The sequence below is a fragment of the Chryseobacterium metallicongregator genome (assembly GCF_031324065.1).
Lineage (GTDB): Bacteria > Bacteroidota > Bacteroidia > Flavobacteriales > Weeksellaceae > Chryseobacterium > Chryseobacterium metallicongregator.
The window spans coordinates 1-167,720 of the sequence record NZ_JAVIXS010000005.1; the positions used below are offsets into that span (position 1 = coordinate 1).

The window sequence follows — 167,720 nt, forward strand, 5'->3', positions numbered from 1 at the left end:
TGCGCGATTACTAGCGATTCCAGCTTCATAGAGTCGAGTTGCAGACTCCAATCCGAACTGAGACCGGCTTTCGAGATTTGCATCACTTCGCAGTGTAGCTGCCCTCTGTACCGGCCATTGTATTACGTGTGTGGCCCAAGGCGTAAGGGCCGTGATGATTTGACGTCATCCCCACCTTCCTCTCTACTTGCGTAGGCAGTCTCACTAGAGTCCCCAACTTAATGATGGCAACTAGTGACAGGGGTTGCGCTCGTTGCAGGACTTAACCTAACACCTCACGGCACGAGCTGACGACAACCATGCAGCACCTTGAAAAATGTCCGAAGAAAAGTCTATTTCTAAACCTGTCATTTCCCATTTAAGCCTTGGTAAGGTTCCTCGCGTATCATCGAATTAAACCACATAATCCACCGCTTGTGCGGGCCCCCGTCAATTCCTTTGAGTTTCAAACTTGCGTTCGTACTCCCCAGGTGGCTAACTTATCACTTTCGCTTAGTCTCTGAAGCTTGCGCTCCAAAAACGAGTTAGCATCGTTTACGGCGTGGACTACCAGGGTATCTAATCCTGTTCGCTCCCCACGCTTTCGTCCATCAGCGTCAGTTGTTGCTTAGTAACCTGCCTTCGCAATTGGTGTTCTAAGTAATATCTATGCATTTCACCGCTACACTACTTATTCCAGCTACTTCAACAACACTCAAGACTTGCAGTATCAATGGCAGTTTCACAGTTAAGCTGTGAGATTTCACCACTGACTTACAAATCCGCCTACGGACCCTTTAAACCCAATAAATCCGGATAACGCTTGCACCCTCCGTATTACCGCGGCTGCTGGCACGGAGTTAGCCGGTGCTTATTCGTATAGTACCTTCAGCTAGATACACGTATCTAGGTTTATCCCTATACAAAAGAAGTTTACAACCCATAGGGCCGTCGTCCTTCACGCGGGATGGCTGGATCAGGCTCTCACCCATTGTCCAATATTCCTCACTGCTGCCTCCCGTAGGAGTCTGGTCCGTGTCTCAGTACCAGTGTGGGGGATCACCCTCTCAGGCCCCCTAAAGATCGTAGACTTGGTGAGCCGTTACCTCACCAACTATCTAATCTTGCGCGTGCCCATCTCTATCCACCGGAGTTTTCAATATTAAATGATGCCATTCAATATATTATGGGGTATTAATCTTCCTTTCGAAAGGCTATCCCCCTGATAAAGGCAGGTTGCACACGTGTTCCGCACCCGTACGCCGCTCTCAAGATTCCGAAGAATCTCTACCGCTCGGCTTGCATGTGTTAGGCCTCCCGCTAGCGTTCATCCTGAGCCAGGATCAAACTCTCCATTGTATGTTTGTCTGACTCACTCAAAGTTTTTAACGCTTTAGTTTTTCCTTACTTGGTTGTTATATTGTATGTCAATGATCTTTATATCTTTCGCTTTTTAACGCAGCAATCTTTCTGTCAGTGTTGCTCCGTATTTGCGAGTGCAAAAGTAAAACTTTATTTTTAATTGACCAAATGTTTTTGAAGAAAATTTTAAAGTTTTTTAAGTAACCTTAATTCTTCCAAAACCCTCAATCCATCTACTCCTGCGCTCCCTCTAATTGGGACTGCAAAGATAATAACTATTTTTTAACTGACAACTTTTTTTGTAAAAAAAATTAAAGTTTTTTTTCGTCCTTATCTTATGAAGTAGTTTATGTTTCTGCCTTTATAAAGGCGCTTCTGCGCTACTGAATGTATTTCGTTTTTCAGTGGGGCAAAGATAGAAACTTATACCATACCCCGCAACTTTATTTAACTTAAATTTCATATTGAAACGATATCTTATCCTAATCAGCTGGAAGGCAGGGTGAAAAATTTTAAACATTTGTTTGGAGGATCAGGTGAGGGTGTTCGAGGGTTAGAAAGTTTGAGCGGTGGAGAGGGTGAGAGGCGTGTTTCGGGGAGCGGGATGCGGGGGGTTGGGGTGTGGAAGATCAAAATAGGGTATATATTATATATAGTAGAGCTTTTTTAAATTAATAGCCTATATATATGTTTTGGCTAAAAATTATTTTTTACTAAACGGGCTAAAGCCCGCTCCTATTGAATAGTTATAATGAACCACAGATGGCACAGATTGACACAGATAAAATGTTTGCTTTTATATTATATATAGAATGGGAAGGATGGGAAATGCTAAAGAGTATATAATATAGAGTAATAAGATTTAACTCCTATCCCCGTAATTAATTAAAATGTTCGACTCTGCTCAGCATGATATTGCTAATACTATCTGATAAAAAAAACTTAGACATTATACTGTCATTTTACTTCCTTTATTAAGGCTCTTGTAAAGAAGTTGGGATTTCTGCGGAATGACACAATGGAAATAGAAATGGATACCTATAACCGCTTCTATAGAAACCAGCAAGATGAAAATTCAATACCAAATGTTCCTTTTCTACCTGGAAACCCGAAACCTGCAACACAATAACCCGAACCTCATCATTTATCATTCATCATTCATCATTTACAACTCCTACCCTAGCCCTGATAGTAATGGTTACCCCGCAGCTTGGTTGGAGTGTGGGTAGGTTTGGGTGTGGGAATGCGCGGGCGCGAGGAGTAGAAATGGATAGCAGGATGAAGCTCTTAATTGGGTTGGAGAGTTGGAGAGTTGGAGGGTTGGAGTGTGGGAGGATGAGAGAATTGGTGAGAAATAGGAAATTGCAGTGAGAGTATATATATATGATGGCATGCAGGATTGGGAAACAGTTTCTGTAGAATGATTCACCTTCTCAACTGTAATAATAGATGTAATAATGATAAAAAGAGGTCTACATTTTTTTTGATTCCTTACATTTGTAGTGCATTCCGGTTTCTAAGGAATGAAATGAGTTTTATATATGACAGACAGAAAATATAAGGAAACGGTACATACAGATAAAAACCAATACGACTATATTACGGTAACCCACGACGAAAATAACGTCAGAATCTATACTTTGAAAAATGGATTAAAGGTTTTTCTTGCCCAGAATTTTGATGCTCCAAGAATACAGACCTTCATTCCTGTAAGAACAGGAAGTAATAATGATCCTTCTGATAATACAGGTTTAGCTCATTACCTTGAACATATGATGTTTAAAGGAACTTCTCACATAGGAACTCAGAACTGGGGAAAGGAAAAGGAGCTTCTTGATCAGATCTCAGCTTTATATGAAGAGCATAAGGCAGAACAGGACTCTGAGAAGAAAAGAGAAATCTATAAAAAGATTGATGAAGTTTCTCAGGAAGCCAGTCAATATGCCATTGCCAATGAGTATGACAAGGCAATTTCTTCTCTGGGAGCGAGTGGAACCAATGCTCATACCTGGTTTGATGAAACGGTTTACAAAAATAATATTCCAAATAACGAACTTGAAAAATGGCTGAAAATAGAAAAGGAAAGATTCTCTGAAATTGTTCTTCGTCTTTTTCATACTGAGCTGGAATCGGTATACGAGGAGTTCAACAGGGCACAGGACAATGACACAAGACTTGTGAACTACGAACTGATGGATGCTCTTTTCCCCACTCATCCTAATGGACAGCAAACGACACTGGGAAAACCGGAACACTTAAAGAATCCATCGATGAAGGCTATTCATAAGTATTTTGATGAATATTATGTTCCTAATAATTATGCGATGGTACTGGTTGGGGATTTTGATTTTGAAGAGACCATTCAGTTAATCGATCAATATTTCGGGACTTTACCTTATAAAGAGCTCCCTAAAAAGACACCTGTTATTGAACAGCCCATTACAAAAGTTGTAACAAGAACAGTAAAAAGTCCTACTACTCCACGCGCTCAGCTTGCATGGAGAACAGAAAGCTATGGAACAAGAGAAGCAATGCTGGCTGATGTAGTTGCCAATATTCTCAGCAACAGAGGGGAAGCAGGACTACTGGATCTGCATATCAACCAGACTCAGAAAATGCTTTGGGCTCAGGCCTTTTCTGTAGGGTTAAGACAATACGGATATTTTTCTATTGTTGCCGTTCCTAAGGAAACGCAAACTCTGGAAGAAGCCAAGAGTATGGTACTGGATGAAATTGAACTGATCAAGAAAGGAGATTTTCCGGACTGGATGCTACCGGCAATCATCAATGATTTCAAACTTCAGAGAATGAAAGGCCTTGAAACTGCCGAAGGACTTGCCACGACTCTCTATGATTCTTATATCAAAGGAAGAACCTGGGAAGAGGAACTGAATGAAATGGATGAATATGCCGCTTTCACTAAAGAGGATGTTGTAAATTTTGCCAATGATTTTTTCAAAGAAAATTATGTGGTTGTCAATAAAGAAAAGGGAGTCAATGACAAATTGATCAGGGTTGAAAATCCTGGAATCACTCCTGTTAAGATCAACCGTGATACACAATCTGAATTTTTGAAAGAGATTTTGGCGGATAAAACAGAGGATATTAAACCCGAGTTTATCGATTACCAGAAAGAAATCATTACGGATCAGCTTAATGGAAAGAAATTAAGCTTTGTAAAGAATAAGTACAACGATATCGCTCAGCTGCATTTTATTTTTCCTTTGGGGAGTGATAATGACAGAGATTTAGGGATTTCAACTCAGCTTCTGCAGTATCTGGGAACAGATACGCTTTCACCAGAAGATTTAAAAAAGGAATTCTTTAAAATCGGGATCAGCAATGATTTCAAAACAACGAACAACCAACTTATCATTTCTTTAAGCGGATTAGAAGAAAATATAGAAGAAGGAATTGCTCTTCTACAGCACTGGATGCATGACGTACAAACTGATCAGGAAATCTATAATCAGTTTGTAGGCACAGTACTGGAAAACCGTGAAGCCATTAAGAAAGATAAAAACCGAATTATAACAGCACTGAACAATTACACGAAACTGGGCAGCAGCTCACGTTTTACGGATGTTATTTCTAAGGAAGAGCTTGAAAGCAGCAATTCTGAAGTATTCACCAACAGAATGAAGAAGCTTTTCCAATATCCCTATCAGGTATTTTTCTATGGTAAAAATTTTGAAAGCTTTAAAGAGTACATCGGTCAGTATATAAAACCTGAAAGTCTTCAGATCCCGGAAGCCAAGCAATATCCGGAACCAGCAACGGGAGGAAATGTGAATTTCATCAATTATGATATGGTTCAGATAGAAATGAGCAAGATTGGGAAAGGAAACGAGGTGAATCCACTTCATTTCGGGAAGATCAATGTTTTCAATGAATATTTTGGAAGAGGATTATCTTCCATTGTTTTCCAGGAGATGCGTGAAAGTAAAAGTCTTGCTTACTCTGCTTATGTTTCTTATGCTGCGAACTCTGAGCTGAAACATCCGGACTATGTGACGACGTATATCGGGACTCAGCCTGACAAACTGATGATCGCTGTAGATACGTTGAATGAACTGATGAATGAACTTCCTGAAGTACCCATTCAGTTTGAAAATGCCAGAAATGCTGCACTGAAACAGATTGCCTCAACAAGGGTAACCCGAAATAATATATTTTTCAATACCTTAAGATTACAGAAACTGAATATCTATCATGATTTCAGAAAGAATATATACGAACAGATTCAAAACCTGAAATTTGAAGATATCGAACATTTTTACCAGACGGAAGTTAAATCAATACATTTTAATACAGCCATTATCGGCAAAAAAGAGAATCTTGATATGGAAGCTGTCAATAAAATGGGAGCATTTAAAGAAGTAAGTCTGAAAGATATTTTCGGACATTAAAAAAACAAACCGCCTGATAATTCAATCAGGCGGTTTATTTTAAAATGATGAATGATACATCATTTATAATTCTTTTACGTCATCATACAATCTCCGTCTCCATCCTGATAGTTTGGATCAAAATGATCAGGAAGTAATTCCAGTAGATTTTTGTGAAACAGATATTCTCTTTTGAAATCACGTTCGTAGATAGTGGAAAATACTTTTGACTGTTGTATTTCTTTATTCAATAGGGTTTGATAAGAAGTAAAACCTTTTACTCTATAGTTCACAATGAAATATTTTAAAAACCTGGCAACCTCATCTGCATTACTATCTACAAAAAGGTAAGGGATTTTAAGATAGCCATCACGGAGCTGTAACAGAAAACAGGATGTAAGCTTGTTATTTTTATCGAAAATTTTGATCCAGAAATATTTAAAGGTCTCAGCAAAACTTGAAAAGAGGTATTTTTCATCTTTTTTGCCTTCCAAAACCCATGGATGATTGATAAAAGTATTGATTTCATCTGCATCACGTTTCCCAGAAAATCCGTTAATAAAATCTGCACTTTCTTTGTCAATCTGATCCAGAACTTCATATTTGAAATCTGGTTTTGATACTGTAAAATTCTTTATTGAAATCAATCCATTGGCTGTGGCATCCAGAATTTTAAAAAGAGGTTTCAACGGTTTTGTTCCCGGTTTCTTTTCAGGAATCATTTTGGCTGCATCGGTTCTGAAGTAATAACGTATCCCTTCTTTAGGAAAGACATATTCAAAAACACCCATAATATTGTAGAGTGCTTCGGCTTCTTTGGTAAATTCTGTAATGGCGATCCGGTCTTCGTATTCTTCAAAAACTCTTTTCAATAAAGCTTTGGCTGGTCTTTTCTTTCTGTATTCCGGGTTTACATACAAGGTACTGAGCCAGGCATAACGGATTTCTTTTCCATCAATCGTAAAACAATCCGGAAAACATCCTACGTAACCTACCAGTTTTTCTTCAGAGAAAGCCAGAATAAGAAGAACATCTTTATCTGATGCTTTTGGATTTTGAATATGAGACAGCGCACGATGTCTGGTAATCGGGAGAAAATCATATTGCTGAAAATCTCCGGATGATATAAAACCTTCCAGTTCCCTTCTATTGAATGTTTTCAGCGTTATCATTCTCTAATAATCGTATTTTTATGGATGAGTTTTTTCAGTCTGAAGTAAGCGATTTCTTTTTTTAAGGTCTCTACTCCGCTCTCTCCCACTTCCATTGGAATTCGTTGAAAGTTTCTTTGTATACTGTCTAGTTTTATACCAGCGCACCCAAAACTGCAGTAGATTTCTTTATTTTTATAGAGTTCATCAAAAAAATATTTCCTTACTTCAAAATCGGTAAACGGAAATGCAAAACTTTCATACAGGAAATCATTTTCTTTTAAATAATCAAAAGTCTTATCTGTTGTTTCCATTTGTTCTTTCAAAGATAAGTCTCCATATTTCGGATGATCCCAGCTGTGCGAAGAAATTCCGAAACCTTTGCGGGTAAGTTCTTTCAATTCTTCTGTTGCTAAATAAGGTTTAAATTCCTTTGAATAAGCCTTAAAATCTATTTCAAATTTTTCTGCGAGCTGATCCAGAATATCTTTTTCCTGATAATTTATAGATAAAATTTTCTTTTGTAAAACACGTCTGTCTACATTTTTCAACGACAGGATAAAATATATTTCAGGATCTATGGTTTTTATTTTTTCAGCAGCATCGGCAAGAAGGCTTGCTTTACATCTGAACATCATATCTGCATTGTCTATGAAAGCCGGATTGATAAAGTTACAGGCATAAATTCCTTTTCGTTCCAGAATGGGAGCCACAACATCATAGAATTCTCTGAAGCCGTCATCAAAAGTGAGCATGGCAATCTTTTTCTGAGGTTTGAAATTCCCGGACGTAAATTCTTTAAACTCCTGCCAGTTTACAAACTGAAAATGCTTTGCGATATAATCCAGATCATTTTCAAACTGATGAGTCGTCTTATAACGGATCACATGTTTTAAATGAAGAAGTTCTTTGTCTGAAACACTATGATAAAGCGGCAGACAATAATCCAGCGGAAATGATTTCCCGATATTCTCAGATTCAAAAGCTGCCAAAACATTGATGATCCTGTCTTTCATCCTATTTTAAATAAAAAAGAATCTATTCAAAATTAAATTCAAATAGATTCTTAAAGGTATAACTTTTAAAATTATTTTATAATCTTCATTTCATCAACAAGCCACCTTGAATCAGCAAACTTATCGATAATGAAAAGAATATATTTTGTATCTACCATGATGTTTCTGCTGAAACGTGGATCATAATTGATATCACTCATTGTTCCTTCCCACTGTCTGTCGAAATTCAATCCAACTAAGTTTCCGTTGGCATCAAGAGCAGGGCTTCCGGAGTTTCCTCCAGTTGTGTGGTTGGTTGCAGTGAATCCTACAGGAACGTCACCTGTTTTATCTTTATAAATTCCGAAATCTTTTTTGTTGTAAAGATCAATCAGTTTCTTTGGAACATCAAATTCATAATCTCCAGGAACATATTTTTCCATTACTCCCGCAAGGTGAGTCTGGTATCCGTAAGAAACAGCATCTCTAGGAGTAGAACCTTTTACTTTACCATACGTTACACGAAGCGTTGAGTTCGCATCCGGGAAGAATTTTCTGTCTTTATCCGTCTGCATCTGCTGTGCCATAAACTTTTTCTGTAAGGCATCAATTTTTGCCTGCATAGAAGTATATTGTGGGTCTGCAGTTTTCATATACGTTTCTTTCATGGAAACATATAATTGATAAATAGGATCTTTCTTTAAAGTCTTTATTAATTTATCCTGATTAGAAAACGCTTTATCAATATCTGTAGTCAATGCTCCTCCGTTTACAGCAGTTCTTCCTGTGATGATAGAGTTTTTAGACATATCTTCTACTACAGGAATATTAGCATTCTCATCTTTATACTTGTTGAATCCTGCCGGTAAAAACTGTGTTGCCGTTTTATTCACATATAAAGCCAATAGTTTTGCAGTTACTTTTGCATCAAGCTCAGCACTGTAATCTTTATAGAAAGAAGTTAATTTTGATTTTAACTTTGAAAGTTCCTTTTCATCCATTCTTCCCGCCTCCACAGAGGCTACGAAGTCATAATAATCACCCGCAAGTTTCAAAGTCTCTGCATTTCTGATTACTTCTGTATAGTAAGCGTTGTTTAATGCATAAGGAGCCTGATCATTGTACAGCTTGTTCAACTGATCCAAAGTAGTCTTGATCTCCGGGTTTTTAGCGACCAAAGAACCTTCATACATTACTTTCTTTTCTACGGCATTGGATTTTTTCAATCCTTCTACTTCACCGATCCATTTTTTCCAATAGTTCGCTACTGAAGCATATTTGGATGCATATTTGATACGCGTTTCATTGTCAACACGCATTTTTTCGTCCAATGTTTTCAACGCAACATCACGTACCGCAATTCTTGCAGGATCAATATCCTTCATGATTTTCTCAACACCTACTGCAGGAAGATATTCTGTAGTTCTTCCCGGGAATCCGAATACAAAAGTAAAATCGTTCTCGTTTTTATCTTTTATAGAAACCGGTAAATAGTGTTTTGGAACATAAGGTACATTGTCTTTTGAATATTCTGCAGGTTTATTGTTTTTGTCTGCATAAATTCTGAACATAGAGAAATCTCCGGTATGTCTAGGCCAAACCCAGTTGTCCGTATCGCTCCCGAATTTTCCGATGCTTTGAGGAGGTGCTCCTACAAGACGGATATCTTTATACGTTTCGATGGTGTAAGCATAGTATTTGTTTCCATAATACATTGGTTTTACCATGATCGACTGGTAAGATTCAATTTTCTGAGAGTTTTTATACACCTCAATATTGTTGTTGATCCTTTTAGTAAGCTCAGGCTCTGTAAGATTGTCTGTACCGTCTAATATTGGATCAGTAACTTCTTTTATATCTACAATAAAATCTACTTTTACTCCCGGGTTAGGAAGTTCACCTTCTGTATTTTTTGCCCAGAATCCGTTTGAAAGAAGATCATTCTGAACGGTAGAATGTGCCTGAATCTGACCAAAACCGCAGTGATGGTTCGTTAAAAGCAATCCTTTAGGCGAAATAATTTCTGCAGTACATCCGCCGTTAAACTGTACTACCGCATCTTTAATGCTTGGTTTCTGAGGGTTGAAAATATCTTTTGCAGAAATCTTCATTCCTAAATCCTTCATTTCCTTTTCATTCAGCTCCGTAGGAATCCACATTCCTCCATATTGTTGCGCAAATGCCATTGCAGCTGGCAAAAGAAATACAGATAAAAGTATCTTTTTTGTCATAATCAAAATTTTGCCCCAATTTACAAAGAAAAATAGGAACAGGCTTTATAAAACACGTAGAAAAGTTATTAAGAGTTCGTTTTTGAAAATATGGATAGTCAATAGTCAATTTTGCTTCGCAAGTGAATGGTGAATATTTTTTCTAAGATGACACGAATTCATCTAAAATTGTGGCTAAAAATGAAAAATTGACAAACAAAGCAAATTAACTATTCACTTCATTATATTCCTTCTCTATGGCTTAGTTTTTGTTGATTGGAAGTAACTTTATTATTAAAAACATCCTTAAATTAATTATTATGATGAAAAGCAAAATGCTCATGTTGGGAATGGCAGCTGTTCTATTCCTTGCTTCATGTTCTAAAAAGGAAGCAACCGAAACAACTGGTATTACAGATTCTGCAACGGCAGTACAGCCTGCTGCTACAGACAGTATTACAAAAGCAACCCCTACAGCAGCCGGAGATACTTCTGAAAATGCTTTAGACTGGGCAGGTACTTATGAGGCTACTGTTCCGTGTGCTGACTGTCCGGGAATCAAGACTTCATTGACATTGAATGATGATAAAACATTCAGTATTACAGAAGAATATCTTGACAGAAATTCAAAGAACCAGGATAAAGGGTCTTTCACCTGGGATGCTACAGGAAGCATGATTACTTTAAAAGGGAAATCAGCCAATTATAAATATAAAGTGGGTGAGAATATGCTGATCCAGCTGGATATGGAAGGAAAAGAGATCGATGGTCCGAACAAGGATCTTTATGTATTCAAGAAAAAATAAAAATAAAGGCTCAGGCCTTTATTTTTTTGCTTTTATATCATCTAAAACTGATAGGCTGTAATCTTCGGATCATCTATGAGCCTTCTGATCACTTCTTCATGGTGATTATTTTTTCCTGTCAGCCTCCAGATAACTGTTAAACTTTCCGGTGAATACTGCTGTTTGAGCATCTGATATCTTAAATGATGTCCTTTAAAAATATGCTCACAATATTGGATATCTGCAGCATGAGTCAACGCAATTTTATATTCCCTTACTTTATTATAATTATCAATAAAATTCTGAAGATAGGTTAAAGCACTCAAAACAATCAAAACCAATGCAGTTCCCAGAAGTGCAATATAGACATATCCGGAACCTACCGCCATTCCTATAGAAGCGGTGGCCCAAATAGTGGTTGCTGTGGTAATTCCTTCAATTTTATTATCTCCTTTGAAAATCACTCCTGCTCCCAGAAATCCTATTCCTGTAATGATATTAGCTGCCAGACGATCCGGATTCGCAACACCTATTTTTATGGAAAGTATGGTAAACAGGCAGGCACCGAAACACACCAGAATAAAAGTTCTGAGACCGGCAGACTTATTACGGTATTCTCTTTCAGCACCAATGAACAGTCCTAAAATAACTGAAATAAGAATCAGCAGCAATTCATTTTTAATAGCGTAATGGTCCTGAAGAAAATCCATTTTTTTAAATTTAAACTGAGAATAAATTTACAATAAAATACCATTAAGGAACTATCTTTGCTGCAGAGATTTTGTGTTGTTACCCCAAAAAATTTATTTCACGAAAAAACTTTTGTAATATTACATTTTAATTGTAACAATTCTCTTGTACCAAAGAGTTTAAAAAGATAATCAACAAAGAGATTGTCATAAAAAAACGCCTATGAAAAACCTTATTTTTGCATTGCTTACCGTATTATCCGGAATGACATTTTTACATGCTCAAAAAGTGTTCAATGAAAGTTATTCTTTTAAAAGTGATGGATCAACGGTTGCTTTTGTACCCATTATCAATGATTTTAAAGATAATGACGATATTACCAAGAAAATTTTAAGGGATACTCTTCAATTAAAATTTAATGATGTAGCTGTTTTACGGGCTAATATGGATACAAAGGTGATGGAGATTTTAAAGAAAGTCGCTGAAAAAGATTATAAATCCAAAGAAGTAAAAATGTTTCCCAATCTTACAACTATCATCAGTAAAGAGGAAATGAGCTATATTAAAGAAAAATTCGGCAATGCAGATCTATTGCTGCTTCCGGTTGTTTTCAATGTCAACCAATCTATGGGAATGACCTTTGGAAATTCACTATTCCGGCTCTATGATCTTAATAATGGTGAGTTTATTCAGCAGTTCTCAGAAAAAATCAATGTCAATATAGGAGCTGAGGCAGGTTTCGCAATCATGACCGGTATGCTTATCAGCGGGGAAAAGTCTCACTTATTAAAAAATATCAAAAAATAATACTTATATACAATTATGGATAAAGAAATTTCGCACTTCTGGTTAGGATATTTCAAGAATGAAGAAGACTTTTATAGCTTCGTAGAAGAGGATGAAAACTATTATATAGAGGAAGAAACTGATGATCAGTATGTTTCCAAGTTTGCAGAATCACAGAATATCAAGTGGTTTGACGATGACTTTATAGAATATGGTTTTGAGGATGAAAGCCTTAGTCTTTATGATAAGTTTGCTGAATATTCTTATGCAGACCAGTGGATTCCAATCTTAGAGAAAAAATTGAATGAACTAAGTCTGGATACGCCTGTAAATGCTATCATTTTTGCAACAAGATTTGTGATTCCTAATCCGGTTTCTGTAGAAAATGACGATTTTTCACTGCATTATGTGGGTGAAGTAGAATACGATATTTAATACTATCATTAATAACAGGTAACTTCATCAGAAATGCAGTTACTTGTTATTGATAAGATTCTGAAATGGCATAATAAGTGATAATTTAATCCGTAAACTATCATCATGAACAGAAATCTTATTCTCATCAATCTTACGATCATACTGCTGCTGGCAGTAGCTTATATTTCCGGATATTATTTTATTAATTATCCTTTGGAATTCAATTTCTGGTATTCCTTTAAAGAATCCGGTTTTGAATGTTACCCTTTTATATTAGCTGGTACCGCTCTTATCACCTATCTTTTAAGTAATGTTTCAATTAAAAAATTAAGTTTTAAGGCTAAGTTTTTAAGGATTTATCCTATTCTCAATTCTATGATTCTTCTTTTCTTCATCATTTCATCTGGAAATGAATTGATAAAAACACAAAAAGAACTTTCAAAAAAAGAAACTGAATATATTCTGCAAGCCAAAAAAGATATACAGAATGATCAGGTTACGCTATCTTATGCCGGAGGTTTTTCAATTCCTGCTTATAATGAATCAACGCTAAGCAAAATCCGGGACATCCGGAAGAAATATGGTGTAACTTATGTGAATACAGGTTGTATTATTGATCCTGTAGATAATGAGGCGCAAAAGAAATACACAGAAACAGTGAATCCTTATCTTGAAAAAAGAAATGGAAAAGACTGGAAAGATAAGATGCAAAAGGAGATTGATGGTTTGAAGTAAACTTACTACTGTCCATCAAAAAAATAGAAGTATTTTTGCAGCTGATGAATTTATATTCTACCCTACAAATCGGAGATTATCATATTAATCATTGCGAAGATGATCTTCTCATCAAAAAAATCAGTTCGGATAAAATTGTATGTGCTGTGATGGATGGTTGTTCTACCGCTTTGGACAGTCATTTTGCTTCAACACTTATTGGAAAAATTTTACGTAAAACCATTATTGAAATAGGCTACAGAGCATTATATGAAAAAGACAGCCAGCACAGTCCGGAAGAAGAACTCAAAGAAATCATCAAAGGCTTATTCCATGAACTTCAATTTATTAAAAAGCATCTGATGCTGGATGAAAAAGAACTGTTATCTACTCTTATAATTTTAGTTTATAATATCTCAAAAGACAAAGGATTAATCCTAGCCATTGGTGACGGAGTTGTTTGTATCAATGGAAATATCACAGAATTTGACCGTAATAATAAACCTGATTATTTAGCTTATCATCTTCATGAAGATTTTGAAAACTGGTATTCCGGTCTGTCTCAGAAAATATCTTTTGATCACCTGGATGATATTTCTATTGCTACTGATGGCATTTCCAGCTTCTCACAAATAAAAAAGACCGATCCCGATGAAGTCATCAACTTTATGGAATATCTGATGATTAATCAAAACAACAACGATACGGAAGATATGCTCAACAGAAAGCTTAAACAGCTGGAACATCAATATGGAGTAAAACCTACAGATGATTTAGCGATTATAAGGATGATAAAATAAAACTATTCTGAAAATCTATTATATTAAAAAACAAAAACTTCCGCCTAAAAGACGGAAGTTTTTTATTTCATTAAGGATAAATCGTATTTATTAATGCGCTTCTAACCAGTTATCTCCTACTCCAATTTCTACCAATAGCGGAACCTGTGTTTTTAAGGCACTTTCCATTTCAGTTTTGATGAGTTTTGAAGCGGTATCAATCTCATCTAGCGGAGACTCGAACACCAATTCGTCATGTACTTGAAGCAGCATTTTTGTTTTAAGCTGTTGCTCTTCAAGTTCTCTGTCTATTTTAATCATGGCAAGCTTTACAACATCTGCTGCACTTCCCTGAACAGGTGCATTCACTGCATTTCTTTCTGCATGACCTCTTACCACAAAATTATTGGAATTAATATCTTTCAAATGACGTTTTCTTCCTAAAATGGTTTCCACATATCCTACCTGGCGTGCTTTGTTCACCTGCTCTGCCATGTATTCCTTCAATTTCGGATAGGTTTCGAAATAAGCTTCGATCATTTGTTTAGCTTCTGTACGGGATAATCCGGTTTGTTCTGCCAACGCAAAAGCTCCTTGCCCGTAGATGATCCCGAAGTTTACGGTTTTAGCCTGACTTCTCTGAGTTTTTGAAACCTCAGCCAAAGGAATTTTAAAAAGTTTGGCTGCTGTGGAAGCGTGGATATCTTCTCCATCCTGGAAAGCTTTGATCATGTTATTCTCTCCGGAAATCTCAGCAATCAAACGAAGTTCAATCTGTGAATAATCGGCAGAAATAATCTTCTTCCCTTCTCCGGAAACGAATGCTCCACGAATCTGCTGTCCTCTCACCGTTCGGATAGGAATATTCTGCAGGTTCGGGTTTACACTCGCCAAACGGCCTGTAGCGGCTGTAGTCTGTGAAAAGTTGGTATGTACTCTGTTATCTTTTTTCTCAATCTGTGAAGGCAAAGCGTCTACATAGGTTGATTTTAATTTCTGATAGGTTCTGTATTCCAGGATATGCTTGATGATCTCATGTTTTGAACTCAATTTTTGAAGAACATCTTCTGAGGTTGCATATTGTCCTGTCTTTGTTTTTTTGGCTTTTGGATCCAGCTGCATTTTTTCAAACAGAATCTCTCCCAACTGTTTTGGAGAGTTCATATTGAATTCTTCTTCTGAAAGTTCAAAAATCTTTGTTTCCAGCTGTTTCAGATCATTTTCAAGGTCAATACTTTCCTGTGCCAGCCATTTTTCATCCAGAGAAATCCCCGAAAGTTCCATTTTTGCCAGTACTTCCATCAGAGGCATTTCAATATTGAAGAAAAGCTCTTCAAGATTTTCCTTTTTTAATTGAGGAGCAAAAAGCTCATACAGCTGAAAAGTTACATCTGCATCTTCTGCCGCATAATCCGTCTGTGTTCTTACATCTGCATCTCTGAAGCTGCCTTGTTTTTTCCCTTTCTTTCCAATGATGGTTTCAATAGATACCGGTTTATAGTTCAGATACACTTCTGAAAGGTAATCCATCCCGTGTCTTCCATCCGGATTCAGCAGGTAGTGGGCAATCATGGTATCGAACATTGCCCCTTTAACGGTGATGTCGTATTGTTTTAAAACTTTATAATCGTATTTAAGATTGTGAGCAACTTTCAGCGGATCTTCTTTTTCGAAAAACGGTCTGAAAATCTCCAGGGTCTGCAACACTTCTTCTCTGTTTTCAGAAAGTGGAATATAATAGGCCAATCCTTTCTTGTAAGAGAAGCTCATTCCTACCAGTTCCGCTTCCAGTTCATTCAATGAAGTGGTTTCCGTATCAAAACAAACTACTTTTTGCTGTAATAAGTTATCAACCAGTTTTTTCTGAGCTTTTGGATTGTCTATATACTGATAAAGGTGATCGTTGTTCTCAATGGTAGATTTTGTTGAAGTAGCCTGTTCCAATTCTTCGAAATTGGCAAAAAGATCAAGCTGCATGACCTGTCCTTTTACTTCGGTTCCGGCCGGAGTCTGTTTTACTTCTACCTCGCTTACAACCACTGTTTCTACAGCAGCAGGAGCAAAAGCCCTGTAAAGATTTTCGTATAGTCTTCTGAATTCTATTTCATCAAAGACTTCTTTTACTTTTTCAAAATCCGGAGTTTCCAGGTCATATTGTTCCTGATGGAATTCTACGGGAGCATCACAGATAATGGTTGCCAGTTTTTTAGACATAATACCACGTTCTGCTGAAGCTTCTACTTTTTCTTTCAGCTTTCCTTTCAGCTTATCGGTATTGGCAAGCAACGTTTCAATATTTCCGAATTCTTTCAGGAATTTCATAGCCGTTTTCTCTCCTACTCCTTCTAATCCAGGGATATTATCTACTGCATCTCCCATCATGGCAAGGAAATCTATTACCTGTTTAGGGTCTTCAATCTCATATTTTGCCTTTACTTCTTCAACTCCGAGAATTTCGATATCGCCACCTTTTAACCCTGGCTTATAAATTTTAATTTTATCCGTAACCAGCTGTGCAAAATCCTTATCCGGCGTCACCATGAAAGTGGTATATCCTTCTTTTTCTGCTTTGCATGCAATAGTTCCAATGACATCATCGGCTTCATATCCTTCTACTCCAAGAATCGGAATATGCATTGCTTCCAGAATTTTATGGATGTATGGAACCGCAATTTTGATCGCTTCAGGAGTTTCACTTCTATTGGCTTTGTAATCTGAATAGTCATCCGTTCTTACACTGGCCTGTCCTACGTCAAAAACAACTGCCAGGTGAGTAGGTTTTTCTCTTCTGATCAATTCGATCAAAGAATTGGTAAACCCAAAGATGGCAGAAGTATCCAGTCCTTTGCTGGTAAGTCTCGGATTCCTGATTAGTGCGTAATATCCTCTGAAAATCATCGCATAAGCATCGATGAGAAACAGCCTTTTATCGTGTGTTGCGTCCATATTTTGAATAATGAACAAATATAAGAAAATAGGAGTAAAAATTGGTAGCCCGTTGAAGGGTTTTGGGAATAGAGATTCGGGGTTCGAGGGGTCCGAGATGGGGTTAAAAAAACAAAACAGCATACCCGAAGGCATACTGTTCCTTTTTTATTTAAGTTTATGGGATTATTTACCTGAAGAAGGCCATAGTCCGGCGTACTGAGAAGTACCATAGTCAATAGTCTCAGCACTGATTACGAAGCTGATCAGCATACTGTTGCTGTCTACTGCGTCGAAGTCTACTTCGTGTTGGATCACATATCCGTTCTCCCATTTCAAAGTGATTAATGTTCCTTCTTCGTGAGATTTGTTGAAAGTGATTTCTCCTACTGTTGGCTTGTATTTACCATTTAATAAACTTTCAAGGATGTCTGATTTTTCAGTAGCTTCTACTGTCACCTTGATTAATGCGTTAGAAGGATCTGATGCTACACGTCCAGATACGTCTGTAGATCTTGATACACTGTAATTCATTTTTAACAGTTTCTGTCCTTCACCGTTGTTGAATTTTAAGATTCCTCTTGAATTTCTTTCTGCCATGATTGTAAATTTTAATCGTTAGTAATAAATTGTAATTCAATAATTATATAACAAAGATAGCCTCCTTGGTTTTGAAAAAAAAGCAATTGAAAGGAAATCTGAAAAAGTGTCGTAATTGTACGATTTGATGTAGTAGTTCTACGATTTCGTGTCGTAATTCTACGACATTAGATTTAAAATAAAACACAATATACTGTAAATAAATATTTTAAAAAGGATTGAAAAATATCAACAAACACCAACTTATTACACCATTAAGAGAAATAAAACACATAAAATTCACTTATATACAAAAAAAAAGACCTTATTAAGGTCTGGTTATTTTATCTTTTTTAAATCAAAAAAATGGGTTGAGTTTAGGCATCATTTGCTATTACATGTATACCGTTTCCGGCATCTTCTGCCATTGCATTGGCTAATATTCTTCTTGAGTCTTCAGAAAAATACGTAGCAATAAATGGGAAAAAGAAACCGATAAATCCACCACCTTTTACTCCAAGTTTACCAATATTTTTGATATTCTGCATTTTTATGCTGGGAAGTTCTTTGGCTAAATTCGGTAAGTTTCGGGGGCGTACTCTTCCTAAACCGTCTTTTGCTGTGGCAACCAGGGATTCTGAATATTTGCCATTACGGATATTTTCTACAATAGCTTTTCCTTCAGGTGTCTTCCATACTTCACGGGAATCTACGCCTTCTAAAGCTGTCAAATCTTTAGATAAAGCTGTACCCTGTTTTATTTCTATAAGATTTTTTTGCCAATCCTGAACGTACCATTTTCCGTTAAAGAAAATAGGGGTTTTACCGTCTCTGCTTGCCAATCCACCTTTTTCATTAAGTTCCAGAATATCCGGACTGGCAAGGTCTGAAGGAGTTATACCTGTCACATTTTTCGGAAAATCTTTTAAATATCCGGGAATTCGGCTGTTTTCATCTGCTTCATTATTCATATCCTGATAATGGCTATTATCTTCCAATGAGTTGCTTCTGATTATTTCTCTTTCCCAATAACTTCCTTCGTTCATTACTGCCATGGTTCCCCCCATCCACAATAGTGTCTTACCAATTCCCATTTCTACTCCTGCAATAACGATCCCAGCTCCTCCGAAGAAAGAAGCAGCGGCATTGAGAATAATTTCTTTTCCATTATTGCTGTCGATTTGCTGAGCATACTTTTTGGCTACTGAATAACTGAAAATCGGACTTAATAATCCTCCGGTATCACAAACCAAAATAGAATTCTGGGTGATAGCCCTAAACTTATCAAATGTTACTTTTTCATGTTCAATTTTCCAGCTTCCTTTTCCTAAAGATTCGGTACATAAATGGTTAATTTTTGTAGCATGATAGGCTGCTGCTCCTGCACATGCGAGAACTCCTACTCCCACAGCTAATGCCGCCCAGCCAATAGGGCCGGATAACACAAGAAGTGCACCTACAATAAGGCCAGCTCCAAAGCAGAGAAATCCCCACATTGCATTTTTAGGGCTTTTACAGGGAAATTCCTTATTGATATTACGATCTTCTATGGTTAATAAAGGACGTGTTTTATCTGATCCGTAGAAAACAGTAATAGGTTCTCTTGTAGGAATTAATTGTCTTGGTTCTGAATCGGTTTGAAATGTACACACTGTGTAAACATCTTTGGGTATATAGGAAGCACTCATAATGTTACATTTTATTGATTAAAACATCCTGTAAATAGTGAATTTGTCTTTTAAATTTTCAGAGTTATATGCCTTAATTGTATTGTGAATACCAGTAAACATTCTGAAGACTTTTCTTTTCTGTTTTGGAAAAATGGAATTCTTTCTGAGCCGATATCAGAAATTTTTTAAGTTCGTTCCCTTTTTCTTCTTCATATTTGTTTTTGTATTCAACATCATTTAAGTAAATGTCTGTCTTATTTTTCAAGCAGAATCTGAAGTATATTTTTGAACTTTGTAATGAGGGTGCTTTCGTTTCATAATCATAAGCGTAAAATCCTTCAATATCTGTCTTGGAATATTTTTCAGGAGTCTGGTTTCCCTTCTGGATATAAAAATAGTTTTCATCAAACCAGATCTTCAACTTCACAGAAATTGCTTTCAGGATCAGATAACAGGTTCCAAAATAAAAAAGGAAAAAAAACATAACGAATGAAAGTCTGAATACTCCTTTAAAGAGAAAATAATACAATGCTCCATAGAAAACCAGACAGGGTATAATAACCAGAAGAGTCCTGGCTATATGATAAGGCAAAACGTTATTGAATGTAAACACTTTATTTTCGGCCATACTTAAAAATTACTTTTAATATTCAATTTGTTTTAGATCAAACTGGGTGACAAACTGATAATTATTTTTCACTTCTTCTTTCATTAATGCCGAAGCATTCACAATAGTTCCTGTTTTTTTATCTACCATTCTTCTGATTCTGTAATCATAATTATATTCACTGAAACCATACTCGATAATAGGTTTATAAAACTTATTGTATTGTTCTTCCAGCAAAGAATTATCTATTTTATCTTTTACAAGTGTTCCCACTGTTCTGAATTCTATAAAATAATCATCTTCTTTTATAATGGTATGCTGCAATTCCAGTTCTATGGGGATATTGACAAATATCTGTGAAATAAACTTTAAAACATCATTTTGTTTCTTTTTTTTACGGGCATCATAATCATTGAACAATACATGATACAGAAGAGACTTGTCATAGGTCTTTCTCAGATTGGCTTCGCTCTCAAATTCAAGACCACCACCTGTAATAATATCTTCCGCTGCTTTTGCATTGATTTTTTCGACTTGTCTGTAAAATTCTGATGCTTTTAATTTGGGCTTAAAAAGTTCCCATTTTTCTTTTATCTGAGGAAAATTCTCTACTTCTTTTATGGTATGGTCATGATTTAAATCGAAAATTACGTTTTCTTTATCAAATTCCAGTTCTTTAACAGCTTCTATAGCAAGAGCCATATTTTCGGGATTTATTTTATACAGATATTCTTTAAGCTTAACTTTAGCTTTTGTGTTGGCTGCATCTTTTTCAACAATGTATTCCTTTTTTGTATTGCAATGGAACGTGATTCTGTCTTCAACCTTTGTAGTATTGAACTGTTCGCATCTGTATCTTGCTTTTTGGGGAAATTTTCTGTCTTCTATTGCCTTATTGATTTCTTCACCCGTTTTCTTTTCTAAAAAAAGATATTGCAGATGAATAGGCAATTTTTCTCCAATAATAAAATTTGTTGTTCCACAATACAGGTTATGGAAATTGATAAGTTCTTTAACCGATGTCCCTTGCTTCTCTGCAAGAGATTCTAAGGTATCACCTTTTTTAATCTCGTATTTTATAAAATCCATCCTGTTAATTGATATCTACCTGTGATCCCGTTATTTTTGTCAAACCTTTAAAATTAGCTGTTGCACCGCCTCCGTTGATGTCGATTTCATCACTTTTAATAGAAACCTTAGTGCCGGTAATGACAATCTCGCTATTTCCCACTTTAATGGTAATTTTCTGAGCTCCGGTTAAATCAATCACTCCGGCATTATCCATTGTAAATACACTCTGATCTTTACCTACTGAAACTTTATGGGTATTGCCTACGTCTGAAATATGATCACAGCCTACTTCCAGTTTTTTATTGTTTCCTATCTTATCTGTTTTATCATTACCAATAGTTTTAGTACTGTTGTTATTGGCATTATGTATTACATTTCCAGATCCGTCAAAGAACATATTGGCACCGCCCTGATCTTTAAGATTCATCGATCCGGCTCCGTTATCATATTTTAATTCTGCACCACTTCTACCACTAAAGCTCATGACATTATTTCCGGCGCCACCTCCGGCTCCGACATTACCATGAAACATTCCTCCCATTACGAAAGGACGGTCAGGATGTTGATGTACAAAATTGACAATTACCTGATCTCCAACTTCGGGAACTGACATAAAGCCTCTATTTTTATTGACTTTATCACTGCTTCCTGCATCCGGAGACATTACACGGATAAATTCTGTACTGTCTGGCCCGTTTTGCCAGTCAAACTGTACCTGAACTCTTCCCTGATTCATAGGATCTGTATTGGAAATTACTTTTGCAAACTGAGCCTCAGCTCTTGGAGTTTCAAATTCAGGACGTGGTATGAAACCTGTGTCTGCTGCAATCGCTTCAAATTTACCGTCGTAGTAACCTCTTGCATCTACTTCATGGGTTACTTCAATAATCATCAGCTTGGTAAAATAGGAAGTTTCATTTGTTGAAGATTTCCGCATTTCAATATCTGCTGTACATCCCGGGTATAAAAAAGGAACAGTAGTTGTCCCCGAAGTAATAAATACTTCCGAGGCCTTACTTCCTGCAGTTCCTTTCTGTGAGGCATCAATGTCCATAAAAGAGGTTGCTTTTATTGGGGCTACTCTCAAAGAAGGTGTGGTGAATGTTTTTTCTGATATTTCGTAGGCTCGTCTTGCAATATCTGAGGTATGGCTGATCTTCGAACTTCCGGTGGTCAGTTTTTCATTTTTACTGCTGTTATAGCCATAAAATGTAGGGTTGACGTGCTGTGCCTTCATTTTAACAGCGATATCACTTACGCTGCTTCCATAGGTAAGCTTAACAGGTTTTTCCTGGGGTGGAAGTTTTCCAAAATGTAATACTTCACCATCATAATAAAACTGCTCACCATAGGCCTCAGCCATTCTTGCCAGATAATTATAATGGGTTTCTTCGTACTGTGAACTGTAGGCCACATTTCCATGCTGGGCATCAATTCTGAAGTCGAATTTATTTTGTCCCAGCCCTTCACGGATCACCTGATCAGCAATACTGTTCAGACTAACCGGCTGCCCACCTCCAAAACTCTGAATATGCGGAGCGGCATCCAAAAGTACTGTCGGACTAAAACCTTTAAGAACGATATTTCCTAGGCTTCCCTTTTCCTGACTAAAGCCTACTTCTGTAATGACTCCCACAAAATTACGTTCAGCGCCTTTTTCTACATCTTTATATTTAAATACAACAGTAATTCTTTTTCCTAAAAAGCTTTGAGCTTCTTCAAGATTGTGGTTTTCTGCATTGCCAAGAGTATCGTGAGCCAGCATTAGATTGAATTCATGATGTTTTGCTGCGCTCTGGATAAGTTTGAAATGTTTAAAATGTTTGATAATTTGTCCTTCAATAACAACCTCCAGCTTTACCACACGATTGATTCCTGCAATAACACTTTGAGCAATAGCTTCAGCATTGTGTATTTTTGAAGTTGGCTGTTTCGCCCACACTTTATTATCAACAATAGAAGGATTGTTCGGTACAAAAGTTTGGTTCATAAACATATCTGCACCTTGAGCAGCATTTAAACTTTGTTGTCCTGCTTTTGCTACCTTTTTTACTTTTTCATCTGCCTTATTCAATTTTCCTTCTGCTTTTTTGGTAACATTCTCAGGTAATGTACTTTTCAGCTGTTGTTTGCCCGTATTTATCTCGTTTTTCGGGTTTGCTACTTTAATTTTTTTATCATCCTGAAACATAGCGTTTTGTATTTATATTAAATTGTAAATAAACTGCTGATACTTACAGCATAGAAAATATGACATTGATGAATCACTTGTGCTTCTATCATTTTCTTTTTGAAAAATGATTTTCGAAATTCTTTTAAACGGAAAAACAGAACAGTATACCCGAATGAGCGTACTGTTCTGTACCAATTTTATTTTTACTAAGATGATGAATAGGCTTATTTACCTGCTGAAGGCCATAGCCCAGCGAATTGAGCAGTACCATAGTCAATGGTTTCAGCACTGATTACGAAGCTGATCAGCATACTGTTGCTGTCTATTGCGTCGAAATCTACTTCGTGTTGGATCACATATCCGTTCTCCCATTTCAAAGTAATCAGTGTTCCCTCTTCGTGAGATTTGTTGAAAGTGATTTCCCCTACTGTTGGCTTGTACTTACCGTTTAACAAGCTTTCAAGGATGTCTGATTTTTCAGTAGCTTCTACTGTTACTTTGATCAATGCATTAGAAGGATCTGATGCTACACGTCCTGAAACGTCTGTAGATCTGGAAACGCTGTAATTCATTTTTAACAGCTTCTGTCCTTCTCCGTTGTTGAATTTTAAGATTCCTCTTGAATTTCTTTCGGCCATGATTAGTAAATTTAATCGTTAGTAATATTTTGTGATGTGGTGATTGTGTTAGCAAATATAGAGGCTCTTTTTCGCTAAAAAAAACTTTTGAATATAAATCTGAAAATTTGTAGTAGTTCTACGATTTCTTGTAGTAATTCTACGACAATTGATTTAACAACCTCATTAAAAACACCACCAATAAAGGGTTTTAATTAACTGAAAACTAACAACAAAAACAATAATTATCCACATCAGTGAGAAATATTAAGATTTTATTAATAAAACATTGGCATGTTTTTAACATATTATTCAATAAAAAAGCAACCGTTTTATGGGTTGCTTTTTTATTATTTATTGGATAGTATATTTTATTGTTGGGTCTTTCCACCTTCTTTGATGGAACGAACCAATATTTTATTTTTTCTCAGAAGAAAATCTGGCATCAGATCTACAGGAAGGTAGAAAGGGCTTTCTCCTTTTTTCTGGAGTTCTTCCACAATTCCCGGATTCCAGGCAAGGATTTTATCTACTTCTACATTCAATTCAGCAGCAACAACGTTCAGATTGAATCCGGCATTGATCTCTGTTTCTGAAAGTGCTGCAGCAGTCTCTTTACGATCTCCCTCAAAGAAAATCTTGTTGAGCCTTGCAGAATTATAATTGTTCAATACACTCTGAAGTTCTCCTGTTGCATAGCATGCATTAAGATATTTCTTCACATGATTAATGGTTTCTTCCGGAAGATATTTGTAAAACACATGATATTGAGTAGAACCTGCAGCTTCCATTGCTTTGGCAATATTTCCTTCACCACAGTTATAGGCTGCTACCACGGTCACCCAATTATTATACTTTTTATAAAGATTACTTAAGGAAATAGTAGCGGTTTTAGTACTTTTATAAATGTCTGTACGTCCCTGTTCTGTAAGTCCATACTGATTGGCATGTGCAGTCATAAACTGCCAGATCCCTACTGCTCCGGCGCCTGATGTAATATTTCTGTCAAAATGGGACTCAATCAGGGCGAGATTTCTCAAATGCTTGGGAAGACCTTTCTGAAGGAGTAATTGTTCAATAAATTCTACAAGATCCTTATTGGCATTAATAATACCTTTATACTTTTTCACACTGCTTTCCGAAGTATCGGAGGCGGCAAGAAACTGTCCGTTGATCATGATAACGGATCCTAATAATAGAAAACCTGTAAAGATATTTCTGACAATTGTTTTCATTTTAATTTTATTTATAAGCAAAAAAAGCAAAAGTGGATAGCAAATTTGCCTTTTTACTTTACATTTAATCTACGTTCCAGCTTAATTTTTCTTCGTCTTTATTCCAATCTACATGAATCGTCTGGCCGGATTTCACTTCTTCTCTCACAATCATTTTGGAGATTGGTCTTGCAAGCTGAGCACGGATGACTCCGGAGATCTGTCTTGCGCCATACTTACTGCTAAATCCTCCTAATGCAAGGTTTTTCACAGCCTCATCAGTAATTTTTAAAGCAATTCCCAATCTTGTTAATGAAGTATGAAGTGATTTCAGCTGAATATTGAAGATTCTTTCTGCAATGGATTCTGTGATCGGTGCAAAAGGAATAATCTCTGTAATTCTTGCCAGGAACTCAGGTCTGAATCGTCCGGAGTTTGACATAATCTGCATGAGTGAAGATGATTCAGGAATCTTTCCTTCTTCAAACTGTTTTACAATTTCTTCACTTCCGATATTGGAGGTAAACAGGATCAATGCATTGCTGAAATCTCCTTCTTTACCTAATTTATCATGAACTTTTCCTTCATCCATAATCTGAAGGAATACATCAAAAACGGAATGGTGGGCCTTTTCAATCTCGTCAAATAACACAACGGTATAAGGCTGTTGTCTGATTTTATTAACAAGCATCCCTCCTTCTTCATATCCTACGTATCCCGGAGGCGCTCCGTATAGCAATGCTGCGGAATGTTCTTCTTTAAATTCTGACATATCAAAGCGTACCATTGCCTTTTCATCATTGAAAAGCAGTTCCGCCATAGATTTTGCCAGCTCTGTTTTACCGGTTCCGGTAGGCCCCAGAAGGAAGAAAGACCCGATTGGCTGTCCTGGTTTATTCAATCCGCTTCGGTTTTCAACAATAGCATCGGAAAGGATTTTTAGTGCATGATCCTGTCCTACGACTCTGTTCAATAGAAGAGATTCCATATTCAGGAGTTTTTCTTTTTCCTGAGCCTGGATTTTCCCGATTGGAATATTGGTTTTAGCGGCCATTACAGCTGCCAGTTCCAGCCTGTCCACTTTTTCTCTTTTCTTGGCAGCATGCTGTAAAAGTTCTGCGTAAGTATCTTCAATAATTTTCTGAATCTGATCTACAGGCATAGAGTTGTCAATAGATGGCTGCTCACTGAGTGATCCCCATAAAATTGGACTTATTTTATCTCTTAGCAGGTTGTAAGTCCAGATCAGTTCATCCGCTTTATCTTTGCTGTCAGCATATTCTTCTGTTAAAATCGCATCATAGCTTTCTTTCCAGCTGTCCAGTTCTTTTTCTGATAATTCATCCAGCATTTTGATGGCTGCCATTGTTCTGTCTAACAAGTCAATAGCCGCATCCGGCAATTTTTTGCCTTTTGCATATCTTTTTGCCAGACGTACACATTCGGGAAGAGCTGTTTTTTCAACTTCAATTCCGTGATGTTTTTTGTACCCTTCAAGGAGTACATCGATCATTTTGACACAGGTTTTCTCGTCTGGTTCATTCACCGTTAACACTTCAAAACGACGGTTGAAAGCCTGTTCCGGCTCTATAATTTTTCTATATTCTTCCTGAGTGGTAGCTCCAATTACGGTAATTTCGCCTCTGGCAAGCTCAGGTTTCAGAAGATTGGCAACGTTTCCGATGCTTCCTTTCGGATCTAAAAGGGTATGAATTTCGTCAATGAAAAGAATGGCTTTTTCAATTTTCTTGCATTCATTGATTACTTTTTTCAGGCGGTCTTCAATTTCGCCTTTATAAGAAGTTCCTGCCAATAGTGCTCCGGTATCCAGTTCTAAAAGAGTACCGTTTTTAAGCATTTCAGGAACATTTCCTTTAATAATTTCTGTAGCGAAACCTTCTACCAAAGCTGTTTTTCCTACTCCCGGCTCTCCGATAATGATTACATTCGGTTTGCTTCTTCGACAAAGAATTTCCACCAACATTCTTAATTCTTTATCTCTACCGATGATATTTTCGATTTCTCCTTTTCTTGCTTGTGCTGTTCTGTCTACGCAGTAGCTTTTAATGGAAGGAAATGAAGAGTCTGAATAATCTGCACCATTTGAAAATAATGATGAAAAATTTCCATCTTCTGAAACGGTAAACGGAGTATCTTTTCTATAGAGATTGAATATCTCATGTTCTCTCAGCGGAAGTGATTTCAGCTGCTGAAGTGAGAATACCACCTGTGGCTTTACAATGGCGGTAAGAATACAGATGGGAGTGATCTCATCCAGTCCTAATTTTAAACGGATATCATCTGCTTCTTCTATAAGGGTGTCTATAGCATCATCCTGCCCTACCTCATCAGGAAGGTGGTTGGTTTTTGGATATTCTTCAATACGGACATCTGCCCATTCGTAGAAATAGCCTGGATCTTTATCTATACTTTTCAGGAATTCATTAAGTCCGATATCTTTATGCATTAAAGCCTGCAGGATGTGTGGCCCTCCATAAGTTCCATTATAATTTTCCTTCGCTATCGACTGAGCAATGTGAAATAGTTGCTTTACTGTTTCGTTGGTTACTAGTACTCCCATTTATAATTTTCTTATATTAATATATTTGCGTTCTGTTGTGCTTACGATTTGATGATTTTAAAGTATGTTTTTCATCTCTTTTTTCAAAGAATCAAAACTTATTCTTTTTGTGCAGCTAAAATTAGCTATTTTATTCTAAATGATATAAAGATAGTTAATTCTTCAATTAGAGAAGTAGCCACTGTATTTTTTTGTTTTAAAGCATGATTACGTGACTATCATTTAATGACCCATTGTTGTTCTTTACTCCGTTTTCTTTTAAATATTCAAAAAATATAATAAAATCAGACTGAACCATTGAAGTCCTATGTAGATATAGAACAGCATGGCTGAAGGTTCTGCCAATTCGTATAATTTTTCAATCAATGTGGTCTTAATAATTTCTGAAAAGTCAGCATTTTCCTGTGCTAAGTTCAGTTCATCAAATTTGATTTTATTTAAAGCATATCCTAATATTTTTTTCAATATTCTGTTTTCAGAGCTGGTTCTGAATTCATTCAACAGTTTAACTTTTGCAATAGCAAAATCTGCACTGGTCCGGATTACCGTAGGCTGTTTGGCTTTAAATGTACTGATAACCTTATCTATAAACGGAGTTACAATGGTTTTGGAATGATCCTGCAGCAGTTTATTGATCACTACAGACATTGCATATTTTGTGGCAAAAATTACAGTAAAAATCGGAGCTATAATAATCAGCAGATAGAAAATACTCGCTGAAACAGGTTGAGCAGTAATAGTGGTTATCAAAAATCCTCCAGCACCACTGTGCCCTAAAGACGGCCCCAGCTTTTCTGATAAAATATAGATTCCCAGGACGAGTACAATAATTGTTGAAATGGCTCCAATTGAGTAAATTTTCAACACGTTGAATATGAATACTGCAGACAGTTTGGACAAATATTTCAGGTGATCTGTGATTTTGTTCATTGACAAATTGTTTAATTGAATAATATGGTCTAGTTTTAATTAAAAGGAATGGAATCATCATTTTCAAGGTAAGGTTTATAGGTTTTTAACCATATTCCAGTTTCCATGTATTTTGCATTACCCGTTTTAGCATCTACCCATATTCCACTTGTTGAAGCTTCTGGAACTTTAGGATGAAAATAAGAGGTAAAAACATAATTATTGTCTATTATAAATAAGTTATAAGATTCAGGTTTCTTATTATTATTTATAGCAAAAGCTGCTTGAATCTGTTTTGCTTCATCAGGTTTTATGTTTGCAGTATTAATAAAATCTCCTGCTTCCTTAGTCTCATAGAGAATTACTTTATGATTATCCAAAAATTTTTGTTCTTTACTTTTGCATCCTAACAATGAAAATAAACTACATATTAATGCCATGTAAATTAATTTTTTCATAACTACCTAATTTATAAAAAGAATTTCCATGATAAATACTTATTCTGTATCCAGCTTTAGAAGCAGTAAAAGAAACTTTTTCTGCTTCTGAAGTCTCAATACATATGTCGTCTTTTTTTTCTTAAAGTTCTGTATAGTAATCTTCTCAAATTTGTTATTAATTTTTTGGAATCATTGTCTTTTGTAATTCCTGAGATTGACATTGTAGAAAACCCAACAAGAATACTACAAATAGTTTTTCTATAAACTTTTTATGAATCATCTAATTATGAGTTATAAAATGGTACTGTCTTCTTTTGAAGCTCTTTTCCTGTTTTACCATCCAGAATAATTTCTTCTATAGAATCACCACTGGTCTGATGAGAAATCCGCCATACTTTTTTGCCTTCAAAATCCTGTTTTAGTACTCTTGTCTGATAACCTGAATCATGATAACCTTTTGAAAGATTAATTTTATTTTTTTCGCAGTATACAATAATATCTTCAGGTTTAAATCCATAGCCTTCATCTGTATTTTCTTCTTTTATAATTTTACCTGATTTATCAAAATAATACCAAATACCAGCTACCGATCCTTCATTAAATAAGCAACCCTTTTTCTCAATATTACCATTTTCATAGAAAAATTTAGTCACCTTATAAAACAAATTATCATTATAAATCATTTCTCTATAACCTGGTGATTGAAAATCTTGAATATAAGTATTGCTATTTTCTCGTACTTTTAGGTATCCCCTTACTGATTTCTTTTGAAAATTTTCAATATCAAATTTTTCATACTTATTATCAACAATTGGTATCATATATTTATCTATTTTTTGAGATTGGCATTGTATAAATATACTCAACCACATTAACATTATTATTTTATTCATAACTACCTATTTTATAGATGAATTGGCTTTTTTCCATTGCCAATAATATAATGAGCATCGTTTATTATCATTTCCTCCATGATGTGAATAGTCCAGTAAATTATCTGTCTTTTTATATTCATAAGTAAATAAGGCATGAGAAGATGCTTCTTTATTTGCAAATGTATGGGCTAAATTCATAGAATGAAGAAATTCATGGGCCGCTGTCTGATTGTTTTTGCTTTTAAATACCACCACATAATCTGCTCCATAATTTGAATACCCAGAAACATACCCTCCTCCTGCACTGTACCCATGTTCAGCAAAATAAAATGCTTTGAAATGCTTTGTGTATTTCTTAGGATAGGCCTTTTCCAATTGAGCTTTCAAATAATCCTGTAATTCTTTTCCACCGCTTTTTTTATCAGAATCTACCTCACCATTGGTCACAAAATCCACAAAATTCTTATCTGACGTTAAATCTAATTCAACAATATCTGACTGATCAGATAACTGAATATATGCTTGCCCAAGGTATTGATTAACCCTATCTTTCTCATCATTAACATTAGGTTTATTCTTTCCTGATCCGGTAGATAATTCTGGAGTTTTTATTTCCACAAATACAACATCTTTTTTCTTTTGTTTAGTATTATCATTTGCCCAGACATTTAGTTTTCCTACCATAGCCTCAATGATTTTCCCATCTTGAGCTTTAAAAGCTTTTAACTCTATAGTTTGGTTATTTGTAAACTCCTTTATGCATTTGATTGTCACTTCATAATCATTCAAAGATATTTTCTTTTTCCCTTTTATCTCTATTTTATTAGGAGTAAAAGTAAAATAATCTGATTTTGTAAATTCCAAATAATCAGCCTCCTGTTGAATTTCTGCAAAAAAAGTGATCTTAACTTCTTTATCTTTTATAATGGACAACCATGGTATAAAATATTCTTCCGGAATATCTTTGCCTGTATTTTTATCTTTTTTCGTTTTCCATAAAATAGAGAAAGGATTATATTCTTTTTTAAGGTTATTAAACATTGTCTCATCAACCTTAAAATATCCCTTATATTTATTACCATCTTTTACTTTCGTAGTAAATTTAGCATCCTCATACTGATAAGCTATAATATCACTAAACTTTTGATCATTAAAAAGACTGGTATCACCTATTCTCATCCAATCAAACCCAAATTCTCCTTTCCACCCCTTATTAGGTCTGAACTGAACAATAAGTTGAATGGGCTGAGGAGCTAATGGAGGAGATTGTGGCGTATTATGACTCACTCCTTTAGCATTACCCTTTTCAGAAATCCATTTCATGGCACGTGAAATAATACTCTCCTGAGAATACATATTATGATCTTCCTGAGAGATTTTTGTGTAGGTGCCTTTTACAATTCTTGTTCTGCTCATCATTAATAGGCTTTAGATCTCTCTCCACTGTTGTTCTGAACTTCCTGCTGGGCGTGTTTATTGATAGAAGCATTGGAGGTAATGTTAATTTCCTTTTCCGAAATTTCATTTCTTTCCTTCTTAGTTTCACTGTGTACGTCCCCTTCAATAATCTCAGTAAGTTTACCTGTAATGAATGTACTTACATTTCCTATGACCGAAGTAAGCTTCATCGCGCCTACAGTCTCTGTATTATTTAATCCGACACTGTCTGCTTTATTCATTCCCACCGTCGTCGTCATATTCTCTCCAACATTAATATTCATATTCTTACAATTCAGCGTCATGGTTTCCGGTGCTGTGATATTAATATTACTTCCCGTTGTATCCAGATGAATCTCATTACCGCTTTTATCCGTAATAATGATACTTTCATCTTCTGTGAAGACAATTCTGTGGCCGCTTCTTGTCTGAATAGACTTCACACGATTGTCTGCTCCACCGCCAAGTCCTATTCCGCCATGGAACATTCCTCCCATCACAAACGGTCTGTCCGGATGACTATGAACGAAATTAACCATTACCTGATCTCCTACTTCCGGAATGGCTACATAACCACGATTTTGCGTAATCTGATCGGTTCCTCCTGCATCAGGACTCATTACCCTTACAAAGTGAGTGTTATCATTCATCTGCCAGTCGAATCTTACCTGAACTCTTCCCTGTCCTTCCGGATCAGTATTGGAGATTACCGTTGCAATCTGTGGCTGGGCAGCTGGTACCATAAATTCCGGTTTGGGCAGAAAACCAGTGTCAGCAGCAATAGATTCGAAAGTTCCTGTGTAATGTCCGATGGTATCAATTTCATGAACAGCTTCTGTCACCATCACCTTCGTAAAATAAGATGTTTCACTGCTATCCGTTTTTCTCATATGAATATCCGCAATACATCCGGGATGCAAAAAAGGAACGGTTGTAGATCCGGAGACCGAAAATACATTAACAGCTTCGCTTCCTGATGTACTTCTTTGAGAATGCTCCACATCCAGATGCGTTGTTGCTTTAATAGGAGCAACCTGCAGTGCCGGAGTTTTATAGATTTTATCGTTATGAGTATATGCTGTACGGGCCAAATCACCTAAATGATCAACCGGAGTTTCCCCTGAGGTCAGTTTTTCATGTTTACTACTGTTATAGCCATAATATTGAGGTTTTGTATGAACCGCTTTGAGCTCTACTTTAATATTATCTGCATTGCTTCCGTATAAAAGTTTTATAGGCTTATTCTGTGGAGGAAGCTTTCCAAAATGCAATACTTCACCATCATAATAAAATTGCTCTCCATAGGCTTCTGCCATTCTCGACAGATAATTATAATGGGTTTCGTTATACTGGCTGCTGTAAATGATCTGGGAATAATCATTGGTATCGACTCTTATATCGAACCGCTCTTTATCTATTCCCTGTTTTATTACTTCTTTGGCTATGATTCCCATATTAACGGGCTGGCTGCCACCAAAACTCTGAATATGCGGAGCACCGTCCAGCAAGATGGTCGGGCTGTATCCGGAAAGTACAATATTTCCCAGACTCATTTTTTCCTGACTGAATCCTACTTTGGTAATAATTCCAATGAAATTTCTTTCCGGACTCTTCTCAATATCTTTGTAGGAAATGACCGCTGTAAGACGTTTTCCCAGAAATTTGTTGGCTTCTTCAAGGGTATGGCTCTGCCTGTCTCCCAATGCATCATGAGCAAGAATAAGATTAAATTCGTGGTGGTGACCTGCTTTTTGTTTAAGAGTGAAATGTTTATAGTACTTAATAATTTTACCTTCTACAACCAGTGATAATTTGACAAGCCGGTTGATGCCTGCGTGATGATTCTCGGATATTCCGTCTGCATTCTGCGAAGGACGGAAGGAAGATCCCTTGGTCTTTGATTCGGTTTTCATATGCTTTGTGTTTGTGTTTGGTATTAAAGATAACAAAATTTATATAACAGACACTATATAAACATGTTATAAAATAAAGTTTTCAGGTATAGTTTTTTCATTCAGGCAAAAAAAGACCGTCTTAAATGGGACAGTCTTTTTTCTTATGAATGTTGATAATGTGTGTTAATTTTAGCTGGATGGCCATAGCCCAGCGTATTGAGAAGTACCGTAGTCAATAGTCTCAGCACTGATTACGAAGCTGATCAGCATACTGTTGCTGTCTATGGCATCGAAATCTACCTGATGCTGGATAACATATCCGTTTTGCCAGTTCAGCGTAATCAATGTACCTTCTTCGTGAGATTTGTTGAAAGTAATTTCCCCTACTGTTGGCTTATATTTACCGTTTAGTAAGCTTTCAAGGATGTCTGACTTTTCAGTAGCTTCTACTGTAACCTTGATTAACGCGTTAGAAGGATCTGATGCTACACGTCCTGAAACGTCTGTAGATCTGGAAACGCTGTAATTCATTTTTAACAGCTTCTGCCCTTCTCCATTATTGAATTTTAAGATTCCTCTTGAATTTCTTTCGGCCATGATTAGTAAATTTAATCGTTAGTAATATTTTGTGATGTGGTGATTGTGTTAGCAAATATAGAGGCTCTTTTCCGCTAAAAAAAACTTTTGAATACAAATCTGAAAATTTGTAGTAGTTCTACGATTTCTTGTAGTAATTCTACGATAATGGATTTACATACCACATTATAACACCCATAGAAACAGCGTTTTAAATTATATCTCTATTTTTAGATAAAAAATATTTTTACACATAAAAGAGAAATAAAGAGAGTCTAGGGTTCAAAAACTCAAGGTTTAAGGTTTAAAATTAATTAATATATGCTGCCTCATTTTACCATACAAAAAAGCAGAAGTATGTACTCCTGCTTTTGATATCATAAAATGAATTTCTTAATGTTTTGTGTATTCCGGTTGTTCTGTTGGAATTCTTGATGGGGTAAAGTACTCATTAAGCCAGTAGAAAGTCTGTCCGTTCTGCTGAATCTTCACAGCCGGATTGTTTCTGTTGGCAAGCATTCTGTCTGCTAAGTTTTTATAGTGCTGAAAATAATTTTTTACCGTTTCACTAGGAACGACTTTTGATTTTTTCCAACCTTTCAGTTTATATTTAGCCATCAGTTCTTCTTCAGTAAGATCAAATCCTGTACTCATTCCGATAGCATAAGACATTGGCAGCTCATAAAGTGCTCCTTTATCTAAGAATTTTATTGTAGGATTATATTTCTTCAACAGCTTTACATATTCTTTAACTGCTTTTGCCTGATTAAAATCTGCACGGTCCGCCTGAGTATTTCTGTAAACTTCGGTATAGAAAGCTTTTAAATTATCATATTCAGATTCAGAAATAAGGATTCCCTTTTCTATTCCCGGTGTAAATTCCTTCAACTCTTTTGGAATATATCCTTTCACAAGGAATGGGCTTCCGTAGTTGATCAGCTGTGCAGCAATTCCGGCAGAAACCGGATTGGTAAGTCCCGGATACAGATATTTATATTTCAGATCTACATCTGTTCTTCCTGCTCCTACAGATGAATGGAAATATTCATTCAGAGATTTATCGACAGTCTGATTATCCAAAGTAACCTGTGAAATAAGACTGTCAACAGATTTTTTCAGGAATCCCGGAGTGGTAATGTCTCCTTTTTTAGGGAAAATAACAAAGCCCTGAGACATACTCTGTTTAGGATAAGCTAAAGAGAAGAATCCTTCATCACCTTCCACAAGGTTGAAATTATTCTTGGTAAGCACATCATATTGGTTGATGATCTTTTGCTTTTTAAGTTCAGCAATATTTTTAGCTGTGTTCGTCACCACATTTTCCGCCATCAATACAAAATCATTGTAAGTATCAGACGATCTTGCACTGGTCTGGAACATGATTAACCTTGCCTGAGCCTGCGTCAATGAGCTGATTACGCTGTACATATTTCCGCTTTGGTTGGCAGAAGTACCTACCGTTACCACAATATTGGTTTCATCAGGAACATTTGAAAGAAGATTTCCAGCTGCTGTAAGAGCTTCTCCTACCGGCTGGTAACCATTGTTGCTTGCGCAGTTCATTTCATTTGTTTTCTGATCAATAAATGAGGAAATCTTGCTGTAATCTGTACTTAAGTTGGATACAGAAATATTCTCCCCGCAAGGATTATTTTTATATAAAACCACTCCATATTTAACATTACTGAAGTAAGATGGTTTTTCAAATCTAAGTTGAAGATCCTGTAATAATGATTTTACAATAGGTGCATAAGGTGCGTTGGCAGCACTTACGTCTAATGCGAAAACAATATTGATATTTTTATCTCTTTCCGTAATCTCTCTGTAACGGTCAAAATAGATGGGCTCCCCCAATACATTGGATACAAAGTTCTTGCTGTAATCTAAAATATTGGTGAAATATTTTGTCTTTGAATCAGGAGTTGGAGCTTCTTCTAAAGGAAGATGAACAGGAAAAATATTTTCCAGAGGTGTTCTCTTGTTTACATCAGTAAGAAGAACTGCTGTTTTATTATCAGCATCTGAAGCAGATCCACCTGGATATCCTTCATGAATTCCCAGTGTTGTATCATTAATTCCTGTGGTATTTTTTAATTTGATAGCAGAACGCTCTCCCCAGCTGGAAATTACATTTGAGCTTACCCATCCGTAAAGTCCTTTGTTGATACTGTCCATGTCAACAGACGGTTTTTTACCTACCAGGAAACGTTTGTTATTTTCAGCCATCTTGTATACGTAAACAATTTGTCCGTTGGGAATTTTCACGTTGGCTGTTTCAATAAGACTTGGTGAATTAAACACCATAATAGAGTCATTTTTGTAGTATCTTTCAGCATTTCTGATAACTTCGCTGTTATTAGGGACTACTGCCACTCTTACAGGATAACCTGTTTTTTCGCTTTTTAAGGCATTATTCCAAAGAAGGAGGTCAGATTCCTGAATCCAGCCGTAGGTTTTGACTGATTTCGAGGAAACTTTTTTCATTAAAGCATCCGGAACATATTCCGCCACTTTTACCATTCCGTCTCTATGTTTTAAAACCATTAAAGGTTCAAGGAATTTTACTTCTTTGTAAGACTTCTCATCATCTTTATCCAAATAAGCTGTATTTCTTGATCTGTCTGAAATAACAATCCATGGAACTGACTTTTTTGGATATCCGTTAACGACAGGTGAAGCGTCCACCTGCCCATACTGTGAAGGCTCCGGGGTTTTCTTTGACGGCAGTTTTACCTGGCAACTCGTCAATAATACTGATAACCCTATATAATATGCTGCTAGAGGAAATTTATTTTTCATCCTATTTAATCTTTTTATGATTGGTACATCCGTAAGACCGGACGAAATTATTTGCTTTGATTAATATCTACTTTAGTTACACAGTTCTGCGTATCATCCAGGTTTACTTTTACCGTCTGGATTACCGTATTTTTGTCAAACTGAAGGCCAGCACAATACATGTAGAAGTTATTGACTTTACTGTCATTTACTTTTACCACTGTATTTTCATTGTTACACAGATACGTTTTCAACAGGTAATTGTAATGCATATTGAAACTGTTTCCGTTAGCAATCTGCTGCAGGTGATATTTAAAATCATTATCTACTTTTGCATAAGAGTCTTCTACTGAAACTTCATCTTCTGCAAGAGCATCATAAGCCGGAAGAATTTTGATACGGTGATAGATAGGATCCTGGCTTTGTTCTGTGTAAAGAGTCACCAGATACTCTCCAGGTTTTTTATAGGAATAGATGGTAAATTTATCCTTAGCATCTGTATTTCCAGACTCACCGAATTTCCATGCAAACTGTTTTGCATCAGAAACAGCACGGAAAGTCACATTTTCATTTTGCATCGCCTGAGTAACCGCTTCAATAGTTGTTTTAGACTGTGCAGTATCTTTTGGTTTCTGAACGCTTCTTGCGCCTACCATTACAGGGAAAGATTTCGTGTACTTGTTGTCAACGATCAAACTTACCTGATAGTACCCTGGTTTATTATAGAAGTGAATACCACTGTTTTTATCTGAAGTTGTTCCATCTCCGAAATTCCATCTTTTGGTTTTCGCAAACTGGGTTTTATCTTCGAATAAAAGTGTGTCTCCTACCGCCAGTGAAGACGGATAAACCACCCCAACAATATCATCGGCTGAGTGTATTACCTTTTTCTGCAGCCACAGAGCAACCAATGCTGCAATCAGCAAAGTTGCAATAACACCGATAATAATGTTTTTCTTGTTCTTTTGAAAATAATTCATAGTTAGTAATTGTGATGTGTTTTATTTAAAATTCCTAGTATTTATTTGCTTACTGCATTCTTGCTTTCAGATCCTGCTCGCGCTGATAGAGCTTATTCTGCTTATCTTTAAATCCGATTCTGCATTCATCTACCTGTTTCTGGAAAATTTTAATGTCTTCAGAGGTTGTTGAAATGACTTTTTTGTCATCAAAATACATTTTATAAAATTTTGCGATCTGTGGATAGGCATCTTTGCGGATATCCACAACGTCAGTACTATTGAAATAGCTGTTAAGGTCGTTTACTCCCAACTGGATATTGTTTTCTATAAAAGGCTGTGGTCCGTCATCAGTAAGTTTGGTAATCATGGTATAAGTACTGTCCATGATAGGAAGAACAACTTTCTGGTGTTGTTCAAATTCGGCTTTCTGCTCAAGATTCTGAATTCCTCTTACATCTTCATCAGAAAAAGGAGATACAAATCCTTTTAAAAAGATCACTCCCAAAAATAACATTGCAGTTACCAGCATCAGTATTAAATAAAAAAACTGATAATGCCTTTCTTTCTTTGATAATGTGATTTGTCCTTGCATATCTTTTCTTTTTATCTTCTTCTTTTACTTCCTGTGAAATTTCTTGTAGGGTCTTTTCTCAGCTCATTATTGGTCACTTTGATCTTACCCATACATTCATCAAGATCTCTTAAAACTGTTTTCTTCTGATACTCCACTTCAATGATCTTGGCTTTTAAAGTCATCATCGGTACAATCTGTTTCATCAGCACAGCATAATGTTTAAAGCTCTGTACACTGTCTTTACCCATAATGTTTTTAGCATCTCTCACGTTATCCATAATACTGGTTCTGAGAAACACTTCATTCTCCACCTTATTAATGCTAAGCTGGTTCATTTTGTCGTAAATATCATCAATGTGATCCTTTAGCACGTCACTTCGAAGCATCAATTCTTTATAGGCTTCAGCTTCACGGCTAATCCCTTCGCGCTGTATATCATAACTCTTAAAGAAGAGAAATAAGCACGTAAAAGTTACAACCGACAAAACAACAAATGACAGAATAAACTTCCAAATGCCCGTTCTGACGTCAGATTTGTTTAATTTTTTTTCCCTGTTAGAAGACATAATTTGCGATTTGTTTGGCCTGTGAAAATATAAAAAAAAAATTTTATGCACAATACGTAATTTCCCCAACCCTGTTTCGTGAAAACCCTGATTAAATTAATATTAATTTTCACTTTGATAAGTTTTTCATAAATTAGACCTCTAAATTTTAAATATCATTCGCCAAATCGATATTAAGAATGAGTAAAATATTATCTAATACCGTACGTTTTTCCATTGCAGACAGTGATTTTTATTTTAAAAAAATAATGATCAAAACCCTTATGGAAAATCCTTTCTATATGCTTCTGAATGATTGTAACAATGGGCATGAACTGGTAAACAGAATCTACAGAAGACAGGAAGATGTGTTCATTATTGAACTCTTCATGCCGGTATTAAGTGGAATTGAAGCCATTAAGTACATCAGAAAAAACAATACAGAAACTCCTATCATCACTTACTCCGGCACTTACCAGGAAGATATGGCCGAAATCCTTTCAAAGATTCCCAACATCTATTATTGTCAGAAAAAAAGTACCATCATAAAAGATATTATCAAAGGAAGCATTGCCTCTGAAGACTTTGATTATCAGGCATATTCTAAAGAATGGGAACAACAACCTCTTGCAGTACAGGAATATATGGACAGGCAGAAGAAAGGACAGGAAGAGCTTTCACCGGCAGAAATACAGCTTATGAGATTCTGTTATGAAGGATTCAGTAATAAAGAAATTGCAGAAAAACTTAATCTGAGTACCAGGACTATAGATACTTACATCAACAGGCTAACAGAAAAACTGGGGTTAAAAACCAAACTTCACCTTATACGCTTCTGTGTAGAAAACGGATATTATAATTCCAGTTTATAAAAAATTTTGATTTCACTAATAAAAATCATTTCCTCGTGATGTATCAGGACAGAGAAGAGGATCTCAAAATATCATATTCAAGATAAGAAAGTACTGTAAAGCCTGCTATAACCAGCATTTATTAAATTTTGTTCATCAAATTTTTGTACCTTTATCCGGCTGTATTATTTTATTGTTAAATAATCTTCAATGCACCTTAATATAGTGTATACATAAAAAGTCCAACTCTTTGAATAAAAATATTTTGCCACTAATTTGCTAGTATTCAATTTTTTTAACTAAATTTGCACACCTAAAATTTAAAATTAAAATAAGGAAATGACAAAGGCAGAATTGGTAAACACCATCTCAAATAAGTTGGGAACAGAAAAGAATGAAACACAGAAAGTTGTAGAAGCTTTTATGCAGGAGATCAGAACTTCTATGTATAATGGGGATAACGTTTATCTAAGAGGTTTTGGATCTTTTATCATTAAAACAAGAGCTGCTAAAACAGGAAGAAATATTTCTAAAAACACTGCAATTGAGATTCCTGCTCATAACATTCCTGCTTTCAAACCTTCAAAATCTTTTGTTGAGAAAGTAAAAACTAAAGTTGCAGTAAAATAAGAACATTAACTGAATATTAACTAGTTACTAAAAAATTAAAATTATGCCAAGCGGAAAGAAAAGAAAAAGACACAAGGTTGCTACTCACAAAAGAAAGAAAAGAAGAAGAGCAAACAGACATAAGAAAAAATAATCTCTTTTTCTCGAGATTTACAATATAATAATATAGTTGGTGGATTTAAATTTTTAAAGTTCACTAACTATATTTTTGTTTGCAACTATAAGATTCCGCGGAAAACGGAGGGTTTCAAATATTATTTTAATAAACATATAATGGTTTTCATTCAAAATCATTATATTTAATAGATGAATTAATCGATAAAAAACATCCACTTCCTATAATCTTAACAATTTTATCTTATTAAAAAATGAAGAAAGAACTAATAGTTTCGCATGAAGATGATCTTACAAAGATTGCGCTGCTGGAAGACGGAAGACTATGTGAACTTCATGAGCAAGAAGACAAAAGCGATTTTATAGTTGGAGATCTGTTTATAGGAAAAGTAAAAAAACTGGCACCCAATCTGAATGCAGCATTCGTCAATATCGGATACGACAAAGATGCATTTCTGCATTATCAGGATCTGGGACCTCAGTATCTTACGTACAGAAAGTTTTTAAAAGATACTATTTCTAAAAAACAAAGCACTTCGAGCTTAAAGAATTTCGAGATACAACCCGAAATAGACAAAAACGGAACGGTAGACAAAGTAGTTGCCAAGGACGATGTGGTTCTGCTACAAATTACCAAAGAACCTATTTCTACCAAAGGCCCAAGAATTTCTACCCAGATTTCATTAACAGGACGTTTCCTGGTTTTAATTCCTTTTGACAATAAAGTTTCCATTTCCAAAAAGATCAGAAGCTTTGAAGAAAAAGAAAGATTAAGAACTCTTATCGACAGCATTAAGCCTGAAGGATTTGGAGTGATTATCAGAACGGTAGCAGAAGGAAAAAAAGTAGCCGACCTGCATAATGATATGAACCAGCTGGTTCAGAAGTGGGAAAGCACTTTCAAAAACATCCAGAGAAATAAAGTTCCGTCTAAAGTTTTAAGCGAAGAAGACAAAGCTTCAGCTATTTTAAGAGACAATTTTAATCAGGACTTCGTGAATATCATCTGCGACGATGAGCAAATGGTCAACGAAATGAAAAATTACATTGAAGTCATTGCCCCTGAAAAGAAAAATATTGTCCAGTTTTATGATTCTCATATTCCACTTCTGGAATATTACAATGTTGAAAAACAGCTTAAACAGAGCTTCGGAAAACACGTTAACATTCCGAGTTCCAAAGGAGCCTATCTTGTTATTGAACACACAGAAGCACTTCACGTGGTAGATGTCAACTCCGGAAACAATATTACTACCGGAACTGCTGTCAACAAAGAGCATGCGCTGAAAGTGAACAAAATGGCTGCTACAGAAATCGCAAGACAACTTCGCCTCCGCGATATGGGAGGTATCATCGTTATCGATTTCATAGATATGCCAAATTCTGATCACAGAAGAGATCTTTACGAGCATCTGAAAGAGGAAATGAAGCGCGACAAGGCTCGCCACAAAATCCTTCCTCCTAGTAAATTTGGTCTGATTCAGATCACCAGACAAAGAAACCGTCCGGAAAAACAGATCGACACCAAAGAAGAAAACCCGAACAAAGACGGAGAAATTGTAGCTCCTATTGTTATCGTGGAAAGAATGGGTGAAACCTTAAGAAACATTCTGCAGAAAGAAAAAGGAAAAATCTACCTGCATGTACACCCATTTGTGGAAGCTTACCTTACAAAAGGCATTAAAAGTATCCAGATGAAATGGTTTATCAAATACAAAAAGTGGGTAACCATTGTCCCAAGGGATTCTTTTAAATATTTAGAATACAAAATCTACAATGCCAAAAAAGAAGAATTAATAGAATTCTCTAATTAAAAAATTTAAAACCTTCAGTTTTCTGGAGGTTTTTTTATTTTGCATTTATACCTATAGAATATGATTTATAATTTAAGTTTTGGCTAAAGCCAATGAATTTTATAATTTTAAAGGCGGGCTAAAGCCCACTCCTATTGAATTTTAACAACAACATCTTTTATCTTTAGAATATGAAAAACCACCATTACAAAATTACCATTCAGTGGACAGGAAACCAGGGAACGGGAACAAGTAGTTATAGAGATTATGAAAGAAGCCATACTATTTCAGCAGAAAACAAAACTGTTATTGAAGGTTCGTCTGATCCTGCATTCCGAGGCGATAAAACGAAACACAATCCGGAAGATATGCTGTTATCTTCACTTTCTTCCTGTCATATGCTATGGTATCTTCATTTTTGTTCTGAAGCCGGTATTATCGTTACAGATTATACTGATGAAGCAACAGGTATCATGACAGAAACAGCCAGTGGAAGCGGTCATTTTACAGAAGTAACTTTACACCCTACCGTAACGGTTGCAGAAGAATCTATGATTGAAAAAGCAGAACAACTTCATCATAAGGCCAACGAATTCTGCTTCATTGCCAACTCCGTTAATTTTCCGGTAAAGCATATCCCTACCACGTTAGTTAAATAGTACCACATTTCAAAATAACCTTTGAAAACAACTATGAATAATAGATTTTAACAGAAATAACTCCAAAAAACTCCACAAAAAGAGAATTATTTAATGAAAAATCAATAAAAATAACATTTTACTACTAATAAAAACATAATAATTTTAAAATATTTAACAATTTTATTCAAAATGTAAAGTTTTTTTCCTATTTTTATATAAACAAAACAAACCATGATGAAACCAAAATTGACTATTTTTGATGAACCCATGCTCTACACAGAGGGATTATCAAGACTGCTTACCCAAAGCAAAATTTTCAGTACCATTGATATTTGTAATTCTTTAGAAAACCTTTCCAAATATTTAAAAGAAGAACCTTCGGAAATGCTTGTGATGAGTTCCAACATGCTCATGCTTTCGGAAATCTGCAAACTGGTGGAAAGTATTATTTCAGAACATAAAAATACCAAAATCATCATCATTGGGAGTTCATATGATGTGATTGACATCCGAAAACTCTTCAATAAAGGTATTAAGGCTTATCTGGATAAAAATTGTACCTATGATGAATTCCTTAAATCCATCAATGTTTTACTTCTTAATGAGATCTACATCTGTGATCATGCAAAGGAAAGAATGATCAATTTTATCAGTAGTGAACAGGGAAAACCCAATCCTCACATCAAAGAACCTCTCACCCGTCGCGAAATGGAAATTCTTAAACTGATCTGTGACGGATGCAGCAGTAAAGATATATCAGAAAAATTATTTATCAGTATCAATACGGTAGAAACACACAGAAAAAGAATTCTTTTGAAACTCAATGCCAAAAACTCAGTCGGAATTGTAAAATATGCGATCGAGAATCATATCATCGACTGAAAGACTTCCATGAATCACTCAAAAATTCCAGGCTTATGCAAAGTCTGGAATTTTTTTACCCCTGATTTTAATGTTAGTATTTCTTCAGGGAGAATCTTTATTGTAAAATATAATCAAAGTCTGTAGCATAAAAAGTGAGGCAGAGAAATCAGAGACTTAACAATGAAAAACTTATTGAATTAATTCTAAATTTATCTCTAATGGGTACAGATATGATCTCATACCTCACTTTAAAACTAAAACCTTGGACTTTAAACATTAAACGTTATATCTTACTCATAATCCGGCATCTCTCCATTGCTGAACAGTGTTGTCCTTGTCATATCCGTCAGCGTGCTACTAAGGTCAATGACCATTACATTCCTTTGAGAAATATTGTCGTTGGAGGTATTCATGAAGATAATCTGAGCATTATTTGGTGAGAACCTAGGATCGAGATCATTCGTTCCCAGTACTTTTTCGCTTTCTGCAGAAATATCACTCACAGCATCCGTAACAAGGTTATAGATAAAGATATGTGAATCCAGCTGACGATAATTTCCACTTCCATCCAAATATCCGGACATATCACGGGTAAACAGAAGAAGCTGTCCGTCTACAGAGAAGTTCAAACCTCCGCTGGCACCTGCAGTACCTGACAATACCGTTTTAAGAACAGCACCATTGATGTCTATTACATAAATTTTAGTATTATATCCGTTATAATCATTGGTTTTCAATGCTATTTTACTACCATCATAGCTCCAGTCACATTCGGAAATCAGGCTTCCGTCCGGAGTTGTATACACTAAACTCAGACCGCTTCCATCTTTATTAATTCTATAAAGCTTATTAAAATTGGAATAAATAAGTTCTTTACCATTTGTACTCCACGCAAAGTCCATTTCATAGTTATTAAAGCCTGCAACAGCCACTGTTGTTACTTTAAATGGATTGGAGCCATCCGGATTGGCAGTATAAAGATGGGTACTTCCACCTTCCGTACGAAGGAATGCAATGAGACCTGCATTATTGTTTTTGCGCGGTCGCCAGCTGTTGTAGGAAGAACTGGTAAACTGGAAGTTATTTCCCTGGTCATCACTGGAAATAATCACAAAGTTTCCATTTTGTTTCTGAACGTAATGATACCTGTTAGCCGGAACTGTATTGGTGGTAAATTTACTGATAGAACTTAAAACTGGCTGGTGAATGCCGTCCGAAACAGACACCTGCCAGAAGTAACTTACACCAAACTTCAGATTTGAAAGCGTATAGTGGTTTGCTGTCAAATCATTAACCTGAATCACATTAGTGTCAAGATTATTTTTAATTGTCAGGCTGTATCTTAATACATCTGCTGTATCGGGATCTGTTGCGCTCCAGGTTAATTCGACGCTCAAAGGTTGATTTACTGCGTTATCTATCGGACTTAGCAACTGTGGTGTAGCGGGAGGAGAATTCAATGAAGTATCATCATCCATCTCAAAAACTACCGTTACCACCTGATTTTGATTTTGTATATTGACTGACTGAAAGCTTGTGATATATCCTGAAAGCTCTGCTTTTACAGAATAATTACCTATCGGCATGGCAGCGATTTCAAATGAACCGTCTGTACCACTGAAAACCGTTTGTGTCGTAGGATTGGTAAATATCTTCACATTAGAAAGCGGCACATTGCTACCTCTTTTTACTACTTTTCCTTTTAACATTCCTGTTTGAGCCTGTTCTACAAGGTCTTCATTGCATGAAAACAGACAAAAAGCAAAGATGAATATGCTGAATATTTTAATTATAGTTTTCATAGTTCGTGTTTTTATTTGTTTCCGAAGTAAAAGTTGATTCCTATTCCAAAGCGTAAAGCCTGATCTTTTCTTTTCCCATTAACAAGGCCTTCCCAGTCGTCTTTGAAGCCAAGGTCATATTGGGCGGAGGCTCTCAGCGAAAAATTCTTGCTGATCATATATTCCAGGCCGCCACCGAACTGTGCTTTATATTGAGGTTTATATTTTGAATACAACGCTCCTGCTCCACCATAAACAAATGGACTGAATCTGTATTTCGGAAAAAGGATGTATTCCAGATTCACTTCAGGACCATAGTAGTTTCTTTTCACAATATTAGAATTTTCAAGCGTAAAATAGCTTGCGTTCAGTTCCATATTCAGATAAGGAGTAAGGAAATATTTAAGTCCTATTTTTCCACCAACATTCATTTTAGGACCTACATAGTCATCTTTAATTTTCTGTCCTTCAACATTCGCAAATATGGATACTTTCTGTCTGTAATCCTGCGGATATCTGCCTCCAACAACTCTGTCATTATTTTGCTCCTGCTCTCTGTTATATTCGTTGATTAAACTTTGATATCCTCCATTCTCATCTATTGCTTTCCCCCATATTTTATCTCTGATTCCTTCAACAATAAGGGCTTTCACAGCTTTTTCTATTGCTTCTGTTACGGCGAGCTGAACAGGTTCGTTTTGAGTAAGACCTACCTCAGCTTCCAGTAATCTTTCCGTATCAATATATCTGAAAAAGCTTCCGTTAACACTGGTTGAAAGAATGGTTTTAGAAGTATAAACCGTTTTAAGAATTTCTCCGTTGAGTGTAGAGACAGCGCGGAGATAGATGGTAATTCTGTCCTGGCGGTATTGTGTAGAAGCTCCGATTCCGAAATATCTTGCTCCAAGTCCTCCGGTCAGAATATTGCTGTCGTATGAGATAACGCCGCCTTCGAGAAGAATCCCGGCGTATAAAAGAGGAGGAAGTGATTGATTGTTTTTGTCTGCATCCTTGATGTATTCCTGTCTGGTGGAACGGATGATCTGTCTTTCATTGAGAAGATTGGCTATATTTTCCCTTTCAATAGGGACAAACCAGCGGCTGTCTTCTAATGCTTTGATAAGAATGGTTGTAGTTCCCTGAGGGACTGCCGTACTCCAGTTATTTCCATTTTCAGAAGGTTTATACTGGCCGGTCTGGTCTCTGAATTTGTAGACTCCTATTACAATCTTCTCTTTGGGAAGTGGAAGATTTTTTAATTCTGCGGTGGAAGATGTAACCTCTCCCATTGTTGGTTTTTCGGGATCCGAAGGTAAACCAAATATTGAACTACAGGCCTGCAAAATGCATAGCAGGAAGGTGCAGAAAAAGATTCTGGTATAAGTGTAGGTTGTCATGGTAAGTTTATTTTTAGTGATTACCTATTTTGGAATTACGATCTCGGACTGATCGCCATTGCTGGTATCCAAAATATTGATTAAAAGTCCCTGATTAGTATTGGTAATTTGCAGATAAAGAGATCCGAAAAGGTAATTTCCGGGCTTTATGTTTCCATCACCAAACTGTTCTTCAAACAGTTTTCGTGAAAGCTCACTGAGGATCTGCCTGTTAAGACTCTCAGTAAAACTATCAAGAGAGTTCACCCGATCCAGCAAATCGCTGAAATCATTTTTTTCATCAAATGGGTTCTGTGCATTAGCAGAGCTTAAAAGCCACTGATAATTAAATGTATCTCCTCCAAAGGCTGGATTCACCGGCTTATAGACGAGCTGCTGAGCTTTTCCGTAGAAAATACCCGCAATACATGTCAAAATAATGATAAATGTTTTCATGGCGGACATTTTTAATAGATGAATTCATTTTTAATAAGATTTTTCTTGGCATTAAATTCTTTGATATATTTTAAGCTATAGCTTAATTGTTCTTTTAAATAATCCTCTGCCGGATTGGTCATAAAACTGTAAATAATTTTATCTTCCATCTGAATATTAATCTGACCACTTGTTCCACGGAGAGGAAGTTCTGTAATAGTTATTACGCTACTGCTTTTATCAGGAAGCTGACTGTACTGCATGTAAAACATATCATAAAAGTCTTTTCCTACTTTGGTTTTTGTCTCATCGATGGTAAGTCCTCTGAGCTCATAAGCAGCGTCTTCTTCTATCTTAGCTGTTTTTTTTTTGAAAAGGTCGCTGTTCAGTTCCAGACTGTCTTTGGCAATCAGCTTCTGGGTTTCTTCATCTCTGATGTAAAGGAAAGCTTTGAGGGCATCTTTTGACTCGAGATTCACACTTATTTCCGACAATATCTTTACTTCATTGGGATTGACAGAAAATTTACCATTCTGCTGATTGTTTGAGAGATTTCCACTATTTCCTTTTTTAATAGAAATCAAAAGGTAATTCAGTTCTTTATATACAGCAGTGTTATTGATTACGACTGCTTTTAATCTGACCTGGTTTTCAAGGACACTACTCTCTATCCTTGCGTTTACTTTCTTATCTTCCTGCCCATAAACCCATACAGACAGGAAGGTAAAAAATGTACCCAAGCTAAGGGAATATAAAAGTTTCATCATTTGTGTTTTAATAGTTTCTCATGAAAACTGTCCTATTATCTCCCTTTACATTAATCTGAATTCCATCCGAAATACTGTTGCTTCCTGTAACATCAATAATATTATTGTTTCCCTGTGCAGTAATGGCAGCTTTTGTTTCTTTATCTGTGAATGAATTGATAAAATATAGGGTATTAAAATCTCCCAGCTGTCTTACTATAATATTGGTTCGGGCGTTAAGGGAAAGTTCGGCATTGTTATAGTCTCCTATCTGAATGATATCGGATCCATAAGAACTCTGATCTGTCTGTTGTCTGGCTATAAGATTAAAGATTGTATTGCTGTTGACCTTATCCCAGTCTATTTCCTGTGCATGTAGTGGCAACATTATGAAAAGAGCCAAAACACTCCATTTCAAGTTAAACATAGCCTTAGTATTAAAATTACATGATAACAAAACGGAGAAAATCGAAGGGTTAAAAAAGGAGAAACACTGCAGTTTCTCCTTTACAATTTCTAAGATTTACAGTATGTTGTTATAGGGCTTAATTCGACTGATTTACAATCATTGAGTTTCCATTACCCATCTGAGTTCCTACATGAACATGGCCAAGACCGCTCTGAGCTACCCAGGTAAAGTTACCATTACCCATCTGAAGATCAATAGCTGTGTTGGAATCACCTATCTGGAACTGATAAAGCTGGTTAGCATTACCTATCTGTACTCCTGCAGAAGTGTTGTCATCTCCTATCTGAACTGAGGCAGCGATATTACCGTTTCCTGCTTGAATATGAGTGGCACTGTTGTCATCTCCATCCTGATACTGAACAAGAACATTATTAGCTCCTATCTGAAGGGCGCTGGCATCATTTCTTCTTCCTAGCTGAACCTGATAAGCGTCATTCCCAATACCCACCTGAACAGCAGAAGCATCATTTCTTCTTCCATCCTGATATTGGAAAACATAGTTTCCTAATCCAATCTGTACTGAAGAAGCATCATTTCTTCTTCCGATCTGAGTTTGTTCTGTAGAGTTAAGTACTCCTAATTGCCAAGTTGAAGCAGAGTTTCTGTTTCCCATCTGCAACACTTCATTTGAGTTTCCAATACCCATCTGATCTACATCTACAGAGTTTCTGTTTCCGATACTTTGTGCATTATTGACATTTAAAATTCCTACCTGATCAATATCTGCAGTATTACGATTCCCTGTCTGTGTAAGAGAATTGATGTTCAAAAGACCAGTCTGGTCTACTGTAGCAACATTTAAGTTTCCTGTTTGAGTAGTCACATCAATATTGAATTGTGCGAATCCGAAACTCATTGCGAATAGTGTAAGTACACCTGTAAGTAAATTTTTCATCTTAGTAAAAATTAATTGGTTAATAGTAAGGCAAAGGTAGCTTCCCCGTCAAAATGAAAAACCACCATCAAAGTGTAAATTTTGAAAATCACTGTTTCCAGTTGGACAAGTCATTATTTACCGTTACGGAAAAACACTATCACAAAATGTTGATTTACAGCCAAATCCATCAATAGTGAATATTGATATTTCTACAAGGATGATTTCTTCTAAGCAAGTTCGATCTTTTATATTTTTAAAACATCACAATTCAGGGTTTTACGCTTTTTTTTACAAACTCCTGTCAAATTTATTTTCTCAACCTAAAATCAATTTTGCATTAAAAATTCAAGACTGAAAGTTGAAATAGATTCCATTTTATCATTCATAATATCTCATTGGGTTTAAGAAGCAAATATTTCCGGCTACAATGCAGTCTTTCTCATAGGTTAATTAATGTTAAGGCACTTATTTCTTCAAGATATATTGCTAAATTTGAGCTATGGAAAATTTTGGAAAAGATTTATTGAGAAAAATAAAAAGCGTGGCACTTCCCGGCGAACACGCACATGGAGTATTCTCGCCTCCCTACCGTCCCGTTTTTACTTATGATGAAGTATTGTCAAAGAATCCCAAATTTGCGGCTGTCAATATTGTTCTCTATCTGAAAGACAACGAGTGGTATTTTCCATTGATTCAAAGAACGATTAATGAGCACGACAGGCACAGCGGGCAGATATCACTTCCTGGAGGAAAACGTGAGGAAATGGACAGAGATTTTGCTGAAACAGCAGTTCGTGAAACCTCCGAAGAAATAGGAATAGATAAGCATTATGTAAGGATCATCAGAGAAATGTCTCCTATTTATATTCCGCCAAGCAATTTTTATGTATATCCCTATATCTCTTACACCAAAAAGAATCCTGCTTTTGTTCTTCAACAGACTGAAGCTGTGGAAACCATAGAATTTCCCATCACTTCCTTTTTAAACCTGTCAGATACCCCGGAAATTATGGCTCTGCCAAGTGCAGGCGGACATGATGTTCCGGTCATTAATTTCAACGGATACATCATTTGGGGTGCTACAGCAATGATATTAAGTGAATTCAGTCAGTTGCTGAAAAAAATGTAACTTTGCACTACCGTGTTTAATTGAGAGATGGCGAAGAAAAATATTTTCACCGATGCATTCGGAACTCCTTATTTTTTGAAAAGGTTTATTATTTTTATTTTAGGTATTGTGTCTTACAGAAGATTCAATGGCTTTAATAAGTTAAAAATAACCGGTACAGAACACCTTGTGGATCTTCCGGACTCTAACGTCCTTTTTGTATCCAATCATCAGACGTATTTTGCAGATGTGGCGGCAATGTACCATGCCTTCTGTGCTGTAAACAACGGATATTTAAATACGATAAAAAATCCGATCTATCTACTAAACCCAAAGATTGATTTTTATTATGTAGCAGCTGAAGAAACCATGAACAAAGGTATTCTTCCCAAAATTTTCAAAATTGCAGGCGCTGTAACCGTAAAAAGAACATGGAGAGCTGAAGGGAAAAATGTCAACAGAATGGTAGACATGAGTGAGGTAGATAATATTATGAAAGCATTGGACAATGGCTGGGTAGCTACTTTCCCTCAAGGAACTACTTCCGCTTTTGCACAGGGACGAAGAGGAACGGCCAAATTGGTAAAAAACCAACGTCCTATAGTAATTCCAATCAAAATAAACGGATTCAGAAGAGCTTTTGATAAAAAAGGACTCCGCGTAAAGGTAACCGGTGTAAAACCTACGATGGAATTCAAAGCTCCTTTGGACATTGATTATGATAATGAAAAAGCACCGGAAATTTTATTGAAAATTATGACTGCCATTGAGCAGACAGAAGATTTCAATGTATTACACAGTTATGATGAAGAACTTAAAGCTAAAAAATTAGAACAAAAGGACTCAAATAATTAAAGTAAATTAAAAATTATGAACAAAATACTTGGAATCTTATTCGCTATCATAGTATTAGTTTCATGCAACAGCCAAAAGGTATATTCGGATTTTGACATCAGCTATTCGAAAAGCGGAGGTGTTGCTCCTATTTATGAAAATCTTCTTATCAAAGGAAATAATGTACACTACTCTTTTGAAGGACAAGGAAAAAAATACAAACAGGATTTTAAAATTTCTGATGAAGATTTAAAGAAACTGGATCAGGTTCTTTCTCAGAATAATTTCAGAAGAATACAGGAAGACCGTAAAAAGTTGTACGACAATATTTCAACTTCCATCAATATCAAGAAAGGTCCTAATGAAGGCAGTAAAACGGATGCCAGTATGATTATTCCGAATTACAACACCAACTGGAAGAATATTCTTGAGGCTTTCCAGCAGATCATTAATACTAATGTTAAAAAACAGTAAATACAATTGAAAACCCACTTCATTGCCATTGGCGGAAGCGCCATGCATAATCTTGCAATCGCATTAAAAGACAAAGGATATCAGGTGACAGGTTCTGATGACGCTATTTTTGAGCCTTCAAAATCCCGATTGGAAAAGAAAGGAATTCTGCCTCAGGAAATGGGCTGGTTCCCGGAAAAGATCACTCAGGATATTGATGCTGTCATTCTGGGGATGCATGCACACCAGGATAACCCTGAGCTGGCAAGAGCAAAAGAACTGGGTTTGAAAATATATTCTTATCCTGAATTCCTGTACGAACAGTCTAAAAATAAAACCAGAGTTGTTATTGCCGGATCACATGGTAAAACGACTATTACTTCAATGATCCTTCATGTTTTGAATTTCCATCAGAAAGATGTGGATTTCATGGTAGGTGCCCAGCTTGAAGGTTTCGACTGTATGGTAAAGCTGACTCAGGATAATGATTTCATGGTGTTGGAAGGTGACGAATATCTTTCTTCTCCTATTGATCTTCGTTCAAAATTTTTATTGTATCAGCCTAATATCGCTTTAATGAGTGGTATTGCATGGGACCATATCAATGTATTCAAAACATTTGATGATTATATTGAGCAGTTCAGAAAGTTTGTAGCAAGCATTACAGCAGGCGGAGTTCTTGTGTATAATGAAGAAGATCCGGAAGTAGTAAAAGTGGTGGAAAATGCAGAGAACTATTTCAGAAAGATCCCTTACAAAACTCCTGAATATGAAATCAATAATGGTAAAGTGTATTTAAAAACCGAAATGGGAGATGTTCCTCTTTCTGTTTTTGGAGCGCACAACCTACTGAACCTTGAAGGAGCCAGACATATCTGCCAGCAGCTTGGGATTATGGATGAAGATTTCTATGAGGCGATCATGAGCTTCAAAGGAGCATCCAAGCGTCTTGAAAAAGTGGAAAGAGAAGATAAAGGAACGCTTTACAAAGATTTTGCCCATGCACCAAGTAAGGTGAAAGCAGCTGTAAAAGCCTTCGCCGAGCAATTTAAGAATGATAAGAAATATGGATTCCTGGAACTTCATACCTATTCAAGCTTAAATCCTGCTTTCCTTGAGCAGTATGACCACGCCATGGATGGTCTGGAGGAAGCAATTGTTTTCTATTCTGAAGACGCATTGAAGATCAAGAGAATGGAGCCTATTTCTCCTGAGTTTATTAAAGAAAAATTCAAGAATGAAAAGCTAAAGGTTTTCACGAATGCTGAGGATCTACATGCCTACTGGGATACATTAGATAAAACAGATGGTGTTTATCTTATGATGAGCTCCGGAAATTTCGGCGGTCTTGATTTAACAAAATAATAAAAAAGCTTCAGATTCTATTTCTGAAGCTTTTTTATTAAGTATGCTTTCTAATTGTCGCTCAATTTTTTGTTATTGGTAAGCTCAATACTCTTTATGGAGCCCAACGGTGCTATTTTTATCGTTTTATTTCCTTTTGCCAGATAAATATAGTACATGCTGTTTGATCCTATCAGATGCACCTGCTCAAAGCTATCATCACCATAGTTTAATTTATAGTCATATTTAAGCTTGTTCTCCCTTATCTTTCTGGTGAGTCCAAGTCCTTCTCCCCAACCTATTCCTACAAAGAAAGACAGTAACATCATGGCGAGAAATTTCACAAACATATTGGTAAAATGATTCTCAATAGCCTCTTTGCTCATATTTTCATGTCCTTTGAGAGATGCCATCTGGAATGCCCAACGTTTATTTTTATTGGCCTGTCTCGATAAAAAAGAGGGAAAAGCAAATGAAAATACGACTATAATAATCAGGGCAATCAATATAATGGGATGAGCAGTTAAAGTCGCAATCGGGCTTATCAGAATGTCCATTATGGTTGAGTACTTTAAAATATTAATATTGATCTGATAGTAGAAGACACTCTCTTTTAATATTCCCATTATAACGAGAAAAAGATACCCGAATGGAAGTGATCTCTGAATTCCTTCTGAATATTTCATGGATGTTTTTATTGGTTTTAGTTTTTATATTGGGCAGATCAATACAATTGATGCACGAAAATATAAAATTATCATCAAATTAAAACATACAGATTCATCTTTCACATTCTTTGATCAGTTTCTTCAAAATTTCTTCTGTAGAAAGTTCGCTGTACTGATGGATAGACTGTCCAACCCAGATTCCTACAAATTCTGGATTTTGCAAAGATTTTGCCGCTTTACGTAAAGCATTGGTCAGCTTGTTCTGATAAGGATAAGGTAAAATATATTCTGAATTTTCTACTGTTTCTATAAAATGGTTTTTCACTCCTCTTGCATACCGCCCGGAGAAACTCTTCGTTAAAACAATTTCCTCTTCTCTTACCTTTTTCAATCTTTCTTTTTCAAAAGGATGCAAAGCACTTTCCTGAGAAGCCAGTAAAAGATTGCCCACCTGAAAACCCTGTGCTCCTAACTCTTTAACAGCCTGCAATGTCTTCGCTCCATAAATCCCTCCTGCATAGATCAAAGGAACTTTTACCTGTTCATAGATCTGTGAGAGCAAAGATAATCCTCCGATCTGCGGAATATTTTCTGCTTCAAAACTTCCTCTGTGCCCTCCAGCCTCTATTCCCTGAACACAAATGATATCAATACCGGAATTTTCAAGTAATAAAGCTTCTCTCACAGAAGTACAAGTTCCGATAAGAGTAACCCCATTTTCTTTTAACTTCTGAATACTCTGATCATCCAGATTTCCGAAAGTAAAGCTTAAAATCTTACAGTCTTCCTGAATGATGGCATCCACCTGATCATGGTAGCCGTTTACCCTGATTTCTTCAAGATCCGGGAGATGTACTTCAATTGCATTTTCCTTTGCCAGCTGCTCAATAAAAAGCTTAGTTTTACCATACTTTTCTTTTAAAGCATCAGTCACTTCCGGAATGTGATGAACAAATATATTGGCAGCAAAAGGTTTATCCGTCAATTTTTTCGTCTCTCTGATCAATTCCACAGACTGATCCGCAGAAAGATCAGCCAGCGCCAGTGATCCCAGACAATTTGCTTTCGTTGCAGCAACAGCCATCTCTACGGTACTTACTCCAAACATCGGAGCCTGAATAAGAGGATATTGTATCCCTAGTTTTTTACTGATTGTATCCGGCCAAAACATAAGAATTATTTTTTATTAAAATGTACGAAGAATCAGACAATACTTCTTATTCAATGATATGATATTGCTCAGAATAGGGTTTAAAGTTTAAGGTTTAGAGTTGTTGATAAACATCTACTGTATATGGAACAAAGCAGGATTTATTTTGCCTTCCTGAGTTCTTTATAGTGTAATTTTGATTCCGGATCAAGCTTTTCTGTTGCATAAGAAAATGTAACAGCAGGCATTGTTTTCACGTAAGTATTGAGAAAATGCTGTAATTTCTTTTTGTCTTTTTTTCCGGCTTCCCGGATCCAGCTTCCTACAGCTTTATTCACAAGTTCGTTTGGATCGTAAACAAGGATTTCCGCAATAGCAAAGGTGTCTGCTACATCATTTTTCCGGATAAATGCATGAGTGCTGACAATAGCTGTTCTTCTTTCCCATGGACTGTCGGAATAAGCAAGCTTATGCAGAATATCCCTGGATTTATCAATGAGATATTCTCCAATAACATGACAGGCTGCTCTGTCTACAAAATCCCAGTTATTCAAACGGTCATGACGGTTGAGATACAAATCAAAAAGGGCTTTCTTCAGGTCTTCAGACGATTTTTTACTTCTTGCCTGAAAATCCATGATACTTACAGCTCCCATTCTTACTTCATAAAAGTCACTGTCAAGGAGCTTATTGATTTCATCCAGAGGCATCATCGAAAATGCCTTCGCCGTAGTAAAAACATCTCCGAATTTCACCCCGAAACTCTTGGTAACTCCATCATTTCCTTTGAAAAACTTCTCAGCTTTATTGAGTTCTTTTTCATTCTTAAATAATGAGAGTGTTTCTATGAATTCTTTTGCAGTCATGGGTTATTATTGATTTAAAAAGCCCACAGATCTCGCAAATTATACGGATTAAAACCTGTGTAATTTGTGAGATCCGTGGGTATATTCTTACTCTTTATTTCTATTAAATATCCGCTACGGAATTTAGCATTTTTTGCTCCCATTCCGGATCTTTAGGATCAAAGAATAATCTTTTTCCGGTATCTAAAGAACGTACAACATTCATTTCATCTTCTGTCAGTTCAAAATCAAATACATTAAAGTTTTCTTCGATTCTTGAAGGGGTCACAGATTTCGGAATTACAACAAAACCTTCCTGTAAGTGCCATCTCAGAATGATCTGAGCTACAGTTTTGCCATATTTTTCAGCAATCGCTTTCAGATCAGGATTGCTTAAAAGGTTGGCATTACCATTTCCTAGCGGGCTCCAAGGTTGTGTTACGATATTATTTTCCCTGTCGTATACCTGTAATTCTTTCTGCTGGAATACAGGATGCAGCTCAATCTGATTAATCACTGGTAAAACCGTAGAATTCGCTTTCAGTTCTTCCAGTTTCTCCACGGTAAAATTGCACACTCCAATCGCTTTGATTTTTCCTTCATGATATAATTCTTCCAAAGCTTTCCATGTACCCAGAAAATCTCCATATGGCCAGTGGATTAGATACATATCAAGATAATCCATCTGTAATCTGTCTAATGTTCTCTGAAAAGCACTTTTTGCTTTTTCATATCCATGATCCTGAACCCATACTTTGGATGTGATAAACAGTTCATCTCTTTTTACACCACTATTTTTCACAGCAGTACCTACTGCAGTTTCATTCTGATAAATAGCAGCGGTGTCAATCATTCTATATCCTGTCTGAATAGCTTTGATTACCGCATTTTCACATTCTTTCAGATCTTCCATCTGCCATACTCCAAATCCTAAAGCCGGAATATCCACTCCGTTATTTAATGTTACCACAGGTTGTCCTGTATAGGTTTTCTTTTGCATAAATCTTTATTTTAATGATTAATATAAAGTGATAAACAAATTTGCAATAAAAAATTGAAAATCCTGCCTACCAATTTTACTGTTTCTGTTAAAAAATTGTTATTTAATGGAGGTTTGTTTAAACTACCCAGTCTTTTGCTTTGCAAAAATCCACCCCTTCAGAGAAGGGGAATAAGTGGTCGATAAAACCGATCATTCTAACTTCTAACTTCCAGCACCCATCTTGCATCCTCCAGCCCAAAATTTACCCTTCTTCTGGCTTCTCACCTTCATTTTCCCTATTTTTGTTCAAAATTAAAAAATCATGTCACAAAATATCAGATTGGCTACAGCAGAGGATTATCCGAGAATTATGGAAATATGGGAATCAGCAGTAAAAGCAACTCATGATTTTCTTGCCGAAGAGGATTTCAATTATTTCAAAGAAGCTATTCCAAGAGATTATCTTCCTAATCTGGAAGTCTATTTAATTACTGAAAATAACGAATCTAAAGGTTTTGCATCCGTAGCAGAAGGCAACCTGGAAATGCTTTTCATTCATAATGACACGCGTGGAAAAGGCTACGGAAAAACACTTTATCAGTTTATGAAAGAGAAAACCGGATTGACCAAAGTGGATGTGAATGAACAAAACCCTCAAGCCATCGGATTTTATGAAAAAATGGGTTTCAAAAAGACCGGAAGATCCGAGAAAGACGGTTCAGGAAAAGACTATCCACTTATCCATATGAGCCTGTAATGGAAAATTTCACCTTCAACAAGCTAAATTCTGATTCAGAAATTCCTTATCATCTACTGCTTCTGGCTGATGAAACACGAGAAGCTATCAATCAATATATTTTTAATTCTGAGATCTATCTTTTACATGACGGTATTGAAAACATTGCTGTAATGGCGTTGTACAAGAAGACCCATACTGAACTGGAAATTAAAAACATTGCTGTTATTGAAAGCTACAGAAATAAAGGTATTGGAACTATCCTGATAGATAAGGCAAAAGAAATTGCTAAAGAAAATCATTATAAAACACTAATTGTTGGAACATCGGATACCGGTTTCCAACAGATCATATTTTATGAGAAAAACGGTTTCATTAAAAGTGGAATCCTGAAAGATTTTTTTATTGAAAACTATCCCGCTCCTATTTATGAAAACGGTTTACAGATGAGAGATATGGTTTTATTAAGCCATCACCTTGCGGAATAATCCTTTAATATGCTCTATTTCGGTTTGATAATTGGTTTTCTTACGACAACCGAAATACAGGGTATTTTCAAACTTTTTCTTTCCTTCCCAAATCAACTGGATATCACCGCTTTCAATATCATTTCTGCATAGAAAATCAGGAACAACGGCTAATCCTGTTCCTCCTTTGAGACAACGGATGATAGAGTTCATGTTAGGAACGATATAATTAGGACGGAAATTCGGTTTATGACCAAAATTTAATATCCAGTACTGGAAAAGGTGTTCCATATCACCGGTTGTTCCATACCATTTTTCATTCTTCAACCACTCTTCAATCTGCTCTGCATCTTTTGTTTTTAAAACCTTATTGAAAGCTGCTTTATCCACATCCTTCCCTCCTACCAGAATAATTTGTTCCGAAGAGAATGCTTCATGTTCGATATTGGATGAAGAGCCTTTTTTGGGAGTGATGATAAGATCTAGAATTCCCTTATCCAGTTGATCCAGCATTTCAGGATATTCTCCGAAACTGATAATCAGATTAAAAGGCAATGAAGAAACATATTGCTCCAAAGTGGTCTGAAAAGTCTCAAAACACATCCCGACACTGATAGTAGGAGTATGCTTCTCTGTAGATTTTTGAAAGTTTTTCTCTACATCTTCCAGTTTAGTAATAGGTTCAGCAACTGCATTAAATAATACTTTCCCACGTTCTGTCGGAATCATTTTTCGACCTGTTCTGTCGAATAGTTTGTATCCTACATAAGCTTCCAATGAGCTTAAGTGAAGGCTCACTCCTGGTTGTGATATAAACAGAGCATCGGCAGCACCTGTCAATGTCCCGGTTTTATAGATCGCTTTAAAAGTACGATACCATTCTAAATTAACCATGACTTAATTATTAATATTATAATGCAAAATTACAAAATAATTATAATATTAATACATTTTCATTCTTCAGAAACAAGGCATAATAATCCGGAATCCCGCTTTCCCGTATCTGACGGACTGTTTCATCAATCGGATAAGATAACTGTACAATTTCAGGAGTAATTTTTTCTTCATCTAAAGTAAGGATCAGATAAGAAGCCAGTCTGTTTTCTTCTTTGGAACGACCTACAGAACCACAATTGACAGCCCATGCTTTATTCTCAAACTGCTTTTTAAAGGATAAATGGGTGTGTCCCATCACCACAACATCAGCTCCGGAATCTTTTAGCATATTCTCAAAAACCTCATCATTTTCTGATTCATAGAGATACGTATCATTACTTTCAAGACTGGAATGTACCAACTGAATATTCCAGTGCTTCTTCCCTGTTTTATAATTTAATTTTAAATGAAAAGGTAGTTCTGATAAAAAATTTTTATTCTCCTCTGTAATATGTTTTTTAGAATGATCGATCGCAATAAATCTGGCACTCGTTTCTTCTTCGGAATGCTTAGACAAAGGAACTACAGGAATATCAAAGGCAATTCTTTCATCATGATTTCCCATTAAACAAGGAATGTTCAGACTTCTTATTTTTTCTATCACTTCATTGCCCCAGGGTGCAAAATCTACCAGATCTCCCAAACAGAACCTCTGCCTGATTCCTCTTTTCTCAATATCTTCCAACACGACTTCCAGGGCAGGAAGATTTCCATGCACATCACTAAAAACAGCTATCTGTATCATTGTCCTTCAATTTGTTAGACAAATTTACATGACGGAAAGGAATTTCAGCTCGGATATACTATGACATTTTACCATGAAAAGGGAAATTGTCAATAGTCAATTTTTGCTACGCAAAGTCAATCGTGAATGATTAACTCACGGTTAGCAATGTCTGCATACATAAACGAATCGGTTGAAATCAACCTCGAATCACGCAACCCGAATCAAAAAAACAAACTATCACAAAAATAATAACATACTATAATTTATATTATTTTTATTATACAAACATCCATTCTAACTTTGCAGAGTAAAATTCAAACAATCATAAAAAAATGAAAAAAGTACTAATCATCAACGGAGGACAGAATTTCGGACATTCCGGAGGAAAATATAATCAGACTATTGCAGACAATACATTAGCCGTTCTTAAAGAATTTGATAATGTAGAAGTAAAGATAACCAATGTAAGTGAAACCTATGACAAGAATGAAGAAGTGGAGAAATTTGTATGGGCAGACTACATTGTTTACCACACTCCTATCTGGTGGTTCCAATTACCCAACGGATTGAAAAAATATATTGACGAAGTGTTCACAGCCGGACATGCCAAAGGAATTTATATGAGCGACGGAAGAAAAGCTGAGAATCCCGAAATCAACTACGGAACTGGAGGAATGCTTGGAGGAAGAAAATATATGCTGACTACAAGTTGGAACGCTCCTGCAACAGCTTTTACTCTTCCCGGAGAGTTTTTCAGTGAAAAAAGTGTGGATGAAGGCCCGTTATTTGGATTCCACAGAATGAATGCCTTTGTTTCGTTAGAAAAAATGGAAAGCTTCCACTTTCATGATGTGGAAAAGAATGCCAATGTAGAACGTGATATGACATTGTACAGAGCGCATGTAAGAAATGTATTTGAAAAAGAATTAAAACCGGAACTGGTATCATGAAAAAAGTACTGATCACAGGTATTACCGGCTATATTGGCGGAACTATCGCAAAAAAACTACTAAACAAGAATTATGAAGTGACTGGGCTGGTTCGTAATGAAACCCATATACAGGAACTGGAATCATTAGGAATCAAAACCATAGTGGGAAGTATTCATGATGAAGATCTTATCAGAACAGCAGTTTCCGAGGTAGATGCGGTTATTCATAATGCTGATTCTGCAGATGATTCCTATGCAGCAGATAACTTTATCAGAGCATTGGAAGAAAGTCACAAAACGTTTATTTTCACTTCAGGCTCTGCCATTTTTGGAGGAAAAGAGAATGGTCAAAAAAGCGACTTTATCTTCAGGGAAGATTTCCCTTTGCAACCAAGACTGGAAATGGCATCAAGAGTTCTTATCAACAATTATGTACTGCAATCTGCAAACAAAGGCATAAAAAGTATTGTTATTGTTCCTACAATGGTTTACGGAGAAGGTTTAGGAATAAAAAAAGACAGCATCCAGATTCCTGCTCTTATCAATTTTTCTAAGGAAAAAGGACATGGAGTCTATTTTGGTGAAGGGGAAAATATCTGGTCTAACTTACATATTGAAGACCTTGCAGATTTATATGTACTCGCATTGGAAAAAGCAAAAGGAGGTTCCATTTATTATGCAGAAAATGGTTCATCTTCTTTAAAAAACATTGCAGAAAACATCAGTAAAAAATACAGCCTACAACCTGCAAAATCATTAAGTATACAGGAAGCTGTTAATAAATTTGGTCCGGCGGGAGGCTATTTCGGTTTTGCATCCAACAGCAGATGCAGCTCAGATAAAGCTAAAGTAGAACTGGACTGGAAACCTATCTATAACTCAATTGAAAATTTTATTTAATTATGAAAATTCATCTTACAGCCATTATAAAAGCCAAAGAAGAACATCAGGCAGAAGTACTGGAAGTTCTTCAGAATATGGTAAAAGAAACAAGAAAAGAAGAAGCTTGTGAGCTTTATAGCCTGCATCAGGGCATTGAAGACAAAAATGAATTTGTTTTCTACGAAATCTGGAAAAGTAAAGAAGGATTGGATCAGCACAACCAGCAGCCTTACATTCAAGCCTTCGGAGCTTTGGTGGATGAAAAGCTTCAGGAAAAACCACAAATTTATATCACTAATCTTCTTTAATAATGAAAAAATTAGCGTTTTTAATGCTTGCGGTCTTTACCATAGGATTCGTACAGGCACAAACCAAAAAATCAAAGAATATGAAAAAGAAAATTTTATTCGTTGTTACCAGCCATGATAAAAAAGGCAGTACCGGTGAAGATACAGGATATTATCTGGGTGAAGTTTCTCATCCGTGGGAAGTTCTTCACAAAGCAGGATATGAAATTGACTTTGTAAGTCCGAAAGGCGGAACTCCTCCGGTAGATGGTTTTGATTTGAAAGATCCTGTCAACAAGGAATTCTGGGAAAACAAAGAATACAAAAACAAGATTGATCATTCTATGAAGCCATCACAGGTGAATCCCAAAGCATACTCAACCATTTTTTATGCAGGAGGACACGGAGCGATGTGGGATTTTGCAGACAATAAGGAACTGGCAGATATTGCTTCTAAAATTTATGAAAACGGAGGAATTGTAGCCGGAGTATGTCATGGCCCAGCAGGTCTTGTGAATATCAAGCTGAATAATGGGAAATATCTTGTGGACGGAAAGAAAATCAATGCTTTTACCAATGAAGAAGAATCTGAAGTAAAATTAACCAGCGTAGTTCCTTTCTTACTGGAAGATAAACTGAAAGAAAGAGGCGCAAAATTTGAAAAATCCGGGCTTTGGCAAAATCATGTGGTAACCGATCAGAGAGTGATCACAGGACAGAATCCACAATCTGCAAAAAGCGTTGGAGAGGCTATCGTAAAAGAACTAAAGAAATAACAGACAATTTTTAACCACAAAAGCCATAAAAGTTTCAGACACTTAAGTTCTTAGAAGTGTCACTATTGAAACGGCGAGAATTCCCCTCCTCCGGAGGGGTGGCAAAAATTCAAAGAATTTTTGACGGGGTGGTTTAACACAATAACAATTTTAAAACAAACAAAATGGAATATAGAAAATTAGGAAACACTGATTTAAAATTATCAACAATTACACACGGAGCTTTTGCCATTGGCGGAAACATGTGGGGCGGTAATGAAAAACAGGATTCTATCAATTCTATTCACGCCTCATTAGATCATGGGGTAACTTCTATTGACACGGCACCATTCTATGGTTTTGGGCTGAGTGAAGAAATGATCGGTGAAGCAATCAAAGGAAAAGACCGTTCAAAAATCCAGCTTTTAACAAAATTCGGATTGGTATGGGACGGAAGTAATAATGGTAAAGGAGAATTTTTCTTTGACGCAGAAGACGAAGGAAAAACTATTCCCGTGTACAAATTGGCTTCTAAAGAAAACATCATCAAAGAAGTTGAAGAAAGTTTAAAAAGATTAGGTACAGATTATATTGATCTTCTACAACTTCACTGGCCGGATAGCACAACACCAATTTCCGAAACTATGGAAGCTATGGAATTACTGATACAGCAGGGAAAAATCCGTACAGCAGGAGTAAGCAACTACGGCGTTGCTCAAATGAAAGAAGCTAACAAAACTTTACAACTTGCCAGCAATCAGGTTTCTTACAGCATGCTGAACCGTGCCATTGAAAACGATCTTGTCCCTTATTCTTTGGAAAACAATGCAGGAATTATCGTATACAGCCCGATGGAAAGAGGTCTTTTAACCGGTAAATATTTCAAAGAAACCCAATTGAAAGATAACGACCACAGAAACGGATATTTCTCTCAGTTTGATCTGAATAAAGTAAAAACTTTCTTAGAAAAAATTGAACCTATTGCTCAGAAAAAAGGAGCAAGCCTTTCTCAGCTGGTATTAAGATGGACTACGTTGCAGCCAGCCATTACAGTCGTATTGGCAGGAGCAAGAAATGCACAGCAAGCCATCGAAAATGCAAAAGCAATGTCTATTGACCTTTCACAGGAAGAATTAAGCTTTATCAATTCTGCTTTGAGCGAAATTTAATGTAAATGCTGGAAGCTGGAGGATGGAAGATAGAAGCTATGCTATTTCTATTGTACTATTCTGACCATAACAAAGAGATTCCTCCTTCGTCGGAATGACAATTGAAGTTGAATTGTACACTAATCCATTTGTTATCAGACTTCAATAACCTCCCTCCCCTAGCTTCCTGCTTCCCTTCTTTAACCCCAAACCTCATAAAAATGAAAAATAATCTGATCAAAATGTTCGGGTTAGCTACACTATTGACTTTCAACAGCATTAGTTTAAAATCTCAGACACTCGTCAATCCGGAAGACAAATCATGGTATCCTTCCGCTTACGGTGTGACAGATGAGATTGGAGCAGCCAATCTGTTAACACCGGAAGTCGTAAAACAAGCACTAGGATTAGTAAAACAAGGTAAAACATTAGCCCTTGCCGTTCCTATTGATAAAAACCTTCCCGCTTTCAGACACAGAAGCTTTAATTTATACAATATTCAGCCCGGAGAACAGGCCGGAAAAAGCATAGGCCCTAATAAATTCACCTTCAATGATGAATTAGTAAACGGATGGACCGGAGTAGGAACACAACTGAATGGTATTGGACACATTGGTATTGACAATACTTACTACAACGGAAATAAAGCAACAGATTTTGTAACCGTAGAGGGCGTAAAAAAACTGGGTGTGGAAAAAGTGCCTCCTTTCGTTACCCGCGGTGTAGTTCTTGACATGACGGCTCATTATGGAAAATCTATTGTGCCGGGAGGAACAGAATTTACCGTAGAAGATATCCAATCCGTTTTAAAGAAACAGAAACTTACCCTACGAAAAGGTGATATTGTCCTTTTCAATACCGGATGGCTTGAATTGATTGGTAAAAACAACCAGCAATTCCTTGAAACAGAACCCGGAATCGGAATGGATGCTGCAAAATGGCTTGCTGACCAGGGAATCGTTGCTTTTGGTGGTGATACTTGGGCTTCCGAAGTGTATCCAAACCCAAAAAGTAAAGAAGAATTCCCTATCAATCAGTTTATGCTGGCTAAAAAAGGAATTTATAATCTGGAACTCATAGACACCCGTCCATTGGTAAAGCAAAAAATCTGGGAATTTTTATTTGTGCTGGGACAGCCTTTATATGTAGGTTCTACTCAGGTGAATGTAAATCCTGTGGCGATTTATTAATCTAGATATTGAAAATATAATCTGAGAAACGGAGAGACAACGTAATTCAGTTTAAAAAATAAAATGAACCAAAGAATTTATTTTTAGAATTAATACCAAACCGTGTTACACTGTCACTTTGCATCTTGCATCAAAACGGCCTTTCAAAAATTTGAAAGGCCGTTTTTTTTTAAAATAAAGTAAACATCCGTAGATGATGCAGTCTTCATCAACTTCCATCCTCCATCACCCATCTTCCCGACTTCTCTATTTTGCAATCGGAAGATGAGTACTTACTGCAATTCTGTTCCAGGCATTGATTGTTACAATAGCCATAATGATCTGAGCAATCTGGTTATCATCAAAGAAAGACTTCGCTTTTTGATACGTTTCTTCGGTTAATCCTTTATCGCTGATCAGCGTAATTTCTTCGGTCATTGCCAATAGCACCTGTTCTTCTTCAGTGAAAAATTCTTTGGCTTCCGTCCATCCGTTCAGAATAAAAATTCTTTGAGGATTTTCTCCGTATTTGATGGCATCTTTGGTATGCATATCAAGGCAGAAAGCACATTTATTGATCTGTGAAGCTCTGATCTTAATCAGTTCCTTCTGAATGTGTGTTAAAGAAATAGTTTGTAAATAACCTTCCAATCCAAGCATGGCTTTATAAGCTGCGGAATCTACTGTTGCAATATTTAATCTTGCGCTCATAATATGTATTATTTTTTGGTTAATTGATCTATACTTAAAGAATAATGTTGTTGTACTGCCAGTAAAAGCGCAGCAGCACATCCCACCCATACAGAATAGTTGAGTGGAGCCTTTGGCCCTGATGCAATGGTCATGGATATGGCAAAAATTAACAGCAGGATACTGCTTCCGTAGGCTGCCATTTTTGTTTTAAATCCAAAAATCAGCATCAAAGGAAAAAGAATTTCTAAAAAGGTTGCGGCATACGCTGAAACCGTACTCAAAGCTTCCGGAAGGAAATAGGTCAGCTGTCTTGTATATTCTTTAAAACTCTCCATGTTTCCCCATGACGAATTTTCTTTGCTCCACCATCCGAATCGGTCTGCCACTGCAGAAAGCATCGTAACAGCGAGAGCCAGTCTTAAAAAAAGTTGCGGAAATTGATTTTTGTGATCTGTCATTGCATTAGCTTTTAATTACATGACAAATTTCCGGCTTCTGATCCGTAAAAAACTTAAACTGGTTTAAGATCGTAATTTTGCTCTGATTTCACTCAGATATTCCGGAGTCAGATTCAAAAAGGAAGCAATTAAATATTGTGGAATTCTCTGGATAAACCACGGATATAATGTACTGAAATGCATATAAAGTTCTTCTCTGGACATTTCATACAAATAACGGATTCTGCGTTCTGAAGCTGCATAGGCTCTTTGATAGATCATCCGGAAATACCTTTCCATGACAGGATGTTTTTTTAATAATTCTTCCTGACGTTCAAAATCAATCACCAGAATAGAAGAATGTTCTACTGCCTGGATTGAAAAATCCGTTGGGATCTGCCTTTCGTAAGCAAATGTATCCGTCATCCACCAGTTCTCAATGGCAAATTCCGTAGTTTGCTCAACCCCTTTTTCATTGATGAAAAATTTTCTCAGACATCCTTTCACCACAAAATACATCGTCCGGCAGATCTCTCCTTCCAGCACCAGATTTTGTTTCTTTTTCACATCCATGACCTCAAAAAAAGATACAATAGAAGTATATTCGTCGTCAGTTATCATAATAAATTTGTTTAAATGTGATTTGAATGAGTCCATTGTAAGAATTAATACTCAAACTTAACTTTATTTTTTTAGTTTTACAATGAGAAAATATTTATTATGGAAATCGTTGCTAAAATTCTGATCGCCGTCGTTGCACTGGAACACCTTTATATTCTTTGGATGGAAATGTTCGCATGGGAAACCAAAGGAAAAGAAGTTTTTAAAGCAGCTCTGCCTGCAGAAATGTTTAAGCCAACAAAAGGACTTGCTGCCAATCAGGGACTTTACAATGGATTTCTGGCTGCCGGACTGATCTGGTCTTTTTTGATTAAAGATCCGCAATGGCAGACCAATGTAGCGTTATTCTTTTTAGGATGTGTAGCCGTAGCAGGAATCTATGGAGCAATTTCAGCCACTAAAAAAATATTCTTCGTTCAGGCTTTACCCGCTATCCTTGCCATTATTGCCGTTTTATTAAAATAACTGGTATAACGTTAAGATTTTTCTAAAATAATTCCAACCTCAATATTCTCTTAACTTGAATGATAAGAGAAAATTCGTCATGAAATCATCTCTTTAAAATATCATTGATAATCAATAACTTACATATACAAAAATCCATTTAATATATAATTCGTAAATTTGCACCGTCATAAAAAATTGATATACAGTTTTTTGATGCTGGCAAGCATTTTGATGAAATGTAGCCATTCAAGTTGTTCAGTACACATATCTGTAATTACCTCATCAGTAATTTAATTGTAGAATCTATGTAAAAGATCAGTTTCTTTTTACATAATGCACTCTTTTTCTAGAGTATAATCTATTGAAATATTTAAAATAAACATAAGGCCAGCAGGTCTTTATGCTGTTATTTTTTTGTTTAAAGCTTTTATTACTAAAGGCTTAGCAAATTATTTTATCCTATCGTCATCAGCAGAACAACGAATGCTAAATGTATATAATGAATTGGTGTACAATTTTTTATATCAAATTATTAATTGAAAAATTCTGAATATGGAAAAAAATGAAAACACTCGAAAAGTAAAACTTAAAGTGGAAGACCTGACGATCATCTTTGGTAAAAACAAAGAAAAAGCACAGGAGCTTCTGGATAAAGGTTTTTCCAAAAAGGAAATTCTTGAAAAAACTGGCTGTACCATAGGAATCAACAAAGCCAGTTTTGAAATTCATGAAGGAGAATTCTTTGTGATCATGGGACTTTCAGGAAGCGGAAAATCGACTTTACTGCGTTGCCTTAACAGACTGAATGAACCTACTTCAGGAAAAGTATTCATCAATGACGATGATATTACCGGAAAAAACAACAAAGAACTGTTGGAAGTAAGAAGAACAGAAATGAGTATGGTATTCCAGAAATTCGGACTGCTTCCCCATCATACCATTTTAGATAATGCAGGTTTTGGACTGGAAATCAGAGGAGAAGACAAAGCTTCACGCGATAAAAAAGCACAGAAAGCTCTGGACATCGTAGGATTAACCGGCTTTGAAAACCAATATCCTTCCCAACTTTCAGGAGGAATGCAGCAAAGAGTAGGATTAGCAAGAGCGTTGGCAAATGATCCTGAAGTTTTGCTTATGGATGAAGCTTTCTCTGCATTGGATCCATTGATCAAATCTGAAATGCAGGATCAGATGCTTGAACTCCAGAATACATTGCAAAAAACCATAGTCTTTATTACCCACGATTTGGATGAAGCCATTAAAATCGGAGACCGTATCGTCATTATGAAAGATGGGGTGATAGAACAAATAGGAACAGCGGAAGATATTTTAACCAATCCTGCCAGCGACTATGTGAAAGCGTTTGTAGAGAAAGTAGACCGTAAGACCATTATCACTGCAAGATCTTTGATGTTCGACAAAGCAACGGTAGTACGTTTCAGAAAAGATGGTCCTGAAGGCGCTTTAAGAAAAATGAGGGCTACAGGTCTGGAAAACTTGCCTGTGGTAGATTTTCAAAATAAATTCCTTGGTTTTGTAACGCTTAAAGATGTTGTGCGCATCGCCAAAAAGAAAGAACCTACGGTAGAATCTATTATCAACAGTAATGTTCCCTCGGTTTATCCGGAAGTGACTGTAGAAGAAATGCTACCATTGATCTCTGAAAATAAATCGTCCATTGCTGTTATTGATGAAGACAATAAATTTTTAGGTCTAGTAACCCAGTTATCGCTTGTCATAGAAGCTACCAAGTTTAACGAAGAAGAGATTATAGAATTAAAAGAAATCGCAAACAATCAATAAGATGAATAAAACTATAGATATAGGCCAATATGTAGAAACTGCAATCAATTGGCTCACAGAAAACGGAAAGCCTGTATTTGATGTCATAAAACATCTGGGAAATTCCTCCATTATGGGAATTGAATGGATTTTAACAAACACCCCTTTTTATGTAATCATTCTCTTTTTTACACTCCTGGCATTATGGAAAGCCGGAAAAGGTATCGCTGTGGTAACTGCTGCCGGATTAAGTTTAATATTTTTAATGGGATTATGGAAAGAAACCATGGAAACCCTAGCACTTATTTTTGTATCTACCATTACCGCTCTTATTCTTTCTATTCCACTTGGGATTTTAGCAGCTAAAAGCAAAATAGCCGACAAAATCATTCGTCCTTTACTGGATTTAATGCAGACCATGCCCGCATTTGTCTACCTGATTCCGGCTGTACTGTTTTTCAGTATCGGTAAAGTACCGGGTGCTTTTGCAACCATCATTTTCGCCATGCCGCCAGCAGTTCGATTAACGACATTAGGAATTGAAGCCGTTCCAAAAGATATTGTGGAAGCTGCCAGAGCTTTCGGTGCCACCAATCGTCAGATCCTGTTCAAAGTAGAACTTCCTTTAGCAATGAAAACGATTTTAACGGGAATTAATCAAACCATACTGCTATCATTATCCATGGTTGTTATTGCAGGAATGATTGCTGCAGGTGGCTTAGGAGAGAAAGTACTGGAAGGAATTAATAATCTGGATATCGGATTAGGATTTGAAAGTGGTTTATCCGTGGTGATATTGGCCATTATCCTCGACCGTATTACCCAGGGATTTGTAAAGAAAAAGCAATAAGATGAAACAACTTAAATATCTGTTTTTACCCGTTTTAATGTTCATATTTACCGCATTAAGTTCGTGTGAAAACATAAAAAACTCAAAGTATATCACCATAGGAATGGTAGATGGCTGGGCAGAAGATGTAGCGATGACACACGTTGCTAAAGCTATTCTGGATAAGCAAGGTTATCATGTTATTATTCAAAAAGCTTCTACAGATATGATTCTGGCTTCGATGAATAATGAAGATACAGACCTTTTCATGGGAGTCTGGTTACCTTACACCCACGCAAAAAAGCTGGCTAAATTTCCGGGACTGACTCATCTTGGAACCAATTATGATAACGGTCGTATAGGATTGGTTGTGCCGGAATACATTCCTGTTAATTCCATTGAAGAGCTCAATGAGCATAAAGAGCAGTTCAGTCACAGAATTATTGGAATTGAAAAAGGAGCCGGATTAACTACCGGAACAGATAAAGCAATTGTTGATTATAAACTAGATTTTCAGCAGATCAACTCCTCTACCATTGCCATGATCACCGAGTTACAGAATGCCATACAGCGTAAAGAATGGATTGTGGTAACCGGATGGCAGCCCCATTGGATGTTCGGTAAAATGAAGCTAAAGTTTCTTGATGATCCCAAAAAGATTTACGGCGAAGCAGAACAGATTAAAACCTATTCCAGAAAAAGTTTTGTGAAGGATCATCCGGAGCTGGCTAAATTCTTTTCCAAAGTTCATTTTGATGATGAAAATATGTCTGATCTTTTAATGAAAATGGAACAGAGTAAAAATAAAGAAGCTACCGCTAAAGAATGGGTAGAAGATCACGCTGAGCTGATACAGTCGTGGTTAGATCAAAATTAATCAACAATTTGGTATCATTTAAAATCCTCAACTCTAAATGGGTCTGAGGATTTTTTCATCGACATAGATTATTTAATCTTTTCTCTATGAAGCAATATTTATTAGTAATCGCAAAGGCGCAAAGAAATTTAATAACATACTGCTTTAAGGCGCGAGAAAATCAAAGATTTTCAGCAAGTTTATTTTATCCAAAATTCAACAGAATTAAATTTTATCAAAGATAAAATCCTTGCGCCTTAAGACATATTTAAAGGAAAATTCTTGCGTCTTTGCGTTTGCCAATATCTCATAACTATCCCATTGATTCTTTAATTTTCTCCCGATGGATTATTCCCCAATTGACTAATGTTTCTGTTACAGGAAATACAGATTTTCCATATTCCGTCACTGCATACGTTACCGTAATCGGTTTTGTATCCTGAATGGTCCTTGTGATCAGCAGATTGGTTTCCAGTTCTTTTAATTCTTTGCTCAGCATTTTAGCTGAAATTCCTTCAATACTGCGTTCCAGCTTTTTAAAATGAATCATCTGATCCGGTCTGTTCGTCAGATATCGTAAAATCATCAGTTTCCATTTTCCTCCCAAAACGTCCAGACTGTCCCGCATCGCGAACAATTCTTCTGTGCAGCTGGCTTCTCTTTCGATGCCGTTTTCAATGATTTTTGCCATAATAGTTTCATGAAGGTAACTAGTTACCATTGGTTAACTAGTAGCAAATATAAACTATTCCCTCTTTACATTTGTGTATCAAATTAAATGTATGAAAGCAATTATTTTAAATAAAAACGGAAAGCTGGAAGACGGACTGGCAGAGCAGCCTCAACCCAAAAACAATGAAGTTTTAATCCAGATTAAGGCAAGCGGCTTCAATCCTATTGATTATCAAATGTTGGAAAATGAATTGGAACGCAAGCTGATCAGTTCACCCATATTAGGAAGAGAATTATCAGGAATTGTAGTGGATAAAGGTTCCGAAGTTACAGAATTCAATATTGGTGATGAAGTATATAGTGGAAGCGGCTCTATGGGAAGCAACGGTACTTACGCTGAATATATTGCAGTTCCTGAAGCTATTGTTTCCTTTAAACCAAAAAATATTTCGTTTGAACAGGCGGCAGCCACTCCTTCTGCAGGGCTTACTTCTTTACAGATCTTTAATCGTTTAAATTTAAACATGGAAAACACTGTTTTGGTAACAGGAGCAGCCGGAGGCGTAGGTTCATTTTTAATCAAACTTTTATTAGCACATAATATCCGACAGATCACAGCCACAGTGGGAAGTGAAGAAAACAGACAGATTCTTCTCAAATTGGGTTTAAAAGATCATCAAATCATTCATTACAGAGATGAAAATCTTATTAAAAACATTTTAAAAGCCAATGCTGATCAACCTTTTGAATATGGAATTGATCTCGTAGGAAATTATATGTCTGAAGTGACTGCAGAAGTTTTAAAAATTAACGGAATGTATGTGGATGTAACCGCTTTGGTTACAAAAGATGCTCACGAAATCCTCTTCAATAAAGGGACATTGATTATGAATATCTCCAATTATACGTATGGAATGGTAAAAAAATATGAGTATTATAAAAACAGTTTGCTTACCATCAAGGCACTCATTGAAAACGAAACGATCCTCCCTCCACAATATAAAACCGTTGGAAATCTTTCTTTGGATACTGTTCTGAAGGCACATTCTATTCTAAAAAATAATCAAACCCAAGGTCATAAACTGATCATGAAACATTAATCTATGAACAAAATACCAAGACGAATCGTAACAGGAACGAAAGACGGAAAATCTGTCATTATAGAAGACAAGCAGATAGAAAATGCTGTAGAACACTTTCCGGGACTTATCATTTCCGATGTTTGGAATACTCAGACCACGCCGGCCAGTCTGGATTTTGAAACCAGAATTCCCAATACCGGATTTCCACAAACTCCTAAAAATGGAACTTATTTTCGATATGTTGTTGTCCCTCCGGATAAAGGTTTAGGTGTAGAATGGAAAAAGAATGAATCTCACCCGATGATGCATCAGACACCAACACTGGATTATATCATTATTCTTTCCGGTGAGCTTTTCCTCATCATGGAAGAAGGCGAAACTCTTCTGAAACCGGGAGATATCGTCATTCAAAGAGGAACGAATCATGCGTGGAGCAACCGTACTGATGAACCTTGTATTCAGCTGGCTGTTTTGATTGATGCTGAGGGGGGAGAATTAAAAGATTTAATTATTTAAAAATTTAAAGATTTAAAGATTGGGATCGTTCTCACAAATTTTAAAACTTCAACAAGCTAAAAATCTGTGGCATCTGTGTAATCTGTGGGAAATAAAAATAAGATTTTGCAAGGTTAGAAAAACGTAAAGGCGCAATAAAAATAAATAATGTGTTGTTTTTTAAAGCGTAGAAAATCAAAGATTTTCAGCAAGGAATTATTTATAAAGTATTAGGAATATACAATTTTATTACAGATAAAATCCTTGCGACTTAAAACAGAAGAAAGAAAAAAATTGCGCCTTTGCGTTTTTCCAACAAAACTCAGAAACATAAAAAAACGCACTCAGATTTTCCACAAGCATCTGTGTAATTCATGTAATCTGTGGGAAATAATATATAAACAACATTCAATTACAAAGCAGAAATCTCCAACAGTTTCTGCTTCATTTTCTCAGGTGTCATCTGCCCTTCCTGATAATACACCAGATTCTGATGCTTATCCAGAAATACCCACAAAGGATAAACAGGCTGATTTTTATTCTTAGACAAAGCCAACGCCAATTCATGAATTCCGGAATTTCCATTCTGCAGATATTCAAACTCCTGATTCTGGAAATGGATTTTTTCCTTCGTCTTTTCTGCCTCGAAATTGACAAAATAAAAATGATCATTGATCATATCAACCAACTCTTTATCTTTACTCATACGGAAAGACTCAATCTTACAGACTGCACACCAGTCCGTATAAAGGTGAATAACAACCGGCTTAGGATTTTCTTTCTGCTGAACTTCAAGATCAGAAAAAGTGCCTGTCTTCATCTGAGACAGATAAAAACAGGGCACTAACATTAAAAATAAAGCTATTTTTTTCATTTTAAAGTATATTTTACTCCCAGGAAACCTCTGATCCCCTGCATCGGTGCATAGCCGTACGCTGTATCAAAAGTATAATGATTAGGATTATTGATAGGATCATCAACATGCTTATCAAACGGGTCAAATGGTCTCATCAAAGGATCTTTAGGTCTGAAATTGAATAAGTTTTTCATCCCGCAATACACTTCAAATCCGGATTTGAAACTCTTGGACACCTGAATATTGGCCAAAGAATAAAATGGTGAATATTCAGGGCGGAAATCGTTCACAAGAACAGGAAGCCTCATTGGTCCGTAGAACTGTCCTGTAAAATCGATGGTCAGGTTATTCGCGAATTTATAAGTCAGGTTATAAGTTCCACTCCATTTGGGCGCATGCAGCTGTTGTGTTTTTTGATTTTCGTTATCAAATTTCTGATAGACATCCAGATAAGTAACTCCCAGATTAACACTTAAAGGAAACTGAAAACTGAAATCCACATTCAGGGAAGCACCTCTTGAAATTCCGTATCCGTGAAGATTGTCATAAATAATTTTATTAGGATCGGAATCAAAATCTCCTACAATTTTATTACTGAAGTAAGTATAAAATGCAGACGCATCAAGATTCACCATCCGGTTACCGACAGGGATTTTCCAGATATAATTCAGGTTCCCGTTGATAGATCTTTCCGGTTTCAGGTCAGATTTTACCACAACTTCTCTTGAACCTGTCAAAGCTGCGTGATCTTCCGTAAATAAATTAACTACTCTGAAACCTGTTCCAAAATTAAAACGTAAAGTATGATACGGATTAGGATTAAATTTCCATGCAAACCTCGGTGAATGGACGGAATGATGTACTTTATCATAATCATATCGGTAGCCAAGCAACAACGTATTTTTATCGTTGATTTCCCATTGGTCCTGAATAAAAGCTCCCCAGATAGGTGATTTCATCGGTGCATTCGTGATGCCGTCTGAGGCTAATGTTCCCGGAGTGTTATCATCATAAAAAGTTCTTTTGAAGGTAAGTCCGGCCGTGATATCATGTTTCCCAAAACTTCTGTCCCAATACGTTTGCACGAAAGCCACTTTTTGTGTCGCATTGAACGGATTGGATCCATAAAATGAATTCTGGTCGTGATAATTATAAGAAAACTGAGTCACGATATGCTCTTTCATCGGCCATTCGTACAATCCGAAAACCTCTGCTCTGTTGGTATAAATACTTTCTCCGTATACTTCATCGCTTCCACGGAAAGATTTATTCCACTGCATTTCTCCCCCAAAACGGTCTTCATACAGATACCTCAAAGCAAAACTTGCCTGTCTGTTTTCTTTTCTCTTAAAATTCCACTTGTTAAATACGGAAATTCTGCTTTGTAAAGTGGTATCCGTGAAATTATCTTTATTCTGATCTATTCTTTCCTGAAAACTGAAATAATTTAAACTTAATAATGAAGCAGCATTCTTCCCAACGTTGAATTTGGTGGAAAGATCCAGATTATTTTCAAACCAGCTCGATGTCATCAGATCAACACTTAATTTAGGAGCAGTCAGTGCATTTTTGGTAATAATATTAATTACGCCTCCCATTGCTTCAGAACCATAGATTGAAGAAGCTGGCCCTTTTACAACCTCTATTCTATCTACAAGACTATTCGGAATTCCACTCAGTCCATAGACAGTAGAAAGTGAACTTACAATGGGCATTCCGTCAATCAAAATCATCGTATATGGTCCTTCCAGTCCATTAATATGAATATCTCCAGTATTACATACGGAACAGTTCAGCTGAGGTTTTACTCCATTTACCATCGCAATGGCTTCAAAAATACTGGGAGTAGGATTTTTCTGAAAAAATTTCTGACTGTAGATCTCTACTGCAACAGGACTTTTTGACCTACTCATCGGTTTTATGGTACCGGTAACCACTACATCCTCAATGTTACTTGTCTTGATTTCCCTCTTCGCAACTCTCGCAGAATCCAGATTTTTAGTCTGTTGTAAGCTCAAACTATCGGTCTCCTGCGCAAAACAATAGGTTGATAAAAAAGTAATAGAAAATAATATTCGCTTCATGAAATTAAAATTGTTAGACAAATCTAACAATTATTTTTCAAATACAAAACTTAATCCAAAAAATATAGGTTGAGCCAATTCATGAAAAATGATTAAATTTGAGAAACTACATATGAAAGTAAAATGAGATATCATCAACTGGGAAATATCCCACCAAAAAGGCATACGATCTTTAAGTCTCCGGAAGATAAATTTTACTATGAGCAGCTTTTCGGTACAGAAGGCTTCCATGGTATTTCTTCTTTGTTATATCATATCCACCGCCCTACACAGATTAAATCTATCGGTGAGCCGAAAGATGTCACTCCAAAAATAGCTGTGGAAAAAAATGTGGCTCCGAGAATGTTTAAGGGAATGAACGTCACTCCTGAAGATGATTTTATGGACAGCCGAAAAATCCTTTTGATGAATAACGACCTGAAAATGGGATTGGCAAAGCCAAGAAAATCGATGGATTATTTCTACAAAAATGCAGAATGTGATGAGCTTTTGTATGTTCATAACGGAACCGGAATTTTGAAAACATTTGTAGGTGATCTTGAATTCGTAACCGGAGATTATCTGATTATTCCGAGAGGAACGATTTATCAGGTGGAACTGAAGTCTGATGATACAGTATTTTTTGTGTTGGAAAGCCACTCTCCTATTTATACTCCAAAAAGATACAGAAACGAATTCGGACAGCTTTTGGAACATTCTCCATTCTGCGAAAGAGATATGATTGCTCCTACTTATAAGGAACCTATCGATGAAAAAGGAGAATTCTTAATTAAAGTAAAAAAAGAAAACCAGATTACCGACTTCATCTACGCTACACACCCGTTTGATGTGGTAGGTTGGGACGGCTATTTTTATCCTTACAAATTCAATATCAAAAACTTCGAACCGATTACGGGAAGAATTCACCAACCGCCACCGGTTCACCAGAATTTTGAAGGACACAATTTCGTAGTGTGCTCATTCTGTGCAAGAATGTATGATTATCATCCACAGGCTATTCCGGCGCCTTATAACCACTCTAATATTGACTCTGATGAGGTATTGTTCTACACAGAAGGTGATTTCATGAGCCGTAACCATATTGATTTAATGGACTTTACCCTGCACCCTGGCGGAATTGTACACGGACCTCATCCGGGAGCGATGGAAAGAAGTATCGGTAAAAAATTCACGGAAGAATATGCGGTAATGGTAGACCCTTTCCGCCCGTTAAAAATTACAGAAGAAGCTTTAAAAGTAGAAGATCCTTCTTATAAAACTTCATGGTTAGAATAAAACAGTAAAAATTATCAAAAAGTATTACTGAATACATACAAAAGACGCTTTAAATCCTTTATTTAAAGCGTCTTTTTTCGTAAATTTGTGAGGTATGGTTAACATATTTACCATCATTATTTTTCATATCGCATCCTAAGTAATGGTGGTTTAAAACAAAATCAATATTACATGTTAGAAAGAATCAGATTAGAAAGTTTACACCAAAAGGTAACCACAGCCGAAAACGCTGTAAAAATCATTAAAGACGGTATGACCATCGGGTCCAGCGGCTTTACAAAAGCAGGTGATAGCAAAGCCATTTTACCGGCATTGGCTGAAAGAGGAAAAACAGAAGACCTGAAAGTCACTTTGATGACCGGAGCTTCACTGGGGCACGGTACCGATGGAAAACTGGCAGAAGCCAACGTTCTAAAGAAAAGAATGCCATTTCAGGTAGATCCTATCTTAAGAAACAAAATTAATAATGGTGAAATTCTCTTCATCGACCAACATTTGAGTGAAAGTGCCGAGCTTCTTCACACCAAAAATCTTCAGAGCATTGATGTAGCCATTATCGAAGCTGCTTATATTGAAAGAGACGGAAGTATTGTTCCCACAACATCTGTAGGGAATTCAGTGACTTTTGCGGCTTTGGCTAAAAAGGTTATTATTGAAATCAATACGGAAGTTCCTGAAGAAGTCTACGGAATTCATGATATCTACCAGGCGGAAGATTATCCTTACAGAAATGTTATTCCAATTGTTGCGCCATGGAACAAAATCGGGAGAAAAAGTATTCCTGTAGATCCTGAAAAAATTGAGGCCATTGTATTTACCAACCGTAAAGACAGCCCGGCAGATATTGCAGAACCGGATGAAAAAACAACAGCTATTGCCAAACACCTTCTTGCCTTCTTTGAGAATGAAGTTCTTTTAGGACGTCTTACAGACCGTTTACTTCCTCTTCAGGCAGGTATTGGTAAGGTAGCCAATGCTGTTCTGACAGGATTCAAAGACAGTAATTTCTATGATTTGACCATGTTTTCCGAAGTGCTACAGGACAGTACATTTGATCTGATCGATTCCGGTAAGCTAAGCTTTGCTTCAGCATCATCTATTACCGTTTCCCAGGAATGCTACGAAAGAGTGTTAGGAAACCTATCGAAATATAAAGACAAATTTGTTTTAAGACCTCAGAATATTTCCAATACACCGGGATTGATCAGAAGATTGGGTGTGATAGCCATCAATACCGCAATTGAATTCGATATCTATGGAAACGTAAACTCTACTCATATCGGAGGAACAAAAATCATGAACGGAATCGGTGGTTCCGGAGACTTTGCAAGAAACGCTTATTTAAGTATTTTTGTGACTCAGGCAGCTTCAAAAGGCAACAATATTTCCCATGTTCTTCCCATGGTTTCTCATACTGACCATACAGAACATGATGTAGATATTCTGGTAACAGATGTTGGATTGGCTGACTTAAGAGGATTGGCACCAAGAGAAAGAGCCCAGAAAATTATCGACAATTGTGTTCACCCGGATTATAAGGAAGAACTACAATCTTACTTCGACAGGGCCTGTGAAAGAGGTGGCCATACCCCTCATTTATTGGAAGAATCTTTCAGCTGGCATTTACGATTTGCAGAAACCGGAACTATGAAGCAGAAAACAGCTGTAGAAATAGCTAATTAAGATTTTTATCAAAACAACAAATAAGACGAAAGGACTAAATGCATTGGCATTTAGTCCTTTATCTTTTAAATCACAACTGGCTTATTCATATGATAAAAGTCTGTTCAATATCCTCAAAATATTTGTATGAATATAAAATTATAAAGATTATCTTTGAAAGAAGAGAGGTATTTTATAAGCTCTACTCATACTCTTAACACCTTTTTAAAAAGACAAAATATGAATAATTACATCAGCGCAGAAGAAGCAATATATACGATAAAAAGTGGTAACCGTGTCTTTTTTCATGGTAGTGCCTGTACTCCCAATTACCTTATTGATGAACTGGCAAGACAGTCTAATCGTTTGCAAAATGTGGAAATGGTTTCCATTACCCAACAGGGAAATGTGGAAATTGCAAAACCGGAATACAAGGACAGTTTTTTTATCAATTCTTTATTTGTTTCCACTCCTGTACGTGATGCTGTGAATTCTGACCGCGGAGACTTTGTTCCCGTTTTCTTAAGTGAAATTCCTATTTTATTCAGAAAAAATATCCTGCCTCTTGATGTAGCTATTGTTACGGTTTCTCCACCCGACAAACACGGGTTTTGTACTTTGGGAACTTCTGTAGATATCGCAAGAGCCGCTGTAGATACAGCAAAAATCATCGTTGCTATTGTCAATCCAAGAATGCCAAGAACTCATGGAGACGGGATGATCCACATCAGCAGAATTCATAAACTGGTTTGGCATGAAGAGGAACTTCCTACCGTAGACTATGGTTCTAAAGTAGGCCCTGAAGAAATGCTCGTAGGAAAAAATGTTGCTGAGCTTATTGAAGACAGATCAACGCTGCAGATGGGCATCGGAACAATTCCTGATGCCGTGTTAAAATGCCTTACCAATCATAAAGATCTTGGAATTCACACAGAGATGCTGAGCGACGGTGTTATTGACCTTATTCAGGATGATGTAATCAATAATAAATATAAAGGCTACAATGACAATAAAACCATCACAAGTTTCTGTTTCGGGACTCGAAAGTTGTATGATTATGTAGATGACAATACGGTTTTTGCCTTCAGAGATGTAAGTGAAGTGAATTTCCCGATCAACATCATGAGAAACAAAAAAATGGTAGCCATTAACTCTGCCATTGAAATAGACCTTACAGGACAGGTATGTGCCGATTCTATTGGAACGATGCAGTACAGCGGAATCGGAGGGCAAATGGATTTTATGCGTGGGGCAGCTTTAAGTGATGATGGAAAACCTATCATAGCTATCACCGCAAGAACCAAAAAAGGAATTTCCAGAATTGTTCCTTTTCTTAAACAGGGAGCTGGTGTAGTAACCACAAGAGGGCATATTCACTATGTAGTAACTGAGTATGGAACGGCTTATCTCTATGGGAAAAACCTTCGCCAGAGAGCACAGGAACTTATCAGTATTGCCCATCCTGATGACAGAGAAATGCTGGAAAGAGCAGCTTTTGAAAGATTTAAACACTGATTATCAAACTATAAAGTCCTTACAACTGCATTTTTAAATTGAAATATTAAAACAAATTTTGAACTCTTCATCATAAAATGATAAAAAAATATTAAAATTTTGGCAGTATATTTGATAAAACTCTTTCAAAAACAAGGAAATTGAAAACTATATATAATTCGATACGAGACGAAGTGGTAAAACATTCCAAGGTAAGGAATTCTGTTTTGGGGAATGTGAATGAGTGGAAGAGAAGCCATTATATTATTCTTTCTGAAATTATCAAAGACGAACTCTCCGAAGCTGAAGAACTGAAAGGAGGAAAAAAATTTGAAATCGGAAATACCATTTCTCACGTTACTCTTCAGCGTTTTTTTGAAAATGATTATCAGGATAAAACCCATAGTGACCTTAGATTCCTTAAAACACTTGATAAAATCTGCATTTTCTTAGGATATAAAGACCTTAATGATTACATCCTTACCATCAGATATAAGAAACAGGAAGAAGAGGAAACGGATGACCAGTCTTATCTTACGCAGATGGTTTATGAATACTGTGCAACCGCTTTTGAGTTTTGTAAACAGTTTCCCAATCATAATACCAAGCTTTTTAAAGACCTGGTTTTTGATGATTCTCCATTCCTGGAAAGAGTTTCGCTGTTCAGCAAAGAATTGTGTGATAAAGACTTCCAGCTGGTGACTAAGAACAACAGATCCAATTATGAAGTTTTTGACATTCAGGTGGTCACTGATGATCCTGAGAAAAAAATCCTGGAATCTCAGGAATTCTGGAATCTTCTGTTCAAAGTAGGTGAAACCGGAGAAGAACATTTTGTCAATCAACTGAGTACCCAAATTTACTTTATCAAAAAAATAAATAATACCTGGAAGATCTGGGATAACTATAATCCCGATGCGGGAATGCTCAACAGAAAAATTGAAACAACCTAAAATAAGAAAGCCGTAGAGAGTATCTACGGCTTTCATGTTTCGAAATATTTTTTTTCACTTGTCTTTTGTATAACAAATGTAGGCAGATGATTTTAGACTTATGAAACTTAAATATACTTAAGTAAACTCTTCTTTAACGTTATGTTAAATATATTCAATGAATCCTTGGGAATATTTTCGCCATATCTAAGAATTTTGTAATTTGCATACCAATAAAATAAAAGTAAAAGAGAAAATATGTCAACACTTACATTTGCCGAGAAAATAGCTCAAGCAGAAAATTTCTTACCGATTAACGGTACAGATTATATTGAGTTTTATGTAGGAAATGCAAAACAGGCTGCCCATTATTACAAAACCGCTTTCGGTTTTCAGTCTGTAGCTTATGCGGGTCCTGAAACAGGAGTAAGAGACCGTGCATCTTATGTGCTTCAACAGGGAAAAATCAGATTGGTATTAACAACAGGACTAAAGTCTGACTCTCCTATCAGCGAGCACGTAAAAAAACATGGTGACGGAGTAAAAATTTTGGCACTTTGGGTAGATGACGCTTATGCAGCTTTCGAGGAAACAACTAAAAGAGGTGGAAAGCCTTATTTAGAGCCCGTAACGTTAACTGATGAGCATGGTGAGGTAAGAATGTCTGGTATCTACACGTATGGGGAAACTGTTCACATGTTTGTGGAAAGAAAAAATTATAACGGAGCTTTCATGCCTGGTTATGAAAAGTGGGAAAGCGATTATAAGCCTGAAGAAGCAGGTTTATTATATGTAGACCACTGTGTAGGAAATGTTGACTGGAACAGAATGATCCCAACTGTAGAATGGTACGAAAAAGTAATGGGATTTGTAAACATCCTTTCTTTTGACGATAAGCAGATCAATACAGAATATTCTGCATTGATGTCTAAAGTAATGTCAAACGGAAACGGATATGCTAAATTCCCTATTAACGAACCTGCAGAAGGTAAAAAGAAATCTCAGGTAGAAGAATATCTTGATTTCTACGAAGGTGAAGGAGTACAGCACATCGCTGTGGCAACAAAGGATATTATCCACACTGTAACTGAATTGAAGAAACGTGGTGTAGAGTTCCTTTCAGCTCCACCGGAAGCATATTACGACATGGTTCCTGAAAGAGTAGGTCATATTGATGAAGATCTTAAAAAACTTCAGGAGTTAGGTATACTTATTGATCATGATGAAGAAGGATACTTATTACAGATCTTTACGAAGCCTGTAGAAGACCGTCCTACTCTATTCTTCGAAATTATTGAAAGACACGGTGCACAGAGTTTTGGTGCAGGAAACTTCAAAGCATTGTTCGAAGCATTAGAAAGAGAGCAGGAAAGAAGAGGTAATCTTTAATTTTACATTAGAAAATATAAGTTTTGTCAGAATACAGTATTCTGGCAAAACTTTTTTATAAAACACAGTATATGAGAAAACTTTTAATTGGGACTTTCCTTCTGGGAACCTTAGGGCTTAAAGCCCAATATGGAACTTTGAATGAAATCCTTAACCGACTTGAACAAAGAAAAGGCATCAATCAGCATCTTGAAAATGTAAATATTGACAACAAAAAGTTTGTTTTCATTAAAGATGAAGCCGACCATACGGAGAGGGAATTTATTATTATCAAAGGGAATAATGCCACTTATGTAGAAGTTTTCGATGATAAGGCAACAGGAGAAAGCAGCTCCAATGTTTTCACCGGTGATATTATCAGGAAAAAAAATATTATTTCTTTAAGAGCAGATATGCTTGAAAACAAAAAAATCCCAATGCCTGTCACCAAAACGTTATTGCTGACACAACAGGATAATATTCTGTACCTTATTGATGTCAATACCAGAGATAGGTGGATTGATGAAGCATCTTACTCAAAAAAGACCAAATAAATGTTTCGGGGGAATTTCTCCGGATCATATTGAATCTAACTAAAATCTAAACTTATGAAATCATTTGTAGACTACTCCTCAAATTCGGATTTTTCTATACACAATATTCCTTTCGGAGTCGCAGTTTTTAACAAAGAATATATCGGATGCTGTACAAGAATCGGAGATCAGGTAATTGATCTTGCTACATTGTACGATCTTGGTTATTTTGAAGATATTGAAGGATTAGACGACAATGTTTTTGAAGCGTATACCATCAACGAATTTATTGAACTTGGTAAACCTGTTACCAATGCTGTTCGTACTAAAATCCAAACTTTATTACAGGAAGGATCAACTTTATCAAAAGATCAGAAAACCATTGAAGAGGCTTTCTATGACCTGGATAAAGTAAAAATGATGATGCCTGTTCACATCCCGAATTATACAGATTTCTATAGCAGCATCGAACATGCTACCAACGTAGGAAAAATGTTCCGTGATCCGGCAAACGCTTTATTACCCAACTGGAAACATTTACCTGTAGGTTACCACGGAAGAGCATCCTCTATCGTAGTTTCCGGAACGGAAATCAACCGTCCTAAAGGTCAGACGAAACCCGCCGATGCAGACAAACCGGTTTTCGGAGTATCTAAACAATTGGATTTCGAACTGGAAATGGCTTTCATCATCAATAAAAATACAGAGATGGGAGAAAGTATCTCTACCAAAGATGCAGAAGATGCGATCTTCGGAATGGTAGTTTTCAATGACTGGTCTGCAAGAGATATCCAATCTTGGGAATATGTTCCACTAGGGCCATTCCTTGCAAAAAACTTCGGTTCTTCAATTTCTCCATGGGTGGTTACGCTTGAAGCTTTGGAACCATTCAGAACAGCTTCTCCAACTCAGGATCCTGAAGTTTTAGAATATTTAAAATTTGAAGGTGATAAAAATTACGATATCAACCTTGAGGTATATATCCAACCTGAAAACGGAGATCAAAACCTGATCTGTGAAAGTAATTACAAACACATGTACTGGAATATGACTCAGCAACTGGCACACCACACCGTGAACGGATGTAATGTGGAAGTAGGTGACCTATATGCCAGCGGTACCATTTCAGGAAGTGATCCAAAATCTTTCGGTTCTATGCTTGAGCTTACATGGAGAGGACAAAATCCTTTATCATTAAGCAACGGCGAAGAAAGAAAATTCATTGAAGATAATGATACGGTTACCATGAAGGCTTGGGCAGAAAAAGATGGTGTAAGAGTAGGTTTCGGGGAAGTTTCCGGTAAAATCATTCCAACACTTTAATTTTTTTTTACCACAAAAGTCACAAAAGAATTGATGATTACGCAATCATACTTAACAGATCTTACCTATAAAATAAATGGTGCTTGCATAGAAGTTCACAAAATTTTAGGTCCTGGTTTATTGGAAAGCGTATATCATAAATGTTTGGAAGAAGAATTCAAATTAAGAAATATTAATTTTAAATCTGAATTGAAAGTTCCGGTACATTATAAAGGAAAAGAAATTAATTGTGATTTCTTTTGCGACTTTTTAATTGAGGACTTAATTGTGGTAGAATTAAAGTCAGTTACAAAGCTTAATGATATTCATAGAGCTCAACTTCTTAACTATATTAACTTAATGAAGAAACCCAAAGGCATTTTAGTCAATTTTAATGTAAAAAATCTATATCACGAAGGGCAGGAAACCTTTATAAATCAATATTATGATATGCTTTTTTAAACTTTAATGATTAAAAGTATTTTACTTAAAATTTTGTGCCTTTGTGGTTAAATAGAATATGAAAACAGTAATCCCCTCCGAGATAACCTCCGTACAATTGCAGACCATTATGCAGACAGCCGTTTCACCACGTCCCATTGCATTGGCTTCTACAGTGGATAAAGACGGTAATAATAACTTATCTCCGTTCAGTTTTTTTAATATGTTCAGTACAGTTCCTCCTATTTTAATTTTTTCACCATCGAGGAGGGTACGTGATAATACTACCAAACATACACTGGAAAATGTTATTGAAGTTCCTGAAGTAGTAATCGGAACAGTAAACTTTCCGATTGTACAGCAGATCTCTTTAGCTTCTACAGAATACGAAACCGGAGTCAATGAATTTATCAAATCCGGTCTTACCATGAAAGATGCAGATCTTGTACAGCCGAAACTGATTGAAGAATGTCCTGTTAACTTTGAATGTAAAGTTTTAGAGGTAAAATCATTGGGAGATCAGGGTGGTGCCGGAAATCTGGTGATCTGTGAAGTTCAGAAAATCCATATCAGAGAAGAATATCTGAATGAGGCCGGAAATCTGGATCAGAAAAAACTGGATATGGTAGCCCGTTTAGGCAGTAACTGGTATTCAAGAAGCAATGAAAACAGTCTTTTTGAAGTGCCAAAACCTTTGGTAACAAAAGGAATTGGTTTCGATCTGCTACCAGATTCTATTAAGTACAGTAAAGTGTTTACAGGAAATGACCTTGGAATGCTTGCCAATACGGAAATATTACCTGCCGGAGACTTTCATGCCGATGAAAATATCCATCTTGATGCCCAGAAATTACTTCTGGAAAGTAAAGTTGAAGAAGCCTGGAAGATTTTGATTAAATAGTCTGAATTTATTGATGAAAAAATACATTTTCTTTCTTTTTCTCTTAATTACATTACAATCATGCTATTATCCTGTAAAAAAAGATTATGGGATCTATAGCAAGTCATTGGTATTTTCGAAGGACAAAAAGTGGCTGATTAACAATATCAAAACGGATGTAGATTCGCACCACCGAGAAATGATGAGCAAAGAGACATTTCAACTATTCCAGGATTTAAGCTATGGCAAAGCCTTTGACTTAAAAACGGCAAAAGCAGAAAATATAATTCAAAATAGTATTCCTTTTGATCCGGAAACTGAAGATCTTGAGGTATTGAAAAGCAACTCTGATTTCAATTTCCTGGTAAACATCTACACCATGAAAGTGCGAAACGGTTTAGACAATTCAATTGGAACACAATATGAATATAAAAAAAATGAAACTTTTGCAATGATGGATGTTTATGATATCAGCACTATGAAGAAAATATATTCACTCAAAGCATATTCAGAAGTTTCAGTGGAGAAAGATCAAAAGGTGACTATCTTCGATCCTTCAACAGAAATGATGACTATGAAAAACTTTCGAAGTCTTTTAAAGGCAGTAAAAAAGAACGCTGTTAAAACGAACTAAAGATATCTATTGAAAATCAATAAAAAAAGGAGTGAAAGTTTCACTCCTTTTTTATTATTTGGATTTAAGCGATTCTGAAACAGTAATTTTTCCTTTTTCAGCAAATTCTGTTGCTTTACCGTTTTTATCGATAGAAACGTTTAGATTATCATTTTTAGCATCGTAGAAAATACTTGTAGCATATCCCGGGCAATCGTGCTGTTTGCATCCTGTCAATTTGTAGATTCCATTTTCTGATGCAATAGGACTTTCCACATTGAAATTCTTTACCATCTCACCATACTCAGCACCAATAAGCTTTTTCAGTCTTTCTGAGATACCTTTATCTTCAAAGAATTTAATATCATGAGGATATTTCCCAACGTTTTTGGTAATAACATTATCCGGAGCAGGAGCAGAAGGAGCTGCAGTTGCTGCTGAATCTGTTTTTGGAGTTGTTACGGAATCCTTAGGCATTACGGCTGCCAAAGTATCACTGCTTACAGAAGAGTCTGTTTTTGCTTCTTTTTTACATGAAACAACACATAGTGAAAGCGCAAATGCGCCTGCAATAATTTTTCTCATAATTATATTTTATGGTGGTTAATGTATAATAACGTAGTTTTAAACGTTTTATTTCAATTTTCCTTTGATAAAATCAATACATTTTTCAGTTACAGTATTGAGATCTTTTGGTAATTCATTTCCTTCCCATGGTTCTTTTGCCCCGAAAGTATGGTTAGCATTTTCAATCAGAAACAATTCAGAATTGGGGTGAAGAATATGAAGATGTTCTGCCTGCTTCACCTCTACCGCTTCATCTTCTGTTCCATGAATAATCAACATATGAGCTTTAGCCATTTCTGTAGCCCGTTCTACATCAAAACGGTGAATATCTTTTTCATAATCTTCATAAAACTGATAATAATGAGGCATTTCCTGTTGGGTACGCCCATTCAAAGCATAATAAACACCATTATTTTTCCAGTTTTCAAAAGCAGTATCTTTTGGGAAACGATCTAAAGTATCCACACTGGCCAACGTAATCAAACCGTTGATTCTTTCGTCTTCAAAAGTTTTAATAATAGAAATCCCTCCTCCTCTGCTGTGCCCGATCAGCACAATCTTTTCATCATCCACATGCGGATCTTTACTAAAGTGATCAATTACAACACCAAGATCTGAAAGTTCTTTAGAATAATTATTCTGTCCAAAAGCTTCAAGATCTCCGAAGTTAAACGGATCATCTGTTGTGGTTCCGTTGTGCGAAAAATTAAACTTGACGAAGAAAAAACCTGCTTCAGCAAACTTTTCTGCCATCAGATTCCAGGCTCCCCAATCTTTATACCCTTTGTATCCGTGAACAAATATGACCAAAGGAAGTTTTTCTTGAGTGTCTTTATAAAAAATATCAGCAAGAAAACCTTTTGTTTCTTTATTTTCTAAGTATATATTCTTTTCTATAATCAAATTCATAAAACAAACTGGCTTTACTTAATATTATTTATATTTATAGGATTAATTCAAACTGAAATTTATGAAAAAAACTCTACTTTTTTTATTTTTAATTACTTTTTCTTTACTCCTCAGTCAGACCACCAAAAGAGTCTTCTTTATTGGAAACAGTTATACTTACGTTAACAATTTACCTGGCCTTATTCAAAGCATTGCCACATCTAATGGCGATATATTTGAACATCACAGTCAGACTCCGGGAGGTGCTACCCTGCAGGATCATTCCAATAATCCCAATGTCATTTCAGACATTAATCAGGGAAACTGGGATTACGTGGTATTACAGGAACAGAGCCAGCTTCCTTCGTTTCCCGATTCACAGGTACAAAATCAGGTGTATCCTTATGCCCTTCAGCTTTCCAATTTAATTAAAACAGCCAATCCTTGTGGAAATGTTATTTTCTACATGACCTGGGGGCGTAAAAATGGTGATGCAACCAACTGTCCCGGTCTTCCAACGGTCTGTACATACCTGGGAATGGACACTCAAATTTATAACCGTTATATGGAAATGGCTATGAACAATGAAGGAATTGTCTCTCCTGTAGGTAAAGTCTGGAGAACAATCAGAGAGCAAAACCCAGCAATTGAATTGTATGATCAGGACGAATCACATCCTAGTTATATAGGTTCTATGGCAGCTGCGTATACATTTTACACTATTATATTCAAGAAAGATCCAACACAGATTCCTTTTAATGGAAATCTTACTCCGTCACAGGCACAGCTGATCAAAGATATTGTGAAAACAGAAGTATATAACCAGCCCGGTAAATGGTATGTAACCAACAATGATGTTCACAGCAGATTCACCTATCAGATAAATGGAGCAGGAACCGTTCAGTTTACGAATACAACCCAGAATGCAGCTTCATATTCATGGGATTTTGGTGATGGTACTACTTCTACTCTGGAAAATCCTATGCACACCTATGCTGTGGGAGGAAGTTATAATGTAAAACTTACAACAGATGCCTGCGGAGCAACCACCACTAAAACAAAACTGGTTGTTGTAAGCACATTAAATACTGCGGAAACAACTATAGAAAACGGTATTCAAATCTATCCAAATCCTGTTCAAAACCTTATCAACATTGCTTCTAAAAATAAAGTTGAGATACTTTCTCTTACAGATATATCAGGAAAAATCATTCCTTATCATTTGAATAAAACAGAAGCTGGCTACAATATTTCACTTCAGCATCTGACCAGCGGAGTTTACTTCCTGAAATATAAAACAGGCGAAAAGGAATTCACTAAAAAAATTATTAAAAAATAAGCTTATTTTTGCTGCATGCAGAATTTAAGAACTGTAACCGTGATGCGTTACATTCTGCCACTGAGAGAGGGAGGATCTCTTCCCGCTCTGGCGGAAGCTGATGATGATTTCAAGTATGTGTTAAAATTCCGTGGTGCAGGCCATGGAGTAAAAATGCTGATCTCCGAACTGTTGGGTGGGAAAATTACCGAAGCTTTAGGACTTAAAATTCCTGAACTTGTTTTCGTTAATCTTGATGCTGATTTCGGAAGAACGGAAGCCGATGAAGAAATCCAGGATCTTCTGAAGTTTTCTGAAGGGCTGAATCTCGGGTTACATTATCTTTCCGGTTCTATTACGTATGATCCGGGAGTAAGTGTGGATCCCCTTCTGGCTTCAAAAATAGTATGGCTGGATGCATTTATTACCAACATCGACCGTACTTTTAAAAATACGAATATGCTGATGTGGCATAAAGAACTTTGGATCATCGATAATGGTGCTTCGTTCTACTTCCATCACTCATGGCAGAATTTTGATGCAGCGGCCAAAACACCTTTCAAATATGTGAAAGACCATGTACTTCTTCCTAAGGCAAAAATGCTTGACGAAGCGGATAAATTTGCCCATGAAATTTTGAATGATACTCTTTTCAGAGAAATTGTCAACATGATTCCTGAAGACTGGTTACGCTGGAATGATGCAGATGAAACGCCGGATGAAATTCGTGAGATCTATTTTCAATTTATGAAAACCAGATTAGAAAATTCTCAAATCTTTGTAAACGAAGCGAAAAATGCAAGAGGATAAAATATATGAATACGCGGTAATACGCCTGGTACCCAAAGTTGAAAGAGAAGAGTTTTTCAATATCGGACTGGTGATGTTTTCCAAGAAGGAAAAATTCATCAGAGTGGAATTCTATTTGTGTCCGGACAAGTTCAAACTGATGCACAGCAAACTGGATTACGACGATATTATCCACAATCTGGAAAGCTTTCAGAAAATTGCGAATGGAGATAAAGATGGCGGTCCTATTGCTTTTTTTGATATTCCGGAGCGCTTCCGATGGTTGACAGCAGTAAGAAGTTCTGTAGTACAGACCTCAAGACCTCATCCGGGAAAATCAAAGGATCTAAATGCCACTTTTGGTAAGCTTTTTGAGGAGTTAGTAAAGTAACGCTTCCTTAAAAAATTTATTATGAATTCATCAACAAACAATATATCAATCTACAGGTTTTTCACAAACCTGTTTTTTGTTTTAATTATAGGATTTTCTAATTTATTTTTTTCACAAGAATTACCATTAAGACCAAACAAAGCTTCTGCTGTAAAAAGTACATTACTTCCTGAAATTGCAGCAGTTTCCGCAGATATCGTCTACAAGACAAACAGAAAGGGGAAACCTCTCGCTCTTGATCTCTACACTCCCAAGAATGCCACCACTGAAAAACTTCCGGTATTGATCTACATTCATGGAGGCGGATGGGTAGAAGGTGACAAAGTTGTTAATGCTGATAATTATCTTGAAACGACTGTAAAAAAACTGATAGGCAAACAATATGCAGTGATCAGTATCAATTATACGCTTCTGAATGACAGCACGCATTTTCCATTGCCTTTGGAAGATACCAAAGATGCTGTAAGATGGGTAAGAAAAAACGCAGAGAAATATCATTTCGACACGAATAATATAGGATTATTCGGGGCTTCAGCCGGAGCTCATCTATCCCTGATGGCAGCCTATACACCAGACAATACTTATCTGGGTAATCCGGAACTTTCGTCTTATTCAGCTAAGGTGAATTATGTAATTGATCATTATGGTCCTGCTGATCTTAATAAGCTTTTTCATACAAGATTAGGAACAATTCCGGTAGGAATGATCGGGTTGATGTCCAAAAAAATAGTGGGTTTACAGGAAAATCTTGTCAAAGGAATTTCCGGGTATGATATCAGAAAAGATCAGGACAGCGCTATTGATTACCTTAAAACCCTATCTCCTGTTTATTTTGTTTCAGGAGGAGTTCCAACTTTAATTGTTCAGGGAAATAATGACAAAGTGGTTCCTTTAAATCAGTCTAAAAAGCTTCACAGAAAATTAAACAGAGTCAAAATACAAAACGCTCTCATCATTGTTGATGGCGGAGTACATGGTTTTGGAACAACTGATAAAGCTTATCTGGATAAACTCACTGATGAAATGGTAGATTTTGTTCTTTCACAAAAGAAGTAATATATATTTACCTATTCAACTATAACACAAACAACTATAAATCAATATAATAAAACATATTACAACAACAAATTTGCTAGATTGATATACATATTGATATTTTTTCATTGAGAATTAATTACCTTGGCTATTGTTTAAATTATTAACAACAAAAACGCCAATAAATTAATTATTCATCAACAAAAATAAGCAATATGGAATCTTTAAACAATATCAATGCGCTTACTCTCATATTTGTATCTGTTCTTATTTTTGCGATAGCTTACCGTTTCTATGGTATTTTTATTGCCAATAAAGTCCTCCGACTCAATGACCAGAATACCACCCCTGCCGTGGAATTTGCAGATGGTAAAGATTATGTTGCGACCAATAAAAATGTACTTTTCGGACATCACTTTGCTGCTATTGCTGCTGCCGGACCTTTGGTAGGGCCTGTTCTTGCTGCACAGTTCGGATATCTTCCCGGTGCTTTATGGATATTGATAGGATGCGTACTGGGAGGCGGAGTACATGATATGATTGTTCTTTTTGCTTCTGTGAGACATAAAGGGCAAAGTCTTGCAACGATTGCTTCCAAAGAAATTGGAAAGGCTACGGGTACGGTGGCAGGTTTTGCTATCCTTTTCATTCTGATTCTTACATTGGCAGGTTTATCATTGGCCTGTATCAACGCCATGCACGAAGCTTCATGGTCTCTTTTTACCGTTGTGATTACTATGCCCATTGCCATCATTATGGGACTGATTATGCGATATAAAAAGAACAGTGTACTTTTTGCAAGTATTCTCGGGGGGATTCTTCTGATTGCTGGGATTATCGGGGGACATACTTTGATGCAGAATCCTACGATGAATGGTTTATTTTCCTGGGATATTAAAACGATTTCTATAGCGATTCCTCTCTATGGTTTTATTGCGTCTGTATTACCGGTTTGGCTTCTTTTAGTTCCTAGAGATTATCTTTCAACCTATTTAAAGATCGGAACTATTATTATGCTGGCTATCGGGGTAATTGTTATTCATCCTACGATACAGATGCCTGCGATTACAGCTTTTGTGAATGGAGGCGGCCCTATTATTGGCGGTCCGGTCCTTCCTTTTATTTTCATTGTGATTGCTTGTGGAGCGATTTCCGGATTTCATGCTGTGATTGCGACGGGAACCACTCCAAAAATGTTGAATAAAGAAAGAGAAATTCTTTTTGTAGGTTACGGAGCAATGCTTGTAGAAGGTTTTGTGGCATTGATGGCACTTATTGCAGCATGTACGCTGATGCCAGGTGATTATTTTGCCATCAACACTCCCAAAGAAGCCTATGATTCATTTCTGGCAGCACATCCTTCCCTGCACGGAGTAGATATAGATTATTATTCACAAAAAATAGGTATTGATCTTTACGGAAGAACCGGAGGTGCAGTATCTCTGGCTGTAGGAATGGCTCATATCTTTAATAAAATCCCGTATATGGATCAGCTGACGGCTTATTGGTATAATTTTGCGATTATGTTTGAAGCAGTATTTATTCTTACTGCCATTGATGCAGGAACAAGAGTGGGTAGATTCTTTTTACAGGAAATGCTTGGATCTGTTGTTCCAAAATTTAATGATAAAAACTGGATTCCGGGGATTATTATCAGCAGTCTTCTTTTCACTTTTGCATGGGGATATCTGGTGTATACCGGAAATGTAAACAGTATCTGGCCATTATTCGGAATCAGTAATCAGCTCTTGGCAGCTTGTGGACTTATCGTCTGTACAACGATGCTGATCAGAATGAACAGAGGAAAATATGCTTTATGTTCGGCTATTCCCGGCGTTTTCATGGCTGGAATTACATTCTGGGCGGGCTATATTCAGGTAACAGCTATTTATATTCCAAAAGGACAGTATTTACTTGCAGTTTTAGCAGCAACAGCAATGATTCTTATGCTTATTGTATTTATAGGAGCTTTCATCAAGTGGTATCAGCTCCTTAAAATCAACACCACTGAAATTGATCATTATGGTGAACCCGTGAAAGAACTGGTAGAAAGATAAGGTTCCTAAATAATAAAGAAAAACAGTTCAGGATTTCTGAACTGTTTTTTTATAAGCATTATCTTTTGTTTTATTTAAAAATTGAAATTAAGTCTTGCAAAAACATATCTTCCATTCTGTCCAAACTGTGAAGTGGAACGAGAATAGATAAATTGGTCATTATTGGTAGAAGCAGTAAGGTTTTTCGTTGGATAGATATCAAACAAATTGTTTACTCCTAACGTCAATCCTACATTTTTAGTAAACTGATAAGCTGCAGATAAGTCCGTAATGATCTTATCTCCGATCTGTTGGTGTTCATTAAAATCAATAATTCCGTCTCCGTTCACATCAATAATATCAGCGCCTGTTACTTTCCCGAAATAGGTATTTCTCAAATATAAACTTGCCCCCTTCCAGGAAAGCGTATGAGAAAGACTGGCTTTCACTCTCGGTACGGCTTCTTCCAGATACACTCTTGATTTTTCAGAGAAATATACCTTCTCCAATTGTGGCGACTGCAGAAGCCCTGCAGAATGGATATCACCAACCTGTTTTGTTTTATTAAGGTTAATCGCAAAGTTGTTATCCAACTTAAATCCTGAGAATCTGGCATTGTGTGAAATCACTACATCTAACCCTTTTGTTTCTGTATCAATAGCATTCGTAAAGAACTGCGCAGCATTAATTCCAAGCTGGTCGTAAGCTTCCTGCGCTTTTTGAGGAACGTTTGCTTTCAGAAACTGATCGGTAAGAATAATACGGTTATCAATTCTCGTGAAATATCCGTCTGCTGTAAAGGTAAGACTAGCCGAAGGAATTCTGTACGTAAATCCTACGCTTGCTGATTTTGATGTTTCCTGCTTCAGTTTTGGCATATCCAGCAATCCTGCAAGTTGAGAATCATTACTAAAGGTTCCTACTTCCAGAAGTTGATTATTCGTAAACAATGTAGACGTTACATTATAATAAATCTGGTGGATAGATGGTGCTCTGAATCCGGTAGAACCTGCAAATCTCACATTGAAATTAGGCGCTACCTTGATTCTTGAAGCCAGTTTATAATTGAATGTAGACCCGAAATCCGAATAGTTTTCATATCTGGCTGCAGCATCCACCAATAACCAGTTGGTAAAGTTGAATTCAATATCTGCATACGCTGCTACTGACTGTCTGTTTTTATCCACCGCATTTTCAGGCTTAAACCCGTTAAATACCTGCGATCCTCCCGGAAGCGATGCACCAAAGAAATCTGTAGGTCTCACAGAATTTCCGTTCCATACGTTTCCTGAAACATCATAGGTTGCATAAGAAGCTTGCTCCCCCTGAGTAATTTTAAAATTCTCATAACGGTGCTCAGCTCCAAACGCTACGTTGATTCCTTCCCATACGTCATATTTTTTAGAGAAATCTAAATTGATGGTATTCTGAGAAAATCGCAGTCCACCGGCATTAAATTCTCTTGGTGAAGCAAAACGTAAAGAAGTATTTCCTGTATTCTGAATGTTATAGGTGAATGAATTCTGCCCGTAGGTATTACTGAAATCAATATTCCAGCCTTCCCATTTTCCTTTGATTCCTGCAGCTAATGAGATATCCTGAATATCGGTCCCGATCTGTGGAAGGTAACCATTAGGATATAATCCTGTAAAAGTTCTGCTTTCTCTTGGTCTTCTGTAAAATCCGCCGGAAGTTCCGTGTCTTAAACTGTATCCACCAAAAGTATATACTTTCCAGTTATCACTTACAGGAATCTCTGCGTTCACAAAAAGCTGATGGTTATTCAGTTTAGATTGACCTACCTGCATATTAAAGTCTTTTCTGGTCTGCCCTCGGTAAGCCAATTCCTGATCTGTAACATCGAAGTTTAATAAGGATTGAAGACCCTTTTGGAGTACATTTCCCTGAGAATCTTTAATATCCTGAATGGTAGAAGCTCCCTGAATGGCTGCCAGCTGGCTGCTGTTAAAATAATTTACTCCCTGGGCATATTGATGAATATAGTTGATAATTTGCTGCGAATTTGGAGTATTATTGATATTGGTAAACAAAGATGAAAGGTTTACACCATCATTCAGTGCTCTTTGCTCAATAGCATTGTAAGCATTATAAAGAGTTCCGCTTTCTGTTCCTGCTCTGTACGTTGGGTTTCTGAATTGTGAAGACCAGGTGATATTAAAGAAACCTCCTTTGGTTCCGATTTTATTCCCATAGTTTAAATCCAGCTGAATATTCTGACCGTCAAAATCTCCGGTATGGTCATTAGCAGTTGGAGTAAGATTTCCACCATAACTTATTTGTCCTGCCAATTTTCCCGTATCTCTTTTCAGATCAAGATTGATTACTCCGGCAATGGCATCAGATCCATATTGTGCGGCAGCTCCGTCTCTTAATACTTCAATTCTGTTTAAAGCGAAAGATGGAATAGCATTCAAATCAGTTCCTACCGTACCTCTTCCGGGTGTTCCGTTAACGTTCACCAATGCTGAAGTATGTCTTCTTTTACCATTCACCAAAACCAAAACCTGATCCGGTCCCAAACCTCTCAGCTGCGCAGGATCCAAATGGTCTGTTCCATCTGAATTCGTTTGAATGGTAGAAGTAAATGAAGGAGCAACCGCATTTAGAATTTGCCCGATATTCGTCTGTGGAAGGATAATTGAAGATTCTTTTACATTGAATACATCTACAGGAACAGGGCTGTCTACTTTAGATCTGGCACCGGCTCTTGAACCCAGTACTACAACTTCTTCTACATTATTGGTTTTTATGGTGTCTTTATGTGCTTTTATACTGTCTTTTTCCTGTCCGTAAGTAAACACACCGAGGAAAAATAAAACTGAGGCCGAAAGAATAGTTTTCTTATTATTCATAGTTTAGAATTTGATTAACATTTATGTTTTTACAAGGTGCAAATGTAAAATTTATTTATTAGTCTACAAAACAGATAGACTTTGTTTTTGTAAAAAACTATTATCGTTTCTTTCTATCCCTCATTTAAAGTTATGATAAATTAAGGAAACATTCATAAAAACATTGTTTTATAGAAAGTTAAATCCAAAGTAAATATTAAAAATGCCATGCACGCTAAGAAATATATTATTTATTATTCTGACGATCGCAAGGGCACTCCGTTCAGCAATGCAGGTTACTTTGCTAAGTGCAACGCCTTCGCGAACGAAAAAATATACATAGTGTGATAGCAACATTGCGAACTTCGCGTTTAAATAAAAAACGGATCCAAAAATTGAATCCGTTCGTTTTATATTGTTTTGTTCTGAAATTAAATCTTAGTCAGTTTAGCATATTTCAGGATCAGATTTTTCTCTCCTTCATGCATGAAAACTACTTTTGCTTTGATATTCTGAGGATCTGTTCCGTCCAGGAAAGTAACTTCTCCTATTCCAAAACGGTCGTGTCTCACTTTATCTCCTACTTCAATATCCTGAGAAGAAGCTCCGCTAGGATTGATAATTTTAGCTGTGCTCACGGGCTTCAGTTTTCTGACTTCAGGAACTGGTTTCGAAGTATCTCCTCTGTCAATGGTTTTCTTTTCAACCTTTTTGAAAGATTTCATTTCTGAAGGATGCTCATCAAAGATATTGGATTTCACCCCTGAATTATTGATAAACCTTTTTTCCAATGCCGGATTAAGGAATTCAATATATTCATCATCAATTTCACTTAAGAATCTTGAAGGTTCTGCATCCGTAATTTTCCCCCATTGAAAACGGGAAACAGCATAAGAGAAAAAGGCTTGCTTTTCTGCTCTTGTCAATGCCACATAGAATAATCTTCTCTCTTCTTCCAGATCTTCTCTGGTTGCCGAACTCATAAAGCTGGGGAAAAGATTTTCTTCAAGTCCTACCAGGTGAACCACCGGGAACTCCAGTCCTTTTGAAAGGTGAATTGTCATCAAAGAAACCATATCTTCTTCCAGTTCTTTATCCTGAGTATCTGCAGAAAGTGCAATATTTTCAAGGAAGTTGGAAAGACTTGGATCTCCATCTTCAAGCTGCATCTGCTCTTCAATGAATCCCTGCATAGAGTTCATTAATTCCTGTACGTTTTCTACTCTGGAAATCCCTTCCGGAGTCTGATCATCTTTTAAAAACTTGATTAAGCCGCTTCGTTTTGCTACTTCCATAGCCACACTGTAAGCCGTTTCTGTTTTCAGCAATACCTGAAAAGCTTTGATCATAGACCAAAAGTCGTTCAGTTTGTTTAAAACACCATTGTTCAAACCTAACTGAGGAGCATACATCGGAAGATTCTCCAATACTTTTGAAACCGCAATATTGTGGGCATCAGCAAAAACAATCAGTTTATTCTGCGTCGTTTCTCCAATTCCTCTTGCAGGATAATTGATAATCCTCATCAACGCCTCAGAATCATTTTCATTGATCAGAAGACGAAGGTATCCAATAAGGTCTTTTACTTCTTTTCTTTGATAGAAAGAAAGACCTCCATATACTTTGTACGGAATATTTTTACGTCTCAGCGCATCTTCAAAAGCACGCGTCTGAGAGTTGGTTCTGTATAAAATAGCAAAATCGCTGTACTTTCTCTGGTCACGGTTACGAAGTTCCCAGATATTTCCTGCAACGAAATTGGCCTCATCAGCATCGGAAAGAGATCGGTATATTTTAATCTTATCTCCTTCTTCATTATCACTGAATACATTTTTCTTAAACTGCTGCAGATTTTTAGCGATAACAACATTTGCCGCATTTACAATATTCTGTGTGGAACGGTAATTCTGCTCCAGCGATACTGTTTTGGCATCTGTATAATCTTTTTTAAAGTTTAGGATGTTGTAGATATTGGCTCCACGGAAAGAATAAATAGACTGTGCATCATCTCCTACCACACAGATATTCTCAAATTTTGAAGCCAAAGCTTTCACAATAAGATACTGAGAGTGGTTGGTATCCTGGTACTCATCTACCATGATGTATCGGAATCTGTCCTGATATTTTGCCAGTACTTCCGGGAAACGGGTTAATAGTTCATTGGTTTTCAACAACAGGTCATCAAAATCCATAGATCCGTTTCTGAAGCACTGATCCACATATTTCTGGTAAATCTGTCCGATGAATTTCATATTTGCTTTTTCATCCGCTTCCATCAGTTCAGGATTGTTGAAATAAGCTTTTACCGTAATCAGGTTATTCTTATAGGTTGAAATTCTTGCCTGAACTTTTTTAGGTTTATAAAGATCTGCATCAATATTCATATCCTTCAGAACTTTTTTAATCACATTCAGGGCATCCTGCTGATCATAAATGGTAAAATTGGAAGGATATCCAAGATAATGAGCTTCAATTCTCAGAATTCTTGCAAAAACCGAGTGAAATGTACCCATCCAAAGACTTCTTGCATTGCTGTCTCCTACTACTTTCGCGATACGGTCTTTCATTTCACGTGCCGCTTTATTGGTAAAGGTAAGCGCCAGGATATTGAAAGGATCTATTCCATTGTGAATTAAATGGGCAATACGCATGGTCAATACACGCGTTTTCCCGGAACCTGCTCCGGCAAGCACCATCAAGGGTCCTTGTAAAGAGGTAACGGCTTCATATTGTGATTCGTTGAGTCCTTTCAAATAGTCCATACAGCAAAAAAATTTTGGGAACACAAAATTAATGTATTCAGAGCAGAATTCAAACTTTCATATAGAACTTAGCGATTTGAAGTATTCGGCTTTGAGTCTTAAGCACATATATATTAACTATAATTATAAATTAAATGCGAATGTTCGCAAGGCTAATGATTAATTTTATAATATATCTTTTGTTCGCAAAGGCACTTCGTTCAGCCAGGATATCGGCTTTCAACTATTGCTGAGTAAAACGCCTTTGCGATCGTTCTTAAAAAATTATATAATTTCTTAGCGAACCTTGCGTTAAAATACAAGCTCATTAAAAAAAATGAGTTATTATTTTCTGACATTTCCCTTCTTCAAACATATATTTATATACATTTTGTAACATTTAATTCACTTTTCATACTAATTGATAAACAATTTCTAAATTTTATGAAAAAGCGACTTCTTTCTGCTGCTGCCGTAGCTTTCTTCGGGCTAATGCTGAACGCACAGCAAATCAAATTCGAAGAGTATGACCTTCCCAATGGTCTTCACGTAATTCTTCATCAGGATAACTCAGCACCGGTTGTAACAACAGGTGTAATGTACCACGTAGGTGCAAAAGATGAAGTAAAAGGCAGAACAGGTTTTGCTCACTTCTTTGAACACCTTTTATTCGAAGGAACTCCTAACATCAAGAGAGGAGACTGGTTTAAAATCGTTTCTTCAAACGGAGGGCAAAACAACGCCAACACTACCAATGACAGAACTTATTATTACGAAACGTTCCCTTCCAATAACGAACAGCTTGGACTTTGGATGGAAGCGGAAAGAATGCGTCACGCTGTTATCAACCAGATTGGTGTAGATACACAGAGAGAGGTTGTAAAAGAAGAGAAAAGATTAAGAATGGATAACCAGCCTTACGGAAATCTTTTCACTACTATTCAGAAAAACTTATTTACCAATCACCCATACAACTGGCCAACAATTGGTTCTATGGAAGATTTGAACTCAGCGAAACTGGAGGAATTCCAGGCATTCTACAAAAAGTATTACGTTCCGAATAACGCTACTTTAGTGGTTGCAGGAGACATTAAACCTGAGCAAACCAAGAAATGGATCGAAACCTATTATGGTGGAATTCCAAAAGGAACACTTTATCCAAAAGATTTCCCGAAAGATGCTCCTATCACACAGGAAAAAGAAGTTACTGCTACGGATCCGAACATTCAACTTCCGGCGTATGTATTCGCGTACAGAACTCCGGCTAACAAAGAAAAAGATGCTTATGTGTTGGATATGCTTTCTTCTTATCTGAGCAACGGCAAATCTTCAGTTTTATATAAAAAATTAGTTGACCAGGATAAAAAAGCACTTCAGGTAGCTGCTTTCAACCAAGGGCTTGAAGACTACAGTATTTTTGCCTTCTTCGCGATTCCAATGGGACAGACTACAAAACAGACTTTACAGACTGACATTGATGCTGAAATCAAAAAAGTACAAACTACTCTGATTTCTGAAGAAGATTATCAAAAACTTCAAAACCAATACGAAAACCAGTTTGTAAATGCTAATTCAAGCATTCAGGGAATTGCGGCTTCATTGGCAACCAACCACGTATTGATGGGTGACACGAATTTGATCAACAAAGAAATCGACATTTACAGATCTATCACCAGACAGGATCTTCAAAATGCAGCTAAAAAGTATCTTAATTCCAACCAAAGAATAATCATCAATTACGTACCTGAGAAAAAGTAATCATTCAACTTTTTAGGTGATAACATGATTATTAAAAATTAAATTTTTACAAATGAAAAAGCAATTAACATATATAGCTGCAGCGTTTTTCTTTACAGGAATGGTTTCAGCACAAAAAATAGATCTTAATGCAATGCCGAAACCGGGACCTACTCCTGCGATTAACATTGCGAAGCCAAAAACTTTCCAGCTAAGCAACGGCCTAACAGTAATGGTTGTTGAAAACAACAAATTACCAAGAGTAAGCGCAAGTCTTTCTATGGACAGACCTCCATACAACGAAGGAGCAGTAACCGGAGTAAGCGAGATTATGGCTGAACAGTTCGAAAACGGAACGACCAACATCAGCAAAGATGATTTCAATAAAAAAGTAGACTACCTTGGAGCAAACCTTAATTTCTCTTCAGGTGGTGCATCTGCCAATTCACTTTCAAAATATTTCCCTGAAGTTTTAGGTTTAATGGCTGATGCTATGATTAATCCTAAATTCTCTGCTGAAGAAATTCAAAACTCTAAAGAAAGAGCAATCGAAGGATTAAAATCCGAAGAAAAAAATGCTTCTTCTATTGCAGAAAGAGTTTCTAACGCTTTGATGTATGGAAAAAATACTTCAAGAGGAGAATTTGAAACTGTTGAATCTATCAACAAAATTCAGTTAGCTGACGTACAAAACATTTATAAAAAATACTACGCTCCGGATAATGCTTATTTAGTAATTGTTGGAGACGTAAAGTTTGACCAGGTTAAACCTTTGATTGAAAAAGCTTTCAATGGCTGGAAAAAAGCGAACACACCTATTGCACAGTTAGAACCTGCTTCGAATGTTGCTAAAACAGAAATCAATGTAGTAGATGTTCCTTCAGCTGTACAGTCTGTTGTTTCATTAAACAACCTGAACACCCTGAAAATGAAAGATGCCAACTACTTCCCTGCAACAATCGCAAACTATATCCTTGGTGGTGGTGGTGAAGCAAGACTTTTCATGAACCTTCGTGAGAAAAACGGATTTACCTATGGTGCTTACTCAAGTATGGTTGCCAGCAAATATTCTCCACAATTCTCTGCAAGTGCAAGCGTAAGAAACGAAGTTACAGACAAAGCTGTTAAAGAATTCATGAATGAACTTAACGCTATTTCTACAGTAAAACCGGAAGAATTAGCCAATGCTAAAGCTAAGCTGAAAGGATCTTTCATTATGTCTTTGGAACAGCCAGCTACTATCGCAAGATTTGCTTTGAACCAAAAAGTTCAGGATCTGCCTGCTGATTTCTATACCAATTACTTAAAATCTATCGATAAAGTAACTGCAGCAGATGTTTCCAATGCTGTAAAAGCTACTATTTTACCAAACCAAAGCAGAATTTTCATTGCTGGTAAAGCATCTGACATTTCTGAAGGATTGGAAAAATTAGGTTACCCTGTAAAATATTTCGATAAAGAAGCTAACCCTGTTGCAAAACCAACTGTACAAAAAGTGGATGCTAGCGTAACGGTAGCTTCTGTAGTTGATAAATACATCAATGCTATCGGAGGAAAAGCTAATCTGGCAAAGATCACTTCTTATACTACCAACGCTTCAATGTCTATGCAAGGACAGAACATCGATTTTAAAATCGTTAAAGCACAAGGTGGAAAGGAACTTACCACTGTAACAGCAATGGGACAGGTTGTTCAGAAGCAGGTTTTCGATGGAAAAACCGGTTATTCTATGCAAATGGGACAAAGAGTTGATATCACTCCGGAAGAAATTGCTGAAAAACAAAAGAATCCTGAGCTTTTCGAAGAATTAGGTTTTGCAAAATCTGCTGATTATACATTAGGCGGAATTGAGAAAATCGGAGGTGAAGATTCTTATGCTATTAAAGGTGGAGATACAACCTATTACTACAGTGTTGCAACGGGATTAAAAACCGGAGAAACTAAAAAAGTAAAAGCTAAAGGTCAGGAAATGACTATCCCAACAACATTCTCTAATTACAAAGATGTAAACGGAGTGAAAATGCCTTACACCATCTCTGTAAGTCAAATGGGAATGGACATGACGATGACAGTAAAGTCTTATGAGATCAATAAGGCTACAGATGCTGATTTTAAATAAGAACATCCTATTTTTATAGAAAAAACGGCAACAATTGTTGCCGTTTTTATTTTTATCAACATTTGGCGACATCTTTTTTTGTCATTCAGTAAAAAAAGATTAAATTTGCCCATTCAAAAAGATATAAGAATTAATGGATACTATATTTACACTACTAATGGTTCTTGTTATGGTTGCCAGTGTTTTATTGGTAATTATCGTTATGGCACAAAACCCAAAAGGAGGAGGCCTTTCCAGTACATTCGGAGGTGCATCATCTGCACAGTTTGGAGTACAGAGAACCAATGATTTCATGGAAAAAGCAACATGGACTCTAGGCGGAACTATCATCGTTCTTATCCTTTTAAGCGTTGTTATCACAGGTAAACCATCTCAGGCACTTCCTGCACAACAACCTGCTAAGAAAGAAGCTCCTGCTAAACAGTCAGCTCCTGCTTCTTCTACAACAACTCCGGCACAGACTCCTGTAGCTCCGGCAAAATAAGAAGAATATCATCTTACATAAAAACAAAAGCAACTCAAATTGAGTTGCTTTTTTATTTTAATTTGATCTTTTCAATCTGATGCCGAAGTTTTAATCCTGCCTTTAAAAATGAGTATTGCATAGGCTTAGATCCTTTATAATATTTATCAATAAAGATCTGCATGGCTCCATAAAATCTGTTGAGATAGACTTCATCTTTGATGGTACTTTCTCCTTTATGGTGAAGGATAGAAACTTTTCCATAATAGAAATTATGATATCCATTTCTTAAAAATGTATAGCAGAGATCAATATCTTCTCCATACATAAAATAAGCTTCATCCAATCCTCCTATTTTTTCATAGACCTCTTTTTTGGCCAATAAAAATGCTCCGGTGATCACATCCACCTCTGCAATTGCATTTTCATCTATATCATTTCTGTAATAAGATTTCGAATTGTTTTTTTTAAAATTGGTAAACAGCTTTTCAAACGAATTGAACATATCCGGAACCGAACGTTTGCTTTCAGGAAGGAAATTCCCTTCTGCATCATGCATTCTCACTCCCAGACATCCGAATGAAGGCTGAGCATCTGCAAAATCCAGCAATTCTTTCATATAGAACCCTTCCAACTCCGTATCGGGATTTAAAAGCAATATATATTCTCCTTTGGCAGTTTGAACACCATGGTTATTCGCTTTTGCAAAACCACCATTTGTTGCAGATGATATAAAATGTACATTGGGAAATTCCGGAATAAGATCTCCCCAGGAACTATCCGTAGAAGCATTATCAATGACAATAACTTCATATTCTATCTCCTGTACGTATTTCTGAAGAGACAGGAGACAGCTTCTGAGCAATTGGGTAACATTATAATTAACAATAATAACAGACAGCTTCATATTAATCCTTTTCGTTGTACGGCAACCTGTTGATAATAGATCTTCCTAAAGAAATTTCATCCGCATATTCCAATTCGTCCCCTACTGAAATTCCTCTTGCAATGCTTGAAAAATTCACATTGAAATTTTTAAATTTCTTATAAATATAATACGCGGTGGTATCTCCTTCCATGGTGGCGCTCAACGCAAAAATAAATTCCTTTACCTTTCCGTCATTCAGTTTCTTTTCGATGCTTGGGATATTTAACTGTCCTGGCCCTACTCCTTCCATCGGAGAGATTTTCCCTCCCAGAATCAGATATTTCCCTGTGTACTTCCCTGTATTTTCAATAGCAATTACATCACGTACATCTTCAACGATACAGATCAGTTCACCATTTCTCTTTTCATTGCTGCATATTTCGCAAATGTCAAAATCTGAAAAATTGTGACATTCTTTACAGTATTTTATTTCATTGACAAGGTTAATCAGGGAGTTTCCAAGACTTACAGCTCTGGAATTGGGCTGCTTCAACAAATGGAGTGCTAACCTCAAAGCCGTTTTTCTTCCAATCCCAGGCAATCCCGAAATCTCATCTACTGCTTTTGCCAATACTTTACTAGGGTAATCCATAGATACAAAAATAAGGATTAAAGTTGATAATTGATAGTGAATTATGAATCGTCAATTCGCTTTGCTTATGAATTTTCATACAACATGAATAAATTTTAGCGCAGTGTTCGCTAAGGAATTTTTATAGTTCTTAAAAAACGATCGCAAGGGCGTTCCACTCAGCAATATACGAAGCAGATATCCTGACTGAACGAAGTGCCTTTGTGAACAAAACATACAAATCCGGTAAACAAACCTTGCAAACGCTGCGTTAAATAGACTCTAACGGCGAATTCCGCTAAGATATCTAATGGCTAAAAAAGGCTCGCAAAAGCATTTCACTCACCAATAGACAAAGCGGATATCCTGGCTGAACGAAGTGCCTTTGCGATCGAAATAGATAAAAGTACATATCAACCTTGCGGACATAGCGTTTATTTTTAATCAAAGCATGCGCAATACAATGTCCCATTATGATATTTTAAATTTCTCCCATCGCTGAGAACTCTGGAAAAAACCTCTATATTTGCGGCTTAAATTAAATATGAAAAAAATAAACTGACATGGTACTTAACAACCTTAATTATCCTCTGGATTTCAAATTCAAAATCACTACTTTAGCAGGAGACTTCAACATTACTGACAAAAACGGAAATTATGTAGCATATGTTCGTCAGAAAATGTTCAAGTTGAAAGAAGATGTTATCGTTTTTAATGATGAAAGCAAGTCTAAAGAACTTTTCAGAATCAGAGCGAATCAATGGATTGATTTTAATGCTTCTTATTCTTTGAATGATCTTATCGATAATAAAAACTTCGGTAGACTGGCGAGAAAGGGAATGCGTTCTATCTGGAAAGCAAGCTATGATATTCTGGATGCACACGATCAGCCTAAGTTTAAAATTCAGGAAGACAGTGCATGGGTAAGATTCTGGGACAGCTTTGTAGGAGAACTTCCCATCATAGGAATGTTTACAGGGTATTTCCTTAATCCATCGTATACTGTAACAGGTATTGACGGAAAGGCTTATTTTAAACTGAAAAAAATGCCTTCATTCTTTGGAAGAAGATTCCAGCTGGATAGACTGATTGACATTGATGATGAGGAAGAAAGCTTGGTAATCCTTTCTTTATTAATGATGACACTTCTTGAAAGAGCAAGAGGATAAACAAATAATAAAACCACAAACACATGAAATATTTAATCATTTTATTTTCCACATTTCTATTGGTAGCCTGTAAAAAGGAAAAAGAAACAGTTTCAGGTTCTGCTCCTGCCGATTCTTTGCATGTTACAAAAGATACTGCCTCTATTGGTCCGTCTTCAGGAAATATTCTGGTGGGAACCATTCCGTTTCCAAAAGAAATCAAAGAATGTTCCTGCTATTTTGCTGCAAGCAAAACTGATTTTGAAAATGAAAGATACATCTACGCTGATGATGCCGGAAAAACAGCTTATATGATGCTGGATGGCAAAAGACTGGCCATGAATCTTATTTCATCAAGTGATATGGAAGTAGATGAATTGCTTACCAAGGAAATAGAAAATGACGATTATAAAATTTCTGTAAAAGGTAAAAAAATAAAAGGCGAAGAAGCTTTACTGTTTGAAGGAACTCTGACTATAGAGAAACCAGACGGAACTACATTTACCACTCCGATCTATGGAGAGTGTGGTTGTTAATAAAAGTAAAATCATACAAAAATGCTTCTGTAACTCAACAGAAGCATTTTTTATTTCGTAAATTTGAGAAAAATAAAATTCAATGGAATTATCTAATATAGAACCGCAGATTATCTGGAAAAATTTCTCCAAATTAAATGCTGTTCCAAGACCTTCAAAAAAAGAAGAGAAAGTAATCGCTTTTATCAAAGGATTTGGTGAAAATTTAGACCTGGAAACTACGGTAGATGAAGTAGGAAACGTTATTATTAAGAAACCTGCCACTGCAGGAATGGAAAACCGTAAATCGATTGTGCTTCAATCGCACCTTGATATGGTTTGCCAGAAAAACAATGACGTTAATTTCGATTTTGAAACGGAAGGAATTAAAATGGAAATTGATGGTGACTGGGTGAAGGCAAAAGGAACTACTTTAGGAGCTGATAATGGTTTAGGAGTAGCTACCATCATGTCTATTCTTGAAAGTTCAGATATTCCACACCCTGCATTGGAAGCTCTTTTCACGATTGATGAGGAGACAGGAATGACCGGTGCTTTAGGATTAAAACCAGGACAGCTGACAGGACAGATTCTATTAAACCTTGATACTGAAGAGGACGATGAAATCGATATCGGCTGTGCAGGAGGTGTAGATGTGACGATCACTCAAACTTATGCTACAGAAGCTTCAAAAGGACAAATTGTAAGAATTGAAGTAAAAGGACTTCAGGGTGGACACTCCGGAATGGATATTCATAAAGGTTTCGGAAACGCCAATATTATTTTGGGAAGACTTCTTTACAGCGGTTTAGAAAATCAGAATATTGAATTGGTTTCTATCGACAGCGGAGGGTTGAGAAATGCCATTCCAAGAGAAGGTGTTGCTCTAATTTCTGTGAGAAATGCTCAGGAATTTATTGAGAATATAACTGCCCTTAAAAAAGATATCTTAGAAGAATTTGCTACGGTAGAACCGGGACTTCAAATCAATATTGAGAACTCTACCTCTTCTGACAAAGCTATTTCAGAAGGAGATTCTAAAAAAGTGATTCTTACTTTAAAAGCTCTTCATAACGGAGTATACAGAATGAGCCCGGATGTAGCTGATCTTGTAGAAGCTTCCAACAACGTAGCCAGAGTAGAATTGAAAGGTGGAGAACTTAAGATTTTAAACCTTACAAGATCTTCTGTAGATTCTTCTAAATATTCAGTAGCAGAGCAATTGAAATCTGTTGCAGAATTAGCTGGAATGAATATTGAATTCAGTGGTTCTTACCCTGGATGGAAGCCAAAACCAGGTTCTGAGATTGTACAGTTGATGGAGAAGCTTTATACTGAGAAGTTCAAAGAGAAACCTCATGTTGTGGCTTGCCACGCAGGTCTTGAATGTGGAATCATCGGAGCTAACTATCCTGAAATGGAAATGGTAAGCTTTGGACCCACGATCAGAGGAGCTCACTCTCCTGATGAAAAAGCAAATATCCCTTCAACTCAGAAATTCTGGAGTTTCCTAAAAGATATTTTAGCAAATATTCCTCAGAAATAGAATAGTAAAATGAGTATATTGAATATCCAAAGTCTTATGATTTTGGATATTTTTAGTTTTAATTGAAATAAAAATGCTTCGACAGGCTCAGCATGGTGCTGTTAAAAATTCAACTCTAAAAAAAACAGTTAGTATTAGAGATGTCATGCTGAGCTTGTCGAAGCATCTAAACCATAAAAAAACTTAAACAATGAAAAGTATCACTGTATTCTGCGGCTCAAGCTTTGGTTCGCATGACATTTACAAAGAACAGGCATTTTTATTGGGACAAACTTTAGCTCAACAAGGTATACAGCTTATATATGGCGGTGCAGATGTCGGATTGATGGGAACCATCGCTGATGGAGCATTGGCAGAAGGAGGTAATGTCATTGGAGTCCTTCCCCACTTTTTACAATCCAAAGAAATAGCTCATAAAAATCTGACAGAACTTATCATCGTGGAAACGATGCACGAAAGAAAAACCAAAATGAATGAACTTTGTGATGGGGTTATCGTTCTTCCCGGTGGCTACGGAACGCTGGAAGAGTTTTTCGAGATGATTACATGGGCACAACTTGGGCTTCACAAAAAACCGATCGGAATTTTGAATATTGACGGATTTTATGATGATCTGATCAAGCTGGTTCAAACCATGGTAGATAAAGGATTCTTAAAGCAAGTGAACAGAGATATGCTTTTGATCAGCAATACTATTCATGATCTGCTGGAAAAGATGAGAAATTATCAGGCTCCTACGGTTGGGAAGTGGATTTCTAAAGAGGAAATATAACGGTTATAAATTTTCATATGAATAACTACAACGTTAATAAAGAAATGCTTGGCGTTGCTACAGTATTTGTAACTATATTCATTATTGTTCCTGCACTTTCTTTTTATTCTAAGGAAGATTGTAAGACTGCGATGGAAAGAGTCAGGAAGCAAAAATGTAAAATTAGGGTCGAAAGTATTGAAGGTATAAGATCTCTTAAGCTAAAAGGAACAATTCCTGAAAGCATTCAACCTTGCGAATGTTCTGAAGATGGCCAATGGTGGGTTTCCTATAAAAATGAAATAGACCCTGGAGATTACTTTATAAAGAATGAAGGGGAAAGTCATTTTGAAATTATCAAAGAAGACACTCTAATCAGACACGAGTATATATGTTCTCCGAAATAAATATAAAAACAAAACCCGTCCGAAAAATTCGGACGGGTTTCTTATTAAGATTAAAAAATATTTTCTAAGGATAAGGAGCAATTTCCACTTCGAGCCCTTCCATGGCATCGGCAATATGTAACTGGCATCCTAATCTGCTGTTGTCTTTCACATGGAAAGCTTCAGCCAGCATGGCATCTTCTTCATCTCCCATCGGTTCCAAACCGGGATCATTAATTACATATACCTGGCATGAAGCACACATCGCCATTCCTCCGCATACACCAATAGTACCTTCTTCTGCCAATTCATAGGAACGGATAATTTCCATTAAGTTCATGGACATATCCGTAGGAGCTACGACATCGTGGGTTACACCTTCTCTGTCGGTGATTTTAATATTAACGTCTGACATAATTCTGCAAAATTAGTCAATTTTTTTCACAACTGCCTTCTCTGCTTCTTTACGGCTTCCGTCAAATCCGTCTACACCGCTTACCGTTGTATATTTTAATACGAATTTTTTACCAGGATTGAGTCTGTTATAAACACTCTGACACATTAAAGTAGCTTCGTGGAAACCACAAAGGATCAACTTCAGTTTTCCAGGATATGTATTGATATCACCAATTGCGTAGATTCCATCAATGTTTGTTTGATAATCAAGAGCATTGTTCACAACAATTGCATTTTTCTCGATATTCAATCCCCAGTTTCCGATCTCACCTAATTTTGGAGTCAATCCGAATAAAGGAATGAAATAATCTGTTTCAATATCGTAAGCTTCCTGCCCTTCTACTTCTACAGTGATCGCTTCTACTTTTCCGTCACCTTTAATACCGGTAACTTCTGCAGGTGTAATTAACTTTATTTTTCCCTGGTTTTTCAGATCCTGAACTTTCTCTACAGAATCCAAAGCTCCTCTGAACTCATTTCTTCTGTGGATCAAAGTCACTTCACTTGCAACGTTTGAAAGGAAAACACTCCAGTCCAAAGCAGAATCTCCACCTCCGGCAATTACTACTTTTTTGTTTCTGAAATGCTCAGGCTCTTTCACGAAATATTCAAGCCCTTTTTCTTCATAATCAGCAAGATTATCAAAAGTAGGTTTTCTAGGTTCAAAAGTTCCTAATCCACCTGCAATGGCAATCGCTTTACATCTGTGAACCGTTCCTTTATTTGTGATCACTTCAAACCACTCATCGTCTACTTTTGTATAAGAAACAGCGGTCTCTCCTAAAGTAAATCCAGGCTGAAACTGTTTGATCTGCTCCATCAAATTATCCACCAATTCTCCAGCATTCACAGAAGGATAACCTGGGATATCGAAGATCGGTTTTTTAGGATAAAGTTCTGCCAATTGCCCTCCCGGCTGTGGAAGCGCATCAATAATATGACACTTCATTTTTAATAAACCAGCTTCAAAAACTGCAAAAAGTCCTGTAGGTCCCGCACCTATGATCAATATATCAGTGGTTATCATAATCTTTAAGATAATTTAATTATACATGTAGCTGCAAATTTACTAATTTTAATGCGAAGCATATTTAATTGATTCTAAATAAAAACCTGAGATTTGTCAAATATCTATCAATTAAGATTTTAAATTTGGCAATGTTTTTGTAAATGTCTTGTTATGAAGAAAATTTCAATCCTTTTTGCATTATTAATATTCTTTTTTGGCACAGCCCAGATTGATAATATCGCGGACGGCGAATCTATTACTCTAAGAATCCATTACGGCTTCCTTAATGCAGGAACTGCTAACCTTACTACAAAGCAAACCACTTATAAAGGGGTTCCTCATCTTTATGTAAAAGGAACAGGACAAACCACAGGTGCTGTAAAAGCATTCTTCAAAGTAGAAGATTTATATGAAAGCTTTATCAATACACAGACGGGATTACCAAGCTTTTATGTCAGAAATGTACGTGAAGGAAGCTACCGCCAGCATTTTGAAACCGTTTTTAATCACGATAATAATACTTTAATATTAACTGATAAAAAGACTACGGCCAATGGTTCAAAGGTTTTAAAATCAGTAAAAGGTGTTCAGGACATGCTTTCCTGCTTTTATTATTTAAGAAGTAAAAGCCCGGATGAATTGAAAGTGGGAACTATCATTAATATGAATGTATGGATTGATGATGAAATGTTTCCTTTTCAGCTGAAAGTAACAGGAACAGAAAATTTAAAGACAAAATTTGGTACCATCAACTGTTTAAAGATTATTCCATCGGTAAAGAGCGGAAGAGTATTCAAAGAAAAAGAAGGCGTAACCATGTGGGTTTCCAATGATGCTAACCACGTTCCTATGTTATTGAAAGCAGAGCTTGCAGTAGGATCACTGAAAGCAAGTATCGATGATTACAAGAATGTAAAATATCCTTTAAAGTTTAGCAAATAACAATCATCAGTTTTAAAGATAAAGCCTGTCTCAAAAGTCAAATAATTTGATTTTTGAGACAGGTTTTTTTTATGTTTAATGTAATAGAAGGTTAACATTGATTGTCTTTATAATAGAGGCAGACAGAGAGCTGCAGCATGTCAATACTTCATTTGAGGTCTCTAGCGGATTCGAACCGAAGTATGGGCATAAGAAACAGACACGTGTAAATTTTCAATAAGATCAGTTTTTAATTACGTTTTGTTTCTTAGGTCAGTAATTAAAAACAAAAAACCTCCGGAGCTCCGGAGGTTTGATTTTTTATAGTGTTTTGAACTGTTCCAGTGTTCTGATATCATTTTCGAAGAACATTCTGATGTCACTCATCTGGTAAAGAAGCATGGTAATTCTTTCGATACCCATTCCGAATGCATATCCTGAATATTTCTCAGAATCGATATTCACATTTTTCAGTACGGCAGGGTCTACCATTCCACATCCCATAATCTCCAGCCATCCTGTTCCTTTCGTGATTCTGTAGTCTGTTTCAGAGTTTAATCCCCAATACACATCAATTTCAGCACTTGGCTCTGTGAACGGGAAGAAAGAAGGTCTCATTCTGATTTTAGATTTTCCGAAAAGCTCAGTGGTAAAGAACTGAATCGTTTGCTTTAAATCTGCAAAGCTTACATTCTCATCAATATATAATCCTTCAATCTGATGGAAAATACAGTGAGAACGTGAAGAGATCGCTTCATTTCTGAACACTCTTCCAGGAGATAAAATTCTGATTGGCGGCTGATTTTCTTCCATATAACGGGTCTGTACGGAAGAAGTATGCGTTCTTAAAAGAATATCAGGATTCTGTTCAATGAAGAATGTATCCTGCATATCTCTTGCCGGATGGTATTCCGGAAGGTTAAGCGCAGTAAAGTTATGCCAGTCATCTTCAATCTCTGGACCATCTGCCACAGCAAAGCCAATCGATTTGAAGATTTCAATAATTCTGTTTTTTACCAGATTGATCGGATGTCTTGACCCCAATTCCAATGGAAAAGCAGGTCTAGTAAGGTCTTCTTTTTCAACTACAACAGAAGATGCTGAAGCATTTTTCAAATCCTCCAGTTTTACAGCAACTGCCTGTTTTAAAGTATTGATCTTTTGTCCGAATTCTTTCTTTTGGTCGTTAGGAACTTCTTTAAATTTTTCAAAAAAATCATTAAGAACCCCTTTTTTACCATTGTACTTGATTCGGAAGTTTTCGATATCTTCCTTAGAGGTAGCATTGAAGCCATTTACTTCGACCAGTAATTCTTCTATCTTTTCTATCATTGTTTTACCCTTTCAAAATGTTTTGCAAAAATACGATTTTAAGTTGAATAATAAGTCCGTCAAAAAAAAATCTGCCTCTTTTTCGGGAGGCAGACTTCAATCACTTATTTCACTTAAATAAAAAAATTATTTCTTTTCTAAAGCTTTAACGCTGATCTGAAGAGTTACCTCGTCTTTAATCACGCCGTTTTCAGCCGGAGCCTGGAACTTCACTCCAAACTCTTCTCTCTTGATATCTTTCGGTTCAGTAGCTACACTTACCTCTCCATCTTTCACAGAAACATTAGCTTTAAACTGAACAGGTTTTGTAATTCCTTTAATCGTTAAATTACCATCTAAAAGAGTATTGTAATCACCTTCTGTAGCCGGAGTAACCTTTGTAATCTCATAAGAAGCTGTTGGGAATTTTTCAACTTCAAAGAAATCTCCGCTCTTCAGGTGGCCATTTAATTTTCCTAAATCTTCCGGGCTGTTTTTCAGATCCACAGAAGTTAAAGAGTTCATATCAGCAACGAATTTTCCGCTTTCCAGTTTTCCGTCTTTCACCGTCACATCTCCACTTTCAAACCTGATTGTTCCAAAATGACTTGTATTCTCAGATTTAAATACTTTATATCCCTTCCATTCAACCTTACTGTTTAGCGTATCCAAAGTGAACTGACTACCTTCTTTAGTAGTCGTCACCTCATTACTTTCACTGGTAAGTGGTTTGTCTTTTTTACAAGAAACCATTACAGCGGCGATAAATAATGCAGGAATAGCTAATGAAAACAGCTTTTTTCTCATTTTTGATTTATTTTTATTAGTTCCGCTAATATAATAAAAAAAATTATGTTTTCATAAAAACCTTACATTTGTAATATGCTATTAGAAATAAACAATTTATTTTTCTCTCACAACAAAGAAAATCCCCTGTTTCAGAACCTTAACCTAAGGTTTGAAGAAAACAGAATTATAGCTCTTGCCGGTGAAAGCGGATGTGGAAAATCTACTCTCCTTAACCTTATTTATGGTCTTTTGGATTGGGAAAGCGGAGAGATTATTTTTAACGGAACAAAGCTTTTGGGACCGAAAGGAAATCTTGTTCCGGGAGAAGCTGAAATGAAATTTGTAGCACAGAATTTTGATCTTATGCCCTATGCTACCGTTGCTGAAAACGTAGGAAAATTTATTTCTAATATCAATTTAAAACAAAAAAAAGAAACCGTAACAGAGCTTCTTGAGGTGGTAGGGCTTCAGGAATTTGCGAATGTACTTCCAAAATACCTAAGCGGTGGACAACAGCAAAGAGTCGCTATTGCCAGAGCATTATCTGTACTTCCCAAGCTTCTTATTTTAGATGAACCATTCAGTAATCTGGATTTTCCGAGAAAAATTGAACTGAGGGAAAGGCTTTTCAGATATGTAAAACAACATGGCGTTTCTCTGATTATTTCCACTCATGAACTTCAGGACATCATGCCATGGCTGGATCAGATTGTTATTCTGCAGGACGGAAGACTGATTCAAAATGACAGCCCGGAAGAAACCTATAGAAATCCTTACAACTCTTATGTTGCTAAATTATTTGGAGAAGTGAATATTTTCAGTGAGGCTGAAGCGGAAGATTTCCAGCTTCAAAAGTTCTCTTATTATCCTAAAGAAATCAAAATTACAGAAACCGGTCTCGAAGCCGAAGTTCTTGAAAGCAGATTTGCAGGAAATTATTACTGGAATAAATTAAGAGCAAAAGAAAAGGAACTTGTTGTGTATACGGATGAGAAAATTTCAGGAACCATAAATGTTTCGTTTATTTAAGCGAAAACTCTTAACCCTAAAAGTGAAACAGACCTTTCCCTATGAGCCCGTTTAAACTTTCAATATTCGTTGCATAACTTATACATTTACTTACACTTATCAACAAAAAAAATACAAACATAAGAATCTGTATATGAAACTTTTTCTTACATTTGTATTTCTAAAGTATAAGGAAATTTTTGGTTAATTCTCTTTCTGCCTTCCAGACGGACATTAGCAATCTTGCAATTAAGTCTTTCGAAAGATTACACTGTCCAATTTTTTCCTTTTCTTATTTTTAGGCATAAAAAAACGGAGTTTTCTTACGCTTTCTTTACAAATTCTGATTTAAGAGCCATTGCTCCAAAACCATCAATTTTACAGTCAATGTTGTGATCACTTCCTGGTCTCAGACGAATATTTTTCACTTTAGTCCCTGCTTTTACCGGTTTTGGTGCTCCTTTTACCGGAAGATCTTTTACTACCACTACAGAATCTCCATCCTGAAGTTCATTTCCGTTGGAGTCCAGAATTTTTCCTTCATTGGCAGCTTCAGCAGCTACTTCTGCCGGATCCCATTCATAGAAACATTGGGAACATACCATCATATTATCGCTCGGATAGGTAAACTCGGAGCTGCATTTTGGACAAAGTATTGTATCACTCATATTCTTATTTTTTGCAAAGGTAGAAATTTTTAGAGGTTGAAGTCAAGAGATAAAGTTCAGTATAGTAGATAATAAGCGCATATTAATATAACACGACATAGTGAATTAGTGCAAATTAAATAAACTTGCTACAAAGAAAATAAGGTATAGTAATGAACAGTGTATATTTTGTCAGCAAATATTTTTCATTAAGCAAAAACATAGGTGTATTTGTTTTTAAAGTGAAAGGCTATTGTCAACAAATAAAAAATATAAATATTCGGAAAATCTTTACAAATTCAGCATTAAAATGTATTTCTACCACTTAAAAAATCAATAAAGAGATTGACTTTACATCAATAATATTAGATCAGATCGCATTACTTCCCCACTCTGAACTCCTCCAATTCCCAAACCTATCAACTCAATCTTCAACTCTCAATTAAAAGTCGTATTTTTGCAGATTCAAACAGCGAAGCAAATTTATGGAACTTATTCACAGAAACTTGGCAATCGGAATTCACGATGCCTTACAGGAGACATTTTTTGAGAAAAACAAATATGCCGATAAAGTTATCGAAAGACTTTTGAAAGCAAACAGAAAATGGGGAAGCCAGGACAGAGCCGTTGTTTCTGAAATTTTTTACAATATTATCCGTTGGAAAAAACGCCTTGAATACTATATGGGTGAAGGTGTGAAACCCAACAATATCTACAAATTGATTATTGCGTATTTACTTTGGAGTAAAACCAATTATAAAAAATTCGAAGAATTTGACGGAATCAAAATCGCCGATATTCTTACCAAACTTAAAAAGAACACTGTTCCTACAAAAGCAATAGAACACTCTATTCCTGAATGGCTGGCTGAAACTCTTGAAAAAGAAATAGGTGCCAATTGGGAAAAAGAAATGGCTGCTTTGAATGAGCAGGCTCCTACAGTTTTAAGAGCAAACTCTTTAAGAACAACAACGAAAGAACTTATTTCCGACCTTTCTGATGAGGGTGTTGTTTCTTACCCTATTAAAAATTATCCTGATGCTGTTCAGCTGGAAGAAAAGAAAAATGTTTTCCTTACCACGGCTTTCAAAGAAGGATTATTTGAAGTTCAGGATGCTTCTTCTCAGAAAATCGGGTATTTCCTTGACGTAAAAGAAGGACAAAGAGTAGTAGATGCATGTGCTGGTGCTGGTGGAAAAACACTTCACCTGGCTGCATTAATGAAAAACAAAGGTCAGATTGTAGCATTAGATATCTTCGAATGGAAGCTTGCCGAGCTGAAGCGTCGTGCCAAAAGAGCGGGAGCGCACAATATTGAAACCCGTATGATCTCTGACAACAAAGTGATCAAACGTCTTCATGAAAAAGCTGACAGACTTCTGATTGATGCACCATGTTCAGGTCTTGGAGTTTTGAAAAGAAACCCGGACAGTAAGTGGAAAATTGATCAGGACTTTATAGACAGAATTAAAAAGGAACAACAACAAATTCTTCAGGACTATTCTAAAATGCTTAAAAAAGGAGGAAAAATGGTATATGCTACCTGTTCTATCCTTCCATCTGAAAACAACCTTCAGGTAGATGAGTTCATCAAAAACAATCCTGGATTCAAGATGATTAAAGATGAAAAAGTAATGCCTAGCGAAGGGTATGACGGATTCTATATGGCTTTGATTGAGAGAGTTTCTTAATCCAAATCCAACAAACAATACATTAAACTACTCTATTTTCCGGAGTAGTTTTTTTTGTTTTAAAACCTACCAGAAAAAAATGTAACAATTTTTGTAACATTTCAATCCCATTGTCTACTAACTGTATAGATTAAAACCGGTTTGATGCTGTAGAAAGTTTGGAATACTTTTGCAACAAACTCAATTATTTATGCATACAAGAATCGTTTTCAATTTTGTGGCTGTTTTCGTATACTGTCTGTTTTCTGCACAGACGTATGAAATTCAGTACACCAGTTCTTATAACGGAAAGGTATCAACGGATCAGCCTCCTATCATCGTTTGGGTCAATGAGAAGGAAAATTTCATTCTTAACAGTACCATCAAAGAACAAAAAAGCAGTTATCCTTATGAGATTACTAAGGTAGAAAAGCCGTCTAATACGATTGTTTCTTATGCATTTTTAAAACCGGAAGCCATTATTTCAGCATCAGATACAGAGTCTGTTGGAAAACAGAATTTTGAACTTACCAATGAAACAAAAAAGATCTTAGGATATAACTGTAAAAAAGCGGTTACAAAGGTCAATTCAAATACCATTGAAGTCTGGTACACCAATGATTTAAAACTTAAAGGGGGGCCTTCTGTTTTAGGACAGAATTTAGGATTAGTTCTGGAAGTAGAAAGAAACAAAAATTCTTTAGTTACAGCCGGATCAATCAAAAAAATCAAAAATACCGGGATTGAAAGCATTGTAAAAGGAAACATACAGACAACCGATCAGCTGGGATATAAAGATCTGCTTTGGAAAAGCAGGTTTACCACACTGAATATTTTTGAAAATGAAACCATCAACTTCTCTGACGCTTCAAAATCTGATGACCAGATCAAGAGATACGCCAACGGAACCATCATTCTTAAAAAAATAAAATTCCCTGCCATTACAGAAGGAGAAAATATTTTTGTAGAACTGAAACAACAGTCTAACGGAGATGCTTATGACAGAACCGGAACTGTATTTTTCATTCCGCAGGACAAAGAAAAATCTTTTTTTGACGGCCTGGAAAAGGGAGCAAAAACACTTCCTCTCTACGAAAACGGAAATGGAAAGCAATATTACGGAGTAACCACTACCGACAATTATAGCCCTGCTATGGAAATGATGAGATTCTTTACTGCTTTTGGCATCCAGAAATTCAATCATATCCAGCTTAAAGGAAAAGACTGGCAGACCATCAGCCCTTACCGACAGGATATCACAGAATTGAAACCTGCTTTATCAGGAAAAGAACTTTGGGTAGGTACCTTTATCGGCAATTATGATAAAGGAGGTCATAAAGTAAGCCTTGATATTACAATTCATAGCAGTGATCAGACCGTAAATAAGAACAATACAGCTATTCCTTTGTTTAATACTTTAAATATTATGGAAATGGCAGGACAGGACTACTCTACCATGTTCAATCAGGATAAAGGCCTTCTTGTTTCTTTTACTTTGGATAAAGATCTGAAAAATGCACAGCTAAGATATACCACAACAGGACACGGCGGTTGGGAAAATGGCGATGAATTCGTTCCAAAAGCCAATTCTATATTCATGGATGGAAATGCTGTATTTTCATTTATTCCATGGAGAACAGATTGCGGCTCGTATCGTTTATACAATCCGGCTTCCGGAAATTTCCAGGACGGGCTTTCATCCTCAGACCTCAGCAGATCAAACTGGTGTCCGGGAACGGTTACCAATCCTAATTTTATCCCTCTGGGAGATTTGAAAGCAGGTAAACACACTATACAGGTAAAAATTCCGCAGGGACCTACAGAAGGAACAAGTTTCAGCTCATGGAATGTTTCAGGAACGTTACTGGGAGTACAATAAAAACAAAACCTTCTTGCATGAGAATTGCAAGAAGGTAAAAACACAAATGATGAAAAAAAATTATTTCGAGCCACAAAGTAAGGGGTAAAATTCATATAATTAATTACCATAGATTAATAAATATGTCATTTTTATTTCGTATGGAAATCACATCAATTTCGGCTCAACGAAAAAAATTAATCAAAAACATGTCAATTTCAAGAAATAGTTAAAATTTTCAACTTTAAAACATTAATTAATTAAAAATTTTCGTTTTTAAATATTTTTTATTGTTATTTATAAACATCCCTTCTACTTTTGTTCCATAAATAATAAAAATCATGTGTGGAATTGTATGTTTATTCGACGCCAAGCAAAAAACTGAAGTATTAAGACCTCAGGTATTGGAAATGTCAAAAAAAATCCGTCACAGAGGACCGGATTGGAGCGGAGTTTTTCAGGACGAGAAAGTAATTTTTTCTCACGAAAGACTTGCCATTGTAGATCCTACTTCTGGAAAACAGCCTCTATTTACTAAAGATGGAAAAGTAGTATTAGCGGTGAACGGAGAAATCTATAATCATAGAGAACTTAAAGAAGAATTTCCGGATTATGAGTTTCAGACTCAGTCCGACTGTGAGGTGATCCTTGCCCTTTACAGAAAATACGGAAAAGATTTCGTAGAGAAACTTAACGGAATTTTTGCATTCGCATTATACGACACAGAAAACGACATTTATCTTATTGCCCGCGATCATATGGGAATCTGCCCACTTTATCAGGGTTGGGATAAAAACGGAAACTACTATGTTGCGTCAGAATTAAAAGCTCTCGAAGGAATCTGTAAAAAAATAGAAACCTTCTTACCAGGACATTTGATGTACAGTCCGGACGGAACAGAACTTCAGCAATGGTACACAAGAGAATGGGACAGCTTTGATCATGTAAAGGAAAATGAAACCGATATCTCAAAACTGAGAAAAGGTCTCGAAGATGCTGTCCACAGACAACTGATGAGCGATGTTCCTTATGGTGTTCTTCTTTCAGGAGGATTAGATTCATCTGTTATTTCAGCAATCACTGCAAAATTTGCCCGCCAGAGAATTGAAAGTGGCGACACGCAGGAAGCATGGTATCCGAGACTTCATAGTTTTGCAGTAGGACTTGTGGGTTCTCCTGATCTTGCAGCTGCACAAAAGGCAGCAGAGCACATCGGATCTGTTCACCATGAAGTTAACTTTACCGTTCAGGAAGGACTAGATGCTGTACGTGACGTCATTTATCACCTTGAAACCTATGATGTAACCACTATCAGAGCATCCACTCCGATGTATCTTTTGGCTAGAGTTATCAAATCTATGGGGATTAAAATGGTTCTTTCAGGAGAAGGTTCCGATGAATTGTTCGGTGGTTACTTATACTTCCATAAAGCTCCTAACGCAAAAGAATTCCACGATGAAACTGTAAGAAAACTGGGCAAACTTCACCTTTATGACTGTTTAAGAGCCAACAAGGCACTGATGAGCTGGGGAATTGAAGGAAGAGTTCCTTTCCTTGATAAAGAATTCATGGATATTGCCATGACCATTAACCCTCAGGATAAAATGATCAACACTGCTGAAGGGAAAATTGAAAAATGGGTATTGAGAAAAGCTTTTGAAGACTTGCTTCCAGATTCTATTGTCTGGAGACAAAAAGAACAGTTCTCGGATGGTGTAGGCTATTCATGGATCGATACTTTAAAAGAAGTGGCTGAAAAAGAAGTTACGGATGAAATGATGACGAATGCAAGATTCAGATTCCCGCTAAACACTCCACAGAACAAAGAAGAATACCGATACAGAACTATTTTTGAAGAACATTTCCCAAGTGAAACTGCAGCAGCTACCGTTCCATCGGTTCCATCTGTTGCCTGCTCCACTCCTATTGCTCTGGAATGGGATGAAGCATTTAAAAAAATGAATGATCCAAGCGGAAGAGCCGTGAAAGTACATGAGACTTCGTATTAGAGAGGTATTTGATGAATTGTCAATCGTCAATCCGCTGCGCTAGTGAATCTGTTTCGGGTTTCGGGATATTTTAGCGCGGAGTACACTAAGATATTTCTAATATTTAAAAACGATCGCAATGGCGTTTCACTCAGCAACAGACAAACGATATCATAGCTGAACGAAGTGCTCTCGCGAACGAAGTATACAAAATGAATATAACCTTGCGACCATAGCGTTTATTTAATAATTCACTAATTGAAATATATATTTTTTTCATTCAAACATATAACTCTCTCAGTTATAATTTATCAATCCTGTAGCAATACAGGATTTTTTCTTGAATTAACAATAACAATATGGCATAATTTAACTCACAATCCAAAATAATATCTAATAAATAATTATATTTGGAAAACGAAAATATCAATTATAAAAAAATGAGAAGAAACCTTACTGTTTTATTTGCCTTATTAGCCATAAGTTTTGCTTTTGGACAAGGAAAATATGGCAAATATCTGAATTCAAAGAAGCTTGCTTTGGCTTATAAGAGTGTGAAAGACCAAGATAAGGATGACTATTATCAACAATTCTATTGGCTTGTAAAGGCAGAGCAACTGAAAACTTATCCTCACCTTAAAGACATTAAACCTGTTGTTTTATATGAATTTGTAAAATATGTAAACCCACAAAATCCGACAAAAAAACTGGACGCAAGAGGTAAAGAACTGAGAGCAACTGCAGAATTATCATTAAATCAATATTTTAAAAATAAAAAATTCGAGAACAATTCTGTTTTAATGTATAACCTTGAAACGTATGTAGATCCTTCAAAAGGTCAGTATTATACTAAAGTAGATCCGGAGAAAATCAAGGAACTTGTACCAAAAGAATTATTTGCTTTCAACTCATTCAACAGAAATATAGGAGAAGAAAAAACCTATTATCTTTGGATTGACAAGAAAAAAGATGATCTGAATATTGTAGATATCATCCCTAGCGAAAAAGAAGACAAAGCTTTCTACACAAGATTGAAACAATATCTTCCAAGCTATAAATTCTCAAAATATGTTCCTTCTGTAAAAAAAGGAAACAAATCTGATAAAACGGACATTGAATACTACTACATCATGCCGTTCGAGCAGAATACCGATAATATCGAATATAAAACAAAGGATTTCAAAACTTTCACCTTAAGCCAGTATAGAAAAGCTGGTGATGAATGGAAAGGAGTAGAAAAACCTAGAAAATAAATCAAAAAGTCCTGTGAAATCTCGCAGGACTTTTTTAATTTTATATGGATTTCATGATCTAAGGATCAGACCGCTTAAAGCAAGCAAGTTCTTCAAATAAAAATAAGCCTGGATGTTTTCTATGTCCAGCCTATACAAAATGACAGAAGCAAACCCACAAAAGACATCCATAAAGAAAATCCTTCCCTTAATTCTGGCCACTGCTATTTTCATGCAGATGCTGGATTCTACCATTCTGAACACTTCCCTGCCCTCTATTGCAAAAGATCTGAAAGAGTCTCCGCTTAATATGCAGAATGCCATCATCAGTTATGTTCTGACGTTAGCGGTTTTTATGCCTGCCAGTGGATTTCTGGCAGACCGGTTTGGGACAAAAAAAGTATTTATTTTTTCATTAGTGCTATTCAGCTTAGGCTCACTGTTTTGTTCTATGTCTCAAAATCTTACCCATCTCGTTATTTCGAGAGTCGTCCAGGGAGTTGGAGGAAGCTTGATGACCCCTGTCGGAAAACTGGCACTTATCAAAACATTTGATAAAAGTGAACTGCTCAAAGCAATGAACTTTGCCATCATTCCTGCTCTTATCGGACCTGTACTCGGTCCATTGGTAGGAGGTTATATGGTAGATTATCTTTCATGGCACTGGATATTCCTTATCAATATTCCGATTGGAGTGCTGGGAATTCTTTTAGGATTAAAATTCATGCCCGATTATAAATCCGATGATGTTGATTTTGATTTAAAAGGTTTCCTGATCTTTGCAGCGGCCTCACTCCTACTTTCCGTTTCCCTGGAACTTTTCGGAGATATGCAGAATATTACGCCGGTCCTTGTAGTCTTTATCCTTGGTTTCTTATTCCTTTATTATTATTACAAACATGCAAAAAAGGGAGGACATCCTATTTTTCCTTTAAACTTGTTTCAGGTAAGAACTTTCAGGGTAGGTATTGTAGGAAATCTAGCTACCAGATTAGGAATCAGCTCCGTTCCGTTATTGCTTCCATTGATGATTCAGATCGCCTACAAACAATCTGCAGTCACTTCAGGATGGATCATTGCTCCTATGGCTTTAACGGCTATCTTCGGGAAATCCTCTGTCATTAAAATTTTAGATAAGTATGGTTATCGTCAGACTTTAATGGTGAACACATTCATCATCGGAACATTAATATGCCTTCTTGCCATACCTAACATTCACACTTCTCTCTATTGGTTTGTTCCCATCATCGCTGTATTAGGTTTTTTCAACTCTATACAATTCACGTCCATGAACACGATTTCAATCGCTGATCTTCGAAATTTCCAGACCAGCAGCGGAAACTCATTAATCTCCGTTAATCAACAATTGGCCATCGGTTTCGGAATTGCCTTCGGACTTATTGTGTTAAAGCTATTTGAAAATACAGATCTTATTAAAGGAGAAATCCACAATGCTTTTCGATTAACCTTTCTCACCGTAGGAATATTAACAATTTTATCCGGATTCGTGTTTAGAAGACTGCATATTTCGGATGGAAAGAATATGAAGTCGAAGGAAGATTAAATAGATCTGATCACAGCTTCACCCCTTCCTACGAACTTAACACAGATCAATGCTTTTCGCATATAACAATGGTAATTTTGTTTACATAAATCAACAATGTGATGGCAACCAAAAAAATAGAAATCGTAGTATCTCCAAAACCTGCGCACTTTGTAGGTGATGGATTCAGGGTTCACAATTTCATTCCGGGAGTACCTGGATTGGATATGAAAAGAATGGATCCGTTCATTATGCTGGATTACAATTCAAAATTTCATTTCAACGGATCAGATACCCCAAGAGGGGTTGGTGTACATCCGCACAGAGGTTTTGAAACAGTAACCATAGCATATAGCGGAAAAGTAGAGCACCATGACAGCGCTGGCGGTGGCGGTGTGATCGGAGAAGGTGATGTTCAGTGGATGACTGCTGCTAAAGGAGTTCTTCATAAAGAATACCATGAAACCGAATGGGCAAAAAAAGGAGGAATCTTTCAGATGGTTCAGCTTTGGGTAAATCTCCCTGCGAAGGATAAAATGAGCTGCCCAAAATACCAGGCTATAGAAAATTCCAAAATGGAACGAGTGGATCTGGGTGAAAATGGTTTTATAGAAGTAATTGCCGGAGAATATGATGGTCACAAAGGACCTGCCAGTACTTTCACTCCGGTTCATATGATGAATGCCAAACTTAAAGCTGGAGGAAAAGCAGAATTTAATTTCCCCGCTCATTTCAATACGGCTGCTTTGGTGATTGAAGGAAGTATAATCATTAATGGAGAAGAAACCGCTAAATCAGATCATTTTGTATTATTTAAAAATGAAGGTGAAACATTCACCATCGAAACAAAAGAAGATGCAGTTATTTTAATTATCAGTGGCGAGCCTATCAACGAACCTATTTATCCTCACGGACCTTTTGTGATGAATTCCAGAGAAGAAATCATGCAGGCTTTCGAGGATTATAATACCGGAAAATTCGGATATCTGGAAGATTAAAAGATTTAAATTTATCTTAATCTTTGATTATTCCTTTTTTATTAACTTTATATAATGGCAAACCTTATAGGTTTTAAAACCTATAAGGTTTAATTGTCTTAACACACAATTTCCTGCATTTATAGGAAATGTGATTCCCTTAGTACAAATATTATGAAACCAGAATTTGAAAATATAACTCTTGTAAAAGCCGAAAAAAGGTTTGAAATAGAATTCAACGGACATTTTGCATTTATTGATTACCGTGAAACCATGCATCAGATTTCTTTGATCCATACTGAAGCAGAACCGGAATTAGCCGGAACTGGCGCAGCGGCTGCGGTAGTAGAGAAGACATTGAATTTTATTGAAGAAAGCGGAAAAAAACTTCTTCCTTTCTGTCCTTATGTTTTCGCTTTTATTAAGAAACATCCTGAATGGAAACGTATCGTAGATGAGAGATTTGAAGGTTATGACAAACTTTAAACCTTCATCAGTACTCATCAATTTATTTAAATAACATTTTAAAAAGTATCACATCATCATGTCAAATATTGGACTTATTATTGAAGAAAAAGCAGCAGATATCGGAAATTTTCTGGTAGGAAGACTCCTTCCTTTCCGTGAAAAAAGAGCCGTTGGCCCTTTTGTTTTTATTGACCACATGGGACCTTCAGAATTAAAAGATTATCAGAATCTTGATGTTCCGCCACATCCGCATATCGGCTTATCTACATTAACTTACCTGTTGGAAGGTTCTATTTTCCACAGAGACAGTATCGGAAGCGCTATCGAAATAAAACCAGGTGCTGTCAACTGGATGACTGCCGGAAAAGGAGTTGTACATTCTGAAAGAACACCTGAATATTTAAGACACAGTGATAAAAGACTTCACGGATTTCAGATCTGGGTAGGGCTTCCAAAACACCTCGAGCAGTCTGAGCCTACTTTTCATCATATTGAAGCGGATGATATTCCGGTTTGGGAAAAAGATGGTATTCAGTATAAATTAATTGCCGGTGAAGCATTCGGAAGAACGTCAGCAGTTCCGGTACACAGCAAATTATTTTTCATTGAGATCAAAACAAAAGAAGCAAAGAAAATTAGCATCGGGAAAGATCTTTATGGAGAAGCAGCCATGTATGTTCTGGATGGAACGGTAACCACAGACGGAAACTCTTATGGTTCAAAACAGCTGATGATTGCTAAAGATACCAAGCTTTGCGAATTTGAGATGAGTGAAAACGGAACAGTTTATCTTTTCGGTGGCGAGCCATTCGATGAAGAACGTTTTATATTCTGGAATTTTGTTAACTCTGATAAAGAATTAATCGATCAGGCAAAGGTAAACTGGAATGACCAGAATCACGAAGCATTCCCTTTGGTTCCTGGCGATGAAAAGGAATACGTTCCGCTGCCTAAGGCTATTTTAAACAGAAAATAACTTCACACCAGATTTATCAGCCATGAAAATATTAGCATTTGCAGGAAGTACGTCTTCCACCTCCATCAACAGAGAACTGGTAAAATTTGTTCTGAAAGATTTTCAGGACGAAGAAATCAATCTGATAGACCTCAACGATTTCACGATGCCCGTTTTTTCTGTGGATCTCGAAAAGAAAGGGTTTCCGGATGAAGCGCATCAGTTTTTAAAAGTGATTGAGGAATGTGATGTGATCATCTGCTCTCTTGCAGAACACAACCGTTCTTACAGTTCAGCCTTTAAAAATGTTTTTGACTGGTCTTCAAGAATTAATGTAAAAGTATTTCAGAATAAACCCATGCTTTTAATGAGCACCTCTCCCGGAGGTTACGGAGGCGGAAATGTAATGAATACAGCAAAAACTTTTTTTCCTCAGTTTGCAGCAGATATCAAGGATACTTTTTCACTCCCAAAGTTTTATGAAAATTTTGATATGGAAAGCGGTGTTATCAATCCGGATATGCTGAATGATCTTAAAGGGAAGATACAAAACTTTAAAAATCAGGTAAAGTAAATGAATAAAGGAAGACTGGAGGCATTCAGTGATGGTGTCCTTGCTATTATTATCACGATTATGGTACTTGAACTGAAAGTACCTGAAGGGAATAGCTGGGCCAGTGTCAAACCTCTTCTTCCTAAGTTTCTGGCTTATATTTTCAGTTTTATTTATGTAGGAATCTATTGGAACAATCATCATCATTTATTTCAGACGGTAAAGAAAGTAAATGGTAGCATTCTTTGGGCTAATCTTCACCTGCTGTTCTGGCTTTCTCTGATGCCTGTTGCCACAGAATGGATCGGAACTACGAATTTTGCAAAAAATCCTGTTGCAGTCTATGGTATTGGGCTCATTATGTCAGCTATTGCTTACACCATTCTGGAACATTTGATTATCAGGTGCGAAGGAGAAGATTCAAAGCTAAAGGAAGCTATTCATTCGAAATATAAAGAATATATCTCTATTGTATTTTATGTCCTGGGAATCGCTACTTCATTTTTTTATCCTTATATTGCCATAGGTTTTTATTATATCGTGGCTCTTATATGGCTGATTCCGGACAGAAGAATCGAAAAAACATTAAAAGAAAATTGATATGGAAACACACGAATATCCCAACGGTAACATCACCGTCATCTGGCAGCCTCAAAAGTGTATCCACTCGGCTGTATGTGTAAAAACACTTCCAAAAGTCTATAACCCTAAAGAAAGACCTTGGATAAAAGCAGAAAACGCAAGTCCTGAAGAACTTAAAAATCAGATAGATCTATGCCCATCAGGTGCATTAAGTTATAAATTCAATACAGCAAAATAATGGCGGTAACGGTAAAAGCAAGTTTAGGAAAAACAAAATATTATACAGAAGTAACAGCCGGCGAAAATACAATCATTACGGATGAACCGATTGATAAAGGCGGACAGAATAAAGGCCTTAATCCTATGGAAATTCTGGCCACATCACTGGCAAGCTGTACAGCAGCTACATTGAGAATGTATATTGAAAGAAAGGAATGGGATGTGGAAAACATCAATGTAGAAGTAGAGCTTGAAAATTTTCCATTAACAAAAAGAGCAGTTTTCAAAAGAGACATCAGCTTTGAAGGTATTCTGGATGATGAGCAGCGAAAAAGACTGCACACCATTGCGGATGCATGCCCAGTTCATAAAATATTAACCAACGACATAGAAATACTAACTAAATTCTCATAACATGATCGAAGTAAAACAAAACAACGACGAAAAACACGGAAGTTTTGAAGCTTTCATAGATGGAAGACGCGCAGGAATGATGACGTATACCTGGGCCGGAGAAGAAAGATTTATTATTGACCACACTGAGGTGGAAGAAGCTTACAACGGAAAAGGTGTAGGCAAGGAAATGCTTCTGGCAGCCGTAGATTTTGCCAGAAAAAATGATAAGAAGATTATTCCCCTCTGCCCTTTCGCTAAAGCAAGTTTTCAGAAAAGTGAAGAACTTCAGGATGTTTTGGTGAATTAATCACGGTATAACTCCCTTACCATACAAACCTTTCAGAGCAATCTCTGGAAGGTTTTTATTTTTAAAGGAAATCATTGCTTACAAGTAAATTAACCATCACAATTTATTTTGAAACCAACAGGGATTCAAATTCATGATTCACGACTGATCTTTTTTATATATTTGCTAAAATTTAAAAATCAAGAATGAATCCAGGAACTATCCTTTTGTTATTTGTTTTCGTCTATTTTATCAGCCTTTTGGTAATTTCTTATTTTACCAGCCGGAATTCTGATAACCAGTCATTTTTTATTGGTAACAAAAAGAGTAAATGGTGGCTCGTAGCATTCGGAATGATAGGAACCAGCTTAAGCGGGGTTACTTTTATTTCAGTTCCGGGAACTGTAGGGAAAATGACCGGTTCCGAATATATTTACGGAGGTTTTGAATACTACATGATGGTGATCGGGTTCTTCATCGGATATTTTATTGTTGCTGCAATATTGCTCCCGCTCTATTATAAGATGAATCTGACTTCTATTTATACCTATCTGGGGAAAAGATTCAATGTGGAAGCACATAAAATCGGTTCGATCTTTTTTATTATTTCAAGAGCCATTGGAGCTACCGCAAGATTATACCTGGTAGTGAATGTTTTACAGATATTTTTACTTGAAGGATTGGGAGTTCCGTTTTGGGTAACATCTCTTGTTCTTTTATTAATGGTACTTCTGTACACTTTTGAAGGAGGTGTAAAAACCATTGTTATTACAGATACACTGCAGACATCTTTTATGATTATCAGTCTTGTAGCTTGTATTGTTTATATCTTATCCAACCTGAATTTATCTTTTGGTGAAGCTTATACAATTCTTGAACAGAAAAACTATACTCATTTCATAAATTTTGATCCGAATTCCAAAACCTTTTTCCTGAAAACGATTCTGGGCGGAATTTTCATCACCATTGCTATGACAGGATTGGATCAGGAAATGATGCAGAAAAATATCTCTGTAGATAATCTTAAAAATTCAAAGAAAAACATGTTAACCTTTGCAGGAACACTTCTTATTGTGAACCTTGCATTTTTGTTCCTGGGAGGATTATTATATCTTTTTGCATTGCAACACGGAGCAGAATATGGAACACTGAACGCTGAAACGGTTACCAATATTTTCGGATTTAAAGATGCTTCAGGAAATATTAAAAATGTCATGGGAGATGATCTTTTCCCTGCATTATCACTTCAGGGATATTTCCCAATGGCTATTTCTGTTATTTTCATTATTGGATTAATTTCAGCCTTATTCCCTTCTGCTGATGGTGCTTTAACAGCTGTAACAAGTTCATATTGTGTAGATTTACTAAACCTTAACGAAGACAAAACCAAAACTGAAAAAGAAAAGAAACGCCTTCGTATGAAAGTACATTTGATTTTCACGGTAGTTTTCTTCGTCCTGATTATGGTTTTCAAAGCATTGAATGATAAATCCATCGTTTATCTGATCATGGAAATTGCAGGATATACTTACGGACCGCTTCTGGGACTTTTTGCTTTTGGCATTTTTACCAAATTCCAGATCTCCAGAAAATACTCAATTCTTACAGTTACCCTTTTAGCACCGGTATTGACTTATTTCATTAATACGGCAGTTACAACTTATACGGATTATAAAATTGGTGTAGAACTAATTGTTTTAAACGGATTACTTACTTTCATTGGTCTGTGGTTGGTAAAAAACAAACAACATTTAAGAGTTGTTTAATCATATAAAAAAGGCTGTCCTCGAAATGAAGACAGCCTTTTTTTAATCAATGGAATGAAGTAATTATTCTTTAACCCATTTGATGGTTTTCTCCGTATTCTTAGATTTAACTTTAATCAGATAATCTCCTGTAGCCAGGTGAGACAAGTCAAAAGTACCTGTTTTATCATGATTCAGTTTATTATTGACCTGAGTGAACACTAATTTACCGCTTACATCATATACTGTAATATCATACACTTCATTTGAATTGGTAAATTTCACATTCAGAAGTCCTTTGCTTGGATTAGGATACACTACAAACACATCTTTATTGGCCGCAATCTCATTCACTCCCAATGTCTGGGTAATCGTAAAGTTGATTGGATTAATGTTGTAGAAAACATTTGTTTCTGCAGCGACCATAATTCTTGCCTGTGTCGTATTGACGTTAGGAATGGTAACAGCTTCAGAACCATCATTCGGAGTGGATGCCAGGATCAACGTAGGATAAGTAAGCCCGCCGTCCGTGGAAAGGTAAATATTTACAGTAGCAGCATTCACCGGGAATGCAGTAGTATTAGCTACATCCCATGTGATTGTTTGAGTAGAATTACCAGCCCAGTTTACCGCTGTAGTAGGTGCAGTTACGTTAAAAGGTCCTGAATTTCCATCAACGGTAATGATTGCATCATCATTGGCTACCCCCGCACAACCCGCATTATTATCTCTTACCGTCAGCCTGAACTCCATTGTTCTTGCATAAGCTGGTCTAACTTCTCCTTTAGAAACCGTACCGTTGATTACATCAGTAAGTTTCGGAAAATATCTGTAAGGAACAGTTACCGGCACATAGGATCTGAAAATAGCAGCATTGCCTGTAGGTGCATTCCAGTCACTTGCCGGGCCTACATCATTCTGTTCCCAGCTGTAAGTAAGAGGATTGTTATCTAAATCTGTAGCAGATCCTTCTAATCTGAACGGAGTACTCTTAGGGATGGTATAATCACCTCCTGCATTTACAGTAGGAGCGAAATTATTGGTTGGAAGAGTAACCTGACAAGTTGTTGACTGAACTTTTGTGGTGATAGACTGGTAGGATTTGGTATGGAAAGTTGGAATACTGTTAGCTGCTAAGTTATTTACACTTCCACAAATTCCTGCATACGCCATAATCGTAATTCCACTGCCTGGTTCTACAGCGTTGGTTGCACTACGGTTACCACTACAGCTTCCTGTTGTTGCATTAAAAGTATGCGGGCCTCCAAATTGGTGTCCAACTTCATGGGCAACATAATCAATATCATATGGATCTCCTACAGGGTTAGATGAACCGGTAATTCCTCTTCCTTTATTGGAGTTGTTACAGATTACCCCTAATCCGGCTAATCCACCGCCTCCGGTACTGAAGGTATGTCCGATATCATAATTGGCATTTCCTATCAGTAAGTCAATCTGAGTCTGGCTTTCGTTAATTAATGTTCCGGCACTGTCATTTCCTGTAAAAGGATCTGTAGCGGCACTTGTAAAGATCACATTGGTTTCAGTACCTACTAATACCAATCTTGAAGCAACTTCCTGTTCATATACCCCATTTACTCTGTTTACAGAGGTTACAATAGCTGAAAGTGTCTGTGCCACTGTAGGTGTTGCTGAACCGGTTGCAGCAATTGCATACTGATGGGTACAAGCCACTGCAAATCTGAAAACTCTAATTTGAGTTCCTACGCTTGGAGCTGTGGTTTTTTGAGCGTTTTTTTTTGCTAGTGAAGAATCTTCTTCATCCTTCACTCCGCAGGATTTTGGATTTTTATCAATCAAATCACTTTTTTTATAAATGATATAATTGTTGACATCCTGTTTTGCATAAGGATCAATATAAGAATCACCTGCTACCAAAGATTTTATCTGTGCATGGAATCCTAGTTCTGTAAAATCAAGTTTTAGGGTTGCATATTTGTCGTCAATTCCCTGTCCTGTAAAAGTGACAATCTGAGGAAACTTGCTGGCTAATTCGGGAGCCATCACTGAAGATTTCCAGATTCTGAATTTTGCTTTCGTACCGTCAGGCATTGGCAATACAATGATTGGAGCATTGTCTTTACGGTCATTGTCTTTTAGTTCAGGAACTGAATTAAAATAGCTTTTCATTCCCGCTACATCCAGTGTATAAGTCAATGACTTTTCCGGCTGCACTGTTCTGTTTTTAGGATCTGCTTTGATAGACCTTTCACTGATTACAGTAAAAAAATCCTGGGCTTTCCCTGAGGAAACGGATATCACAAATATCCCCAGATAAAATAATTGTTTAATTTTCATATATAATGGTATGTAATTTTTATCAACTCAAACATTCAGACTAAAAACCAAAGAATAATTAGTTAAAGGTTTATAATTCAAGATTATTTGAATTATAAAATTAGTTAAATTAATCTAATTATCACAAACTAAAATTCAAAAAAGAGCGATATTTAATAGCAAAAAACCAATGATCCAGCTACCACAAAGCATTACCGTTAATAAATATTTTTCATTTTTTTCTATTTGTATAAATAACTGATTTTATAGACTTTTGTATTTTAATTATCTTTGACACGAATGATATAAATTAATTTTTAAAATCATCGAAATAAAAAAAACAAAAATTAAAAAACTACGAAAAAAATTATCGCGATTTTTACATTTCTATTGACGTTTAACTTTATGAATGCTCAGGAAAATTTTGAAGTATCAACCTTAAGAATTGGACCGTTTAAAGTCTTTATGCCCAAGGTTGAAGCAGAAAAAATTGCAGGAACAAAATTGGTCAACTCAAATGGAGAGAAAAAAAATAGGGTGAAGTATAATGGGGAGACGATCCAGATTGATCTTTTTGACAATTACATCAATGAAGCTAATCCTAGTGTTCCTTCCATTACCTTTATGACAACCTCGAGTAAAAAATTTAAAACGAAAAGCGGAATCGGGGTAGGAAGTACCAGAGATGATCTGATTAATGCTTATAGAAGTTACGCCAATTTCAGTGTACGCCCGGATTGGGATTCCAATGGTAAACCGATTAAAGATTCCGGTTATTTTAATATTGAAGACAGTCAGGCAGGAACACTACTAAGCTTTAAATTTGTTAATAATATCGTGACAGAAATCTCAGTTTATCTCAATGAAGGCTGTTAAAAGCAGAAAAATATTCAATTCAGTCAAAATCCGGGTTTTCATATCCGGATTTTTGCATTTCCATAAGCCGGTAAAAAATTGTAAATTCGCATGCAAATAAATCAGATATAATGAGTAAAAGTATCGAAGAGTTAAAAACTCTTACTACGCAGATCAGAAGAGACATTTTAAGAATGGTTCACGCTGTAAATTCAGGACACCCAGGTGGTAGCTTAGGTTGTACAGAGTTCTTTACAGCACTTTATGGAAAGGTAATGAACTATAAACTTCCTTTCACAATGGAAGGCAAAAATGAAGATCATTTTTATCTATCAAACGGGCACATTTCTCCGGTATTCTACTCTACTTTAGCAAGATTTGGTTTCTTCCCTGTAGAAGAACTTAAAACTTTCAGAAAATTAGATTCAAGATTACAGGGACACCCTACTACTCATGAAGGACTACCAGGAATCAGAATTGCTTCAGGTTCTCTTGGACAAGGACTTTCTGTAGCGCTTGGAGTAGCTCAGGGTAAAAAATTGGATGGTGATCAATCTCTTGTTTACTCTCTTCACGGAGACGGTGAGCTTCAGGAAGGTCAAATCTGGGAAGCATTGATGTATGCAGCTGCCAAAAAAGTAGATAATATCATCTCTACTATCGACTATAATGGTCGTCAAATTGATGGTGATACAGATGATGTATTAAGTTTAGGAAATCTTCATGCTAAATTGGAAGCATTCGGATGGATTGTTTTGGAAGAAAAAAATGGTAATGATCTTGAAGCTGTGATTGCAATCCTTGAGAAAGCAAAAACAGAAACTGGAAAAGGAAAACCGGTAGCAATTCTTCTTCATACAGAAATGGGTTACGGTGTTGATTATATGATGGGATCTCATGCTTGGCATGGTAAAGCTCCTAATAATGAGCAGTTGGAAACAGCAATCAAGCAATTATACCTAGAAGCTCCGGCTGACTACTAATATCTTAACATCTCGATTAATAAAATAAAAATGAAATATACATATACAGAAAAAAAGGACACGCGTTCAGGATTCGGAGCAGGATTAGCTGAACTGGCTGACAAAAATCCTAATGTAGTAGCACTTTGCGCAGACCTTATCGGTTCTTTGAAGATGGAGAAATTCATTGAGAAAGCTCCTGAAAGATTCTTTCAGATTGGTATTGCAGAAGCAAACATGATGGGAATTGCAGCTGGTCTTAGTATTACAGGAAAAATTCCTTTTACAGGAACTTTCGCTAACTTCTCTACTTCAAGAGTATATGACCAGATCCGTCAGTCTATCGCTTATTCTAACAAAAATGTAAAAATCTGTGCATCTCACGCAGGTATTACTTTAGGAGAGGATGGAGCTACTCACCAGGTTCTTGAAGATATCGGGATGATGAAAATGCTTCCTGGAATGACCGTGATCAACACTTGTGACTACAACCAGACAAAAGCTGCTACCTTAGCGATTGCAGATTTTGAAGGTCCTGTATATTTAAGATTCGGAAGACCAGTAGTTCCTGTTTTCATTCCGGAAGATATGCCTTTCGAAATCGGAAAAGGAATTATGCTTCAGGAAGGTACTGATGTAACAATTGTTGCAACAGGACACCTTGTTTGGGAATCTCTTGTAGCTGCTGATGAGCTTGAGAAAGAAGGTATTTCTTGTGAAGTTATCAACATTCACACGATCAAGCCTCTTGATGAAGAGATCATTTTAAAATCTGTTGAAAAAACAGGTAAGATTGTAACGGCTGAAGAGCACAACTACCTTGGAGGTTTAGGAGAATCTGTTGCAGGAATGCTTGCAAGAAAAAGACCTACAAGACAGGAATTTGTGGCGGTAAACGACACTTTCGGAGAGTCTGCAACACCAGCAGAGCTTATGAAGAAGTATAAAATTGATGCTGCTGCAGTAAAAGAAGCTGTGAAGAGAATTTTAGCTTAATATAAGCTGTTTTATATAGACAAAACCCGGCGGTTTCTTCGAAACCGCCGGGTTTTTTTATTGTGTATAAACCACCCCGTCAAAAAGAGAGGAATGGTTACACCTTCATTCTTCATCGTATTAGTTTTTACCCTGCTTATTATTGTTCTTCCTGACTCAAGGGAATTCCTACTGCAATGAGAACAGGACATAAAATTTCTTTTATATACTCGTCCTGTCTTCTCTCGGAAGCTTTTGAACCTGAAAAATAATTACTGATTCTGTAGTTTTTTACAAACTGATTTCTCTTTTTACCGATGGAATAATAATATCCACCTCTTTCATCATTCACAAAATAGGTCATTTCATCAAAATTCATGAGCTTTTTGGAAAGTAACAGTTTTCTGTAAATACACTTTTCCGATTTATCAAAAATATATTTCACAGGAATTCTGAAAAAGAGGTCAAACAGGAAGTAGATCATATAAACAACCCATAATCCCATGGCAATTTTGAACTGATCTCCGGACATTTTATCCATAAAATAATAGATGATCACAGGAAGTGCAATGACTCCCAATGCCAGCCACCAAACCAAAGTGCGAATGAAACTGTAATTGGGCATAAAGCTGATTTCACTTCCGTTTTCTTCAAACTTATAGCGGTCTCTGATGTTCATTTTCAGGATGATTAATGTTCAAAATATCCTCTGTTTCATTGACCATTTTCTGTATTCCTTTCTGGGTAAGCGCCTGGCCTATTGTAAGCTGTTTTTCTTTACCATCTACTTCAAAATAAACAGAAAGCATTACATTGGTGGTAATAAAACCCATATATTTTGTTGCTACCACATGAAAATTTCTGAAATTCTCAATAGGATATGTTCTTGCCGGAACAAAAATCGTATGTTTCCCGGTAATCGTTTTACGATCCATATCGATGATAAATTTCTTGGTAAAGAAGTTGACTACAATAAGTGCTACTACTGCCATAATAATATAGCTACCGGTTCTTACACTGTTAAAAATTAACCCTGCAATGACCAGAAAAATAATGCAGAGCACCGCAATAAACACCGGCTGGTTTTTAAAAATGTATTGATTTCCTTCTTGTTTATAAAATTGATAGTTGTTCATAATGAATGTAATTGTTCTTTGTATTTTAGTTGGGAGTTGAGTCTAATGCTTTAAAAAGCTTTTATATAGATTGTAATGTATAAGAGGCTTCTGAGACAATTATTTTATCGGACTTCATACGTATATATTTAAAGTGTTTTTTTAATTCCTCATTCTTTTAATTGCCCCAGGTAGCCATCCAGTCCAGATATTCATTTTTGTATTCATTATCATTCAGTCTAATGATAAGATTCTTCAGGTCTTTTTGTTCAAACTCATAATCTGAAACCGTGAAAATCAGGAAAACATCTTTGCCTGTAATCTTTGTGAAAAAGTTCTCATTTTTAAGTTTCTCCAGTACTTCAATGCAGGTTGAATATAATTTGATCTGAAAACGCTCAAACCATTGATCATCGTCATCATGTTTACTAAGCTCTGCCCTCAACTGAGTACAGATGCTATCAAATTCTTTATCGGCTCCTTCCATTTCATAGGTCCATTCTGCCGGTTCATATTTATAATAAAGAGCATCTTCCTCCTCTGCATTTTCCATTACTTTCAATGTATTGGCTGCAGGACATACGGTCATTGCTCCCTCATCGCTGTACAGTGCAAAGCTGTAAATTCCTTCTGCACCATGCTTTTCATACACTTCTAAAAAAGCTTTCTTAGCAGCGTCTTCTATCTGCTGTTTCAAAATTTCAAAATCCATACTTCTTTTCTTTTTTAAAATGGGCGGTAAAAATACCTTTATCCTGTCAAATCAGCACCTTATATTCTTACAAAGGCTGTTCAATTTCATGATTATAGCTATCTGTTTTTATTATAGAGGATTAATCCGGGAATCAAAATCGCTGCTCCAGCGAGCATAGGAATCAGCTCTCCATATTTAAACAGCCAGGAAGTTTCTCTGGATGGTCCTATTTTAATCACAACTACCAGGCAAAAGCCTATTATTATCAAAATAATTCCTAGTATTTTTTTCATACTATCAGGTTTTAGTTATTGGTAAATCAGTCTACAAAACTGTTATAACGATCAAGGATGTAGCCTGCTTCTCTTTCCAGGTCATCAAGATCTCTGTTCAGTTCCTGATTATTTTCATTCAGACTCCTTTGTACAATTCTCATTTTACCAAGAAAATCGTTAACAGAATTATTGAATGCCTGATAACTGCTTTCCTTCTGTTTTTCCGATAATGGAATACTTTCGCTGATATTTCTGTTGTATAATTTTTCCATCTGCAGATACTGTTGGGAAAATTTATTTTTATAGACATTGATATCCGTTACATCATAAGAGTCATCTATGATCTTCTGAGCCAGTTCCATCGTTTCTCTGGATTGGAGGATCTGTGTTTTAAGCGGATGATCTTTAAGGATTTCTATTTCCGCCTTATCTGCTCTGGGAGAAAGTTTTGCAAACAAATCCGTGGCAGCAGTACGGTTTTCCTGCATTAGCTTTTTAGCTTTTTCACTCATCTCAGTTACTTTTTTACCTTGATCATCCTTCCAGTCTTCTGCTTCTTTATAGCTTTCTAGTTCTTTCTTTAAAGTTTCCAATTGAGTCATTGTATCCTTCATTGTATCAACAAGTGTCTGAAAATCTTTTCCCAATACATCAGGAGCTTTCAATTCCTGATGGGCATGCATCATAATTGTAGGTGTGAAAATAGGTGTGATTCCTGAAAACTGCGGATTAGCAGTTACATTCTTTACATACTCTTCCATCTGAATCAGTGAATTCTGGAAGTTTTTGATAAAATCTGAATGGGCATCATCCATTTTTACGATTTTATTGTTAAAAGAAATAATATCTCTATTGGGATCTCCTGAATTGACACTGAAAGGATTTACCTGCTTAGGAGCAGTATTCTGTGAAAGCTTTTCTTTAATTTTCTCCAATTTATCACACGATATTGCAGAAAGGCTCAGAAAAATTACTCCAATGATAACGAATGATCTTTTCATAATTCTATATTAATTGTGATAGGTATTTTTATTTTATTTTTTTAGTAATATCTTCCAGCTCATTAGTGATTTCCTGTATGATTCTTTTGCTGAAAGACTGGGATATTACAGGCCGTTTAAATTGTGATACATTTTTAAAATTGGCATACAAATAACATCCCAGAGGAATAAATCCCAACTGAAATGTCTGCAGTTCAAAACCTTCAAAATCATCCAGATTATAAATAAATATCTTTCGGTTCAAACCATTATTCGCTACAGTAAGAGTTTTATTTTCAGTATCAAAATTTACTTTTGGGGGAATAAAAGAAACTATGGTGAGCAATAATGAAAAGATAAGCAAAACAATTCCTGTCTTCATATAGCCGGTATTGGTAATAAGTAACATCGAAATGCAAACCCAGGCTATTCCTATAATATGCTGAAGTGCCATATACTGCTTCACCTCATATTCCGTACCCTTTTTCTTTAAGTGTTTAAAGCCTTCCATATCCAAAAAAATCAGATCCTAACCGATGAAAGAGAATTTATCTTCAAACATTTTTCCGATCAGAGGTAAAGGCTTTTCAACATCATTGGCTGCATTAATGATTCCGATAATCATCAGTACCAAAGGAATAAAACCAAATATCCCAAGAATTCCGATTTTGGTTACCATCAATATGATATTGAGAAGGATGGATAATATAACTGAAAAAATAATCAATCCCAAAGACTGTTTCAGATGATATTTTAAAAGTTTATTCGACTTTTCTTTTCCGATAATGAAGGAAATCAGCCATCCGAAAAGCGTAATATAAGAAACAATTGATAATGTTTTGTTGTCCATAATTGTAAAATTTTAATTAATATTTTTTGATTTTTTCCTGGTTCAAAATTGCAACAGAAAAATTCCTTCTTCATCATTTCAGCAACTACAAAACACCTTCAACCGAGATTAAAATTGACTACAAAACGTCTACAAAAACAAATAAAACACTGATTTACAACAATATAAAAACTAAAATCATTTTTACTTTTTTATGTAGGAAATTGACAGGTGTCTACAATTTTTGTACTTTCACCCTATGAAACTAAAGTACTTACTTTTATATTGTATACTTTTTATCTGCACCTTATACCCTGCACAGAATACATTTATCGATGGCATTAAAAACCAATTGAGCGAAGAGCATATTACAACCGCAGAAAAATTCAAAATTTATAACGAGCTTACCGAATATTACAGAGTCAGTGATCAATATAATACCGCCGAAAAATATGTACAGCAACAAATGGAACTGGCTAAAAAGGAACAAAATGATGCCGAAGAAGTAAAAGCACTTACCCAAAAAGGAATTATTAAGCTTAACCAGTCCGAGTACAATACAATTCCACCTATCATTGATGCTGCGAATGAAATTGTTCAGAAGAGCAATAATAAAACTGCCGCGCTATATGCCAGTTATCTGAATATCTACTACATGAATGCTCTTGGTGAATCTGAAAGCACAATCAAACTGATACAGAAAGTACTTCCTATGGTAGAAAAGCAGCCTTCAGAAATCATGCTGAATGCAAAACTCAATTATCTTCTCTACGGAATCTACACTGAATGGAATGATGCTGAAAATGCTACCAAATATGCAAAAAAATCCATTGAGTTTGCTGAGAAATCAGGAAATAAAAATCTATTGAGTTCGGCCTATTCTGCATTGGCAGTTTGCTACTCTTTCCAACATGCAAAGACCGGAGACTTAAAAGATCTGAAACCTGTCATAGAAATGTGTAAAAAGGCTGTAGCCCTATATCATCAGTTTCCTGGGCATGTTTCTGCACACGTACATGCTATGGCACTGCTGAATCTTATCAATTACTATTTGAGCTATCCTGTTATGACTCCTGAGATACGGGAGGAAATTCAGAAGAATGCTAACGAAATATTAGCCCTTACTGAGCATACCACCCTTAATCAGGGAATGCAGGCTGGAGCACTTGGTGTTTTGAGCAATCTTGCATCACGGGATCAAAATGACGCTTTATCAGAACAATATCTCCTGAAAGCAGAAACAATTCTTCTTACCCAAAAGCCGGTCTATTACCATGTGATGATTAATGTGGTAAAAGATCTTGCCCAGCTATATGCCAAACAAAAAAATTACCAGAAAGCCTATGAGTATGAGTCAAAGGTAACAGAATACAATAACCTTCTTTTTGATGAAGGACAGGCTGAAACTGCCAAAAGACTGGAAGCTCAATTTCAATCTCAGAAAAAAGAAACTGAACTCAGATCTCTCACCGAAAAAACAGCCAGTCTGAAAAAAGAGAAACTCCTCTATATCGGTTTGGGGATTATAGGATTGATTGGAGCATTCTTTATGTTCCGTTCTTATCATTTTAAGCTGCGATATTCTATAGAAAGAGAAAATAAGCTTGATACGGAAAAGCATGAAGCAGAAATACAAATCAAACTCCAGAAGGAAGAACAGGCCAGATTAAAAGCAGAGCAGGAACTTCTTACCCTTCAGCAACAAAAGCTTCAAAGTGAGGTACTAGCCAGCCAGCTTCATATCCAACATAAGAATGAAATTCTTCAGAACCTTCAGAACCAGCTTTCTGATACTGATATCAATATTCATCAGGTTGTAAAGGGAGAAAACCGCGTTGATAATGATTTTGAAAAGATCAGATTCACCATTCAGGAACTGCATCCTGATTTTTTTAAAAACATTACTGAAAAAGCCCAACAAAAACTTACAGCTCTGGATTTAAAATACTGCGCCTACATCTATCTGGGAATGGATACGAAACAGATAGCCAACCTCCTCAATGTAGAGCCCAAGAGTGTAAGAATGACCAAATACCGCCTGAAAAAGAAGTTCGGGCTGGATGAAAATATGGCCTTAGAATCTTTTTTTCAGGGAGTACTCGCTGAGTAAGCAGTCAATATCTATAGTATACTAAAAGGCATTTCAACTCATTGCTGAAATGCCTCATATTTATATTTATATTTATATTTATATTTATATTTATATTTCATTTGTTCAGCTTTAAATTTTTAAAACCAGAGGTTTTCTATAAAAAAAGAGAAGATATTTACCTTTATTTTTGAGTAAAAAGTGGGACTTCTTCATAAAAAATCACACCGAAAGCATACAAATTATAACCAACATAAGTTGACCAAGGTCTTATTTCCGGACTAAAAACTATTTATTTCCGGATATTGTACAATAGAAAATATTACTCTGTAACCTCGTATTAAGACATTTTGTTTTATTTAGATGATGATCATGTAATTTATACTTTTTCATATTTCAAATATTTCACCAAAACCCAGCTCTCTTTCAGAGTAAAATTTGCATTTGTGTATACAGAAAAAATACAAATCATTTGCACATTTTATCCCTATAAAGTGATCTAAATAGTTATAGTTTTATCCCATCAACGTTGATGAAATACATTCTTCATTTTTGACTACAAGTGTACAGTGTATGATAAAGTTTAGAATTATTCACCCCAGGTCATGGGATAATTTGACACAAATGATTTACATAAAACAATTAAAAATTACACACATGAAAAAATTAAATGGAATGAAGAGAGACTTCTCTTCTTTGGAAAACAAAAAAATGAAAAATCTACAGACTATTAAAGGTGGGGAAACTGCTATCAACTACGTTGCTACTAACAAAGGAGAATGTTATGACAAAGAAACGTGGATTGACCACACACTTGATTCAACTTTAGAAATCTGCTAAGATCAATAAAAGTGTTAATATATTGTGTAGGGAGGAAATAATTCCTCCCTTTTACAAATAAGAGTATCGTTAATCCAATAAATACTGATTACCAATGAAACGAAATTCAATTTTGATATACTTGCTCATTACCGTCTTCATCGTCCTTTCCTGTAAAAGCAATGATTATATTGCTTACTATAACAGAGTGAACGAAATTGATAGTATTTACCGGATTGCAAACCAACCTGAGAAAGCTATAAAGCAGTACAGAAAACTATTTAAAAAATACATTCCAAAAAATCAAGATCGTATCAAAGAATATGAGACTTATATTAAGCTGGCTGATCAACATCAAAAGAATTTCGGTGGAAAGAAAAGTTTATACAAGCTTATCCCTCTGATTGCTCCCTATGAAGGTTCAGAAAAAAGCTATTTCGGTCTGTTTCAAAAATACGGTATCGACAGTACTGAGGTGAAACAAAGAATTGCAAGCTGGAAAAAAAGTTTGAATAAGCGACTGGTAGATTCTTTCAGCGTGGCATTTGTCCGTGATCAGGCGGAAGGCAGGAGAAACCCACAGCTTATGGAAAAGAATGACAGAATCAATGCACAACTGTTGAAATGGACCTTTGAAAACTACGGCTATCCTTCAGTACAAAAAATAGGTCTCATTGGAAATGGTGGCGTGTTTATGCCTATGCACCCCTTGTTCAGTCACATGATAGGTGAAAAAGAATATCCTTATTTCAAAACTAAAATGCTGGAATATATACAATCCGGAGACTGCATTCCAAAAGACTATGCCAATATGGTAGACCGCCACAATCTGCAAATAAGTAAAGAAGGAATCATATATGGAGTTTATCTAAGCTATGATGCTATTGTGGATACAATAAAAGCCAATCAGGAAAGAAAAAAAATAGGTATACCCAGTATTCAACATTCTTCTAAAATCACAAAAGATTACTTAAAAAAATGATTCTTATTATTTCCAACAACAATGAAAGAACCACTAATAAAATTATAGAATGGCTCCTTGAAATGAAAAAGAAATTCATCCGTATTCATGAAGATGAAATTTTTGAAATTGCAGTGGAGAACAAAAAAATACTATTAAGGAGTAGCAGAAGTTCTTTTTTTCTGGATGAGATCACAAGCGTGTGGTACAGAAGAGGCAGATTAAAAATCAAACGCTTAAAGTATGAAAACCTTTCTGTAAACGCTCATATGAATGAAGTACAGCATTGGCTGGAAGATTATGTAAGAAAAAGCCTGGAATCCAAAAAACATATCAACAAAGAAAGTAATAGTGATATTAATAAACTACTGGTACTGGAAAAGGCTAAAAAAATAGGTTTAGAAATTCCTGAATATTATCTGGCAGATAATACAGATCTGGTTTCTCTGGATAAAACTATTGTAAAAACCATTGGTGGAAATCCTATTTTGGATGACATTGATAAAGATTTAAATGGTATCATGTATACCTCAACGGTACACGAAAGAGAGAAAGCAAAGTTCTTCATTACTTTCTTTCAGGATAAGGTTGATAAAGAATTTGAAATCAGAACATTTTATCTCAACGGAAAATGCTACTCGATGGCTATTTTTTCTCAAAATGATGAACAGACAAAAACTGATTTCAGAAAATATAATTTAGAAAAACCTAATAGAAATGTTCCCTACAATCTTTCCTCTAGCATTGAAGAAAAAATTAAACTTCTGATGCAATCATTGGATCTTAATTGTGGATCACTTGATTTTTTAAAAGGAAAAGATGGCAAGTTTTACTTTTTAGAAGTTAATACCATCGGCCAGTTTCTTGCACTGTCTCATACCTGTAACTATTCGTTGGACAAAGAAATAGCAGATTATTTATGAAAATTAAAGTTAAAGAAAAAAACAAGCTTCCGCTTACCTTCAAACATATTGAACCCTTCAATGATCAGAAACTTACAAAACCTAATGATGTCATCTATGTTTTAGAATGTGAAAAATATCAGACCAATTATTATATACGAGAAAGACCTATCAAATCATTGAACCGGCTACTATGAAATACTTCAACTTATTTAGTAATATCCTTATCACCAAAGGAACCACCAGAATCCTGATTTCGGATCTACAAAGAAATGTATCAGAACTGTATCCTCTGGAGTTATACGAGATCATTGTAGAATTGAAAACTCATTCTATTGAAACTATGATGACAAATTATGATGAAGAATCCAGAGAAATTGTTCAGGCCTACATCAATCTTCTACTGGAAAAAGAGTATGGATTTGTTACTGAAAATGATTGGGACAGAAATTTCCTTCCTCTCTCTTACGACTATCATGAACCCAGTTCTGTAACAGATCTTTTTATAGAAATGGAAGATATAGGGATCTTAAAGAAGATATACCTGTCAATAGAAAATCTTGGAGTTAAACATTTGGTTATTTACAGTTTGAACCCGTTAGCTTTAAAAGATTTTATAGAAATTGATGAAATTTTTAAAACTTCGGTCTTATCCGGAATAGAAATTTTCTCTCCGTTTCATCAGAAAATCAACCTATCTTTTATACAGGATCTTCAAAAAAACACGGTAAGAATTTACAGTCTCATTCTTTACAATTGTTCGAAACCTCCTTTCAAAGCTAAAGATGAATACCGTTTCTCGCTGCATTTCCTGAAAGATGACCTGAAAATATCTGCGTGTGGAAAAGTGGATTTGAAATACTTCAATACGAATATAACTAAAGTTATAGAAGCTATCAACCACAATTCCTGCCTGTATAAAAAGATAGGCATTGATAGGCATGGTAACATCAAAAATTGTCCGCTCATGAGTGAAAGCTTTGGAAATATCTATCAACAAAGCCTTGAAGAAACACTCAATCAGCCTGATTTCAAAAAATACTGGAATCTCACCAAAGACCATATTGAAATATGCAAAGACTGCGAATTCCGTTATGTCTGCACAGACTGCAGGGCATACACTGAAAATGCTGTTAAAAACAAAAAAGGACTGAATGTATCAAAACCTCTGAAATGTGGCTACAATCCTTATACAGGCATTTGGGATGATTGGTCAAAAAATCCTTTAAAACAGGAAATTTTTAATTCTCTGGAACTCAGATAATTTTTTCCATAAACCTTGTTAATTGAAAACCGCTTTTAAATTTGATTTAAAAGCGGTTTGTTATCTTATTGTATTTGAAACTTTATTTAAAAAACTTCCATTTTGGGATAATGGCAAGCATTCCGAAGCCTGTAAACAGGAAAAGGTTGGTAACATCTGTATACAAAAATGTAGACAGGTAGTAATTGTGCATAAAGAAATGCAGCACCAGCAAAGCCGGAAACATAAAGATTCCCACTTTTCTGTAAAAGAACATCAGCACCAGCCCGATCATCATCAGTACATCAATAGAAAAAATCACATAGAAATACCACCTTGGAATCTGAAGATATTCATGCTGCAGATATTCATCCACATCGATACCAAGCCCCATTATAGTAAACAACATTAAGGCTGCAAATGCCAGTATAAATCCCCATCCTTTCTTTGGGTCTTCGTCAAAATAGCTGTATTCTTCCATACCTACAAAAATAAAGAACTTATGAGAGATTTCATAAGTTCTTTTATAATTATTCGTTTAAAATTTGACTTACACAGAGATTGCGTTGATCAGTCTGTTTTTGTCACTTAAGAATTCCTCCATAGAGATCATACTTTCAGTTCTCATTACATCCTGAATGTCGTCGATCTGGTAAATAATTCTTTTAGCATCATCAGTATTCTTAGCTCTTACTTTACAGAAAATATTATATTTCCCGGAAATAACGCTAGCCTCGATTACGTTAGGAAGAGTTGACAATTCTTTCAATACTTCCTGAGTACGGTTTGATTTTGTCAAAAGGATACCTATAAAAGCTGTAAAGTGATAATCCAGCTTACCATAATCGATGTTAAGAGATGATCCCAAAATAATACCTGCATCTTCCATCTTTTTCACTCTTACGTGAATTGTTCCAGCAGAAACATCCATCTGCTTTGCAATTTCAGTAAAAGGCATTCTTGTGTTTTCTACTAAGAAATCAAGAATTTTCTTGTCTATTTCGTCCAGTTGATAGTTCATATTAGTTAAATTACAATTTCTTTAAAAAATCTATGTATTTTTTGCAAATTTACGAAAAATAATTTAACTAAAAAATATATATTAAATATTAACAATAATTAACACAGATGATAAAAATCATTAAAATATTCTAATTATTTACCATTTGATTTTATAGAATCTGTTTTTATTTCACCTTTTGCGTCTGAAGTTTTTTTGTCTTTTTTCTTCTTTTTAAACAAAGAATTGAAGCTTTTACTCCACACTACCCCTCCACCATAGGCTTGATTAGCAGAACCGTTTGTACTCACCATTCCTATGTTTGTAGGCTTGGAATAAGCACGTATCACCAGTGAACCGTCATTCTTTTTAGACAAATCATATTCTACCGAACCTTCCGTGGAAAGGTAATTGTTTTGGGCACCATCTGTTTTTGATAACGGAATACCCAAACCGGTCTTGATATTAACTCTTGGGGAAAGTGCTACACTTACTCCTGCATTGGCTCGATCTCCAAAATTGGAATTCTGGTCTCCTTTTACATAATTAAGGTCAATCTGGAATTCATTACTCATCGTATTAAGAACAGATCCCAGCTGTTTCAACAGCATATTATATCCGGAAGACTCTGCTACATTTCCTACATTTACATCAAATCCACCTGTATTGGATACATTGAAGGTACTCAACAGCAATACAGAACCAAACTGGAGAACTTTCTCTCCTTCCTGGCTCATTTTCGCAGCCAGCGTTTCTCTTACCTGGCTGGATACATCCATTGCAGTTACATTAAGATCAATCTGAGGATCTACCAACGACTGAGTAATGTGGGCCTGCAGCAAAATACTTATAGGCTGTAGTTTTCCCATGCTAAGGTATTCTCCTGCATTGGAAACCATTCTTATATAATTGGCATTAATATCTAATGTAGGTTTCATAGCATCCCCATCCCATCTGATACTACTGTTTCTTTCAATCTGAAATGTTTTATTCAGAATAGCTTTAGAGACAAATGTTCCGTTATCTACTTTATAGGTACCGCTCATGGCAATATTTCCCTGTCTGTTCATATGGAACCTTAGCGGATCAGCAGATCCCTTTACCGTAATATTTCCCACATCGTCTCCTACCAGTACATTTACAGTAGTTCCTTTATCTACTGCCAGATTGAAGTCAATGTTCATATTGGCTCCTGTTTTTTTCTTTTCTTCCAGCGTGATCAGACCATCTTTTCCTTCTTTCAGGAACCTCAGCATTTTAAATTCTTCCACATTGGAAGTAGAGCTGGAATTAAAGGTAAAGGTACTTCCGTTAAGTGCCTTCATATTAGGAGTCGTTATACTTAGTCCTGAAACAGGTCCGTCCACATACAGATCTCCCTGTCCGTAAACTCTTCCCCAGAACAAGTCAAAATCTTTTTGCGTAGTATTCAGCATCAACAGGTTATCTGCTCTCATTACGAGAGATACCCCCATTGAAGAAAGGGTTTCAAACTGGATCGCACCGGAAATATTCCCCTTAGAATTGGTTCTTCCATCGTGTACTTCAATATTGTTGAGAATCGCAAGTCCTTTGGTCAGCTGAATTACCGTATCATCAAATGAATAATCAACTCCGGTAAACAGAAGCTTTAATCCAAAATCTTTTAAAGCAATATCTCCATTATAATCAAGGTTGTTAAGCTTTCCATTGATTTTAAGATCACCTGTTGCTTTTCCACGAAGGTTTCCAAAAATAGTCTGCACAAACTGCTGCGTAAATGATAAGTCAAAATCACGCATTTCTGCTGTAAGATCAATAATTGGCGAAGATGTATTATTGTTAACTGTTCCTGTCAGATTAAGACTATTATTTCCCAGTACACCGGCAGAGTGAACTTTCACATCAATATCATATACATTCAGTGAGAATCCATTGGTAGCAGAAATAGAGATATCTCCCATATCATTACCATTCATCTTAATATCATCAATGTTAAGATCTACCAGTGGCTGGAGGGTACTTTTATCCATTTTGATTTTAACGCTTCCATTGGCAAGACCTTTAATATCCATGGTATTTCCTCCGGACTGCATTTCCAGAAGTTTTTCTACAGCAAAATCGTTGATGTCTGCATCTACATAAAAATCTTTCGCAGACTTAAACTGGGCTTCTTTAATAAACAAAGCGCTTTTATCGGAATAAACTCTCAGATTTCTGATATCAAAATCTCCGGTTTTCTTTCTGTAGGTAATGGAGTGATCCAGTTCGGGACTTGTATCTATTGCCCACGTAACGTCATTGAATTTTACTTCGGTAGGTTCAAACCTGAATACATAATCTCCGGCCGCATCAGTAGACTGATCCACATTGATGGCATATTCTTTAAGCTTTTCATTAATCTCGTCATCAGGACTTCCATGCTTAAATACAGTGGCTAAATGAAGTGTATTTCCATTTTCATTATTCCCTTTAAGCTCAAAATCTTTGATCACATTTTTATTATAAATAACTCTGTTAATCTTCGCGTACAATTGCTGGTTAAGATCACCTGTGTTAATTCTAACTTTAACACTATCCACCATCGCACTGTCTCTGCTGAGATTCTTACGATCATTAATTTTATAATCAGGATTTGAAGATGCCAGCGCCTGATCAGCATCTGTAATCTCTTCCTCCTTAGTCATAATATATTTTAAAGATGCCGCATCAAGATTCAGAATCAGATTGTTTGAGTTTCCATCATATTCACCTTCTACAAGAGCTCCTTGTGGCAATCTCAATTCGGGTAAGAAATAATTGATCAATCCCTGTTGAACATCAAACTTCAACGCAAAATTCTGTCCACGGTATAATTTTCTTGGTGGTGGTCCCACTAATATTTTCCCTACTCCATTTTCTACCATTCCTGCAAGATCCGCAAGACTGTATTTTCCTGAAATCTTACCTGTAGCTGCTCCCGGAGCATCCACATCAATCACACGACCGCCTGCTTCAACAAACGTTTTTAACTTGGCATTCGGAATATTATATTTTTGTGTAGCTGAAGCAAAGTGAAGGTTATTGGCATTCACATCTAAGGTAAGATCGTTGATAGAAGACATCGCCATTTTACCGTCAACCTGACCACTTACTACCTGACTACCAGGCTTATTGGTAAAATAGTTCATGTTCAGATAAGTAACATCTGCATTCACATCCATAGCAATTCTCGAAGTACTGAAATCTATCAATCCTTTGACCGTAGCTTTAGCCTGTTCATCATTAACAGTGATGAGCCCATTATATTTTTTATGATCCAATAAACCATCCAGATACAGATTATTGATCGTTTTATCCATAATTTCAATACTTGCAATCTGAGATTTTGTGGTCAGACGCATGGTATTAACATCAAAACTTTGCCCGTTAAGATCAAATTTACCGGAAATTAAACCTACTGCTTTATTCTTTGTGATGACTGAGGTATTGAGATCTTTCACATCAAGATAACCGGAATATTTCGGCATAGCAGTACTGTAGCCCGTCAAGGTAAGCTTGGAGATTTTCGCCTGCCCGATTCCTGTCATTAAGTTTCCATTATCCACATAGATCTGATCCGGATTCACTTTTGCCGTTCCATTGTACTTCAGTTTTCCAAAATCATCGGCAAAGTTCTTCATCTTTTTGGAGATGAAAGAAGGCATCATCGCTTTTAAATCTTTGTAGGTAAAATCAGTGGAAAGTTCTTTCGTTTCAATAGCAAAATTCCCTTTCAGTAAATTATTCACCTTCATTGTTTTGGTGGCAATATTCACATCAGGGTTTCTGATCAGAAAATTTTCAAGATGGAATTTGTTCAAAGGGCCGGTCATTACCCCGGAAAGATTGAAAGGTTTAATATTATCCCAGTTGGTTACAAAATAACTGATATCGTATCCGCTTAGCTGGCTTCCCTGCTGAATATTCATATCCCAACGTACCTTGTCTGCAAAATCAGCCCAGGATCCGTCGTGAAGATTAAATTTAATATCTCCCTGAAGTAAGGTATGATCTGTATTCAGGGTAAGGTCTTTTAATGACAAAAACTGCTTCGTTAGAGACAGTTCTGTTGAAAAAGTATCTACAAAATGAGATTTCCCCCACCTTGAAGTTACAAATGACATATTATTAATTAATGCCGAGACATTCGGACCATTGACTTTTACGTTTGGTGCCTTTAAGTTAAATTTTGTTGCAGTCAGCCATTTTCCTTGTTCACCGGGAGAATTTTCATTAACAATAGAAACTTTAGAGTCAATAATCTGAATTCTGGAATTCAGCTGAAAAGGTGGTTTCTTTGGATCTCTCTTCTTCCCGTTGTCAAAGAGTTCTACAAACCTGACAAAATTGGATATACTGTCGCCTTTATAAGTAATTACTTTTACATCAGCATTCACAAGAGCCAGAGAGTTAAAACTTAGAGAATTGCTGCTTCCTGAGATGGCATTTACCGCCAGAGATATCCAGTCTGAATCTGCACGAAACTCACGGGCTGTAATAAAATTAAATCCTTTATAGTCTTTTACTTTTAACCCTTTTATGGTAACATCACCGAAGTAATTTACATCCACACTTTCTGTAGAAAAATCAGATTTAAAATCATTATTAACAAGCTTTAGCGCCTGATCAGCTGCCCATTTTTTTGTTACCGGAAGATTGATGGCAATCAGTACTCCACCTACAAGGAAAATCCCCAGCCAAAAGAGAATCAAGAGAAGTTTTGCCCACCAAGTGTAGCTGGTAACATCCTTTACCGCCTGTTTCCCAAACTCTTCAGCTGTTTCCACAGGATGATGTATAGCATCCGAAGCTAGCTCAGATGCTTCTTTCACTGTTTCCCGTACTTTTCCCTCTACATTTTCAACAGTTTTCTGTACCTGATCCCCTAGGTTTTCAGCTACTGATTTTTTATTCTCATTCTCGTTATTATTCTCTAACTTTGCCATTATTATGAGCGACTCTATAATTTTAGGTATTGAATCGTCCTGTGACGACACCTCAGCAGCTATCATCAAGGGAAATTCTATTCTTTCAAACATTGCCGCGAACCAGGCCATCCACAAAGAATATGGCGGCGTTGTCCCTGAATTGGCTTCACGAGCCCATCAGCAAAATATTATCCCCGTTGTTGAAAAATCTTTTTCTAAAGCAAATATACAACAAAATGCTATCTCTGCTATAGGATTTACTCGCGGACCGGGACTTTTAGGATCTCTTCTTGTAGGAACATCATTTGCTAAGTCTTTGGCTATGAGCCTGAATGTACCTTTGATTGAAGTAAATCACCTTCAAGCCCACATTCTGGCCCATTTCATCGAAGATGCAAATCCTGTGCCGCCTACCTTTCCTTTTTTATGTCTTACCGTAAGCGGTGGACATACCATGATTGTATTGGTAAAAGACTATTTTGACATGGAAATCATCGGGAAAACCATTGATGATGCAGCGGGAGAAGCTTTTGATAAAATCGGAAAGATATTTGACCTTGATTATCCTGCGGGACCTATCATCGACAGACTGGCCAGGGAAGGAAATCCTGATGCTTTTAAATTCAACAAACCGAAGCTGGAAAACTACGATTATTCTTTCAGTGGAATTAAAACTTCCGTGCTGTATTTCATTCAGAAAGAAGTCAGAAAAAATCCGGATTTCATCAAGGAAAATCTTAATGATCTGTGTGCTTCTGTACAGAAATCAATTATTGAAATACTGATGAATAAGCTTGAAAAAGCAGCCAAAGATCTCAATGTAAATCAGGTGGCGATTGCAGGAGGTGTATCTGCCAATTCTGCACTTAGAAAAGTAATGGAAGATAACAAAGAAAGACTTGGTTGGGATATTTATATTCCTAAGTTCGAATATACAACAGACAACGCAGCTATGATTGCTATGGTGGCAAAACTGAAGTTTGAGCGAGGAGAATTTACAGATTTAAGAACTTCCGCAACCGCAAAATACGATTTATGAAAATACTCTTAGAAGAAAAAGTACTGGGAACGCATTCTAAAAAGAACTCAAAATATTATTGGGTATTAGAAACTATTACAGGAAGACATGAGGGATCAGAAACTTTTTCAGAGTTTAACGGAGAAAGTTCTGAAACAGGATATATTCAGGATATCAAAGATGAAGTTTTAAAATTAATCAATTCTGAACATCTTTTTAGTTTTCCCTATACTCCAAAAGAAGGAGATTATTTATCCATCAAAAATAATTTGAGAAAACAGGAATATTTAAATCTGATTTTCATTAATAATGTATGGATAGAAGAAATATACATGTGTTCTTACCGGGAATGTGATACAGACATATATACAACCATCAAAACAGGAGTTGCATTTATAAACCAGGATATATGAAACTATTCTACGGAGATATCAACGGAAATAAAGTTACAATCAATGATGAAGAGCAGCAGCATATCGTAAAAGTTCTTCGCATGAGAGATGGAGAAGATATTCATGTGACGGATGGAAAAGGGAAACGGGCTTCCGGGAAACTTATTATAGAAGGCAAGAAAGCCGGTATTGAAGTTTCTGAGATCAAAGAAAATCTACCAGAATTCAATCCGAAACTTCATATTGCGATCGCTCCTACTAAGAATATTGACAGAATTGAATTCTTTGTAGAAAAAGCTGTGGAAATGGGAATTTCTGAGATCAGTATTATTGTTACAGAGAAAACAGAACGTAAGAATATTAATATTGATAAAATCAGAAAACAGGCTGTTGCTGCCTCCAAACAAAGTCTGAGATTTCATTTTCCGGTTATCAACGACGCTGTAAGACTAGGTGATTTTCTGAAAAATATTGATCCGGAACATACATTTGTGGCGCACTGCCATGAGAATCTGGAAAGGATTGATCTTAAAAACATTCCTCAACTGCAGCAGCTTACATTTTTAATTGGCCCTGAAGGTGATTTTTCTGAAAAGGAGATTGCATTTCTGGCAGAAAATAAAGTGAGAGCAGTCTCACTCGGAAATCAAAGACTCAGAACGGAAACGGCCGGCGTTTTTGTAGCAGCCTGGAATTATTATAATATGATATAAAAAACAAAAAGAGAAGACATTGAATCTTCTCTTTTTTATTTCTGAATCTTATTTCCAGTCAATATTATTCTCTTTCAGGTATTTTTCAAAAATCTGCTGTCCGCTTCTCATTGAATTCACTGCCCAAAGGATCTGCATCCTTAAAAGCTTTTCTTCATTCAGTTTATAATCAATACCAGACTTTATCAGCTTTTGTTTTAATTCATACATGCAAATTGATGCGGCTACAGAAACATTAAAGCTTCTGGTAAAGCCATACATTGGAATAGCCAGTGTCTCATCAGCAAAATCTAAAATCTCCTGGGAAACGCCTTCCATTTCACTTCCGAAAACCAAAGCAATGGGTTGTGTTATTTCGTATTCTGGTAACATTTTAGCGTTCTTTTCCAGCGAAACAACCACTATTTTATATCCCCGGTCTTTAATATTCTGGAAGGATTCCATATTCCGGGGTAGTTTTTCCACCTCAACCCAGGTATCTGCTCCTTTTGTTACACGAAGGTTGGGTTCAAAACTATATTCTTCCTGCAACGCCACTACTTTATGGAAACCACAGGCTTCCACAGAACGTACAATCGCAGCTGCATTTCTAAACTGATAGATATCTTCTACCACCGGAAGAACAAAGTCTGAACTTTCCTGAGAAAAATGTTCAATTTTCTCTAGTCTTTCTTCGGTTAAAAACTGTTTTAAATATTCAAAAGTTTGCGCTAAATCTTTCATCCGCATTTAGTTATTTTTTTCAATAGCCCTATGAAACGTCTGCCATTTTCATTTTATTTTTATAAAATTTCATGATAAGCGTTTCATCCATTTTCAAATCTTTGCAAATTAACGTAATTTTGACCTATGAACCCTAATCGGGGCCCAATTCTTAATAAATTAGTACATGAAGCGAAAAGTCCTGCTCATCTATACCGGTGGAACCATCGGAATGGAAAAAGATTACGAAACCGGAAGTCTCCGTGCCTTTGATTTTGGAAATATATTCGAAAAGATGCCTGAAATGAGGCTTATGGAATGTGAAGTCTTTGTTCATCCTTTTGCCAAACCACTGGATTCTTCGGATATGGGACCTGAAGAATGGAGAGTTATCGCAAATTATATTCACAAAAATTATGATGACTACGACGGTTTTCTGATTCTTCACGGAACGGATACGATGTCTTATACCGCATCAGCACTAAGTTTCATGCTAAAAGGATTAAGAAAGCCAGTCATCATGACAGGGTCTCAGCTTCCGATTGGTGATCTGAGAACAGATGCCAAGGAAAATCTTCTGACCAGTCTTTATTATGCAAGTCTTTACGAGAATGATGAAGCAGTCATTCAGGAGGTTGCCATTTATTTTGAATACAAATTATTAAGAGGAAACAGAACGTTGAAATATTCTGCAGAGTATTTTGATGCTTACTCAAGTCCGAACTATCCTATTTTAGGACAATCCGGCGTTCATCTGAATATTATTAAAGACAACTTATTCCGTTGTGATCCTGAGGTAGAGTTTCACGTGGATGAACATATTTCTGAAGATATTTTATTCTGGAGAATTTTTCCGGGAATGCATCTGAGCCACTTCAGAGAAATCCCTAAAATGAAGGTTCTTATTCTTCAGGTTTTTGGCTCGGGAACTATTTTCAGCAGTGCAAAAACCCAGGAAACGCTTCAGGAAATCCGGGATAACGGAACTGAAATTGTGGTGGTAAGCCAGTGTATTTCAGGAGGTATCTCATTCGGAAAATATGAAAACAGTAATATTTTCTCCAGAATCGGAGCGATCAGCGGAAGAGACATGACAGCAGAAACAGCGATTACCAAAGCTATGCACTTAATTGATAATCCAAGCTACTCCGGAAGTTTTGCTGATAATTTCACCAGAAGCCTTTGTGGAGAAATTACAGATTAATTTGTAAGAATTATTTGGATATTCCAGAAAATACACTATTTTTGCAATCTCAAAAAGAGAGGTGTCCGAGTGGTTGAAGGAGCTACCCTGGAAAGGTAGTATACGGGTAACTGTATCGAGGGTTCGAATCCCTTCCTCTCTGCAAGAAATAAAAGCCTGTGCTAATGATTAGCACAGGCTTTTTTATGATTAAGATTTTAATACCTTTTCTCATAGGTATTTATACCCACTCTAATAATTGGTAATTTATACTCTACTGCAGGAGCCTTGTTCTTCGTTACTTTGAAATACAATCTAATCACCTAAAAAACAAATCAATATGACATCAACAAGTGTAAATGCAAATTCTTCAGGTCAGTTAGTACTTGGAAACGGAGCACAATTCTGGGTGTATCTTTCCCCACAAAATGATACTTCTAAAATGATTTCTACATGGCGTGTAACTTTTTCACAGGGAGACTGGAGTGATTTCATCTCAAGTGAGAATCCTACTAAACAGATTCAGACTCCTAATCTTTCAGGGATTTTTGAAATCAAAGTAGAATTATTAAGCGGATCTACCGGTACTTGGCGCCAGATTCCACCTCAGGCTGGAAGTCATAATGAAATAGGCTGTAACTCCAACTGTGCTTCAATGGTAGGCATTGTTGCAGACAGTACAAATCCTCCTATCGGAGCTATTAATGCCCATTTCTGGACAACATGGGATGCTATGTGCGGAGTAAGACAGAACTAACAGGTAAATCAACCAGTCCATACAACCCCATTGCCACAGTATTTTATATTGTGGCAATTTACTATTACACCTATACCATAGACAATCAATCTATTATGGCATTATTTATAAATAAAAAAATAGGTTATCCATAAACTACTAACAAGTTACCAACATTTTATCCACAATCAGAATACTCTTCTGAAACTCATTTTCAATTCTTAGACAATCTTTATTCCTAAATCTATCCTAAATCAGGCCTTTACTTTGTCTTGTTTTTAAACAGTATTAAAAGATTTTGAATAAACATTCTATGAACAAAGCCTCTAATTTTGCTATTACAAAGTATTCTCTCTGCGTATCAACAGTATTCTCATCCGTTTCATGGTTTCGCAGTTATTTAAAATTAACAGTAAAACAGCTATCTATACTATTGAGCATGAAGAAATTTTTTGCAGGATTATTTTTATTGGGATGTATAGGAACATCAATAAAAGCACAGATCAGTCCACCTGGACTGGGAGATGCCAACAATGCATTCTGGGGAGCCTTTGGAGTAAAGCGACAACTTGACTCTTTGGGCAAAAAACAGGCTTTGAGCTATGTGGCCATCGGGAGAAAAAGCAGTCCGGATGATCACAATCTGTTTTCAAAGCAAGCGATCATTGTTTTAAATCATGAAGTTTATCATTCCTTTGCTCCACACCAGCAGTATAGTTATGCATTAAGTTACAGACGTCAGCCACAATACGAAAGTACAGCTCCTTATGATAAGGAAAATACAGAACAGGAATTCAGAATTTATGGAAGATATGCCTATACTTTTGATCTTGGCAGGAAATGGAAACTTAAAAGTACCATACGTCAGGAATTCAGGAAGTTTTTTGATGCAGACTTTCATAAAGTCGAAGAAGATTTTCAGTTGAGAACACGTATCAAGAGTCAACTCACCTATAATTTATCTCCAAAAAACAATCAGAAACTGGCCCTGAGTGCAGAAGCGTTGTTTTCTATAAGCCATCTCAACGAACCGGATCCTGAATGGAGTTCGTTTGGATATCGTGAAATGCGTATTTCGGCTTATTATATGTTTACGATTCCCAATTCACCCTTTACTGTAGATATTGGATATATGGATGATCTGATCAGAGACAGCAGAAGTATTCACCATGGAGGCGTTCATTATCTGGCTGCTGATCTGGTATGGAACATTCCTTATAAAAAAAACAAGTAATACACGTAAGCAAGTATTCATTAAGTTGCAATACAAAATCCCGATCATTACTGACCGGGATTTTTGGTTGAAAACATAAGTTTTCCGCAATATAATTAAGTATGAATGTTTGGTGTAAAATTTTAGTTGCACAAAGTCAAAAACTGACGGCTCAACTGCACATTGAATTTGGCTTCCGCTCTTGAGCGTGCATATATAGTCTGTCTAAAAGCATGTACAGTTTTTAATTTCTGATCTATAAACTCTGCAATCTGAACAACAGAAAAAAGAAAGTCTCTGTATACCGCCATATTAACGGTCTGTCCATAATAAGGAAGATACGCTTTTAAAAAAGGAATGGCTTTCTGATGACGGTTATAGCTGATACAATAGCCAACTCCTTCCATTGAGGTAATAATAGCATAGTTATTAATATAATCCTGAATATTCTTACTGCCGTCCAGAGCATGGGTATTTTTTGAACAGAATTTATTGATCTTATCCAGAATATGCTGGGCATACTCCATCATGGAGATATTTTTAAATTCAAATACCTGATTGATTCCGTTGGATGGGGAAATTCCGTTTTCACTATCAATACAGAAAGAGATCCCGATTTTTTCATGATAGGGGAAAAAGCAATCTTTCACTTCGATGGAAGCATCGGGCTTTAGCATGTCATCTGCAAAGTTATAATACACATACGGACGGTAAAGCTCCGCAAGCGCTTTCAGATAATCTGTTTCGCTGGTATTATGATATTCTTCAAACCATTTTTCCAGGTTATCGTAATAATTACTTTCAAAGTCGTTAAAGTTTAAGTAAAATGGCAATTCCATAGCTCTGTAATTTTGATATGACAAAGCTATATCCGTAATACGACAAAACTTGACGCAATATATTTTTTGTGAAAAAGATTTGAAAGATTGTTAAGTCAAGGGGCAATTTTTGCTGTGCAAAATCAATTGTCAATCACAATTAACGCTAAGGTTCGCAAGGTTTATTGATATACAGAATTTATTAGTTCGCAAAGACACTTCGTTCAGCCAGGACCTTAGTGCATACATTGCTGAGTGAAACGCCTTAGCGATCGAAAGAAATTAAACATCATAAAAAACTTTGCGAACACCGCGTTTAATTATATACGAGCTTATATTAAAATTCACAAGTGCAGCGAATTCACCATTCACCATTGACATTTATTTATCATAATTCTTCATGATGTACTCAAAGTAGTGGATCATCTTCAGATAGTTTTCAATACTAAGATATTCATTGGTACTGTGAATACTCTGCTGCTCGGCACTGTTGATCTTAATCGGCATGAACCTGTAGACATTTTTGCTTACAATTTCATATTTACCGGCATCAGTTCCAGCCATGGTAAGATATGGAGTGACAATAGCTCCTGGATGAATTTCTTTCACTCCGGCTTCTATCATTTTAAAAGCTTTTGTATTGGTTGGAGAAATAGCGGAAGCTTCTCTCGTATTATCAATTTCTTCTACTTCAACATCAAAACCTTCAGTGGCTTTGGCAATGTGATCTCTTACATCTTTCACTGAATTTCCGGGAAGTAACCTGAAATTAACCACAAATTCCACTTCGGGAGAAAGGACGTTGGTCCCATCACTTCCTTTCATCATCGTTAAAGCTGTTGTGGTTCTCACCAACGCATTGGTTGTATTATTTTTGGTAAGCTGGGAAATCAATACCGGTTTTAACAGCCATTGATTCGCAAGTGCCATTCTTGTAGTAAAAGGCATTTCGCCTCCGATATTATTAAAAAATTCTTTGATTAAAGGGGTAATAACAGGCTTCATCTGGTGATCCTCCAGGCGCTGCATGATAACGGCTGCTTTTCCGATTGCACTTTCCATAGGAGGCATAGAAGAGTGTCCGCCCAACCCTTTTACTTTGATTTTTGCAGAAAGAAACCCTTTTTCAGCACATCCTACTACGGCAACGTCTGTATCAATTCCGGCCACATTTCCTTTTCGCATAATTAATCCGCCTTCATCGTAAACGGCATCGAACTTCAATCCTTTTTTCTTAAAATAATCGGCAATCTGGATCGCTCCTTTTTTTCCGCCTACTTCTTCATCAAAACCGAAAGCCAGATAAATATCACGCTGTGGAATCTGTTTGTTTTTGATCATCGAATTCATGGACTCCATCAAGGAAAAAAGCATTCCCTTCATATCTATGGCACCTCTTCCGTAGATTCTTCCGTTGGCAACAGCTCCTGAAAAAGGGGCAAATTCCCAATCTTCCGCTACTTTTGAAACAGGCTCGGACGGTTTATCATCGGGACGGAATATATTTTCTTCGTTATTTTTAATATCAGCATCTCCGGGAGGAACTACGTCCATATGGGAAAGGAATAAAATAGGTTCCAGCGAAGAATTGCTTCCTTTAAGTCTGAACACCAATCCGTATTGGTTGACCTCAACATTTTCTGTATTCTGATAGACTAACGGATAAGATGTTTTTAAATAGGTTTTGAACTGTTCAAACGGTGCATAATCAAATTCACCCAAACTTCCTGTAGAAACGGTGGGTACTTTTATTCCTCCTGAAAGTCTCATGACTGCAGAATCATTTTTTATGGGTTTCCAGCCCTCACCTGCCCCGATATTATTTTTCTTAAACGGATAAGTATAGGTTTTGATCAATACGACAGCAGCCAGAATGACCACGATTCCCAAAAGGATTAAAAGAAATTTTTTCATAGCGGATAGTTTGTGATGTGATTTTATTCTATAAATATAACAAAGTATTTCATGTCTGACAATTTAAAACCCGGCTTTCACTCGACAAATCCAGTGAATACACTCTTTACCGTTTTAAATTAATTAATCATGTCCCTTTGATAAAAACAAGATCGTCATTGGAATAAAGAAAAAAAGTATGAAGAATATTCTGCACATTATCTCCAGCGCAAGAGGAGATCTGTCTTACAGCAAAGGACTCAGCTCAGCTATTGTCGAAAAAATTTTACAACAAAATACTATCAGTCAGATTACGGTAAGAGATCTGGTAAAGGATATGCCACCGCTAGCGAATGAAGTTTCTATTCATGAGTTTTACAAACATCCGGAATTGTATGATGAACAGAGCAGACAGCTTCTTTCATATGCCGACAGGATTGTGAATGAACTCCGCGAAGCAGATATTATTGTTATGGGAACGCCCATGTTTAATCTGGGAATTTCTACTCTTTTAAAAGCATGGCTGGACCAGCTGATCCGGGCAGGTGTTACCTATATTTTTGATGAACACTGGAATCGTGTGGGACAGTTTAAAGATAAAAAAGTATATCTAGCGGTTGCTTCGGGCGGAAGAAGTACGGAGGGTGCACCTGATTATATCTCCGCTTATATCAAAGATGTTTTAAGGAGTTATACCGGAATTACAGATGTGGAAACCTATTGTATTGAAGGGACTATGGAAAATGGTTTTACAGCGGATTATGAAAGTATTCTGAAAGAGTTTTGATGGTGGATAATAGGGTTTATTTTTAACGCAAAGTTTTCAATTATTAATATTGAAGATAAGGGAGCAAAGAAAACATCAACAAGTTGATTGGATGAAGCTTTGAAATTAAAAGAACACTTATTTTTTTAACGCAAGGGCGCAAAGGTTTTTTAATATTGCTTTGTTTTATAAGGCGCAAGAAAATCAAAGATTTTCAGCAAGGAAGTTATGATAGAATTGTGCCTTATAAAACTTTTATTATACATGTTTTTGTGATAAACCTACCTCTTTTAATTCAGGATTTCGTTCATTTCAGTTAAAATGATCGGTTTTCCATCCGTGATTACAATGGTATGTTCATGTTGGGCCATATAACCGCCTTTATTGCCTACCATGGTCCAGCCGTCTTTTAATTCTACAGCGATATTGGAATCGGTGGAAATAAATGTTTCAATAGCCACTACAGAATTTTTCTTAAAACGTCTGGAATCATAGTGGTTTCTGTAGTTCAGCAATTCATCAGGCTGTTCGTGTAAGCTTCTCCCTACTCCATGGCCTGCAAGATTCCTAATAACTTTAAGACCTCTCTTCTTTGCTTCTGTTTCCATTAACAATCCTATGTCTGCTATTTTTACCCCGCCTTTGATATTGTCGATAGCTTTTCTTAAAATATCTTTGGAGGCCTCCACCAATTTTTGATGTCCGTGAATATCTTCTCCAATCACGAAAGAACCTCCGTTATCTGCCCAATATCCGTCCAATTCTGCAGAAACATCAATATTGATCAGATCGCCTTCTTTCAAAATCCTTTGATCTGTTGGAATCCCATGACAGAATTCATTGTCCACGCTGATACAGGTCCAGCCTGGAAATCCATACGTAAGGTAAGGGGCTGATTTTGCTCCAAAGCCTTCCAGTATTTTGGCTCCATATTCGTCCAGATCTTTGGTGGTCATACCGGGTTTGGCGTAATCCATCATCTTCTTCAGCGTATAGGCAACAGCTTCGCTTACTTTTTGCATTCCTAGCATCTGATCTTCGTTGGTGATTGACATCGTTTTGTTTTGATTGTTATTGAGAACTACAAAGTTAGGAAATTAAAATATTACCGTATGCCCTGTTTCCAATCCTCACATCTATTTATTGAAAATATAGTGATTACCCCCTTCACCAACCCCCTCTACCCCCTTGGGTAAGGGGGTAGATCCAGTTATCTAAGGGGCTAAAGGGTGTTCCATAACGGTCTCCGGCTGCTTGAATAAGGGGTGACAGGCACTTATAGAACGGTATGGAGACTGTTATGGAAGGGGTTACAGGCTGTTCCGAAGGGGCTGAAGAGGGTTCAATAACGGTCTCCAGGTACTTGAATAAAAGGCTATAGGGACTTATGAAAACAGTTGAAACGGTTGTAAAGTCGTTATACCTATTTGATAAAGTGTCCGAAGGTACTTACAATAGTGTCTGAAGGCATTTCTTAAATGTTTGGAGACAGTTTACGAAATGGTTATAGCAAATTAATGAGCGACTGCAGACATTTACTAGAGTGACTGAAAACACTTCCGAAGTTGCTGGAGACCGTTTATAAACCAGTTGCCGACACTTTAATACATATGGCCGGAATATTTTACCGGACATTTTTTAACCTTTACTTTACAGAATGTATTATCTTTGAGTCTTCACAAATTGATTAAAGAATGGACTACAAAATACATCAGGGAAGAAATGTAAAACGTTTCAGAGAAATGCTGGGCATCAAGCAGGAAGCATTGGCTCTGGACTTGGGTGATGACTGGAATCAAAAAAAGATCTCTTTACTTGAACAAAAAGAAACCATCGAAAACCAGCTACTTGAAAAAATATCCGAAGTACTGAAAATTCCTGTAGAAGCTTTTCAGAATTTTGATGAGGAGCAAGCTGTGAATATTATAGCGAACACTTTTTCTTTAGATAATGGTTCAATATTCAATGCCCATAATACTAATCCTATATTCAATCCAGTAGAAACTATCCTTAAACTTCACGAAGAAAAAATCGCGTTGTATGAGCGTATGCTGAAGGAAAAGGATGAAATGATGAGCAGACTGGAAAAGCTGCTTGATAAATAATAGAGCTTATAAAAAATACACTTTTAATAAAACGAAAAACCACTGCTGTGCAGTGGTTTTGTTTATTTGTGGACACGAGCGAGACGCTCGATCCAGCGGGCGGATTTATTCCTGTTTTAAAATTGGAGTATTGAAAACCAACATTCCCAATTTATTGCCAACATGTTTAAAATATTTCCCTTTTCGAAAACTAATCAAGTACAATTATTTTTTTTCTTTAAACCAATTTTCTATTTCACTTTGTAAAGACTGTGGTCTTCCAGTCTGATCTGCGGGATAATTTTTCTTTCTCTCTTCAAATATTTTTTTTCTATTATAGTTCCCCACAATAAATGTGAATGACGCAGAAATAATAATGTATGCTATTATTAAGACACCACCTTTTTTATCTTTTTGAAAATTATAGTTCAAAAATTTTTGAGCTCGAACAAATAAAAGATGATTGAGAATGCCAGTTAATAATATGCCAAGTACAATATATTTAGTCGATGGAATTAATTGTATATTATAAAAAAAACCTACCAACCCTATTAAAGTTATTACATTAATACTTATAAGTGTTGTACTAACTGCTGTAGCACTAAATAATGCTTCAAATTCATTTTCATTCTGCTTATCTTTATAATATCTATAAATTCTGAATAATAAATAATAATATGCTTTCATGTTTGAACTTTAATTTTCTCCTGGTTTTGTGAATACTGATCTGCCAGTTGAATATTCATATAAAAATTTTCCACCAAAATAGATAAGGCTTATAGGGGCTCCCCAAGGAGTAAAACCAATAGCTCCCATTGCCAAGTCAAAACCGGCTTCTATACCAGTAATGTCTCCTCTCACCCATTGAGCTACAGTTACCGCCATTCCTACACCACCTACAACTTTTCCTGCTATAGAATACGCAGAAGTTGCTTTTCCAGCAGCTGCATATCCGTTTCTAAAACCTTGTACTCCCCTTATGAATTTGCCATTAGCCCCCTTTTCTAAAAGTTGAGTAGATTTAATAATACCTTTTGCATCTACCCAATGATACTTACTGTAAATACTTTTTTCTAAAGCGTAATATGTAATTGCTCCGGCAGTCATAGTATTTCCTACATGCCCCCAATCAAAACCTTCCTGAGGAGGTAAATAATTCGAAGGTGTCATGATTTCAGCACCACTATTCTTCGAAATCTTAGCTCTATGATTTACTCCTAGATCTAAATCACTATAGATATCATCACCCATTCTATAGGCGTTCTGAGTTGGAGTGCCTGTCCACCATCTCACTTCAGTATCACCGAAGCTAAGTCCAGACATTGTTCCTCCATTTTTAAAATAATTGAACATTTTAGCTGCATCATTTCCACTAAAATAATAACCAGAACCTCCTCCATGATCTCCACCATTCCACATCGTTTTGAAATTGTTTCCAAAACCTGAACTCACGTAAGAATCGTCAAACCAGCTATTTCCAAGGATAGTGCTATTCCTATCAAATTTCCAACTTAGTGCAGATACATTCTGCCTTCCATCCGGATCAATAAACATCACAGGATTATTATAAGCATAAGCATAGGTACTCCATCTTCTGGATGTTTCTGCTAAAGGATCAATTACGCCCCATCTTCCAAGGTCCGGCATATACATTCTTGCCCCATAATCATACATTCCACTTTCCTGAAGTTCTTTACCATTGTATTTATACTGGTAGGCATTCTGAGTAGTGGCGGTATAATTATGCATCATCCCGAAAGGATAATAGTTATTCACTTCTACAATTTCCCCCGGTTTCCAGTCATCAATACAAAATTTACCACTACACATAGAAGCATTGTATCTTCTTGGCTGGATGATCCCATCCTTATTGGTGTCTGTATAACTAAGTCTTATATTTCCGAGATGATCTGTATAATTATAGACATAGCGCTCATTCAGTACATCATAATATCCTTCTGCTGTGGGAATAATTCTCAGTTTCAAAACCGGGATCTCATTCGGATCAGGCTGGAAAATTCCTTCTCCATTCCATGATTCTATTTGGAAGGTAGATTTATACTGAAGTCCGTCCAGGTAATCTGTTTCTATATCTCCAAAGAGCTTCTTTACCTTTACACCATCCGCTCTGTAGGTATATTGGGTTACTTTAGCGTTTTGGGTAATTTGTTGCGGTAAATTTAGATAATTATATTGGGTGGAGAAATATAATTATTAACCAGTTATACATATAAAAGCCACTGCAAAAACAGTGGCTTTTTGTTTTACTCACGAATATGAGCGAAACCCTTGTGCCAGCGGGCGGAGAGGCTTCATTAAGTGGCTAAAGGCAGCTCTGAAGTACCTTTACTCACTTAATGAAGGTGGTATAGACACTTAGGATAATGGTTAGAGAAACTCTATGAGTGGCTGGAAACCGTTTATAAACCAGTTGCCGACACTTTAATACATATGGCCGGAATATTTTACCGGACATTTTTTAACCTTTACTTTACAGAATGTATTATCTTTGAATCTTCACAAATTGATTAAAGAATGGACTACAAAATACATCAGGGAAGAAATGTAAAACGTTTCAGAGAAATGCTGGGCATCAAGCAGGAAGCATTGGCTCTGGACTTGGGTGATGACTGGAATCAAAAAAAGATCTCTTTACTTGAACAAAAAGAAACCATCGAAAACCAGCTACTCGAAAAAATATCCGAAGTACTGAAAATTCCCGTAGAAGCTTTTCAGAATTTTGATGAGGAGCAGGCTGTGAATCTAATTTCTTGTACTTTTTCAGATAATGCAATGTTTAATAATAGAATTGAAGTCCAAAATATCAATCCTGTTGATAAAATTGTTCAGCTTCACGAAGAAAAAATCGCGTTGTATGAGCGTATGCTGAAGGAAAAGGATGAAATGATGAGCAGACTGGAAAAGCTGCTTGATAAGTAAGAGAGTTTATAAAACATACACTTTTAATAGAACGAAAAACCACTGCTGTGCAGTGGTTTTGTTTTATTATCCTACTTTGGAATATTTTGGAAAAGAATTCTGCTCTCCGAAGTCTCCCGACTTTGCCATTTTTTGGAAAAGAATTGATTTTATTAATGGCTCAAAGTCAGGTGATTTTGCGCAGCTGGGGAACATTATTAAAATTATCAAGGATCAATAATAATCATATCTTACTACAAATATCCAAAACATAATACATAACAATACAAAAAGTAATACAATCTTTCTTGATTCTTTTACATTATCTTTATTTGCATAAAAGGTATTGATCTTTTCTGTCAGATCATCATCACCTATTAACTTGGAAGTTGCAAAAATATATCCATAGGCAATTCCTATTATTAGTGGATACAAGAACACTTTTGAAGGAAGCCCAATAGTTTTATCTACTATCATTAATATTGGAAATTCTAATAATAACCATAAAGGAAAACCTAAAGATAATATTGAATAAAAATTTTTATTTTTATGTGTTTTGTAATAAATATGTGTTTGCAGATAACACTCATAGTAAGCGTACAAATTCGCATTTTTAATTTTATTCATAAAGTTTTTCATATTAAAAATCAGAGTATTAAAATCAATACTCTGATCTACAAAACGTTTTGAATATCTTATTCTTCTTCAATTTTTATTTTACCAGTAAATAATAATTGTAAATACAATTTTAAATTAAATTTATAATTATAAATTCTTTTCAATTTTATATATGAGTCCATTTCTTTTAAATTATCATAGAAGAGACCACTAATTTTAAAAGCAGTATATCCTTTCTTAACGAGATAAACAACTTCATATTCTCCTCTTACACTTGTTTCTGATGTTTTGATTTTGTTATCAAAATCATCTAATTTTAAAGTACTTCCAAAAGGCCTTAATATAGAATAATATTTTAATAAATTTCTTTGTTTATCTATAATTACATACTTAAAATCTTTAATTACCAACAGTAATGCTAAAATGATTATAATCAGAATTATTATCGGAATAAATGATTCATTATTTTCAAGAATATTATTTGTCTTTTTTATAATTGCTTTTATTAAGCCGAATAGTATTCCAAATTCGCAGAATACCAAAAAAAAGAACCACAAATACCAATTACGGTGTATTTTACTTTTGATCATAAATTTAATTTAATAAAGTCCATCATACATTTCTACTAAAGGACCTCCAGTTGCTTCGTCAATCATATCTCCCAAACCTTTAGCTTCACCATTAATGAGATAATTTACTCCCATTGTTCCCATATCAGCTACAAACCATGCTCCGGCAACAATAGAGCCTACTCCTGACATTGATATAGTTAACATTGCTCCATTTATCAAATGTGATGTTTTTAATTCACCTGACATTGCAACATCAGCAACCAGTAAAGCACCGCCAACGGCTGTCAGCTTTGTTCCTAAACTTCTTGCTCCCTGAAATCCTTTTACCTGTTGTCCTCTCCAATATTTAGCGCCAGAGTTACTCCATCTATTTTGCCATCTGAATGAGGTTCCTCTTGTTTTAGTTTGATGCCATAAGTCATTATATTTAAAAACACCTGTTCTTGGCACATTTGCTGTAGAAGCTACACCTATCGCAGTATTTACCCACCAGGTAGTATTAGATGTAGTTTTGCCAAAGTCTATATTATCACTATAATCTTTTAGCTTCAACATACCAAATGCTCCTATTCCTGTGACAGTAGAATCAGGATCTTCATAGTCTGTCCACCATTTCAAAGTACCATTCTGATTAACCAATCCGCCAGTTCCTCCATTATAAAATGCATCCATCAGATCCGCAAACGCCTGTGTCTGTACGAAGGGTCTACTTCCCGAACCACCATGATCACCACCATTCCACATGGTTTTGAAATTATTACCAAAGCCTGAACTTACGTAAGAATCATCAAACCAACTGTTTCCAAGAATAGTACTGTTCCTATCAAATTTCCAATGTAATGCAGACACATTCTGCATTCCATCCGGGTCTATAAACATCACAGGATTATTATAAGCATAGGCATAGGCATAGGTACTCCATCCTCTGGATGTTTCTGCTAACGGATCTATTACACCCCATCTTCCAAGGTCAGGCATATACATTCTTGCTCCATAATCATACATTCCGGTTTCCTGAAGTTCCTTACCATTGTATTTGTACTGGTAGGCATTCTGAGTAGTGGCGGTATAATTATGCATCATCCCGAAAGGATAATAATTATTCACTTCCACAATTTCCCCCGGTCTCCAGTCATCAATACAAAATTTACCACTACACATTGAAGCATTGTATCTTCTTGGCTGGATGATCCCGTCCTTATTGGTGTCTGTATAGCTAAGTCTCACATTTCCGAGATGATCTGTATAGTTATAGACATAGCGCTCATTCAGTACATCATAATATCCTTCTGCTGTGGGAATAATTCTCAGTTTCAAAACCGGAATCTCATTAGGGTCAGGCTGGAAAAATCCTTCTCCATTCCATGATTCTATGAGGAAGGTAGATTTATACTGAAAACCGTCCAGATAATCTGTTTCTATATCTCCAAAGAGCTTCTTTACCTTTACACCATCCGCTCTGTAGGTATATTGGGTTACTTTAGCGTTTTGGGTAATTTGTTACGGTAAATTTAGATAATTATATTGGGTGGAGAAATATAATTATTAACCAGTTATACATATAAAAGCCACTGCAAAAACAGTGGCTTTTTGTTTTACTCACGAGTATGAGCGAAACCCTTGTGCCAGCGGGCGGAGAGGCTTCATTAAGTGGCTAAAGGCAGCTCTGAAGTGCCTTTACTCACTTAATGAAGGTGGTATAGACACTTAGGATAATGGTTAGAGAAACTCTATGAG

At 36.2% G+C, this 167,720-nt stretch carries 157 protein-coding genes, 1 tRNA gene, 1 rRNA gene and 1 pseudogene; 87 read left to right on the forward strand and 73 right to left on the reverse strand.

Annotated features, from left to right (window positions below; genetic code table 11):
• A 16S ribosomal RNA gene (locus REB14_RS07780) occupies positions 1 to 1,338 on the reverse strand; the annotation flags it as partial.
• A gap of 1,544 nt (positions 1,339 to 2,882) precedes the next feature.
• Between REB14_RS07780 and REB14_RS07785 the strand changes: the two genes are divergently transcribed.
• Positions 2,883 to 5,750: a M16 family metallopeptidase gene (locus REB14_RS07785; RefSeq protein WP_079240698.1), complete on the forward strand. Its 2,868-nt coding sequence runs from the start codon at positions 2,883 to 2,885 to the stop codon at positions 5,748 to 5,750.
• 74 nt (positions 5,751 to 5,824) lie between these two features.
• On the opposite strand, the gene REB14_RS07790 is transcribed toward REB14_RS07785, so the two are convergent.
• The 3 genes from REB14_RS07790 to REB14_RS07800 all read right to left on the reverse strand — a co-directional run bounded on the left by REB14_RS07790 (position 5,825) and on the right by REB14_RS07800 (position 10,106).
• Positions 5,825 to 6,901 carry a GNAT family N-acetyltransferase gene (locus tag REB14_RS07790; protein WP_309521909.1) on the reverse strand — a complete coding sequence of 359 codons (1,077 nt, stop codon included), beginning with the start codon at positions 6,899 to 6,901 and terminating at the stop codon, positions 5,825 to 5,827.
• Positions 6,898 to 7,896 carry a polysaccharide deacetylase family protein gene (locus REB14_RS07795; protein WP_309521910.1) on the reverse strand — a complete coding sequence of 333 codons (999 nt, stop codon included), beginning with the start codon at positions 7,894 to 7,896 and terminating at the stop codon, positions 6,898 to 6,900. Before REB14_RS07795 ends, REB14_RS07790 begins: the two co-directional genes overlap by 4 nt.
• Positions 7,897 to 7,967: 71 nt before the next feature.
• Positions 7,968 to 10,106, reverse strand: coding sequence for a S46 family peptidase (locus REB14_RS07800; RefSeq protein WP_079240695.1), 2,139 nt, complete (start codon positions 10,104 to 10,106; stop codon positions 7,968 to 7,970).
• A gap of 299 nt (positions 10,107 to 10,405) precedes the next feature.
• On the opposite strand from REB14_RS07800, the gene REB14_RS07805 reads away from it, so the two are divergent.
• Positions 10,406 to 10,891: a copper resistance protein NlpE gene (locus REB14_RS07805; protein ID WP_238594362.1), complete on the forward strand. Its 486-nt coding sequence runs from the start codon at positions 10,406 to 10,408 to the stop codon at positions 10,889 to 10,891.
• Between the two features lie 41 nt (positions 10,892 to 10,932).
• Here the strand turns inward: REB14_RS07805 and REB14_RS07810 are convergent, their stop codons facing one another.
• Complete coding sequence (locus tag REB14_RS07810) at positions 10,933 to 11,580, reverse strand: MgtC/SapB family protein (RefSeq protein ID WP_079240694.1); 648 nt, start codon at positions 11,578 to 11,580, stop codon at positions 10,933 to 10,935.
• A 202-nt stretch (positions 11,581 to 11,782) separates the two neighbouring features.
• Here REB14_RS07810 and REB14_RS07815 point away from each other — a divergent pair, with 202 nt between their 5' ends.
• From REB14_RS07815 to REB14_RS07830, 4 genes are all read left to right on the forward strand, one after another.
• A complete protein-coding gene (locus REB14_RS07815) occupies positions 11,783 to 12,367 on the forward strand; it encodes a hypothetical protein (protein WP_309521911.1) in 585 nt (194 codons plus the stop codon).
• Positions 12,368 to 12,382: 15 nt separating this feature from the next.
• Positions 12,383 to 12,781: an immunity 22 family protein gene (locus REB14_RS07820; protein ID WP_309521912.1), complete on the forward strand. Its 399-nt coding sequence runs from the start codon at positions 12,383 to 12,385 to the stop codon at positions 12,779 to 12,781.
• A 105-nt stretch (positions 12,782 to 12,886) separates the two neighbouring features.
• A complete protein-coding gene (locus REB14_RS07825) occupies positions 12,887 to 13,498 on the forward strand; it encodes an FEKKY domain-containing protein (RefSeq protein WP_309521913.1) in 612 nt (203 codons plus the stop codon).
• Positions 13,499 to 13,542: 44 nt separating this feature from the next.
• Entirely contained in the window at positions 13,543 to 14,277 is a 735-nt protein-coding gene (locus REB14_RS07830) for a protein phosphatase 2C domain-containing protein (protein ID WP_309521914.1), read from the forward strand.
• A gap of 90 nt (positions 14,278 to 14,367) precedes the next feature.
• Here REB14_RS07830 and polA read toward each other — a convergent pair whose 3' ends face one another.
• The 19 genes from polA to tssO all read right to left on the reverse strand — a co-directional run bounded on the left by polA (position 14,368) and on the right by tssO (position 38,705).
• Positions 14,368 to 17,202: a DNA polymerase I gene (polA, locus tag REB14_RS07835; RefSeq protein ID WP_309521915.1), complete on the reverse strand. Its 2,835-nt coding sequence runs from the start codon at positions 17,200 to 17,202 to the stop codon at positions 14,368 to 14,370.
• A gap of 165 nt (positions 17,203 to 17,367) precedes the next feature.
• Positions 17,368 to 17,781 (reverse strand): type VI secretion system tube protein TssD, encoded by a 414-nt coding sequence (tssD, locus tag REB14_RS07840; protein ID WP_034697132.1) that lies wholly within the window; start codon positions 17,779 to 17,781, stop codon positions 17,368 to 17,370.
• 356 nt (positions 17,782 to 18,137) lie between these two features.
• A complete protein-coding gene (locus tag REB14_RS07845; protein ID WP_079240688.1) occupies positions 18,138 to 19,448 on the reverse strand; it encodes a hypothetical protein in 1,311 nt (436 codons plus the stop codon).
• Positions 19,449 to 19,521: 73 nt separating this feature from the next.
• Complete coding sequence (locus tag REB14_RS07850; RefSeq protein ID WP_309521916.1) at positions 19,522 to 20,058, reverse strand: hypothetical protein; 537 nt, start codon at positions 20,056 to 20,058, stop codon at positions 19,522 to 19,524.
• Positions 20,059 to 20,073: 15 nt separating this feature from the next.
• Positions 20,074 to 21,126: a LysM peptidoglycan-binding domain-containing protein gene (locus tag REB14_RS07855; RefSeq protein ID WP_079240686.1), complete on the reverse strand. Its 1,053-nt coding sequence runs from the start codon at positions 21,124 to 21,126 to the stop codon at positions 20,074 to 20,076.
• 4 nt (positions 21,127 to 21,130) lie between these two features.
• Positions 21,131 to 23,299: a type VI secretion system Vgr family protein gene (locus REB14_RS07860; RefSeq protein WP_079240685.1), complete on the reverse strand. Its 2,169-nt coding sequence runs from the start codon at positions 23,297 to 23,299 to the stop codon at positions 21,131 to 21,133.
• A 206-nt stretch (positions 23,300 to 23,505) separates the two neighbouring features.
• Positions 23,506 to 23,919: a type VI secretion system tube protein TssD gene (gene tssD, locus REB14_RS07865; protein WP_047429480.1), complete on the reverse strand. Its 414-nt coding sequence runs from the start codon at positions 23,917 to 23,919 to the stop codon at positions 23,506 to 23,508.
• 350 nt (positions 23,920 to 24,269) lie between these two features.
• Positions 24,270 to 25,133, reverse strand: a complete 864-nt coding sequence (locus REB14_RS07870; protein ID WP_309521917.1) for a lytic transglycosylase domain-containing protein — start codon at positions 25,131 to 25,133, stop codon at positions 24,270 to 24,272.
• Between the two features lie 64 nt (positions 25,134 to 25,197).
• Positions 25,198 to 27,693 carry an ATP-dependent Clp protease ATP-binding subunit gene (locus REB14_RS07875; protein WP_079240684.1) on the reverse strand — a complete coding sequence of 832 codons (2,496 nt, stop codon included), beginning with the start codon at positions 27,691 to 27,693 and terminating at the stop codon, positions 25,198 to 25,200.
• A gap of 258 nt (positions 27,694 to 27,951) precedes the next feature.
• Complete coding sequence (locus tag REB14_RS07880; RefSeq protein ID WP_079240683.1) at positions 27,952 to 28,623, reverse strand: hypothetical protein; 672 nt, start codon at positions 28,621 to 28,623, stop codon at positions 27,952 to 27,954.
• Positions 28,624 to 28,658: 35 nt separating this feature from the next.
• The gene (locus tag REB14_RS07885) at positions 28,659 to 29,060 is read right to left on the reverse strand and encodes a hypothetical protein (protein WP_145953207.1); all 402 of its coding nucleotides are present in this window, start codon (positions 29,058 to 29,060) and stop codon (positions 28,659 to 28,661) included.
• Positions 29,061 to 29,326: 266 nt separating this feature from the next.
• Entirely contained in the window at positions 29,327 to 29,935 is a 609-nt protein-coding gene (locus tag REB14_RS07890; RefSeq protein ID WP_079240681.1) for a hypothetical protein, read from the reverse strand.
• A 6-nt stretch (positions 29,936 to 29,941) separates the two neighbouring features.
• On the reverse strand, positions 29,942 to 31,240 hold the full coding sequence (locus REB14_RS07895) for a hypothetical protein (protein WP_309521918.1): 1,299 nt from the start codon (positions 31,238 to 31,240) through the stop codon (positions 29,942 to 29,944).
• A 95-nt stretch (positions 31,241 to 31,335) separates the two neighbouring features.
• Positions 31,336 to 33,267, reverse strand: a complete 1,932-nt coding sequence (locus tag REB14_RS07900; protein WP_309521919.1) for a type VI secretion system Vgr family protein — start codon at positions 33,265 to 33,267, stop codon at positions 31,336 to 31,338.
• A 171-nt stretch (positions 33,268 to 33,438) separates the two neighbouring features.
• The gene (tssD, locus tag REB14_RS07905) at positions 33,439 to 33,846 is read right to left on the reverse strand and encodes a type VI secretion system tube protein TssD (protein WP_034697144.1); all 408 of its coding nucleotides are present in this window, start codon (positions 33,844 to 33,846) and stop codon (positions 33,439 to 33,441) included.
• Between the two features lie 372 nt (positions 33,847 to 34,218).
• Positions 34,219 to 36,624: a type VI secretion system protein TssR domain-containing protein gene (gene tssR, locus REB14_RS07910; protein ID WP_079240678.1), complete on the reverse strand. Its 2,406-nt coding sequence runs from the start codon at positions 36,622 to 36,624 to the stop codon at positions 34,219 to 34,221.
• 47 nt (positions 36,625 to 36,671) lie between these two features.
• Complete coding sequence (locus REB14_RS07915; protein WP_034697147.1) at positions 36,672 to 37,583, reverse strand: PKD domain-containing protein; 912 nt, start codon at positions 37,581 to 37,583, stop codon at positions 36,672 to 36,674.
• A gap of 49 nt (positions 37,584 to 37,632) precedes the next feature.
• The gene (locus REB14_RS07920) at positions 37,633 to 38,157 is read right to left on the reverse strand and encodes a type VI secretion system transmembrane protein TssO (RefSeq protein WP_034697149.1); all 525 of its coding nucleotides are present in this window, start codon (positions 38,155 to 38,157) and stop codon (positions 37,633 to 37,635) included.
• An 11-nt stretch (positions 38,158 to 38,168) separates the two neighbouring features.
• A complete protein-coding gene (gene tssO / locus REB14_RS07925; RefSeq protein ID WP_079240677.1) occupies positions 38,169 to 38,705 on the reverse strand; it encodes a type VI secretion system TssO in 537 nt (178 codons plus the stop codon).
• Between the two features lie 179 nt (positions 38,706 to 38,884).
• Between tssO and REB14_RS07930 the strand changes: the two genes are divergently transcribed.
• The 5 genes from REB14_RS07930 (at position 38,885) to REB14_RS07950 (ending at position 43,595) form a co-directional block, all read left to right on the forward strand.
• Positions 38,885 to 39,556 carry a response regulator transcription factor gene (locus REB14_RS07930; protein WP_034697153.1) on the forward strand — a complete coding sequence of 224 codons (672 nt, stop codon included), beginning with the start codon at positions 38,885 to 38,887 and terminating at the stop codon, positions 39,554 to 39,556.
• 318 nt (positions 39,557 to 39,874) lie between these two features.
• Entirely contained in the window at positions 39,875 to 40,165 is a 291-nt protein-coding gene (locus tag REB14_RS07935; protein WP_002984212.1) for an HU family DNA-binding protein, read from the forward strand.
• 368 nt (positions 40,166 to 40,533) lie between these two features.
• Positions 40,534 to 42,093, forward strand: coding sequence for an Rne/Rng family ribonuclease (locus REB14_RS07940; RefSeq protein WP_309521920.1), 1,560 nt, complete (start codon positions 40,534 to 40,536; stop codon positions 42,091 to 42,093).
• Between the two features lie 170 nt (positions 42,094 to 42,263).
• Positions 42,264 to 42,731, forward strand: coding sequence for an OsmC family protein (locus REB14_RS07945; RefSeq protein WP_079240675.1), 468 nt, complete (start codon positions 42,264 to 42,266; stop codon positions 42,729 to 42,731).
• 213 nt (positions 42,732 to 42,944) lie between these two features.
• Positions 42,945 to 43,595, forward strand: a complete 651-nt coding sequence (locus REB14_RS07950; protein ID WP_238594360.1) for a response regulator transcription factor — start codon at positions 42,945 to 42,947, stop codon at positions 43,593 to 43,595.
• Positions 43,596 to 43,867: 272 nt separating this feature from the next.
• Here the strand turns inward: REB14_RS07950 and REB14_RS07955 are convergent, their stop codons facing one another.
• The 6 genes from REB14_RS07955 to REB14_RS07980 all read right to left on the reverse strand — a co-directional run bounded on the left by REB14_RS07955 (position 43,868) and on the right by REB14_RS07980 (position 49,279).
• Positions 43,868 to 45,379: a carboxypeptidase-like regulatory domain-containing protein gene (locus tag REB14_RS07955; protein ID WP_034697159.1), complete on the reverse strand. Its 1,512-nt coding sequence runs from the start codon at positions 45,377 to 45,379 to the stop codon at positions 43,868 to 43,870.
• Positions 45,380 to 45,390: 11 nt separating this feature from the next.
• On the reverse strand, positions 45,391 to 46,755 hold the full coding sequence (locus REB14_RS07960) for a CsgG/HfaB family protein (RefSeq protein ID WP_079240674.1): 1,365 nt from the start codon (positions 46,753 to 46,755) through the stop codon (positions 45,391 to 45,393).
• Positions 46,756 to 46,779: 24 nt separating this feature from the next.
• Entirely contained in the window at positions 46,780 to 47,190 is a 411-nt protein-coding gene (locus REB14_RS07965; protein ID WP_034697196.1) for a curli production assembly/transport component CsgF, read from the reverse strand.
• A gap of 11 nt (positions 47,191 to 47,201) precedes the next feature.
• On the reverse strand, positions 47,202 to 47,936 hold the full coding sequence (locus REB14_RS07970) for a CsgE family curli-type amyloid fiber assembly protein (protein WP_309521921.1): 735 nt from the start codon (positions 47,934 to 47,936) through the stop codon (positions 47,202 to 47,204).
• 7 nt (positions 47,937 to 47,943) lie between these two features.
• On the reverse strand, positions 47,944 to 48,342 hold the full coding sequence (locus tag REB14_RS07975) for a hypothetical protein (protein WP_099049832.1): 399 nt from the start codon (positions 48,340 to 48,342) through the stop codon (positions 47,944 to 47,946).
• Positions 48,343 to 48,460: 118 nt separating this feature from the next.
• Positions 48,461 to 49,279 carry an RIP homotypic interaction motif-containing protein gene (locus REB14_RS07980; RefSeq protein ID WP_079240672.1) on the reverse strand — a complete coding sequence of 273 codons (819 nt, stop codon included), beginning with the start codon at positions 49,277 to 49,279 and terminating at the stop codon, positions 48,461 to 48,463.
• A 481-nt stretch (positions 49,280 to 49,760) separates the two neighbouring features.
• On the opposite strand from REB14_RS07980, the gene REB14_RS07985 reads away from it, so the two are divergent.
• From REB14_RS07985 to REB14_RS08000, 4 genes are read left to right on the forward strand one after another with little or no spacing between them, the layout of a single operon-like run.
• Complete coding sequence (locus REB14_RS07985) at positions 49,761 to 50,390, forward strand: NUDIX hydrolase (RefSeq protein ID WP_079240671.1); 630 nt, start codon at positions 49,761 to 49,763, stop codon at positions 50,388 to 50,390.
• A gap of 27 nt (positions 50,391 to 50,417) precedes the next feature.
• On the forward strand, positions 50,418 to 51,224 hold the full coding sequence (locus REB14_RS07990) for a lysophospholipid acyltransferase family protein (RefSeq protein ID WP_034697173.1): 807 nt from the start codon (positions 50,418 to 50,420) through the stop codon (positions 51,222 to 51,224).
• 15 nt (positions 51,225 to 51,239) lie between these two features.
• Entirely contained in the window at positions 51,240 to 51,677 is a 438-nt protein-coding gene (locus REB14_RS07995; RefSeq protein ID WP_079240670.1) for a hypothetical protein, read from the forward strand.
• A gap of 6 nt (positions 51,678 to 51,683) precedes the next feature.
• On the forward strand, positions 51,684 to 53,021 hold the full coding sequence (locus tag REB14_RS08000; protein ID WP_309521922.1) for a UDP-N-acetylmuramate--L-alanine ligase: 1,338 nt from the start codon (positions 51,684 to 51,686) through the stop codon (positions 53,019 to 53,021).
• Positions 53,022 to 53,071: 50 nt separating this feature from the next.
• On the opposite strand, the gene REB14_RS08005 is transcribed toward REB14_RS08000, so the two are convergent.
• The 4 genes from REB14_RS08005 to REB14_RS08020 all read right to left on the reverse strand — a co-directional run bounded on the left by REB14_RS08005 (position 53,072) and on the right by REB14_RS08020 (position 56,663).
• Complete coding sequence (locus REB14_RS08005) at positions 53,072 to 53,686, reverse strand: hypothetical protein (protein ID WP_079240668.1); 615 nt, start codon at positions 53,684 to 53,686, stop codon at positions 53,072 to 53,074.
• Positions 53,687 to 53,780: 94 nt separating this feature from the next.
• Positions 53,781 to 54,839 carry an NAD(P)H-dependent flavin oxidoreductase gene (locus tag REB14_RS08010; RefSeq protein ID WP_079240667.1) on the reverse strand — a complete coding sequence of 353 codons (1,059 nt, stop codon included), beginning with the start codon at positions 54,837 to 54,839 and terminating at the stop codon, positions 53,781 to 53,783.
• Positions 54,840 to 54,979: 140 nt separating this feature from the next.
• Positions 54,980 to 55,684, reverse strand: a complete 705-nt coding sequence (locus REB14_RS08015) for a DNA alkylation repair protein (RefSeq protein ID WP_079240666.1) — start codon at positions 55,682 to 55,684, stop codon at positions 54,980 to 54,982.
• 103 nt (positions 55,685 to 55,787) lie between these two features.
• Positions 55,788 to 56,663, reverse strand: coding sequence for an aldo/keto reductase (locus REB14_RS08020; protein WP_079240665.1), 876 nt, complete (start codon positions 56,661 to 56,663; stop codon positions 55,788 to 55,790).
• A 304-nt stretch (positions 56,664 to 56,967) separates the two neighbouring features.
• On the opposite strand from REB14_RS08020, the gene REB14_RS08025 reads away from it, so the two are divergent.
• Both REB14_RS08025 and REB14_RS08030 read left to right on the forward strand, forming a co-directional pair.
• Complete coding sequence (locus tag REB14_RS08025) at positions 56,968 to 57,402, forward strand: GNAT family N-acetyltransferase (RefSeq protein WP_079240664.1); 435 nt, start codon at positions 56,968 to 56,970, stop codon at positions 57,400 to 57,402.
• Positions 57,402 to 57,869, forward strand: coding sequence for a GNAT family N-acetyltransferase (locus tag REB14_RS08030; RefSeq protein ID WP_079240663.1), 468 nt, complete (start codon positions 57,402 to 57,404; stop codon positions 57,867 to 57,869). Before REB14_RS08025 ends, REB14_RS08030 begins: the two co-directional genes overlap by 1 nt.
• On the opposite strand, the gene REB14_RS08035 is transcribed toward REB14_RS08030, so the two are convergent.
• Positions 57,846 to 58,742 carry a LysR family transcriptional regulator gene (locus REB14_RS08035; protein WP_079240662.1) on the reverse strand — a complete coding sequence of 299 codons (897 nt, stop codon included), beginning with the start codon at positions 58,740 to 58,742 and terminating at the stop codon, positions 57,846 to 57,848. The two genes, REB14_RS08030 and REB14_RS08035, sit on opposite strands and share 24 nt — an antisense overlap.
• Positions 58,743 to 58,782: 40 nt before the next feature.
• Positions 58,783 to 59,529, reverse strand: a complete 747-nt coding sequence (locus REB14_RS08040) for a metallophosphoesterase family protein (protein WP_079240661.1) — start codon at positions 59,527 to 59,529, stop codon at positions 58,783 to 58,785.
• A gap of 314 nt (positions 59,530 to 59,843) precedes the next feature.
• On the opposite strand from REB14_RS08040, the gene REB14_RS08045 reads away from it, so the two are divergent.
• From REB14_RS08045 to REB14_RS08070, 6 genes are all read left to right on the forward strand, one after another.
• Complete coding sequence (locus tag REB14_RS08045; RefSeq protein WP_079240660.1) at positions 59,844 to 60,461, forward strand: NAD(P)H-dependent oxidoreductase; 618 nt, start codon at positions 59,844 to 59,846, stop codon at positions 60,459 to 60,461.
• Positions 60,458 to 61,342 (forward strand): NAD-dependent epimerase/dehydratase family protein, encoded by an 885-nt coding sequence (locus tag REB14_RS08050; RefSeq protein ID WP_079240659.1) that lies wholly within the window; start codon positions 60,458 to 60,460, stop codon positions 61,340 to 61,342. The genes REB14_RS08045 and REB14_RS08050 overlap by 4 nt, the downstream gene beginning before the upstream one ends.
• A 2-nt stretch (positions 61,343 to 61,344) precedes the next feature.
• Positions 61,345 to 61,632, forward strand: coding sequence for a putative quinol monooxygenase (locus REB14_RS08055; RefSeq protein WP_079240658.1), 288 nt, complete (start codon positions 61,345 to 61,347; stop codon positions 61,630 to 61,632).
• A gap of 2 nt (positions 61,633 to 61,634) precedes the next feature.
• The gene (locus REB14_RS08060; RefSeq protein WP_202971508.1) at positions 61,635 to 62,387 is read left to right on the forward strand and encodes a type 1 glutamine amidotransferase domain-containing protein; all 753 of its coding nucleotides are present in this window, start codon (positions 61,635 to 61,637) and stop codon (positions 62,385 to 62,387) included.
• Positions 62,388 to 62,551: 164 nt separating this feature from the next.
• Entirely contained in the window at positions 62,552 to 63,535 is a 984-nt protein-coding gene (locus REB14_RS08065; RefSeq protein WP_309521923.1) for an aldo/keto reductase, read from the forward strand.
• 200 nt (positions 63,536 to 63,735) lie between these two features.
• Positions 63,736 to 64,704 carry a cyclase family protein gene (locus REB14_RS08070; RefSeq protein WP_309521924.1) on the forward strand — a complete coding sequence of 323 codons (969 nt, stop codon included), beginning with the start codon at positions 63,736 to 63,738 and terminating at the stop codon, positions 64,702 to 64,704.
• A gap of 246 nt (positions 64,705 to 64,950) precedes the next feature.
• Here REB14_RS08070 and REB14_RS08075 read toward each other — a convergent pair whose 3' ends face one another.
• The 3 genes from REB14_RS08075 to REB14_RS08085 all read right to left on the reverse strand — a co-directional run bounded on the left by REB14_RS08075 (position 64,951) and on the right by REB14_RS08085 (position 66,470).
• Positions 64,951 to 65,394: a carboxymuconolactone decarboxylase family protein gene (locus REB14_RS08075; RefSeq protein ID WP_079240655.1), complete on the reverse strand. Its 444-nt coding sequence runs from the start codon at positions 65,392 to 65,394 to the stop codon at positions 64,951 to 64,953.
• 8 nt (positions 65,395 to 65,402) lie between these two features.
• Entirely contained in the window at positions 65,403 to 65,834 is a 432-nt protein-coding gene (locus REB14_RS08080) for a DoxX family protein (protein WP_167595382.1), read from the reverse strand.
• 63 nt (positions 65,835 to 65,897) lie between these two features.
• Positions 65,898 to 66,470 carry a Crp/Fnr family transcriptional regulator gene (locus tag REB14_RS08085; protein WP_482155927.1) on the reverse strand — a complete coding sequence of 191 codons (573 nt, stop codon included), beginning with the start codon at positions 66,468 to 66,470 and terminating at the stop codon, positions 65,898 to 65,900.
• A gap of 63 nt (positions 66,471 to 66,533) precedes the next feature.
• On the opposite strand from REB14_RS08085, the gene REB14_RS08090 reads away from it, so the two are divergent.
• The 4 genes from REB14_RS08090 (at position 66,534) to REB14_RS08105 (ending at position 70,369) form a co-directional block, all read left to right on the forward strand.
• Positions 66,534 to 66,899, forward strand: a complete 366-nt coding sequence (locus REB14_RS08090; RefSeq protein WP_047429381.1) for a DUF1304 domain-containing protein — start codon at positions 66,534 to 66,536, stop codon at positions 66,897 to 66,899.
• Between the two features lie 534 nt (positions 66,900 to 67,433).
• The gene (locus tag REB14_RS08095; protein ID WP_309521926.1) at positions 67,434 to 68,684 is read left to right on the forward strand and encodes a quaternary amine ABC transporter ATP-binding protein; all 1,251 of its coding nucleotides are present in this window, start codon (positions 67,434 to 67,436) and stop codon (positions 68,682 to 68,684) included.
• A gap of 1 nt (position 68,685) precedes the next feature.
• The gene (locus REB14_RS08100) at positions 68,686 to 69,513 is read left to right on the forward strand and encodes an ABC transporter permease (RefSeq protein WP_079240652.1); all 828 of its coding nucleotides are present in this window, start codon (positions 68,686 to 68,688) and stop codon (positions 69,511 to 69,513) included.
• Between the two features lies 1 nt (position 69,514).
• Positions 69,515 to 70,369 (forward strand): glycine betaine ABC transporter substrate-binding protein, encoded by an 855-nt coding sequence (locus tag REB14_RS08105; protein WP_309521927.1) that lies wholly within the window; start codon positions 69,515 to 69,517, stop codon positions 70,367 to 70,369.
• A gap of 292 nt (positions 70,370 to 70,661) precedes the next feature.
• Here REB14_RS08105 and REB14_RS08110 read toward each other — a convergent pair whose 3' ends face one another.
• A complete protein-coding gene (locus REB14_RS08110; protein WP_034697438.1) occupies positions 70,662 to 71,039 on the reverse strand; it encodes a winged helix-turn-helix transcriptional regulator in 378 nt (125 codons plus the stop codon).
• A gap of 91 nt (positions 71,040 to 71,130) precedes the next feature.
• Between REB14_RS08110 and REB14_RS08115 the strand changes: the two genes are divergently transcribed.
• Together REB14_RS08115 and REB14_RS08120 are read left to right on the forward strand one after the other, a co-directional pair.
• Entirely contained in the window at positions 71,131 to 72,120 is a 990-nt protein-coding gene (locus tag REB14_RS08115; RefSeq protein WP_309521928.1) for a quinone oxidoreductase family protein, read from the forward strand.
• A 3-nt stretch (positions 72,121 to 72,123) separates the two neighbouring features.
• Positions 72,124 to 72,618, forward strand: a complete 495-nt coding sequence (locus REB14_RS08120; RefSeq protein WP_309521929.1) for a cupin domain-containing protein — start codon at positions 72,124 to 72,126, stop codon at positions 72,616 to 72,618.
• 391 nt (positions 72,619 to 73,009) lie between these two features.
• Here the strand turns inward: REB14_RS08120 and REB14_RS08125 are convergent, their stop codons facing one another.
• Positions 73,010 to 73,471, reverse strand: a complete 462-nt coding sequence (locus tag REB14_RS08125; RefSeq protein ID WP_309521930.1) for a thioredoxin family protein — start codon at positions 73,469 to 73,471, stop codon at positions 73,010 to 73,012.
• Positions 73,468 to 75,537, reverse strand: a complete 2,070-nt coding sequence (locus REB14_RS08130; protein ID WP_309521931.1) for a TonB-dependent receptor plug domain-containing protein — start codon at positions 75,535 to 75,537, stop codon at positions 73,468 to 73,470. Before REB14_RS08130 ends, REB14_RS08125 begins: the two co-directional genes overlap by 4 nt.
• 123 nt (positions 75,538 to 75,660) lie before the next feature.
• On the opposite strand from REB14_RS08130, the gene REB14_RS08135 reads away from it, so the two are divergent.
• The 10 genes from REB14_RS08135 (at position 75,661) to REB14_RS08180 (ending at position 86,058) form a co-directional block, all read left to right on the forward strand.
• The gene (locus REB14_RS08135) at positions 75,661 to 76,812 is read left to right on the forward strand and encodes a homogentisate 1,2-dioxygenase (RefSeq protein ID WP_209785777.1); all 1,152 of its coding nucleotides are present in this window, start codon (positions 75,661 to 75,663) and stop codon (positions 76,810 to 76,812) included.
• Between the two features lie 171 nt (positions 76,813 to 76,983).
• Positions 76,984 to 78,495, forward strand: a complete 1,512-nt coding sequence (locus REB14_RS08140; RefSeq protein WP_079240645.1) for a succinate CoA transferase — start codon at positions 76,984 to 76,986, stop codon at positions 78,493 to 78,495.
• Between the two features lie 219 nt (positions 78,496 to 78,714).
• A complete protein-coding gene (locus REB14_RS08145) occupies positions 78,715 to 79,989 on the forward strand; it encodes an acetyl-CoA hydrolase/transferase family protein (protein ID WP_079240644.1) in 1,275 nt (424 codons plus the stop codon).
• Positions 79,990 to 80,129: 140 nt separating this feature from the next.
• Positions 80,130 to 80,921 carry a hypothetical protein gene (locus REB14_RS08150; RefSeq protein WP_034697425.1) on the forward strand — a complete coding sequence of 264 codons (792 nt, stop codon included), beginning with the start codon at positions 80,130 to 80,132 and terminating at the stop codon, positions 80,919 to 80,921.
• Positions 80,922 to 81,158: 237 nt separating this feature from the next.
• Positions 81,159 to 82,289 carry a 4-hydroxyphenylpyruvate dioxygenase gene (hppD, locus tag REB14_RS08155; protein ID WP_062675378.1) on the forward strand — a complete coding sequence of 377 codons (1,131 nt, stop codon included), beginning with the start codon at positions 81,159 to 81,161 and terminating at the stop codon, positions 82,287 to 82,289.
• 71 nt (positions 82,290 to 82,360) lie between these two features.
• Complete coding sequence (locus REB14_RS08160; RefSeq protein ID WP_309521932.1) at positions 82,361 to 82,822, forward strand: hypothetical protein; 462 nt, start codon at positions 82,361 to 82,363, stop codon at positions 82,820 to 82,822.
• Between the two features lie 54 nt (positions 82,823 to 82,876).
• Positions 82,877 to 84,124 carry a fumarylacetoacetase gene (gene fahA, locus REB14_RS08165; RefSeq protein WP_079240643.1) on the forward strand — a complete coding sequence of 416 codons (1,248 nt, stop codon included), beginning with the start codon at positions 82,877 to 82,879 and terminating at the stop codon, positions 84,122 to 84,124.
• A gap of 33 nt (positions 84,125 to 84,157) precedes the next feature.
• Positions 84,158 to 84,565: a GxxExxY protein gene (locus tag REB14_RS08170; protein WP_309521933.1), complete on the forward strand. Its 408-nt coding sequence runs from the start codon at positions 84,158 to 84,160 to the stop codon at positions 84,563 to 84,565.
• 58 nt (positions 84,566 to 84,623) lie between these two features.
• A complete protein-coding gene (locus tag REB14_RS08175; protein ID WP_079240642.1) occupies positions 84,624 to 85,445 on the forward strand; it encodes a flavin reductase family protein in 822 nt (273 codons plus the stop codon).
• A gap of 13 nt (positions 85,446 to 85,458) precedes the next feature.
• Complete coding sequence (locus REB14_RS08180; RefSeq protein WP_079240641.1) at positions 85,459 to 86,058, forward strand: hypothetical protein; 600 nt, start codon at positions 85,459 to 85,461, stop codon at positions 86,056 to 86,058.
• Between the two features lie 54 nt (positions 86,059 to 86,112).
• On the opposite strand, the gene REB14_RS08185 is transcribed toward REB14_RS08180, so the two are convergent.
• Both REB14_RS08185 and REB14_RS08190 read right to left on the reverse strand, forming a co-directional pair.
• Complete coding sequence (locus REB14_RS08185; RefSeq protein ID WP_079240640.1) at positions 86,113 to 86,622, reverse strand: hypothetical protein; 510 nt, start codon at positions 86,620 to 86,622, stop codon at positions 86,113 to 86,115.
• Between the two features lie 48 nt (positions 86,623 to 86,670).
• On the reverse strand, positions 86,671 to 87,513 hold the full coding sequence (locus REB14_RS08190; RefSeq protein WP_079240639.1) for an alpha/beta hydrolase family protein: 843 nt from the start codon (positions 87,511 to 87,513) through the stop codon (positions 86,671 to 86,673).
• A gap of 61 nt (positions 87,514 to 87,574) precedes the next feature.
• Between REB14_RS08190 and REB14_RS08195 the strand changes: the two genes are divergently transcribed.
• The 5 genes from REB14_RS08195 (at position 87,575) to REB14_RS08215 (ending at position 93,082) form a co-directional block, all read left to right on the forward strand.
• Positions 87,575 to 88,831 carry a T9SS type A sorting domain-containing protein gene (locus REB14_RS08195; protein WP_079240638.1) on the forward strand — a complete coding sequence of 419 codons (1,257 nt, stop codon included), beginning with the start codon at positions 87,575 to 87,577 and terminating at the stop codon, positions 88,829 to 88,831.
• A gap of 15 nt (positions 88,832 to 88,846) precedes the next feature.
• Positions 88,847 to 89,620 (forward strand): HipA family kinase, encoded by a 774-nt coding sequence (locus REB14_RS08200; RefSeq protein ID WP_309521934.1) that lies wholly within the window; start codon positions 88,847 to 88,849, stop codon positions 89,618 to 89,620.
• The gene (locus tag REB14_RS08205; protein WP_079240636.1) at positions 89,607 to 89,990 is read left to right on the forward strand and encodes a DUF3037 domain-containing protein; all 384 of its coding nucleotides are present in this window, start codon (positions 89,607 to 89,609) and stop codon (positions 89,988 to 89,990) included. Before REB14_RS08200 ends, REB14_RS08205 begins: the two co-directional genes overlap by 14 nt.
• 21 nt (positions 89,991 to 90,011) lie before the next feature.
• The gene (locus tag REB14_RS08210; RefSeq protein ID WP_309521935.1) at positions 90,012 to 91,046 is read left to right on the forward strand and encodes an alpha/beta hydrolase fold domain-containing protein; all 1,035 of its coding nucleotides are present in this window, start codon (positions 90,012 to 90,014) and stop codon (positions 91,044 to 91,046) included.
• 194 nt (positions 91,047 to 91,240) lie between these two features.
• A complete protein-coding gene (locus REB14_RS08215) occupies positions 91,241 to 93,082 on the forward strand; it encodes a carbon starvation CstA family protein (RefSeq protein ID WP_185117013.1) in 1,842 nt (613 codons plus the stop codon).
• A 74-nt stretch (positions 93,083 to 93,156) separates the two neighbouring features.
• Here the strand turns inward: REB14_RS08215 and REB14_RS08220 are convergent, their stop codons facing one another.
• Positions 93,157 to 95,934 (reverse strand): TonB-dependent receptor plug domain-containing protein, encoded by a 2,778-nt coding sequence (locus REB14_RS08220; RefSeq protein WP_309521936.1) that lies wholly within the window; start codon positions 95,932 to 95,934, stop codon positions 93,157 to 93,159.
• A 410-nt stretch (positions 95,935 to 96,344) separates the two neighbouring features.
• Positions 96,345 to 98,675: an ATP-dependent helicase gene (locus REB14_RS08225; protein WP_309521937.1), complete on the reverse strand. Its 2,331-nt coding sequence runs from the start codon at positions 98,673 to 98,675 to the stop codon at positions 96,345 to 96,347.
• Positions 98,676 to 99,098: 423 nt separating this feature from the next.
• On the opposite strand from REB14_RS08225, the gene REB14_RS08230 reads away from it, so the two are divergent.
• From REB14_RS08230 to secG, 3 genes are all read left to right on the forward strand, one after another.
• A complete protein-coding gene (locus REB14_RS08230; RefSeq protein WP_079240632.1) occupies positions 99,099 to 100,412 on the forward strand; it encodes a M16 family metallopeptidase in 1,314 nt (437 codons plus the stop codon).
• Between the two features lie 52 nt (positions 100,413 to 100,464).
• Positions 100,465 to 102,510, forward strand: coding sequence for a M16 family metallopeptidase (locus REB14_RS08235; RefSeq protein ID WP_079240631.1), 2,046 nt, complete (start codon positions 100,465 to 100,467; stop codon positions 102,508 to 102,510).
• 133 nt (positions 102,511 to 102,643) lie between these two features.
• Complete coding sequence (gene secG, locus REB14_RS08240) at positions 102,644 to 102,994, forward strand: preprotein translocase subunit SecG (RefSeq protein WP_079240630.1); 351 nt, start codon at positions 102,644 to 102,646, stop codon at positions 102,992 to 102,994.
• Between the two features lie 52 nt (positions 102,995 to 103,046).
• On the opposite strand, the gene REB14_RS08245 is transcribed toward secG, so the two are convergent.
• On the reverse strand, positions 103,047 to 103,886 hold the full coding sequence (locus tag REB14_RS08245) for a glycosyltransferase family 2 protein (RefSeq protein ID WP_309521963.1): 840 nt from the start codon (positions 103,884 to 103,886) through the stop codon (positions 103,047 to 103,049).
• Entirely contained in the window at positions 103,882 to 104,493 is a 612-nt protein-coding gene (gene recR, locus REB14_RS08250; protein ID WP_076596214.1) for a recombination mediator RecR, read from the reverse strand. The genes REB14_RS08245 and recR overlap by 5 nt, the downstream gene beginning before the upstream one ends.
• A gap of 542 nt (positions 104,494 to 105,035) precedes the next feature.
• Here recR and REB14_RS08255 point away from each other — a divergent pair.
• The 5 genes from REB14_RS08255 to REB14_RS08275 all read left to right on the forward strand — a co-directional run bounded on the left by REB14_RS08255 (position 105,036) and on the right by REB14_RS08275 (position 108,839).
• Complete coding sequence (locus REB14_RS08255; RefSeq protein ID WP_034697031.1) at positions 105,036 to 105,641, forward strand: LURP-one-related family protein; 606 nt, start codon at positions 105,036 to 105,038, stop codon at positions 105,639 to 105,641.
• 23 nt (positions 105,642 to 105,664) lie between these two features.
• The gene (locus REB14_RS08260; protein ID WP_309521938.1) at positions 105,665 to 106,156 is read left to right on the forward strand and encodes a hypothetical protein; all 492 of its coding nucleotides are present in this window, start codon (positions 105,665 to 105,667) and stop codon (positions 106,154 to 106,156) included.
• 82 nt (positions 106,157 to 106,238) lie between these two features.
• Entirely contained in the window at positions 106,239 to 107,681 is a 1,443-nt protein-coding gene (locus REB14_RS08265) for an aminoacyl-histidine dipeptidase (RefSeq protein WP_309521939.1), read from the forward strand.
• A 190-nt stretch (positions 107,682 to 107,871) separates the two neighbouring features.
• Complete coding sequence (locus tag REB14_RS08270; protein ID WP_079240626.1) at positions 107,872 to 108,453, forward strand: LOG family protein; 582 nt, start codon at positions 107,872 to 107,874, stop codon at positions 108,451 to 108,453.
• A gap of 17 nt (positions 108,454 to 108,470) precedes the next feature.
• Positions 108,471 to 108,839, forward strand: a complete 369-nt coding sequence (locus REB14_RS08275; protein WP_079240625.1) for a hypothetical protein — start codon at positions 108,471 to 108,473, stop codon at positions 108,837 to 108,839.
• A 64-nt stretch (positions 108,840 to 108,903) separates the two neighbouring features.
• Here REB14_RS08275 and REB14_RS08280 read toward each other — a convergent pair whose 3' ends face one another.
• Both REB14_RS08280 and REB14_RS08285 read right to left on the reverse strand, forming a co-directional pair.
• Positions 108,904 to 109,233: a 2Fe-2S iron-sulfur cluster-binding family protein gene (locus tag REB14_RS08280; RefSeq protein ID WP_034697026.1), complete on the reverse strand. Its 330-nt coding sequence runs from the start codon at positions 109,231 to 109,233 to the stop codon at positions 108,904 to 108,906.
• 12 nt (positions 109,234 to 109,245) lie between these two features.
• Positions 109,246 to 110,301: an NAD(P)/FAD-dependent oxidoreductase gene (locus tag REB14_RS08285; protein WP_034697025.1), complete on the reverse strand. Its 1,056-nt coding sequence runs from the start codon at positions 110,299 to 110,301 to the stop codon at positions 109,246 to 109,248.
• 153 nt (positions 110,302 to 110,454) lie between these two features.
• Here REB14_RS08285 and REB14_RS08290 point away from each other — a divergent pair, with 153 nt between their 5' ends.
• The gene (locus REB14_RS08290) at positions 110,455 to 111,225 is read left to right on the forward strand and encodes a DUF3108 domain-containing protein (RefSeq protein WP_309521940.1); all 771 of its coding nucleotides are present in this window, start codon (positions 110,455 to 110,457) and stop codon (positions 111,223 to 111,225) included.
• Positions 111,226 to 111,525: 300 nt separating this feature from the next.
• Here the strand turns inward: REB14_RS08290 and pheS are convergent, their stop codons facing one another.
• The gene (gene pheS, locus REB14_RS08295; protein ID WP_129041812.1) at positions 111,526 to 112,536 is read right to left on the reverse strand and encodes a phenylalanine--tRNA ligase subunit alpha; all 1,011 of its coding nucleotides are present in this window, start codon (positions 112,534 to 112,536) and stop codon (positions 111,526 to 111,528) included.
• 126 nt (positions 112,537 to 112,662) lie between these two features.
• A complete protein-coding gene (locus REB14_RS08300; RefSeq protein ID WP_079240622.1) occupies positions 112,663 to 113,322 on the reverse strand; it encodes a YceI family protein in 660 nt (219 codons plus the stop codon).
• A 75-nt stretch (positions 113,323 to 113,397) separates the two neighbouring features.
• Between REB14_RS08300 and REB14_RS08305 the strand changes: the two genes are divergently transcribed.
• A complete protein-coding gene (locus tag REB14_RS08305) occupies positions 113,398 to 114,333 on the forward strand; it encodes a sulfate/molybdate ABC transporter ATP-binding protein (protein ID WP_079240621.1) in 936 nt (311 codons plus the stop codon).
• Between the two features lie 302 nt (positions 114,334 to 114,635).
• On the opposite strand, the gene REB14_RS08310 is transcribed toward REB14_RS08305, so the two are convergent.
• Complete coding sequence (locus REB14_RS08310; protein ID WP_034697018.1) at positions 114,636 to 114,980, reverse strand: zinc ribbon domain-containing protein YjdM; 345 nt, start codon at positions 114,978 to 114,980, stop codon at positions 114,636 to 114,638.
• Between the two features lie 464 nt (positions 114,981 to 115,444).
• Between REB14_RS08310 and REB14_RS08315 the strand changes: the two genes are divergently transcribed.
• The 14 genes from REB14_RS08315 (at position 115,445) to REB14_RS08380 (ending at position 129,452) form a co-directional block, all read left to right on the forward strand.
• Positions 115,445 to 116,650: an RsmB/NOP family class I SAM-dependent RNA methyltransferase gene (locus tag REB14_RS08315; RefSeq protein WP_079240620.1), complete on the forward strand. Its 1,206-nt coding sequence runs from the start codon at positions 115,445 to 115,447 to the stop codon at positions 116,648 to 116,650.
• Positions 116,651 to 116,840: 190 nt separating this feature from the next.
• Positions 116,841 to 118,508, forward strand: a complete 1,668-nt coding sequence (locus REB14_RS08320; protein WP_309521941.1) for a GLPGLI family protein — start codon at positions 116,841 to 116,843, stop codon at positions 118,506 to 118,508.
• A 320-nt stretch (positions 118,509 to 118,828) separates the two neighbouring features.
• Complete coding sequence (asnB, locus tag REB14_RS08325; protein ID WP_079240618.1) at positions 118,829 to 120,496, forward strand: asparagine synthase B; 1,668 nt, start codon at positions 118,829 to 118,831, stop codon at positions 120,494 to 120,496.
• Between the two features lie 389 nt (positions 120,497 to 120,885).
• On the forward strand, positions 120,886 to 121,728 hold the full coding sequence (locus tag REB14_RS08330) for a hypothetical protein (RefSeq protein ID WP_034697012.1): 843 nt from the start codon (positions 120,886 to 120,888) through the stop codon (positions 121,726 to 121,728).
• A 139-nt stretch (positions 121,729 to 121,867) separates the two neighbouring features.
• Positions 121,868 to 123,271, forward strand: coding sequence for an MFS transporter (locus tag REB14_RS08335; RefSeq protein ID WP_079240617.1), 1,404 nt, complete (start codon positions 121,868 to 121,870; stop codon positions 123,269 to 123,271).
• A gap of 101 nt (positions 123,272 to 123,372) precedes the next feature.
• Positions 123,373 to 124,248 carry a pirin family protein gene (locus REB14_RS08340; RefSeq protein WP_309521942.1) on the forward strand — a complete coding sequence of 292 codons (876 nt, stop codon included), beginning with the start codon at positions 123,373 to 123,375 and terminating at the stop codon, positions 124,246 to 124,248.
• A gap of 153 nt (positions 124,249 to 124,401) precedes the next feature.
• Complete coding sequence (locus REB14_RS08345; RefSeq protein ID WP_079240615.1) at positions 124,402 to 124,713, forward strand: GNAT family N-acetyltransferase; 312 nt, start codon at positions 124,402 to 124,404, stop codon at positions 124,711 to 124,713.
• Between the two features lie 58 nt (positions 124,714 to 124,771).
• Complete coding sequence (locus tag REB14_RS08350) at positions 124,772 to 125,671, forward strand: pirin family protein (RefSeq protein ID WP_079240614.1); 900 nt, start codon at positions 124,772 to 124,774, stop codon at positions 125,669 to 125,671.
• A 22-nt stretch (positions 125,672 to 125,693) separates the two neighbouring features.
• The gene (locus REB14_RS08355) at positions 125,694 to 126,224 is read left to right on the forward strand and encodes an NADPH-dependent FMN reductase (protein WP_079240613.1); all 531 of its coding nucleotides are present in this window, start codon (positions 125,694 to 125,696) and stop codon (positions 126,222 to 126,224) included.
• Positions 126,225 to 126,803: a TMEM175 family protein gene (locus REB14_RS08360; protein ID WP_034697007.1), complete on the forward strand. Its 579-nt coding sequence runs from the start codon at positions 126,225 to 126,227 to the stop codon at positions 126,801 to 126,803.
• A gap of 1 nt (position 126,804) precedes the next feature.
• A complete protein-coding gene (locus REB14_RS08365; protein WP_034697006.1) occupies positions 126,805 to 127,023 on the forward strand; it encodes a (4Fe-4S)-binding protein in 219 nt (72 codons plus the stop codon).
• The gene (locus REB14_RS08370; RefSeq protein ID WP_034697005.1) at positions 127,023 to 127,418 is read left to right on the forward strand and encodes an OsmC family protein; all 396 of its coding nucleotides are present in this window, start codon (positions 127,023 to 127,025) and stop codon (positions 127,416 to 127,418) included. Before REB14_RS08365 ends, REB14_RS08370 begins: the two co-directional genes overlap by 1 nt.
• A gap of 1 nt (position 127,419) precedes the next feature.
• Positions 127,420 to 127,707 (forward strand): GNAT family N-acetyltransferase, encoded by a 288-nt coding sequence (locus REB14_RS08375; protein WP_171006298.1) that lies wholly within the window; start codon positions 127,420 to 127,422, stop codon positions 127,705 to 127,707.
• A gap of 185 nt (positions 127,708 to 127,892) precedes the next feature.
• On the forward strand, positions 127,893 to 129,452 hold the full coding sequence (locus REB14_RS08380) for a sodium:solute symporter (protein ID WP_309521943.1): 1,560 nt from the start codon (positions 127,893 to 127,895) through the stop codon (positions 129,450 to 129,452).
• Positions 129,453 to 129,515: 63 nt separating this feature from the next.
• On the opposite strand, the gene REB14_RS08385 is transcribed toward REB14_RS08380, so the two are convergent.
• The gene (locus REB14_RS08385) at positions 129,516 to 131,750 is read right to left on the reverse strand and encodes a reprolysin-like metallopeptidase (protein ID WP_309521944.1); all 2,235 of its coding nucleotides are present in this window, start codon (positions 131,748 to 131,750) and stop codon (positions 129,516 to 129,518) included.
• Between the two features lie 384 nt (positions 131,751 to 132,134).
• Between REB14_RS08385 and REB14_RS08390 the strand changes: the two genes are divergently transcribed.
• The 3 genes from REB14_RS08390 (at position 132,135) to REB14_RS08400 (ending at position 134,542) form a co-directional block, all read left to right on the forward strand.
• Positions 132,135 to 132,605, forward strand: a complete 471-nt coding sequence (locus tag REB14_RS08390; protein ID WP_309521945.1) for a hypothetical protein — start codon at positions 132,135 to 132,137, stop codon at positions 132,603 to 132,605.
• A 77-nt stretch (positions 132,606 to 132,682) separates the two neighbouring features.
• A complete protein-coding gene (locus REB14_RS08395) occupies positions 132,683 to 133,567 on the forward strand; it encodes a transketolase (RefSeq protein ID WP_262487988.1) in 885 nt (294 codons plus the stop codon).
• A gap of 30 nt (positions 133,568 to 133,597) precedes the next feature.
• The gene (locus tag REB14_RS08400) at positions 133,598 to 134,542 is read left to right on the forward strand and encodes a transketolase family protein (protein WP_309521946.1); all 945 of its coding nucleotides are present in this window, start codon (positions 133,598 to 133,600) and stop codon (positions 134,540 to 134,542) included.
• Positions 134,543 to 134,681: 139 nt separating this feature from the next.
• Here REB14_RS08400 and REB14_RS08405 read toward each other — a convergent pair whose 3' ends face one another.
• From REB14_RS08405 to REB14_RS08435, 7 genes are all read right to left on the reverse strand, one after another.
• Positions 134,682 to 135,200, reverse strand: coding sequence for a hypothetical protein (locus REB14_RS08405; RefSeq protein WP_309521947.1), 519 nt, complete (start codon positions 135,198 to 135,200; stop codon positions 134,682 to 134,684).
• Positions 135,178 to 135,657, reverse strand: coding sequence for a hypothetical protein (locus REB14_RS08410; protein ID WP_309521948.1), 480 nt, complete (start codon positions 135,655 to 135,657; stop codon positions 135,178 to 135,180). The genes REB14_RS08405 and REB14_RS08410 overlap by 23 nt, the downstream gene beginning before the upstream one ends.
• Before the next feature lie 157 nt (positions 135,658 to 135,814).
• On the reverse strand, positions 135,815 to 136,348 hold the full coding sequence (locus REB14_RS08415; protein ID WP_079240606.1) for a DUF4303 domain-containing protein: 534 nt from the start codon (positions 136,346 to 136,348) through the stop codon (positions 135,815 to 135,817).
• A 98-nt stretch (positions 136,349 to 136,446) separates the two neighbouring features.
• A complete protein-coding gene (locus REB14_RS08420) occupies positions 136,447 to 136,623 on the reverse strand; it encodes a DUF6903 family protein (RefSeq protein WP_158521346.1) in 177 nt (58 codons plus the stop codon).
• 26 nt (positions 136,624 to 136,649) lie between these two features.
• On the reverse strand, positions 136,650 to 137,606 hold the full coding sequence (locus REB14_RS08425; protein ID WP_309521949.1) for a YiiG family protein: 957 nt from the start codon (positions 137,604 to 137,606) through the stop codon (positions 136,650 to 136,652).
• 28 nt (positions 137,607 to 137,634) lie between these two features.
• The gene (locus REB14_RS08430; RefSeq protein ID WP_309521950.1) at positions 137,635 to 138,096 is read right to left on the reverse strand and encodes a hypothetical protein; all 462 of its coding nucleotides are present in this window, start codon (positions 138,094 to 138,096) and stop codon (positions 137,635 to 137,637) included.
• Positions 138,097 to 138,114: 18 nt separating this feature from the next.
• Positions 138,115 to 138,435, reverse strand: a complete 321-nt coding sequence (locus REB14_RS08435) for a magnetosome magnetite crystal formation protein family (protein ID WP_079240603.1) — start codon at positions 138,433 to 138,435, stop codon at positions 138,115 to 138,117.
• A gap of 238 nt (positions 138,436 to 138,673) precedes the next feature.
• Between REB14_RS08435 and REB14_RS08440 the strand changes: the two genes are divergently transcribed.
• From REB14_RS08440 to gwsS, 6 genes are all read left to right on the forward strand, one after another.
• Positions 138,674 to 140,524 (forward strand): helix-turn-helix transcriptional regulator, encoded by a 1,851-nt coding sequence (locus REB14_RS08440; protein WP_309521951.1) that lies wholly within the window; start codon positions 138,674 to 138,676, stop codon positions 140,522 to 140,524.
• A 636-nt stretch (positions 140,525 to 141,160) separates the two neighbouring features.
• A complete protein-coding gene (locus REB14_RS08445) occupies positions 141,161 to 141,343 on the forward strand; it encodes a TIGR04139 family peptide modification target (protein ID WP_062675427.1) in 183 nt (60 codons plus the stop codon).
• A 94-nt stretch (positions 141,344 to 141,437) separates the two neighbouring features.
• Positions 141,438 to 142,304 carry a hypothetical protein gene (locus tag REB14_RS08450; RefSeq protein ID WP_079240599.1) on the forward strand — a complete coding sequence of 289 codons (867 nt, stop codon included), beginning with the start codon at positions 141,438 to 141,440 and terminating at the stop codon, positions 142,302 to 142,304.
• On the forward strand, positions 142,301 to 143,206 hold the full coding sequence (gwsG, locus tag REB14_RS08455) for a grasp-with-spasm system ATP-grasp peptide maturase (protein WP_079240598.1): 906 nt from the start codon (positions 142,301 to 142,303) through the stop codon (positions 143,204 to 143,206). Before REB14_RS08450 ends, gwsG begins: the two co-directional genes overlap by 4 nt.
• Positions 143,203 to 143,382, forward strand: coding sequence for a hypothetical protein (locus tag REB14_RS08460; protein ID WP_079240597.1), 180 nt, complete (start codon positions 143,203 to 143,205; stop codon positions 143,380 to 143,382). Before gwsG ends, REB14_RS08460 begins: the two co-directional genes overlap by 4 nt.
• A complete protein-coding gene (gene gwsS / locus REB14_RS08465; RefSeq protein ID WP_079240596.1) occupies positions 143,379 to 144,449 on the forward strand; it encodes a grasp-with-spasm system SPASM domain peptide maturase in 1,071 nt (356 codons plus the stop codon). The genes REB14_RS08460 and gwsS overlap by 4 nt, the downstream gene beginning before the upstream one ends.
• An 82-nt stretch (positions 144,450 to 144,531) precedes the next feature.
• Here gwsS and REB14_RS08470 read toward each other — a convergent pair whose 3' ends face one another.
• The 3 genes from REB14_RS08470 to REB14_RS08480 all read right to left on the reverse strand — a co-directional run bounded on the left by REB14_RS08470 (position 144,532) and on the right by REB14_RS08480 (position 150,374).
• Positions 144,532 to 144,909, reverse strand: a complete 378-nt coding sequence (locus REB14_RS08470) for a hypothetical protein (RefSeq protein ID WP_062675432.1) — start codon at positions 144,907 to 144,909, stop codon at positions 144,532 to 144,534.
• Positions 144,910 to 144,978: 69 nt separating this feature from the next.
• Entirely contained in the window at positions 144,979 to 145,449 is a 471-nt protein-coding gene (locus REB14_RS08475; protein ID WP_034696982.1) for an Lrp/AsnC family transcriptional regulator, read from the reverse strand.
• Positions 145,450 to 145,583: 134 nt separating this feature from the next.
• Entirely contained in the window at positions 145,584 to 150,374 is a 4,791-nt protein-coding gene (locus tag REB14_RS08480) for a translocation/assembly module TamB domain-containing protein (RefSeq protein WP_079240595.1), read from the reverse strand.
• 4 nt (positions 150,375 to 150,378) lie between these two features.
• On the opposite strand from REB14_RS08480, the gene tsaD reads away from it, so the two are divergent.
• The 3 genes from tsaD to REB14_RS08495 are packed head-to-tail and all read left to right on the forward strand — an operon-like array spanning position 150,379 to position 152,479.
• Positions 150,379 to 151,395, forward strand: coding sequence for a tRNA (adenosine(37)-N6)-threonylcarbamoyltransferase complex transferase subunit TsaD (gene tsaD, locus REB14_RS08485; RefSeq protein WP_079240594.1), 1,017 nt, complete (start codon positions 150,379 to 150,381; stop codon positions 151,393 to 151,395).
• The gene (locus REB14_RS08490) at positions 151,392 to 151,787 is read left to right on the forward strand and encodes a hypothetical protein (protein ID WP_079240593.1); all 396 of its coding nucleotides are present in this window, start codon (positions 151,392 to 151,394) and stop codon (positions 151,785 to 151,787) included. Before tsaD ends, REB14_RS08490 begins: the two co-directional genes overlap by 4 nt.
• Positions 151,784 to 152,479, forward strand: coding sequence for an RsmE family RNA methyltransferase (locus tag REB14_RS08495; RefSeq protein WP_079240592.1), 696 nt, complete (start codon positions 151,784 to 151,786; stop codon positions 152,477 to 152,479). Before REB14_RS08490 ends, REB14_RS08495 begins: the two co-directional genes overlap by 4 nt.
• A gap of 48 nt (positions 152,480 to 152,527) precedes the next feature.
• Here the strand turns inward: REB14_RS08495 and REB14_RS08500 are convergent, their stop codons facing one another.
• Positions 152,528 to 153,208, reverse strand: coding sequence for a TrmH family RNA methyltransferase (locus REB14_RS08500; RefSeq protein WP_425248762.1), 681 nt, complete (start codon positions 153,206 to 153,208; stop codon positions 152,528 to 152,530).
• Between the two features lie 160 nt (positions 153,209 to 153,368).
• Between REB14_RS08500 and REB14_RS08505 the strand changes: the two genes are divergently transcribed.
• From REB14_RS08505 to REB14_RS08520, 4 genes are all read left to right on the forward strand, one after another.
• Positions 153,369 to 154,385 carry an asparaginase gene (locus tag REB14_RS08505; protein WP_079240590.1) on the forward strand — a complete coding sequence of 339 codons (1,017 nt, stop codon included), beginning with the start codon at positions 153,369 to 153,371 and terminating at the stop codon, positions 154,383 to 154,385.
• Between the two features lie 55 nt (positions 154,386 to 154,440).
• Positions 154,441 to 154,527: transfer RNA gene (locus tag REB14_RS08510), tRNA-Ser, on the forward strand.
• 177 nt (positions 154,528 to 154,704) lie between these two features.
• Entirely contained in the window at positions 154,705 to 155,121 is a 417-nt protein-coding gene (locus REB14_RS08515) for a hypothetical protein (protein WP_034696971.1), read from the forward strand.
• Positions 155,122 to 155,539: 418 nt separating this feature from the next.
• Positions 155,540 to 156,334, forward strand: a complete 795-nt coding sequence (locus REB14_RS08520) for a DUF2490 domain-containing protein (RefSeq protein ID WP_309521953.1) — start codon at positions 155,540 to 155,542, stop codon at positions 156,332 to 156,334.
• Positions 156,335 to 156,456: 122 nt separating this feature from the next.
• Here REB14_RS08520 and REB14_RS08525 read toward each other — a convergent pair whose 3' ends face one another.
• Positions 156,457 to 157,152: a hypothetical protein gene (locus REB14_RS08525; protein WP_309521954.1), complete on the reverse strand. Its 696-nt coding sequence runs from the start codon at positions 157,150 to 157,152 to the stop codon at positions 156,457 to 156,459.
• A gap of 360 nt (positions 157,153 to 157,512) precedes the next feature.
• A complete protein-coding gene (locus REB14_RS08530) occupies positions 157,513 to 159,045 on the reverse strand; it encodes a M20/M25/M40 family metallo-hydrolase (protein ID WP_309521955.1) in 1,533 nt (510 codons plus the stop codon).
• Between the two features lie 178 nt (positions 159,046 to 159,223).
• Here REB14_RS08530 and REB14_RS08535 point away from each other — a divergent pair, with 178 nt between their 5' ends.
• Positions 159,224 to 159,811: an FMN-dependent NADH-azoreductase gene (locus tag REB14_RS08535; RefSeq protein ID WP_079240586.1), complete on the forward strand. Its 588-nt coding sequence runs from the start codon at positions 159,224 to 159,226 to the stop codon at positions 159,809 to 159,811.
• Positions 159,812 to 160,080: 269 nt separating this feature from the next.
• Here REB14_RS08535 and map read toward each other — a convergent pair whose 3' ends face one another.
• Positions 160,081 to 160,845, reverse strand: a complete 765-nt coding sequence (gene map / locus REB14_RS08540; RefSeq protein WP_309521956.1) for a type I methionyl aminopeptidase — start codon at positions 160,843 to 160,845, stop codon at positions 160,081 to 160,083.
• Positions 160,846 to 161,484: 639 nt separating this feature from the next.
• Between map and REB14_RS08545 the strand changes: the two genes are divergently transcribed.
• A complete protein-coding gene (locus REB14_RS08545; RefSeq protein WP_309521957.1) occupies positions 161,485 to 161,895 on the forward strand; it encodes a helix-turn-helix domain-containing protein in 411 nt (136 codons plus the stop codon).
• A gap of 204 nt (positions 161,896 to 162,099) precedes the next feature.
• On the opposite strand, the gene REB14_RS08550 is transcribed toward REB14_RS08545, so the two are convergent.
• Together REB14_RS08550 and REB14_RS08555 are read right to left on the reverse strand one after the other, a co-directional pair.
• The gene (locus tag REB14_RS08550) at positions 162,100 to 162,561 is read right to left on the reverse strand and encodes a hypothetical protein (RefSeq protein WP_062675458.1); all 462 of its coding nucleotides are present in this window, start codon (positions 162,559 to 162,561) and stop codon (positions 162,100 to 162,102) included.
• Positions 162,562 to 162,570: 9 nt separating this feature from the next.
• Positions 162,571 to 163,860 (reverse strand): RHS repeat-associated core domain-containing protein, encoded by a 1,290-nt coding sequence (locus tag REB14_RS08555; RefSeq protein ID WP_309521958.1) that lies wholly within the window; start codon positions 163,858 to 163,860, stop codon positions 162,571 to 162,573.
• A gap of 549 nt (positions 163,861 to 164,409) precedes the next feature.
• On the opposite strand from REB14_RS08555, the gene REB14_RS08560 reads away from it, so the two are divergent.
• Positions 164,410 to 164,814: a helix-turn-helix domain-containing protein gene (locus REB14_RS08560; RefSeq protein WP_309521959.1), complete on the forward strand. Its 405-nt coding sequence runs from the start codon at positions 164,410 to 164,412 to the stop codon at positions 164,812 to 164,814.
• A gap of 213 nt (positions 164,815 to 165,027) precedes the next feature.
• On the opposite strand, the gene REB14_RS08565 is transcribed toward REB14_RS08560, so the two are convergent.
• The 3 genes and pseudogenes from REB14_RS08565 to REB14_RS24255 form a co-directional block, all read right to left on the reverse strand.
• Positions 165,028 to 165,420 (reverse strand): hypothetical protein, encoded by a 393-nt coding sequence (locus REB14_RS08565; RefSeq protein WP_309521960.1) that lies wholly within the window; start codon positions 165,418 to 165,420, stop codon positions 165,028 to 165,030.
• 68 nt (positions 165,421 to 165,488) lie between these two features.
• A complete protein-coding gene (locus tag REB14_RS08570; protein WP_309521961.1) occupies positions 165,489 to 166,001 on the reverse strand; it encodes a hypothetical protein in 513 nt (170 codons plus the stop codon).
• Positions 166,002 to 166,838: 837 nt separating this feature from the next.
• Positions 166,839 to 167,507: pseudogene (locus REB14_RS24255) on the reverse strand (RHS repeat-associated core domain-containing protein); the annotation flags it as partial.
• Positions 167,508 to 167,720: the final 213 nt, after the last annotated feature.

Excerpts from the sequence above, each read along its gene's own strand:
- REB14_RS08375 (WP_171006298.1), top strand. The coding sequence starts at position 127,420 with ATGATCGAAGTAAAACAAAACAACGACGAAAAACACGGAAGTTTTGAA.
- REB14_RS08095 (WP_309521926.1), top strand. The coding sequence starts at position 67,434 with ATGGAAAAAAATGAAAACACTCGAAAAGTAAAACTTAAAGTGGAAGAC.
- REB14_RS08365 (WP_034697006.1), top strand. The coding sequence starts at position 126,805 with ATGGAAACACACGAATATCCCAACGGTAACATCACCGTCATCTGGCAG.
- REB14_RS07810 (WP_079240694.1), bottom strand. The coding sequence starts at position 11,580 with ATGGATTTTCTTCAGGACCATTACGCTATTAAAAATGAATTGCTGCTG.
- REB14_RS08130 (WP_309521931.1), bottom strand. The coding sequence starts at position 75,537 with ATGAAGCGAATATTATTTTCTATTACTTTTTTATCAACCTATTGTTTT.
- REB14_RS07995 (WP_079240670.1), top strand. The coding sequence starts at position 51,240 with ATGAACAAAATACTTGGAATCTTATTCGCTATCATAGTATTAGTTTCA.
- REB14_RS08300 (WP_079240622.1), bottom strand. The coding sequence starts at position 113,322 with ATGAGAAAAAAGCTGTTTTCATTAGCTATTCCTGCATTATTTATCGCC.
- REB14_RS07935 (WP_002984212.1), top strand. The coding sequence starts at position 39,875 with ATGACAAAGGCAGAATTGGTAAACACCATCTCAAATAAGTTGGGAACA.
- REB14_RS08335 (WP_079240617.1), top strand. The coding sequence starts at position 121,868 with ATGACAGAAGCAAACCCACAAAAGACATCCATAAAGAAAATCCTTCCC.
- REB14_RS08215 (WP_185117013.1), top strand. The coding sequence starts at position 91,241 with ATGGAATCTTTAAACAATATCAATGCGCTTACTCTCATATTTGTATCT.
- REB14_RS08320 (WP_309521941.1), top strand. The coding sequence starts at position 116,841 with ATGCATACAAGAATCGTTTTCAATTTTGTGGCTGTTTTCGTATACTGT.
- REB14_RS07900 (WP_309521919.1), bottom strand. The coding sequence starts at position 33,267 with ATGAAAACCGAATCAAAGACCAAGGGATCTTCCTTCCGTCCTTCGCAG.
- REB14_RS08110 (WP_034697438.1), bottom strand. The coding sequence starts at position 71,039 with ATGGCAAAAATCATTGAAAACGGCATCGAAAGAGAAGCCAGCTGCACA.
- tssD (WP_047429480.1), bottom strand. The coding sequence starts at position 23,919 with ATGGCCGAAAGAAATTCAAGAGGAATCTTAAAATTCAACAACGGAGAA.
- REB14_RS08015 (WP_079240666.1), bottom strand. The coding sequence starts at position 55,684 with ATGACTGCAAAAGAATTCATAGAAACACTCTCATTATTTAAGAATGAA.
- REB14_RS08560 (WP_309521959.1), top strand. The coding sequence starts at position 164,410 with ATGGACTACAAAATACATCAGGGAAGAAATGTAAAACGTTTCAGAGAA.
- recR (WP_076596214.1), bottom strand. The coding sequence starts at position 104,493 with ATGGATTACCCTAGTAAAGTATTGGCAAAAGCAGTAGATGAGATTTCG.
- REB14_RS07930 (WP_034697153.1), top strand. The coding sequence starts at position 38,885 with ATGAGTAAAATATTATCTAATACCGTACGTTTTTCCATTGCAGACAGT.
- REB14_RS07985 (WP_079240671.1), top strand. The coding sequence starts at position 49,761 with ATGGAAAATTTTGGAAAAGATTTATTGAGAAAAATAAAAAGCGTGGCA.
- REB14_RS08435 (WP_079240603.1), bottom strand. The coding sequence starts at position 138,435 with ATGGACAACAAAACATTATCAATTGTTTCTTATATTACGCTTTTCGGA.
- REB14_RS08490 (WP_079240593.1), top strand. The coding sequence starts at position 151,392 with ATGAAAATACTCTTAGAAGAAAAAGTACTGGGAACGCATTCTAAAAAG.
- REB14_RS08200 (WP_309521934.1), top strand. The coding sequence starts at position 88,847 with ATGCAGAATTTAAGAACTGTAACCGTGATGCGTTACATTCTGCCACTG.
- REB14_RS08270 (WP_079240626.1), top strand. The coding sequence starts at position 107,872 with ATGAAAAGTATCACTGTATTCTGCGGCTCAAGCTTTGGTTCGCATGAC.
- REB14_RS08440 (WP_309521951.1), top strand. The coding sequence starts at position 138,674 with ATGAAACTAAAGTACTTACTTTTATATTGTATACTTTTTATCTGCACC.
- REB14_RS08530 (WP_309521955.1), bottom strand. The coding sequence starts at position 159,045 with ATGAAAAAATTTCTTTTAATCCTTTTGGGAATCGTGGTCATTCTGGCT.
- REB14_RS08075 (WP_079240655.1), bottom strand. The coding sequence starts at position 65,394 with ATGAGCGCAAGATTAAATATTGCAACAGTAGATTCCGCAGCTTATAAA.
- REB14_RS08515 (WP_034696971.1), top strand. The coding sequence starts at position 154,705 with ATGACATCAACAAGTGTAAATGCAAATTCTTCAGGTCAGTTAGTACTT.
- REB14_RS08410 (WP_309521948.1), bottom strand. The coding sequence starts at position 135,657 with ATGAACAACTATCAATTTTATAAACAAGAAGGAAATCAATACATTTTT.
- REB14_RS08310 (WP_034697018.1), bottom strand. The coding sequence starts at position 114,980 with ATGAGTGATACAATACTTTGTCCAAAATGCAGCTCCGAGTTTACCTAT.
- REB14_RS07915 (WP_034697147.1), bottom strand. The coding sequence starts at position 37,583 with ATGAATTATTTTCAAAAGAACAAGAAAAACATTATTATCGGTGTTATT.
- gwsG (WP_079240598.1), top strand. The coding sequence starts at position 142,301 with ATGATTCTTATTATTTCCAACAACAATGAAAGAACCACTAATAAAATT.
- REB14_RS08035 (WP_079240662.1), bottom strand. The coding sequence starts at position 58,742 with ATGGTTAATTTAGAATGGTATCGTACTTTTAAAGCGATCTATAAAACC.
- REB14_RS07960 (WP_079240674.1), bottom strand. The coding sequence starts at position 46,755 with ATGACAACCTACACTTATACCAGAATCTTTTTCTGCACCTTCCTGCTA.
- REB14_RS08140 (WP_079240645.1), top strand. The coding sequence starts at position 76,984 with ATGTTAGAAAGAATCAGATTAGAAAGTTTACACCAAAAGGTAACCACA.
- REB14_RS08360 (WP_034697007.1), top strand. The coding sequence starts at position 126,225 with ATGAATAAAGGAAGACTGGAGGCATTCAGTGATGGTGTCCTTGCTATT.
- REB14_RS07825 (WP_309521913.1), top strand. The coding sequence starts at position 12,887 with ATGAACAGAAATCTTATTCTCATCAATCTTACGATCATACTGCTGCTG.
- REB14_RS07800 (WP_079240695.1), bottom strand. The coding sequence starts at position 10,106 with ATGACAAAAAAGATACTTTTATCTGTATTTCTTTTGCCAGCTGCAATG.
- REB14_RS08475 (WP_034696982.1), bottom strand. The coding sequence starts at position 145,449 with ATGAACTATCAACTGGACGAAATAGACAAGAAAATTCTTGATTTCTTA.
- REB14_RS08025 (WP_079240664.1), top strand. The coding sequence starts at position 56,968 with ATGTCACAAAATATCAGATTGGCTACAGCAGAGGATTATCCGAGAATT.
- REB14_RS08400 (WP_309521946.1), top strand. The coding sequence starts at position 133,598 with ATGAAATATACATATACAGAAAAAAAGGACACGCGTTCAGGATTCGGA.
- REB14_RS07830 (WP_309521914.1), top strand. The coding sequence starts at position 13,543 with ATGAATTTATATTCTACCCTACAAATCGGAGATTATCATATTAATCAT.
- REB14_RS08420 (WP_158521346.1), bottom strand. The coding sequence starts at position 136,623 with ATGAAAAAAATACTAGGAATTATTTTGATAATAATAGGCTTTTGCCTG.
- REB14_RS08550 (WP_062675458.1), bottom strand. The coding sequence starts at position 162,561 with ATGAAAGCATATTATTATTTATTATTCAGAATTTATAGATATTATAAA.
- REB14_RS08370 (WP_034697005.1), top strand. The coding sequence starts at position 127,023 with ATGGCGGTAACGGTAAAAGCAAGTTTAGGAAAAACAAAATATTATACA.
- REB14_RS07820 (WP_309521912.1), top strand. The coding sequence starts at position 12,383 with ATGGATAAAGAAATTTCGCACTTCTGGTTAGGATATTTCAAGAATGAA.
- REB14_RS08275 (WP_079240625.1), top strand. The coding sequence starts at position 108,471 with ATGAATAACTACAACGTTAATAAAGAAATGCTTGGCGTTGCTACAGTA.
- REB14_RS08115 (WP_309521928.1), top strand. The coding sequence starts at position 71,131 with ATGAAAGCAATTATTTTAAATAAAAACGGAAAGCTGGAAGACGGACTG.
- REB14_RS07805 (WP_238594362.1), top strand. The coding sequence starts at position 10,406 with ATGATGAAAAGCAAAATGCTCATGTTGGGAATGGCAGCTGTTCTATTC.
- REB14_RS08570 (WP_309521961.1), bottom strand. The coding sequence starts at position 166,001 with ATGATCAAAAGTAAAATACACCGTAATTGGTATTTGTGGTTCTTTTTT.
- REB14_RS07920 (WP_034697149.1), bottom strand. The coding sequence starts at position 38,157 with ATGCAAGGACAAATCACATTATCAAAGAAAGAAAGGCATTATCAGTTT.
- REB14_RS07955 (WP_034697159.1), bottom strand. The coding sequence starts at position 45,379 with ATGAAAACTATAATTAAAATATTCAGCATATTCATCTTTGCTTTTTGT.
- REB14_RS07870 (WP_309521917.1), bottom strand. The coding sequence starts at position 25,133 with ATGAAAACAATTGTCAGAAATATCTTTACAGGTTTTCTATTATTAGGA.
- REB14_RS08265 (WP_309521939.1), top strand. The coding sequence starts at position 106,239 with ATGGAATTATCTAATATAGAACCGCAGATTATCTGGAAAAATTTCTCC.
- REB14_RS08160 (WP_309521932.1), top strand. The coding sequence starts at position 82,361 with ATGAGAAAACTTTTAATTGGGACTTTCCTTCTGGGAACCTTAGGGCTT.
- REB14_RS08340 (WP_309521942.1), top strand. The coding sequence starts at position 123,373 with ATGGCAACCAAAAAAATAGAAATCGTAGTATCTCCAAAACCTGCGCAC.
- REB14_RS07850 (WP_309521916.1), bottom strand. The coding sequence starts at position 20,058 with ATGGCCGAAAATAAAGTGTTTACATTCAATAACGTTTTGCCTTATCAT.
- REB14_RS08350 (WP_079240614.1), top strand. The coding sequence starts at position 124,772 with ATGTCAAATATTGGACTTATTATTGAAGAAAAAGCAGCAGATATCGGA.
- REB14_RS08005 (WP_079240668.1), bottom strand. The coding sequence starts at position 53,686 with ATGAAATATTCAGAAGGAATTCAGAGATCACTTCCATTCGGGTATCTT.
- REB14_RS08385 (WP_309521944.1), bottom strand. The coding sequence starts at position 131,750 with ATGAAAATTAAACAATTATTTTATCTGGGGATATTTGTGATATCCGTT.
- REB14_RS07815 (WP_309521911.1), top strand. The coding sequence starts at position 11,783 with ATGAAAAACCTTATTTTTGCATTGCTTACCGTATTATCCGGAATGACA.
- REB14_RS07860 (WP_079240685.1), bottom strand. The coding sequence starts at position 23,299 with ATGTTTCAGGATGATAAAAAAATTAAAGTAGCAAACCCGAAAAACGAG.
- REB14_RS08520 (WP_309521953.1), top strand. The coding sequence starts at position 155,540 with ATGAAGAAATTTTTTGCAGGATTATTTTTATTGGGATGTATAGGAACA.
- REB14_RS08380 (WP_309521943.1), top strand. The coding sequence starts at position 127,893 with ATGAATCCAGGAACTATCCTTTTGTTATTTGTTTTCGTCTATTTTATC.
- REB14_RS08460 (WP_079240597.1), top strand. The coding sequence starts at position 143,203 with ATGAAAATTAAAGTTAAAGAAAAAAACAAGCTTCCGCTTACCTTCAAA.
- REB14_RS08180 (WP_079240641.1), top strand. The coding sequence starts at position 85,459 with ATGAAAAAATACATTTTCTTTCTTTTTCTCTTAATTACATTACAATCA.
- REB14_RS08195 (WP_079240638.1), top strand. The coding sequence starts at position 87,575 with ATGAAAAAAACTCTACTTTTTTTATTTTTAATTACTTTTTCTTTACTC.
- REB14_RS08220 (WP_309521936.1), bottom strand. The coding sequence starts at position 95,934 with ATGAATAATAAGAAAACTATTCTTTCGGCCTCAGTTTTATTTTTCCTC.
- REB14_RS08285 (WP_034697025.1), bottom strand. The coding sequence starts at position 110,301 with ATGATAACCACTGATATATTGATCATAGGTGCGGGACCTACAGGACTT.
- REB14_RS08225 (WP_309521937.1), bottom strand. The coding sequence starts at position 98,675 with ATGGACTATTTGAAAGGACTCAACGAATCACAATATGAAGCCGTTACC.
- REB14_RS07790 (WP_309521909.1), bottom strand. The coding sequence starts at position 6,901 with ATGATAACGCTGAAAACATTCAATAGAAGGGAACTGGAAGGTTTTATA.
- REB14_RS08100 (WP_079240652.1), top strand. The coding sequence starts at position 68,686 with ATGAATAAAACTATAGATATAGGCCAATATGTAGAAACTGCAATCAAT.
- gwsS (WP_079240596.1), top strand. The coding sequence starts at position 143,379 with ATGAAATACTTCAACTTATTTAGTAATATCCTTATCACCAAAGGAACC.
- REB14_RS08120 (WP_309521929.1), top strand. The coding sequence starts at position 72,124 with ATGAACAAAATACCAAGACGAATCGTAACAGGAACGAAAGACGGAAAA.
- REB14_RS08315 (WP_079240620.1), top strand. The coding sequence starts at position 115,445 with ATGGAACTTATTCACAGAAACTTGGCAATCGGAATTCACGATGCCTTA.
- polA (WP_309521915.1), bottom strand. The coding sequence starts at position 17,202 with ATGGACGCAACACACGATAAAAGGCTGTTTCTCATCGATGCTTATGCG.
- REB14_RS07970 (WP_309521921.1), bottom strand. The coding sequence starts at position 47,936 with ATGATGAAACTTTTATATTCCCTTAGCTTGGGTACATTTTTTACCTTC.
- REB14_RS08495 (WP_079240592.1), top strand. The coding sequence starts at position 151,784 with ATGAAACTATTCTACGGAGATATCAACGGAAATAAAGTTACAATCAAT.
- REB14_RS08065 (WP_309521923.1), top strand. The coding sequence starts at position 62,552 with ATGGAATATAGAAAATTAGGAAACACTGATTTAAAATTATCAACAATT.
- REB14_RS08045 (WP_079240660.1), top strand. The coding sequence starts at position 59,844 with ATGAAAAAAGTACTAATCATCAACGGAGGACAGAATTTCGGACATTCC.
- REB14_RS08170 (WP_309521933.1), top strand. The coding sequence starts at position 84,158 with ATGATTACGCAATCATACTTAACAGATCTTACCTATAAAATAAATGGT.
- REB14_RS08175 (WP_079240642.1), top strand. The coding sequence starts at position 84,624 with ATGAAAACAGTAATCCCCTCCGAGATAACCTCCGTACAATTGCAGACC.
- REB14_RS08010 (WP_079240667.1), bottom strand. The coding sequence starts at position 54,839 with ATGTTTTGGCCGGATACAATCAGTAAAAAACTAGGGATACAATATCCT.
- REB14_RS08020 (WP_079240665.1), bottom strand. The coding sequence starts at position 56,663 with ATGCAAAAGAAAACCTATACAGGACAACCTGTGGTAACATTAAATAAC.
- REB14_RS08565 (WP_309521960.1), bottom strand. The coding sequence starts at position 165,420 with ATGAATAAAATTAAAAATGCGAATTTGTACGCTTACTATGAGTGTTAT.
- REB14_RS08545 (WP_309521957.1), top strand. The coding sequence starts at position 161,485 with ATGGACTACAAAATACATCAGGGAAGAAATGTAAAACGTTTCAGAGAA.
- pheS (WP_129041812.1), bottom strand. The coding sequence starts at position 112,536 with ATGATAGAAAAGATAGAAGAATTACTGGTCGAAGTAAATGGCTTCAAT.
- REB14_RS07940 (WP_309521920.1), top strand. The coding sequence starts at position 40,534 with ATGAAGAAAGAACTAATAGTTTCGCATGAAGATGATCTTACAAAGATT.
- REB14_RS08230 (WP_079240632.1), top strand. The coding sequence starts at position 99,099 with ATGAAAAAGCGACTTCTTTCTGCTGCTGCCGTAGCTTTCTTCGGGCTA.
- REB14_RS07975 (WP_099049832.1), bottom strand. The coding sequence starts at position 48,342 with ATGTTTAACTTGAAATGGAGTGTTTTGGCTCTTTTCATAATGTTGCCA.
- REB14_RS08390 (WP_309521945.1), top strand. The coding sequence starts at position 132,135 with ATGAATGCTCAGGAAAATTTTGAAGTATCAACCTTAAGAATTGGACCG.
- REB14_RS08505 (WP_079240590.1), top strand. The coding sequence starts at position 153,369 with ATGAAGCGAAAAGTCCTGCTCATCTATACCGGTGGAACCATCGGAATG.
- REB14_RS08085 (WP_482155927.1), bottom strand. The coding sequence starts at position 66,470 with ATGGACTCATTCAAATCACATTTAAACAAATTTATTATGATAACTGAC.
- tsaD (WP_079240594.1), top strand. The coding sequence starts at position 150,379 with ATGAGCGACTCTATAATTTTAGGTATTGAATCGTCCTGTGACGACACC.
- REB14_RS07795 (WP_309521910.1), bottom strand. The coding sequence starts at position 7,896 with ATGAAAGACAGGATCATCAATGTTTTGGCAGCTTTTGAATCTGAGAAT.
- REB14_RS08255 (WP_034697031.1), top strand. The coding sequence starts at position 105,036 with ATGGTACTTAACAACCTTAATTATCCTCTGGATTTCAAATTCAAAATC.
- REB14_RS08190 (WP_079240639.1), bottom strand. The coding sequence starts at position 87,513 with ATGAATTTGATTATAGAAAAGAATATATACTTAGAAAATAAAGAAACA.
- REB14_RS08280 (WP_034697026.1), bottom strand. The coding sequence starts at position 109,233 with ATGTCAGACGTTAATATTAAAATCACCGACAGAGAAGGTGTAACCCAC.
- REB14_RS08305 (WP_079240621.1), top strand. The coding sequence starts at position 113,398 with ATGCTATTAGAAATAAACAATTTATTTTTCTCTCACAACAAAGAAAAT.
- REB14_RS07890 (WP_079240681.1), bottom strand. The coding sequence starts at position 29,935 with ATGAATAAAATAATAATGTTAATGTGGTTGAGTATATTTATACAATGC.
- REB14_RS08135 (WP_209785777.1), top strand. The coding sequence starts at position 75,661 with ATGAGATATCATCAACTGGGAAATATCCCACCAAAAAGGCATACGATC.
- REB14_RS08040 (WP_079240661.1), bottom strand. The coding sequence starts at position 59,529 with ATGATACAGATAGCTGTTTTTAGTGATGTGCATGGAAATCTTCCTGCC.
- secG (WP_079240630.1), top strand. The coding sequence starts at position 102,644 with ATGGATACTATATTTACACTACTAATGGTTCTTGTTATGGTTGCCAGT.
- REB14_RS08525 (WP_309521954.1), bottom strand. The coding sequence starts at position 157,152 with ATGGAATTGCCATTTTACTTAAACTTTAACGACTTTGAAAGTAATTAT.
- REB14_RS07990 (WP_034697173.1), top strand. The coding sequence starts at position 50,418 with ATGGCGAAGAAAAATATTTTCACCGATGCATTCGGAACTCCTTATTTT.
- REB14_RS07965 (WP_034697196.1), bottom strand. The coding sequence starts at position 47,190 with ATGAAAACATTTATCATTATTTTGACATGTATTGCGGGTATTTTCTAC.
- REB14_RS08355 (WP_079240613.1), top strand. The coding sequence starts at position 125,694 with ATGAAAATATTAGCATTTGCAGGAAGTACGTCTTCCACCTCCATCAAC.
- REB14_RS08415 (WP_079240606.1), bottom strand. The coding sequence starts at position 136,348 with ATGGATTTTGAAATTTTGAAACAGCAGATAGAAGACGCTGCTAAGAAA.
- REB14_RS08345 (WP_079240615.1), top strand. The coding sequence starts at position 124,402 with ATGAAACCAGAATTTGAAAATATAACTCTTGTAAAAGCCGAAAAAAGG.
- REB14_RS08425 (WP_309521949.1), bottom strand. The coding sequence starts at position 137,606 with ATGAAAAGATCATTCGTTATCATTGGAGTAATTTTTCTGAGCCTTTCT.
- REB14_RS08105 (WP_309521927.1), top strand. The coding sequence starts at position 69,515 with ATGAAACAACTTAAATATCTGTTTTTACCCGTTTTAATGTTCATATTT.
- REB14_RS07875 (WP_079240684.1), bottom strand. The coding sequence starts at position 27,693 with ATGGGAGTACTAGTAACCAACGAAACAGTAAAGCAACTATTTCACATT.
- hppD (WP_062675378.1), top strand. The coding sequence starts at position 81,159 with ATGTCAACACTTACATTTGCCGAGAAAATAGCTCAAGCAGAAAATTTC.
- REB14_RS08185 (WP_079240640.1), bottom strand. The coding sequence starts at position 86,622 with ATGAGAAAAATTATTGCAGGCGCATTTGCGCTTTCACTATGTGTTGTT.
- REB14_RS08080 (WP_167595382.1), bottom strand. The coding sequence starts at position 65,834 with ATGACAGATCACAAAAATCAATTTCCGCAACTTTTTTTAAGACTGGCT.
- REB14_RS07785 (WP_079240698.1), top strand. The coding sequence starts at position 2,883 with ATGACAGACAGAAAATATAAGGAAACGGTACATACAGATAAAAACCAA.
- REB14_RS07980 (WP_079240672.1), bottom strand. The coding sequence starts at position 49,279 with ATGAAAAATTTACTTACAGGTGTACTTACACTATTCGCAATGAGTTTC.
- REB14_RS08125 (WP_309521930.1), bottom strand. The coding sequence starts at position 73,471 with ATGAAAAAAATAGCTTTATTTTTAATGTTAGTGCCCTGTTTTTATCTG.
- tssO (WP_079240677.1), bottom strand. The coding sequence starts at position 38,705 with ATGTCTTCTAACAGGGAAAAAAAATTAAACAAATCTGACGTCAGAACG.
- REB14_RS08210 (WP_309521935.1), top strand. The coding sequence starts at position 90,012 with ATGAATTCATCAACAAACAATATATCAATCTACAGGTTTTTCACAAAC.
- REB14_RS08205 (WP_079240636.1), top strand. The coding sequence starts at position 89,607 with ATGCAAGAGGATAAAATATATGAATACGCGGTAATACGCCTGGTACCC.
- REB14_RS08060 (WP_202971508.1), top strand. The coding sequence starts at position 61,635 with ATGAAAAAATTAGCGTTTTTAATGCTTGCGGTCTTTACCATAGGATTC.
- REB14_RS08260 (WP_309521938.1), top strand. The coding sequence starts at position 105,665 with ATGAAATATTTAATCATTTTATTTTCCACATTTCTATTGGTAGCCTGT.
- REB14_RS07880 (WP_079240683.1), bottom strand. The coding sequence starts at position 28,623 with ATGAACAAAATCACAGATCACCTGAAATATTTGTCCAAACTGTCTGCA.
- REB14_RS08070 (WP_309521924.1), top strand. The coding sequence starts at position 63,736 with ATGAAAAATAATCTGATCAAAATGTTCGGGTTAGCTACACTATTGACT.
- tssD (WP_034697132.1), bottom strand. The coding sequence starts at position 17,781 with ATGGCAGAAAGAAATTCAAGAGGAATCTTAAAATTCAACAACGGTGAA.
- REB14_RS08500 (WP_425248762.1), bottom strand. The coding sequence starts at position 153,208 with ATGCGGATGAAAGATTTAGCGCAAACTTTTGAATATTTAAAACAGTTT.
- REB14_RS08480 (WP_079240595.1), bottom strand. The coding sequence starts at position 150,374 with ATGGCAAAGTTAGAGAATAATAACGAGAATGAGAATAAAAAATCAGTA.
- REB14_RS08430 (WP_309521950.1), bottom strand. The coding sequence starts at position 138,096 with ATGGAAGGCTTTAAACACTTAAAGAAAAAGGGTACGGAATATGAGGTG.
- REB14_RS08535 (WP_079240586.1), top strand. The coding sequence starts at position 159,224 with ATGAAGAATATTCTGCACATTATCTCCAGCGCAAGAGGAGATCTGTCT.
- REB14_RS08050 (WP_079240659.1), top strand. The coding sequence starts at position 60,458 with ATGAAAAAAGTACTGATCACAGGTATTACCGGCTATATTGGCGGAACT.
- fahA (WP_079240643.1), top strand. The coding sequence starts at position 82,877 with ATGAAATCATTTGTAGACTACTCCTCAAATTCGGATTTTTCTATACAC.
- tssR (WP_079240678.1), bottom strand. The coding sequence starts at position 36,624 with ATGAAAAATAAATTTCCTCTAGCAGCATATTATATAGGGTTATCAGTA.
- REB14_RS08405 (WP_309521947.1), bottom strand. The coding sequence starts at position 135,200 with ATGAACATCAGAGACCGCTATAAGTTTGAAGAAAACGGAAGTGAAATC.
- REB14_RS08445 (WP_062675427.1), top strand. The coding sequence starts at position 141,161 with ATGAAAAAATTAAATGGAATGAAGAGAGACTTCTCTTCTTTGGAAAAC.
- REB14_RS08145 (WP_079240644.1), top strand. The coding sequence starts at position 78,715 with ATGAATAATTACATCAGCGCAGAAGAAGCAATATATACGATAAAAAGT.
- REB14_RS08450 (WP_079240599.1), top strand. The coding sequence starts at position 141,438 with ATGAAACGAAATTCAATTTTGATATACTTGCTCATTACCGTCTTCATC.
- REB14_RS08090 (WP_047429381.1), top strand. The coding sequence starts at position 66,534 with ATGGAAATCGTTGCTAAAATTCTGATCGCCGTCGTTGCACTGGAACAC.
- map (WP_309521956.1), bottom strand. The coding sequence starts at position 160,845 with ATGTCAATCACCAACGAAGATCAGATGCTAGGAATGCAAAAAGTAAGC.
- REB14_RS07845 (WP_079240688.1), bottom strand. The coding sequence starts at position 19,448 with ATGAGTGCTTCCTATATACCCAAAGATGTTTACACAGTGTGTACATTT.
- REB14_RS08235 (WP_079240631.1), top strand. The coding sequence starts at position 100,465 with ATGAAAAAGCAATTAACATATATAGCTGCAGCGTTTTTCTTTACAGGA.
- REB14_RS07885 (WP_145953207.1), bottom strand. The coding sequence starts at position 29,060 with ATGAAAAAATTAATTTACATGGCATTAATATGTAGTTTATTTTCATTG.
- REB14_RS08030 (WP_079240663.1), top strand. The coding sequence starts at position 57,402 with ATGGAAAATTTCACCTTCAACAAGCTAAATTCTGATTCAGAAATTCCT.
- REB14_RS07950 (WP_238594360.1), top strand. The coding sequence starts at position 42,945 with ATGATGAAACCAAAATTGACTATTTTTGATGAACCCATGCTCTACACA.
- REB14_RS07855 (WP_079240686.1), bottom strand. The coding sequence starts at position 21,126 with ATGGATTTTATAAAATACGAGATTAAAAAAGGTGATACCTTAGAATCT.
- REB14_RS08470 (WP_062675432.1), bottom strand. The coding sequence starts at position 144,909 with ATGGAAGAATACAGCTATTTTGACGAAGACCCAAAGAAAGGATGGGGA.
- asnB (WP_079240618.1), top strand. The coding sequence starts at position 118,829 with ATGTGTGGAATTGTATGTTTATTCGACGCCAAGCAAAAAACTGAAGTA.
- REB14_RS07895 (WP_309521918.1), bottom strand. The coding sequence starts at position 31,240 with ATGAAATGGATTTCTGAAAAGGGTAATGCTAAAGGAGTGAGTCATAAT.
- REB14_RS07945 (WP_079240675.1), top strand. The coding sequence starts at position 42,264 with ATGAAAAACCACCATTACAAAATTACCATTCAGTGGACAGGAAACCAG.
- REB14_RS08290 (WP_309521940.1), top strand. The coding sequence starts at position 110,455 with ATGAAGAAAATTTCAATCCTTTTTGCATTATTAATATTCTTTTTTGGC.
- tssD (WP_034697144.1), bottom strand. The coding sequence starts at position 33,846 with ATGGCCGAAAGAAATTCAAGAGGAATCTTAAAATTCAATAATGGAGAA.
- REB14_RS08055 (WP_079240658.1), top strand. The coding sequence starts at position 61,345 with ATGAAAATTCATCTTACAGCCATTATAAAAGCCAAAGAAGAACATCAG.